This window comes from Rhodococcus pyridinivorans, assembly GCF_900105195.1.
GTDB classification, from domain to species: Bacteria; Actinomycetota; Actinomycetes; order Mycobacteriales; family Mycobacteriaceae; genus Rhodococcus; species Rhodococcus pyridinivorans.
Genome location: NZ_FNRX01000002.1, coordinates 57401 through 288086, shown reverse-complemented (window position 1 = coordinate 288086; position 230686 = coordinate 57401). Strand labels below are relative to the sequence as shown.

General features: G+C 68.2%; 200 protein-coding genes, 5 tRNA genes, 3 rRNA genes, 1 other RNA gene and 1 pseudogene (2 of these 210 cut by a window edge). 111 read left to right on the top strand and 99 right to left on the bottom strand.

Annotation, left to right across the window (positions count from 1 at the left end; translation table 11 throughout):
• On the top strand, nucleotides 1-2240 hold the 3' portion of the coding sequence (locus BLV31_RS01960; RefSeq protein ID WP_496559997.1) for a bifunctional lysylphosphatidylglycerol flippase/synthetase MprF. It extends 268 nt beyond the left edge of the window; 2240 of the gene's 2508 nt are visible here — the last part of the coding sequence; its start codon lies off the left edge, out of view; the stop codon is at nucleotides 2238-2240.
• Between the two features lie 97 nt (nucleotides 2241-2337).
• Here the strand turns inward: BLV31_RS01960 and BLV31_RS01955 are convergent, their stop codons facing one another.
• Complete coding sequence (locus BLV31_RS01955; RefSeq protein ID WP_006553364.1) at nucleotides 2338-3759, bottom strand: DHA2 family efflux MFS transporter permease subunit; 1422 nt, start codon at nucleotides 3757-3759, stop codon at nucleotides 2338-2340.
• Nucleotides 3756-4529: a DUF427 domain-containing protein gene (locus BLV31_RS01950; protein ID WP_019290393.1), complete on the bottom strand. Its 774-nt coding sequence runs from the start codon at nucleotides 4527-4529 to the stop codon at nucleotides 3756-3758. The genes BLV31_RS01955 and BLV31_RS01950 overlap by 4 nt, the downstream gene beginning before the upstream one ends.
• Before the next feature lie 177 nt (nucleotides 4530-4706).
• Between BLV31_RS01950 and BLV31_RS25685 the strand changes: the two genes are divergently transcribed.
• From BLV31_RS25685 to BLV31_RS01920, 7 genes are all read left to right on the top strand, one after another.
• Nucleotides 4707-4838 (top strand): hypothetical protein, encoded by a 132-nt coding sequence (locus tag BLV31_RS25685; protein WP_019290392.1) that lies wholly within the window; start codon nucleotides 4707-4709, stop codon nucleotides 4836-4838.
• Nucleotides 4835-6454 carry a phytoene desaturase family protein gene (gene crtI, locus BLV31_RS01945; protein WP_064061464.1) on the top strand — a complete coding sequence of 540 codons (1620 nt, stop codon included), beginning with the start codon at nucleotides 4835-4837 and terminating at the stop codon, nucleotides 6452-6454. The genes BLV31_RS25685 and crtI overlap by 4 nt, the downstream gene beginning before the upstream one ends.
• Nucleotides 6447-7415, top strand: coding sequence for a phytoene/squalene synthase family protein (locus tag BLV31_RS01940; protein WP_064061465.1), 969 nt, complete (start codon nucleotides 6447-6449; stop codon nucleotides 7413-7415). The genes crtI and BLV31_RS01940 overlap by 8 nt, the downstream gene beginning before the upstream one ends.
• Before the next feature lie 52 nt (nucleotides 7416-7467).
• Nucleotides 7468-8133 (top strand): isopentenyl-diphosphate Delta-isomerase, encoded by a 666-nt coding sequence (gene idi / locus BLV31_RS01935; protein WP_064061466.1) that lies wholly within the window; start codon nucleotides 7468-7470, stop codon nucleotides 8131-8133.
• A gap of 37 nt (nucleotides 8134-8170) precedes the next feature.
• Complete coding sequence (locus BLV31_RS01930; protein ID WP_064061467.1) at nucleotides 8171-8923, top strand: ABC transporter permease; 753 nt, start codon at nucleotides 8171-8173, stop codon at nucleotides 8921-8923.
• A 72-nt stretch (nucleotides 8924-8995) separates the two neighbouring features.
• Nucleotides 8996-12178 carry an acetyl-CoA carboxylase family protein gene (locus tag BLV31_RS01925; RefSeq protein ID WP_072740467.1) on the top strand — a complete coding sequence of 1061 codons (3183 nt, stop codon included), beginning with the start codon at nucleotides 8996-8998 and terminating at the stop codon, nucleotides 12176-12178.
• Nucleotides 12179-12197: 19 nt separating this feature from the next.
• A complete protein-coding gene (locus BLV31_RS01920) occupies nucleotides 12198-12836 on the top strand; it encodes a UdgX family uracil-DNA binding protein (RefSeq protein ID WP_064060570.1) in 639 nt (212 codons plus the stop codon).
• Between the two features lie 4 nt (nucleotides 12837-12840).
• Here the strand turns inward: BLV31_RS01920 and BLV31_RS01915 are convergent, their stop codons facing one another.
• From BLV31_RS01915 to BLV31_RS01895, 5 genes are read right to left on the bottom strand one after another with little or no spacing between them, the layout of a single operon-like run.
• Nucleotides 12841-13779: a CopD family protein gene (locus tag BLV31_RS01915; RefSeq protein WP_064060569.1), complete on the bottom strand. Its 939-nt coding sequence runs from the start codon at nucleotides 13777-13779 to the stop codon at nucleotides 12841-12843.
• A gap of 5 nt (nucleotides 13780-13784) precedes the next feature.
• Nucleotides 13785-14318: a copper resistance CopC family protein gene (locus BLV31_RS01910; protein ID WP_064060568.1), complete on the bottom strand. Its 534-nt coding sequence runs from the start codon at nucleotides 14316-14318 to the stop codon at nucleotides 13785-13787.
• Nucleotides 14315-14986: a YcnI family copper-binding membrane protein gene (locus BLV31_RS01905; protein WP_006553374.1), complete on the bottom strand. Its 672-nt coding sequence runs from the start codon at nucleotides 14984-14986 to the stop codon at nucleotides 14315-14317. Before BLV31_RS01905 ends, BLV31_RS01910 begins: the two co-directional genes overlap by 4 nt.
• A 34-nt stretch (nucleotides 14987-15020) precedes the next feature.
• On the bottom strand, nucleotides 15021-15512 hold the full coding sequence (locus BLV31_RS01900) for a hypothetical protein (RefSeq protein WP_024102630.1): 492 nt from the start codon (nucleotides 15510-15512) through the stop codon (nucleotides 15021-15023).
• Between the two features lie 35 nt (nucleotides 15513-15547).
• Nucleotides 15548-16231, bottom strand: a complete 684-nt coding sequence (locus tag BLV31_RS01895) for a DUF6474 family protein (RefSeq protein WP_024102631.1) — start codon at nucleotides 16229-16231, stop codon at nucleotides 15548-15550.
• Between the two features lie 149 nt (nucleotides 16232-16380).
• Here BLV31_RS01895 and BLV31_RS01890 point away from each other — a divergent pair, with 149 nt between their 5' ends.
• The gene (locus BLV31_RS01890) at nucleotides 16381-17958 is read left to right on the top strand and encodes a TM0106 family RecB-like putative nuclease (protein ID WP_019290385.1); all 1578 of its coding nucleotides are present in this window, start codon (nucleotides 16381-16383) and stop codon (nucleotides 17956-17958) included.
• Nucleotides 17959-18019: 61 nt separating this feature from the next.
• Here BLV31_RS01890 and BLV31_RS01885 read toward each other — a convergent pair whose 3' ends face one another.
• The 8 genes from BLV31_RS01885 to BLV31_RS01850 all read right to left on the bottom strand — a co-directional run bounded on the left by BLV31_RS01885 (nucleotide 18020) and on the right by BLV31_RS01850 (nucleotide 24478).
• On the bottom strand, nucleotides 18020-18871 hold the full coding sequence (locus BLV31_RS01885) for a hypothetical protein (RefSeq protein ID WP_064060567.1): 852 nt from the start codon (nucleotides 18869-18871) through the stop codon (nucleotides 18020-18022).
• Between the two features lie 60 nt (nucleotides 18872-18931).
• On the bottom strand, nucleotides 18932-19255 hold the full coding sequence (locus tag BLV31_RS01880; RefSeq protein ID WP_006553379.1) for a cupredoxin domain-containing protein: 324 nt from the start codon (nucleotides 19253-19255) through the stop codon (nucleotides 18932-18934).
• Entirely contained in the window at nucleotides 19252-19593 is a 342-nt protein-coding gene (locus BLV31_RS01875) for a cupredoxin domain-containing protein (protein ID WP_006553380.1), read from the bottom strand. Before BLV31_RS01875 ends, BLV31_RS01880 begins: the two co-directional genes overlap by 4 nt.
• Nucleotides 19594-19602: 9 nt before the next feature.
• A complete protein-coding gene (locus BLV31_RS01870) occupies nucleotides 19603-21195 on the bottom strand; it encodes a multicopper oxidase family protein (protein ID WP_064060566.1) in 1593 nt (530 codons plus the stop codon).
• Entirely contained in the window at nucleotides 21192-22493 is a 1302-nt protein-coding gene (locus tag BLV31_RS01865; protein WP_006553382.1) for a hypothetical protein, read from the bottom strand. The genes BLV31_RS01870 and BLV31_RS01865 overlap by 4 nt, the downstream gene beginning before the upstream one ends.
• Entirely contained in the window at nucleotides 22490-23158 is a 669-nt protein-coding gene (locus BLV31_RS01860) for a methylamine dehydrogenase light chain (RefSeq protein WP_033097867.1), read from the bottom strand. The genes BLV31_RS01865 and BLV31_RS01860 overlap by 4 nt, the downstream gene beginning before the upstream one ends.
• A 102-nt stretch (nucleotides 23159-23260) precedes the next feature.
• Nucleotides 23261-23875, bottom strand: coding sequence for a redoxin domain-containing protein (locus BLV31_RS01855; protein WP_006553384.1), 615 nt, complete (start codon nucleotides 23873-23875; stop codon nucleotides 23261-23263).
• Nucleotides 23876-23896: 21 nt separating this feature from the next.
• Nucleotides 23897-24478 carry a MauE/DoxX family redox-associated membrane protein gene (locus BLV31_RS01850; protein ID WP_039583653.1) on the bottom strand — a complete coding sequence of 194 codons (582 nt, stop codon included), beginning with the start codon at nucleotides 24476-24478 and terminating at the stop codon, nucleotides 23897-23899.
• A gap of 354 nt (nucleotides 24479-24832) precedes the next feature.
• On the opposite strand from BLV31_RS01850, the gene BLV31_RS01845 reads away from it, so the two are divergent.
• The gene (locus BLV31_RS01845) at nucleotides 24833-26347 is read left to right on the top strand and encodes an APC family permease (RefSeq protein ID WP_024102638.1); all 1515 of its coding nucleotides are present in this window, start codon (nucleotides 24833-24835) and stop codon (nucleotides 26345-26347) included.
• On the top strand, nucleotides 26344-27102 hold the full coding sequence (locus BLV31_RS01840; protein ID WP_006553387.1) for an IclR family transcriptional regulator: 759 nt from the start codon (nucleotides 26344-26346) through the stop codon (nucleotides 27100-27102). The genes BLV31_RS01845 and BLV31_RS01840 overlap by 4 nt, the downstream gene beginning before the upstream one ends.
• Here BLV31_RS01840 and BLV31_RS01835 read toward each other — a convergent pair.
• From BLV31_RS01835 to BLV31_RS01805, 7 genes are all read right to left on the bottom strand, one after another.
• Entirely contained in the window at nucleotides 27086-27895 is an 810-nt protein-coding gene (locus tag BLV31_RS01835; protein ID WP_024102640.1) for an alpha/beta hydrolase, read from the bottom strand. The two genes, BLV31_RS01840 and BLV31_RS01835, sit on opposite strands and share 17 nt — an antisense overlap.
• An 86-nt stretch (nucleotides 27896-27981) precedes the next feature.
• A complete protein-coding gene (locus tag BLV31_RS01830) occupies nucleotides 27982-28749 on the bottom strand; it encodes an SDR family NAD(P)-dependent oxidoreductase (RefSeq protein ID WP_006553390.1) in 768 nt (255 codons plus the stop codon).
• Between the two features lie 44 nt (nucleotides 28750-28793).
• The gene (locus BLV31_RS01825; protein ID WP_170318542.1) at nucleotides 28794-30041 is read right to left on the bottom strand and encodes an MFS transporter; all 1248 of its coding nucleotides are present in this window, start codon (nucleotides 30039-30041) and stop codon (nucleotides 28794-28796) included.
• A complete protein-coding gene (locus tag BLV31_RS01820; RefSeq protein WP_006553392.1) occupies nucleotides 30038-30541 on the bottom strand; it encodes a MarR family winged helix-turn-helix transcriptional regulator in 504 nt (167 codons plus the stop codon). Before BLV31_RS01820 ends, BLV31_RS01825 begins: the two co-directional genes overlap by 4 nt.
• 78 nt (nucleotides 30542-30619) lie before the next feature.
• Nucleotides 30620-31318, bottom strand: coding sequence for a TMEM165/GDT1 family protein (locus BLV31_RS01815; protein WP_006553393.1), 699 nt, complete (start codon nucleotides 31316-31318; stop codon nucleotides 30620-30622).
• Between the two features lie 264 nt (nucleotides 31319-31582).
• The gene (locus BLV31_RS01810) at nucleotides 31583-32116 is read right to left on the bottom strand and encodes a hypothetical protein (protein ID WP_024102643.1); all 534 of its coding nucleotides are present in this window, start codon (nucleotides 32114-32116) and stop codon (nucleotides 31583-31585) included.
• 232 nt (nucleotides 32117-32348) lie between these two features.
• Nucleotides 32349-32972, bottom strand: coding sequence for a superoxide dismutase (locus BLV31_RS01805; protein ID WP_006553395.1), 624 nt, complete (start codon nucleotides 32970-32972; stop codon nucleotides 32349-32351).
• A gap of 297 nt (nucleotides 32973-33269) precedes the next feature.
• Between BLV31_RS01805 and BLV31_RS01800 the strand changes: the two genes are divergently transcribed.
• The 3 genes from BLV31_RS01800 to BLV31_RS01790 all read left to right on the top strand — a co-directional run bounded on the left by BLV31_RS01800 (nucleotide 33270) and on the right by BLV31_RS01790 (nucleotide 35789).
• Nucleotides 33270-34364 (top strand): acyltransferase family protein, encoded by a 1095-nt coding sequence (locus tag BLV31_RS01800; protein WP_033097862.1) that lies wholly within the window; start codon nucleotides 33270-33272, stop codon nucleotides 34362-34364.
• Between the two features lie 9 nt (nucleotides 34365-34373).
• Nucleotides 34374-35042 carry a peptide-methionine (S)-S-oxide reductase MsrA gene (gene msrA / locus BLV31_RS01795; RefSeq protein WP_006553397.1) on the top strand — a complete coding sequence of 223 codons (669 nt, stop codon included), beginning with the start codon at nucleotides 34374-34376 and terminating at the stop codon, nucleotides 35040-35042.
• A 156-nt stretch (nucleotides 35043-35198) separates the two neighbouring features.
• Nucleotides 35199-35789: an Rv1733c family protein gene (locus BLV31_RS01790; protein WP_242411670.1), complete on the top strand. Its 591-nt coding sequence runs from the start codon at nucleotides 35199-35201 to the stop codon at nucleotides 35787-35789.
• 31 nt (nucleotides 35790-35820) lie between these two features.
• Here BLV31_RS01790 and BLV31_RS01785 read toward each other — a convergent pair whose 3' ends face one another.
• Entirely contained in the window at nucleotides 35821-36756 is a 936-nt protein-coding gene (locus BLV31_RS01785; RefSeq protein ID WP_006553399.1) for an LLM class F420-dependent oxidoreductase, read from the bottom strand.
• Between the two features lie 258 nt (nucleotides 36757-37014).
• Between BLV31_RS01785 and BLV31_RS01780 the strand changes: the two genes are divergently transcribed.
• The 4 genes from BLV31_RS01780 (at nucleotide 37015) to BLV31_RS01765 (ending at nucleotide 40146) form a co-directional block, all read left to right on the top strand.
• Complete coding sequence (locus BLV31_RS01780; protein WP_006553400.1) at nucleotides 37015-37341, top strand: rhodanese-like domain-containing protein; 327 nt, start codon at nucleotides 37015-37017, stop codon at nucleotides 37339-37341.
• Nucleotides 37341-38396 carry a DUF4328 domain-containing protein gene (locus BLV31_RS01775; RefSeq protein WP_064060565.1) on the top strand — a complete coding sequence of 352 codons (1056 nt, stop codon included), beginning with the start codon at nucleotides 37341-37343 and terminating at the stop codon, nucleotides 38394-38396. The genes BLV31_RS01780 and BLV31_RS01775 overlap by 1 nt, the downstream gene beginning before the upstream one ends.
• On the top strand, nucleotides 38393-39166 hold the full coding sequence (locus BLV31_RS01770; protein ID WP_016694581.1) for a glycerophosphodiester phosphodiesterase: 774 nt from the start codon (nucleotides 38393-38395) through the stop codon (nucleotides 39164-39166). The genes BLV31_RS01775 and BLV31_RS01770 overlap by 4 nt, the downstream gene beginning before the upstream one ends.
• Nucleotides 39167-39228: 62 nt before the next feature.
• Nucleotides 39229-40146, top strand: a complete 918-nt coding sequence (locus BLV31_RS01765; RefSeq protein WP_064060564.1) for a DUF5926 family protein — start codon at nucleotides 39229-39231, stop codon at nucleotides 40144-40146.
• A gap of 84 nt (nucleotides 40147-40230) precedes the next feature.
• On the opposite strand, the gene BLV31_RS01760 is transcribed toward BLV31_RS01765, so the two are convergent.
• The 3 genes from BLV31_RS01760 to BLV31_RS01750 form a co-directional block, all read right to left on the bottom strand.
• Entirely contained in the window at nucleotides 40231-40776 is a 546-nt protein-coding gene (locus tag BLV31_RS01760) for a ferritin (protein WP_229568520.1), read from the bottom strand.
• Between the two features lie 140 nt (nucleotides 40777-40916).
• The gene (locus BLV31_RS01755; RefSeq protein WP_248846204.1) at nucleotides 40917-42146 is read right to left on the bottom strand and encodes an LCP family protein; all 1230 of its coding nucleotides are present in this window, start codon (nucleotides 42144-42146) and stop codon (nucleotides 40917-40919) included.
• A 199-nt stretch (nucleotides 42147-42345) separates the two neighbouring features.
• On the bottom strand, nucleotides 42346-43152 hold the full coding sequence (locus BLV31_RS01750) for a CPBP family intramembrane glutamic endopeptidase (RefSeq protein ID WP_006553406.1): 807 nt from the start codon (nucleotides 43150-43152) through the stop codon (nucleotides 42346-42348).
• A gap of 195 nt (nucleotides 43153-43347) precedes the next feature.
• Here BLV31_RS01750 and BLV31_RS01745 point away from each other — a divergent pair, with 195 nt between their 5' ends.
• Nucleotides 43348-44649: an MFS transporter gene (locus tag BLV31_RS01745; protein ID WP_037217341.1), complete on the top strand. Its 1302-nt coding sequence runs from the start codon at nucleotides 43348-43350 to the stop codon at nucleotides 44647-44649.
• A 32-nt stretch (nucleotides 44650-44681) separates the two neighbouring features.
• Here the strand turns inward: BLV31_RS01745 and BLV31_RS01740 are convergent, their stop codons facing one another.
• Complete coding sequence (locus BLV31_RS01740) at nucleotides 44682-45449, bottom strand: DUF2470 domain-containing protein (protein WP_064060563.1); 768 nt, start codon at nucleotides 45447-45449, stop codon at nucleotides 44682-44684.
• 108 nt (nucleotides 45450-45557) lie between these two features.
• Here BLV31_RS01740 and BLV31_RS01735 point away from each other — a divergent pair, with 108 nt between their 5' ends.
• From BLV31_RS01735 to BLV31_RS01720, 4 genes are all read left to right on the top strand, one after another.
• Nucleotides 45558-46220 (top strand): hypothetical protein, encoded by a 663-nt coding sequence (locus tag BLV31_RS01735; RefSeq protein WP_019290373.1) that lies wholly within the window; start codon nucleotides 45558-45560, stop codon nucleotides 46218-46220.
• 73 nt (nucleotides 46221-46293) lie between these two features.
• On the top strand, nucleotides 46294-47220 hold the full coding sequence (pheA, locus tag BLV31_RS01730) for a prephenate dehydratase (protein WP_064060562.1): 927 nt from the start codon (nucleotides 46294-46296) through the stop codon (nucleotides 47218-47220).
• A 2-nt stretch (nucleotides 47221-47222) separates the two neighbouring features.
• The gene (locus BLV31_RS01725; protein WP_037217338.1) at nucleotides 47223-47885 is read left to right on the top strand and encodes a histidine phosphatase family protein; all 663 of its coding nucleotides are present in this window, start codon (nucleotides 47223-47225) and stop codon (nucleotides 47883-47885) included.
• Between the two features lie 92 nt (nucleotides 47886-47977).
• Nucleotides 47978-48613, top strand: coding sequence for a TetR/AcrR family transcriptional regulator (locus BLV31_RS01720; protein ID WP_006553412.1), 636 nt, complete (start codon nucleotides 47978-47980; stop codon nucleotides 48611-48613).
• 40 nt (nucleotides 48614-48653) lie between these two features.
• Here the strand turns inward: BLV31_RS01720 and BLV31_RS01715 are convergent, their stop codons facing one another.
• A complete protein-coding gene (locus BLV31_RS01715; RefSeq protein ID WP_064060561.1) occupies nucleotides 48654-49229 on the bottom strand; it encodes a dihydrofolate reductase family protein in 576 nt (191 codons plus the stop codon).
• Nucleotides 49230-49299: 70 nt separating this feature from the next.
• On the opposite strand from BLV31_RS01715, the gene BLV31_RS01710 reads away from it, so the two are divergent.
• A complete protein-coding gene (locus BLV31_RS01710) occupies nucleotides 49300-49875 on the top strand; it encodes a TetR/AcrR family transcriptional regulator (RefSeq protein ID WP_006553414.1) in 576 nt (191 codons plus the stop codon).
• Nucleotides 49876-49936: 61 nt separating this feature from the next.
• Here the strand turns inward: BLV31_RS01710 and BLV31_RS01705 are convergent, their stop codons facing one another.
• Nucleotides 49937-50716 (bottom strand): enoyl-CoA hydratase, encoded by a 780-nt coding sequence (locus BLV31_RS01705; protein WP_064060560.1) that lies wholly within the window; start codon nucleotides 50714-50716, stop codon nucleotides 49937-49939.
• Nucleotides 50717-50726: 10 nt separating this feature from the next.
• Nucleotides 50727-51467, bottom strand: a pseudogene (locus tag BLV31_RS01700) (alcohol dehydrogenase catalytic domain-containing protein).
• A gap of 172 nt (nucleotides 51468-51639) precedes the next feature.
• Here BLV31_RS01700 and BLV31_RS01695 point away from each other — a divergent pair.
• The 9 genes from BLV31_RS01695 to BLV31_RS24885 all read left to right on the top strand — a co-directional run bounded on the left by BLV31_RS01695 (nucleotide 51640) and on the right by BLV31_RS24885 (nucleotide 58407).
• The gene (locus tag BLV31_RS01695; protein ID WP_064060559.1) at nucleotides 51640-52833 is read left to right on the top strand and encodes a thiolase family protein; all 1194 of its coding nucleotides are present in this window, start codon (nucleotides 51640-51642) and stop codon (nucleotides 52831-52833) included.
• 54 nt (nucleotides 52834-52887) lie between these two features.
• Nucleotides 52888-53649, top strand: coding sequence for a 3-hydroxyacyl-CoA dehydrogenase (locus tag BLV31_RS01690; RefSeq protein ID WP_019290368.1), 762 nt, complete (start codon nucleotides 52888-52890; stop codon nucleotides 53647-53649).
• 31 nt (nucleotides 53650-53680) lie between these two features.
• The gene (locus tag BLV31_RS01685) at nucleotides 53681-54331 is read left to right on the top strand and encodes a TetR/AcrR family transcriptional regulator (RefSeq protein ID WP_064060558.1); all 651 of its coding nucleotides are present in this window, start codon (nucleotides 53681-53683) and stop codon (nucleotides 54329-54331) included.
• Nucleotides 54332-54369: 38 nt separating this feature from the next.
• Nucleotides 54370-55353, top strand: coding sequence for an NAD(P)H-dependent flavin oxidoreductase (locus tag BLV31_RS01680; protein ID WP_019290366.1), 984 nt, complete (start codon nucleotides 54370-54372; stop codon nucleotides 55351-55353).
• 6 nt (nucleotides 55354-55359) lie between these two features.
• Nucleotides 55360-56517 carry an acyl-CoA dehydrogenase family protein gene (locus tag BLV31_RS01675; RefSeq protein ID WP_064060557.1) on the top strand — a complete coding sequence of 386 codons (1158 nt, stop codon included), beginning with the start codon at nucleotides 55360-55362 and terminating at the stop codon, nucleotides 56515-56517.
• Nucleotides 56517-57299, top strand: a complete 783-nt coding sequence (locus tag BLV31_RS01670; protein WP_282956084.1) for an SDR family NAD(P)-dependent oxidoreductase — start codon at nucleotides 56517-56519, stop codon at nucleotides 57297-57299. The genes BLV31_RS01675 and BLV31_RS01670 overlap by 1 nt, the downstream gene beginning before the upstream one ends.
• A 49-nt stretch (nucleotides 57300-57348) precedes the next feature.
• On the top strand, nucleotides 57349-57747 hold the full coding sequence (locus BLV31_RS01665) for an NUDIX hydrolase (protein ID WP_170318549.1): 399 nt from the start codon (nucleotides 57349-57351) through the stop codon (nucleotides 57745-57747).
• An 87-nt stretch (nucleotides 57748-57834) separates the two neighbouring features.
• A complete protein-coding gene (locus BLV31_RS01660; RefSeq protein WP_024102663.1) occupies nucleotides 57835-58122 on the top strand; it encodes a putative quinol monooxygenase in 288 nt (95 codons plus the stop codon).
• 123 nt (nucleotides 58123-58245) lie between these two features.
• Nucleotides 58246-58407, top strand: coding sequence for a hypothetical protein (locus BLV31_RS24885; RefSeq protein ID WP_016933301.1), 162 nt, complete (start codon nucleotides 58246-58248; stop codon nucleotides 58405-58407).
• Nucleotides 58408-58434: 27 nt separating this feature from the next.
• Here BLV31_RS24885 and BLV31_RS01655 read toward each other — a convergent pair whose 3' ends face one another.
• Together BLV31_RS01655 and BLV31_RS01650 are read right to left on the bottom strand one after the other, a co-directional pair.
• Complete coding sequence (locus BLV31_RS01655; protein WP_033097890.1) at nucleotides 58435-58773, bottom strand: metallopeptidase family protein; 339 nt, start codon at nucleotides 58771-58773, stop codon at nucleotides 58435-58437.
• 13 nt (nucleotides 58774-58786) lie between these two features.
• Nucleotides 58787-59845 (bottom strand): septum formation family protein, encoded by a 1059-nt coding sequence (locus BLV31_RS01650; protein WP_033097889.1) that lies wholly within the window; start codon nucleotides 59843-59845, stop codon nucleotides 58787-58789.
• A 36-nt stretch (nucleotides 59846-59881) separates the two neighbouring features.
• On the opposite strand from BLV31_RS01650, the gene BLV31_RS01645 reads away from it, so the two are divergent.
• The 3 genes from BLV31_RS01645 (at nucleotide 59882) to wecB (ending at nucleotide 62861) form a co-directional block, all read left to right on the top strand.
• Nucleotides 59882-60274 (top strand): ankyrin repeat domain-containing protein, encoded by a 393-nt coding sequence (locus tag BLV31_RS01645; RefSeq protein ID WP_006553426.1) that lies wholly within the window; start codon nucleotides 59882-59884, stop codon nucleotides 60272-60274.
• A gap of 11 nt (nucleotides 60275-60285) precedes the next feature.
• Nucleotides 60286-61548, top strand: coding sequence for a serine--tRNA ligase (serS, locus tag BLV31_RS01640; RefSeq protein WP_064060556.1), 1263 nt, complete (start codon nucleotides 60286-60288; stop codon nucleotides 61546-61548).
• A 155-nt stretch (nucleotides 61549-61703) separates the two neighbouring features.
• Complete coding sequence (gene wecB, locus BLV31_RS01635; RefSeq protein ID WP_064060555.1) at nucleotides 61704-62861, top strand: non-hydrolyzing UDP-N-acetylglucosamine 2-epimerase; 1158 nt, start codon at nucleotides 61704-61706, stop codon at nucleotides 62859-62861.
• Between the two features lie 111 nt (nucleotides 62862-62972).
• On the opposite strand, the gene wecC is transcribed toward wecB, so the two are convergent.
• From wecC to BLV31_RS01620, 3 genes are read right to left on the bottom strand one after another with little or no spacing between them, the layout of a single operon-like run.
• Nucleotides 62973-64229 (bottom strand): UDP-N-acetyl-D-mannosamine dehydrogenase, encoded by a 1257-nt coding sequence (wecC, locus tag BLV31_RS01630; RefSeq protein ID WP_064060554.1) that lies wholly within the window; start codon nucleotides 64227-64229, stop codon nucleotides 62973-62975.
• The gene (locus tag BLV31_RS01625) at nucleotides 64222-65037 is read right to left on the bottom strand and encodes a WecB/TagA/CpsF family glycosyltransferase (RefSeq protein ID WP_064060553.1); all 816 of its coding nucleotides are present in this window, start codon (nucleotides 65035-65037) and stop codon (nucleotides 64222-64224) included. Before BLV31_RS01625 ends, wecC begins: the two co-directional genes overlap by 8 nt.
• Nucleotides 65034-66281 carry a hypothetical protein gene (locus BLV31_RS01620; protein WP_139192925.1) on the bottom strand — a complete coding sequence of 416 codons (1248 nt, stop codon included), beginning with the start codon at nucleotides 66279-66281 and terminating at the stop codon, nucleotides 65034-65036. Before BLV31_RS01620 ends, BLV31_RS01625 begins: the two co-directional genes overlap by 4 nt.
• A gap of 320 nt (nucleotides 66282-66601) precedes the next feature.
• On the opposite strand from BLV31_RS01620, the gene BLV31_RS01615 reads away from it, so the two are divergent.
• Complete coding sequence (locus BLV31_RS01615; protein ID WP_081263402.1) at nucleotides 66602-67246, top strand: PIG-L deacetylase family protein; 645 nt, start codon at nucleotides 66602-66604, stop codon at nucleotides 67244-67246.
• Between the two features lie 4 nt (nucleotides 67247-67250).
• Here BLV31_RS01615 and BLV31_RS01610 read toward each other — a convergent pair whose 3' ends face one another.
• From BLV31_RS01610 to BLV31_RS01600, 3 genes are read right to left on the bottom strand one after another with little or no spacing between them, the layout of a single operon-like run.
• Entirely contained in the window at nucleotides 67251-67850 is a 600-nt protein-coding gene (locus BLV31_RS01610; protein WP_064060551.1) for a dTDP-4-dehydrorhamnose 3,5-epimerase family protein, read from the bottom strand.
• Nucleotides 67851-67888: 38 nt separating this feature from the next.
• Nucleotides 67889-68893, bottom strand: a complete 1005-nt coding sequence (locus tag BLV31_RS01605) for a glycosyltransferase family A protein (protein ID WP_064060550.1) — start codon at nucleotides 68891-68893, stop codon at nucleotides 67889-67891.
• A 41-nt stretch (nucleotides 68894-68934) separates the two neighbouring features.
• A complete protein-coding gene (locus tag BLV31_RS01600) occupies nucleotides 68935-71070 on the bottom strand; it encodes an alginate lyase family protein (protein WP_072740468.1) in 2136 nt (711 codons plus the stop codon).
• A gap of 167 nt (nucleotides 71071-71237) precedes the next feature.
• On the opposite strand from BLV31_RS01600, the gene BLV31_RS01595 reads away from it, so the two are divergent.
• Nucleotides 71238-72617 carry a phenylacetate--CoA ligase family protein gene (locus tag BLV31_RS01595; RefSeq protein ID WP_064060548.1) on the top strand — a complete coding sequence of 460 codons (1380 nt, stop codon included), beginning with the start codon at nucleotides 71238-71240 and terminating at the stop codon, nucleotides 72615-72617.
• Between the two features lie 89 nt (nucleotides 72618-72706).
• Complete coding sequence (locus BLV31_RS01590) at nucleotides 72707-74029, top strand: putative glycoside hydrolase (protein WP_064060547.1); 1323 nt, start codon at nucleotides 72707-72709, stop codon at nucleotides 74027-74029.
• Nucleotides 74030-74045: 16 nt separating this feature from the next.
• Here BLV31_RS01590 and BLV31_RS01585 read toward each other — a convergent pair whose 3' ends face one another.
• The 4 genes from BLV31_RS01585 to BLV31_RS01570 are packed head-to-tail and all read right to left on the bottom strand — an operon-like array spanning nucleotide 74046 to nucleotide 80477.
• Complete coding sequence (locus BLV31_RS01585) at nucleotides 74046-76403, bottom strand: glycosyltransferase (protein ID WP_064060546.1); 2358 nt, start codon at nucleotides 76401-76403, stop codon at nucleotides 74046-74048.
• Nucleotides 76382-77467 carry a glycosyltransferase family 4 protein gene (locus BLV31_RS01580; RefSeq protein ID WP_064060545.1) on the bottom strand — a complete coding sequence of 362 codons (1086 nt, stop codon included), beginning with the start codon at nucleotides 77465-77467 and terminating at the stop codon, nucleotides 76382-76384. Before BLV31_RS01580 ends, BLV31_RS01585 begins: the two co-directional genes overlap by 22 nt.
• On the bottom strand, nucleotides 77464-78969 hold the full coding sequence (locus tag BLV31_RS01575; RefSeq protein ID WP_064060544.1) for an O-antigen ligase family protein: 1506 nt from the start codon (nucleotides 78967-78969) through the stop codon (nucleotides 77464-77466). Before BLV31_RS01575 ends, BLV31_RS01580 begins: the two co-directional genes overlap by 4 nt.
• Complete coding sequence (locus BLV31_RS01570; protein WP_064060543.1) at nucleotides 78966-80477, bottom strand: P-loop NTPase family protein; 1512 nt, start codon at nucleotides 80475-80477, stop codon at nucleotides 78966-78968. Before BLV31_RS01570 ends, BLV31_RS01575 begins: the two co-directional genes overlap by 4 nt.
• Nucleotides 80478-80684: 207 nt before the next feature.
• Between BLV31_RS01570 and BLV31_RS01565 the strand changes: the two genes are divergently transcribed.
• The 4 genes from BLV31_RS01565 to BLV31_RS01550 are packed head-to-tail and all read left to right on the top strand — an operon-like array spanning nucleotide 80685 to nucleotide 86308.
• Complete coding sequence (locus BLV31_RS01565; protein WP_064060542.1) at nucleotides 80685-82076, top strand: polysaccharide pyruvyl transferase family protein; 1392 nt, start codon at nucleotides 80685-80687, stop codon at nucleotides 82074-82076.
• A gap of 47 nt (nucleotides 82077-82123) precedes the next feature.
• Nucleotides 82124-83692: an oligosaccharide flippase family protein gene (locus BLV31_RS01560; protein ID WP_081364950.1), complete on the top strand. Its 1569-nt coding sequence runs from the start codon at nucleotides 82124-82126 to the stop codon at nucleotides 83690-83692.
• Nucleotides 83679-84959, top strand: a complete 1281-nt coding sequence (locus BLV31_RS01555) for a GNAT family N-acetyltransferase (protein ID WP_064060541.1) — start codon at nucleotides 83679-83681, stop codon at nucleotides 84957-84959. The genes BLV31_RS01560 and BLV31_RS01555 overlap by 14 nt, the downstream gene beginning before the upstream one ends.
• Before the next feature lie 2 nt (nucleotides 84960-84961).
• Nucleotides 84962-86308 (top strand): glutamate-1-semialdehyde 2,1-aminomutase, encoded by a 1347-nt coding sequence (locus BLV31_RS01550; RefSeq protein WP_064060540.1) that lies wholly within the window; start codon nucleotides 84962-84964, stop codon nucleotides 86306-86308.
• 3 nt (nucleotides 86309-86311) lie between these two features.
• On the opposite strand, the gene BLV31_RS01545 is transcribed toward BLV31_RS01550, so the two are convergent.
• Nucleotides 86312-86812, bottom strand: coding sequence for a PaaI family thioesterase (locus tag BLV31_RS01545; protein WP_006553428.1), 501 nt, complete (start codon nucleotides 86810-86812; stop codon nucleotides 86312-86314).
• Nucleotides 86813-86904: 92 nt separating this feature from the next.
• On the opposite strand from BLV31_RS01545, the gene BLV31_RS01540 reads away from it, so the two are divergent.
• Nucleotides 86905-88107, top strand: coding sequence for an MFS transporter (locus tag BLV31_RS01540; protein WP_064060539.1), 1203 nt, complete (start codon nucleotides 86905-86907; stop codon nucleotides 88105-88107).
• 14 nt (nucleotides 88108-88121) lie between these two features.
• On the opposite strand, the gene BLV31_RS01535 is transcribed toward BLV31_RS01540, so the two are convergent.
• Nucleotides 88122-89705, bottom strand: a complete 1584-nt coding sequence (locus BLV31_RS01535) for a Rieske 2Fe-2S domain-containing protein (protein ID WP_064060538.1) — start codon at nucleotides 89703-89705, stop codon at nucleotides 88122-88124.
• Nucleotides 89706-89757: 52 nt separating this feature from the next.
• Nucleotides 89758-90570, bottom strand: a complete 813-nt coding sequence (locus tag BLV31_RS01530; protein ID WP_064060537.1) for a hypothetical protein — start codon at nucleotides 90568-90570, stop codon at nucleotides 89758-89760.
• Nucleotides 90571-90633: 63 nt separating this feature from the next.
• Here BLV31_RS01530 and BLV31_RS01525 point away from each other — a divergent pair, with 63 nt between their 5' ends.
• Nucleotides 90634-91449, top strand: a complete 816-nt coding sequence (locus BLV31_RS01525; protein WP_006553432.1) for a lysophospholipid acyltransferase family protein — start codon at nucleotides 90634-90636, stop codon at nucleotides 91447-91449.
• Nucleotides 91412-92365, top strand: a complete 954-nt coding sequence (locus tag BLV31_RS01520; RefSeq protein WP_231412381.1) for an HAD family hydrolase — start codon at nucleotides 91412-91414, stop codon at nucleotides 92363-92365. Before BLV31_RS01525 ends, BLV31_RS01520 begins: the two co-directional genes overlap by 38 nt.
• A gap of 25 nt (nucleotides 92366-92390) precedes the next feature.
• On the opposite strand, the gene BLV31_RS01515 is transcribed toward BLV31_RS01520, so the two are convergent.
• Complete coding sequence (locus BLV31_RS01515) at nucleotides 92391-94565, bottom strand: N-acetylmuramoyl-L-alanine amidase (protein WP_072740469.1); 2175 nt, start codon at nucleotides 94563-94565, stop codon at nucleotides 92391-92393.
• Nucleotides 94566-94838: 273 nt separating this feature from the next.
• On the opposite strand from BLV31_RS01515, the gene BLV31_RS01510 reads away from it, so the two are divergent.
• The 14 genes from BLV31_RS01510 (at nucleotide 94839) to BLV31_RS01445 (ending at nucleotide 118147) form a co-directional block, all read left to right on the top strand.
• Nucleotides 94839-96398 carry a SpoIID/LytB domain-containing protein gene (locus tag BLV31_RS01510; protein WP_006553435.1) on the top strand — a complete coding sequence of 520 codons (1560 nt, stop codon included), beginning with the start codon at nucleotides 94839-94841 and terminating at the stop codon, nucleotides 96396-96398.
• 141 nt (nucleotides 96399-96539) lie between these two features.
• Complete coding sequence (locus BLV31_RS01505; RefSeq protein WP_081263519.1) at nucleotides 96540-97292, top strand: MerR family transcriptional regulator; 753 nt, start codon at nucleotides 96540-96542, stop codon at nucleotides 97290-97292.
• A gap of 72 nt (nucleotides 97293-97364) precedes the next feature.
• Entirely contained in the window at nucleotides 97365-98585 is a 1221-nt protein-coding gene (gene glf / locus BLV31_RS01500; RefSeq protein WP_006553437.1) for a UDP-galactopyranose mutase, read from the top strand.
• On the top strand, nucleotides 98582-100519 hold the full coding sequence (locus BLV31_RS01495) for a glycosyltransferase (protein WP_006553438.1): 1938 nt from the start codon (nucleotides 98582-98584) through the stop codon (nucleotides 100517-100519). The genes glf and BLV31_RS01495 overlap by 4 nt, the downstream gene beginning before the upstream one ends.
• Before the next feature lie 46 nt (nucleotides 100520-100565).
• A complete protein-coding gene (locus BLV31_RS01490; protein ID WP_024102673.1) occupies nucleotides 100566-101063 on the top strand; it encodes a phosphatase PAP2 family protein in 498 nt (165 codons plus the stop codon).
• Entirely contained in the window at nucleotides 101060-101965 is a 906-nt protein-coding gene (locus BLV31_RS01485; protein ID WP_006553440.1) for a decaprenyl-phosphate phosphoribosyltransferase, read from the top strand. Before BLV31_RS01490 ends, BLV31_RS01485 begins: the two co-directional genes overlap by 4 nt.
• Before the next feature lie 4 nt (nucleotides 101966-101969).
• Nucleotides 101970-103916 (top strand): arabinofuranosyltransferase AftB family protein, encoded by a 1947-nt coding sequence (locus BLV31_RS01480; RefSeq protein ID WP_081263520.1) that lies wholly within the window; start codon nucleotides 101970-101972, stop codon nucleotides 103914-103916.
• A 267-nt stretch (nucleotides 103917-104183) separates the two neighbouring features.
• Nucleotides 104184-105194 (top strand): alpha/beta hydrolase, encoded by a 1011-nt coding sequence (locus BLV31_RS01475; protein WP_006553442.1) that lies wholly within the window; start codon nucleotides 104184-104186, stop codon nucleotides 105192-105194.
• A gap of 258 nt (nucleotides 105195-105452) precedes the next feature.
• The gene (locus BLV31_RS01470) at nucleotides 105453-107369 is read left to right on the top strand and encodes an alpha/beta hydrolase-fold protein (protein WP_064061846.1); all 1917 of its coding nucleotides are present in this window, start codon (nucleotides 105453-105455) and stop codon (nucleotides 107367-107369) included.
• Between the two features lie 132 nt (nucleotides 107370-107501).
• The gene (locus BLV31_RS01465) at nucleotides 107502-108062 is read left to right on the top strand and encodes a DUF732 domain-containing protein (RefSeq protein ID WP_072740470.1); all 561 of its coding nucleotides are present in this window, start codon (nucleotides 107502-107504) and stop codon (nucleotides 108060-108062) included.
• A gap of 20 nt (nucleotides 108063-108082) precedes the next feature.
• Complete coding sequence (locus BLV31_RS01460; RefSeq protein ID WP_064061904.1) at nucleotides 108083-109042, top strand: cutinase family protein; 960 nt, start codon at nucleotides 108083-108085, stop codon at nucleotides 109040-109042.
• 683 nt (nucleotides 109043-109725) lie between these two features.
• Nucleotides 109726-111615 (top strand): long-chain-fatty-acid--AMP ligase FadD32, encoded by a 1890-nt coding sequence (gene fadD32 / locus BLV31_RS01455; RefSeq protein WP_006553446.1) that lies wholly within the window; start codon nucleotides 109726-109728, stop codon nucleotides 111613-111615.
• 53 nt (nucleotides 111616-111668) lie between these two features.
• A complete protein-coding gene (gene pks13 / locus BLV31_RS01450) occupies nucleotides 111669-116597 on the top strand; it encodes a polyketide synthase Pks13 (RefSeq protein ID WP_139192995.1) in 4929 nt (1642 codons plus the stop codon).
• 8 nt (nucleotides 116598-116605) lie between these two features.
• Nucleotides 116606-118147 (top strand): acyl-CoA carboxylase subunit beta, encoded by a 1542-nt coding sequence (locus tag BLV31_RS01445; RefSeq protein WP_064061903.1) that lies wholly within the window; start codon nucleotides 116606-116608, stop codon nucleotides 118145-118147.
• 82 nt (nucleotides 118148-118229) lie between these two features.
• Here the strand turns inward: BLV31_RS01445 and BLV31_RS01440 are convergent, their stop codons facing one another.
• The 3 genes from BLV31_RS01440 to BLV31_RS01430 are packed head-to-tail and all read right to left on the bottom strand — an operon-like array spanning nucleotide 118230 to nucleotide 125364.
• Nucleotides 118230-118664 carry a hypothetical protein gene (locus tag BLV31_RS01440; protein ID WP_033097841.1) on the bottom strand — a complete coding sequence of 145 codons (435 nt, stop codon included), beginning with the start codon at nucleotides 118662-118664 and terminating at the stop codon, nucleotides 118230-118232.
• Between the two features lie 50 nt (nucleotides 118665-118714).
• Nucleotides 118715-122023 carry an arabinosyltransferase domain-containing protein gene (locus BLV31_RS01435; protein WP_064061902.1) on the bottom strand — a complete coding sequence of 1103 codons (3309 nt, stop codon included), beginning with the start codon at nucleotides 122021-122023 and terminating at the stop codon, nucleotides 118715-118717.
• 44 nt (nucleotides 122024-122067) lie between these two features.
• Nucleotides 122068-125364 carry an arabinosyltransferase domain-containing protein gene (locus tag BLV31_RS01430; protein WP_064061901.1) on the bottom strand — a complete coding sequence of 1099 codons (3297 nt, stop codon included), beginning with the start codon at nucleotides 125362-125364 and terminating at the stop codon, nucleotides 122068-122070.
• A 130-nt stretch (nucleotides 125365-125494) separates the two neighbouring features.
• On the opposite strand from BLV31_RS01430, the gene BLV31_RS01425 reads away from it, so the two are divergent.
• Nucleotides 125495-128272: an FAD-binding and (Fe-S)-binding domain-containing protein gene (locus BLV31_RS01425; RefSeq protein ID WP_064061900.1), complete on the top strand. Its 2778-nt coding sequence runs from the start codon at nucleotides 125495-125497 to the stop codon at nucleotides 128270-128272.
• Between the two features lie 14 nt (nucleotides 128273-128286).
• On the opposite strand, the gene BLV31_RS01420 is transcribed toward BLV31_RS01425, so the two are convergent.
• Genes BLV31_RS01420 through BLV31_RS01395 form a run of 6 tightly spaced genes read right to left on the bottom strand, consistent with a single transcriptional unit; the run spans nucleotide 128287 to nucleotide 131995 of the window.
• Nucleotides 128287-128943 (bottom strand): hypothetical protein, encoded by a 657-nt coding sequence (locus BLV31_RS01420; protein WP_254778497.1) that lies wholly within the window; start codon nucleotides 128941-128943, stop codon nucleotides 128287-128289.
• Nucleotides 128940-129602 (bottom strand): hypothetical protein, encoded by a 663-nt coding sequence (locus BLV31_RS01415; protein ID WP_254778495.1) that lies wholly within the window; start codon nucleotides 129600-129602, stop codon nucleotides 128940-128942. Before BLV31_RS01415 ends, BLV31_RS01420 begins: the two co-directional genes overlap by 4 nt.
• On the bottom strand, nucleotides 129596-130255 hold the full coding sequence (locus tag BLV31_RS01410) for a hypothetical protein (RefSeq protein ID WP_037221803.1): 660 nt from the start codon (nucleotides 130253-130255) through the stop codon (nucleotides 129596-129598). Before BLV31_RS01410 ends, BLV31_RS01415 begins: the two co-directional genes overlap by 7 nt.
• Nucleotides 130256-130263: 8 nt before the next feature.
• Nucleotides 130264-131424, bottom strand: a complete 1161-nt coding sequence (locus BLV31_RS01405; RefSeq protein ID WP_064061127.1) for a hypothetical protein — start codon at nucleotides 131422-131424, stop codon at nucleotides 130264-130266.
• Nucleotides 131421-131696, bottom strand: coding sequence for a hypothetical protein (locus BLV31_RS01400; protein WP_006553456.1), 276 nt, complete (start codon nucleotides 131694-131696; stop codon nucleotides 131421-131423). Before BLV31_RS01400 ends, BLV31_RS01405 begins: the two co-directional genes overlap by 4 nt.
• The gene (locus tag BLV31_RS01395) at nucleotides 131693-131995 is read right to left on the bottom strand and encodes an SAV_915 family protein (RefSeq protein WP_006553457.1); all 303 of its coding nucleotides are present in this window, start codon (nucleotides 131993-131995) and stop codon (nucleotides 131693-131695) included. Before BLV31_RS01395 ends, BLV31_RS01400 begins: the two co-directional genes overlap by 4 nt.
• Before the next feature lie 128 nt (nucleotides 131996-132123).
• Here BLV31_RS01395 and BLV31_RS01390 point away from each other — a divergent pair, with 128 nt between their 5' ends.
• Nucleotides 132124-132564: a DoxX family protein gene (locus tag BLV31_RS01390; RefSeq protein WP_033097834.1), complete on the top strand. Its 441-nt coding sequence runs from the start codon at nucleotides 132124-132126 to the stop codon at nucleotides 132562-132564.
• Here BLV31_RS01390 and BLV31_RS01385 read toward each other — a convergent pair.
• Nucleotides 132539-134467 carry an arabinofuranosyltransferase gene (locus tag BLV31_RS01385; protein ID WP_211269812.1) on the bottom strand — a complete coding sequence of 643 codons (1929 nt, stop codon included), beginning with the start codon at nucleotides 134465-134467 and terminating at the stop codon, nucleotides 132539-132541. The two genes, BLV31_RS01390 and BLV31_RS01385, sit on opposite strands and share 26 nt — an antisense overlap.
• A gap of 156 nt (nucleotides 134468-134623) precedes the next feature.
• On the opposite strand from BLV31_RS01385, the gene BLV31_RS01380 reads away from it, so the two are divergent.
• On the top strand, nucleotides 134624-134944 hold the full coding sequence (locus BLV31_RS01380; RefSeq protein ID WP_024102694.1) for a hypothetical protein: 321 nt from the start codon (nucleotides 134624-134626) through the stop codon (nucleotides 134942-134944).
• Between the two features lie 60 nt (nucleotides 134945-135004).
• Here the strand turns inward: BLV31_RS01380 and dprE2 are convergent, their stop codons facing one another.
• Nucleotides 135005-135766 (bottom strand): decaprenylphospho-beta-D-erythro-pentofuranosid-2-ulose 2-reductase, encoded by a 762-nt coding sequence (dprE2, locus tag BLV31_RS01375; RefSeq protein ID WP_006553461.1) that lies wholly within the window; start codon nucleotides 135764-135766, stop codon nucleotides 135005-135007.
• Entirely contained in the window at nucleotides 135766-137190 is a 1425-nt protein-coding gene (gene dprE1, locus BLV31_RS01370) for a decaprenylphosphoryl-beta-D-ribose oxidase (RefSeq protein ID WP_019290337.1), read from the bottom strand. Before dprE1 ends, dprE2 begins: the two co-directional genes overlap by 1 nt.
• A gap of 19 nt (nucleotides 137191-137209) precedes the next feature.
• On the opposite strand from dprE1, the gene BLV31_RS01365 reads away from it, so the two are divergent.
• Entirely contained in the window at nucleotides 137210-137743 is a 534-nt protein-coding gene (locus tag BLV31_RS01365; RefSeq protein WP_248846260.1) for a GtrA family protein, read from the top strand.
• A 31-nt stretch (nucleotides 137744-137774) separates the two neighbouring features.
• On the opposite strand, the gene BLV31_RS01360 is transcribed toward BLV31_RS01365, so the two are convergent.
• From BLV31_RS01360 to rfbA, 3 genes are all read right to left on the bottom strand, one after another.
• Nucleotides 137775-138656: a type IV toxin-antitoxin system AbiEi family antitoxin domain-containing protein gene (locus BLV31_RS01360; RefSeq protein ID WP_064061125.1), complete on the bottom strand. Its 882-nt coding sequence runs from the start codon at nucleotides 138654-138656 to the stop codon at nucleotides 137775-137777.
• A 94-nt stretch (nucleotides 138657-138750) separates the two neighbouring features.
• Nucleotides 138751-139332, bottom strand: a complete 582-nt coding sequence (gene rfbC / locus BLV31_RS01355) for a dTDP-4-dehydrorhamnose 3,5-epimerase (RefSeq protein WP_064061124.1) — start codon at nucleotides 139330-139332, stop codon at nucleotides 138751-138753.
• 1 nt (nucleotide 139333) lies between these two features.
• Complete coding sequence (rfbA, locus tag BLV31_RS01350) at nucleotides 139334-140209, bottom strand: glucose-1-phosphate thymidylyltransferase RfbA (RefSeq protein ID WP_019290334.1); 876 nt, start codon at nucleotides 140207-140209, stop codon at nucleotides 139334-139336.
• A 33-nt stretch (nucleotides 140210-140242) separates the two neighbouring features.
• Between rfbA and rfbB the strand changes: the two genes are divergently transcribed.
• The 3 genes from rfbB (at nucleotide 140243) to BLV31_RS01335 (ending at nucleotide 144807) form a co-directional block, all read left to right on the top strand.
• On the top strand, nucleotides 140243-141250 hold the full coding sequence (gene rfbB, locus BLV31_RS01345) for a dTDP-glucose 4,6-dehydratase (protein WP_064061123.1): 1008 nt from the start codon (nucleotides 140243-140245) through the stop codon (nucleotides 141248-141250).
• Nucleotides 141251-141393: 143 nt separating this feature from the next.
• A complete protein-coding gene (locus BLV31_RS01340; RefSeq protein WP_006553469.1) occupies nucleotides 141394-143298 on the top strand; it encodes a glycosyltransferase in 1905 nt (634 codons plus the stop codon).
• Nucleotides 143299-143301: 3 nt separating this feature from the next.
• Nucleotides 143302-144807 carry a glycosyltransferase family 39 protein gene (locus BLV31_RS01335; RefSeq protein WP_064061122.1) on the top strand — a complete coding sequence of 502 codons (1506 nt, stop codon included), beginning with the start codon at nucleotides 143302-143304 and terminating at the stop codon, nucleotides 144805-144807.
• Here BLV31_RS01335 and wzm read toward each other — a convergent pair.
• A complete protein-coding gene (gene wzm / locus BLV31_RS01330) occupies nucleotides 144795-145643 on the bottom strand; it encodes a galactan export ABC transporter permease subunit Wzm/RfbD (RefSeq protein ID WP_006553471.1) in 849 nt (282 codons plus the stop codon). The genes BLV31_RS01335 and wzm overlap by 13 nt on opposite strands.
• Nucleotides 145644-145772: 129 nt before the next feature.
• Nucleotides 145773-146186 carry a DUF2628 domain-containing protein gene (locus BLV31_RS01325; RefSeq protein WP_033097827.1) on the bottom strand — a complete coding sequence of 138 codons (414 nt, stop codon included), beginning with the start codon at nucleotides 146184-146186 and terminating at the stop codon, nucleotides 145773-145775.
• Nucleotides 146187-146916: 730 nt separating this feature from the next.
• Between BLV31_RS01325 and BLV31_RS01320 the strand changes: the two genes are divergently transcribed.
• Nucleotides 146917-149409, top strand: coding sequence for a response regulator (locus tag BLV31_RS01320; RefSeq protein ID WP_064061121.1), 2493 nt, complete (start codon nucleotides 146917-146919; stop codon nucleotides 149407-149409).
• A gap of 43 nt (nucleotides 149410-149452) precedes the next feature.
• On the opposite strand, the gene BLV31_RS01315 is transcribed toward BLV31_RS01320, so the two are convergent.
• A complete protein-coding gene (locus tag BLV31_RS01315) occupies nucleotides 149453-151234 on the bottom strand; it encodes an AMP-dependent synthetase/ligase (RefSeq protein WP_064061120.1) in 1782 nt (593 codons plus the stop codon).
• Nucleotides 151234-151512 (bottom strand): hypothetical protein, encoded by a 279-nt coding sequence (locus tag BLV31_RS24880; protein WP_162273070.1) that lies wholly within the window; start codon nucleotides 151510-151512, stop codon nucleotides 151234-151236. The genes BLV31_RS01315 and BLV31_RS24880 overlap by 1 nt, the downstream gene beginning before the upstream one ends.
• An 87-nt stretch (nucleotides 151513-151599) precedes the next feature.
• Between BLV31_RS24880 and BLV31_RS01310 the strand changes: the two genes are divergently transcribed.
• Both BLV31_RS01310 and BLV31_RS01305 read left to right on the top strand, forming a co-directional pair.
• The gene (locus BLV31_RS01310) at nucleotides 151600-154059 is read left to right on the top strand and encodes a molybdopterin oxidoreductase family protein (RefSeq protein WP_064061119.1); all 2460 of its coding nucleotides are present in this window, start codon (nucleotides 151600-151602) and stop codon (nucleotides 154057-154059) included.
• A complete protein-coding gene (locus tag BLV31_RS01305) occupies nucleotides 154056-154340 on the top strand; it encodes a hypothetical protein (protein ID WP_064061118.1) in 285 nt (94 codons plus the stop codon). Before BLV31_RS01310 ends, BLV31_RS01305 begins: the two co-directional genes overlap by 4 nt.
• Before the next feature lie 12 nt (nucleotides 154341-154352).
• Here BLV31_RS01305 and glfT1 read toward each other — a convergent pair whose 3' ends face one another.
• The 3 genes from glfT1 to BLV31_RS01290 all read right to left on the bottom strand — a co-directional run bounded on the left by glfT1 (nucleotide 154353) and on the right by BLV31_RS01290 (nucleotide 156749).
• Complete coding sequence (glfT1, locus tag BLV31_RS01300) at nucleotides 154353-155243, bottom strand: galactofuranosyltransferase GlfT1 (protein ID WP_016692663.1); 891 nt, start codon at nucleotides 155241-155243, stop codon at nucleotides 154353-154355.
• The gene (gene wzt, locus BLV31_RS01295) at nucleotides 155236-156087 is read right to left on the bottom strand and encodes a galactan export ABC transporter ATP-binding subunit Wzt/RfbE (RefSeq protein WP_139192994.1); all 852 of its coding nucleotides are present in this window, start codon (nucleotides 156085-156087) and stop codon (nucleotides 155236-155238) included. The genes glfT1 and wzt overlap by 8 nt, the downstream gene beginning before the upstream one ends.
• Before the next feature lie 77 nt (nucleotides 156088-156164).
• Nucleotides 156165-156749 (bottom strand): bacterial proteasome activator family protein, encoded by a 585-nt coding sequence (locus tag BLV31_RS01290; RefSeq protein ID WP_064061116.1) that lies wholly within the window; start codon nucleotides 156747-156749, stop codon nucleotides 156165-156167.
• 146 nt (nucleotides 156750-156895) lie between these two features.
• Between BLV31_RS01290 and BLV31_RS01285 the strand changes: the two genes are divergently transcribed.
• Nucleotides 156896-158095, top strand: a complete 1200-nt coding sequence (locus BLV31_RS01285; RefSeq protein ID WP_024102719.1) for a cysteine desulfurase-like protein — start codon at nucleotides 156896-156898, stop codon at nucleotides 158093-158095.
• Here the strand turns inward: BLV31_RS01285 and BLV31_RS01280 are convergent.
• Nucleotides 158092-159078: an NAD(P)H-quinone oxidoreductase gene (locus BLV31_RS01280; protein WP_006553482.1), complete on the bottom strand. Its 987-nt coding sequence runs from the start codon at nucleotides 159076-159078 to the stop codon at nucleotides 158092-158094. The genes BLV31_RS01285 and BLV31_RS01280 overlap by 4 nt on opposite strands.
• 119 nt (nucleotides 159079-159197) lie before the next feature.
• On the opposite strand from BLV31_RS01280, the gene BLV31_RS01275 reads away from it, so the two are divergent.
• Entirely contained in the window at nucleotides 159198-159668 is a 471-nt protein-coding gene (locus tag BLV31_RS01275; RefSeq protein ID WP_064061115.1) for a MarR family winged helix-turn-helix transcriptional regulator, read from the top strand.
• 51 nt (nucleotides 159669-159719) lie between these two features.
• A tRNA-Ser gene (locus BLV31_RS01270) sits at nucleotides 159720-159807 on the top strand.
• Nucleotides 159808-160052: 245 nt separating this feature from the next.
• Here the strand turns inward: BLV31_RS01270 and BLV31_RS01265 are convergent.
• From BLV31_RS01265 to BLV31_RS01255, 3 genes are all read right to left on the bottom strand, one after another.
• Nucleotides 160053-160796, bottom strand: coding sequence for an MBL fold metallo-hydrolase (locus tag BLV31_RS01265; protein WP_064061114.1), 744 nt, complete (start codon nucleotides 160794-160796; stop codon nucleotides 160053-160055).
• A gap of 31 nt (nucleotides 160797-160827) precedes the next feature.
• On the bottom strand, nucleotides 160828-161226 hold the full coding sequence (locus BLV31_RS01260) for a flavodoxin domain-containing protein (protein ID WP_006553498.1): 399 nt from the start codon (nucleotides 161224-161226) through the stop codon (nucleotides 160828-160830).
• Nucleotides 161227-161307: 81 nt separating this feature from the next.
• On the bottom strand, nucleotides 161308-162570 hold the full coding sequence (locus tag BLV31_RS01255; RefSeq protein ID WP_019290322.1) for a helix-turn-helix domain-containing protein: 1263 nt from the start codon (nucleotides 162568-162570) through the stop codon (nucleotides 161308-161310).
• 147 nt (nucleotides 162571-162717) lie between these two features.
• Here BLV31_RS01255 and BLV31_RS01250 point away from each other — a divergent pair, with 147 nt between their 5' ends.
• Together BLV31_RS01250 and BLV31_RS01245 are read left to right on the top strand one after the other, a co-directional pair.
• Nucleotides 162718-164559, top strand: coding sequence for an NAD(P)/FAD-dependent oxidoreductase (locus BLV31_RS01250; RefSeq protein WP_064062118.1), 1842 nt, complete (start codon nucleotides 162718-162720; stop codon nucleotides 164557-164559).
• A gap of 175 nt (nucleotides 164560-164734) precedes the next feature.
• Nucleotides 164735-165733 (top strand): alpha/beta hydrolase, encoded by a 999-nt coding sequence (locus BLV31_RS01245; RefSeq protein WP_064062119.1) that lies wholly within the window; start codon nucleotides 164735-164737, stop codon nucleotides 165731-165733.
• A gap of 21 nt (nucleotides 165734-165754) precedes the next feature.
• On the opposite strand, the gene BLV31_RS01240 is transcribed toward BLV31_RS01245, so the two are convergent.
• Together BLV31_RS01240 and hisC are read right to left on the bottom strand one after the other, a co-directional pair.
• Nucleotides 165755-167452, bottom strand: coding sequence for a bifunctional metallophosphatase/5'-nucleotidase (locus tag BLV31_RS01240; protein WP_064062120.1), 1698 nt, complete (start codon nucleotides 167450-167452; stop codon nucleotides 165755-165757).
• A 100-nt stretch (nucleotides 167453-167552) separates the two neighbouring features.
• Nucleotides 167553-168632 carry a histidinol-phosphate transaminase gene (gene hisC / locus BLV31_RS01235; protein WP_064853102.1) on the bottom strand — a complete coding sequence of 360 codons (1080 nt, stop codon included), beginning with the start codon at nucleotides 168630-168632 and terminating at the stop codon, nucleotides 167553-167555.
• A gap of 148 nt (nucleotides 168633-168780) precedes the next feature.
• Between hisC and BLV31_RS01230 the strand changes: the two genes are divergently transcribed.
• The 4 genes from BLV31_RS01230 (at nucleotide 168781) to BLV31_RS01215 (ending at nucleotide 171894) form a co-directional block, all read left to right on the top strand.
• Nucleotides 168781-168872, top strand: a tRNA-Ser gene (locus tag BLV31_RS01230).
• Between the two features lie 37 nt (nucleotides 168873-168909).
• Nucleotides 168910-168982, top strand: a tRNA-Arg gene (locus tag BLV31_RS01225).
• A gap of 531 nt (nucleotides 168983-169513) precedes the next feature.
• Nucleotides 169514-170746, top strand: coding sequence for an acyl-CoA dehydrogenase family protein (locus tag BLV31_RS01220; protein ID WP_064062007.1), 1233 nt, complete (start codon nucleotides 169514-169516; stop codon nucleotides 170744-170746).
• Complete coding sequence (locus BLV31_RS01215) at nucleotides 170746-171894, top strand: acyl-CoA dehydrogenase family protein (protein ID WP_064062008.1); 1149 nt, start codon at nucleotides 170746-170748, stop codon at nucleotides 171892-171894. Before BLV31_RS01220 ends, BLV31_RS01215 begins: the two co-directional genes overlap by 1 nt.
• A gap of 30 nt (nucleotides 171895-171924) precedes the next feature.
• Here BLV31_RS01215 and BLV31_RS01210 read toward each other — a convergent pair whose 3' ends face one another.
• A complete protein-coding gene (locus BLV31_RS01210) occupies nucleotides 171925-172374 on the bottom strand; it encodes a very short patch repair endonuclease (protein ID WP_064062009.1) in 450 nt (149 codons plus the stop codon).
• A gap of 11 nt (nucleotides 172375-172385) precedes the next feature.
• Nucleotides 172386-173531, bottom strand: coding sequence for a DNA cytosine methyltransferase (locus BLV31_RS01205; protein ID WP_064062010.1), 1146 nt, complete (start codon nucleotides 173529-173531; stop codon nucleotides 172386-172388).
• A 636-nt stretch (nucleotides 173532-174167) separates the two neighbouring features.
• Between BLV31_RS01205 and BLV31_RS01200 the strand changes: the two genes are divergently transcribed.
• The 3 genes from BLV31_RS01200 to rrf all read left to right on the top strand — a co-directional run bounded on the left by BLV31_RS01200 (nucleotide 174168) and on the right by rrf (nucleotide 179354).
• A 16S ribosomal RNA gene (locus BLV31_RS01200) occupies nucleotides 174168-175689 on the top strand.
• A 304-nt stretch (nucleotides 175690-175993) separates the two neighbouring features.
• A 23S ribosomal RNA gene (locus tag BLV31_RS01195) occupies nucleotides 175994-179128 on the top strand.
• A gap of 109 nt (nucleotides 179129-179237) precedes the next feature.
• Nucleotides 179238-179354: ribosomal RNA gene (rrf, locus tag BLV31_RS01190) — 5S ribosomal RNA — on the top strand.
• The 16S, 23S and 5S rRNA genes sit together here, the layout of an rRNA operon.
• A 138-nt stretch (nucleotides 179355-179492) precedes the next feature.
• On the opposite strand, the gene BLV31_RS01185 is transcribed toward rrf, so the two are convergent.
• Nucleotides 179493-180608, bottom strand: a complete 1116-nt coding sequence (locus BLV31_RS01185) for a GIY-YIG nuclease family protein (RefSeq protein WP_231413647.1) — start codon at nucleotides 180606-180608, stop codon at nucleotides 179493-179495.
• Nucleotides 180609-180765: 157 nt separating this feature from the next.
• Here BLV31_RS01185 and BLV31_RS01180 point away from each other — a divergent pair, with 157 nt between their 5' ends.
• Nucleotides 180766-181785 (top strand): hypothetical protein, encoded by a 1020-nt coding sequence (locus tag BLV31_RS01180; RefSeq protein WP_064061109.1) that lies wholly within the window; start codon nucleotides 180766-180768, stop codon nucleotides 181783-181785.
• 86 nt (nucleotides 181786-181871) lie between these two features.
• Nucleotides 181872-182471 (top strand): putative glycolipid-binding domain-containing protein, encoded by a 600-nt coding sequence (locus BLV31_RS01175; protein ID WP_072740572.1) that lies wholly within the window; start codon nucleotides 181872-181874, stop codon nucleotides 182469-182471.
• Here BLV31_RS01175 and BLV31_RS01170 read toward each other — a convergent pair.
• Both BLV31_RS01170 and BLV31_RS01165 read right to left on the bottom strand, forming a co-directional pair.
• Nucleotides 182468-183814 carry an amidase gene (locus tag BLV31_RS01170; protein ID WP_039586730.1) on the bottom strand — a complete coding sequence of 449 codons (1347 nt, stop codon included), beginning with the start codon at nucleotides 183812-183814 and terminating at the stop codon, nucleotides 182468-182470. The two genes, BLV31_RS01175 and BLV31_RS01170, sit on opposite strands and share 4 nt — an antisense overlap.
• Nucleotides 183802-184764, bottom strand: a complete 963-nt coding sequence (locus BLV31_RS01165) for a prephenate dehydrogenase (RefSeq protein WP_024102734.1) — start codon at nucleotides 184762-184764, stop codon at nucleotides 183802-183804. Before BLV31_RS01165 ends, BLV31_RS01170 begins: the two co-directional genes overlap by 13 nt.
• A gap of 48 nt (nucleotides 184765-184812) precedes the next feature.
• Between BLV31_RS01165 and BLV31_RS01160 the strand changes: the two genes are divergently transcribed.
• From BLV31_RS01160 to BLV31_RS01145, 4 genes are all read left to right on the top strand, one after another.
• Complete coding sequence (locus BLV31_RS01160; RefSeq protein WP_024102735.1) at nucleotides 184813-185373, top strand: tRNA adenosine deaminase-associated protein; 561 nt, start codon at nucleotides 184813-184815, stop codon at nucleotides 185371-185373.
• Nucleotides 185374-185850 carry a nucleoside deaminase gene (locus BLV31_RS01155; RefSeq protein WP_019290311.1) on the top strand — a complete coding sequence of 159 codons (477 nt, stop codon included), beginning with the start codon at nucleotides 185374-185376 and terminating at the stop codon, nucleotides 185848-185850.
• Nucleotides 185851-185896: 46 nt separating this feature from the next.
• Nucleotides 185897-185987 (top strand) — tRNA-Ser (locus tag BLV31_RS01150).
• A 139-nt stretch (nucleotides 185988-186126) separates the two neighbouring features.
• Entirely contained in the window at nucleotides 186127-186876 is a 750-nt protein-coding gene (locus tag BLV31_RS01145) for an alpha/beta fold hydrolase (RefSeq protein ID WP_248846259.1), read from the top strand.
• Here the strand turns inward: BLV31_RS01145 and BLV31_RS01140 are convergent.
• Entirely contained in the window at nucleotides 186830-187450 is a 621-nt protein-coding gene (locus BLV31_RS01140) for a hypothetical protein (RefSeq protein ID WP_254778493.1), read from the bottom strand. The genes BLV31_RS01145 and BLV31_RS01140 overlap by 47 nt on opposite strands.
• Nucleotides 187451-187519: 69 nt before the next feature.
• On the bottom strand, nucleotides 187520-188317 hold the full coding sequence (locus tag BLV31_RS01135) for an SDR family oxidoreductase (protein ID WP_006552535.1): 798 nt from the start codon (nucleotides 188315-188317) through the stop codon (nucleotides 187520-187522).
• A 94-nt stretch (nucleotides 188318-188411) separates the two neighbouring features.
• Between BLV31_RS01135 and BLV31_RS01130 the strand changes: the two genes are divergently transcribed.
• Entirely contained in the window at nucleotides 188412-188906 is a 495-nt protein-coding gene (locus tag BLV31_RS01130) for a metallophosphoesterase family protein (protein ID WP_006552534.1), read from the top strand.
• Between the two features lie 63 nt (nucleotides 188907-188969).
• Here BLV31_RS01130 and BLV31_RS01125 read toward each other — a convergent pair whose 3' ends face one another.
• On the bottom strand, nucleotides 188970-189512 hold the full coding sequence (locus BLV31_RS01125; RefSeq protein WP_019290308.1) for a TetR/AcrR family transcriptional regulator: 543 nt from the start codon (nucleotides 189510-189512) through the stop codon (nucleotides 188970-188972).
• 98 nt (nucleotides 189513-189610) lie between these two features.
• Here BLV31_RS01125 and BLV31_RS01120 point away from each other — a divergent pair, with 98 nt between their 5' ends.
• Together BLV31_RS01120 and BLV31_RS01115 are read left to right on the top strand one after the other, a co-directional pair.
• Nucleotides 189611-191155, top strand: coding sequence for an MFS transporter (locus BLV31_RS01120; RefSeq protein ID WP_139192924.1), 1545 nt, complete (start codon nucleotides 189611-189613; stop codon nucleotides 191153-191155).
• Nucleotides 191156-191164: 9 nt separating this feature from the next.
• Nucleotides 191165-191851, top strand: coding sequence for a YceI family protein (locus BLV31_RS01115; RefSeq protein WP_006552531.1), 687 nt, complete (start codon nucleotides 191165-191167; stop codon nucleotides 191849-191851).
• Here the strand turns inward: BLV31_RS01115 and BLV31_RS01110 are convergent.
• On the bottom strand, nucleotides 191832-192779 hold the full coding sequence (locus BLV31_RS01110; protein ID WP_039586724.1) for a sterol desaturase family protein: 948 nt from the start codon (nucleotides 192777-192779) through the stop codon (nucleotides 191832-191834). The two genes, BLV31_RS01115 and BLV31_RS01110, sit on opposite strands and share 20 nt — an antisense overlap.
• 197 nt (nucleotides 192780-192976) lie before the next feature.
• On the opposite strand from BLV31_RS01110, the gene BLV31_RS01105 reads away from it, so the two are divergent.
• The 6 genes from BLV31_RS01105 to BLV31_RS01080 all read left to right on the top strand — a co-directional run bounded on the left by BLV31_RS01105 (nucleotide 192977) and on the right by BLV31_RS01080 (nucleotide 201424).
• Entirely contained in the window at nucleotides 192977-193441 is a 465-nt protein-coding gene (locus BLV31_RS01105) for an RrF2 family transcriptional regulator (protein ID WP_064061106.1), read from the top strand.
• A 96-nt stretch (nucleotides 193442-193537) separates the two neighbouring features.
• Entirely contained in the window at nucleotides 193538-194131 is a 594-nt protein-coding gene (locus tag BLV31_RS01100) for a TetR/AcrR family transcriptional regulator (protein ID WP_064061105.1), read from the top strand.
• A gap of 67 nt (nucleotides 194132-194198) precedes the next feature.
• Nucleotides 194199-196535, top strand: coding sequence for an MMPL family transporter (locus BLV31_RS01095; RefSeq protein ID WP_006552527.1), 2337 nt, complete (start codon nucleotides 194199-194201; stop codon nucleotides 196533-196535).
• 94 nt (nucleotides 196536-196629) lie between these two features.
• Nucleotides 196630-198357 (top strand): ABC transporter ATP-binding protein, encoded by a 1728-nt coding sequence (locus tag BLV31_RS01090; RefSeq protein ID WP_064061112.1) that lies wholly within the window; start codon nucleotides 196630-196632, stop codon nucleotides 198355-198357.
• A complete protein-coding gene (locus tag BLV31_RS01085) occupies nucleotides 198354-200243 on the top strand; it encodes an ABC transporter ATP-binding protein (protein ID WP_006552525.1) in 1890 nt (629 codons plus the stop codon). Before BLV31_RS01090 ends, BLV31_RS01085 begins: the two co-directional genes overlap by 4 nt.
• A 143-nt stretch (nucleotides 200244-200386) precedes the next feature.
• Nucleotides 200387-201424, top strand: coding sequence for a MarR family transcriptional regulator (locus BLV31_RS01080; RefSeq protein WP_039958153.1), 1038 nt, complete (start codon nucleotides 200387-200389; stop codon nucleotides 201422-201424).
• 80 nt (nucleotides 201425-201504) lie between these two features.
• Here the strand turns inward: BLV31_RS01080 and BLV31_RS01075 are convergent, their stop codons facing one another.
• A complete protein-coding gene (locus BLV31_RS01075) occupies nucleotides 201505-202386 on the bottom strand; it encodes a LysR family transcriptional regulator ArgP (RefSeq protein WP_024102747.1) in 882 nt (293 codons plus the stop codon).
• Between the two features lie 72 nt (nucleotides 202387-202458).
• On the opposite strand from BLV31_RS01075, the gene BLV31_RS01070 reads away from it, so the two are divergent.
• Nucleotides 202459-203061, top strand: a complete 603-nt coding sequence (locus BLV31_RS01070; protein WP_006552522.1) for a LysE/ArgO family amino acid transporter — start codon at nucleotides 202459-202461, stop codon at nucleotides 203059-203061.
• Between the two features lie 4 nt (nucleotides 203062-203065).
• Here the strand turns inward: BLV31_RS01070 and BLV31_RS01065 are convergent, their stop codons facing one another.
• Both BLV31_RS01065 and BLV31_RS01060 read right to left on the bottom strand, forming a co-directional pair.
• Nucleotides 203066-203932 carry a cation diffusion facilitator family transporter gene (locus BLV31_RS01065; RefSeq protein WP_170318520.1) on the bottom strand — a complete coding sequence of 289 codons (867 nt, stop codon included), beginning with the start codon at nucleotides 203930-203932 and terminating at the stop codon, nucleotides 203066-203068.
• A gap of 36 nt (nucleotides 203933-203968) precedes the next feature.
• Nucleotides 203969-204388 (bottom strand): pyridoxamine 5'-phosphate oxidase family protein, encoded by a 420-nt coding sequence (locus BLV31_RS01060; protein ID WP_006552520.1) that lies wholly within the window; start codon nucleotides 204386-204388, stop codon nucleotides 203969-203971.
• Nucleotides 204389-204536: 148 nt separating this feature from the next.
• On the opposite strand from BLV31_RS01060, the gene BLV31_RS01055 reads away from it, so the two are divergent.
• The 3 genes from BLV31_RS01055 to tgt all read left to right on the top strand — a co-directional run bounded on the left by BLV31_RS01055 (nucleotide 204537) and on the right by tgt (nucleotide 209935).
• On the top strand, nucleotides 204537-207278 hold the full coding sequence (locus tag BLV31_RS01055) for a calcium-translocating P-type ATPase, PMCA-type (protein ID WP_064061111.1): 2742 nt from the start codon (nucleotides 204537-204539) through the stop codon (nucleotides 207276-207278).
• 162 nt (nucleotides 207279-207440) lie between these two features.
• Nucleotides 207441-208679, top strand: a complete 1239-nt coding sequence (locus BLV31_RS01050; protein WP_019290300.1) for an MFS transporter — start codon at nucleotides 207441-207443, stop codon at nucleotides 208677-208679.
• Complete coding sequence (gene tgt / locus BLV31_RS01045; RefSeq protein WP_174556316.1) at nucleotides 208676-209935, top strand: tRNA guanosine(34) transglycosylase Tgt; 1260 nt, start codon at nucleotides 208676-208678, stop codon at nucleotides 209933-209935. The genes BLV31_RS01050 and tgt overlap by 4 nt, the downstream gene beginning before the upstream one ends.
• A 19-nt stretch (nucleotides 209936-209954) precedes the next feature.
• On the opposite strand, the gene BLV31_RS01040 is transcribed toward tgt, so the two are convergent.
• The 5 genes from BLV31_RS01040 to BLV31_RS01020 all read right to left on the bottom strand — a co-directional run bounded on the left by BLV31_RS01040 (nucleotide 209955) and on the right by BLV31_RS01020 (nucleotide 214529).
• Nucleotides 209955-210686 carry a queuosine precursor transporter gene (locus BLV31_RS01040; protein WP_064061104.1) on the bottom strand — a complete coding sequence of 244 codons (732 nt, stop codon included), beginning with the start codon at nucleotides 210684-210686 and terminating at the stop codon, nucleotides 209955-209957.
• 125 nt (nucleotides 210687-210811) lie between these two features.
• Nucleotides 210812-211564 (bottom strand): RDD family protein, encoded by a 753-nt coding sequence (locus tag BLV31_RS01035; protein WP_019290297.1) that lies wholly within the window; start codon nucleotides 211562-211564, stop codon nucleotides 210812-210814.
• Nucleotides 211565-211674: 110 nt separating this feature from the next.
• Nucleotides 211675-212601, bottom strand: coding sequence for a DUF2189 domain-containing protein (locus BLV31_RS01030; RefSeq protein WP_072740573.1), 927 nt, complete (start codon nucleotides 212599-212601; stop codon nucleotides 211675-211677).
• Nucleotides 212602-212687: 86 nt separating this feature from the next.
• Nucleotides 212688-213620, bottom strand: coding sequence for a tRNA glutamyl-Q(34) synthetase GluQRS (gluQRS, locus tag BLV31_RS01025; protein ID WP_019290296.1), 933 nt, complete (start codon nucleotides 213618-213620; stop codon nucleotides 212688-212690).
• Nucleotides 213621-213629: 9 nt separating this feature from the next.
• The gene (locus BLV31_RS01020) at nucleotides 213630-214529 is read right to left on the bottom strand and encodes a LysR family transcriptional regulator (protein WP_006552513.1); all 900 of its coding nucleotides are present in this window, start codon (nucleotides 214527-214529) and stop codon (nucleotides 213630-213632) included.
• 123 nt (nucleotides 214530-214652) lie between these two features.
• Here BLV31_RS01020 and BLV31_RS01015 point away from each other — a divergent pair, with 123 nt between their 5' ends.
• Together BLV31_RS01015 and BLV31_RS01010 are read left to right on the top strand one after the other, a co-directional pair.
• Nucleotides 214653-216041 (top strand): MFS transporter, encoded by a 1389-nt coding sequence (locus tag BLV31_RS01015; RefSeq protein ID WP_033097941.1) that lies wholly within the window; start codon nucleotides 214653-214655, stop codon nucleotides 216039-216041.
• On the top strand, nucleotides 216038-216775 hold the full coding sequence (locus BLV31_RS01010; RefSeq protein ID WP_006552511.1) for a 3-hydroxybutyrate dehydrogenase: 738 nt from the start codon (nucleotides 216038-216040) through the stop codon (nucleotides 216773-216775). Before BLV31_RS01015 ends, BLV31_RS01010 begins: the two co-directional genes overlap by 4 nt.
• A 53-nt stretch (nucleotides 216776-216828) precedes the next feature.
• Here BLV31_RS01010 and BLV31_RS01005 read toward each other — a convergent pair whose 3' ends face one another.
• Nucleotides 216829-217413, bottom strand: a complete 585-nt coding sequence (locus tag BLV31_RS01005; protein ID WP_016691005.1) for a TetR/AcrR family transcriptional regulator — start codon at nucleotides 217411-217413, stop codon at nucleotides 216829-216831.
• Nucleotides 217414-217466: 53 nt separating this feature from the next.
• Complete coding sequence (locus BLV31_RS01000; RefSeq protein ID WP_064061177.1) at nucleotides 217467-218132, bottom strand: YoaK family protein; 666 nt, start codon at nucleotides 218130-218132, stop codon at nucleotides 217467-217469.
• A 138-nt stretch (nucleotides 218133-218270) separates the two neighbouring features.
• On the opposite strand from BLV31_RS01000, the gene BLV31_RS00995 reads away from it, so the two are divergent.
• The gene (locus BLV31_RS00995) at nucleotides 218271-219326 is read left to right on the top strand and encodes a GmrSD restriction endonuclease domain-containing protein (RefSeq protein ID WP_072740575.1); all 1056 of its coding nucleotides are present in this window, start codon (nucleotides 218271-218273) and stop codon (nucleotides 219324-219326) included.
• A gap of 23 nt (nucleotides 219327-219349) precedes the next feature.
• Here BLV31_RS00995 and BLV31_RS00990 read toward each other — a convergent pair whose 3' ends face one another.
• Both BLV31_RS00990 and BLV31_RS00985 read right to left on the bottom strand, forming a co-directional pair.
• Nucleotides 219350-219613 (bottom strand): hypothetical protein, encoded by a 264-nt coding sequence (locus tag BLV31_RS00990; RefSeq protein WP_064061175.1) that lies wholly within the window; start codon nucleotides 219611-219613, stop codon nucleotides 219350-219352.
• An 85-nt stretch (nucleotides 219614-219698) separates the two neighbouring features.
• Nucleotides 219699-219786, bottom strand: a tRNA-Ser gene (locus tag BLV31_RS00985).
• A 117-nt stretch (nucleotides 219787-219903) separates the two neighbouring features.
• Between BLV31_RS00985 and ffs the strand changes: the two genes are divergently transcribed.
• From ffs to BLV31_RS00960, 5 genes are all read left to right on the top strand, one after another.
• An RNA gene (ffs, locus tag BLV31_RS00980) (signal recognition particle sRNA small type) lies at nucleotides 219904-219998 on the top strand.
• 47 nt (nucleotides 219999-220045) lie between these two features.
• The gene (locus BLV31_RS00975; protein WP_064061174.1) at nucleotides 220046-221338 is read left to right on the top strand and encodes an aspartate aminotransferase type Ic; all 1293 of its coding nucleotides are present in this window, start codon (nucleotides 220046-220048) and stop codon (nucleotides 221336-221338) included.
• 309 nt (nucleotides 221339-221647) lie between these two features.
• On the top strand, nucleotides 221648-223078 hold the full coding sequence (locus BLV31_RS00970; protein ID WP_064061173.1) for a hypothetical protein: 1431 nt from the start codon (nucleotides 221648-221650) through the stop codon (nucleotides 223076-223078).
• 22 nt (nucleotides 223079-223100) lie between these two features.
• The gene (locus BLV31_RS00965; RefSeq protein ID WP_064061186.1) at nucleotides 223101-223673 is read left to right on the top strand and encodes an HhH-GPD-type base excision DNA repair protein; all 573 of its coding nucleotides are present in this window, start codon (nucleotides 223101-223103) and stop codon (nucleotides 223671-223673) included.
• A complete protein-coding gene (locus BLV31_RS00960; protein ID WP_006552503.1) occupies nucleotides 223670-224446 on the top strand; it encodes a trypsin-like peptidase domain-containing protein in 777 nt (258 codons plus the stop codon). The genes BLV31_RS00965 and BLV31_RS00960 overlap by 4 nt, the downstream gene beginning before the upstream one ends.
• Before the next feature lie 21 nt (nucleotides 224447-224467).
• Here BLV31_RS00960 and BLV31_RS00955 read toward each other — a convergent pair whose 3' ends face one another.
• The 3 genes from BLV31_RS00955 to BLV31_RS00945 are packed head-to-tail and all read right to left on the bottom strand — an operon-like array spanning nucleotide 224468 to nucleotide 227375.
• Nucleotides 224468-225574 (bottom strand): LLM class flavin-dependent oxidoreductase, encoded by a 1107-nt coding sequence (locus tag BLV31_RS00955; RefSeq protein WP_064061172.1) that lies wholly within the window; start codon nucleotides 225572-225574, stop codon nucleotides 224468-224470.
• The gene (gene thiM / locus BLV31_RS00950) at nucleotides 225574-226419 is read right to left on the bottom strand and encodes a hydroxyethylthiazole kinase (RefSeq protein WP_006552501.1); all 846 of its coding nucleotides are present in this window, start codon (nucleotides 226417-226419) and stop codon (nucleotides 225574-225576) included. Before thiM ends, BLV31_RS00955 begins: the two co-directional genes overlap by 1 nt.
• 59 nt (nucleotides 226420-226478) lie before the next feature.
• Nucleotides 226479-227375 (bottom strand): sulfurtransferase, encoded by an 897-nt coding sequence (locus BLV31_RS00945; RefSeq protein WP_064061171.1) that lies wholly within the window; start codon nucleotides 227373-227375, stop codon nucleotides 226479-226481.
• Between the two features lie 124 nt (nucleotides 227376-227499).
• Here BLV31_RS00945 and BLV31_RS00940 point away from each other — a divergent pair, with 124 nt between their 5' ends.
• The gene (locus tag BLV31_RS00940; RefSeq protein WP_006552499.1) at nucleotides 227500-228189 is read left to right on the top strand and encodes a GntR family transcriptional regulator; all 690 of its coding nucleotides are present in this window, start codon (nucleotides 227500-227502) and stop codon (nucleotides 228187-228189) included.
• 4 nt (nucleotides 228190-228193) lie between these two features.
• Here BLV31_RS00940 and BLV31_RS00935 read toward each other — a convergent pair whose 3' ends face one another.
• Complete coding sequence (locus BLV31_RS00935) at nucleotides 228194-228838, bottom strand: PadR family transcriptional regulator (protein ID WP_006552498.1); 645 nt, start codon at nucleotides 228836-228838, stop codon at nucleotides 228194-228196.
• A 131-nt stretch (nucleotides 228839-228969) separates the two neighbouring features.
• Between BLV31_RS00935 and BLV31_RS00930 the strand changes: the two genes are divergently transcribed.
• Nucleotides 228970-230686, top strand: partial view of a DNA polymerase III subunit gamma and tau gene (locus BLV31_RS00930; RefSeq protein WP_064061185.1) — the 5' portion only. The gene runs 539 nt beyond the window's last position; 1717 of the gene's 2256 nt are visible here — the first part of the coding sequence; it begins with the start codon at nucleotides 228970-228972; its stop codon lies off the right edge, out of view.

Genomic DNA, 230686 nt, shown 5'->3' with positions numbered 1-230686 from the left:
TCGCGGTGCCGGTCGAACGTCGCATCGGCAGTCGCAGGTTCACGCTCGCCGCGCTCGTCTCACAGGGCCTGGGCGCGGCACTCGCATTGCTCGTTGCTCAGGTCGCCTCCCTGGTGCCGAACCTGTGGGGCAGGGAGCTGCACACCCACCTCACCGAGGACCCGCTGGCGTGGGTGCTCGGCGTCCTGCTCGCCTCCACCACCGCGATGGGCACCCTGTGGCGTCGCCGCATCCGGACACTCCTGCTGGTTTTCCTGGTGACCGCAGCTTTGTTCGCCGGACACCTGCAGGACGTGAACAGGGTGACCGTCGCGCTGGCCGGGTTGCTCGCCGGCCCGCTCCTGTTCGGACGTGGTGTGCGCCGTCCTGTGCTCGGCGGCACCATCCGGGAGCGCCGCACGCTCGTCGCGCTCGTGGTCGCAGCGAGCGTGCTCGGCCCGATCTTCGCGGCGCTCTCCCCACACTCGATCGGACCGCTGTCCGCGCTACGCGAGCTGTTCGAGCAGGTTCCCTACACCCCGCGAGAACTCGTCGAGGTGTGTGCCGATCCCGCGCTGCACGACGAGTGCCGGAAAGGGCAACAGGCCCTTCGGCTCTCCGGTGCAGGTCCGCTCGTCGCGAATCTCATGCCGTCGGTACTGCTGCTGATCGGTGCCGAAGGGCTGCGTCGAGGGCGGCGGGCAGCATGGTTCCTCTCGGTCGGAGGACACATCGTGCTGATCGTCGTGGCCGCCGCGAGCACGATCGTCCGCGTGACCGAACAGGACGAGACCCGCTCCCTGTTGTACGGAATCCACCGGCACAGCTCCGTATCCATGGAACTCGCGCCACTCCTCGCGCTGGTCTCCGTGCTCGCCCTGTTACTGCTGACCCGCACCCTGTTCGATGTCCGTGCACCGCAGGGAACCTATCGCCGGGTATGGGCCGGAACCGCAGCCGCCGCAGGCATCGCGCTCGTGACGTACGTGGTGGTGGGCACGCTGGTGGCGGACGGGTTCGATCGTGATCCCGGCATCGGCACCTTGCTCCGCGACGCGCCGCGCCGGCTCCTTCCACCGGTCTACCTCCAGCTCTTCGAGCCTCCCGTGATGCCCCTCGACACCGCCGCCACCCTGTTGTTCGAGTGGATCGGCGTGATCGTCTGGGTCGCCTTCTGCGTGCTCCTGTGGCGCAGCTTCCTCGTGCCCCCTGCCGGGGTCGACCTCGGCGACGAGCAGCGGGTGCGAGAACTCCTGCACGACCCGGGCGGCGGATCGATGTCGTGGATGACCACCTGGGCGGGGAATCGGTACTGGTTCGGCACCGACGGCAGGCACGCCGTGGCGTATCGGGTCCACTCGGGTGTCGCCCTGACGGCGACGGATCCGATCGGTGAGCGCGCCTCGATGACCGAGACGATCGACGAGTTCGCGGCGTACTGCCTCGGCAACGGATGGACACCGTGCCTGTACTCGGTGGGCGAGGAGACGGCGACGATCGCCCGGGACCACGGTTGGACCTGTTTGCAGGTGGGTGAGGAGACCGTCGTCGATCTCGCGGACCTCGCCTTCAAGGGCAAGAAGTTCCAGGACGTCCGCACCGCCCTCAACCGTGCTGCCAAGGACGGGATCGAAGCGCGATGGACGACCTTCGCCGCCGCGCCGCTGTCGGTGACCGAGCAGATCGTCGACATCTCCGAGGAATGGGTGGCCGACAAGGGACTGCCCGAGATGGGGTTCACGCTCGGAGGAGTCGCCGAACTGCGCGATCCCGAAGTCCGTTTGCTGCTCGCGGTCGACGCGAACGACCACGTCCATGCGATCACGTCGTGGATGCCGGTCCACCGGGACGGGAAGGTGGTCGGGCTGACGCTGGACTTCATGCGGCGACGTTCGGACGGCTTCCGGCCGGCCATGGAATTCCTCATCGCGTCCGCGGCACGGTCCGCCGCCGACGAGGGCCTCGAATTCCTGAGCTTGTCGGGGGCGCCCCTCGCGAGTATGGACGGTGGGTCCGGACTCGACCGAGGAGCCCTCGACGCCCTGCTCGATCTGCTCGGCCGCACGCTCGAACCGGTATACGGATTCCGCTCGCTGCTGGCGTTCAAGGCGAAGTTCCAGCCCCGTTACCGCCCGCTGTACATGGTGTTCCCGGACCCGGCGGCGCTGCCGACCATCGGGATCGCGGTCGGTCGTGCCTATCTTCCCCACATGTCCCTGGAGGAAGGCGGACGCCTGGTCACGCACCTGCTGCGCCGATGACGGTTGCTCACGCACCCGTTGCGCCGATGACGGTTGCTCACGCACCCGTTGCGCCGATGACGGTTGCTCACGCACCCGTTGCGCCGATGGCGGTTGCTCACGCACCCGTTGCGCTGGTGACGGTGGAACTCTCTCGGAAACGGGAGACCGCCACCAGTCCCACCAAGAGGAAGACCACCGGGAGCAACACCGCATTGCCCATCGCGGCACCGAACCCGAGCGTCCCCTCACCCATCTGCATCACCGCACCGAGGGCGGCCGCACCGAGTACCGCACCGACCTGCCGGGCGGTGTTGTACACACCCGATCCGGCGCCTACGAGGTCACCGGGCAGGTCGCGCAACGCGATCGTCGAGTTCGGGGCCCAGCACAACGAGTTCGCGAAACCGAGCAGCACGATCGGGATCAGGAGCCAGCCGACGGTGGCCTCGAGATGCATCGCCACACCGAACGACAGCATCGCCGCGATCATCGCGGAGAAACCGATCCGGGAGATCCGGCCCGGCGCGACCCGATCGGTGACCCGCCCGATCAAGGGCGCCATGATCACCGAGATCACGCCCATCGGTACCAGCATCAGACCTGCGACCTGCGCGGACAGTCCCTGACCCACCTGCAGGTAGAGCATGATCGGCAGGTTCACGGCGTAGACCGTGAAACCCAGCGTCGCCACGGCGGTCACCCCGAGGGTGAAGTTGCGGCGGGTGAACAACCCGAGCGGGGCCAGCGCCTCGGTGCCGCGGGCCACCGCGGTCCGCTGCAGACGCACGAACACCCCGAACGCCACGATCCCGATACCGAGGACGACCCACACCCACACGGTCCAGCCGACATCGGGACCCTGCTGCAGGGAGAAGATCACGCCGGTGACCGCGACCAGCGAGACGACGGCGCTCAGCACGTCGATGCGACGCGCCCCGGTCGGCAGTTTCGGCACGTACCGCGCGACCATCACCAGAGAGATCAGGCCCAGCGGGATGTAGACGAAGAAGACCCACCGCCACCCACCGGTACCGACGAGCACCCCACCGAGGACGGGCCCGAACAGACCCGCCGAGCTGGCCACCGCGCTCCACACACCGGTGGCCGCACCGCGCCGGTCGTGCGCGAAGATCCGGTGGATGATGCTCAGCGGTTGCGGGTTGATCAGCGACCCGCCGAGCCCCTGCACCGCACGCAGCGCGATCAGCCACTCGATCGTCGGAGCCATCGAGCACGCGAAGGCCGCGGCCGTGAAGATCGCCATGCCCACCAGGTAGACGTTGCGCTGACCGAAACGGTCGCCGAGACGACCGGTGACCAGCAGCGGCACCGCGAAGGTCAGCAGATAGGCCGCCGACACCCACACCACCTGGTTGATGCTCGCGTCCAGATCCTCGCGGATACGCGGCAGCGACACCGCGACGAGCGATTGGTCGAGCAGGGTGATGAACAGACCCACGCACAGGGCCGCCAGTGCGCGCCAGGCCCGCGGCTCGGGGATCGGGGCAGCGCTGCGTCCCGCAGCCGACGCACTCACTCCTCGACCGTGATCTCCGCGGCGTCGTCGTAGAAGCACACGTATCCCTCGATGGGCTCCATGCCGGGGAACGGCTCGGGATACGACCATGCGACGTTCTCGGCAGGCGGTGTGCCGGAGAACGACCAGTATCGGGCGACGCCCTTGTAGGGGCAGCTCGTCCGCCACTCGGATTCCTCGAGCACCGAGAAGTCGACGTCCTCGGGAGGGAGGTAGTAGCGGGTCGGGAGGCCGGTCTCGAACACGAGTACGGGGTTGCGGGTCTCGGCGACCACGACGTCGCCGATGGTCACCCGCACGTGCCGGGAGCTGCGCAGGGCGTCGACGCGGTGATAGGGATCGCGTGGATGGGTGAACACTTCGGTCTCCTCCTCGAACCACCGTTCGCCCTCGTCGACGTCGTCGCCCGGCCCGGTCTCGCCCCACCGGAACCACTGGAAGACGAGACGGTCGTCGAGACCGTCGACGTCGAGCTGGCAGACCGGTGAATAGGCCCGATGGTCGCGGACGACGATGTCGTACCACTGCCAGACGTCCTGCCGGGAGCGGCTCGGTGACAGGGAGGCCGCGATCAGGTCGAGCCGGACGTCCTCGCGGGGGAAGGCATAGAACGGAACGGGCTTGCCGGGTGCCCACACCAGCACGGCCCGGGTGCTGTCGACCACCGTCCGGCCGAACCACTCACCTCTGATCCTGCGATCGACGGGTTCGTAGAGGTAGTCGTCGGTCTCCGACGGACGTCGGAGTACAGCGGTCTTGCGGGCAGCCATACCTCGACCGTATCGCGCCCGTCCAGGGCCGGGACGAATCCGCAGACCCGACCCATCCGCTCGACGACGGGCTCCGAATACGGGGAGAGACGGCGTGAGGGCCGTCACCCGAACCGACCGACACGAACCACTACGCACGCCCACGCCGCTCAGGCGACGACCAGAGGAACACCGATCATGCCCAACTACGAAGCCCGGCAGAACGAGAATCGGCACCCGTACCCGTCCGTGGGTTTCCTCCAGCTGTTCATGGAAGCGCGCACGCGCACCGAGCAGACGACCCCGCGCGCGCAGGTAGGCAAGGCGTGAGGTCGGTCGGCGGCTCCGTCGAGTCCGTCGTCGTGGTGGGTGCGGGCCTCGCGGGACTGTCCGCGGCGCTCCACCTCACCGGTGCCGGCAAGCGCGTCACCGTCCTCGAACGCGAGAACACGGTCGGTGGTCGCGTGGGAACGTACCCGGTGTTCGAGGACGGGCGGCATCTCTACGACATCGACAACGGCGCCAGTGTGCTGACGATGCCGAACCTCATCGCCGACGCGCTCGCGGCCGTCGGGGAATCCTTCGACTCGACCATCCCGGCGCTCGACCTCACCCCGCTCGCACCCGGCTACCACGCGCGCTTCGCCGACGGCACCGCCCTGAACGTGTACTCCGATCCGGACGAGATGACCGCCGAGATCGCGCGCGTGTGCGGTTCCGAGGAGGCCGGCGGATATCGGCGGCTGCGCCGCTGGCTCGCGTCGATCTTCGACGCCGAGTTCGACCGCTACATCGACTCCAACTTCGATTCGCCGCTCGACCTCGTGTCGACACCCGCGGCGCTGCGCGACACCGCCAACCTCGTCCGGCTCGGCGGCTTCGGCCGGCTCGGATCGCGCGTCGGGTCGTTCATCCGGGACGACCGGCTCCGGCGAATCTTCACCTTCCAGGCCCTGTACGCGGGCACCGCACCGTCGACGGCCCTGGCGGTCTACGGCGCCATCGCCCACATGGACACCTCGCTCGGCGTCTACTTTCCGAAGGGCGGCATGTCCACCATCGCCGCCGCGATGGTCGATGCGCTCGTCCGCAACGGCGGCACCGTGCACACCGGGGTCGAGGTGTCGGAACTCCGCGTCGACGGGGGCCGCGCGAAGAGCGTGCGTTCCGCGGACGGCCGGGAGTTCGCCGCCGACGCCGTCGTCCTCACCGTGGACCTGCCCGTGGTCGACGACCTGCTGCTGCGCGCCGGGGTCCCGCCGCGCCGCCGCGCCCGCAGCGCCACCGTCGCGTCGCCCTCGGCCGTCGTCTTCCACGGCACGGTGCCCACCGAGGTGACACAGGCCTGGCCGGATTCCCACCACACCATCGATTTCGGTGAGGAGTGGGCGGAGACCTTCGCGCGGATCACCGCCCCGCGCGGCCGCGGCCGGTTGATGGCCGATCCGTCCCTGCTCATCACGCGACCTGCCGTGACCGATCCGTCCCTGCGGGTCGTGCGCGGCGGTGTCGAGTGCGAACCGGTCTCGGTGCTGGCGCCGTGCCCGAATCTCGCTGCCGCACCCCTCGATTGGGGCCGACTCGGCAGGCCGTACATGCGGGAGATCCAGCAGGTCCTCGAGCAGCGCGGCTATCGGGGACTCGCGAGTTGGATGCGAGTCGACCACATCGACACCCCGCGGACCTGGGCCGACAAGGGCATGCTCGACGGCAGCCCCTTCTCGGCGGCGCACCTGTTCCGGCAGACAGGGCCCTTCCGCCGCCCGAACCTCGTGCACGGCGTCGACAATGTTGTCCTCGCCGGGTCGGGTACCACGCCGGGTGTCGGCGTCCCGACCGTGATTATCTCCGGACGTCTTGCCGCAGAACGTATCTCCGGTGGCGCGACTGCCGGGCTCACGACGATGTCGATTCCGATGGAAGAAGGTGCGGTTGCCCATGGGTGAACTCGACGGGATCGATCCCGATCTGCACGAGGCGTATCAACTGTGCCGTGAGCTCAACCGGCGCCATGGCAAGACCTACTTCCTCGCGACCCGCATCTTCCCGGCGTCCAAACGGGCCGGGGTGCACGCCCTCTACGGTTTCGCGCGGATGGTCGACGACATCGTCGACGTGAAACCGGTCGACGCGGCACCGGTTCTCGACGCGCTCGAACGCCGTCTGTCCGACGCGCTCGGGGTCAGGCCGCCGACCTACGACGAATTCGGTCTCGTGCTGCGGGCCCTCGTCGACACCACGCAGCGGTACGACATCCCGCACGAGTACTACTACGCCTTCTTGCGGTCGATGCGGATGGACATCCCCGGCACCGAACTGTTCCGGTCGCGGTACCGCACGATGGACGAACTGTCGGAGTACATGTACGGCTCGGCCGCCGTCATCGGGCTGCAGATGCTGCCCATCCTCGGGATCGAGGGCGAACGCGAACAGGCCGAGGCTCCCGCCGCCGCACTCGGTGAGGCCTTCCAGCTCACCAACTTCATTCGCGACATGGGTGAGGACCTCGACCGCGACCGCATCTACCTGCCCGCCGACATCCTCGCCGCCTTCGACGTGGACGAGGACCTGCTGTGGCACTGCCGCCGGACCGGACAGCGCGACGTGCGGTTCGAACGCGCCCTCGCGCACCTGATCGCGCACACCCGCTCGATCTACCGTGTGGCCGAACCGGGCATCGACCTGCTCGACCCGAAGGTGCGTCCCGCGATGCGGACCGCCTTCGTCCTCTACGGCGACATCCTGCGGGCGGTGGAGGAGAGCGGATACCGGGTACTCCACCAGCGCGCACGCGTGTCGCGGCGCCGGCGGTTGTCGGTGGCGGCACCGCGGCTGGCCTCGGCCGGTTGGACCACGCTGCGTTCACGGTCGAGACTGGGGATGCCCACCGCGCCGCTCGGCCGGTGAGGCCCGACCGGCCGAGCCGGCATTCGGACACGAATACAGAACAGGACATCACATGGAACAGGTCGTGCTGCTCGACGACGCAGGCCGTGCGGTCGGGATCGAGCCGAAGGCCACGGTGCACACCACCGACACCCCGCTGCACCTCGCCTTCTCGTCGTACGTCTTCGACCACCACGGCAACGTTCTGCTCACCCGGCGCGCCCTGGACAAGTCGACCTTCCCCGGTGTCCTGACGAACAGCTGCTGCGGTCATCCGGCGCCCGACGAGCCGCTCATCGAGGCCGTGCGCCGCCGGCTGCGTCAGGAACTCGGGCTCGACGCGCACGACATCGAGGTCGTCCTGCCGTCCTTCCGCTACCGGGCGGTGATGGACAACGGCATCGTCGAGAACGAGATCTGCCCGGTCTTCCGCGTGCTCTACGACGGGCCGGCGCCCACCCCCGAACCGTCGGAGGTGCACGACACCGAATGGGCCGACTGGACGGAGTTCTCCGAGGACGTCGTCGAGGGACGCCGTGAGGTGTCGGTGTGGTGCCGCGAGCAGGTGGAGCAGCTCCGCACGCTCGGCCTCGATCCGCTGCACTGGCCCGTGGCGTCCACCGCGGATCTGCCGCACGCCGCGCCCGAGCGCCTTTGGGGACGCACCGCGCCCGAGCGCCTTTGGGGACGCGCCGCGCCCGAGCGCCTTTGGGGACGCGCCGCGCCCGAGCGACGATAGGGCCTCACCCGGCGACCGGGACGTTAACGTCGACCCTGTGATCGACCCGACCGTCCTGATCCCCACGATCATCGGCATCCTCGCCCTCGCCGTGATCTCGTCGGCGGTGCTGTGGGCGTTCCGGGTCCCGCACCGATTCGCGCCCGTCGGTGCCATCGCCCGCGGCGCGGTCCAGCTCGCGCTCATCAGCGTCGTGCTCTCCGGTGTCATCGCCGACGCCCGCTGGGTCGCCGTGGTGCTCGTGGTGATGTTCACCGTCGCGTGGTGGACGGCCTGCCGGCGGATCGGGAACGAGGCCGTCGTGCGCGGGGCGACGGCCGTCGCGATGTCGACCGGCGTAGTCGTCGCGGCGGGCATCGTCTTCGCGACCGGCGCGGTGGAGGCCACCCCGCGCTACGCGCTCGCGCTCGGCGGCATCATCATCGGCAACACCATGACGGTCGCGGCCCTCGCCGGTCGCCGCTTCCACGAAACCGTCGACGACCATTGGCCCGAGGTGGAGGGCTGGCTCGCACTCGGCGCGACGATGCGGCAGGCGACACTCTCACCCGCACGCTTCGCCGTGCACGCGGCGATGATCCCGTCGACCGACCAGACGAAGACGACCGGTCTGGTGACGCTGCCCGGGGCGTTCGTCGGCGCGATCTTCGGCGGGTTGTCGCCGGTGGAGGCCGGACGGTTCCAGGTGGTCGTGCTCGCCGCGATCATGGCGACGGCGTCGATCACGTCCGTGCTGATGGCGCTCGGTCTCGGTCGCGCCCTGCGCTACCGTCCCGTGGTCGTTGCGTGAGACGGCGGTCTGCGGTGCGGGTGCCGACCGGAGTAGGAGTTGATACAACCGCTGCCGAGGGAAGGATCGTCGATGTTGCTCGTAGCCAACCGGGGTGAGATCGCGTTGCGTGTCGTCCGCACGGCCGGGGACCTCGGACTCGACACCGTCGCCGTCCACGCCGCGGACGACGCCGACGCTCCGCACGTCCGCGCCGCCACGCGAGCCGAGGCCCTACCGGAGTCCGGTCCCTCGGCCTATCTCGACCCCGGGGCGATCGTCGGGGTCGCCCGAGCGACCGGATGCACGCTCGTGCATCCCGGTTACGGATTCCTCAGCGAGAACGCCGCCTTCGCGCAGGCCTGTGCGGACGCCGGACTCACCTTCGTCGGGCCGTCCCCGGAAGCACTGCGCGTCCTCGGCGACAAGCGGGCCGCCCGCTCGGTGGCGGAGGAACTCGGCATCCCGGTGACCGCTGCCGTCGAGACGACGGATCCGGAGTCCGTGCGGGCCTTCCTGCGCGACCGTCCGGGCGGGATCGTCGTCAAGGCACTGTCGGGTGGTGGCGGTCGCGGCATGCGCGTGGTCCGCGATGCCGCCGATCTCGATGAGGCGCTCCGGCTCGCCGCCGCCGAAGCACACGCCGCCTTCGACGACGACCGGCTGTACGCCGAGGTGCTCGTCGAGCGTGCCCGCCACGTCGAGGTGCAGGTCGTGGCCGCCGAGTCGGGGTCGGGTACCCGCGCGGTGGCGTTGGGCGATCGCGACTGCAGCGTGCAGCGCCGGCACCAGAAGCTCGTGGAGATCGCACCCGCGCCCGACCTGCCCGACGCCCTGCGGGAGGCGCTGCACGGCGCGGCGGTCCGGCTGATCGGGCAGGTCGGGTGCCACGGGCTGTCCACCGTCGAATTCCTCGTCCGCGACGACGGTTTCGTGTTCCTCGAGGTCAACCCCCGGATCCAGGTGGAGCACACCGTCACCGAGGAGGTGACCGGCGTCGACCTCGTGGCGACCCAGCTCGCGATCGCTCGCGGGACGGGATTCGACGAACTCGGTCTCCCGAAAGGCATCACTTTCGACGGCAAGAAGATCGGCGGACGTCCTGCGGCGGCGCAGGGCATCGCGGTGCAGGTGCGCGTCAACGCCGAGACGCCGCGCCCCGACGGGATCGCCCTGCCCACAGCCGGGACGCTCACCGCGTTCACGCCACCCACCGGGCCGGGCATCCGCGTCGACACCCACGGCCGGCCCGGCCTCGAGGTGACCGGACGTTACGACTCGCTGCTCGCCAAGGTCGTCGCGTACGTGCGTTCCGGCGATCGCGCGGCCGTGCTGCGCAAGGCGTCGACGGCACTCGGCGAGTTCATCGTCGACGGTGTCGGCACCAACCGCGACCTCCTGCAGAAGATACTGGACGACAAGGAGTTCCGGTCCGGCAATGTCCGCACCACGTGGCTGGGGGAGCGGCTCGTGGATTTCGTCGACACCGCCCCGACCGCACCGGTGGAGTACACGGATCTGCGCGCCGACGAACAGGCGGTGCACGCCGAGATGGTCGGCACGGTCGTGGAGATCGCTCGCGCGGGCGACACCGTTCCGGCCGGTGCGCCGCTCGCCGTGCTCGATGCGATGAAGATGCAGCACGAGATCCGGGCACCGGGCAGTGCCGTGGTCGAACGTGTGCTCGTCGAGCCGGGACGCACCGTCGAGCCGGGCACCGTGCTCGCGGTGGTCCGCGTGCTCGACACGGACACCGCGACGGACGACATCGCCGCGGCCGACCTCGACGCCGACCGTGCCGACCTCGACGAGATCCGCCGCAGGCACGAGGTCACCACCGATGCGGCGCGGCCCGAGATCGTGGCGAAGCGGCACGGGCGGGGCCGGCGCACGGCGCGCGAGAACATCGCCGACCTCGTCGATGACGGTAGCTTCGTCGAATACGGACCGCTCGTCCTCGCCGCCCAGCGCGGCCGCCGCAGCGAGGAGGACCTGATCGCGAACACCCCGGCGGACGGACTTGTCGGCGGCACCGCACGGATCGGCGGGGCCGAGGTGGTCGTGATGTCCTACGACTACACCGTCCTCGCAGGTACCCAGGGCCGCAACAACCACCGCAAGACCGATCGGCTGCTCGAACTCGCCGCCCGGCGGCGGGTGCCGCTCGTGCTGTTCGCCGAGGGTGGTGGCGGGCGACCCGGGGACGTCGACGCCGGTTCCGGTGCGGGCCTCGACCTGCCCACCTTCCGCTCGATGGCGTCGCTGCGCGGACGCGTGCCCACCGTCGCGGTCGTCTCCGGCCGCTGCTTCGCGGGCAACGCCGCGCTCGCCGGGGTGTGCGACGTGCTCATCGCGACCCCCGACGCCAACATCGGCATGGGCGGCCCCGCGATGATCGAGGGCGGAGGACTCGGCGTGCACCGCCCCGAGGACATCGGGCCGATCGACGTGCAACGCCGCAACGGCGTCGTGCACGTCGCGGCGCGCGACGAGGCGCACGCCGTGGATGTCGCCCGGCGATATCTCGCGTACTTCACCGCGCCGCACGAGGACCGGCAGGCACCAGACCCGCGTCTCGCGCGACATGTGGTGCCGGAGAACCGTTTCCGCGCCTACGACGTGCGGTCGGCGATCGACGCGATCGCCGACCTCGGATCGGTGCTCGAACTGCGCCCGGACTACGGCGTCGGCATCGTCACCGCCCTGATGCGCGTCGAAGGCGCCTCCTACGGCGTGCTCGCCAACAGCAGCGCCCACCTCGGTGGGGCGATCGATGCCGAGGCCGCCGACAAGGCCGCGGACTTCCTGGAACTGTGCGAATCGCACCGGATGCCCGTGGTGAGTCTGTGCGACACACCGGGATTCATGGTCGGACCGGAATCGGAGAAGGACGCCACCGTGCGCCGCTTCGGGCGCTTCTTCGTCGCCGGCGCACGCCTGACGGTCCCGTTCGGCATGATCATCCTCCGCAAGGGCTACGGCCTCGGCGCGATGGCGATGGCCGGCGGATCTTTCCACGCACCCGAATTCACCGTCGCGTGGCCGACGGGGGAGATCGGCGGAATGGGACTCGAAGGGGCCGTGCGTCTCGGATTCCGCAAGGAACTCGACGCCGCGGAGACACCCCGCGAGCGCGAGGAGTTGTTCGGCCGGCTCGTCGCCCTCGCCTACCAGCAGGGCAAGGCCCTGCAGGCGGCGACGAGCTTCGAACTCGACGACGTCATCGACCCCGCCGACAGCCGCGCCTGGATCGAGCGACTGGTGCAACCGCGGTGAAGCCGGGTATGCGACAGCCATGGTGACCTATCCCGGCGCACAGGAGTACGTACCCGACAGCCGCGACCTCGCCGAACTCGCCGCCGCGTCCGCGGGATGCCGGGGATGCGATCTCTACAAGGCCGCCGAGCGGACGGTCTTCGGGGCAGGGGTGCGCGACGCACGCATGCTCTTCGTCGGCGAACAACCGGGCAACGAGGAGGACCTCGCGGGAGAACCGTTCGTCGGGCCCGCGGGGCACCTGTTCGACAAGGCCCTCGAACGCGCGGGCATCGATCGCGGGACGGTGTACATGACCAACGCCGTCAAGCATTTCCGCTTCGACCGGTCCGCCAACGGCCGCAGACGCATCCACAAGAAACCGTCGGGTGGGCAGGTCGCGGCGTGCCGGCCGTGGCTCGAGGCCGAACTCGACGCCGTCCGCCCCGACGTGGTGGTGTGCCTCGGAGCCACGGCCGCGCAGTCGCTGCTCGGTAAGGACTTCAAGCTCACACAGCACCGCGGGGAGGTCCTGCACCTGCCCGAGGAGCTGTGCGGGTCGTGCGATCCGGCGGTGGTCGTCACCGTGCACCCGTCGGCGGTGTTGCGGGCGAAATCGCAGCGCGACGACATGTTCCGCTCGTTCGTGCAGGACCTGGAACGAGCGGCCACGTTGTGACGGCTCAGCCGGTGGTCGCCAATCCGGCCGCGAGCCCGAGCGCCACCGACATCGCGCACACCTCGAGGACGGCGTTGCGCAGCGACTCCTCCTCCGGGAGACGGTGGGACGCGGCAGCGGGGAGCCAGTTGCGCCGCCAGTTCCACGCGAGCCCCAGCAGGGCGCACAGCACGATTGCCTTCGCGAGCACGACGCGTCCGTAGCCGGTGCCCAGCAGCGCGGAGACCGAGCCGAGCCGTACCGCCGCGTCGACCACGCCCGTGATCACCAACGCCACCACGCACCGCAGGGCCAGCTGCGAGTAGCGCGGCAGCAGTTCCGCCCACGCTCCGCGGCCCCGCACGGTGACGGCCAGCGCCACGAGCACCCCGAACCACACCGCGGCCGCGAGCACATGCACGGCGTTGAACAGCGACCCCAGCGGTTGCTGCGCCATGTGGCCGGTGACTGGCCGGGCGATCAACGCGAGCGCCGCGGCGACGAGCACCGGCAGGGTGGACCACGCCGCCGACCGGCGGTACGCCACAGCGGCGACGACGACGATCGCGGCGATGCACACCCATGCCGCCGCATCCACGCGTCCCGTGGTGGTGCCGACGAACTGCCCGAACCGCCCCACATCCAGGTCCGCGGCGGGAACATCGGCCGCGGTGGACGCGGCCCAGGCGAGGTCGATGCTCGCGAGCACGAGCCAGACACCGCCGAGCGTGGCGATCGTCCGCCACAGCGTGTCGGAGGAAACCGCGGGACGGCGTTGCCGCTGCACCATCACGGCCAGGACCGCGAGTCCGAGCACAGTCGAGCCGACACACAGCCCGATCGCCCGCACCGAACTCGAGGGGGCGGGCAGGGCGAGGGAACCGGCCACGGCGATGCCCGCGACGGTTCCGAAGGCAACGCCGGCAGCGGCCACGACGAGCCACTGCCGGCGTTCCGGGATCATGCGGGTCAGGCCTTCGGCTTGCGCAGCGCGAAGGCGAGACCTGCGGCGACCACGACGACACCTGCGACGACGAACCACCACACGGCAGGTCCGCTGCTGTCGCTCTCGCCCGACTCCGCGCCGGTCTCGCCGGTCGCGGTGTCACCGGACGCCGCTTCACCGGGCGTGCCGGTCCCCTCCTGGGTGAGCGTGAAGGTGCGGGTTCCGCTGACGGGATGTCCGTCGGCGGAGGTCACCCGGTAGGCGATCGTGTACTCGCCCACGGGGCCGAGACCGTCTAGTTCGACGGATGCGTTCGCACCCTCGATGATCGGGTCGCTCTTCGACCACAGGTTGCCGTCCGGCCCGACGACGGTCAGAGCCGCGAACTGCTCCTGCAGGTTCTCGTTGAACGTCACGGTCACCCGCTCGGGTGCCTCGGCGATCTGCTCGCCGTCCTCGGGCGAGCTCGACAGCACCACCGAGTGGGCGGCTGCGGAACCGACGGACAGGGTCAGCGCCGCGATCAACGCGGTGAGGAGAACGAGGATGCGCTTCATGCCCGCCGCCCCCGGATCACGGCGCCGAGACCGAGTGCGGCGCCGAGCGCACCGAGCACCAGGCCGATACCGCCGAGCCACCGCGCGGTGCTGTCGGTGGTGTCCTCCGACGCGCCGGCGGTCTGCTCGGTCTCGGTGGCGTGCGCGTCACCACTGCCGCCGTGCCCGTCGCCGCTGCTCGCCGCGAGGGTCAGGCTGGGGGCAGGACGTTCGGGTTCCTCGTCGCCGGTCGTGATCTCGTCCCACGCCACGACCTCGCCGTCGCTGTAGGTCTGGATCGCGGGGAAGGCGATCTCGTCCTCCTCGGGCAGCGGCCCGACGGACAGGACGAACTGCTGGAACTGTCCCGGCCCGACCTGCACGTCCGGTTCGGCGGTCCACGTCACGGAGGTCGCGAGCTGCGACTCGGGATCCTTCTCGACGGTCGCCGTCCAGCCGGGCAGCGGCTCGGTGCGCGCCGAGCGCAGCCCCGGAAGCTCGACGGTGAGGGCGGTCGTGCCGGCGGTCTCGGACTCGGTGGGGACCCGGAAGGTCAGGACGGTGTAACCGCCCTGCTCGGCTCCGGGTGCGACGACGGTGACGTGGGCCGAAGCGATGCCGGCGCCCGCGACCATCAGCGCAGCGGTTGCTGTCGCGCCCACGAGGGCGCGACGGGAGAACTCGAACATGTATGGGTCTTTCTCGTGGTTGGAGGATCGATCGTCACAGCGCAGCCGTGGCGAGCGGTGGTCCTCTCCGCGAGATGGCCGGGGGTGCACGTCCCCACACGAGCCGGTCGGTCGACGAGGTCGGGGCGAGCACGGCGGGCGCGGCGACCCGGGGGCCGCGCAGCAGCACGACCCGCAGCGCGGTGCCGCACGCCGCGTACACGTGGGCCGCGGCGGTGAGCAGCACCGCGCACACGGCGACGGCGAGCATGTGGGCGCCCAGCATGGACACCGACAGGTGTTCGTGACCGGGCACCAGCACGGTGAGCGCGACGTGCGTGGCCGCCTGCCCACCGGCGAGGAGCACGAGCGGGGACAGCGACGGCTGGTGCGCGCCGAGGATCCCGACGATCGCCGCGACCGCGACCAGCAGTACCGCGACCGGTCCCGTCGGCACACCACCGCCGGCGGCGCCGTGGGCGGCCACCGCCAGCACCGCGGTGGCGATGCCCGCGGTGGTGCCGAGAACGGTCGGATACCTGGTCACTGTCGGTCGTGCTCGTTCCTGATGTGCAGGCCGCGTCAGCGCACGCCGAGGCGCGCGAGCAGATCCGCTTCGATGCCGTCGAGTTCCGACGAGATCGCCGCGTGTGCCGACTTCCGGCGCGCGGCCGGCATCTGCTCGGCCGTCTGCACGGCGGCGGTCAGATCGGTGAGACGTTCGCGGGTCGCGGTGGCGAACTTCTGCGTCTCCGCGTCCTTGGGGTTGCGCTGCTCGACCTTCGCGAGCGACTGCTCCGCACCCGCGATGCGGGCACTGAGCCGGGCACCGTGACCGGTGAACGAACCCAGTTCCTCGATCGGCACCCCGAGCTGCTGCGCGCGACGCGAGTCGAGCTGACCGCGCAGCGCCGTCACGGCCTGGTAGACGATCGGGACGAGCACCGGCGCGAGCAGACGCGCGACGCCGAGATAACGGCGCACCTTCGCCGCGGTGAGCCCCTGGTTCTCGGCGGCCTTCTTCTGTGCCTTGAGGGTCGCGATCTGTTCCTTCTCGACCTTGGCTTGCGACCTCGCGAGTTCCTGGTCGAGCTTGACCTGCGACTTCGCGAGTTTCTTGTCGATCTTCGCCTTGGCCTTCGCTGCCCGCCGGTCGTTCTCGAGCCGATTCTTCGCGACCAGTCTGGCCTCGATCTTCGCCTTGGTCCTCAGCGCCTTCGCTTCCGCCCTGCGAGTCGCGCGACGCTTCCGTGTGAACAACCCCATCGAACAGCACCCTCCATTCGGTACGACACGACGCTCCGGCGCCCCGCGTCAGCCTAACGTGACGGTGCTGCTGCGAGCCGTCGCCTGTGCAGGGAATACCCTGGAATGTCGTGGACGCAACCGGAGAACTACCGCGGCCCCGACGCGGAGTGTCACAGCGCACAGCCGTCTCCCTCGAGGCCGCTGCGCTGACGAGGTGCCGCCACCGGGTCTATCTCGACGCCACCTTCCCCGACGAACTCGCAGATGCACCCGAGAATCCGGGTGCGCGGCAACGCCAGGAGGCGGCGGCTGCGCATCGCGAGGCGATCCGCCAGACGCTGTTCGACGCCGACCCGGACGGGTGGGTGCTCGTCGCCCCCGAAGGACCGATGTCGCAGCGCGCCGAGCGCACACTCGACGCGTGCCGCGCGGGCGCCGACCGCATCTGGGGTGCGGTGCTGCCGAGCGAACCCGACACCGGACGCCGCGGCCGCTCGGAGATCCTGCTGCGCGACGCCGAACACGGCGGCTACATCCCGGTGATCGTCGTCAACCACAAGGTCACCGATCCCGGACACGGCGCGCTCACCACCGATCTGTTCGCGTGGGCACCCGCTGTCGACGAGACCCGCAAGGTGCGCAGTCAGGTGCGCGACCAGATGCGCCTCGCGCACCTGTACCGGATGCTCGAACGTCACGGACTTGCGAGCCCCGCGAAGGTCGCCGGCGCGATCGGCTACGGCGGCGACTGCATCCTCGTGCACGATCTCGACCAGATCCTCGACGACTACGACGCCCGCCTGGCGGACCGACTCGAGATCGCGCGGGGTCTCACTCCGACGGCGCCGTCGCAGATCGGCGAGTGCAAGACCTGCCCGTGGTGGGACCGCTGCCGCGCCGAACTCACCGTCACCCGGGATGTGTCGCTCGTCGCGCCGGGGCAACGTGCCGCCGTGCTGCGCGAACTCGAGGTGCACACCATCGACGGCCTCGCCCGGTGGGAGGGCGGGGAACCGGAAGCGTGGCCGCAGGGTTCGTTCGAGGACGCGATCGTCACGGCGCGGGCGTGGATCGCCGGTGCGCCGCTCGTGCGTCGCTACCGGCACGTGCACGTCCACCGCGCCGACGTCGAGGTCGACATCGACATGGAGAGCTACCACGAGCACGGCGCCTATCTGTGGGGCACGCTGCTCAATTCGAGATCGTCCTCCGAGTACATCCCGTTCGCGACGTGGGAGCCCGTGCCGACCGACGACGAGGCACGCTCGTTCGCCGAGTTCTGGCGCTGGCTGTCGGACCAGCGGCGCGCGGCCGAACGTCGCGGGAAGACCTTTGCGGCCTACTGCTATTCGCGGTCGGCGGAGGACAAGTGGTTGCTGTCGTCGGCGCGGCGGTTCCACGGCTTCCCGGGTGTGCCGGAGCTCGCGGAGGTCAAGGCGTTCATCGGTTCGAACGAGTGGGTCGACATCTTCCAGGCCGTCACCGACCAGTTCGTGTGTCCGAACGGCAAGGGGCTGAAGAAGATCGCACCGATCGCGGGGCATCACTGGCGTGACGCCGAGGCCGGGGGTGAGGCGTCGATGAGCTGGTACCGCGAGGCCGTGGGCATGGCGGGCGAGCCCGATCCGGCGCAGCGTGTGCGGTTGCTCGAGTACAACGAGGACGACGTGATCGCCACGAAGGTCCTGCGCGAGTGGATGAGTGATCGTGCGGTGCTCGACATCCCGTTCGTCGAGGACCTGTAGCGCAGAGCATGCCACGTGCGTGGTTCCGGTGGCCTCGGCCACCGGAACCACGCACGGGAGATCAGACCAGTGCGGCAAGAGCGAAGGCCGCCAGGGCGATGAGGACACCGCCGGTGAGGGTCTGGACACGGCGGTCGACGACGCACATCGCCGACAGGAAGCCGGGCATCGAACCCCCGCGGTGGGTGTGCAGGATGGCCAGTACGCTCGGCATGCAGCGGCCGAGGCTGACGGTTGCGAACATCGCGGCGCCGAGCACCGGCGAACCCGAGGCGATCACGCCGAGGACCAGCAGGTAGTACGCGCTGGACCGGATGAAGATCATGAAGCCGGGGCCGATGAGCGCACCGAACAGCAGCGACACCTTCCACGGCGCCATCGTGCGCCGCAGGTGGCGGGGGAGCTGCTGACGCCGCATGGGCGTCGGCAGGGTGATCATGCCCAGCTCGTGCAGGCCGTAACCGAGCGCGATCACGCCCCAGGCCGCGAGCATCCATGCCCGCGGCACCGAGCCGGTCACGAGCGCGCCGAGCGCACCGAAGAGCGCGCCGGTGGGGATGCCCGTCGCGAGCGATCCGAGGGTGTGCCAGCCGAGCCGGCGGATCGGGGTCGACGACCCACGGCGTCCCGGCTGCTTCGGTGCGGCGACCACGCCGGCCACCGACATACCGCAGGTCGACCAGTTGGCGGCCAGTGCGGTCACCGCGCCGGTGGCGATCACCGCGGCGGTCATGGCCGTCGGGGTCGAGGCGGCCGCGACGAGACCGGCGGCGGCGCCGACCACCGCGGCACCGGCGATCAGGCCGCCGCGGGTCTTCTTCGCGACGGCGCTCTCGAGCGTCGGGCGTATCTCCGGTACGTCGACTCCGAGGGGCGGGTGAGCCAGGGGCTCACGCACGAGTGTTTCTGTCATCGGGATGCTCCTTTGCTGTGGTGCTTACGGATACGACCGGACGGCGGACGGCGTTGTCCGTCACCCGGTCACGGTGACGGTTCCGGTCATGTACCGGTGGACCGAGCAGTGGTACTCGTAGACGCCCGGCGTCGTGAAGGTGTGCTCGAAGCTCCCCTCGGGGGTGATGCCGCTGTCGAACTCGCCCTCCGATCCGACGTGGTGCAGGACCCCGCCGTCGTCGAACGTCCACCGGACGGTGCCGCCCACCGGTACGGTCACGTCCACCGGCGCGAAGTGCACGTCGCGCACGACGATCTCCGCGTCCGGCCCGGTGGGGGAGCCGGCACACCAGGTCGCGGCCAGCATCGCGAACGCGGCCAAGCCCCACCGGATCCGCATCATTCGACGATGATCGTGCCGACCATCGCGGGGTGCGGCGTGCAGTGGTAGGTGAACGTGCCGGCCTCGTCGAAGGTGTACTCGTAGGTGCCCTCGGTGAGCAGTTCGCTCTTCAGGTCACCTTCGAGCGGTCCGTCGCCCGCCACATCGTGCGGCAGTCCCGAGTCGTCGAAGTGCCACTGCACGGTCTGGCCCTTCTCGATGGTGACCGATGCGGGGCTGTACGACATGTTGGAGACCTCGATGACGACCGCGGGTTCGTCGGCGTCCGCACTGCCGCATCCGGTCAGCAGTCCCATCGCGAGTGTCGTGCCCGCGACCGCGGAAAGAAACTTCTTCATATCTCGTCCTCACCGGATGTACCGCAGATTCGCGGTCATTCCTGCCTCGAAGTGATAGGCGTTGTGACAGTGGAACATCCACTCGCCCGGATTGTCCGCGTCGAACTCGATGGCGAGTTCGGTCCCCGGAAGCACGTTGACGGTGTCGCGTCGCAGACCGCCGTAACCCGGTACGGCGAAGGTGTGGCCGTGGGTGTGCATGGGATGCCACATCGGCGACGAGTTGACCATCGTGATCCGGATCCGTTCACCCTCCTTCATTACCAGTCGGCCGGCGTCGGGGCCGGCCATGCCCCACACGTAGCGGTCGCCGGCCTGGATCAGCTCGACGCGGTAGTCGCGGTCGACGTCCCGCTTCTCGAGCAGTACCGATTCGGCGGGCCGCAGTTCGCTCTCGGTTACGAGTCGCCCGTTCAGCTCCGAAATGTCGCATCCCACATCGGGGTTCGACATCGGCACCGCGTCGTGGGACCGCAGCACGGTCGACGCGTAGCCGTCGCGCCCCTCGACCTTCGCCACGATCGGCCACGCACCGGAACGCACCGTGACGAGCACGTCCACCCGCTGCGCCATGCCGAGGATCACGGTGTCGGCGGTCGTCGGCTGCACGTCGAAGCCGTCCACGGCGACGACGGTCAGTTCGTGACCGGCCACGGCGAAACGGTAGGGCGTCTCCGCGGCCGCGTTGACGACCCGTAGACGCAACCGTTGCCCCGCAGCGGCTTCCACCACGGCGGGATCGTTCGGCGGACGCCCGTTGATCAGGTGCAGCGGGTACGCGATGTGCTGGGTCATGCCGCCGAGCGGGACGGAGTCCCCGTGGCCCGCCGACGTGATCTGTTGCGCCACTGAGGCATCGGCGTCCGTGTACTCGGCCGGCCCCGAGCCGTGCCCGGCATGACCGTGCCCGGCGACCTGCGGGTTGAGCGCGGCCAGGACCGCGTCGGGGGTGGTGCCCAGACCGTCGACCCAGTCGTCGAGCACGAGCACCGCGTCGGCGTCCGCGCCGGTGGCGTCGTTCGGGTCCTCGATGATCATAGCCCCGAACAGACCACGGTCGGCCTGCAGTCCGCTGTGCGAGTGGTACCAGTAGGTGCCCGGATCGGGTGCGACGAAGTCGTATTCGAACCGGCCACCGTCGGCGCCGATCGGTTCCTGCGTGACCGGAGCCGCACCGTCCATGTCGTTGCGGATCCGGATGCCGTGCCAGTGCAGCGTGGTCTCCTGCGGAAGCCCGTTGTCCACCGACACCCGCACCCGGTCGCCCTTCGACAACCGCAGCTCGGGTGCGACGGCGGCCCCGCCGTAGGTCCACGTGTTCACGATCCGCCCACCGAGGTCCACGGCGCCCACCCCCGCAGCGAGCGCGAAGGCTGCCGTCGCCCCCGAGGTGGCGCGGGCCGCCTCGGCCGCGGCCACCTCGGGATCGGTGGGACGGATGTAGTCGAGCTCGGTGGCCACCGCCTGCTGTCCGGACGTACCGGAGCTGCAGGCGGTGGCACCGAACCCGAGCGCGCCGAGCCCCACCGCCCCGACACCGAGGGTGCCCAGGCGGAGGAAGCGTCGGCGAGCGAGCACGAGCCCGGAACCGGGTCGTGTCATCGGATCACCTGCGGGGTCAGGAGCGAACGGATGTCGTCGACGGTTCCGGTGACCTCGGCGGCACTGACCTCGGTGCCGTCGCTCGCCGAGACACCGACGATGCGCTGGGCCGACTCGCCGTCGACCTCGGGGCCCGAACCGACCACATACAGGATCGATCCGTCCACGGAGAAGGCCATGGACGCGATGTCCGTCATCCCCAGTGCCGCGAGATCGAGGGTGCGGATCGGAGCGAGGCCGGTCGCGTCGAACAGCTCGATCGTGACGATGTCGCCACCGCGCGCGGAGTGCGGATGGATCTCGCTGTCGGTGTACTCGATCGCGATCCGGTCGCCGGTGTTGTTGATGGCGTTCTCCGCGAAGCGGCCGCCGTCCTGTCCGGCGTTCCCGATGGGAGCGACGGGATCCTCCGGCAGACCGTTCGAGAAGTCGAAGACGAAGACGTCGCCGGTCGCGCCGACGAGCAGTGCCTTCTTCGCGTCCGCGGCCCAGGTCACCTTGCGGTTGCTGACGAAGTCGTCGGGCAGCACCTTCGTCCGCGCCGTCTCGGTGGGGACACCGGCATCGTCGATGGAGATCTGGATCAGCTCGCGGGTGTCCTCGCACACGCTGTAGAGCTTGTGGTCGACGAGCCAGGTGAACGGACCGCACCCGATGATCTGCAGCGCGCCGCTCTCCTTGCCGGCCTCGAGATCGACGACGCGGACGCCGTACAGGCCGTCGTCCCACGTCACGAAGTACTTCCCGTCCGAGGTGACGGCACTGGACCCGGGACGCGAGTGCGCGCGGGCGTAGTCGGGCAGTTCGATCTCGTCCGGCTCGAGCAGGTCGCCCGAGTAGGTGGTGACGGTGAAGTCCGCCTGGCCGCGCGAACCGCGCGGCCGCCACACTTCGGCGGCGAGAACCGCTGGGTCCGAGGAACTCTCGCCGACGAACCCGTGGATGACCGGATCCCAGATGCCGGGACCCACGACGATGCGACTGCCCGCGACACCGGTGACCGGGTCGAGGACGTTCACACCGATCTCGAGCCCGCCCGGAGTCCGGAGGACCGCAAGCAGGTCGTTCTCGCTCGCGGGCTGGATCTCCGAGACATGCACGGGTTCCGGGATGGTGTCGCCGATCTCCTGATCGTCGTGACCGAGGGAGATGCCCTCACCGGGAGTGGTGTAGGGGACGGTCGGGTAGGTGACCTCGCCCGCCGCGGAGGAGGAGTCGTCGTCGCTCGAGCACGCCGCGAGGGACAGTGCGAGAGCGAGCGGGACGGTCGCGGCGACCGCCCGTTGGGTGCGCTTCATGATCCGGCGCCCACCTTCGGTCGTGCGGCGGGACGGGTCTGGCAGTCCTCACCGATGATCGGTGCCATCGTGCAGGTGTACGACTGGGATTCGTCGGACACGCACCAGATGATCTCCTGGTCGAAGCTGCCCGAGACCGGGTTGTACATGATGGCCTGCATGTCGGGTTCACCGCAGAAGGCGTTCGAGCACGACGGTGCACCACAGCAGTCGTAGTAGGCGATCAGGTAGGTCTTACCGGTGTCGGGATGCGTGCAGCATCCAACCCAGAACTCCGCTCCGGGACGGCTTCCCGGCGCACAGGTGGTGACACCGCCGCCGTTGCAGGCCGCGCACGAGGTGCCGTCCATGTTGCACCAGCGCCAGTACTCGCACTCGGCGGGGTCCTTGCCGTCGTAGACCGGAACGAGCGGTTCGGGTTCGGCGGGGGTCGGAGCCGGCGGCTCCTGCGCCAGCGCAGTGCGGGTGACGGGCAGCGAACTGATCAGTGCCACACCGGAAACACCCATGGTCCACCGGCCGATCTTGCTGATCACCGAACGGCGGGAGACCCGCTCGGACATCCTGCGGCCGGTGCGGCCGATGAAGGATCCGCCGCGGCCGGCCATCCATTCGGCTTGTTCCTTGACGGTGGCTTCGTCCACCGGATATCGGTTCTCGTGCATCTCCGGTTCACCGGATGAGGGTCTGAGGTCCAACGACGTACTCCGATCTCGAGAAGGGGATGAGATTCCGCCCGTACCGACGGGGCGGTCGGCGCTCGCAGATCACAGACCGGCTGCGGCGCGAGTCTTGGCTGCCTCGTGCAGGTGCTGCAGCGAGGGCGTGCCGGATTCGAGTGCGTTGAGGAGGGATTCGACCTGCGCCATGTGGTTGCACAGGCCCTTGGCCTGGATCTTGCCGTGCTCGTCGAGGATCACGCCGTACGGAGTGGTGCCCACCTGGTAGGCGATGCCCACATCGCGGGCGTCGACGTAGCTGAGCTCGGCACCGATACCCGAACCGGCAAGGAAACTCTGGTGCTCCTCGGGCGTGCCGTCGGAGATGATGACGACCTCGAGGTCCTTCTCCGCCTTCGCCATCGCCTTGACGCCGGGCAGCAGGCTCTTGCAGGTCGAGCACGACGGCGCGGTGAACAGCAGCAGCTGCGCCTTGTCGCGGTGGCCACCGACGCCGACCTCGCGGCCGAGGTGGTCCTGCAGGCCGCGGAAGCTCGGAGCGACCTGATCGATCTTCGGGCCGGTGTCCATCATCCGGGCGCCGAGGGGGCCGAGACGCACCTGCACGCGCCCGATCTCGCGGGCGAGGGCGAGCAGCATGAGGAACAGTGCCGCGACGGCGACGGCCAGCACGATGACCGCGATCAGCAGGAAGGTGTTCACAGATTTCTCCGTTCGGATGTGTCAGTACCGCGAGAGGGGCGAGGCGGCACGAAGTTCGATCGAGGCCTTCGTCAGGTGGTCGTCGACCGGGCGTCGGCCCGGATGCACGATCGACCGCAACTGCACCGCGGTGACGACCACGACCAGCACCAGTGCGGCGAGCGCGACGGCGAGGAGGTGCTCGGCGAGCGACGGTGCGCCGGCGGGAACGAGGGCCAGGGCTGCGGAGACGAGCACGAACGCACCGGCCCGCACCGCGTGGAACCACCCGATCCGCGGGATGTCGTGGGAACCGAATGCGAAACAGCCGCAGTCGAGGTCACGACGGCCTCGGAGAAGGTTGATCGTCAGGCCGCCGAAGAAGCACAGGAACAGCAGTGCGGCGCCTGCGGCCGCCCATCGTCCGGCGATGCCGGTGATGAGCGCGGCACCGAGGACGATCTCGGCCCACGGCAGCGCGAACGACACCGCGTCCTCGAGCGGCGCAGGCAGCAGCTTGTACCCGCGCACCGTGCGCAGCAGACCCTGGCGGTCCCGGGTCTTGGGGATGCCGGCGAGCAACAGCGTGCCTCCGACGATCGATGCGATCAGCACCCACAGCATGTGTGCGATCACTCCTTCCGTTTCGCTTCGGGACCTCGTCGAGGTCCCGGCGGATCCCTCGCAGGTGGGGATGGACACATCCTGCTGCGGTCTCGAGTCGGGCGTGCGACGCCGGAGAAACGAAAGGGGACACCCTGAACGAGAACGCGAGCCTTCGAATTCAGGGACGTCGGGGCTCGGCGACGTGGGGTTTTGCGTTCGCCCGAGTCCGCGCGGAAGGCGGTGGCGTGATGCACCTCGCATCGCCTCTGCGAGCGGATTCCCACTTGGACGGCACGTCGTGTTCGCGCAGGTAATGCGGCTGTAACAGAACGGGGTTAGCGTCCGGACGAATCCAGTGAAAGGACCACGGCCGTGACGTCAGCACTCCGGGCGGCGATCGACCGCGCGCAGGACGCGGAACCCACCGGGGATCACGTGCGCTCACCCCTGCATGCGCTCGGCCGCCGGCAGTTGTCCCAGCTCGATCTGATCGGGCAGTCGCTGTCGACGATCGCTCCCGCAACCGGAATGGTGTTCATCGCCCTGTGGATGACCGTGAGCGCTCCGGGACTCGGGGGTGTGCTCACCATCGCCGCGACGACCGGCGTCGTCGTGCTGGTCGCATGGTGCATCACGCAGTTCACGCGACGCCTGGCCGCGGCGGGTTCGCTCTACAGTTTCGTCTTCCAGGGACTCGGTACGCGCGCGGCGCTCGTGACGGGCACGGCGCTCATCGTCGGATATCTCGGCATCTCGATCTCCGTGCTGGCCCAGGGAGCACGCACAGTATTGGATCTCGGTGAGCTTGTGGGACTGAATCTTCCGGGGACGGGACCGTGGCTGGTGACGGCGGCGGTGCTCGGTGGGGTCGTCGCCCTGATCGCGATCCGCGGCGTGCGGTTCGCGACCCGCGCGATCCTGCTCGTCGAAACGTGTTCGCTGGTACTGATCGTCGCGACGATGCTGGTCGCGCCGGCGGGCGGAACGACGACAAGCGAACTGCCGGTCTCACCGCTGAGCCTGCTGCCCTTCCTGGCGCTCATGACCGTCCTGTCCATGGCCGGATTCGAGAGCGCGGCGTTCTTCGGACCCGAGGCCCGTCGGCCGCTCGTCACGGTCAGCCGGACGGTGCTGATCACCCCTCTCGTCGTCGGGGCGCTGTTCGTCTTCACGGCCGTCGCCTCGCTGACCGGGCGTGGATCGCTCATCATCGGAGCGTATTTCGACGGTGTCGACTCCGGTGCGTCGTGGGCGGTCGTGCTCGCCGTGAAGACGGGCATGGCGTGCTCGTGGTTCGCGTCGACACTCGGCTGCGCACAGGCAGGCTCGAGGCTCCTGTACTCGATGGGTGTCGAACGGGTGCTGCCGTCCGCTCTGGCCCGCGTACACGGCACCCTGCGCACCCCCTACCTCGCGGTGACGACGTTCGTCGCGGTGAGTGTCGCGGGTGCCGTCCTGTACACCCTGGTGGCGGAAGCGGATTCGTCCGTCTTCGACGGTGTCGTCGAGGTCGCGCTGGTCGCGGCGTACACGCTGGTCGCGGTGGCATCCCTGCGGTTCCTGCACCGCATCGGTGAGGACACCACGTGGACGCGGGTCGCGGCGGTGTTCGTCGCGTTGCTCGGTGGTGGTCTGCTGGTGGCCACGGCCGTCGACGGGGTCACGCACTCGCTGCTCGTCGTGCCGGTGGCGCTCGTCGCGCTCCTGGTGTCGGGACCCGTCTGGCGCGCGGTGCTGCGCCGGCTCCGCCCGCAGAGCCTCGCGACGATCGGAGCATTCGACACCGTCGAGACCTCGGATCTGCTGCCGGGTGCGGGGACACTGGTCCTCGACGAGCACGGGCGGCCGCGGATCGTCACGGGGGGCATACAGGAAGAGCGGATGTGACCGCCCACGTGCCGATCCGGTCCTCCGAGACTACTTTCGGAGGACGACAACCCCACGCCGTGCAGAAGGCGCTGGGGATGCTCGAGGCCGTCGCACAGCTCGGTCCCGGCACCACCGCCAAGGAGATCGCCGCGTTCGCCGGAGTGCCTCCCGCCACCGCCTACCGGATGCTGAACCTGCTCGTCGCGGACGGCTATCTCGTGCGTGTCCCCGACCTGTCGGGTTTCGCGCTCGGTCGTCGCACCGCCGAACTCGCCCAGGCCGCAGCGGAATCCACCCCGTCCGAGTCGCTCCACGACGTGATGGAGGACCTGCGGGGGTGCACGCGTTTCGGATTGCACGTCGCGTCCTTCGCCGGGAGCCGGCTCCGCTTCGTCGACCAGGATCCGGACCACGAGATCGTCGCCATCACCACGCTGTCGAAGTCGTTGCACGCCAATGCCATCGGCAAGCTGATGCTGGCACACGTGCCGGGGGCGGCTCCGGACGCCGAGTTTCGCCGGCTCACCGAGTTCACGATGTGCGAGCGCGAGTCGCTGGCGCGGGAGCTGCGCGACATCATCTCGTCCGGTTACGCGAAGGAGTGCCAGGAGACCCGGCTGGGCAGGGCGGCGCTGGCCGTCCCGATCCGCGACTCGTCGTCCTTCGTCGTCGGCGGCCTGTACCTGCACGGGTCGGCCGCGAAGGTGCAACCCGATCCCGATCTGGTGAGATTCCTCGTCGACGGCTCCGCCAGGCTCACAGGCCTGCTCTGAGCCGGATCAGTGCGTCCACCACGGGCGCGCCGAACATCGGCGGATCGTTGTGTTCGAGACCGTCGAGCTCGACCCGCTCGTGCAGCCATCGGGCGGCATCGGCGACTGCCGAGCTCTGGGCCGGCGGGACGATGCTGTCGGCGGTGCCGTAGACGACCGTGATCGGCACGTCGATGTGGCCGACGAGTTCGGCGACGGGGAACTCGTCCTTCAACAGTGCGGCGGGCACGAAGGGATAGTGGTGCCGGGCCACGGCGGCGAGATCGGTGAACGGCGAGCGCAGCAGCATCCCGGCGGGAGGTTCGTCGACGGCGAGCGCGGTGACCACGGCGCAGCCGAGGCTCTCCCCGAAGTACAGCACCCGGGCGGGGTCGACGTCGTCGCGTGAACGGAGATGCTCGAGGGCCGCGCGGGCGTCGGCGGCGAGACCCTCCTCGGTGGGGGCGCCGGGATTGCCGCCGTACCCGCGGTAGTCGAACAGGAGCGTCGAGAAACCCGCCGCGGCGAGGTCGGCGGCGGTGTCGACGCGGCCGAGTCGGTTGCCGCCGTTACCGGGAGCGAGGAGAACCGTGAAGCCGGCTCCGGGGCCGTCGGGAGCGCGACCGGGCACGAACCAGGCGTCGAGCGCGAGACCGTCGGAGGTGGTGAGCACGACGTCCTCCGCACCGGGCAGGACGGTCGCGGCGGACGGGGGAGTGGAGCTGTCGGGCAGGTAGATCAGGCGTCGTTGCAGCGCCCACCCGGCGACGCCGACGAGCGCGACGACGAGCACCACGGCGAGAACGATCCGCATGGGTCCGGTCTAACGCATGTGCGCGTTCCCGGCAGCCGGAACTGCCGGAAACGCGCACGGAAGAGGCGGGGTTACCGGAGGAAGGGTTACCGCGGCGCCATGCGCAGCGCGCCGTCCATGCGGATGGTCTCACCGTTGAGGTAGTCGTGCTCGACGATCATCTGCGCGAGCTGCGCGTACTCGGCGGGCTGGGCGAGCCGCGACGGGAACGGCACACCGGCCTCGAGGCCCTTGCGGTACTCCTCGGTGACACCGGCGAGCATCGGGGTGTCGACGATGCCGGGGGCGATGGTGTTGACGCGGATGCCGAACTGCGCGAGGTCGCGTGCGGCGGGAACGGTCATGCCGTGCACGCCACCCTTCGACGCGGAGTACGCGATCTGACCGATCTGGCCCTCGAACGCCGCCACCGAGGCGGTGTTGATGACGACGCCGCGCTGACCCGACTCGTCGACCGTCTCGGTCTTGGAGATCGCGTCGGCCGCGAGGCGCATGACGTTGAAGGTGCCGAGCAGGTTGACGGTGATGACCGTGCGGAACAGCTCGAGGTCGTGCGGGCCGTTCTTCGACAGGATGCGGCCGGCCCAGCCGACACCGGCGCAGTTGACGACGATGCGCAGCGGAACACCCGACTCGACGATGCGGTCGACGGCGGCCTGCACCTCGTCGCCGCTGGTCACATCGGTCGCGAGGAGCGTGACACCCGCGGGTGCGGCATCGCCGACGCGGTCGATGGACTGCTGCAGGTCGAGGCCGAAGACGGTGGCTCCGGCGTCGGCGAGACGGCGTGCGGTTGCGGCGCCGAGACCGGATGCGGCACCGGTCACCAGTGCGGCGGATCCCTGAATCTCCACTGTTCGTATCTCCTGTCCCGTGTGAGTGTCGTTCGTCACGAACCCTAACCGGTGACGGCCGCGGGTTCCGCGGGGGTCGCGGTCCGGCGGCGCAGTGCGACGACTCCCATCGCCGCGGCGACGAGACACGCGACGGCACCGAGCAGCAATCCGGCCCGGCCACCCCACTGCTCGCAGACCCATCCGGCGATGGGACCGCCGATGGCCGTGGAGCCGAGGAAGGCGACCGACCACAGGGCCATCACCCGTCCGCGCATCGTCGGCGCGGAGGCGAGTTGCAGCGAACTGTTGGTGGTGGACGTGAACGTCACGCTCAGTGCGCCCACGATCACCATGAGCACGATGAGCGTGGTCAGGTTCGGGGCCGCGGCGGCGACCGCCATGGCGATGCCGAACGCGAGGGAGGTGAGGATCAGCGGCCGGGTTCCGGTGCGACCCCAGGTGGCGACGGCGAGGCCCCCCACCACCGATCCGGCGCCCATCGCGGCGGTGAGGAAGCCGTAGGCCCCGGCACCGGCAGCGAAGGTGTGGTCGGCCAGGACCGGCAGAACCACCTGGAACTCGAAGGCCAGACATCCGACGAGCGCCATCATCGACAGCGGGACGGCCAGGTCGGGCGTGCTGCGGACGTAGGCGAAACCCTCACGCAGCTGTCCCTTCGCGCGGGCGGCGGCGGGGGAGCGCTGGAGCCGGGAGACGTCGAGTCGCAGCAAGGAGGTGACGACGGCAACGAAGCTCGCGGCGTTGAGCAGGAAGCACACGCCGAGTCCGCCCGCGGCGATGACCAGGCCGGCGACGGCCGGGCCGATCATGCGGGAGCACGAGGCGAGGACCGACTGCAGGCTCACGGCGTTCCGCAGATCCTCCGGACCGACCAGTTCGAGCATGAACGACTGTCGGGCGGGGTTCTCGAAGCACTGGTTGAGGCCGAGCGCGACCGCCAGGACGTAGACGTGCCACAGGGCGATCGTGTCGGTGACGACGAGCAGCCCCAGGATCAGGGCCTGCACACCCATGAGGGTCTGCAACCCGATCATGAGCCGGCGTTTGTCGGAGCGGTCGGCGACCACGCCGCCGTAGGGGCCGAGCAGCAGCATCGGCACGGTCTGCAGTGCGAGCACGATGCCGATGGCGGTCGCGGAGCCGGTGAGCTGCAGGACGAGCCACGACTGCGCGACCGTCTGCATCCACGTGCCGATGAGCGAGACGGCCTGGCCGCTGATGTAGAGGCGGAAGTTGGGGCCGCGCAGGGCGGCGAAGGTCTGTCCTCTGATGTCGGCGAGCATTGTCACGGGCGACCCCTCTCGGCGGAGGGGCGCGGTGAATCGGCGACGCGCTGCGAGAGTGCCTCGAGGGCGGGCAGTGCGTCGTGCAGAGCTTCGAGGTGCCGGTCGCTCAGTTCGGTGAGGTGACGGGCGAACAGGGCGGTGCGGCGGTCGCGCAGTTCCGCCGAGAGTGCGGCACCGGCGGGAGTGATGTGGACGCGGACGACACGCTTGTCGTCGGTGTCGGGGGACCGGGTGAGCAACCCGGCGTCTTCGAGTTTGCCCACCATGCGCGAACACATGGTGGGGTTGAGCCCTTCGATCTCCGCGAGGTCGCGGACTCCGATCGTCTCGTGGCGGGCGACGGTCGTGAGGAGGGTCGACTGCGAACGCGTCAGCCCTTCCTCCGAGGCGAACATGCCCATGCGGCGGGAGATCCGTCCGATCGCGATACGCAGACGATGGACGTCTTCCGCGTCGAACGGAGGAGTTTCGGATCGAGGGGTGCTGTCCGTGAGTTCAGACATGGAACCACCTCCGAATTTATTTGCCTATCGGCAAGCATACTCCTGTGCAGAGTGGAAAGACACTGTTCGGAACGGTGATCAGGGACGCATGAGCGCCGGGGCCTCGTCCTCCGTGACACGGCGGGCGCGCCGGCGGACGACCACCATCGCGGCGACGGACAGCAGCAGGGCCACCGCGCCGGCGATCGGTCCGACGACGCCGGTCGCCGGGAACAGGCCGTCGCCGAGCATCCACGCGCCGAAGCCGAAGAACAGGGCGGAAGCACCGTAGCGAATGGCGTTGTCGGGAAGATGCCGGCCGAACACGGCACCGATGACGATGGCCAGCGCGTCGGCGGCGACCATGCCGACGGTGGACCCGATCCACACCCCGGCCCAGTTGTTGTCGGTCGCGAGCGTGATGGTCGCGAGCATCGTCTTGTCGCCGAGTTCGGCGAGGAAGAACGCCGAGGTCACGGCGAGGAAGGCGGAGCGCGCGACGCGTCCGGCCTTGGATTGCTCGTCGTCGTCGAGGGAGTCGCCGCGCAGCGTCCACGCACCGAAGATCAGGAAGGCGATGCCGCCGACGATGGAGATGGCGGTCGCGGGGATCGCGACACCCAGATAGTGCCCGACAGCCACTGACACGAGGTGCACCGCGGTGGTCGCGAACAGGATCCCCGACAGGACGACCCACCAGCGATACCGCAGGGCGAAGGTCATCGCCATGAGCTGGGATTTGTCGCCGAGTTCGGCGACGAAGACGACTGCGAAGGACAGGACGAGCGCGGACCACATATGCGTTTCCTCCTTTCGTGTGGAGGAAACGGGGCTTCCTCCGGACGCCGGACGCACGGTGCGACCAGCGGCCGAAGGTCTCGCCCACCGGAGGATGATCCGGTCCGCGGGGCCGGGCAGTGCCGTTGTCGGGCGCCGCCAGTATGTCGACCCTGCGATTGGGGGCTACTCCCCTTCGCCGACGACAACGTTAGCCCGGCGAGCCGAATTCTGTAAAGGAAATGCTAACTTTAGGAGAACCGAACTCTCGTTTTCAGGGCGCCCTCACGAAGCGAGCAGCATGGCCAGAATCGCGGTGTCGGGGTCGTTGCCCGGATCCACTCCCACCTTGCTGACCAGTGCCGTCACCGTGCCGTCCGGTTCGGCCTCGACCCACGCGGCGCGATGCTCGAGCCCGAGATGTGGGATCCCGGGGAGCAGCACGCAGCCCGAGGCGGCGCCGGCGTTCTCCGGCAGTGACGGCGTCGTCTCCGACGGCGGATGCAGCATGATCAGTGCCGGCGGCTGATGCTCGGCGAACCGTCCGGGCTGCACGGCACGCTCGCCGAGCACCGGACCTTCGGCGACCACGAGGCCCACGGTTCCGGGCTCGGGGTCGTCGGGCAGTTCTTCCTTGACCCCGAAGACCGTCGAGGTGGGCAGCAGTCCCGGCAGCGACGCGATCCGCACCGTCATCGCCAGCACCTGGGCCCATTCGCGGGTGGTCGCGGGCCATCTGCCCGAGACGACGAAACCTCGAAGCGACCCGGCGGACTGGAATGCGGACAGCTCGATGCGGCTGTGTTCCTCGGCGTTCATCCCACTCCTCCCTCTCGGTCGGTAAGGGGAGAATGCCCGTTTTCTTCGTTGGCACACAAGAGGTGTCGAGTGCCAGCACTGCCGCTACACCTCTTGCTATCCGCCTCGGCAATTGCTGCGGCGGATAGCGATTCCTGTAGCGGATAGGAAAGACCAGGCCCGGAGACGACGAAGGGCGCCGGTGTCCCGGCGCCCTCGCTGTCGGTCTCGCGACCTGTATGACCGATCCGTACTAGACGATCAGGCCCGAGGTGGCGGTGCGAGCGCGCTCGAAGCGAGCCTGCACGTCCGCCCAGTTGACGATGTTCCAGAAGGCCTTGACGTAGTCGGCCTTGACGTTCTGGTACTGCAGGTAGAAGGCGTGCTCCCACATGTCGAGCATGAGCAGCGGGGTCAGGCCGATCGGGATGTTGCCCTGCTGGTCGTACAGCTGGACGATGATCAGACGCTGTCCGATCGAATCCCACGCGAGGATCGACCAGCCGGAGCCCTGGATGGAGTTCGCGTTCGCGGAGAAGTGATCGCGGAACTTGTCGAACGAACCGAAGGCATCGTCGATCGCAGCAGCGAGCTCACCCTCGGGCTTGTCGCCACCCTCGGGGGAGAGGTTGTTCCAGAAGACGGAGTGGTTGGTGTGACCACCCAGGTGAAAGGCGAGGTCCTTCTCGAGCTTGGTCGCCTGGGCCGCCATGGTGCCGTTCTCGCGGGCCTCGGCCAGCTTCTCGAGAGCGGTGTTCGCACCGGCGACGTAGGTGGCGTGGTGCTTCGAATGGTGCAGCTCCATGATCTTCGCCGAGATGTGCGGCTCGAGCGCTGCGTAGTCGTAGGGCAAGTCCGGAAGTGTGTATTCAGCCACGAAGGGTCCCTTCTTCACCGGGCCGTCCGGCCCGTGCAGTTATTCCGTACCTTCTCGGGTTTCCACCCAAGTCCATAACTACACCGTCCGCAACATTCCCCGTAATGCGGACACGATCGGACCGCGACTGTGTCGGAGAGCACCCGGAACGGCCCACGCGTCCGGAAAATAGCTCTCACCAGCGCAAACAGTCGGATATCGGGACCATCGGCAACGGCTGCGTGAACGGGACCTTAACATTGGCGCGTGTTTCGGCCCTTCCTGAACGAACCGACACGCGGGGCCGATGCACCGCGTGTGGATCTGCCGGGCGTCGATGTCGTCCGGTTCGTCGCGGTCGCGGCCGTGCTCTACTCCCACATCGCCTTCTACCTGATCGACGACCTCGGGACGGGCTGGTGGGGCATCGACCTCACCTACGAGGTACTCGTCAAGGGCGCCGGCCTCAACCAGCACCTGTCGTCCGTCGGGGTGACGGCGTTCATGATGCTCACGGGCATGCTCGTCACCCGGTCCGCGATCCGGCAGGACCGCCGGAAGTTCCTCATCGCCCGGGCCGCGCGGCTCCTGCCGGCCTTCTGGGTGGCGATCCTCGCCGCGGTCGTGCTCGTGTGGCTCGGCATCAACGGCACCTTCAGCGGCCACACCACGGTGTCGGTCTCCGAGGCGTTCCTGTCCTTCTTCCTGGCTGCGTTCTTCCTGAAACCACAGGTGATCGTGCTCGGCGTGGTGTGGACGCTCGCCGCACAGATCTCGTTCTACCTGTGGTGCGTGGCGGGACGGTCGCTGCTGCGGACGGCGCCGGTGGCGGTGCCGATGCTCGGCGCCGTGCTGTGCATGCTGGTGCTCCTCTACAACCTGTACGTGCCCGAGCCGTACACGGTGCCGTTCCTGTCGAAGATCGCGTCGACGCTGCCGACCTTGTTCCTGGGGCAGATCGTGTACTTCGGCTGGGCCGGCCTGATTTCGCTGCGCGCCCTGCTGGCGGCGATGTTCGCGCAGATCGCGGTGATCGTGATGGCCACGGACATCAACGTCTACTGGTCGGGCAGCCGCTATCTGTGGACGGTGACGGTGGTCTTCGCGGCGATCGTGCTGGTCGCGCGGTACGACGGGCGCCTCGCGCGCTCGACCGTCGTCTCCTGGGTCGCGACCCGCAGCTACTGCATCTACCTGACCCACACCCTCGTGATGTACCGGATCTACGAGAACACCGTGGGCATCGTCGGCACGACCGCGGCGATCGTGCTGCTGCTGATCGGCTGCGGTCTCGTCGCCGAGGTGCTGTACCGCAGCGTCGAGGTTCCGGCTGCGCATTGGATCAAGAGCCGCTGGCTCGCGCCGAAGCAGGTCGCTTCCGACGAACGGACTGTCGCTCCGACCCGCGCGTAGCATCGGGTCATGTCCTGGTTCGACGAGATCCTCGCCCGTGCAGGTTCGAAGTCGCAGATGGTGACGCGCGAGGACGCGCTCCCCGGTCGCGCCGAACCGCTGCCCGTCCCCGAGACCCACTACGTCAACGGCAACCGCATCGTTCCCCCCTTCCCCGAGGGCCTGCAGGCCGCAGTCGTCGGCATGGGTTGCTTCTGGGGCGCCGAGAAGGAGTTCTGGCAGCTCGACGGCGTCTACTCGACCGCGGTCGGCTATTCCGGCGGCTACACCCCCAACCCCACCTACGAGGAGGTGTGTTCCGGCCGGACCGGGCACACCGAGGTGGTGCTCGTCGTCTTCGACCCGAAGGTGATCGGCTACGAACACATCCTGCAGCAGTTCTGGGAGAACCACGACCCCACCCAGGGCATGCGGCAGGGCAACGACCACGGCACCCAGTACCGCTCGGCGATCTACACCCACGACGAGACGCAGATCGAGGTCGCCGAGGCCACGGCCGAAGCGTTCGGCAAGCGACTGGCCGACGCCGGATACGGGCAGATCACCACGGAGATCGCCCCGCTCACGCAGTTCTACTACGCGGAGGACTACCACCAGCAGTACCTCGCGAAGAATCCCAACGGCTACTGCCCCGTCCACGCCACCGGCGTGAGTTGCCCGGTGGGCCTCGGCGCCTGAGAGAGCGTCGGGCCTCAGGGTTCGACGGTGTCGCGCACCACATCTCCGCTCGCAGTGCGAGTGTGAGATGCGTTGGCGTTCCTTGAACTTCCCCGAAGGCGGACGCATTCTGGAAGAAGGGATCATTCCAGAGGGGGAAAGGGACGGCTTGCCGACATGACGACCAGAGCGGGGTATCTGCGGCGTACACGGCGAAGTCTGCGCAGGCGGGATCCGCTCGTGCGTCGCACCGACAAGCTCGAGGCGCGCTGCTTCACCCTCATGATCGCCGTGATGGCGATCCTGATCCCCGTCGCGGTGTGGGTGTCCGCCACCATGTGGAGCTCCCAGCTCGAACTCTCCGAGAAGCAGAATGCCGAACGTGTCAGCGTCACGGCCGTCCTCGACGCCGATGCCCTGAGCGACTCCTCCGGATGGGGCGAGACCGTGAAGATCTCCTCGGCCCCCGCGACCTGGGGTTGGGGCGACGAGACGCGTCACGCGCTCGTCCAGGTGGACAGTCTCGCGACCGCGGGCAGCGAGGTGCAGGTCTGGGTTGAGGGGAGCACCGGCGAATACACGCAGCCCCCGCTGACCACCTCCGCCGCGAAGTTCACCGCCGTGCTGTCCGGGGTGTGGTTGTGGACGTTCTCCGCCGCCGCCGCGGCCGGGCTGTTCGCCCTCGCGCACTGGCGTCTCGAGGTGCGGCGCAGCCGCGAGTGGAGCCGGGACATCGAAGCGTTCCTCGGCTCCACCAGCAGCCACTGACCCGGCTAGGACTGCAAGCACCGCCTGCGCGTCAGAGATCCGCGACGGCGGGCATGACCTCGTTCGCCACCAGTTCGAGGTGCTCGAGATCGGCGAGATCGAGGACCTGCAGGTAGATGCGCTGCGTCCCGGCCTCGGCGAAGGTGCGGATCTTCTCGATCAACTCCTGCGGCGTGCCCGCGAGTCCGTTCTCCCGCAGTTCGTCGACCTCACGGCCGATCCGTGCCGCGCGACGCGCGATCTCGTCCTCGTCCCGGCCGCAGCACAGCACGAGTGCGTTCGAGTAGGTCAGTTCCTCGGGGTCGCGTCCAGCATCCCGGCAGGCCGAGCGCACCCGCTCGAACAGGACCTTCGTCTCGTCCAGCGACTTGAACGGCACGTTGAACTCGTCGGCGTAGCGCGCCGCCAGTGCCGGCGTGCGCTTCTTGCCTGCGCCGCCCATGACGATCGGTGGGTGGGGACGCTGGTACGGCTTCGGCAGCGCCGGGGAGTTCTCGATCCGCACGTGCTCGCCCTCGTACGAGAACGTCTCGCCCTCGGGGGTGTCCCACAGGCCGGTGATGACCGCGAGGGACTCCTCGAAGCGGTCGAACCGCTCCTTCAGCGTGGGGAAGGGGATGCCGTAGGCGAGGTGCTCCTCCTCGAACCAGCCGGCTCCGAATCCGAAGTCGACGCGTCCGCCGCTCATGGCGTCGACCTGCGCGACGGAGATTGCGAGCGGGCCGGGGTACCGGAAGGTCGCCGAGGTGACGAGCGTGCCGAGGCGGATCGTCGACGTGTCGCGGGCGAGACCGGCCAGCGTGATCCATGCGTCCGTCGGTCCGGGCAGACCCTCGGCGTTCATGGCCAGGTAGTGGTCGGAGCGGAAGAACGCGCCGTAGCCGAGTCGTTCCGCGGTCTGTGCGACGGCGAGGAGGTCGTCGTAGGTGGCGCCCTGCTGGGGTTCGGTGAAGATGCGTAATTCCATGACCCGATCATTTCAGCGACGGACCCGGCGCGCGCCATCGGCGGGCGCTTGTCCACTGTGAGATGTCTCGAGTGTGATTCCCCATGCGTGGATAGGCCTGTTGATGAACCTGTGGAAACTGTGGATAACTCCAGCGGATGGGGTTGATGGGGAGTGTTGTGGAAGACCTACCTGCCCCACCTGCGGAACAGTATCGGTACGACCACACCCACATCCGTTCACGCCGCGTGCCACTATTGAGACGTGAGCTTTTCCGACGTGCCCACCGTGTCGGTCGACCTGGTACCCGAACTCGGCGACGAGGTCGTCCTCCTCGACGTCCGCGAGGACGACGAATGGGAACTCGGACACGCCCCCGGCGCGCTGCACATTCCGCTCGCCGACGTGCCCGCCCACATCGAGGAACTCGACCCCGACGCCGAGATCTACGTGATCTGCAGGCAGGGCGGCCGCTCCCTCGGAGCGGTCGAGTACCTGGCCCGCATCGGGTACGAGACCTTCCAGGTCGCGGGCGGCATGGTGGCGTGGCAGAAGCACGGACTCCCGCTCGTCTCCGAGCGCGACGAACCGGCAAAGATCTATTGATGTCGGCCTATCAGATCTGTGTGCGCTGTGAGAATCGCTGGTCGGTGACATATCAGCCGCGGCAGTGGTGCCCGGCCTGCCGCGGTGTGCTGCTCTCACCCGTCGCCCCCGACGGGACGGTTCCTCCGTCGCGCCGTAACTTCCGCTGGGTCGCGCGACCCGCGGGTGGTGCTCCGACGACCGAACCGACGTCGCCCGCGCACGGGTGTCCGGCTCCCGAGACCCCGTCCTATCGTGAGATGCCCCGCTGGGGACTGCTCGATCCGCTCCCGGACGAGGCCGTCGAACCCGATCGCGCCGAGACCGCCGCCGACCTCGCGCCGACGCTGCTCGTCGGCACCGCCGTCGTCTTCGGTCTCGCGGCGGTCGCCGAGGCCGTCCGGTACGGAGTGTTGCTGTACAACCGCACCCGTCTCGTCGACCCGCTCGTGCTCGCGTTGTCAGATGCCGCGGTGTGGGCGACCCAGGTGGTCGGGCCGGTCGTGGCGCTGGCCGCGGCGGTCGCATCCGGATTGCGGTTGATCGACCTGCGCCGGCGCATCTACGCCGAGCGTGGTCTCGCCGAGTCGCGGTCGCCGCTGTCCATCCTCGCGGGGCTGGTCGTTCCGGGCCTCAACCTCGCGATGCCCGGTGTCTTCCTCACCGAGATCGCCGACCGCGACCCGCGGTTGCTCCGCGCGATCCGCACCTGGTGGGTGCTGTGGGTGGTCAACGGTGTGCTCATGGTGGCGCTGCTCGCGTGGCGTCAGCGCGACACCCTGCAGGCCCGCGCCGACGGCGTCCTGCTCACCGCCGTCCTCGCGGCGCTCGGGACGGTCGTCGCGCTGTCGACCCTGCACGTCCTGCGCCTGTTCGACGACGCCGACCTGTGGGGACGGCCGCTGCGCCGTCGCCGCTTCACCCACGCGGCAGGTCCGGCCTCGTCGCCGATCGCGCCCATCGTCCCCGCCGCCGTGCGCGAGCAGGAACAGGCCCGCGAAGAACAGGACGACGCTCCGGAATCGGCCGGAGAACGAGCGGACGACGAGGAGCGCGTTGAGGCGGTGGCGCCGTGACCCGCAGCGCGCATCCCCGGGTCGTCGCGCATCGCGGTGCGTCCGCCGCCCTCCCGGAACACACGATCGGCGCCTACGAGCTCGCATTGAAGGAAGGTGCCGACGGCGTCGAATGCGACGTGCGGCTCACCCGCGACGGTCACCTCGTGTGCGTGCACGACCGCACGATCGACCGCACCTCGAACGGCACAGGTGTCGTCAGCGAGATGACCCTCGACGAGCTCGCGCAGTACGACTACGGACGCCCCGGCGAGCCCGCCGACCTGCTCACGCTGCGGCAACTGCTCGAACTCGTCATGGACTTCACGAGTGTCCCGGTGAAGGTCTTCGTCGAGACCAAGCATCCCGTCCGCTACGGCGGTCTCGTGGAGAGCAAACTGCTCGCCGAACTGGCCCGCTTCGGTCTCGCGACCCCGGCATCGGCCGATTTCTCCCGGGTGGTGGTGATGTCGTTCGCGGCGGGGGCCGTCTGGCGCATCCGCCGGGCCGCGCCGCTGCTGCCCACCGTGTTGCTGGGGGAGACCTCGCGCTACCTGCGCGGCAGTGCCGCGACCACCGTCGGCGCGACCGCTGTCGGTCCCTCGATCGCGACGCTGCGCGAGCACCGCGATCTCGTCGACCGGGCTGCGCTGTCGGGCCGGGCCACCTACTGCTGGACCGTCGACGACCCCGCCGACGTCGAACTGTGCCGCGAGCTGGGCGTCGAGTGGGTCGCCACCAACCATCCCGGGCGCACCAAGCTGCAGCTCGACGCCGCCTTCGATCGGTGAGCACCCTCACCCGGTCCCGCGACCTCGACATCGCGACACGGGTCGCCGTGTAGTTTGACGCCGTGGCCAAGAAGAGCAAGAGAAACAGCGGACCCAAGCCCGGCAGCAACCGCGCCGCGAAGCTCGAGCAGCGCCGACTCGAGCGGGAAACAGCGGCCGCCGCGACGTCCCGGCCCTTCGAAGGACTCGCCTTCGAATGCGATCTCGTGGCACTGCGCGAGTTCGTGCCGTCGGCCCTCGCGGAGCTGCCCGCGGCCGAGGACGGCCGTCGCGTCGTGGGTGCGACCATCCTCCCCGGCGGGGTAGCGGCCCTGGTCCGCGAGGAGAACGGTGAGTCGGTCGCGTACGTCGGCCTGCAGCTCGCCACCGGCTTCGGCCCGGACCCGGCGGGTGAACTGGCCGCGGCCCTGTACTGGGCGCACACGGCCGAGCCGGGCTCGTCGCTGCAGGTCGCGAGTGTCGACGACGACACCCCGCCGTTGGCCGAGCTGATCGACCCGGCAGCCGTGCCGGCGATCACCGTCCACAACGACTTCGACTGGTGGATCCCGGCCGGTGTCGAACCGAGCGCCGAGATCGCGCACACCGTCAAGCACGCGAACGAAGCCGTGCTGCCGTCCGCGCGTCTCGAAGGCGACGGTCTCCGCGGCGCGTGGTGGGTCGATCCGGGCGAGAAGGCGCACCTGCGCTGGGTGCGCCCCGAGGACGAGGACGCGCTGATGGCGGCGCTGTCGCGCGTGCACGCGGCGGGCGGTCTGCACCTCGGTGAGGGATCGCGGTTCGCTGGTTCGTTCCGCACCCACGGTCTGCTGGTGCCGGTCTTCGACCTCGACCGCGAGAAGCACCCCGACGAATGGGTCACCCCGACCATCGAGTTCGGGCAGCGCCTCGACGAGGCCCTCGCCGTGGACGAACCGCTCACCGCCGCCGAGCGCCGGTCGCGCGACGGCCTGCGCAGCCGCCAGGTCACCCTGCGCTGACCCGCTCACGACAGCACGAAGGCCACCTCCCGCGGGAGGTGGCCTTCGTCGTTCCGGGTGGGCTGTCCCCGGATGGAGGAACGATCAGATGGCACCGCCGGCGGCGAGCGGGGCGTTGCCGCGCGGCTCGCGCACCTTCGAGTTGAGCTCGCGGGCCACGAAGTCCTCGAGGTTGAAGAGGTTGGAACCGGCACGGTCGGCCACGGTCAACAGGGTCGTCATCGTCGCAACCTCCTCGACCTGTTCCTGCAGGAACCACTGCATGAACTGCTCGCCGAGGTAGTCGCCCTCGTCGCGCGCGGTGCGGGCGAGCTCGACGATCTGGTCGGTGACCTTCTTCTCCTGGGCGAGGGCCAGCGCGATCGGCTCGCGGGCATCCTCGAACATCGACTGCACCGCGTCGACGCCGGTGAGGTCGACGGCCATGTCGCGGTCCAGGAAGTACTGGACGATCATCATGGCGTGGTTGCGCTCCTCGACGGCCTGCGCGTAGAAGTGCTTCGCCAGCTGCGGGAGATCGGTGTTGTCGTAGAAGACCGCGATGGCGATGTACTGATGCGACGCCGTGAACTCGTGGCGGATCTGGTCGTGCAGCAGCGTGTGGAACTTGGTCTTGGTCATGTCGCCCATCGTCGTCATGATCACGACGTTAGTGCAGGTCAACGCGCTTTTCATCCAAGCCTTGGCTACCCTTGGGCAACGCAGCATCGGCTACCCTACGGAAAATTCGGACAGCCTTCCCCAAGATCGACGACGATTCGCGGCGTCCGTCAGGGGGCCGGAGCGAGCAGTTCCGGCGGGATCGGGTCGCCCTCCGAGATGGCTCCGAAGAACGGCACGGCGCGCTCACGATCCCACAGCAAGACGTTGCCGATGCCGTAGACGTCGTCGAATCCGCCCACCGGAACCGTCGTGGTGACCGTCTCGCCGCGCATCGCCCACGCGAGTCGTGCGAGGTTCCACAGGTGGTCGCCGTCGTCGACCCGCAGCGACCCGGCCGCACCCGACATCAGCGACCATGCCCGGAAGGGGTTCAGGAAGGTGCCGGGACTGGTGGCCTTGCTCAGCAGCGCCGACAGGAACAGGCGCTGGTTGTTCATCCGGTCCAGGTCGGCGAGCGGGGTGGCGCGGGTGCGCACGAAGCCCAGGGCCTGCGCTCCGTTGAGCTCCTGGCATCCCGGTTCGAGCCTGAGTCCGGCGAGGGGGTCGTCGATCGGATAGGTCACGCAGATGTCGACCCCGCCGACCGCGTCGACGATCGACGCGAACCCGCCGAAGCCGATCTCGGCGTAGTGGTCGATGTGCACGCCCGTGGCGCCCTCGACCGTCTGCACGAGCAGTTGCGGTCCGCCCAACGCGAACGACGCGTTGAGCTTGTCCTGGCCGAAGCCCGGGACGCTCACGTAGGAATCGCGGGGCAGCGAGACCATCGTCGTGGCGCCCCCACCGGGCGGGATGTGGACGAGCAGCACCGTGTCGGTGCGGTCGGCGCCGACCTCCCCGCCGGTCGCGAGTTCCTGTTCCTGCTCGGGGGTGAGGCCCACGCGGCTGTCGGAGCCGACGAGCAGCCAGTTCGTGCCGGGGGTGTCGCCGACCCGGCCGTCGTAATCGGCGAGCGCATCGACGCGCGCGAGTGTGCCGTCGAGGTAGACCATGCTCGCGCCCATCGCGACGACGAGCACCACCAGGACGATCGCGAGTCGCCGCAGGATGCGCCGGGCACCGAGCGGGCGGCGTGGTGCCGGTCGTGAGGGCGGGCCCGGTCGTGAAGGCGGTGCCGCAGGGCGTCGCGGGGGTGCGGGCGGTGGTGTGTTCCCGCGCGGCGGGCGACGGTTCGGGGCGGGGTCGGCGATCCGTTCGGGTCGCTGCGTCGGTGCCCAGTCGCGTCGTTGCTGCGGGGGCGGTTGCTGTCGGTCCTGCCGCGGAGCGGGCCGGTAGTTCGGGGCGGGTGCCTGCGACCACGCCTGCGGTGACTGCGGTCGTCCGTCGCGCCGGAGCACCTGGGTGCCCTCTGGGGACGGCGGGGGGCCGCCGCGACGCTGTGACGGAGGAGCGCCCCGTCGCTGCGGTGGCACCCCGCGCTGCGGGTTCGGCGGTACTGCCCGTCGGGCAGGAGGGCCCTGCGGGGGAAGTCCCTGCGGAGGCCGCGGCCGGTTCCGAGGGTCGCGAGGGTCGCCGTTCACCCGGACAACTCTACGTTCAGGGCAGCCAGGAGACGTGGCCTCTCAGTGCTTGGTAGCCCACGAAGGCGATGGTGTCGATGAGCGCGTGGGCGATCACGAGCGGCCACAACCGGCCGGTGCGCTGCCAGTAGCGCCCGAAGACCAGGCCCATGACGACGTTGCCGAACCCGCCGCCGACGCCCTGGTAGAGGTGGTAGCTGCCGCGCAGCAGGGCGGAGGCGAGCAACGACGAATTCTCCGACCAGCCGAGCTGCCGCAGGCGGGTGAGGAGATAGGCGACGACCAGGATCTCCTCCGCCCCGGAGTTGGCGATCGCCCACAGCACCTCGGTGGGCAGTCGCCACCAGTAGTCCTCGAGCAGGCTCGGCGCGACCGTCAGGTTCAGGCCGGCGGCCCGCGCCACCAGGTACAGCACCAGTCCGGGGAGTCCGATCAGGGCGGCCAGCCCCAGGCCGGGCAGCAGGTCCCGGCGCAGACCGGGTCGGGCGAGGCCCGCGAGTCGCGGTCCGACACCGCTGCGCCAGAGCAGGTACAGGCCGAGGGCACCCCAGGCGAGCAGGCGCACGATGCCGAGGAGTTGGCGGGCGAGATCGATGAACCCCTGCGACGAGCGTGGCGTGTTGAGGGCGACGGTCTGATCCGACAGCGGTTCTGGTGCCAGCGCCGCCTCGGCCAGCGACAGGATCGACGAGATCCCGCTCAGGCCGAAGGTGACGAGCAGGACGATGGTGATCTCGATCCACAGCGCGCGGCGCTCGGTGGGGTCGAGGGGCGGCTCGGGGTTGCGGGATGCGGGCCGCAGCCAGTCGCGAAGGGTCGTCACCGGAGCGATTGTGCCGGACCCTGCGTGGCCGGTCCTTTCGCCGCGGAGAGGCGCCCCACCGGTTCGCGGTGATGTGTCCAATTTGACAGCGGTCCATGTGACCCATCACACTTCACATCGCCCGACCGATCGATCGCTCGGGTGCGGATAGGGGCCTTGGGGGCCGAGGGGAATCTGCGACCCGGAAGTAGGGACATGAACATCGAAACATCTGAGAAGAATTCTGTTGCAACAACTTCGGTGACTCTCGCATCGAAGAAGAAGTCTCTTCTCGCCAGCTCCGTGGGCAACATCCTCGAGTGGTACGAGTGGAGCGCCTACGCTGTGTTCGCTCCGTTCATCGCCGCAGCGATGTTCAACAGCGACAATCCGGTCTCGGCATTGCTGTCCACACTCGCGGTCTTCGCCGTCGGATTCCTGATGCGACCGCTCGGTGGCATCGTGTTCGGCCGCATCGCCGACAAGCGCGGCCGCAAGTTCGTGCTCGTCACGACCATGCTCATGATGGCCGGTGGCAGCCTCGTCATCGGGCTCATGCCCACCTACTCGTCGATCGGCGTGTGGGCGTCGGTGCTTCTGCTGCTCGCCCGCGTGGTGCAGGGCTTCGCGCACGGTGGCGAGTCGGCGACCGCCTACTCGTATGTCAGCGAGATCGCGCCGCCGCATCGCCGCGGCATGTGGGGCAGCGTCGCCTTCGTCGCGATCTTCGGCGGTTCCGTGCTCGCGTACACGATCGGCGGAGCGGTCACCTCGACGCTCTCCGAGAGCGCCGTGGGCGAGTGGGGATGGCGCGTGCCGTTCCTCCTCGGCTTCTTCCTGGCGCTGTTCGCCCTCTACCTGCGACGCAGCATGGAGGAGAGCGAGGTCTTCGACCAGCAGGAGACCCGGGTCGACGAACCGCGTATCCCGCGCAAGGTGGTCGTGCGTGCGATCCTGCTGATGATCGGCATGACCTCGGGTGTCACGGCGGCGCACTACACGTGGACCTCGTACGTCTCGACGTACGCGATCACGCAGAAGGGCATGGACGCCGACACCGCCTACTGGATGCTCGTCATCGCCCAGGTCATCGCGCTGGTCTCGCTGCCCTTCTGGGGTCTGCTCTCCGACCGGATCGGCCGGCGCCCGATGCTCGGCGGCTTCGCGGTCCTCATGTTCGCGCTGCAGATCCCGCTGACGTCGATGATCACGTCGGCCGGGTGGACGTTGCTCGTGTCGACCACTCTCGCCCTGCTCATCGTGTCGATCCCTGGTGCGATCCTGTCGTGCACCCTGTCGGAGAGCTTCCCGACCCGCCTGCGTACCCAGGCCATCGGCTTCGCCTACTCCTTCTCGGTGGCGGTCTTCGGTGGCACCGCGCCCTACCTGAATCAGCTGCTCACCGGCTGGGACATCGGCTGGGTCTTCGGGGTCTACATCATGGTGCTGTGCGTCGCGACCGGCATCGCTGCGCTGATCATGAAGGAAACGAAGGGTATCGACCTGCAGAAGGTCTGATCATTCGGATGATCCCTGCCGCCGCGTACCGCTCAGGTGCGCGGCGGCAGTCCGTTTCGGAAGGGGCAGCCGACGAGCAGGCGCAGCGCGCGGCTCAGGGCGGCGGGATCGTCGACCGGTTCGTGGAAGGGGATCCGCACGTCGTGGTCGTCGCCTTCGGACTCGACGCGTAGCCGCAGTCCGTAGCGGTCGAGGCCCAGGGGGCGGATTCGTCCGCCGCGGTGCGCGGGCGGGATGCGTCGCGCGATCTGCCGCACGATGTCGGCGTGGTCCTCTTCGAGGTGCTGGAGCCACCCGGTCTCGAGTGCGGCGAACGGGTCGGGAGCGGCGTCGAGGACGTCGGCGACGTCGACGGCCTCGGCCCCGGTGGTGTCGGCGGCGACGACGGAGTCGAGCGTCAGGCACAGCAGTTCGGAGCGGTGTCCGACGTCGAGGAGTTCGGGATGCGGCAGGATCTCCGCGATCTCGGCGGCGACCCGGCGCGGATGCTCCACGGGACGCAGGGTGCCGCTGAGCCAGATGAGCGACCGGACCGGATTGCGCAGGGCGATCGGGGAGTGGTCGGTGAGCTCGAGCATGGCGGGGATGCCTGCGCTGCCGGACTGCCAGGCGAGTGCGACGGGGAGGCTGTCCTCGGCGACGACCACCGCGACCTGCCCGTCGTCGAGGAGATGATGAACCGAGGTGGGGAGTGGACCGCAGCCGTCGATCGCGAGCTGCGTCGTGTCGGCGCGGATGAGGGCGGTGCGTACGCGTTCGGCCGTGGTCGGCGCGGGGATGACGGATGTGGTGGTCTGCATGCCAACCCTCCTTCTCGATGTAGGTGAGGCAAACCTAAGTCATTGTGATCGCGGTCGCAAGTGGTCCATCGGTAGCCTGGATCGGTGCCGATCCCACTTCCCCTCGGAATGCCGCCGTCCCGCGACGAGCCCCGCGGACTGCTCGACGCGCTGCTCACACACCGGCACGACAGCCTCACCGACGCCCTCGCCGCGACCGGCCGCACGCTCGCCCCGCCGATCGTCCCGGCCGCTGCCGTCACCGGATCACCCACCCGCGAACTTGTCGTCGAGCTCGACGCCTCGGCCGAACTCCCCTCGCCCGCCGGGTGGCGTCCGGTCCGGTATCAGGTCGACTGCACGGCCGAGGACCTCGAGGACGTTCTCGCGATCACCGCGCCGGCACCGCTGGTCGTCTACCCGCACGTGCCCGACGCCGCGCTCGCCGACGCCGCCCGCGCGCTCACCGAGGCCGGTCACATCCCCGGCCTGACCGCAGGTCGCGGGGGCGACGCCGTCGCCGACTTCCTCTCCGTCCTCGCCCACGCCGACACCGGTTACGCCGCCCGCGCGACCGGCACCGACGACGTCGTCGCCCTACTCTCCGCCACCGTCGCGGCGCTGAGCGGTTTCGACGTCCGCGAAGCCCTCGGGACTCCCGACGTGGCCCGGCTCCGGCGACTCGTACCGGAGGCCGCCGCGGCGGTGCGGGAGATCCTGCTGGTCGTCGAGGTCGACGACACAGACGCCGTCGTTCGGGAGCTCGAGGCGCTCGACCTCACCACCGACTGACACGGGCCACCGCTCGGGTGCGGTTCACGCAGAGTCCGCCTTCCCGTCACGACCGATGCGTAACCTCGTACACGTGCCACGTATCGCCTATTTCGGACCCTCGGGAACGTTCACCGAGATGGCCCTCGACCGCTTCGAGAGCCTCGGTGCACTCGACGTGCTCGGCGACGGATCCGCCGACGTCGAGCGCGTCTCGGTCGCCAGCCCGCCCGCTGCCCTGCAACTCCTGCGCGACGGGAAGGCCGACGGTGCCGTCGTCCCCATCGAGAGCTCCGTCGAGGGTTCGGTGCCGCCCACCATGGACGCCCTCGCGCTCGGGCCGCGCCTGCAGATCGTGTCCGAGGTCGAACTCGACATCGCGTTCACGGTGGTCACCCGCGAAGGGATCACCCGCGATCGTGTCCGCACTATCGGTGCCTATCCGGTGGCCGCAGCGCAGGTGCGTCGCTGGATCGAGGACCACCTGCCCGACGCCGAGGTCGTGACCGCGGCCTCCAACGCGGGAGCCGCCGAGGACGTCGCGTCCGGCAAGGTCGACGCGGCGGTGTCCACGGCGCTCGCCGGACAGCGGCTCGGCCTGTCCGTCCTCGCCGACAAGGTCGCCGACTTCGAGGGCGCCCGCACCCGCTTCGTGCTCATCACGCGGCCGCGGCCCGTGCCGAAGCGCACCGGTGTCGACCGCACCTCGGTGGTGCTGCAACTCCCCAACGAGCCCGGCTCGCTGGTGCGCGCCATCACCGAGTTCTCCACGCGCGGAATCGATCTGTCGCGTATCGAGTCCCGGCCGACCCGCAGGGAATACGGCACCTACTTCTTCCACTTGGACTGTGTGGGTCACATCGACGACGCGCTGGTCGCCGAGGCGCTGCAGGGATTGCACCGCTTCGCGCAGGTGCGGTTCCTCGGATCGTGGCCCGCTGTGTCCGAACACGGTGTCCCACCCGTGTCGGACGACGAGGATGCGCGGTGGCTCGACCGACTGCGGCGCGGAGAGGACTGACGGTGAGCGGCAGATTGATCCTGGCCCGGCACGGCCAGACGGTGGCGAACGTCGCCCGGAGGCTCGATACGAAACTCCCGGGCGCGGAGCTCACCGAGCTCGGCGTCGAACAGGCCCGCACGCTCGGGAAGAACCTCGTCGAGCAGACGCCGTCGCTGCTCGTCGCGTCGCAGGCGCTCCGCGCTCGGCAGACGGCCGAGCACGCGGCACCGGTGGTGTCGCTCGAGACGGTCGTCCGCGAGGGCGTGCACGAGGTGCAGGTCGGCGAGCTCGAGGACCGCAGCGACGAGGAGTCGCACAAGTTGTTCATGAAGGTCTACGAGGAGTGGCACAACGGCGACCTGCGGGCGCGGGTCCCGGGCGGTGAGTCGGCGCTCGACGTGCTCGACCGGTACCTGCCCGTCCTGGAGTCGCTGCGCAGCGACTATCTCGATGCCGGTTCGGGTGACGTCGTGGTCGTCAGTCACGGTGCCGCGATCCGGCTCGTCGCCGCCTATCTGGGGAAGGTGCCGTCCGGCTTCGCCATCACCAACCACCTGGCCAACACCGAGACGGTCGAGCTGGTGCCAGTGGCCGGCGGTGGCTGGGAGTGCGCGCGCTGGGGAACCTTCTTCGCGCCCTTCCACGACACCGCGCGCGGTGGTGCCGACGACCCGATGGGGTGATACCGCCCACCTTTCGATCCTTCGAGCGCAAAACGTACGGGTATCCTCGGGGCGTCCGTATGAAGTAGCGATCGGTAGGTAGGTGCGGTTTCATGGGTGCTTCGAGCGACGGGGCCGACACCCTCACCAACGGTGAGGCGATCCCGGACTGGCGCATCCTCGAACCGATGCAGCTCAGTCCCATCCTCACCGCTGCCCTCGACGCCTTCTACGAGACCGGCTTCCACGGCACCTCGGTGCGGGAAATCGCGCGCCGCGTCGGCGTCACCGTCCCGGCGCTCTACTACCACCACGAGAACAAGGAAGGGCTGCTCATCGCCCTTCTCGAGCTCTCGACCAGCGACGTGCTCTCCCGAGCCCACGCCGCCGCCGAGGACGCCGACGGCGACCCGGTGCGCAGGCTGTCCAACGTCATCGAGGCGATTGTGCTGCGCATGACCCTGCGGGCCCGCCTCGCCGCGCTCGAGGGTGAGGCCCGCTACCTGAGCCCCGAGAACCGCCAGCGCTACCGTGCGGTGCGCAAGGGCGTCGAGCAGCTGGTGCGTCAGATCGTCGAGGAGGGTGTCGCCGCGGGCGTGTTCGACGTGGACGATCCCGCCGAGACCACGCGTGCCCTGCTCGGCATGTGCCAGTCGATCCCGCGCTGGTACCACGCGGAGGGCACGCTCAGCCCCGAGGCCGTCGCGCAGAAGTACGTCGGTATCGCCCTCAAGACCGTCGGGGTCTGACGGCCGGATCCGGTGTCGATCGAACTTCGGCGGTCGAAGTTCAGCGTCGGTCGAACCAGGTGACCTGCGTGCCGTTGCTGAACTCCTCGCGCGCGGTGACGTCGAATCGCGTGGGGACGAAGTTGCCCGACAGTGCCGGGATGCCGTCGCCCGCGATCACCGGATAGCTCTTGAAGATCAGCCGGTCGATCTCGGCGAACAGTTGCCCCGCGATGTTGCCGCCACCGCAGAGCCAGATGTCGAGCCCCTCTTCCGCCTTCAGCTTTCGGATCAGCTCGACCGGGTCGGTGCCGACGATCCGAACCTGCGGATCGTCGACCGGCGCGAGAGTGCGGGACACGACGTACTGCTGCATGTGGCTGTACGGGCTCGTGAGTCCCAGCGAGAGACCGGGTTCGTAGGCACCGCGCCCCATGATCACCGTGTCCCATTCCTTGTTCGGCGTGTCGACCGGCATGCCGACCTGTTCGCGGAGCGCGGTGGGGACGGCTTCCGGATATCTCGCGCTCATCGCCGCTGCCATGTCGTCGCAGATCGGATAGAAGTCGTACTCCCCGTTCGGCCCGGCGATATAGCCGTCGAGGGTCACTGCCACGTAGTAGACGAGCTTTCGCATGGTGGACCGCCATTCGTAGTACTATGGATGAAGTGGTTTGAAGGTAGTACTACATATGGAGTGGTGTCAAGTGGTTCGGACGAATCCGGAACGACGACAGGCCTTGTTGGATGCCTCGATCGAGGTGCTGGCGCGCGACGGTGCGCGCGGGCTGACCTTCCGCGCGGTGGACAAGGAGGCAGGGGTCCCGACGGGGACGGCGTCGAACTACTTCGCCAACCGCGACGACCTGCTCGTCCAGGTGGGTCACCGCTACTACGAGCGGCTCCTGCCCGCCGACGAGGTCATGGCACAGTCGCAGGCGCCGCAGACCCGCGAATCCATGATCGAGCTGATGACGGAGGTGGTCGACCGGCTCATCCGGTTCCGCGCCGGCTATCTCGCGCTCCTCGAACTACGCCTCGAAGCCACCCGACGGCCCGAACTGCAGGCCCTGCTCACCGAGCGGGTGCGCGCCGACCTGGATTTCAACATCGCCAACTACCGGCACTCCGGCCTGCCGGGCGGTGAGAACGCCGTCGTGCTGCTCTATCTCGCGTTGAACTGGCTCGTGCTCGACCGACTCACCCTCCCCGGGATCGTCGACGAGGACCGTGTCGCCGAACTGGTGCGGGCGGCCGTCGAACGCGTGATCCCCGACGCCTGAAACGACTTCGGTGGATCCGACCCCGCTCAGCGAGGCCGGATCCACCGAAATCGTCGACGGTTCAACGACGGAAGTTCGCGGTGCGCTTCTCCTGGAAGGCCGTAACACCCTCGGTGAAGTCGGCGCTGCCGAGCAGGACGAGCTGCCCTTCGCGCTCGCGGGCGAAGGCGTGGTCGAGTTCGGTGAGCGTCGCGTCGTTGATCGCATTCTTCGTCGAAGCGAAGGCGGTCGACGGGCCGTCGGCGAGCCGATGCACGAGAGTCTCGACCGCACTGTCGAATTCGTCGTCCGCGTAGACGTCCGAGATGAGTCCGGAGGCCAGCGCTTCACCGGCCGGAAGTCGCTCGGCCAGCAGGGCCATCTTCAGCGCCCGCGCGCGACCGATCGACGCGGCGACGAGCGCGGACGCACCCCCGTCCGGCATCAGACCGATCCGGGTGAAGGCCAGCAGGAAGTATCCCGACTCCTTTGCGACGGTGAGATCGCATGCCAGAGCGAGCGATACGCCGACACCCGCGGCCGCGCCGTTGATCGCTCCGACGACCGGCCGGGGGAACACCCGGATCGCGGCAACCGCGCGGTTGGCGGCGTCGATCGTGTCGGCGGAGGGCGGAGCGCTCAGGTCACGACCGGAAAGGTCGGCGCCGGAACAGAACGCGCGACCGACGCCGGTGAGCACCGCGACCCGGACGGAGGTATCGTCGGCGTACTTCTCGAACGCATCGGCGATCGCCTCGAGCGTCTCGGTCTTCACGGCGTTCATCCGCGAGGGACGGTTCAGGGTGACGCGCAGGACGCCGTCGTCGACGGTCGTGTCGACACCGGGCAGGTCGTCGGTCATGGCTGTTCTCCTAGGGTCGGGACGTCAGGTCGAGCGCGACCTTGCCGGTCGCGGAACGGTTCTCGAGCGAACGCAGTGCTGCCGGAGCTTCGTCGAGGGGATGGAGGGTGGGTTCGGGGACGACGAGCGTCCCGTCGCGCAGCAGCGGTTCGAGTGCGGCCCACTGCCGCGCCGGGTAGCCGGGGTCGGTGCGGAGGTACTCGCCTCACCCCGCGCCGACGACCGAAATGTTCTTCAGCAGAAGGCGATTGACCTTCACGGTGGGAATGCTGCCGCCGGTGAATCCGAGAACGACGGCCCGTCCACCCGGCGCACCGTGGGCGAGGACGGTCTCACCCGCCCGGTACCGGGCGCGCTCGTCGAGCGCGAAGTGCGCGGTGAAGGAGTTCATGAGCATCCCGGCGCCCGCGGTCAGCGACACGCTGTCGGGCAGCGGGAAGACCAGCTCGCGCGGCAGTGCGACGGTCTGCTGCCACGATCCGTCGATGGACAGCACGGCGACGCGTTGTCCGGCGGTGAGGCCGCTGCCCTCGGGTGCGCTGCGGACGATGCCCGCTGCTTCGGCGCCGAGCACGCACGGCCGCGGCCGGACCATCTGGTAGCCGCCGGTCGTCTGCAACAGATCGGGAAAGGGCACGCCGGCGGCGTGTAGGTCGACGAGGACGAGCGAATCGCCTGCCTCGGGTTCGGGGATGTCGGTCACGCGGACGGCGTCGGGGCCGGCGTGTTCGGTCAATTGCGCTGCGCGCACGGGCGTCTCCTCGACTCGGGTCGTGATCCATCACTATCAGAGTGGCTTAGCGTGCGCTAGCTCTCAGAGATCATTGACCGAGCGCTAAGTCCGTGGTAGAGCTTTTAGCGATCGATAAGTACGCCGCTGGGAACGTCTCCGGCCCGCACGCTGCACTTTCGAAAGGATCGTCATGACCAACGCTGTCATCGTCGACGTCGTCCGTACCGCTGTCGGTAAGGGCAAGCCGGGTGGTGCCCTGTCCGGCACCCACCCCGTCGAACTCCTCGCCCACGTCCTGCGCTCGCTCGTCGAGCGTAACGACATCGACCCCGCGCAGGTCGACGACGTGATCGGCGGCTGCGTCGCCCAGGTCGGCGAGCAGTCCCTCAACATCTCGCGCACCGCGCTCCTCGCCGCCGGTTTCCCCGAGTCGGTGCCCGCGACCACCATCGACCGCCAGTGCGGATCGAGCCAGCAGGCCGCGCACTTCGCCGCGCAGGGCATCATCGCCGGTGCCTACGACATGGTCATCGCGTGCGGTGTCGAGTCGATGAGCCGCATCCCGATGGGCACCGCCACCCTCGGCAAGGACACCCACGGCCCGAGCATCCGTGCCCGCTACCCCGAGGGCCTGGTCAACCAGGGCATCTCGGCCGAGCTCATCGCTGCGAAGTGGAAGTTCGACCGCGACGCGCTCGACGCCTACTCCGCGCAGTCGCACCAGCGCGCCGCCGCCGCCCACGAGGCCGGCCGGTTCGACAAGGAGATCGTCCCGATCACCGTGGAGAACGCAGCCGGTGAGCAGGTCGAGCACACCGTCGACGAGACGATGCGCGCCTCCACCACCGCCGAGGGCCTCGCCGGCCTGAAGCCGTCCTTCTACACCGAGGAGTACGCCGCCAGGTTCCCCGAGGCGCAGTGGGTCATCACCCCCGGCAACTCGTCGCCGCTCACCGACGGTGCGTCGGCCGCGCTCATCATGAGCGAGGAGATGGCGAACAAGCTGGGCCTGACCCCGCGCGCCCGCTTCCACTCGTTCTCCGTCGCCGGCGACGACCCGGTCTTCATGCTCACCGCCCCGATCCCGGCCACGCAGAAGGTGCTCGCCCGCGCGGGTCTGGGCATCGACGACATCGACGCCTACGAGGTCAACGAGGCGTTCGCGCCCGTGCCGCTCGCCTGGGCGCACGAACTCGGTGCCGATCCGGCCAAGCTCAACCCGTGGGGTGGCGCGATCGCGCTCGGCCACGCACTCGGCTCGTCGGGCACCCGTCTGTTGTCGACCCTCGTCAACCACCTCGAGGCCACCGGCGGTCGTTACGGTCTGCAGACGATGTGCGAGGGCGCGGGCATGGCCAACGCCACCATCATCGAACGTCTCTGACTTCTCGAAGTCTCGAGGATCTCCGAACCGCAACCACTCTCGAAAGGGTAATCAATGATCGTCAACGACAGCGTCGCCGTCGTCACCGGTGGTGCCTCCGGCCTCGGTCTCGCCACCGTCAAGGCCCTGCTGAACGACGGTGCCCAGGTCGTCATCATCGATCTGCCGTCGTCCAACGGTGAGACCATCGCCAAGGAACTCGGCGACCGCGTCCGCTTCGTCGCCGCCGACGTCACCGACGAGGCCGCCGTCACCGAGGCCCTCGATGTCGCCGAGTCGCTCGGACCCGTGCGTGTCGCGGTGAACTGCGCCGGCATCGGCAACGCGATCAAGACCGTCAGCAAGAAGGGTGCCTTCCCGCTCGACGCGTTCAAGAAGGTCGTCGACGTCAACCTGTTCGGCACGTTCAACGTCATCCGTCTCGCCGCCGAGCGCATCGCGAAGACCGAGCCGATCGACGGCGAGCGCGGCGTCATCATCAACACCGCTTCCGTCGCCGCCTTCGACGGCCAGATCGGCCAGGCCGCGTACTCGGCGTCCAAGGGCGGTGTCGTCGGCATGACCCTGCCGATCGCCCGCGATCTCGCGTCGCTGCTCATCCGCGTCGTCACCATCGCACCGGGCCTGTTCAAGACTCCGCTGCTCGGCTCGCTGCCGGAGGAGGCCCAGGCCTCGCTCGGCGCGCAGGTGCCGCACCCGGCCCGCCTCGGCGATCCGTCCGAGTACGGTGCCCTCGCCGCGCACATCGTCTCGAACCCGATGCTCAACGGCGAGGTCATCCGCCTCGACGGCGCGATCCGCATGGCTCCGCGCTGACCCGAGCACCGACTGTGAGAGGAGGGGGTCGATGACCCCGGCGTACGAGGCCGAGGAATCCGACACGCCCCACGCGGACGTGCAGTCCGCCGACTGGCGCGAGTTCCAGCCTCTGGAGCTCGACCCCATCCTCGAACACGCCCTGGAAGCGTTCAGCGAGAACGGCTTCCACGGCACCACCGTCCGCGACCTGGCCGGCCGGGTCGGCGTGACGGTGCCCGCGCTGTACTACCACTACGAGAACAAGGAAGCCGTTCTCGTCACGCTGCTCGACGCCGCCGTCCTCGACCTCATCGGCCGTGTCTCGGCCGCGGTCGCGGACGGCGGCGACGACCCGGTCGCCCGCTTCGTCAACGCCGTCGAGGCGATCGTGCTGAACATGACCCACCGCGCACAGCGTTCGGGCCTGGATTCCGAAGTGCGCCACATCTCCCCGGAGAACCGCCGGACCTACGCCGCGACCCGCAAGCGTCTCGAGCTGATGATGCTCGACCTGGTGCGCGAGGGCGTCGAACAGCAGGTGTTCGACGTCGACGACGTCGAGGAGGCCGTGCGCGCTCTCCTCGGGATGTTCCAGTCCATCGTCCGCTGGTACCAGCTCGGTGGTCCCCTCACTCCCGCTCAGGTTGCCCAGCGGTACATCATGATCGCACTGCGGGTCGTGGGCCACCCGGCCGCCTGAGAGTCTTTCGAACCACCTCCACGCAAGGAGTCCATGCCGTGCTGACCACCGCCTTCACCGAAACCTTCGGCGTCCGCCATCCCATCGTGCAGGGAGGGATGCAGTGGGTCGGCCGCGCCGAACTCGTCGCTGCGGTCGCCAATGCCGGCGCGCTCGGCATGATCACCGCTCTCACGCAACCGACCCCCGAGGATCTCGCGAAGGAGATCGAGCGCACCCGCGAGCTCACCGACCAGCCGTTCGGCGTCAACCTCACGATCCTGCCGGCGATCACCCCGCCGCCCTACGAGGAGTACCGCCAGGTCATCATCGACTCCGGTGTGAAGATCGTCGAGACGGCCGGATCGAATCCCGCGCCGCACCTGCCCGACTTCCACGCTGCCGGAATCAAGGTGCTGCACAAGTGCACCAGCGTCCGGCACGCCGTCAAGGCGCAGGACATCGGTGTCGACGGCATCAGCATCGACGGTTTCGAATGCGCCGGGCACCCCGGTGAAGACGACGTCCCCGGCCTCGTGCTCATCGCCGCCGCGGCCGAGAAGATCACCATCCCGATGATCGCCTCCGGCGGCTTCGGTGACGGTCGTGGTCTGGTCGCGGCCCTCGCGCTCGGCGCCGACGGCATCAACATGGGCACCCGCTTCATGTGCACCGAGGAATCGCCGATCCACCGCACCATCAAGGAAGCCATCGTCGCGGCGAGTGAGACCGACACCGAGCTCATCTTCCGTCCGCTGCGCAACACCGCCCGCGTCGCGAGCAACACCGTCAGTCGCGAGGTCGTCGAGATCCTCGACCGCGGAGGACAGTTCGAGGACGTGCGCGAACTCGTCGCCGGTGCCCGCGGCCGCCTCGTCTACGAGAACGGCGATCCCGAGGCCGGCATCTGGACGGTCGGTACCGTCCAGGGAATCATCCACGACATCCCCACCGCGGGGGAATTGGTCGAGCGCATCGTCGCCGACGCCGAGAGTCTCATCGCGGAGCGTCTGAGCGGCATGATGTCGCGCGTGAACGCCTAGGAAGCCATGAAACGCACCCATTTCGACGACGATCACGAGGCGTACCGGGAGACCGTGCGCGAGTTCCTCGCCCGCGAGATCGAACCGAACTACGAGCGGTGGGAGGAGGAGCGCCTCGTCGACCGGTCGGCGTGGATCGCCGCGGGCAAGTCCGGCATCGTCGGCCTCGGGGTACCCGAGGAGTTCGGCGGTTCGGGCGTGACCGACTACCGCTTCCGGCACATCGTGCAGGAGGAGATCGCGCGCACCGGAACGACCTCCTTCGGCGCCGGACTCGCACTGCAGGACGACATCGCGATCCCGTACATCCTCCACCTCGGCACCGAGGACCAGAAGGCGCGCTGGCTGCCGGCACTCGCCACCGGCGAACGAATCGGCGCGATCGCCATGACCGAACCGGGCGCCGGATCCGACCTGCAGGGCGTGAAGACCACCGCCGTACGCGAGGGTGACGAGTGGGTGATCAACGGACAGAAGACGTTCATCACCAACGGAATCCACTCCGATCTCGTCATCGTGGTGTGCCGCACGGATCCGAATGCGGGGTCGAAGGGCTTCTCGCTCATCGTCGTCGAGCGCGACACCCCCGGTTTCGGCAGGGGCCGCAAACTCCACAAGGTCGGTCTCGCCGCACAGGACACCGCCGAGCTCGTCTTCGAGGACGCCCGCGTCCCCGCCGGGAACCTCCTCGGCACCGAGGGTCGCGGCTTCGTGCATCTGATGGAGAACCTGCCCCTCGAACGCATCGGTATCGCCGTCAGCGCGATCACCTCGGCGCGGGCCGCCTACGAGTGGACCGCGCAGTACGTCTTCGAGCGCAAGGCGTTCGGCAAGCACATCGGCGACCTGCAGAACACCCGGTTCGCGCTCGCCGAGATGCTCACCGAGATCGAGATCACCGAGTCGCATGTCGACCGGTGCGTACTCGCCCTCAACGCCGGGGAGCTCACACCGGTGGATGCGTCGAAGGCCAAGTGGTGGGCGACCGAACTGCAGAAGCGCGTCGTCGACCGCTGCGTGCAGCTGCACGGCGGGTACGGCTACATGATGGAGTACCCGATCGGGCGCGCCTACGTCGATGCACGCATCCAGACGATCTACGGTGGCACCACCGAGATCATGAAGGAGATCATCGGCCGCGACATCGCTGCCGGGTACGCGTAATCGTTTCAGGGAAGAGGGATTCGATCTTCGACCTCACAGGCAAGCGCGCTCTCGTCACGGGTGCTTCCGCGGGGATCGGTCTCGGCATGGCCCGGGGTCTCGCCCGTGCCGGCGCCGACGTCACCCTGTGGGGCCGGAGCGAGGACAAGCTCGCGAAGGCCGCGGCCGACATCGGGAGGTTCGCCGGCCGTGTGGCGACCCGCAGGGTCGACGTCTCCGACGAGCAGGCCGTGACCGACGGTGTCGCGGCGCTCGTCGACGACTTCGGTGGGCTCGACATCGTGGTGGTCAACGCCGGCATCTGGTCGTCGCTGCAGAAGTTCCACGAGTCGACGACCGAGCGGTACCGCGCCGTCATGGCGACGAACGTCGACGGCGCGTTCTTCACGATGCGGGAGACCTCGCGTGTGCTCGTCGAGCAGGGCACCGGGGGTTCGATGATCGTCACGTCGAGCCTCGGTGCGCTGCAGGGCGCCGGACGCAACCAGCCGTACGGGGCGAGTAAGGCCGCGGTGCTCGCGCTCGCGAACGGCTGTGCCGTCGAGTTCGCGCGTCACCGGATCCGGGTCAACAGCGTGCTGCCGGGCCGGCTCGCCACCGACATGACCGGTCCGCTGCAGGAGTCCGACGTCTTCAACTCGAACGTCATCGGCCGTGTGCCGCTCGGCCGGTGGGGCACCCCGGAGGATTTCGAAGGCATCGCCGTCTATCTTGCGAGCGATGCGTCGTCCTTCCAGACCGGCAACACGACGCTCATCGACGGTGGCTACAGCATGTTCTGACCGGTCCTAAGCTGGTCCGGTGAACCAGCACCCCGCGATTCGTGACCGTGTGATCAGAGTGAGCGCCGTCGTTCTCCGCAACGCCGCCGGTGAGGTGCTCACCGTGCGGAAGCGGAACACGTCGCGGTTCATGCTGCCCGGAGGAAAGCCGGATCCGGGGGAGACCCCCGCCGAGACCGCCGTGCGCGAGTGCGCCGAGGAACTGGGCGCCGAACTGGATCTGTCGTCGTTGCGTCTCGTCGGGGTCTTCGACGCCGAGGCCGCCAACGAGCCCGGTTACCGGCTCGAAGGAACCGTCTACGAACACCCGCTCGTGGAGGTCGCCGGCGCCGCCGCGGAGATCGCGGAGACGCGCTGGCTCGACCCGGCGGCCCTTCCGCTGCCCGACGATCTCGCGCCGCTGCTCGAGCACCACGTCCTTCCCGCTCTCGCCTCGGCCTCCCGATAATCCTGTTTCCGCAGAGGTATTGCGCAGTTCTCATCCATGGGGAAATGTGATGAGAGCAGTCACCTCGCACATCACGGAAGGTCTCCCATGGCGCTCACCGCTCTGCTCGAACTCGAATTCAAGGCCGACTCCCTCGACGACGCGAAGAAGGTCATGACCCGCGTGCTCGACGAGACGCGACAGTTCGACGGATGCGACGGCATCGAGATCCTTGTGGATCAGAAGAACGAGGCCCGTTGGGTGGTCGTGGAGAAGTGGCGCTCGGCCGAGCACGACGCCGCCTACCGCAAGTTCCGCGCCGGCGAGGGTGCCATCACCGAACTCGGACCCCTCCTGGCGGGAGCGCCGAAGCTCGAGCACTTCACCACCCTCTGAGTCCCCCATCGGAGCGCGGGCGGAGTCGGTCGTCACCCGGCGGAACGCGGACGGTAGGGTGACCCCCGGGGCGGACGTGTGCCTTTCGCCTCGAAGTGACATCGACTGTGGAGGTAACCGGGCATGTTGGAACTCTTCGGCGTCATCGTCGTGTGGCTCACCGTGGCCGTCGTCGCTGTCGGAACCGTCATCATGTTCGTCGTGTCGACGCTCAGCCCGCACTTCGGTCAGCGCAAGGCCAAGGGACCCCGCCTCGACAAGGCGACCGCGGCCCGCAACAAGTAGCACCCGGTACCGATCGCGAAGAGCGCCTCAGCCCCAGCCCAGCTGGTGGAGGCGCTCTTCGTCGATTCCGAAATAGTGCGCGATCTCGTGGACGACAGTGACCAGTACCTCGTGCACGACGTCGTCGTCGCTCTCGCAGATGTCGAGGATCGCGTCGCGGTAGATCGTGATCGTGTCCGGTAGCGATCCCGCGTAGTGGCTGTCGCGCTCGGTCAGCGCGACGCCCTGATACAGACCCAGCAGGTCGGGTTCTTCCTCGTGGCGGGGCTCGACGAGGACCACGACGTTGTCGATCGCCCGCGCGAGTTCGCGGGGGATCTCGTCGAGCGCTTCCGAGACGAGCTCCTCGAAGTGCTCGTCCTCCATGTGCACCGGCACGTCACGACCCCGGCAGGGGAACGGCGCCCGGCAGCGGCGTCGGCAGCGACCGGCCTTCCGGCACGGGCGGCGGCGGCACGGGCGGCTGGCCGTCGATGAGGATGTCGCCCTTGGCGCTGCCGGTGATCGACGAGAATCCGCCCCCCTCGACCTGCTTGCCGATCGAGCAGTTCACCTTGCGGCTGCCGGCGAGCCAGCTGTCGTAGTCGAGGTTGTCCCAGAACAACGTGAGGGTCTTGTTGCGCAGAGCCTCGGGTTCGCCGAGGTACTCGTTGACCAGGCGCGTGCAGGTCTCCTCGAGATAGCCGTCCTGGTCTTCGATGCTCGGCAGACCGCCCGGGAACTGCCCACCGAGGTCGACGACCGCGACGACCTCGAAGGCGTGCGGCTTGGAACACTCCACCGGGTCGGCAGGCACACCGTTGTTGATGCCGATGCAGACGCCGACGTCCCAGGCCCGCGACTGGTCCTGATCGGCGACCCGGCCCTTGATGGGGAGCAGGTTGCCGGTGGTCGACGAGAACTGCAGACCGCACCGCAGCGTGCGTTCGCCGGCCGCCCAGCCCGCCTCGCCGGGGTTGATGAGGCCGATGCTGAACTTGCCATGCGGGTCGAACCGGCCGTCGAGATAGTCCATCGCGGCGGGTGCGCACTGCTCGTCGCGCAGCTCGGTGAAGCGCGTGACCGACGGGAAGCGTGATCCCGGTCCCCATTCGGTGCCGGGATACAGGCTCAGGTCGATGTCGGCGACCACCTCGAACAGATGCGTCTCGGCGCAGTCGACCTTCGCGAGGTCGCTCGCGTCGAGAGCACTCCAGGTCAGGCAATCGCCGGTGGTGGCGGTACCGAACGCTTCCCCCGCGACCGCGCCGGTCGTGCTGATGTTGGCGCCGGCGCTGTCGTCCCCGCCGCCGGCGCCCTGGAACCCCGCGACGACGAACGTCGCGATCGCCGCCAGGACGGCACCGGCCGCAACGAGCACGAGGGCGCGTCGGGTCAACCGCGCCGAGGGCGGGCGCCGGTCGGGCTTGGGCTTGTTGTCTTCGGCCATCACTTCCATCATGCCTGTTCGAGTGGACGCAGGTAGTTTCGGCTCATGGCCGACGACCCGATCGATCCCGAGATTCTCGAGATCGCCAAGCAGACCTTCGACGCCGCCCGCCAGGGAGACGTCGAGACCCTCACCGCGTACGTCGACGCCGGAGTACCGGTGAACCTCACCAACGAGACCGGCGACACGCTGCTCATGCTGGCGTCCTACCACGGTCATGCCGAGGCCGTACAGGTCTTGGTCGAGCGGGGAGCCGACGTGAACCGGCTCAACGACCGCGGCCAGTCGCCTCTCTCGGGGGCGGTCTTCAAGGGCGTCGAGGCAGTGGTGCGGGTGCTCGCAGAGGCCGGTGCCGACCCGCGTCACGGGCACCCCACCGCGGAGGACACAGCGAAGATGTTCGGGCGCGACGACTACCTGGAACTCTGGCAGCGGTAGGCTTCGATTCCGTGATCGACCTCAAGTTCCTCCGCGAGAATCCCGACGCCGTCCGCGAGTCGCAGCGCATGCGGGGAGAGGACCCGGGCCTCGTCGACGTGCTGCTCGAGGCCGACGCCTCCCGTCGCGCCGCTGTCCTCGCCGGCGACAACGCACGCGCCGAGCAGAAGGCCCTGGGCAAGAAGGTCGGCAAGGCGTCTCCCGAGGAGCGCCCCGCGCTGCTCGACGGCGCCAAGGAGCTGGCTGCGAAGGTCAAGGAACTCGAGGCCGAGCAGCACGCCGCGCAGGAGGCCTTCGATCGCGCGCACCTCGCGATCTCCAACGTCGTGCAGGACGGCGTGCCCGCCGGCGGCGAGGACGACTTCGTCACGCTCGAGACCGTCGGCGAGCTGCCCACCTTCGACTTCGAACCCAAGGACCACCTCGCGCTCGGCGAGTCGCTCGGGCTCATCGACATGGAGCGCGGCGCGAAGGTCTCCGGTGCCCGGTTCTACTTCCTCACCGGTTACGGCGCGCTGCTCCAGCTGGGTTTGCTGCAGCTGGCCGCCCAGAAGGCCACCGCGAACGGGTTCACCATGATGATTCCGCCCGTGCTCGTGCGCCCCGAGGTGATGCAGGGCACCGGCTTCCTCGGCCGGCACGCCGACGAGGTGTACCGACTCGAGGAGGACGACCTCTACCTCGTGGGCACCTCCGAGGTGCCGCTCGCGGGCTACCACTCGGGCGAGATCCTCGACCTGTCGAAGGGGCCGAAGCGCTACGCGGGCTGGTCGTCGTGCTTCCGTCGCGAGGCGGGCAGCTACGGCAAGGACACCCGCGGCATCATCCGCGTGCACCAGTTCGACAAGGTCGAGATGTTCGTCTACTGCCGCCCCGAGGAGGCCGCGGCGGAGCACGAGCGTCTGCTGGCCTGGGAGCGCGACATGCTCGCCGCCATCGACGTGCCGTACCGCGTCATCGACGTCGCCGCCGGCGATCTCGGGTCGTCGGCGTCCCGCAAGTTCGACTGCGAGGCCTGGGTGCCCACGCAGGAGCGCTACCGCGAGCTCACGTCGACGTCGAACTGCACGACCTTCCAGGCGCGTCGCCTCAACATCCGCTACCGCGACGAGAACGGCAAGCCGCAGACCGCCGCGACCCTCAACGGCACGCTCGCGACCACCCGCTGGCTCGTCGCGCTGCTCGAGAACCACCAGCAGGTCGACGGTTCGGTCAAGGTGCCCGAGGCTCTCGTCCCGTTCGTGGGACGCGAGGTGCTCGAACCCGCCGGCTGATCCGTCCAGCGGTACAGCACAGCCTCGACGACGGCTCCTCATTGCGCCCGCGGTGAGGAGCCGTTTTCGTGTGTCCGTCCGAGCATAACGAACTGAAAGTTGGTTTTTAGGATTTAAACGGTCCTGAAGTACTTATTTCACGTTATTCTTGGGCGATGGAGAAGGTTTTGGTGGTCTACGGAACTCGTCCCGAGGCGATCAAGATGGCGCCGGTCGTCACCGCCCTGCAGAGATCGGAAGTACTCGAACCCGTTGTCGCAGTGACCGGCCAGCACCGCGAGATGCTGGACCAGGTCAACACCCTGTTCGGTATCGAACCGAGCCACGACCTCGACATCCTCACCCAACGGCAAGGGCTCGAGGCCATCACGGCCAAGGCCCTCGGCGGGGTGTCGGATGTGATCGCGCGGGAGAAACCCGGTGCGGTTCTCGTCCAAGGAGATACGACGACCTGCTTCGCCGCGGCCCTCGCGGCGTTCTACTGTCAGGTGCCGCTCGTGCACCTCGAGGCCGGACTCCGGACGGGGGATCGCTACAACCCCTTCCCCGAGGAACTCAACCGACGCCTGACCTCGCAACTGGCGTCGCTGCACCTGGCGCCCACCCCCACCTCCCGCGCCAATCTCCTGGCGGACGGGATCGATCCCGGCGATATCGTCGTCACCGGAAATACGGTGATCGACGCGCTCTACACCGTGACCTCGCAGCAACCCTCGCTCGACAATCCGGATCTCGCTCCGCTGCTGGATCGTCCGATGGTTCTCATCACGGCGCATCGGCGCGAGTCCTGGGGCGAACCGATGGCGTGCTCGGCGCGGGCCATCGCCCGTCTGGCCCGCGCGTTCCCGCACATGGCCTTCCTGTTGCCGGCACATCTCAATCCGATCGTGCGGGAGGTCCTCCTCCCGCCCCTCGCCGGCCTGGACAACGTGGTGGTGACGAATCCGCTGTCCTACAGCGACTTCGCGCTCGCGATGGCGGCGTCGACGATCGTGCTGACCGACAGCGGCGGTGTGCAGGAAGAGGCACCGAGTCTCGGCAAGCCCGTCCTGGTGATGCGGGAGACCACCGAGCGGCCCGAAGCCGTCACGGCGGGAACCGTCCGGTTGGTGGGGACGGACGAGGAGCTCATCGTCGATTGGGTCACCCGGCTACTCACCCGGCCCGCGGCGTACGACGAGATGGCCCGCGCAGTCAATCCGTACGGCGACGGGAGCGCCGCCCAGCGTTCGGTGGCGGCGATCGAGCACTTCTTCGGCCTCGGACCCCGCCCCTCGGAGTTCGCGCCCGTCGAGGCGGTCGGCTCCTACTGACGAATCCGGATACCGCGCAGTCCGAAAGGAATGTCGCCCGAAAGGAATACGGCCGGTAGGTGTGAGAACACCTACCGGCCGTACTCTCGTGGGTGCCGGATTCTCGTGGGTTCAGCGCCACACCCCGCGGGTGTCGTAGACGACCTTGCCCGCCAGGAGACTGCGCGACAGCGACCGGAACTGGTCGTGGTCCACGAGTTCGACGACGATGTCCGCCGCGGCGATGGCGTCCCGGCACCGCGCGGTGCGCACGCTCTCGTATCCGGCGAGGGTGTCGGGCACCTCGTGCACGAACGGGTCGGCGAGCAGGAGTTCGACGTCGGGCAACGCCTTGGCGATGAGCTCGACGACGTGCAGCGCCGGGCTCTCCCGGATGTCGTCGACGTTGGCCTTGAACGTCAGTCCCAGACACGCGACCGTCGGATTCTTGAAGCGCGTACAGGTTTCGATGACCTGCTGGGCCACGTAGTTCGGCTTGGAATCGTTGATCTCGCGTGCGGTGCGGATCAGCTTCGCCGAACCCGGCGACGCGCCGACGATGAACCACGGGTCGACGGCGATGCAGTGCCCGCCGACACCGGGGCCGGGACTGAGGATGTTCACCCGGGGATGGCGGTTCGCCAGGCGGATGACCTCCCAGACGTCCAGTTCGAGTTCGTCCGAGACGTACGACAACTCGTTGGCGAAGGCGATGTTGATGTCGCGGTAGGCATTCTCGACGAGCTTCGCCATCTCGGCACTCGCGGCGTCGGTCAGGCAGATCTCGCCCTGGCAGAAGACGCGATAGATCGAGGCGGCGCGCTGAGCGCACAGCGGCGTGATCCCGCCGACCACCCGGTCGTTCGTGATCATCTCGATCATGATGCGTCCCGGGAGCACCCGTTCGGGGCAGTGGGCGATGTGGATGTCCGGCAGACCCTCGTCGGTGTGGGGGAGACGGAGATCCGGCCGCAGTTCGGACAACCACCGGCTGACGCTCTCGGTGGTGCCGGGTGGTGACGTCGATTCGAGCACCACGATCTCCCCGCCGCGCAACTGTGGGGCGATCTGTTCGGTCGCCCGCCGCACGTACGACAGGTCGGCGGTGTGGTCGGCGTTGAACGGTGTCGGCACGGCGATGATGTACGCGTCGGCGAGGGGAACGGTGTCGGTCGCGCTCAACGTCCCCATGGCCACGGCGCCGGCCAGGCTCACCGCGAGATCGGGTTCGGCGAACGGCACCTCGCCCCGCGAGACGGCCGACACGATACGGGGATCGATGTCCACACCGATGACGTCGACGTCGCGGGTCGCGAGGACGACGGCCGTCGGCAGACCGATGTAGCCGAGTCCGACGACGGCGACGGTGCCGCTGAATGTGTCAGCCATGATGCTTCCTCGGGGTCGGGAGTTTCTCGGGACGCGGATAGGGCGGGGTGGTGCGGAAACGCTCGCGGGCGAGCAGGATCAGGAAGGCGGTGTTGGTGGTGAGATAGCGCCGCCACATCCGGCGCGGTTCCTGTAGGAGGCGGTAGGCCCACTCCATGCCGGCGCGTTGCCACCGCTCGGGTGCGCGCTTGGTGATCCCGGCGAGAACGTCGAACGAGCCACCCACACCGTGACGGATCGGGACGTCCAACACGTCCTCCCAGCGCCGCAGGAAGTTCTCCTTGCGAGGAGAGGGCATGCCGAGGAACAGCATGTCCGCCCGGGATTCGCGGATGGCCCGGGCGATCGCCACCTCCTCCGATTCGTCGAAGTAACCGTGGTGGGCGCCGGCGATCCGGAGTCCGGGGTACTTCGTGGTGAGGACGTCGACGAGGGCGTCGAGCACCGACTGCTCCGCGCCGAGCAGATAGACGGAGCGGTGTTCGGCGTCGGCCGTCGCGAGGAGCGAGGTGAACAGGTCGATTCCGGCGACGCGTTCGGGTAGCGGATATCCCAGGAGGTTGCCCGCCCACACGACCGCCTGCCCGTCGGCGAGGAGTATGTCGCACTCGAGCAGGGATTCGCGCAGGGCCGTGTCCTTGCGGAGACGAACGGTCTTCGCGGCGTTGACGACTCCGACGGTCATCGGTTCTCGGCGTTCGAGGGCGTCGCGGCATCGCGCCACGGCCTCGTCCATCGTGACGGCGTCGAGCGGCATCCCGAACAGGGTCGTCGCCGTGGGGACGTCGGTGGTGGGGTTCGCGGTCATCGGGTTCCTCCGAATTCGTTGCGCGGCAGCCACGCGTAGAGCATCCAGCCGAGTTCGTACGGGCGGCATTCGTAGTCCACGACTCCGGCGGGAAGGAGCCGATCGAGTCCCGGCAGTTCCGAACCCGGGCACAGCGCGGTGGTCGCGGCAGCCAGAGATCTGGCGGCCTTGCGCGGTTCGCGCCGGCCGACCTTGCGCCAGACGACGTCCTGGGACTCGCAGACGAGATCGGCCAGCGTCTCGGGATGGCTCTGCAGCCAGTCGATCCCGAGTTCGATCGCGGCGGTGTGGTCGTCACCGCCGGCTGCGGCAAGATCGAACAGCACCATCGGCGCCATCGCGTGCTGATGGACGCTGTAGACGGGGAAGCGCTCGACCACGCTGTGCCCACGCGAGTCGTAATGCCACCACCACTGGCCGGCCTCGCCCTGCAGCGCGCAGATCCGGGTGGCGCACGCGTTCGCCGCGGCGAACGCGACGTCGTCGTCTGTCGCCGCGGCCGTCCGGGCGAGTGCCTGGAGGGGATAGACCTGGTCGGCGAAGGACCCGATGTGCCGGCGCAGTCTGCTGCCCGTGCCCACGGGGATCATGTGGGGGAAGAGACCACCGGGACCCTGCGCGGCGAGGATCCGTCGCTTCAGCGTCTGCACGAGACCACCGGAATCGAATTGTGTGCGCGCGGCGAGTGCGGCGGTGAGGGCCCAGGACGCGTCGACCGTCGCCAGGGGGCTGCCGCTCTCGCACCGGCTCCGGAGTTCCTCGTAGAGCGCGGAGTCGACCGAACCGGTGATCTCGGCGCAGGCCCACACCGCGAGGGCGAGGGCGCCGGTGTCGCGGTGACCGCGGGCCCGGATCCCCGTGCGACGGGCGAGCTCCGCGGCCGTGTCTCCGTGCAGCGCGCTCCGCTGTGCGTGTTCGGGCAGCAGGTGCAGTCCGAGGGCGGCGATCGAGGTGTAGCGCGTGCTCCGCCCCTCGAGCCGGAGTTCGGTACCGAACGATGTCCTCGCGCCACGCGCGGTCTGGGGGAAGCCGTCCCCGTCGTACATCCGGGTGAGCCCGCGTACGGCGAGATCGGTCAACTGGATGACGCGTACGGCCGTCTCCGGTCGGGTGCCGGTCCGGGACGGTACAGGGTCGGTGCCGCTCTGCGGCGGTACAGGGTCGCTGCCGCTCCGCGGCGGTACAGGGTCGCTGCCGCTCCGCGGGGGTGCGTGATCTTTGTGCAGTCCTGCCGCAATCTTCATGGGGACTCCTTCGCGGGACGAATGCCGTGTCCGTGGAGTGGATGAAAGTCTGTGGATGGCGGAAATAAACTGATGCAAGGATAGCTACTGCGCCAGAAAAAGTCCTAGAGTTTGTTTAAGCCTTGTTGGCGGACTCCGGATGTGTTTTAGTGGGAACCACGATCGAAATCTCGGACCCATCGACATTCCTCTGCGGGGTCTTCCGTCAGCCTGGCCTCCGTCGCCGAAGACAAGGTGTTGATCATGAAAGTGCTTCTGTCTCCCGTCGTTTGCGCTCCCGGCCGCAGCACCGAGGGGGTGTGGGAGTCGTGATCGAGCTGATGCCGCGCAACGTCCGCGAGGTCGCGCTGTTCGGCGCCCACTGCGACGACATCGCCATGGGGGTCGGCGGAACACTGCTGACCCTGTCGGCGGCGTGCCCGAACCTGCGGGTGCGTGCCTTCGTCCTCTCCGGCGGCGACACCCCGCGCGAGATCGAGGAGAACCACGCGCTGCGGGCCATGTGCCCCGGAGCGGACGTGATGGTCCGCGTACTGGACATCCCGGACGGGCGTGCCCCGGGGTACTGGGAGGGAATCAAGATTGCACTCCAGTCCTTCCGCTACCACACCGAACCCGACGTGGTGTTCGCTCCGCAGCGCGCCGACGCGCATCAGGACCATCGGTTGCTCGCCGAGATGGTGCCGACGGTCTTCCGCGACCACCTGGTCCTGGGCTACGAGATCCTCAAGTGGGAGGCGGACACGCCGGCCACCGCCGTGTACCACCCGCTCACCAGGGATGTCGCGGCGGAGAAGGCGCGTGTGCTGCTCAAGCACTATCCGTCGCAGACCGATCACGACTGGTTCGACGAGGAGTCGTTCCTGGGCCTGTCCCGTCTCCGCGGGGTGCAGTGCCGGTACCCGCACGCCGAGGCGTTCGTCCTGGAGAAGGCGGTCGTCCGGTTCGGCGGGCAGGGCGCCTGAGCATTCACCACAACACGTCGGCCGGGTTCTCCGAGGAGGTGAGCCCGGCCAACAGGTCCTTCCAGCTGCCGGCAGCGGCGTCACGTGCGCTGATCGTCGTCACCGGCAGTGGCCAGACGATGCCGAGATCCGCATCGTCGTGTGCCACCGCGAGATCCTCACGCGGATCGTGCGGGCGGTCGATGCGGTAACAGACGTCGGTGACGTCGGCCAGCGCCTGGAAACCGTGCAGGAATCCCGGCGGGACGAACAGGTGGGCGAACTCGACGTCGTCGAGCAGGAATGCCTGTGAGCGGCCGAAAGTGGGCGATCCGGGACGGATGTCGACCAGCACGTCGTGGATCGCTCCATGTGCACAGCGCACCAGTTTCGCCTCCCCGTCCCCGGAGCGACCGTGCATGCCACGTACGACGCCCCGGACCGAGCGGGACTGCGAGTCCTGCACGAAGTCGCATGCCCGGACGGCCGGCGAATCCGGACGGCTCCGGAGGTAGGCGTCGAATTCGGTCGCGTCGAAGGTGCGGGTGAACAGGCCTCGATCGTCACGGAACGGTTCGGGGTGGAGAACGAGAACACCGGCCAGGTCGGTGATGTCGATACGCATCGCAGGTCTCCCTCGTGTCTACGGGATGGGAAGGTGCGTCAGACCGGCGCGTTCAGACGGACGGCCACCCGCCCGGCCGCGCTCGTCAGTCGTTGTTTCGCCGGGTACAACAGCCGGACCGGGCCGGGAGCCACCGTGACGGACGCGAGCGCAACCGCGGCACGCAGGGAACGCCGGTGGGTGAAGGCGTCACGGGCCGCGATCCGGGCGGCGGGCAGATCGTTGCGGAGGAAGGCGGACCGGGCCCGACGCAGTGCCTGGTCGTAGCGGAGCCGACGCACCGTCTCGTCCAGGGCCTCCTGCTCCTCCGGGGTCGTCGCCAACGCCGCGCCCGCCTGGAACGACCGGATCAGCTGCCGTTCGAAGGTCGAGACGGTGGCCTCGTCCCGCGAATCCGAGTCGCCGCGCAAGCGGTACCGGGCGAGCCGGTCGGGCAGCATCTGCACCTCGAAACGGTCGGCGAGGCGGAGCCAGACGATCACCGATTCGTCGACGTCCTCGATGCCCGACGCGTAGGCGTTCACCGCGGACCACGCCTCGCGGCGGATCGCCGCCGTGTAGTAGGGGACCTCGCCGCCGAGGACGTCGAGCAGGGAGAGGCGTCCGCGCCCCCGGCGGTTCCCGCCGGCCCCGATCGACCGCATGTACCCGGTGGGCAGCAGTCCCTCGGCATCGGTGAACAGGTGGGCGTCCACCGCGACGGCGTCGATCTCCGGCCGGGCGTCGAGCACGGCACCGACCCGCGTGCAGAAGCCCGGCATCAGGTGGTCGTCGCTGTCGAGGACGCACAGGTATCGTCCGCGTGCCGCCTTCGCCGCCGCGGCGATCCCGCCCGCGTAGCCGCGATTCTCCTGGCGCACCAGGATAATTCGCGGGTCGTTCAGATACCGCCCGACCACGCGGGCCATGTCGTCCGACATGCCGTTGTCGACGATCACGTGTTCCCAGTCGTCCAGTTTCTGCGCGAAGACGGATTCGATCGTCTCGGCGACGTAGTCCTCGGTGCGGTAGGCGGTGGTGAGGAAGCTGAAGGTCGGTTCCATGCTCGAACTCCTCGGAGAAACTGCGGGGATCAGGCGGGTGATCAGGAAACGGGGTCGGCGACGTCCTCGCGCCGCACGTGTCCGGGCGGGTCGCTGCTCGACAGGACGGTGTGGAGGTGGGCGCCGTCCTCGTCGTGCCACCGGACGGTGATCGCGTCGTCGCACAGGGCGACGGCGAGTCCCGACACCGCCGGTTCTCCGGCGCCGCCCGGGGTCAATGTCGTCACCAGCGCGACCGGGGTCTGCGCGTGCACGACACTGCCGACGAGCCATGCGGGGACGCGGGATTCGAGCCGGTGCGACCACCAGCCCAGATTCGTGTCGGTGTCGCCGCGGATCTCGCTGCGGATCGGTTCTCCGGAGGACGCGGCGTAGGCGAGCTGCAGGGCGGGTGCGTCCTCCCGGAGGGCGAGATGGCCGCACCCGGCGGGTCGGACGTCGAGGGAGGGGTGCAGCGGCCAGGCGGTGCGGAACTCGTGGTGGCCGGCACCGGTGAACAGGTCCACCACCACCGCGGTGACACGGTCGGGTGGTGCGATGAGCCACCTGCGGTGTACGACGGGTTCGTCGAGCCGGAGGTAGCCGTCGTGCTCGGCGTCCACGAAGCCCGCTGCGGTGTCCACGGAATGCGTGTGCACCCGTGCGTGCTGCCGCCAGAGGAAGGCACCGCCGATGACGGATTGATCGAGTCCGTCCACCGAGGCGGTCGGGTGGGCTCGCGTGCCCCGATGTGCGGACCGCCAGTCGGGATGGCCGTAGTAGCTCGTCACACCCGGATGTCCGACGAGTTCGTGGCCGTCGGCACTCAGGGTGACCGCGAGTGCGTCGGCGTGGCCGTGCGCCGCGATCGACAGGTACCCGAGGGGCCCGACGTCCATGGTGATCCGGCGTCGCCCGGAGCGCAGCACCACGAGGCCGCCGTCGGGCGCGTGGAAGCTGCCGAAGGGTTCGCCACGAGGCACGTCCTCGGTGGCTTTCGTAGGGGCGTCCAGCCATCCGGCCGCCGGCGATCGAGTGCCGGCCCGTATCGCATCGGGTGTGCCGAGGACGGCCCCCACGAGACCGAGATGATCGCGGATGGTGCGCACGGGCGACGCGTCGAGGCGCAGGGCGAACCCTTCGTCGTCGTCCCCGTAGCGCGGTGCCGGGTCGTGGTCTCCGACCACCGTCGCGAGATACCGGCTACTGCGCGTGATCGCGTTCGTGAGCAGGACGGGCGCGTATCCGTCACGTCGCCGGAGCATCTCGGCGACGAGGAGCAGTAGCTCGGCGGTGAACATCTGATAGCCCACGGCCTGTTCGGCACCGCTGCCGTCGGGCAGGATCTGCCGGTCGGCCTCCGCGCACAACGCGGTGACGGCATCACGCTCCCATCGCGGAGAGGGCCGTAGATCGGGGAACAGCAGCGCCACGGTGACAAGGCCCGCGAGTTCACCGATGAGGTGATTGTTCGCCGAGCTGTACAACGAGCGTTCGGCCCAGCATCGGCGGGCGCTCTCCGCGAGCATGCACACGACGGCGCGGAAGCGGGCGACGGTGAGACGCGGACTGTGCCGCAGCCCCTGCAGCGCGACGGCCACCGAGATCGCGCGGATGCCCGCCTCGAACGCTCCGCGCCAGGCGATGCCGCGTCCGGGGGGATTGGCGGCGATCCACGAGTCCAGCTGGTCGAACGCCTCGGCGGCGTAGCGATCGTCGCCGGTCAGGAGCCAGGCCTGCGCCAGCCACGGAAGGTGCTGCAGCCGGTTCAGTTCCCAGATCCACTTCGGGTCGCCGGCCGCAGTGCGGTGATCGATGCGGTGACCGGGCAGCGCCGGCCAGTCGATCCCGCCGATGGGGTCGTGATTCCAGTCGATCTCGGGTCCGAGTGCCGCCTCCGGATAGCCGAAGTAGGCGAAGCGGTGGTCGAGAACCCGATCCGCGGCGACGAGCGTGGCGGCGGCGATCTCGGTTCCGGCGAGGCCGCCGGCCTGTTCGTGGCCGAGGAGGACGGGACGGCCTTCGGTTGCACGGAAACGGTCGAGGGTGCCGCGCCAGTCGAGGTCGGGCCCGACGAGTTGCGCGTCGGTGAACGATCGGGACGGAAGTCGTTGTCCGACCAGGCGGCGGACCCGCCATTCGATCTCGGCGGGTTCCATCGCGCGGAGCCGATGTGCGTACCAGGTGAGTCGTTGCACGGGACCCCCGTTACGAGGTGGTTGCACGGGACCTCCGTTACGAGGTGATCGACAGGGGATCGGCACGGTGCGGATCCCCACCGTAGCAAAATCAAAGTCTGTAGATTGCCGCTTAATCAGACTACAGGTATGTTTAGCGCGAGCGCATCCGAACCGAAGGTGGGCCCATGGCACCTCCGAAGAAACTCGTCGCCGTCCAGCATCGCGTGCGGCGTATGCATCCACTCGCCGCCCTGATGACCCGTGAACTCGGCAGGATCGCAGCGGCGGGCCCCGACGAGATCCGCGCCTTCCAGGAAGGTCGGCTCCGTGCGATGACGCGATGGGCGGCCGTCGCCTCGCCGCTCTACCGGCAGTGGCTCCGCCGCGAGAAGGTGGACCCGCGTGAGATCCGCACCCTCGACGACCTGCGGCGCCTGCCCGTCCTCCGCCGCAACGACCTGATGGACCGTCCCGAGACGTTCCGGGCCTATCCCGCGCGCGCGATGTGGGAGGCCCATTCGAGCGGGACGTCGGGCCGGGCCGTCACCGTCTACCGGACCCCGGGCTCGTCGGTCTACGAGATGCGGGTGCTCGAGCGGCAGTGGAGTTGGTTCGGCCTGCCGCGTGCCCCTCGCCGGGTGACGCTGGGCGGCAGCGACTTCGCGGCCGACCGCCCCGGAAACCCGACCGAGATCGTCCCCGGCGCACGACAGCTGCTGGTGTCGAGTTACCGGCTCACCCCCGACGATCTGCCCACGATCGTGTGGGACATCCGCAGGTTCGGTCCCGACGCGATCGACGGCTGGCCGTCGAGCATCTGTCTGCTCGCGGAACTGCTGTACGAGCAGGGGGAGCGGCTCCCGGTCCGCGCCGTCCTCACATCCTCCGAGACGATGCGGTCCGCCCAGCGCGCCCTGATCCGCGAGGTCTTTCGAGGCCCGATCGTCGATCACTACGGTCAGACGGAGCGCGTCGCGATGGCGGGCACGTGCGAGGCGGGCACGATGCACATCTTCCCCGACTACGGCATCGTCGAACTCGAACCCGTCCCCGGTGTCGCGGACAGATGGGAGATCATCGGAACACCCTTGCACAACTGGGGTTTCCCGATCTTTCGTTACCGGACGGGTGATCTGGTCGGACCGGCACCGGCAGACGGGTGCGCGTGCGGCCGGGCGTTCCCCACCCTCGGAGCGCTCGACGGTCGGGTCGAGGACGCGTTCACCACGGCGGACGGCAGGCCGCTTCCGTTGCCGTCCACCGTGATCGACGACGTCACCGGTGTCCGCGAAGCGCAGATCGCGCAACTCGCACCCGGGCGGTTCGAGATCCGGATGGTTCCGGGCGTGGGCTTCGACGCCGAGCGTGTCGAGCAACAGTACAGACGCAATGTCGAGCGGTTGTTCGGCCCGGGGCAGGAACTCCGCGTGGTGACCCTGGATGCCGTGCCGCGCACCGCCTCCGGAAAACTCAAGACGGCCGTGGTGGAGGGCGGGGGAGACCGTGCCGTTCCGGCGGCCGTGGCCGAGGCCTTCGCCGGTTATCGCCTGGGTCCGGGAGAGTGAGGCGTCATCCTGTGTACAGGAGAACGGGGCGCCGCGGGTCGGGAGGATCCCGGCACCACTACCGATCCGGAGGATCGAAGGGCCGTACGGTGTCCCGCATCCTGCTCGTCGTGCTGGTGACGACGTCGTCGCTGTCCTGCGCGGCGCCCACCGCGCGCGAGACCACCGCGGATGCGGCGTCGACAGCGATGTCCCTGCCGGGTATGCCCGCGACCGGTGAACCGACCTTCCCGAGAACCGCCACCTACTATCTCGACCAGGATCGCCTCCCTCCGATGGACGAGCTCGCCCGATACGATCTCGTGGTTCTCGATCACGAATGGGCGCATCGTGTTCCGGAGTCGTACTTCGACGGGCTCCGGTCGCGGAATCCGCGTGTCCGTCTGCTCGCGTACATGAACCTCGTCGACCTTCCGGGAGCGCTGGGGTCGCCGGGATACTGGGCCGATCGGTACGCCCTGTGGCAGTTCGACGACCCGAACAGCAGCGCCTTCCCGGAGGAATGGCTCGCCACCACGGCATCGGGGGAGCCGGTCAGCGAATGGCCCCGGACGACGATGGCCAACCTCACCGACGTGGCGCCGCGGGTCGACGGCAGGATCTATGCGGAGTACGCCGCGGAGTGGGTCGCCGATCAGGTCTGGTCGACCGGGATCTGGGACGGTGTCCTTCTCGACGTCTGGGGGGATCGGATCTACTCGGCCGACGCGGATGCGTGGGACATCGACGGCGACGGTGTGGACGAACCGGATTCACAGATCTACGGCACCGACGGTCCGTGGGCGCGGGGACTCACCGTGGCGGAGCGGATCATGCGCGAGCGCATGCCCGACGCGATCATCGTCGCGAACGGCGATCGCAGCCCGGTCGACGGCCTGCTCGACGGGCGGGCCTGGGAGAGCTTCGCGGATCCGATGGTCGAGCGCGACCCGGGCATGGACCTCGACCGCTATCTCGAGACGAGTGCCGGCGGAGGACACCGATCGCCGGGAGTGTGGATGACGATCGACCGCCTGGGGACGGGCCGGAGTGTGGCCGACACCTATCGACGAGCGCGCTTCTTTCTCACGGCCACGCTCCTGGGAGACGGTTACTGGGCGCCGATGCTCCTGCACTACGGCAGTACCGCCTACTACGACGAGATGGACGGGGCGGGACTCGGCCCTGGTTATCTGGGCCTGCCCGTCTCCGAGGTCGGCCTGCAGGGCGACGCGGGACGGACCGTGCTCCGCCGGGACTTCGAGAACGGGATCGTCCTCGTGAACAGCGGGGACAATGCCGAACACGTGTACCTCGAGCGCCCCTACCGTCACCTGCAGGGGACGCAGGACCCGAGCGTCAACGACGGCAGCGTCACCGACGAGGTGGTGCTCGAACCGCTGGACGGCCTCATCCTCCTGCGGACGGACTGACCGGTCGATCTGCCCGTCAGCTCGACCGGGCCGTCAGTTCGTCGAGCAGGGCCTCGAACGACCGTGCGGTCCGGGTGATCCGGTACTCGCGTTCCGCGCGTTCGCGGCCGTTCGCGCCGAGGCGGCGGGCGAGTGACCGGTCGGCGGCCAGCACGCACAGTCGTTCCGCGAGTGCTGCGGCGTCTCCGACCGGGACGAGGAAGCCGTCGGTCCCGTCGGTGACCATGTCGGGCAGGCAACCGCATTCGGTGGCCACGACCGGAAGCCCGGCGGCCATGGCTTCGATGACGGTGATGGGTGCACCTTCGTGGACGGACGACAGCGCAGACACGTCCAGTCCCGGCAGCAGTGCCCGGACGTCGCGGCGCACACCTGTGAACACGGTCCGGCCGGAGATACCGAGATCATCGGCGAGCGAACGCAGTTCGGATTCCCTCTCGCCCCCACCGATGACCAGCAGTTGCAGCTCGGGACGGGCGTGTGCGGCGAGCCGCACCGCTTCGAACAGCACCTGGTGTGCCTTCTGACGGCTCAACCGCGCGACGATACCGACGGCGAACGCGTCGGGGGACAGCCCGAGCGTTGCGCGGGCTCGGTCGCGGTCCTCCTCGGTGGGTGGCTCACCGATGTCGATCCCGTTGGTGATGACCACTTCTCGCGTGCGGGACCACGGCCGGCGGGCGACCCCCTCCTCGCGGCGCAGATAGTCGCCCTGGCGCGGTCCCAGCAGCACGAGGGCATCGGAGAGGAAGAGGGTGGACACCACCCACCGGGGAAGACACCGCTTGCCGATGCTCGTCAGATCCATGTCATGTGCGGCAACGAGATTCGTGGGTGTCCCGGCCAGTCGCGCCGCCAGTCTACCGAGTGCCAGGGCGGCATGGTGGTGGTGTGTCACGAGCACGGCGTCGGTGCGGTCGGTACGCAGCATCCGCACGAGCCGTGTCAACCGGCGCGGATCGTAGCGGCCGGATCGGGGGACGACCTCCACCTCGAATCCCGCGCGCCGATATTCCTCGGCGAGCGGGCCGGCTTCGCGCAGGCACACCAGACGGGGGCGCACGACCGACGGATCGAGGTGCCGGAACACCTCGAGCATGAGGACCTCGACGCCCCCGACGAACGTCTGGTCCAGCACGAGCGTGAGGCGGACGGGATCCGTCCGATCGGCTCGCTCCGTCGGCCGTGCGGGTCGCACGATTCTGGACCGTGCGGGTCGCACGATTCCGGACCGTGCGGGTCGCACGATTCCGGCGGACCGTGCGGCTTCCACGAGGGCGGTCTGGGCGCCCTCGACACTTCGGTGGAGTGTGAACTCCGATTCCACGCGTTCCCGCGCGGCCCGCCCCATCTTGCGGGCGAGTTCGGGATCGTCGAACAGTTCGAGCATCCCGTCGGCGAGTGCTCGTTCGTCGCGGGCAGGGACGAGTCGGCCGGTGACCCCGTCGACCAGCATCTCGGGGACACCGCCGACGGCCGTGCACACCGCGGGACGGCCGGATGCCATGGCTTCGAGCAGAGCCATGGGGAAGCACTCGATGCTGTACGACGACAGGACGACGAGATCCAGGGCGCGGAGGATGCGGGGAATGTCGCCGCGTGCACCGGTGAAGACGACGTTCGCGCGCAGACCGGCGGCGTCGGCGATCACTTCGAGGTCCTCGCGGCACGGCCCGTCGCCGATGACAAGGAAACGGGTGTCGGGCCGCACGTCGGCGACCCGCCGTGCGGCGCGGAGGAAACAGGCGTGGTCCTTTTCCGGACGCAGTGCCGCCACGATCCCGACGGTGGGAGCATCCGCGGGCACGCCGAGTTCGGGCAGCACGCTGCGATCGTCGGTGGTGTCGTACAGTGACGGATCGACCCCGTTGTGCACGACGGTGATCTTCTCGGGTGGGTAGCCGAGATCGTCGGTCATGAATGCGCGCTGGGCTTCGGCCACACCGAAATAGGAATCGGTGATCGGATCGAGGCACCGGTCGATCAGTCGCCGGAGCGGGCCGCGAGGTTCGGGATCACCGCAGTGGTGAACCCACACCACGACGTGCGGAACCCGGGCGAGGAAGGCCGCAGCCCGTCCCAGCGTCTCGGCGTTGTATCCCCGCGTGATCACGATGTCGGGACGGAACCGGCGCATCTCCCGCACCAGATCGACGAGGGAACGCACCATCTGTCGTTTTGTCCTGCGCAGCGCCGTTGCGGGAATCGACGAGTCCACCAGGTCGGAGAACAGCGCGCCGGGTTCTCCGATGCAGACGGCACACGAGGTGAAGCGCTGGGGGTCGAGTCGGGGGAGCAGGGTGGTGACGTGCCGTTCGGCGCCGCCCACACCGAGATCCGGCACGACGTACATCAGTCGCAGCGGACGGGACATCTGCCGACCTCTCTGTAGAGGGCGTCGAAACGCCGTGACACGACGTCGACGTCGAATTCCGTGCACACCCGGCGCCAGGCGCCGGCACCGAGACGGGCCCGCTCCGCGTCGTCGGTGACGACCTTCCGGAGGGCGGCGGCGAGGGCGTCGGGATCGTCGGGTGGGACGAGAATTCCCGAATCGGCGTCGACGAGATCGGGTATCCCGCCGACCGGACTGGCCACCACACACAATCCTGCCGCCATGGCTTCGAGGATCGCCATCGGCTGACCTTCGTTCCGGGACGGGAGCACGAGGATGCGGCTGTCCCGGAGCAGTGCGGAAACCTTTTCCGGCGCCGCCCATCCCGCGATGGTGACGGTGTCGTCGATTCCGAGTTCGGCGACCTGCTGTGCGGCCGCGTCCACGGCGCCGTCACCCGCAATCGTCAGGTGCGCGCCGGAGACGACTCCTTCGTGCGCGAGTCGCGCCCATGCCTCGAGCAGGACGAAGGTGCCCTTGCGTTCACCGACCTCGCCGAGGAAGAGCACGTTCACCGGTCGCCCGCCCGGCAGTTGGGAAACGGGCGTCCGGGGCCGGACGGCATTGGGCACGACGATGATCCGGGCGCGAGGTGCGATCTCCTGCAGGCGGCACGCCCACCTCTCCCCGAGTGCGATCACCGCGTCGGCCTCGGTGAGGGTCGCGCGGATGACGGCCCGGGCGGGCTTGGGGCACAGGGAGTAGAAGCGGTGGAACTCGGCACCGTGGACGTGGAGGATCACCGGGATGCGGGCAGCGCGTGCGATCCACGCCAGCGTGGCCTTCCGGACGAAGCTCCCGTACGAGGCGGTGTGGAGGTGTACGACGTCGGGTCGCCTCCGGATCACCGTGTAGGTGAACGAGACCAGCCCGACGGCGAAGGCGACGATCCGGAGGGGGATCGAACCGTTGCGATGGGTGCCGATGTGTTCGATATGCCAGTCGCTCCACAGATCGGTGCCCTGCATCGTGCGAACGAACGAGGCGACACCGCCTCGGGTCGATGTGCTGGTGGAGACCCACAGCACCCGTGGGGCATTCATGACGAGACCTCCTCCGGGGATCTCTCGGGATCCCACTTCCGCGGGACGAACCGGTCGGACCATCCGATCGCCACACCGGCGATGAGCAGTGCCATCGCATTGGTGACATCGAAATTGCGGAGTTCGGCGGTGAACCCGGTGACGAGCAGGCACAGCACGGCGAGGACGGCCGCGATCGCGAGCGGTTGCCCGGTGAGCCGGCCCGGTGGCAACCTGCGGTATGCGCGGACGAGTTGGACGACGAGCAGCACGAGCACCGTGATCCACAACAGACCACCGACGATGCCGAGTTCGGCGAAGATCCCCAGTTCCGTGAAGTGGGCGTCGATACCGAATCCGCCCTCCCACGGGATGCTCGGTCCCCACGCCCGGTGGAAGAAGGTGTTGACGGACACGAAACGCGCGACACCCCATCCGGTGAGCGGTTCCTCGCGGATCGCCCAGAAGGCCGTCGCCATCGCATTGAGCCGGTCGTGGATCTCGCTCGTCGAACCCACCCCGCCGGCCTTCCGGTCGGCGCTGGTGAAGGTGGACCAGTTCATCGCGACGGCGACCACCATCGCCGTGGCCGTCAGGGCGAAAGCGCGGCGGAAGTCTCGGGCGCACAGCAGTCCGACGAGGACGACGATCCCGAACGCCAGCCACACCGCGCGTGTGTAGGTGAGGAAGACGCCGTAGGCGCAGGCCGCGGCGATCACGGCGGCGAGGCGCCGGAGCCAGACGGGTTCGGATTTCTGAGAAGCCAGGACGACCGTGACGATGAATCCGAAGATGAGGATCGTCCCGTTGCCGACGGGCTGATTGGTGACACCCACCGCGCGGCCCGGCCAGTGCTCATTCTCGAGCATGTAGCGCGGCCATACCAGAGCGGTCGGACCTTTGAGCTGGAAGATGCTCATCATCGCCGAGAACGCCGCGATGGCGGTGACGGTCCAGAGCATGCCTCGCACCGCACGCTCCCGATCGAAACTCAGGCGGCCCATGACGAAGACGGCGAACGGGATGACCGTGCCGATGATGATGAAGCGGGACACCGAGGTGGGTTGACTCGTCAGGGGAACCACCGCGGGGAAGCGGTGCGAGGCGAACATCGACCAGAAGTTCCACAGGACGAACAGGCCCATGAAGATCTCGAGCATGCCCAGCTGCCGGATGCGATCGGGGCGCACGGTGATCCAGAGCCCGAACGACCCCAGCGCGACCGCGAAGAGGAAGACGAACAGATCGACGGGCAGCATGGGGATCTCGGGTGTGGGGAGCCGGAAGAACATTGCGACGATCAGCACGAGCACCGCGGTGGCCGGGTGGTAGACCGCCGCGGCGATGACGGCCAGTCCCACCGCCCCGGGCAGGATCAGCGCAAGCAGTTCGCCCGGGAGGACGAATGCGGCCAGGGCCGCGGCGACGAGCAGGCCCGCGGCCGTGGCGACCGTGAGCGCCGCGCGTCCGAACCGGGCTCCCGACGATCGGATGCCCGGCCGGACAGCTCCTGCGGTGGTCATGGTGTCGCACCCGGCTTGCCGGACAGCAGTGTCGCGGCGTCCCGGTCGGGATGGTGGCCGTTGGACGAGATCGTCGTCGTGTCGGGGCCGAGGTTGTCGATCCGTTCGTAGCGCACCGTGGCGAGGGACTCGCCCCGCTTGTTGCGGCGGAAGAGACGGCGGACGAGCGAGCTTCCGGTGCGGGGGTCGACGAGGACCGCGCCGAGCAGTTCGGCGTCGGCGAGCAGTTCGACGGCCTCGCGGGTGGGACCTACCCGGCCCGAGCGCCGATCCAGGACGAGCACGGTCCGGTCGCTCACGACGCACGCGGAGTGGGCGAAGGGATCCTCGGTGAGCGGCGGGACCTCGACGATCACGAGGTCGGCATCGGCCCGAAGCCGTCGCAAGAGGTGGGTGAACCGTTCGCGGTCGAGCGGGGCGTCCGGGTCGTCGAGCAGATCCCGGACGAGTGCCGTGCGTACCGTGACGGCGTTGTCGGCGGCGGTGCGTTCCTGCACCGTGGCGGTGTGCATGTCGGCGTGGAGCAGGACGACGCGCTCGCCCTCACCGGCCCAGAACTCGGCGATCGCCCGTGCAACCTGGCCGGTCGCCGGTGTGCGGGTCGGCGAGACGACGGCCAGGGTCCCCGGCCGCGGTACCTGGCGGTGTCCGGCGCGGGTCGCGAGGCGGACGAAACCGAGATGTCGCGCGCGGTCCTTGCGCCGGCTTCCCCCGCGGGGGATCTCGACGAGCGGATTCACTCCCGTCCTCGTGTGCACGTCGTGGGAGGTGCCGAGGGTGGGGGAGAACAGGGCGGCGAGAACTGCGGCGACGGAGCCGAGGACGAGGCCGCCGAGGAGTCCGACCAGCACGTTGCGGGACATGCTCGGTTCCGACATCGCGATGCCGGCGTCGGGCTGCAGGATCTGGAGCTGGTTGGTCGAATCGCCCTGCAACTGCTGGATCAGCGTCTCGAGTTCGATGATCCGCTGGGTGGTGTAGGCGGGGTCCGCGCCCTCGGTGAGCAGTCTGCGCCGCTCGTCCAGCTGGCTGCGGAGTGCATCGAGAGAAGCATCCTTCTCGGCCCGCCGCACCGCGTCGACGTCCCACCGGAAGTTCGTGGCCAGGGCAAGGGCGGCGTCCTTGGCTCCCACATCGGTACCGGCCGTCGCCTCGACGAAGATCATCGAGCTCGCGGCGGCGGTGCGTGCCTCGAAGGTCGTGCCCGGCGGGAGATCGGTCGAATCCCGAAGTCGCGCTTGGTAGGCGGGATCGTTGAACAGGTCGATGTAGCCCCGCACCATGACGGCGTCCTCCTCGGGGACACGTCCCGGCGAGGAGACGATCAACACCGTCCGGCCGGTGTAACTCGGCTCGGCGGTGTAGGTGCTCACGGCCGACGCGATCACGGCCCCGAGCGTGATGAGAAGGACGAGGGGCCAGAAGTGGCGGATGCGCTGAAGTTGGATCCCGACGGTCGTCGCCGTGCCGAGCGTATCGGCGTCGGTAGTGGTGCTCGTGTGTGTCATGGGGTACCCCAGGTCCTCGGGAGACGACGCTTAAAACAATCTCTGAGTCTCTTTTTACACGATAGAGCAGAGTTTCAGTTTGTTAAATCCCAATTTTGATGGACTATGGATTCGAACAGTACCCATGAGCCTGATTCTGGGTATGCTTCGCTACACCGCACCGCCGGGGACTCCCGGACCCTCCCTCATCGAGGATCGGATCATCGGATGATCGACAATCATTTCGGACTGCACTCGGACGAACCGGCAACGCGACCGGTCCGCATTCTTATCGAGAGCAGCGAGTACTGGCTTCGCAACAACGGCGACCTGGCGATGCTCGAGGTCACGATCACGCGCCTGCGTCGCAGATGGCCCGACGCGCAGATCGGCGTGCTCACCGACGTCCCGCTCCTGCTCCGCGCCTACCACCCGACGGCGAAGGGGATCACCGTCCTCTCGACCGACCCATGGGCCGAGCCGACGGTCGCCGAGGACTTCTTCGCCGCACTGGGACCGCACATCGTCGGCCCGATCGCCCTCGGCATGGTCCGCTTCCGGGTGTGGTTCCCGCAGAAGGCACGCGGACTGCGCCGGCGGCTCGAGCGGCTCGTCCGCGCGCGTCTCCCGTCCGAACAGGCGGTGGAAGCGCCCGTCTCCGCGAGTGAGGCGGCCGCTCGCCGGCCGGTGCACCCGGGCAGCGCGGCCGCCGTCGAGAAGGCCTCCCTCCTGCTCGTGCTCGGAGGCGGCTACATCACCGATTCCGATGCCGCCCAGGCCCACCGTGTCTTCACCCTCATCGAGCACGCCCGCGACCACGGTGTTCCCGTCGCCATGGTCGGCCAGGGCCTCGGACCGCTCGACGACCCCCTCCTGCAGAAACGCGCGGCCGAGGTGATGCCGCGCGTCGACTTCGTCTCCCTGCGGGAGAACCTTCGCGGCCCGGCCATCCTCGAACGGGCCGGTGTGCCGGACGATCGAATCCTCGTCACCGGCGACGACGCGATCGAACTCGCCTACACCGAATGCGACACCGGCCCCGGAACCGACCTCGGCGTGTGCCTGCGTCTCGCCGCCTACGCCCCCGTCTCGGAGATCGCCCGCGACACCGTCCGCAGGGTCGTGCAGGCCGTGGCCACCGAGTACTCCTCGACGCTGGTGCCGCTGATCATCGCGGAATACCGTTCCCAGGACCGCCGTTCGACGCTGCCCATCGTGCGCGGAGCGGACTCGGTGGCCGAACCGCCGCCCCGGTACACCTCGCCCGGACAGCTCGTCGAACAGGTGTCGAGGTGCCGCGTCCTCGTGACCGGTGCCTACCACCTCGCGGTGTTCGCGCTCTCGCGGGGAATCCCTGTGGTCGCCCTGTCATCGACTCGCTACTACGACGACAAGTTCCGCGGCCTCGAGGACATGTTCGGTGGTGGCGTCACCCTGCTGCACCTCGACGATCCCGCGCTCGGAAGCAAACTCGCGGATGCGACGCGCACCTCCTGGCAGCAGGCGGACGAGGTCCGCGGTCGTCTGCGTGCCCGTGCCCGGGAGCAGATCCGCCTGGGACACGTGGCTTTCGAACACGTGCTCGCGCTCGCCGAACGGGCGCGGGTCGAGAACCACTGAGACCACTGGGATCACCGAGCAGTACAGGTCGGAAGGATGTCGCCGGAGTGAGCAGCACGACCCCCGAAGAGACGGACCCTGCGAGCCGGACGGTGGAGACCGGCTCGTCCGGTCGGTCGCTGATGTCCTCGATCGGACGGGTGGCCGGCGCGTCGACTGTCGCGTTGCTCTTCTGCGAACTGGTCTCGCTCGCCCAGACCGTCGCCCTCGCACGCCTGCTCACTCCGGCCGAGATCGGGATCTTCGTCGCGGGAACGGTTCTCACGACCTTCTTCGGCACATTCGTCGAAGGTGGACTGCGGTCGGGGCTCATCCAGCGCGACACCGACGTCGCCGACGCGGCCGAGACCGTCTTCCGCGTGACCCTGCTGGCCGGGATCGTCATGAGCATCGGCGCGCTCGCGGCCGCACCCGTGATCGGGGCGATCTTCGACAGCACCACCGCCGGGCTGGTCGCCGCCGCGACCTCCGGAGTACTGCTGGTCTACTCGGTCGCCAACGTGCCGGAAGCCATGCTGCAACGCGAATTCAGCGTCAAGAGGCGGCTGATCGTCGGTCCCGCCGTCGCCGTCAGCTACGCGACGGTCGCGGTGTCGACGGCCGCCCTCGGCTGGGGCGTGTGGAGCATGGTCGCCGGCACCTACGTCTCGTACATCACCCTGGTGGTATCCGTCTGGACGATCACCAGCTGGCGGCCGGGTCGCGGCCGCGCCTCGTTCGCCCTCTGGCGCGAACTCGCCCGCTACGGAGCACCCCTCGTGCTCGGAATGATCGGCTCGCGGGTGCAGGCGGCGACGGAGGCGGTGGTGGTCGGCCGAGGGCTCAGCGCCTCCGACCTCGGCTTCTTCCGGTACGGCCAGCGGATCGCCCGGATCCCGGCGATGGCGATCATCGAGATCGGGTCGGTCGCACTGTTTCCTGCCTTCTCACGGATCGCCAAGGACCCCGACAGGCTCGTCTCGGCCTATCTGCGCGCCCTGCAGTGGGCGACCATCGGAGCCGCCGCGTGTTCCGGACTGATGATCGCTGCCGGCACACCCGCCGTCGTCGTCGTGCTGGGAGAGCCGTGGCGCGGAGCCGGACCGGTGGTCGTCGCCCTGGCCGGTCTCAGCCTCGGCAAGGCGTTCATCTGCGTGAGCGAGGAGATCATCAAGGGATGCGGCCGGACGGGTCTGCTGAACTGGTACACGCTCACCGAGGTCGGTGTGGGTCTGGCGCTCCTGCTCGTGTTCGTCGGATTCTTCGGCCTCGTCGGAGCAGCACTGTCCGTGTCGATCACGGCCATCGTCGTGGGGATCGTCGTCATGGCCCTCGCCAGGAGATGCATCCCGGTGTCGCTCTCGCAGCTCGCCGGCGCGATCCTTCCCCCGCTGCCCGCTGCGGCAGTCGCGACGGTCGTGCTCTGGTTGTTCGAACACCATCTCGCACACAGCGATACGCACCCCACCCTCGCCGCCGTCGCCTTGTTGGCACTCGACGCACTCGTCTTCGCAGCCGCCTATCTTCTGGCGCTCGGCGTGTTCGCGAGATCTGCCACGACCGACCTGGTCGGCACGGTCCGCCGACTTGTCGCAACCGCCGTCAGGACGAGGAGAGATACCCGTGTCGATTCCTAGAACCCATCCCGAGAAACACGGCTCCGCCGAACTCGCCGCGGTCGCGCGGTCCGGGGAGGTGGTCCGGCTCCGGCCCCCGCGGTTCTCGGACCATCGGGAGTGGCGCCGGATCCGGCTGCGCGACCGGGCCATCATCGAACCGTTCTGGGCGACCAGTCCGCTGTCCTGGGAGGCGCGGCACACCCAGGACGAATGGGTGCAGGAGTGCCTGCACCTGCGATCCTGCCGCCGGTCGCGCGGCTTCGTGATCGAAGTCGACGGGCGTTTCGCCGGACAGGTCAACCTGTTCGGCATCGATCACGTGAGCCGCTCCGCGGAGCTGGGTATCTGGATGGATTCGGCGGTGGGTGGTCGGGTCATCGGGCACCTGGCGATATCGATCCTGATGGACCACGCGTTCACCGCCCTGGGACTGTACCGGCTGACCGCGCCGATCTGTGTCGACAACCTCCCGGCCGCCCGCGGCGCGGACCGGCTCGGGTTCGTCCGGGAGGCGACGATGAAGAAGTCCTTCGCGGCAGGAGGTCGTCGCAAGAACCACATCCTGTTCGCTATGACGGCCGATCGGGTGCCCGGCGAGGGACTGACCGCGCAGTGGTCCGATCCCTCGGTTCCCCTCGTCCTACCGGTGTGCTCGGTCGACCGGCGCATCTCGCCGAGAAGTCTCGCGATCGGCTGTCGGTACGTGCTCGGTACCGCGAAACGGCTGGCTCCCGGACGCGCAGCGCTGCAAGCGGCACCCGCCCACGTCGGTGGGCTGATCCTGCGACCGGTCCACGCCCTGTCTCCTCCTCTGTTGCGACGACACTGCGGGGAGGAGGACGCCGTCCTGGACGGGATGTGGCAACCGAGTTCACCGCTGGCGGGCTGGTCGGGGCACGCCTTCGGATACCGCGTGGAGAAGGACGGCCGGCACCTCGGCACAGTCGGTTTCGAACCGATCGATCTCGTCCGGCACGACGCCACACTGCGTGTGGACGCGACCGGCGACGACAGTCACCGGGCGCTCCTGCAGGCAGCGGGATGGCTGCTCGACCGGGCATTCGGGGTGCTGAACATCGAGCGGGTGCAGACCGGGGTCGATTCCTGCAACGCGGTGGCAGCCGGTTTCGCGAAGGCGCTCGGGCTCACCCTCGAAGGACGGATGCGAGGCATCACCACACGCGACGAACGGCTGCGCGATCTCGACCTGTGGGCCAAGGTCGCGGACGGCAGCGCAGACAGCGAAACACACAGACTCGATCACGCAACCCCCGCGGGAGAATGACGATGACCGAATCCGTCGACCTATCAGAGAAATTCGACAGGTCCGCCCACCTCCAGCGGCGCCTCCACGAACTCGTGCCCGGAGGTGCCCACACCTACGCCCGTGGTCCGGACCAGTATCCCGAACACATGACGCCGGTCCTCACCCACGGAAACGGCGCACACGTGTGGGACGTCGACGGGAACCGCTACGTCGAATACGGGATGGGACTGCGGTCGGTGACGCTGGGACACGGCTACCGCCCGGTCGTCGACGCCGTCACCGAAGCCGTGCGCAGAGGGACGAATTTCAGCCGTCCCACCCTCCTCGAAGTCGAGGCGGCCGAGGACTTCCTGTCGCTCGTGCCCGGCGCCGACATGGTCAAGTTCGCCAAGAATGGATCCGACGCCACCACCGCGGCGGTCCGTCTCGCACGCGCCGTCACGGGGCGCGATCACATCGCCGTCTGCGACCACCCCTTCTTCTCCGTCGACGACTGGTTCATCGGCACCACGCCGATGAGCGCGGGCATCCCGGAGAGTTCGCGATCACTCACGCTGCGCTTCCGCTACAACGACCTCGCATCGCTCGACGCTGCCCTCACGTCGCACCCCGTGGCGTGCGTCGTCCTCGAAGCGGCCACTGCCACAACAGAACCCGCACCCGGATTCCTCGAGGGAGTGCGCCGGCTGTGCGATCGCCACGGTGCGCTCATGGTGCTCGACGAGATGATCACCGGGTTCCGCTGGTCGGAGCACGGGGCGCAGTCGGTCTACGGCGTGCGGCCCGACCTGTCGTGCTGGGGCAAGGCGATGGGGAACGGATTCCCCATCTCCGCGCTCGCCGGTCGCCGCGAGTACATGGAACTCGGCGGACTCGGGACCGACGCCGAACGGGTCTTCCTGCTCTCGACCACCCACGGACCGGAAGCGGCGTCGCTCGCGGCCTTCCGCGCAGTGGTACGCGCGTACGGGACCGAGCGGCCGATCGAACGGATGGAGGCCGCCGGAACGCGCCTGGTCAGCGCGGTGAACGCGCTCTCAGCGGAGATGGGACTCGACGAATACGTCCGGGTCGAGGGCAGACCGTCCTGCCTGGTGTTCTCGACGCGAGGACCCGACGGGACGCCCTCGCAGGAGTACCGGACGCTGTTCCTCGCCGAACTGCTCGACCGCGGGGTCCTGGGCCAGTCGTTCGTCGTGTCGGCGGCCCACACCGACGACGACATCGACCTCACGGTCGCCGCGGTGGAAGCGGCGCTCGTGGTGTACCGGAAGGCGATCGACGCCGGGAGTGTCCGGGGTCTCCTGCGCGGACGGCCGGTGGCACCTGCCCTCCGCCGCTTCGCTGCCCCGCGCCGACTGCCGTAGAGGTCAGCGCAGGATCAGGCAGGTGGTCGAACCCGTCGCGAGCAGGCGGCCCTCGGAGTCGCGGGCCTCGCCGCGCGCCGTCGCCGTGCGACGTCCGGTGTGCTCGCAGAAGCCCTGCACACGGATGACGCCCTTGCCGGTCTGCACCGGACGCACGTAGCGGACCTGCAGGTCGAGGGTCGTGTACCCGACCCCGGCCTCGAGGGTGCTCGACACGCAGAAGCCCATCGCGGTGTCGAAGAGGGTAGCGAGCACGCCGCCGTGGATGCTGCCCACCGCGTTGGCGTGGAACTCCTGCGGCTCGAGGGTGACCTCGGCGAAGCCCTCGCCGGCATCGGTGACGGTGAAGCCGAGCGTGCGGGAGGTGGGGTGGTGCGGGATCGTCCCGTCCATCAGCCCGCGCAGGAAGTCGAGTCCGTGCATGTCGCGGTTGGCCGCCGACGTCGGTGCCGGGTCCTCCCACGTGTAGGTACGCTGCCGCTGCTGTTGCTCGTCCGTGCTCACGATGACCGACCGTATCCCACCTCCGGAGGGGTGACATGTGGAGCCGGGCGTGCCATTCTCGTTGCATGCGCCGTCGATGTTGATCCGATCCGGTGACCTCGCTGTCCGCGCGGGTGGTCGCGTACGCGTCCGTCCGTGAGTTCGTGCCGCTCTACGGCCTGTACGCGTTGCTGTTCGAGGATCACGGTCTCGACACCCGTTCCATCTCCTCGCTGTTCGTCCTGTGGTCGGTGGTCGCCTTCGTCTCCGAGGTGCCGTCGGGTGCGTGGGCCGACACCGTCTCCCGTCGCGGTCTGCTGTTCGGCAGCGGAGCCCTGCTCACGGCAGCGTTCACGATGTGGCTGGTGTGGCCCGGTTACTGGGGATTCGCGCTCGGTTTCGTCCTATGGGGCATCAGCGAGTCGATGAAATCCGGCACCTTCGAGGCCCTCGTGTACGACGAACTCGCCGCGCGCGGGTGCGAACACCGGTACGCGGCGATCATGGGATACGCCAACGCGGGTGAGATGACGTGTGTCTTCGTCGCGATCCTCACGGCGGCACCGCTGTTCGAACTCGGCGGCTACGCGCTCGTGGGCTGGGTGTCGGTCGCGATCACCGTCGTCGACATCGCGCTCGTGGGAACGCTTCCCGCCGCACCGAAGGTGGAGGAGGCCGATGAGATCGCCGGCAGAGGCGACACCGTCCTCGTCCGCTACATGTCGTCGCTGCGCGCGGGAACGTCCGAGATCCGCACCGACCGGGTGGTGCGACGATCGGTCGTCCTCGCGGCCGCCCTGCTCGCCTGCCTCGCCTTCGACGAGTACTTCGCTCTCCTCGCACGCGAATCGGGAGCGGAGACCGGATTCGTGCCGGTGCTGGTCGCGCTGACGGCCGTCGGACAGGTGGTCGGTGCCGCGACCGCCGGACGGACTGCGACGATGAGCGGCCGCACCATGGGTGCCGTCGTGATCGTCGGATCGGCACTGATCGCCGGTGGTGCACTCGCCGGGGGGATCGCCGGATTCACGGCGATCGGTGTGGGCTACGGCGCGCTGCACAACACGGCGATCGTCGCCGAGGCGCGCCTGCAGGACACGATGTCCGGTCGTGCCCGCGCGACCGTCTCGTCCGTCGTCGGCCTGACGAGCGAGGTGCTGTCGGTGGCGGTCTTCGCCGCCTACGCGATCGGCTCGCTGTGGTTGCCGATGGCGGCGCTGGTCGCGGTGACGGTGCTCCCGCTGGTCGGGTTGGGCGTGGTCGCGCCGAGGCTGTTGCCCGCGGCGCGACCCGCCGGGACCGAACGGGAGCGGTGACTACCGGATGCGGATCACAGCTTGGTGCTGCGCAGTTCGTGACCCTTCGAGGTCTTGCAGCGGCCCGATTCGAGATCCCACTGCCAGCCGTGCAGGTTGCAGGTCAGCGTGGTGCCGTCGACGACACCGAACTTCGACAGGTCGGCCTTCAGGTGCGGGCAGCGACGCTGGATCTCGTAGCCGCCCAACTCGATCGACGCCGAGTCGTCGTGCGCCTCGGCGAACCAGCCGTCGGCGTACGCGATGCGCTCGTCGGTCAGGCACTTGAAGAAGGTGTAGAGGAACTCGTTGTATCCGCCGATGCGCCAGGCCGTGAACCGGGTGGACAGGAAGATCGTGTTGACCCAGTCGGGCTCGTCGTCGCGCAGAACCGTGCGCACGAGCTCGGGAGCGATACGGAAACCGTAGCGGTACTTGCCTTCTCCCTCGATGGGTTCGCGCACGACGCGCTTGGGGAAGTCGAGCACCACGGTCTCGTCGCCCATCACCAGACCCACCGGGTAACCGATGCCGTCGCAGATGAGATCGGACTGCGCCATGATCGGCTCGAACTTCGCCTTGAGTGCGGGCAGCAGCGGCTCGCCCTCGGCGGGAGCCCAGGCCGCCTTCTGCGCCGCGATCACCGGAGCGAAGCGCTGCGCCATGTCCTCGATGTAGGCGGCCTTGTTCGTGAAGATCGCCTCGACCTGCTCGTCGGGGATCGGGTGCGTGAGCGTCATGGGCTCGCTGCCCTTCAGATCCACCACCGAACCCGGGATCATGAGCAGACCGCCCTCGCGGCCGTGGATGCGCAGTTGCTCGAGGAAGACCTGCTGGTCGGGGAAGATGTTGCCCTCGTCGCCGTGGTCGTCGTTGAGGTCGCGCAGGTCGTCGTCGAGGAAGACCGGCGGACCGGCCGACGGCACGATCCACGTCGCGTCGACTTGGTCGATGTAGCTGCGGCAACGGTCCATGCCGCGCTGGCGCTTCTGCTTGCCGAAGTTGGCCTTGGTCTTCTTCGGGATGTCGTAGACCATCGGGTACCAGATGGCGCCCGAGTACTGCAGCAGGTGGATGTCGATCTTCCCGAACGCCTCGTGCATGACGTCCATGTCGATCGGCCGCGCGTCGTTCATGTTGAACACGGTCGACTCACCGTCGGAGACGATCAGGCCCGAGTCGCCGATCGGTCCGTCGGCCGGCGCACGCAGCGCGATGATCATGATGTCGAGATCGCCCGGCGAGAGCGGAGCTTGCGGAGCGACCTCGATAGTGCCGTGCCGCAGCCGGTGCTTGACGGAGTCGGTGGTCTCGAAGAATTTCGAGAAACCGAGCTTCTCGAGCTCGCGACGCAGGTCCGGTACCGGATAGTCGGGCAGCAGGACGGTCGCGTCCTTGTTGACGTGCTTGCTCAGCGTGTCGGGATCGAAGTGATCCTTGTGCAGATGCGAGACGTACAGGTAGTCGACGTTGCCGAGAGCGTCCCAGTCGAGACCGGTGTTGTCCGGGAAGGGCACCCACGAGGCGAAGTACGCGGGCGTGACCCACGGATCGCACAGGATGGACCCCGCTTCGGTCTGGATGTGGAAACCGGCGTGTCCGACGCTGGTGATCTGCACTTCGTACCCTCCTGACGTGCTGACCGACGCCTACCAGAGTAGGCGCCGCCCGTCAGTCCACTGCGCCCAGGCAGTACCCGTTGCTGCCCGTGGTGAGCAGGACCACCAGGTCACGGGGTGTACGGGCCTCGACGATCGGAATCGTCACATTCGTGTACACCTCCGAGACCGGGGTGACGGAAGCGGCCGCGGCGTCGAAGGATTCGAGGTCGCCGACGACGTCGGGATCGGTGGCCAGCGGCGGCACTCCGGGGTTCCCGGTGCCCCAGGGATCCCACGTGCCCCGCGCCTCGCACACCAGTGGGTACCGCTCCTCGGTGTCGTCCGGATCCACCGGCGCGCCGATCGCCCGTCCGAGGAATCGTTCGACGGCGTAGCGGGCGTCCTCGTCGGTGTAGCCCGGCGCGCCGGTCGGGTTCACGTACGGGCACGCGTAGCCGGACGCGATCTCGCTGCGCAGGACGGACAGGTCGATGCCACCGGCCGACCACGTCACCGCGTACTGGCCGTCCCTGCCCGGCTGCTGCACCGCGGCGGTGATCGCGTCGACGTCGGCGTACATCTGCCGGGCCCGTTCCGGGGCGATCGTCCAGCACTTGCCCACCACATCGATGCCGCCGACGAGGTCGTTCGTCCATGCCTGCAGCGCCGCGGTGGCGGCGGGATTACCGGGGACGTCCCCGACGACCACCGCGGGCGTCGCGGCGGGGGTGGTCTCCTCGACGGTTTCCGCCGCGGTCGGTTCCGGGCTCTCGGTCGGGATGCCGGACTGCCCGTCGCCCTCGCAACCGGCGACGGTGAGGACCACGGCGACGGCGAGGCCGGCGAATGCGAGTACGTCGGGCTTTCGGGCGAGGGTGCGCACAGTAGTGGCCTTTCGACGATGATCACGGTCGTTCCTCCACCGGGCCCCGCTAGGCTGACCGGCGTGGAACCCTTCTATCGGACCATCATCGGTGTCGCCCGCACGCTCTTCGCAGCGCAAGGGCTGAAGTTCGCGATCACCGGGGCGGAGAACATCCCGGCGACGGGTGGTGCGGTCATCGCGATCAACCACACCGGCTACATGGACTTCACCTACGCCGGGATCCCCGCCCGGGTCACCAAGCGGTACATCCGCTTCATGGCGAAGAAGGAAGTCTTCGACCACAAGATCTCCGGCCCCATGATGCGCGCGATGAAGCACATCCCCGTCGACCGCGGCGACGCCGGCGAGTCCTACCGACTCGCCGTGGAGGCGCTGCGTGCCGGTCAGCTCGTGGGTGTCTTCCCGGAGGAGACGATCAGCCGCAGCTTCGAACTCAAGGCGTTCCGGTCCGGCGCGGCACGGATGGCGAACGAAGCCGGTGTCCCGGTGGTCCCCATGGTCATCTGGGGGTCGCAGCGGGTGTGGACGAAGGGCCACCCGAAGCGGCTCGGACGTACGAACACCCCGATCACCATCGAGGTGGGCGCCCCCATCCATCCGTTCGAGCCGGCAGCGGAGATGACCGCGCAGCTCCACGCGACCATGGAGAAGATGCTTCACCGGGTCCAGGACGGTTACATCCACGAGGACGGTGCCTACTGGGTGCCCCGCCGCCTGGGCGGATCCGCGCCGACCCTCGAGGAGGCGACCGCCCTGGACGAGGCCGCGGCCGCCGAGCGTCGCGCCCGGAAGGCCCGGGAACGTGCCGCCCGTGAAGGTGCTGCCGGTAGCGGCAACGATGACGCAGGCGGCGACCGCGGTACTTCGGCACAATGACGGAGTGAACGCACAGTCGAGTCGAGAGCCGTATCGGGACCACATCACGGACGCGGTGCGTCCTGCTTCCACGGACGCGGTGCGTCCTGCTTCCACGGACGCGGTGCGTCCCGGATTGGTGGCTACGGACGTGGACGGCACCCTGATCGACGACACCGAGAAGGTGTCCGATCGGACCCGCGCCGCGGTACATGCGGTGGTCGACTCCGGTGTTCCGTTCGTCCTGGCCACCGGCCGCCCGCCGCGCTGGATCGCGCCGGTCGTCGAAGAGCTGGGCTACGCGCCCATGGCGGTGTGCGCGAACGGTGCCGTGCTCTACGACAGTTCCACCGACCGTGTGCTCAGCGCCGCGGTGCTCGAGGTCGACGAACTGGCGTGGCTCGCCGAGGTGGCCTCGTCGGTGCTTCCCGGTTGCGGTCTGGCCGCGGAGCGGGTGGGGGATCGGGCCCACGACGCGGCGACGCCGCAGTTCGTCAGCGCTCCCGGTTACGAACATGCCTGGCTGAATCCGGACAACACCGAACTCGCCGAGCACGAGGTGATCAGTGAGCCCGCCATCAAGTTGCTCGTCCGGCTCCCCGGCGCGACCAGCCGGGAGATGGCGGAGGCTCTCGTGCCGAAACTGCACGGGCTGGTCGACGTGACCTATTCGACGACCCACGGGCTCATCGAGATCTCCGCGGCGGGGGTCACGAAGGCTTCCGGTCTCCAGGAGATGGCCCGGCTACTGGGTGTCTCCCACGAGAATCTCGTGGCCTTCGGCGACATGCCCAACGACATCCCGATGCTGTCGGTAGCGCGTCACGGTGTGGCGATGGAGAACGCGCATCCGGACGCGAAGTCGGTCGCAGACGAAGTCACCGCCACCAACGTCGAGGACGGGGTGGCCCGCGTTCTCGAACGGTGGTGGCGGTGACTCGTTCCTACCGGTGCGCTGCGGGTCAGCCCGCGGGCGCCGGTTCGGGTGCCGGTTCCGGCACAGGTGCCGGTTCGGGTCCGGGCGCAGGAGCACCCTCGGGTGCGGGTCCTGCGACGTCGGCCGGCTGATCCTGCATCGCCTGGTCGTAGGCGTCGTCGTAGGCGCGCAGCACCTTGGTGACGACACCCGTGACCTCGTTGAAGATCAGCGAGCCGAACTCGAAGTCCGAACGCCAACCGTCCGGCACCCGGTACTCGTCGCTGGTGGGCAACCCCAGCTCACCAGCGTCGAGTCCGTTCTTCTCCCACGCCTTGTAGATCTCGCCGAGTACCGTCCACGTGCCGCCGTTCGGTGACGTGTAGATGGCCCCGTTGACGAAATTCACTCGTTCGAAACCGCTCTTGACCGCGGGAAGGATCGAGGTCACCGCCTGTCCGAGCCGTCCGAGTTCGCCGCCCTCGGCGAGCCACTTCTGGACCAGCGGGTGACCGCTGAGGCGGATCAGCTCGTCGACGACACCTTCGGCGGTGTCGGCCGAGCCCGAGGCGAGCGCTCCGACGTTGATGTCCGGCACGTTCGGCGACGGATTGGACGGCGACGGATTGGACGGCGACGGGTTCGAGGGTTGCGGGTTCGAGGGTTGCGGGTTCGACGGCGACGGGTTCGAGGGCTGCGGGGCAGTGCCACCGCCACCGCCCTTTGCCGCAGCGACGGCGATATCGCGGATCTTGCCCATCTGCGAGTAGCCGGCATCACCCGGGCAGCTGGTGTTGCCCACGTCGCGGTGCGCGAAGATGATCGGCAGATCCACCGCCGCACCCTGCGGGTAGGGGGTGAACGATGTGCCCTCGGAGTACATCGTGGTGCGGCCCTTGGGGTTCAGTCCCGCGCGGGCCAGACGCCAGCCGAGGAACTTGCCGACCGACTCCACCGCGGCCTGCGGCGGGGCCTGGGTCGAGAAGTCGCCCATCATCGCGATGCCGTGGGTGTTCTCGTTGAATCCACCCGCGTGTGCGCCCTGGACGTTGCGGTCGAGACCACCGGCGCGACCCTCGAAGATCTGGCCGTACTTGTCGACGAGGGTGTTGTATCCGATGTCGCACCAGCCGAGCGTGCGTGCGTGGTACGCGTAGATCGCGCGCACGATCTCGGCCGATTCGGCCTTCGAGTAGTTGTTGCTGCCCGCGGTGTGGTGCACGGTCGCGCCACCGAGGGAGTCGTCGTAGGTCGGGGTCTGGCAGCGCATCGACTCGTCGGCGCCCCACTGCTGGCGGGTGATCACCTTCAGGCCGGAGTTACCGAGCGGGCTCGCGATGTCCTCGAGTCGCGCGTCCGCTTCGCTGCTGCCGGGCGAGATGAGCACGGCACTGACCGCTTCGGCGGCCGCCTGCAGCGGGTTCTCGCGCAGCGGCTTGGACGAGGACGCGGGCACGTATCCGAGGTCGGGTGCATCGGCTGCGGGTGCAGCGACCGGCGCGGGTGCCTCGTCGGCGGGGACCGGGGCCTCCGCCGGGGCTGCAGGAGCAGGAGCTTCGGGCGCCGGTGCCTCCGGGGCGGGTGCCTCCGGGGCGGGTGCCTCGGGAGCGGGAGCGGGAGCTTCGGGTGCCGGCGGGGCCTCCGCGCCGGCGAGATTCGGTTCGGGGCCGGGACGCGGCGTCAGCAGCACCTGCACCGCACGGGTGGCACCGACGTAGATCGGCTCCGTGCCCGTGCGTCCCTCGCTGGTGGCGTCGTCGGCGCGCGTCTCGATCGGCTCGGTCGCGGTCCAGGGACCCCAGCTGCCGTCGTCCTGCTGCGCGCGGATGAGCGCGTCGGTGGCGGCGACGTCCTCGGCGGCGAGCGCGACGAGGCTGAACGGGGTGTCGCGGGTGAGTTCCTTGACGGTCGCACCGACGCGCTGGACGAGTCCGCCGTTCGGGTCGGGAGCAGTCGTGATCTGCGGGAGCCCGTCGACGATCTCCTTCAGGCTGAGGTCCGGCAGGTTGAGACCGGTGAGCTCCTCGAGCGGGATGATCAGGTCGGGCACCGAGGCAAGCACGACTTCCGCGATATCGGGTGCCACTGCCTCGACGGTGTCGTTGGCATTCCGGATCTCGGGAGCGGTGCTGGTCAGCCCGGTGACGGCGAAGGGCGTCGCGACGGCCAGGGCGGCGACGGCACCCAGGACGATCGACGGCTTGGGGCGGCGATGCGGCACTGTTTGCTACTCCCTGTCGTTGGTGCTCCAGCGGACGGTTCCGACTTCGGATCGTCCCTTACGTGTCGCTTCCGTGGCCCGGTTCGGACACGAAAGTTCTGTAACTCGTGATTCTTGTGTTGCTTCTGTGACATTTGTTGCCTAGCTCCGTCACTCTTGTCACACTAGACGCAGCAAACCTTAAGCCTCAACCTGAGCTTGAGGATCGGTCGAAATTGTCCGATATCGCGGATCACGAGTTCGCGCCTACAGCGACAACGAGGGAGCAACGTCATGTCACGACAGTCCATCGGGCGCAGAGGCAAGATCCGGAGGCGGCGCATCATCCTCGGCAGGCCGCTGCGCAACGGATGGCGTCCCTCCGTCGCCCGTGCCGCCGCGATCGGGGTCGCTCCCGCGCTGCTCGTCGGAGCCGGCGTGGGCGCGCTCGTCCAGAGCAACCAGGCGGCACCAGGTGTCGTGCAAGCGGTTTCGGCCGACACGCCCTTCACGTTCAGTGGCTTCGGTCACGGCCACGGTCGTGGCATGGGGCAGTGGGGTGCCTACGGCTACGCCCAGGACGGGTGGACCGCCGAGCGGATCATCGGCCACTACTACGGCGGCACCGAACTCGGCACGGTCGACGACGCGATGATCGCGGTCCGTCTCATGGCGCGCGACGACCACACCCTCGACGTCTACTCCGACACCGGCATGGTCGTCGCCGGTAAGCAACTCGCGCCCGGCGAGGCCGCGCACCTGACACCCACCCCGGACGGCGGCGCGAACGTCGTCGTCACCGAGGGCTGCAGCGGCGACGTGCTGTGGCAGGCAGCCACCGACCTGCCGTGGGTGGACCCGATCGACCTCGCCGAGGACCGTCCCGCGAACGAGCACCTCACGATGTGCTCGGACGACAAGACCTACCGCGGTGCCCTCGGTGTGGTGCTCGACGGCACCGCCCCGCGCACCGTCAACCGCCTCCACGTCGAGGACTACCTGCGCAGCGTGGTCCCCGCCGAGGCGCTGCCCGCCTGGGCCGACACCGGTGGTGCCGAGGCGCTGCGGGCGCAGGCCATCGCCGCGCGGTCCTACGCCCTCGCCGAGAAGCGCCACGAGAAGTGGCAGACCTGCGACACCACGGACTGTCAGGTCTACGGCGGGTCGGGCGTCGAGGATCCGCGCACGGACGACGGTGTGCGCACCACCCGCGGAACCGTCCTGATGAAGGACGGCGAGGTCGTGCGCAGCGAGTTCTCCGCCTCCACCGGCGGCTACTCGGCCGGCGGCACCTTCCCGCCCGTCGAGGACGAGGGTGACAAGGTCGCCCCGAACCGCGAATGGGCCAAGACCTTCACCGCGGCCGAGATCGGCAGCAAGTTCGGCGTCGGCGACCTCCAGGCATTCGAGGTGCTCTCCCGCAACAATCTCGGACCCGAAGGCGGTCGCGTGACCCGGGTCCGCGTGGTCGGCTCCGACCGCACCATCGAAACGACGGGCGCCGAGGCACGGACCAAGCTGGGACTGCGTTCCGACTGGTTCACCGTCAAGGAAGGCATCGACGAGGACGCCCCGGAGATCACTCCGGCACCCGAACCCGGCCCCGAAACCGGCACCGATCCCTTCGGCAGCGGCACCGGCACCTCGCCCATCGAGCAGGCCTATCTGGACCTCGGCGGCGTCGACAGCGTGCTCGGCTCGCCCATCGGCCCCGAGCTGATGCTGCCCGACGAGATCGGCAAGTTCCGGATCTTCACCGGCGGCGCGATCGTGTGGACACCGGACCTCGGTGCTCAGGTCATCGACGCGAGCTTCCTGAAGGACTGGTTCCCGAGCACGGGTAGCGCCGAGTAACCCGACGGCACATCTCGACCGGCCGGTCGCCCCGAACAGGGCGGCCGGCCGGTGGCGTTCCGGCACCGCGACGACGATGGTTGACATTGACGCAACGTCAAGATGCACGCTGGGCGTAGCCGGAAAGAAGGAGGTGGGCACGTGCGGGAATGGTCGATCCAGCAACTGGCACGCGCCGCCGGTGTCACCAGCCGCACACTGCGGCACTACGGCGACGTGGGGGTGCTGCATCCGAGCCGCACCGGCAGCAACGGCATGCGGTTCTACGACGAGGACGCACTCGTGCGTCTCCAGCGCATCCTGCTGCTCCGCGATCTGGGACTGGCCCTGCCCGCCATCCGCGACGTGCTCGCCGGTCACGACGACACCGCGAGCGCACTGCGCACCCACCTCGACCTGCTCGAACACGAGCGCCGGCAGTTGGACCGCCGTATCGCGGCGGTGCGCACCACCTTGGCGAAGACGGAGAGAGGGGAGGAACTCGTGGCAGACGAAGTGTTCGACGGGTTCGACCACACGCAGTACCGGGACGAGGTCATCGAACGGTGGGGCACGGACGCCTACGACTCGGGCGATCGTTGGTGGCGGGGCATGGACGACGCCGCCAGGCACGACTGGATGAAGCAGGTCGAGCAGCTGAACCATGACTGGATCGCGGCGGCCCGGGCCGGTCTCGACCCGGCGGGCCCCGAAGCGCAGGACCTCGCGCGGCGGCACGTCGCCTGGCTGTCGTCGATTCCGGGCACCCCGGGAGGCGGCACTGCGGCGGGCAGTCCGCGGGAGTACGTGCTCGGTCTCGCCGACATGTACGTCGAGGACGAGCGTTTCGCGGCGAACTACGGAGGACGGGAGGGCGCCGAATTCGTCCGTGACGCGCTCACCTACTACGTGTGAGTGTGACGGCCCTCTCGGTCCGCCCGGACCGAGAGGGCACCTCCGCGACGGAGTCGCATACCCTGGTCTCCCGTGACTGCTGCATCAGCGCCCCAGCCCTCCACCGGTGAGTACGACCTGATCGTCGTCGGCTCCGGATTCTTCGGACTGACGATCGCCGAGCGCGCGGCCACGCAGCTCGGCAAGCGAGTGCTCGTGATCGAGCGTCGCCACCACCTCGGTGGCAACGCATACTCCGAGCCCGAACCGGAAACCGGAATCGAGATCCACAAGTACGGTGCCCACCTGTTCCACACCTCCAACAAGAGGGTGTGGGACTACGTGAACCAGTTCACCGATTTCACCGGCTACCAGCATCGCGTGTTCGCGATGCACAAGGGCCAGGCCTACCAGTTCCCGATGGGTCTCGGACTGGTGTCGCAGTTCTTCGGCCGGTACTTCAGCCCCGACGAGGCACGCGCCCTCATCAAGGAGCAGGCCGCCGAGATCGACACCGCCGAGGCGAAGAACCTCGAGGAGAAGGCGATCTCCCTGATCGGCCGCCCCCTGTACGAGGCGTTCGTCCGCGACTACACGGCCAAGCAGTGGCAGACCGACCCGAAGGAACTGCCCGCCGGCAACATCGCCCGGCTGCCCGTCCGCTACACCTTCGACAACCGCTACTTCAACGACACCTACGAGGGCCTGCCGGTCGACGGGTACACGGCGTGGCTGGAGAACATGGCGGAGAACGAGCGGATCGAGGTCCGGCTCGACACCGACTGGTTCGAGGTGCGCGATGAGGTCCGTGCCGCGAGCCCGGAAGCCCCCGTCGTCTACACCGGCCCGCTCGACCGCTACTTCGACTACTCCGAGGGCCGGCTCGGATGGCGCACCCTCGACTTCGAGACCGAGGTGCTGCCCACCGGCGACTTCCAGGGCACCCCGGTCATGAACTACAACGACGCCGACGTGCCCTACACCCGCATCCACGAGTTCCGGCACTTCCACCCCGAGCGCGACACCTACCCGACCGACAAGACGGTCATCATGCGTGAGTACTCGCGTTTCGCCGAGAACGACGACGAGCCGTACTACCCGATCAACACCCCCGAGGACCGCGAGAAACTCAACGCCTATCGCTCCCTCGCGAAGAAGGAAGCCGCGGACAACAAGGTGCTCTTCGGTGGCAGGCTCGGCACCTACCAGTACCTCGACATGCACATGGCGATCGCGAGCGCGCTGTCGATGTTCGACAACGTCCTCGCCCCGCATTTCGACTCGGGAGCGCCCATCGCCGGGGACGCCTCGTGAGCGCCGCGAAGCACGCGGCCGTCGCGAAGCACGAGGCGGCGAGTACCCCCGCCACGGAGGACGAACTGCTCGGCCGGTCGCTGCTGCAGCGCATCATCCTGCCGCGCCCGGGCGAGCCCCTCGACGTGCGCACGCTCTACCTCGAGGAGTCGCCCACCAACGCGCGTCGCGCCCACGCGACGAGCCGGACGACGCTGGCGATCGGCGCCGAGTCCGAGGTGTCGCTGTGCACCTACTTCAACGCCTTCCCGGCGAGCTACTGGCGTCGCTGGAGCACGCTCGGCTCGGTGGTGCTGCGACTCGAACTCACCGGCCACGGCCGCGTCGACCTGTACCGCAGCAAGGCCGACTCGAGCCGCATCCACGTCACCGGCCGCGAGTTCCGCGGGTCCGACACGGTCGTCGAGATCGAAGCCGACCTGGGGCCGTTCGAGGACGGCGGCTGGCTGTGGTTCGACGTCACCACCGACAGCGAGGTCACGCTGCACGCCGCCGGCTGGTACGCACCTGTCGAGGCGCCCGGACACGCCTCGGTCGCAGTGGGCATCCCGACCTTCAACCGCCCTGCCGACTGCGTGAAGGCGCTGCGTGCGCTCGCGTCCGACCCGCTGGTGATGGACGTCGTCGACGCCGTCATCATCCCCGACCAGGGCACCCGCAAGGTTCGCGACGAGGCCGACTTCGCGGAGGCCGCCGAACCCTTCGGCGACCGTCTCGTCATCCACGACCAGGGCAACCTCGGTGGCTCCGGCGGCTACAGCCGCATCATGTACGAGGCGCTGAAGACCACTTCCAGCCCGTACATCCTGTTCATGGACGACGACATCGAGATCGAACCCGACTCGATCCTGCGCGCGCTCGCCCTGTCGCGATTCGCGAAGAAGCCCATGCTCGTCGGCGGGCAGATGCTCAACCTGCAGGAACGCAGCCACCTGCACACCATGGGCGAGGTCATCCACCGCTCGAACTTCATGTGGGGTGCCGCGCCGAACGTCGAGTACGACCACGACTTCTCCACCAAGCCGCTGCGCGACCGGGAGAACTCGAAGCTCCTGCACCGACGCATCGACGTCGACTTCAACGGCTGGTGGATGTGCATGATCCCGCGCGTCGTCGCGGAGGAGATCGGCCAGCCCCTGCCGCTGTTCATCAAATGGGACGACGCCGAGTACGGCCTGCGGGCACGGGACGCCGGCTACCCCACGGTGACGATGCCCGGCGCCGCGATCTGGCACATGGCGTGGAGCGACAAGGACGACGCCATCGACTGGCAGGCGTACTTCCATCTGCGCAACCGGCTCGTCGTGGCCGCGCTGCACCAGCACGGCGACGCCAAGCCGATGGTGCTCGACACAATCAAGGCCACGATCAAGCACCTCGTGTGTCTCGAGTACTCGACGGTCGCGATCCAGAACAAGGCCATCGAGGACTTCCTCGCCGGTCCAGAGAACCTGTTCGAGCTGCTGCCGCGTGCCCTCGGCGAGGTGCACGCGCTCCGGAAGAACTTCCCCGACGCCGTGGTGCTGCCGTCGTCGACCGAACTGCCGATGGCATCCGGCGCCGAGGTCGGGGCCGTCGGACTGCCCGAGGGTGCGGTCGCGAAGGTCAGGCGTCTCGCGAAGGGTGTGCTGCACAACGTGCGCCCCGAGAACCGCGAGCACCACGAGCGGCCGCAGCTGAACGTGCCCACCATCGACGCGCGGTGGTTCCTGCTCTCGCAGGTCGACGGCGTGACGGTCACCACGGCGGACGGTCGGGGTGTCGTCTACCGTAAGCGCGACCGTGCTCAGGCCCAGGCCCTGCTCACCGAGGCGCTCAGGCTGCGACGCGAACTCGCGCGCCGGTTCCCCGAGATGAAGAAGCGGTACCGGGACGCGGTTCCCGCCCTGACCAGCAAGGAGGAGTGGGAGCGTGTCTTCGGAATCGGCAACTGACCCCGGCACTGCGGCTGCACGTCACTGGAAGAGCACCGACACCGAGGTGCGGGTGCTGCAGACCGTCCAGGCCACCGCCGGTGCCGTACCCGCAGCGACGACGATCGCCCGCGGCATGTCGCACTTCGGTGAGCACGCTCTCGGCTGGATCGCGATCGGCGCCGCCGGCGCCCTCGTCGACCGTCCCCGTCGCCGCAAGTGGGCGAGCGTGGCGGTCGGCGCGTTCGGTGCCCACGCGGCGTCCGTCGTCATCAAGCGGGTCGTGCGCCGTCCGCGGCCGGTGGACCCGACGGTGCAGGTCAACGTGTCCACGCCGAGCCGGCTGAGCTTCCCGTCGTCGCATGTGACGTCCACGACTGCGGCGGCCGTGCTACTCGCCCGCACCACCGGGCTACCCTTTCCCGCGGTGCTCGTGCCGCCCATGATGCTGTCCCGCCTGGTGCTGGGCGTGCACTATCCGACGGATGTACTGGCGGGTGCGGCACTCGGTGCGGCGTCCGCGGCCGTCGTGGCGCGGGCAGAGACGAAGTGGGGAGATCGATGAGCGAGGAACCGGCGCCCGTCAAGGAGGCGCCCAAAAGCCTGGGCGCCGGGATCGTCAAGGCGGTCCGTCCCCGACAGTGGGTGAAGAACGTCCTGGTGCTCGCGGCCCCGATGGCGGCCGGCTCGGTCACCCAGGTCGACGTGCTGCTGCCCGTCGCGCTCGCCTTCTTCGTCTTCTGTATGGCCGCCTCGGGCATCTACCTCGTCAACGACGCGATGGATGTCGAAGCCGACCGTGCACACCCCACCAAGCGGTTCCGGCCCATCGCGGCCGGCGTGCTCCCGGTGCGACTCGCGTACATCCTCGCGACGGTGCTGCTCGTCGGCTCGATCGCGCTGTCGTTCATCGCGAACTGGCAGCTCGCCGTCGTCATGGCGGTGTACATCGGCATCCAGCTCGCGTACTGCTTCGGGCTCAAGCACCAGGCCGTGCTCGACATCTGCATCGTCTCGTCGGGCTTCTTGATCCGTGCCATCGCCGGTGGCGTGGCCGCCGAGATCCCGCTGTCGCAGTGGTTCCTGCTGATCATGGCGTTCGGGTCGCTGTTCATGGCGGCCGGCAAACGGTACGCCGAGTTGCGCCTCGCGACCCGCACCGGCGCGAAGATCCGCAAGTCGCTCGAGTACTACACCGAGACCTACCTGCGGTTCGTGTGGACCGTCGCGGCGACGGCGGTCGTGCTCTGCTACGGCCTGTGGGCGTTCGAACAGGACAACGTGGCCGGTTCCAACTGGTACGCCATCTCGATGGTCCCGTTCGTCGTCGCCATCCTGCGCTACGCGGTCGACGTCGACGGCGGTGAAGCCGGCGAACCCGAGGAGATCGCCCTGAAGGACCGGGTGCTGCAGTTGCTCGCAGTGGTGTGGATCCTGGTGGTCGGCGGTGCTGTCTACCTCTTCTGACGTCGTGCACGGCGTCCACGACACCGAGGCCGGACCGTCCAGTACGGTCGGGCCCGTTCGGCGTGACCGCCTCACCGGCTGTGTGTTCGCCGCGGGTGTGGTCGTCTCCGCGTTCCTGATGTTCTGGGGAGCGTGGGAGCGGCGCTGGATCGCCGACGACGGTCTCATCGTCCTGCGAACCGTGCGCAACCTCCTCGCCGGCAACGGGCCGGTGTTCAACGCGGGGGAGCGTGTGGAGGCCAACACCTCCACCGCGTGGACGTACATCGTCTACGCGGGCGGATGGCTCACCGGCCTCCGCCTCGAATACGTGGTGCTCACGATCGCGCTCGTGTTGTCGACGGGCGCGATCGTCCTCGCCATGCTCGGCGCCGCACGCCTGTACCGGTGGCGACTGCGCGCCACCACGGGCACCGTGCTGCTCCTGCCCGCCGGTGTCCTCGTCTACATCGCGGTGCCCCCGGCCCGCGACTTCGCCACCTCGGGCCTCGAGTCCTGCCTGGTGATCTGCTGGCTCGGCCTGCTGTGGCTGCTCATGGCCCGGTGGGCGACCCCCACGCCGGGAGGGGACGGATCGCTCCCGGGTACCGGGCAGATCCTCGCCACGGCGTTCGTCGCCGGACTCGGCCCGCTCGTGCGACCCGAACTCGCGCTGGTCGCGGTGCTCGCACTCGCGATGCTGTTCCTCGCGCCCGGCCTCGACCTGTGCATCCGGGTCGCGATGGTCGCGGTCGCCGGGATGATCCCGATCGGTTACCAGATCTGGCGCATGGGCTATTACGGACTGCCCTATCCCAACACCGCGGTCGCCAAGGACGCCGGTGGTGCCAAGTGGTCGCAGGGCCTCGAATATCTCGGCAACCTCGTCTCGCCGTACCTGCTGTGGCTGCCGCTGCTGGTCCTCGCGGTCCTCGCCGCGCTCGTCCTCGCGACCAGCCGTGAGGTGGTGGGCCTCACCGCAGCGGCGGCGCGTCCCGATCCGCGCGACGTGCGGGCCATGCTGACCTGGGCGCAGAAGCTGTTGCGCACGCCGACCGCCGTCGTCGTGCTGTTCCTCGGCTCCGGTGTGCTGCTCGCGCTGTACTCGCTGCGTGTGGGCGGCGACTTCATGCACGGCCGCGTCCTCCTGCCGCCGCTGTTCTGCCTGCTCCTGCCCGTCGCCGTCGTCCCGCTGCGGATCCCGGACCGGGCGGAGCTCGGCAACAACCGGCCGACGCAGGTCGCGGGTGCGTTGGCCGTGCTGTGGCTGGGCACCGTCGTGTGGACGGCCGCCGCGGCCAACACGACCGGCATGACCGAGGGCGCCGTGGTGGGCCGATCCGGCATCGTCGACGAGCGCGCCTTCTACGCCCTCAACACCGGGCATCTGCATCCCATCCTGGCCGAGGACTATCTCGACTACCCACGTATGCGGGCCATGGTCGAGGCCATCGCGAACACCCCGAACGGCGGGCTGTTGCTGCCGACCCCCTCCTTCGACGCGTGGGACGTCGTGCCGCCACCCGAGCCCATCCCACCGGGCGGTGCCGGGCACACGGTGTTCTTCCTGAACCTGGGCATGACCAGCATGAACACCGGTCTGGACGTGCGGGTCGTCGACCAGATGGGCCTGGCCTACCCGCTCGCCGCGCACACCGAGCGTCTCGAGGACGGCCGGATCGGCCATGACAAGATCCTGTTCCCCGACTGGGTGGTCGCCGATTCGGGCATGGTCGACGTCCATCCGTGGATGCCGGGCTATCTCGACGAGGACTGGGTCGCGATGGCGAAGACCGCGCTGACCTGTCCCGAGACCCGGGAGATGATCGATTCCTCGAGCGCCGAACTCACGTGGGCACTGTTCAAGAGGAACCTGCGCAACGCGTTCGACTACGCCTCGTACCGGATCGAACGGGTGCCGAAGTACGAGATCCAGCGCTGTGACCTGCCGATGCCACCGCCGCGGGGGTGACGGCCGGACACCGAGATCAACTTGGCCCCCTTCGACTGTCTCGATAGGATCACGACGCATCACGGATAGGTAACATTCCGGCAGCGCGTGCTTGACCTATAGGTCAAGAGGTGCCCAAGAGCTGTTGAAACCAGGGTTTGTCAGAGATCACGCGGTCCTTTACAGTTTTGACCGCAGTGTGACTTGGGGCGGCCTTCCGCGGTCGTCATCGCCGGAATCCGGGGGACGCGAACGCGGACGCCGCAGACGAGAAAGAGAGCATTGTTCATGCGTTTTGTCCCGAGGTTGAGGCAGGGCCTTCGACGGCGACTGCTCGGCACCGCCGCCGCAGCTCTGGTCCTCCCCGTGGCTGCCGGCCTCGTCGGAACCACCGCCGCCGTCGCCGCGCCGGCGCAGGGAGCGCCGGTCTCGCACCGCGCGCCTGCAGGGGGCTTCGAAGAGGTCTTCGTCGAGTCCGACATGGGCCCGATCAAGGTTCAGATCCAGTGGGCTGCGCGCGGTGGCGACGCGGCGCTCTACATGCTCGACGGCCTGCGCGCTCGGGACGACGCGAACGCCTGGACGTTCGAGACGAACGCCCTGCAGCAGTTCGCGAACGACAACGTCAGCCTGATCATGCCGGTCGGCGGACAGTCGAGCTTCTACACCGACTGGTACGCGCCGTCCAACCTGAACGGCCAGGACATCACCTACAAGTGGGAGACGTTCCTGACGGAGCAGCTGCCCGACTATCTCGCCACCCGTGGCGTGTCGCGCAACAACAACGGCATTCTCGGCCTGTCGATGGGCGGTTCCGCCGCCCTGACCCTGGCCGCCTACCACCGCGACCAGTTCAAGTTCGCGTCGTCGTTGTCCGGCTACCTGAACCTGTCGGCTCCCGGCATGCGTGAGGCCATCCGCGTGGCGATGCTCGACGCCGGCCGGTTCAACGTCGACTCGATGTGGGGCCCGCCGTGGAGCCCGGCGTGGCTGCGCAACGACCCGTTCGTCTTCGCTCCGAAGCTCGAGGGTCTGTCGCTGTACATCTCGGCCGCCAGCGGTCTGCCCGGTGAGCACGACAACCCGCAGGGCTTCGTCGGCTACTACAACACCGCCAACGGCATGGCGCTCGAGGCGCTGTCCCTCGCCCAGACCCGCGCGTTCCAGCTCAAGCTGGCGACGCTCGGCATCCCGGCTACCTTCGACTTCCCGGCGCGCGGCACGCACGCATGGAAGTACTGGGAGGATCAGCTGTGGAAGGCACGCCCGCAGATCCTCGAGGCGCTGAACGCGTTCTGATCTCCGGTACGCACTGCTAGCAACGACGCCGCCCGCTCACCGATCCGGTGAGAGGGCGGCGTCGTAACTTTCTGCAACAATTTTCTCACCTGTCACAGCGCGGCACCCGCGATTCCGGGTGCCGCCGGTGTAGAAACAACATCCGGGACTCCGGTATTCCGAGTCGGCATACCCAGCCGGGCGCCCTGCCACTGCCGCCGTCGCGGTCCACCCGAAGCCGCACTTCGGCAGGAAATCCGGCAACGCAGAAAGTGAGCGATGCAGATGCGAACTGAGCTCGAGCACGGTGAGCGACGGACGGGGCCGAGCAGGAGAGCGGCTCGCGTCGCGGGTGCGCGGCGCAGAAGATCCCGTGCGCTCGCACTGATCGCCGCAGCCCTCGTCGCGCCCGTCGCCGCAGGTCTGACCACCGTCTCGGTGGCTACCGCCGATCCGCTCATCGCCCAGTCCGGCCCGACGAGCACTGCCGGTGCGACCGTCCGCTCTGTCGATTGGCTCACCGATCGCCGCGTCGCTCTGTGGATCGACTCGCCGTCGATGGGGACGCCGATCCAGGTGCAGCTGCTGCTCGCGCGCGACTGGAACAGCAAGCCCGACGCGAAGTTCCCGTCGGTGTTCATGCTCGACGGCATGCGCGCGCGCGACGACGAGAACGGGTGGACGCTCGAGACCGATGCGGAGGCCTTCTTCGCCGACAAGAACGTCAACGTCGTGCTGCCGGTGGGCGGCCAGTCGAGCTTCTACTCCGACTGGATCGATCAGAACAACGGACAGAACTACAAGTGGGAGACCTTCCTGACGAAGGAACTCCCTCCGCTGCTCGAACGCGACTGGCGTACCACCGACAAGCGTGGCGTCGTCGGCCTGTCGATGGGCGGTACCGCCGCGATGTTCCTACCCGCCCGCAACCCGGGCTTCGCGCAGTTCGCGGCGTCGTTGTCCGGCATCCTCACCACGACCACCCTCGGCATGCCCGAGGCCATCCACTACGCGATGCAGGACGCCGGTGGTTTCGACTCCGAGGCGATGTGGGGTGCGCCCGGCTCCGAGGGCTGGGAGTCGCACGATCCCTACCTGCTCGCCGACAAGCTCAAGGGCGTGAGCCTGTACGTCTCGAGCGGCAGCGGCACCACCGGCCCCCACGACGATCCGTCGGGCATCCCCGGGGTCAGCACCAACTACGCCGGCATGGGCCTCGAGATCCTCTCGCGCCTCACCTCGCAGGCGTTCGCGACGAAGCTCGAGAAGCAGGGCATCCCCGCCCAGATCGTGTACCGGCCGTCGGGCACCCACACGTGGAAGTACTGGGAGTTCGAACTGCACCAGCTGTGGCCGCAGCTCGCCAACACCCTCGGGGTCGAGGTCGACAAGCCCGAGTGCAACCCCACCGGCGCCTTCGGCGATGTGGCGAACGTGAACGGTTGGCTCGGCGACTGCCTCACCGGTGAATACGACGTCGCCGGTGGCAAGGTGCAGGACTTCCGCTTCGGCCGCGTCTTCTCGTCCGACGGCACGACGGTGCCGGTCGGGGGTGCGATCGGCGGCGCCTACCAGGGTGTCGGCGGTCCGGCCGGGCAGCTCGGCTATCCGACCACCGAGGAACGCGTCGCACCCGACGGACGCGGACGGTTCAACCATTTCCGGAACGGCGCGATCTACTGGACGCCCGAGCACGGCGCCCACGCGGTCCGCGGAAAGATCTTCGAGGAATGGAAGAACCAGGGCTGGGAGGGCGGACCGCTCGGCTACCCGATCCTCGACGAGGCGGCGACCCCCGACGGCCGCGGCGCGGTCCAGGGCTTCGAGATCGGCGCCATGTATTGGAGCGAGGACACCGGCGCCCACGGCGTGCAGGGCATGATCCTCGACAAGTACTCCCAGCTCGGCTACGAGACGGGAGTCCTGGGCTACCCGACGGCCAGCGAGCAGCCCGCAGGGCGTGACGGTCGCTTCAACGAGTTCCAGCACGGCAACATCTACTGGAGCCCGCTCACCGGTGCCTGGCCGGTCCGCGGCAAGATCCTCGAGGCGTGGCTCGCCGAGAAGGGTGCCGAAGGACGTCTGGGCCTGCCGATCAGCGACGAGTTCCCGGCCGTGGACGGCAAGGGTGTCCAGCAGAACTTTCAGAACGGCTTCATCACCCTCGACGGCGACGAAGTGAAGCTGCAGCCGTAACCGAACGACAGCAGGGTCGGCCCGTGTAACCGGGGGAGGAGGGACGCTCCTACCGGCCGCACGGGCCGCTCTGTAGCCTGGGGCGCATCTGACCAAGTTCGACCGACATCCCGGATGTGAGGACCCCACCACATGCCTGCACGGACCCGCTCACGCTCGACCCGAGTCCTCGGCGCCCTCGCTGCGGCACTGACCGCCACGGCCGTTCTCTCCGCGTGCGGAAGCGACGACTCCACCGCGACGAACACGCCGACGACGTCTGCCGCCACGGAAACCTCGGCGTCGACATCGACCTCCGCGGCCGAGACATCCCCCGGCGCGGCCGGGGCCGAGACCACGGGCGAGACCGAGACGAGCGAGGCGTCCCCGGCTCCGTCCTCGCCCGCTGCCGGAGACGACGATGGCGGAGAGGACACGGGCGTAGCACCCGCTCCCACGCCCGGCGCACAGGCCTTCCTCGACGGTCTCCGCGCCGAGGGCGTCGAGCCCAGCGACGAGACCGGCGCGGTGAACATCGCCGACTACATCTGCAGCGCCCAGGCGCAGGGCGGGTCGCCGGAGGAGATCAAGGTGTTCGTGACCGCGCTCGTGGGTAGTGATGCTGCAGCCGGTGGTGTCGAGTTGTCGGAGGATCAGGCCTCCTCGACGGCCGACACGTACATCGCCGTCGCCGGCGAGACGTACTGCAACTAGGGAACGCGGGGACAGCACGAATGGTCAGGACGAAGCAGCGTCGCGGACGCAGGATCGTGGTCGTGGGGGCGCTGCTCGTCCTGGCGATCGTGCTGGTGCTCTGGTACATGCTCGCGGGGCGGCTGGACATCCCGTCGCCGATTCCTACCCCGCCCGGGCCGGAGGAGCCGCAGTCGCAGCCGGCCTCGTGCCCCGACGTGCAGGTCGTCGCGGTGCCGGGCACCTGGGAGTCCGCGGTGGGCGACGATCCGTACGCTCCGGCCGCGAACCCGTACTCGCTCATGCTCAACGTGACGAGGCCGCTGCAGGAGCGTTTCGATGCCCAACGCGCCGATGTCTACACGGTGCCGTACGTCGCGCAGTTCTCGAACCCCATCGCGATCCCGCCGGACGGCCAGCAGTCCTACAACAACAGCCGCAGTGAGGGATTCGCGGCCACCACCGACATCCTCGCGCGACGCTCGGCCGAGTGCCCGCTGACCACCTACGTGCTCACCGGTTTCTCGCAGGGCGCCGTGATCGTGGGCGACGTCGCCGCGCAGATCGGTGCCGGCAACGGCCCGGTCCCCGCCGACCGGGTGCTCGGTGTCGCACTCGTTGCCGACGGTCGCCGCGACGGGGTCTCGGGCACCGACATCGGTGCGCCCGTCGCCGGAGTGGGCGCCGAACTGTCGCTCGACGGCCTGCGGCTGCCGGGGATCACGATGACCGGCGCGCGTCCCGGTGGCTTCGGGGAGCTCGACGACCGCACGATCCAAATCTGCGCGCCCACGGACAGTATCTGTGACGCACCACCGAACGCGCTGAATCCCGCCAACTGGATGTCGGCCGCTCCGCGCCTGCTCGAGTACGTCAACAACCCGATCCACGCGATGTACAACACCTACGTCGTGGACGAGAACGGCACGACCGCGACGCAGTGGATCGCGAACTGGGCGACGGAGAAGATCGATGCCGCACCGGAACCCGCAGAAGAATGAGGTGCGGCCGTCGCTGCACGCGGCGGAGGTTCGGGTCCGAGTGAACCCTCCCACATATTACTCGCCGGTAGTGTCCGATCTCACCACCCGGTACACTCGAAAGACGGGCTGCCTTTAGACTCATCCCTCGGCTGCGGCCCGGCCGTCCGGGATCGTGGCGCACGACGACTGCCACAGGAGAAGAGGTTCATGGTGCCAGTGACGGCACGGCGAACGGCCGGCCCCCTCCGGGGGCGTAGCGACGGCCCGCGACCGGGAATGATCCTTGTCACGAGCTCTCGCCTCGGTCGGGCGTACGTACCGGGGCGCCGATCCTGGGCAGCAGAGGGCGGCGGGTTGCACCGTCGGTCGGTGTCGGCGTCGAAAAACCCTCGCACACAATCGGATCGTGTGCTCGTCTCGTTCGACGGGCGCGGAATGTGTGTGTGAAGACGACCATGTCGTATCTTTGTGTTTCCCGTGTGCGAGGGGAAGCGTTCTTCCCGGCGACCGCACTTTGCGTGGGTGCGCGTGATGCCGATCTGTAACATATTCGTGATCTGGGGTCGATGGACACGTTCGAGGAACGGACCGCCGGAAGCCGTGGGGGGCGGTATCGGTACGACGATCCGCCGGCGCGGAGGAAAAGTTAGTGGCGCAACCATGTCGAGTGGTTGTGGGATCGCTTCGACAGGGAGAAGGAATTGAGCGTCGGGTTCGAAGAGTTCATCGATGAGAACGGGCGGATCAGGCTGCCTGAAGGGCAGACCCTGCTCGATCACCTCGAGGGGAACTTCGCTTCAAACGGTGACGACCTCGCCTACCGGTACATCGACTACTCGCGGGAACGCGACGGCGAGGTGCACGAGCTGACCTGGGATCAGTTCGGCGTGCGCATCAAGGCCATCGCCGCGCGCCTGCAACAGGTCACCGCTCCCGGCGACCGCGTCGCGATCCTCGCTCCGCAGGGCCTCGACTACGTCGTGTCCTTCTTCGCCGCGATCTACGCCGGCACCATCGCCGTGCCGCTGTTCGATCCCGACGAGCCCGGCCACACCGATCGCCTGCACGCCGTTCTCGGCGACTGCACCCCCAGCGCGATCCTCACCGCCACCTCGTCCGCGGCCGGCGTGCGGCAGTTCTTCCGCCCGCTCCCCGCTGCGCAGCGTCCCCGCGTGATCGCCGTCGACGCCATCCCCGACTCGGTCGCCGAGTCCTGGAACCGGCCGCCCATCGGCACCGACGACATCGCGTACCTGCAGTACACCTCCGGCTCGACCCGCGTTCCCGCCGGCGTCGAGATCACTCACCGCTCGGTGCTCACCAACGTCATCCAGATGGCCGACTCCATCGAACTCGACGAGTCGTCGCGCGGCGTGACCTGGCTGCCGCTGTTCCACGACATGGGCCTGCTCACGGTGATCCTGCCCGCGGTCGGCGGCAAGTACATCACCATCATGAGCCCGCGTGCCTTCGTGGCCCGGCCGAGCCGCTGGATCCGCGAGCTCGCCGCCGTCTCCGACGGTGCCGGCACCTTCGCCGCCGCCCCGAACTTCGCGTTCGAGCACGCTGCGGCACGCGCGGTCCCCAAGCCGGGCGAAGAACTCGACCTGAGCAACGTCATCGGCCTGATCAACGGCAGCGAGCCGGTCACCACGTCGTCGATGCGCAAGTTCAACGAGGCATTCGGGCCCTACGGTCTGCCCCGCACGGCGATCAAGCCGTCCTACGGCATGGCCGAGGCCACCCTGTTCGTCTCCTCCACCCGTCACAGCGACGAGGCGAAGGTCATCTACGTCGACCGCACCGCACTCAACGCGGGCCGGGTCATGCGCGTCGAGCCCGATGCCGAGAACGCCATCCCGCAGGTCTCCTGCGGTTACGTCGCACGCAGCCAGTGGGCCGCGATCGTCGACGCCGAGACCGGCACCGAGATGCCCGACGAGCAGGTCGGCGAGATCTGGCTGCACGGCGAGAACATGGGCATCGGCTACTGGGGTCGCAAGGAAGAGACCGACAACACCTTCCACAACCGCATCACCAAGCGTCTGGCCGAGGGCAGCCACGCCGAGGGCACCCCGGACGACAGCAAGTGGCTGCGCACCGGCGACTACGGCGTCTACATCGACGGCGAGCTCTACATCACCGGTCGCGTCAAGGACCTCGTGATCGTCGACGGCCGCAACCACTACCCGCAGGACCTCGAGTTCTCGGCGCAGGAGGCCAGCTCCGCGCTGCGTCCCGGCTTCGTCGCGGCGTTCGCGGTGCCGGCCAACCAGCTGCCGCGCGAGGTGTTCGACAACGACGCCTCCGGCCTGCAGTTCGATGCCGACGATTCGTCGGAGCAGCTCGTGATCGTCGCCGAGCGCGCTCCCGGCGCCGGCAAGGCCGATCCGCAGCCGATCGCCGACGCGGTACGTGCCGCGATCTCGTCCCGGCACGGTGTCACCGCCCGCGACGTGCTGCTCGTGCCGGCCGGTTCGATCCCCCGTACGTCCAGCGGAAAGATCGCGCGTCGGGCGTGCAAGACCGCATATGTCGAGGGAACGCTGCGTGGTGGTTACCAGCAGCAGGCCTTCCCGGACAGCGTGTAAGAACGAATGTCCTCTTTCCCGGGTAGCGTGGTGGGTTGATGTCTGACACTGAAATGACGGTTGCGCAGCTGCGCGAATGGCTGCGCAACTGGATCGCCGACGCGACCGGGCAGCCGGTCTCCCAGATCTCGGACGATCGTCCGATGGAGGAGTTCGGGCTGTCCTCCCGGGACGCCGTCGCCATGGCGGGTGAGATCGAGGAACTCCTCGGTGTCACCCTCAACGCGACGATCGCCTACCAGCACCCGACGATCGCGTCGCTCGCGACGCGCATCATCGAAGGTGAGCCCGAGGCACCCGCCGAGGACGACTCCGCCCTGTACACGGTCGGTGCCGCGGCGGGTTCGAAGGACGTCGCCATCGTCGGTCTGTCCACCCGTTTGCCGGGCCACGTCGACACCCCCGAACAGATGTGGGAGCTGCTCGCGTCCGGACGCGACGGCATCTCCGATCTGCCCGAGGGCCGCTGGTCGGAGTTCGAGAACGATCCCGCCGTGTGGGAGTCGATCCGCAACGCCAACACCAGGGGCGGCTACCTCGACGACGTCAAGGGCTTCGACGCCGAGTTCTTCGCGATGTCGCCGCGCGAGGTCGAGATGGTCGACCCGCAACAGCGCCTCGCGCTGGAGCTGACCTGGGAAGCACTCGAGCACGCGCACATCCCGCCGAGCGACCTCAAGGGCGGCTCGGTCGGTGTGTTCATCGGCAGCTCGGCGAGCGACTACATGCTCCTCGCGGTCGGCGATCCGTCCGCAGCGCATCCCTACGCGCTCACCGGCACCTCCACCGCGGTCATCGCGAACCGCGTGTCGTACTTCTACGACTTCCACGGCCCGTCGGTCACGCTCGACACGGCGTGCTCGTCGTCGCTGGTCGCCGTGCACCAGGCCGTACGTGCGCTGCGTAACGGCGAAGCCGACGTCGCCCTCGCCGGTGGCGTCAACATGCTGCTCGCCCCGGCCGGCACCCTCGGCTTCGACGAACTCGGCGTCATGGCACCCGACGGCCGCATCAAGGCGTTCTCCGCCGACGCCGACGGCATGATCCGCGCCGAGGGCGGGGGTCTCGTCGTGCTCAAGCGTCTCGAGGACGCCGAGCGCGACGGCGACGACATCCTCGCGGTGATCGCCGGTTCGGCCGTCAACCAGGACGGCCGCTCCAACGGCCTGGCCGCTCCCAACCCCGAAGCGCAGGTCGACGTGCTGCGCCGCGCCTACCGCGACGCGCAGATCCTGCCGTCCGGTGTCGACTACATCGAGGCGCACGGCACCGGCACGGTGCTCGGCGACCCGATCGAGGCCGACGCGCTCGGCCGCGTCGTCGGTCGTGGCCGCGAGGACGACAAGCCGGTCCTGCTCGGTTCGGCCAAGACCAACTTCGGTCACCTCGAGTCCGCCGCGGGTGCGGCCGGTCTCATCAAGGTCGTTCTCGCGATGCAGAACGATCAGCTGCCCCCGACGCTCAACTACACGGCGCCCAACCCGTACATCCCGTTCGACAGCGCGCACCTGAAGGTCATCCCCGAGGGCGCGAAGTGGCCGCGCTACACCGGTCGCGCCGTCGCCGGTGTGTCCGGCTTCGGTTTCGGTGGCACGAACGCGCACGTCGTCGTGCGCGAGTACACCGGCCCCGAGGGGCTCGAAGCGTCCGAGGCCGAGGTCGAGGTCCTGCCGGAGGAGATCCCCGCCGCGGAGACCACCGAGCAGGCCCGCGAGCTGCCCGTCCTGCTCGCCGTCTCCGCTGCGATGCCGTCGCGTCGCCGCCGTGCCGCCGCCGATCTCGCCGACTGGCTCGAGACCGAGAAGGGCAGCACGACGCCGCTCGCCGACGTCGCCCGCACGCTCGCTCGTCGCAATCACGGCCGGTCCCGCGCGATCGTCGTGGCGAGCAACCACGGTGAGGCGATCGCCGGTCTGCGTGCCGTCGCCGCCGGCAAGCCCGCGCAGGGCGTGTTCACCGCCGACGCTCCCGCCTCCAAGGGCGCGGTGTGGGTGCTCTCCGGCTTCGGTGCCCAGCACCGCAAAATGGCCAAGCAGCTGTACCTGGAGAACCCGGTCTTCGCGGCGGCCGTCGACGAGGTCGACGAGCTGATCTACGACGAGTCGGGCTACTCCATGAAGGAGAAGTTCCTCGACGACGCGCAGGACTACGACGTCGAGACGGCGCAGGTCGGCATCTTCACGATCCAGATCGGTCTCGCCGCGCTGCTGCGCCACCACGGTGCCGAGCCCGCCGCGGTCGTCGGCCACTCGATGGGTGAGGCCGCCGGCGCCTACATCTCGGGCGGACTCTCGCTCGAGGACGCCGTGCGCGTCATCTGCTCGCGTTCGCGTCTGATGGGTGAGGCCGAATCCGGCCTGACCGGCGACGACATCCGCCTCATGGCGCTCGTCGAGTACAGCGCCGCCGAGATCACCGACGTGCTGCCCGACTTCCCGCAGCTCGAGGTCTGCGTCTACGCGGCGCCGACGCACACCGTCATCGGTGGCCCGCAGGAGCAGGTCAACGCGATCGTCGCGCGTGCCGAGGCCGAGGAGAAGTTCGCCCGGGTCCTGCAGACCAAGGGCGCGAGCCACACCTCGCAGGTCGATCCGATCCTCGGCGAGCTCGCAGCCGAGCTCGCCGGCATCGAACCGCACCGTCTGAAGGTCGACCTGTACTCGTCGGTCGACCAGGAGACCCTCTACCGCGCAGGTCACGAGGGCATCCACGACGTCGAGTACTGGACCAAGGGCATGCGCCACAGCGTGTACTTCACGCAGGCGATCCGGCAGGCGCTGTCCGACGGGCACACCACCTTCGTCGAGCTCAACGCCAACCCCGCGACGCTCATGTCGGTCGCGGCGACGGCCTTCGACGCCGGTGTGCAGGACGGCCAGTTCATCCAGACGCTCAAGCGCAAGGAGGACGAGTCCCTCGGTGTGCTGACCGCGCTCGCGCAGTTGTACGTGCACGGGCAGTCCGTCGATCTGAGGACGCTGCTGCCGGAAGGCGACTACGCCGACCTGCCGCGCACCGCCTTCCTGCGCAAGCCGTACTGGGTCGACGCCAGCATCGGCACCTCCGGCAACGGCCGCGCGCCCGGCGCCCGGGTCGCACTGCCCGACGGCCGCTACGTGTGGGAGGTGCAGGCATCCGCCGTCACCGATGCGGCCGAGCTGGTCGTCGCGGCGGCCTCGCAGGTGCTGTCCGATGTCACGCTCACCGCGTCCATCCCGCACACCGACGTCCCCGCGACCGGCACCCTCACCACGACGCTCACCCGGCACCCGGGTGGCGCGTCACTGCAGGTGCACGCGAACACCGGCGACGGTTTCACGCTCGTCCACGAGGGTGTCGTCACATCCGGTGAGCCGCTGCCCGCGCCCGTCGCGGTGGCCGCGAAGCCGGCCGCGCAGGCCGAGGAGCTTCCCGAGGTCGTCGAGTCGTTCGGCGACCAGTGGGATCCCAACGGATCGCAGAGCCTCGACGACCGCCTGACGCTGATCGTCGCCGAGTCCATGGGTTATGCGCCCGAGGATCTGCCCGCCGAGATCCCGCTCATCGAGCTGGGCCTCGACTCGCTCATGGCGGTCCGCATCAAGAACCGCGTCGAGTACGAGTTCGACATCCCGCAGCTGCAGCTGTCGGCGGTCAAGGACGCGAGCCTGCGCGACGTCGCGAAGTACCTGCGATACGCCGTCGAGAACCGCGAGGAGGTCGCGCAGCTCGCCGAGCAGCAGGCCGCCGAGAAGGCAGCCGAACGCGCCGCCGCTGCGGAGCAGGACGATCTTCCCGAGGTCGAGGACACCACCGCGGTGGGCGAGGCCGAGCAGATTCTCGCCGAAGCCGAAGCCGAAGCCGAAGCCGAAGCCGAAGCACAGACCGCGCCCGAGACGGCCGAGCCCGAGCAGGAGTCGAGCGGTGTCGACGTGCCGCCGCGCGACGCCGCGGAACGGTTGACCTTCGCCTCGTGGGCCGTGGTCACGGGCAAGTCGGCCAAGGGCATCTTCAACCCGTTGCCGAAGCTCGACCGCGATGTCGCCGAGAAGCTCGCGGCACGGCTGACCGAGCGGGCCGAGGGTGAGATCACCGTCGACGACGTGCTCTCCGCCCCGACCGTCGAGCAGCTCGCCGAGACCGTCCGTCAGCATCTCGAATCCGCCGATCGCATCGACGGACTCGTGCGCACCCTGCGGCCCCGCGCCGAGGGATCGGACACCGTGCCGGTCTTCGTCTTCCACCCCGCGGGTGGTTCGACGGTCGCGTACGAGCCGCTGCTGCGCCGCCTGCCCGCGCACACCCCGGTGTTCGGTTTCGAGCGCACCGAGGGCCCGATCGACACCCGCGCACAGGCGTACCTGCCGCTCATCAAGGAGATCCAGGGCGACGGCCCGTACGTGCTGTGCGGCTGGTCGCTCGGCGGTGTCCTGGCCTACGCGGTGGCCCGTCTGCTCCGCGAGGAGGACAAGGACGTGCGTCTCGTCGGCCTCATCGACACCGTCATGGCCGGTGAGAAGGTCGAGGACACGCCCGACGAGATCCGCAAGCGCTGGCAGCGTTACTCGGCGTTCGCGAAGAAGACCTACGGGGTCGACGCGCCGCTGCCCTACGACCTGCTGGCCGAGGCCGGCAGCGACGAGGAGCAGATCGGCATCCTGATGGGTCTGCTCGAGCTGAGCGGGGCGCAGATCCCCGGCGGCATCATCGAGCACCAGCGCACGTCGTGGCTCGACAACCGCGCCATCCAGACCGCGGATCTGCTGCCCTACGACGGCAAGGTCGTGCTGTACATGGCCGACAAGTATCACGACGACGCGATCGATCTCGAGCCGGCCTTCGGGACCCGGCTGCCCGACGGTGGGTGGGGCGAGGTCGTCGCGGATCTCGAGGTCGTGCACGTCGGCGGCGATCACCTGCAGATCGTCGACGAGCCGTACATCTCGAAGGTGGGGGAAGACCTGACCCGCAAGCTGGCCGACATCGAGGCCTCGAGGAGCTGAACGAAGAAGTGAGCACCACGGCACAGAAGCTGGCCGAGCTGCGCGAGAAGCTGGAGATCGCGAAGGAGCCTGCCGGCGAACTCGCGATCGCCAAGCGCGCGAAGAAGGGCATCCCGAGCGCTCGCGAGCGCATCGACATGCTGCTCGACAGGGGCAGTTTCGTCGAGATCGGCGCGCTGATGAAGACGCCCGGCCGCGACGATGCGATGTACGGCGACGCCGTCGTCGTCGGGCACGGCACGGTCGACGGCCGCCCGGTCGCGGTGTTCTCCCACGACCAGACCGTCTTCGGCGGCAGCGTCGGTGAGATGTTCGGCCGCAAGGTCGCCGCGGTCCTCGACTTCGCCCTCAAGATCGGTTGCCCCGTCGTCGGCATCAACGACTCCGGTGGTGCCCGCGTGCAGGACGCCGTCACCTCGCTCGCCTGGTACGGCGAGATCGGCAAGCGTCACGAGCCGCTGTCGGGTCTGTGCCCGCAGATCTCGGTGATCGTCGGCAACTGCGCCGGTGGTGCGGTCTACGCGCCGATCAACACCGACGTCGTGGTCGCCACCGAAGGCGCCCACATGTTCGTCACCGGCCCGGACGTCATCAAGGCGGTCACCGGTGAGAACGTGAGCCTCGAGGAGCTCGGCGGTGCCCGTCAGCAGGCCGAGTACGGCAACGTGCACCACGTCGCGCCGGATGAGAAGGCCGCTTTCGAGTGGGTGCGGCAGTACCTGAGCTACATGCCGTCCAACGCGCAGGAGAAGCCTCCGATCATCAATCCCGGTCTCGAACCGGAGCTCACGCCCGACGATCTCGAACTCGACACGTTCATGCCCGACGCCGACAACTCCGGCTACGACATGCACGACATCCTGCTGAAGATCTTCGACGACGGCGAGTTCCTCGAGGTCCGCTCACAGACCGCGCCGAACATCATCACCGGCTACGCCCGCGTCGACGGCCGGGCGGTGGGCGTGGTGGCGAACCAGCCGCTGTACCTGTCGGGTGCACTCGATGCGGCTGCTGCCGACAAGGCCGCGCACTTCGTGCGCGTGTGCGACGCCTACGACATCCCGCTCGTGTTCGTCGTCGACACCCCCGGCTTCCTGCCCGGTGTCGAGCAGGAGAAGATCGGCGTCATCAAGCGTGGCGGCCGCTTCTTGTTCTCATATGTCGAGGCGTCGGTCCCGAAGGTGACCGTCGTGGTCCGCAAGGCCTACGGCGGCGGTTACGCCGTGATGGGGTCGAAGCAGCTCGGCGCCGACATCAACTTCGCGTGGCCCACCGCGCGTATCGCCGTGATGGGTGCCGAATCGGCTGTCGCGGTGATCGGTCGCCGGCAGATCGAGGCCGCGGGCGAGAACGCTCCCGCGGTGCGCCAGCAGCTCATCAACTTCTACAACGAGCACGTGGCCACGCCGTACATCGCGGCCGAGCGCGGATACGTCGACGCGGTGATCGAGCCGTCGACCACCCGTCTCGAGATCCGCAAGGCGCTGAACCTTCTTCGCGACAAGGAAGTGTTCAAGAACCCGCGGAAGCATCACCTGCTGCCGCTGTAGAGCCGTTGCCGACGGGGCCTGTGCACCAGTGCGTGCACAGGCCCCGTCGTGTGTATCCGACGCCGCCCCACCGGGCCGGGGGTCAGGGCACGGTCCAGGAACCCCGGCCCGGCAGGAAGGTGATGTCGGTGGTCGTCACGACCGCCTCGATACGTCCGGAGCCGGTCTCGAACCAGGGGTATTCCCATCCTGCGGAGGGGATGGGCGGGTAGATCGGCAGGGTGACGGTGCCACGCTGTCCGGTGGTGACGTTCGTCCAGTTCACGAGGCACGGGCACTGGAAGCTGCTGCCGAATCGCGAGAAGCCGGGACGCTCGGGGTCCACACCGACGGTCACGCCCTCGTTGACGAGGAGACCTCCCCACCCTGCGGAACCGGTGCCACCGACCGCGCCGATCACAGGGCTCAGGGTCGTAGCCGCCACAGGCTCCGCGGACGCTGCGGGAGCGGTGACCACACCGAGCGCGAGCGCCGCGCCCAGGGCTGCCGTGAATGCGATCTTTCTCGAGGTCGTCATGCCCTGTGTGTCGCCCGTCGGCGTCACTTCCGTTACTCGCGCCTCATCCGTCACTCGTAGACGCGCATCGGCGCGGGTTTCCACAACCCGGACCTCGTCACCTCGGTGGTGGTCAGTTCGGCCGGCTGCGCATTCGGGTAGAAGCGCACGTACCGCTCCACCGAACCCCAGTCGCGCCCCCAGTCGTTCTCGAGGTAGGTGGGCACCTGCTCGGGTCGCGCCAGGACCTCCGCGAAGCCGAGCGGGCCACCGTTGTCGGCCGACTGCCAGGTGTCGGTCGACGACACCGCGAGCGGACGGTCGGGGAGGACCCGGTAGTTCGGCATCTCGGCCACACCGGCCCAGTGGTCGAACGGCCGCTGGCACGGGAACTGCAGACCCACGGCCCAGTCAAGCAGGAGCGGCTGCTCGGAACCGAGCTGGGCGTCGAGCCGCTCGAGGGTGGGGACGCGCGGCGGCGTGAACGCCAGCCACTGGTCGCCGGTGAGGTTGGGGTCGTTGGCGACGATGCGGACGGCGTCGACGTCGTCGGGCAGGTCGGCGAGCGGCACACGCAGGTTCCGCCACGACGGTGCGGGGCCGATGTCGCGCGGCAGGTAGGTGCCCTTCGCCTCGACGCTGCCGTCGGCCTGGCGGGTGCCGTACTCGACGAGCAGCGACTGGCCGTAGGTCAGTGCACCGGTGTCGTCGTACGACCAGATGCGACCGGCCGCGGAGATGATCACCAGCGGCGTCTCGTCGGTGATCCCGGGAAGGGCGTACCAGCTGGAGGTGAGCGCGGCGGGTTCCTGCACACCCTCCTGGTAGCTGCCGAGCACCGGGGTGACGGACGGGTCGAGCCCGAAGGGCAGACGCACGGTGCTGCCGTTGACGGTCTGCTCACCGGAACCACCCGTGGTGCCGCCGCCCGCGCCCGTCTCGAAGGTCGGGCCGACGCTCTGGTTGTCGGTGTTGCCCTGGCCCGGCTTGACCTCGACGTAGTCGGCGGTCAGGTCGGACGGCACGCCGTCGGGAGTGAAACCGCGCGGCGCCGCACCGGCGAGCGGGTCGTCGTTTGCCGGCGGATCGGCGGGGTCGATGATCGGTTCGAGGCGTCCCTCGTTGGGGTCGGCCTCGACGAGCACGTCGTTCGCGAGACCGCAGGTCTGCCCGGCGACCGCCCCGATGTTGGAGCGAGCGAGCGAGTACGCCGGGTATTGCGACACCGCGCCCTTGAGCAGCGACAGCACCTCGAACAGCACCATCACCGCGGCGACGACCGTGAGCGGCGCAGCCGCGAGGGCGCGGATCCGCCGGCCCTTCTTCGTCTCGGCCGACTCCGGCGGCGGTGCGTAGCCCTCGCGGAGGTACTGCCACGCGACGAGCACCAGGGCGAGACCGAACAGGACCAGGAACAGCGAGCTCGACTGGTAGCCGCTCAGCGAGACGGTCTTGTCGAACCACGGCACGCCGTAGCTCGAGACGTACCACCAGCCGTTGATGCCGGCGAACGACACCGCCAGGACGAACAGCACTCCGGCGAGGAAAATCGTGCGGTTGCGCCGCGACCGCAATGCGCTCGCGGAGACCACGACGGCCGTGACCGTCGCGAGCGATCCGGCGATGCCTGCGTACGCCCCGAAGTGGTGGGTCCACTTCGTGGGGTTGAACATCATGAAGAAGATCGTGCCGAAGACGATGCCGAGCAGACGCCAGGTCGGGCTCACGGCGACGCCGGGGATCCGGCGGCGGCGCAGCAGCACGAACAGCGTCGTGAACAGGCACAGCAGCATCGTGAGGAACGCGAAGCGGCGCGGCAGTGAACCGTCGACGGTCTGCACCATCAGGTAGTAGTAGCGGAGGAAGTCGTTCCACCACTCCTCGTTGGGGCCGATGATGGTGCGCACGCGGGTCGCCTCGAGGACCGCGGCGAGGGTCTGGTCGGAGAACACCACGACGAGCACGAGCATCCCGGCGGCGCCGATCGGGGCGAGCAGTGGCAGGGTGCCGACCTCGCGGTGGCGGCGCACGATGATCCGCGTCATCGGCCGGATGCCGGCGATGAGCGCGGCGATACACATCAGGCCCGTCGGTGCAGCGGCGAGGGTGAAGGCGCCGATGAACACCGCCGTCGCGGCGGGCAGCAGACGACCGGTCGCGATGGCGCGTTCGATCGAGCACCAGGTCAGCAGCGCACCGAGCGCGACGATCGGCTCGGGCCGCAGACCGTTGTTGTAGGGCAGCCAGAAGGCGAGGAAGACCAGTCCGCCGGTCCACAGTGCGATGCGGTTGTGCCGCACGGCCCGGCCGAGACGCGGCACCACCTCACGGCTGATGACCATCCAGCACAGGATTCCGGCGATCAGTGCCGGGATGCGCATCCATGGGCTGGCCGTGGAGATCTTCGCGAACGCCGCCAGCACGTCGTAGTACCAGCCGAAGGGAGCTTCGGGGACACCGAACCAGCGGAAGTAGTTGGCCATGTAGCCGGAGTTCTCCGCCGCCCGGGCCATGGTCAGCAGGTAGCCGTCGTCCGAGGTGTTCGCGCCGAAGAAGTGCCAGCCGACGAGCGTGAGGACCACGACGACGTCGACGCCGGTGAACTTCCACCAGCGGGACGGCAGGAAGCGGCGGTGACCGCGACCGTCCGTGCCGTCGAGCTTGGCCAGCGCGCCGAGCGCGAGTGCCGTCGACAGCACCGCGAGGACCATCGCGAGGGACTTGACCAGCGTCGGCGACGACGTGAACCGGGAATCGACATCGACGGTGACGTCGAGGCCGGGAACCGCGGTCGGCAGGTCGCTGAACACGCCCACGACGAGCGGCCGCAGGTCGCCGGTGAGCTCACCCGACCGCGGGTTGCCGTTCTCGTCCGAGAGGCCGACGAACTCGGCGGTGGTGCGTTCGGAGTCGGAGAAGATCTGCAGTTCGCTGCACGCACCCGACTCGACGTCGGCGCGCGGCGCGGTCGCGACCACCACGTTGCGGTCGAGCACGTCGACGTTCTCGGCGCCGACCCGCACGAACATCGCGTTGAGGGCGGCGTCCTGCCCGTTGGTGGGGGCGGTCGCGAGCAGCATCCCGCCGTCGCCGGGCATCTCCGCGACGGCGCTGCACGGCACGGTGGCGCGGAGCTGGAGGGGGACCTGCGACATCAGCGGCAGTTCGACGTCGGTCGCCGCCGCGTCCTGCGGCCACGACATCGTCGCCTCGGTCACGCGGACCGGGAGAAACGGTGTGGCCAGCGCCAAGATCATGCCGAGCAACCCGGCGACGACGGCGACGAGTCGCGCAGTCCGGTACCGAGTGCGAAGGTCCTCGCCCATCGACCGGGGGGCGGTCGGAGCGGGCGCGGGTGAGGTCGTCACGTCGTCGGGCACGGGAGTCGATGGTATCCGGCGACGTGGTGTGACGGCACTCGCCCTTACTCCAGCAGGACGGGGACCCCGTCACGGATGCGGCCCGGCGACCACAGGCCGGAGCGGGTCGTCACGTCGGTGGTGACCTCCGCGGGGGAGGCATCCGGGTCGATCGGACGGTACTGCTCGAGCGATCCCCAGTCGCGATCCCAGTCGTGGTTCAGATAGGTGGGGACGGCCTCGGCGTTCAGCAGAAGCGGGATCCAGCCGAGCGGTCCGCCGCCGATGTCGTCCTGCCAGCCGTTCGTCGCGTCGGCCCCGACCCGGTCCGGGAGGATGCGGTACTCGGGGACCTCGGCGACACCGTTGCGGTGCCCGAAGGGTCGCTGGCACGGGAAGGCGAGACCCACCGACCAGTCGATGAGGACCGGGGCGTCGGATCCGACGACCTCCTGCAGGGTCTGCATGCGCGGCATCCGCGGCGGCGTGACCGCGACCCACTGGTCGGGGGAGAGGTCACCGTCGTCGACGACGATCCGCACGGCGTCGGCGTCGGCCGGGATCGCGTCGCTCGGCACGCGCAGGTTGCGCCAGGACGGCGACGGGCCGATGTCGATCGGGGCGAGCGTGGCCAGCGGCGTCACGTCGTCCCCGGATGACGAACCGAACTCCAGCAGCACGTCCTGACCGGGGGTGATGACACCGTCGGGGTCGACGTAGCGGATGCGTCCCGCCGCGGTTACGACCAGCAGCGGTGTCTCGTCGGTGCGCTCCGGCAGCGCGTACCAGCCGGATTCGAGTTCGGCGGACTGCTGCACGCCGGAGCGGTAGCTGCCGAGGACGGGCGTGGTCTGCGGGTCGAGGCCGAAGGGCAGCTTCACGGTGCTGCCGTTGATGCCCTCGTCGCTGGTGCGACCGCCCTCGGTGCCGGCGCTGGTGGATGTGGTGGTGCCGCCCTCCTCGCTGTCGACGGTGTTGGCGCCACCGGTCGTGGTGGTCTCCGCGTCGGCGGTGAGGTCGAGGGCCACGCCGTTCGGGGTGAAACCGACGGCCGTGCCCGCACCCAGGGCCTCGCCCGCATCACCGTCGAGGGGCTGAAGCATGGTCGCGTTCGGTTCGGACTCGACGAGCACCTCGTCGGCGAGTCCGCAGGAGTTGCCTGTGAGGGCCGCCGCGTTCGACTTGGCGATCGAATAGGCCGGGTACTGCGAGACCGCGCCCTTGAGCAGCGACAGCACCTCGAACAGCACCACCGCCGCCGCGACCAGCGTGAGCGGGGCCGACGCCAGGGCCCGCACCCTGCCGTTGCGGTCGGGTCGTGGCGTGGTGAACGGCTCGCGCAGGTGGAACCACGCGGCGAGGAGCAGGGCGAGCACCGTGAGGCCGAGCAGTGCCGTGGAGAAGGCGTAACCGGAGATCGACGGCGGCTTGTCCCACCACGGGATGCCGTAGCTCGAGACGTACCACCAGCCGTTCGAACCGGTGAAGGCCATCGCCAGGACGAACAGCACCCCGGCGGTGAACAGCGCCCGGTTGCGGGCCGATCGGATGCCGACCGAGCCCACTCCGATCGCGGCGAGCGCAGCCACCGACGCGGCCAGGCCCGCGTACACACCGAAGTGGTGTGTCCACTTCGTCGGCGTGAGCATCATGAGCAGCAACGACGCGAAGACGATGCCGAGGATGCGGCGCGAGGGTCCGATAGCGGTGCCCGGGATGCGGCCCTTGCGCAGGATCAGCATGACGCACACGACCAGGCACAACAGCATCACGAACACGCCGAACCGGCGGGCCAGCGAACCGTCGGGGGAGACGGTGAGCAGTGCGTCCCACCGCAGTCGCTCGTCGAACCACGGCACGTTCGGTCCCACGGCCGAACGCACGCGGGTCGCTTCGAGGACCGACGCGAGCGTCTGGTCGGCGAAGACGGCGATGAGCACGACGGTGCCCGACGCCAGGATCGGCGCGAGGGGCGCGACGACACCGACGAGATGTCGGCGCGCGATAAGAACCTTCACCAGCGGGCGCATCCCGGCGACGAGCGCGGCCACCGCGATCAGGCCGGTCGGGCCGGCGGCGAGCGAGAAGGCCGCGATGAGGACCGCGATCGCGGCGGGCAGCATGCGCCCGGTCGCGATGGCGCGTTCGATCGAACACCAGGTCAGCAGCGCACCGACCGCGATGATCGGCTCCGGGCGCAGACCGTTGTTGTAGGGGAGCCAGAAGGCGAGGAAGACCAGCCCGGCCGTCCACAGCGACACCCGGCTGTGCCGGACAGCGACGCCGAGCCGGTGGATGACCTCGCGGCTGATGACCATCCAGCACAGGATCGCCGCGATGAGCGTGGGCAGGCGCATCCACACGCTCGACGTCGAGACCTGTGCGAACACGACGAGCACGTCGTAGAACCAGCCGAACGGCGCCTCGGGCACACCGAACCAGCGGAAGTAGTTGGCCATGTATCCGGCGTCGCCGGACACCCGCGCCATGTTGAGGATGTAGCCGTCGTCCGAGGTGTTCGCGCCGATGATGTGCCAGAGCAGCAGAGTGCTCACGACCACCGCGTCCACGAGGGTGAACCGCCACCAGCGGGCCGGCAGGAACCGGCGCGCGCGGCGCCCGTCGATCCCGTCGAGTCGATGCAGAGCGACGAGGGAGACCAGCGTCGCGAGCGCGCACACGATCATCGCGAGGAGCTTGAGCACCGTGGGGGTCGAGGTGAACCGCGAGTCGAGCTCGGCGCGCACCGACAACCGCTCGGTGGAGTCGTCACCGTCGGGTTCGAAGGCGCCGGCCGGGCCGCCGAGGTCGCTGAAGACACCGACCATCTGCGGCCGCTCGTCGCCCTCGAGCTCGATCGCCACCGGCGGGTCGGCGCCCACGATCTCGGCGGCGGTGCGTTCGGAGTTCGATGCGACCGTCACGGCCGTACACGGCTCGTCGAGCGGCGCCGAGACGAGCACCCAGTTGCGCAGGACGGCCTCGACGGTGCCGGGAGCGCCGTCCTCACCGGGTATCGCGCGGATCACCAGGCCCTCCGCCGTGGCGTCGGGGGAGCCGGACGGGATGGTCGAGACGAGGGTGCCGCCGTCGGAACCGAGCTGCGCTGCTGCCGCGCACGGCACGCTGGCCCGCAGCGTGAGCGGGGCGTAGGTGACGAGCGGCGCCTCGACACTGTCGATGCTGCCGTTCTGCGGCCATTGCAGTTCGCCGGTTTCCTGCCGGACCGGCAGGAACGGAAGGGTCAGAGCCAGCACGAACCCGAGCAGTCCCGACACGATCGCGACGATCCGAGCTGTGCGGACGCGCGATGTCGGGTCGGACGAATCGGTTTTCCCGGGCGAAGCGGTATCGGCTGGCACAAGCGTCGATGCTAGGCGAGTCCCGTCACGGGGCCGGCGCGTGCCGCTCCGCTCGCACCACTCGCGGGTACTCCGCGGTTCTGTCCGACCACGTCCGGAGCGATGCCTCCCGCCACTAGCATCGCTGTCTATGAGGACCTCCACCCCGATCGGGCGCGCTCTGCGCGCGGCGGGCATCGGGGAGGTCTGCGACGACTCGACCACGCGCGCGCTGTACTCGTCCGACGCTTCTCTCTATCGCGTCCCGCCACAGGCCGTGGTGCGCGCCCGATCGATCGACGACGTCGCCACGACCCTCGACGTGTGCCGCCGGGAAGGTGTCCCCCTCACCTCCCGCGGCACCGGCACCTCGCTCGCGGGCAACGCTGTCGGGCCTGGCGTGGTCATCGACTTCTCGCGTCACCTGAACCGGGTGCTCTCCGTCGACCCAGAGACCCGGACCGCGCGGGTGCAACCGGGTGTCGTGCAGGCCGAACTGCAGCGCGCCGCGGCACCGCACGGTCTGCGCTTCGGCCCCGATCCGTCCACCCACAACCGGTGCACGATCGGCGGGATGATCGGTAACAACGCGTGCGGGGCGCGGGCGCTCGGCTACGGCCGCACGTCCGACAACGTCGTCGCGCTCGAAGTGCTCACCGGCACCGGGCACCCGCTGACGCTGCCCGGCGAGAATCCGGTGCTGGAACCGTTGCGGGAGATCGTCGCCCGCGACCTCGCGACCATCCGCACCGAATTCGGTCGCTTCGGCCGGCAGGTGTCGGGTTATGCACTCGAGCATCTGTTGCCGGAGAACGGTTTCGACGTCCGGAAGCTGTTCGTCGGTAGCGAGGGCACACTCGGGATCACGACCGAGGCGACGGTGCAGCTGGTCGCCGACCCTGCCGTCCGCACGATGGTCGTGCTCGGCTATCCAGACATCGTCGCCGCCGGCAACGCCGCGCACGGACTACTGGGTTTCCGGCCCACGGCGTGCGAAGGGCTCGACTCGCGGATCGTCGACATCGTCCGGCACCGGCGCGGACCGCAGGCGGTACCGCCCCTGCCGTCGGGTGCGGCCTGGCTGTTCGTCGAACTGGCCGGTGACGACGCCGACGAGGTGCGCGGCCGGGCGAAGGCACTCGCGCAGGCCGCCGCCGCGACCGACGTCCTGCACGTCGAGGACCAGGCGCGTGCCGCTGCGCTGTGGCGTATCCGGGAGGAGGGAGCCGGCCTGTCGGCGAGAAGTCCGAAGGGACTGCCCGCGCACGCGGGATGGGAGGACGCCGCCGTCCCTGCCCACCGCGTCGGCGACTATCTCCGCGACTTCGAGGAACTGCTTGCCGGATACGACGTCACCGGCTATCCCTACGGGCACTTCGCCGACGGCTGCATCCACATCCGCCTCGACATCCCCCTCGAGGTTCCGGGTCTGTTCCGCGAATTCCTTTTCGAGGCAGCTGAACTCGTCGCCGAATACGGCGGGTCGATGTCGGGGGAGCACGGCGACGGGCGTGCCCGGAGCGAACTGCTGCCCGTGATGTACTCACCCGACGCGCTCGCACTGTTCGGGGCTGTGAAGTCGGTCTTCGATCCGGAGAACGTCCTCAACCCCGGCGTGCTCGTCGACCCGCGGCCCGTCGACGCCGACCTGCGCGTCCCGGCGGCCGGGAAGATCCGGGAGGGCCTGGCCTTCCGCTATCTCGAGGACGGCGGCGACTTCACGCAGGCAGTGCACCGGTGTACCGGGATCGGCAAGTGCCGCGCCGACAATACCGGCACCGGCGGGGTGATGTGCCCGTCCTTCCTCGCGACCCGCGAGGAAAAGGACTCCACGCGCGGACGAGCACGGGCGCTGCAGGAGATGCTCAACGGGCACCTCGTCGACGAGTCGTGGCAGTCGCCGGAGGTGCACGAGGCGCTCGATCTGTGCTTGTCGTGCAAGGGATGCCTGTCCGACTGCCCGACCGGGGTCGACATGGCAACCCTCAAATCCGAAGTGCTGCACCAGACCTACCGGGGACGGCGACGGCCCGCCAGTCACTACGGTCTCGGCAGGCTGCCGCAGTGGGCGGCGATCGCCTCCCGTGCGCCACGCGCCGTCAACGCCCTTGTCCGCGCTCCGGGGGTCGCCCCGCTCGGGTTGACCGTCGCCGGTCTCGACCGCCGCCGCCGTGTACCGAGGTTCGCGCCCCGCACCTTCCGGAAGTGGTTCGCCGACACCCTCTCGCGACGATCCCGCACGGGCGATCCGGTGCTGCTGTTCGTCGATACTTTCACCGAGTACTTCACCCCGGAGATCGGGGTTGCCGCCGTGCGCGTGCTCGAAGCCGCCGGACACAGCGTGCACCTCACCGACGAACCCCGCTGCTGCGGCCTGACGTGGATCACCACCGGCCAGCTCGACCAGGCCCGGAAGATCCTGGGCCGCACCGTCGCCGAACTCTTCCGCAGCGGCATGCCGATCGTCGGTCTCGAACCGTCGTGTACCGCCGTCCTGCGTTCCGACGCAGTCGAACTGCTCGGGTCCGCACCCGCGCGTCTCGTGGCCGACAGCACCACGACCCTCGCCGAACTCCTCGCCGACTGGGAACCACCGTCGCTGGACGGCACACGGATCGTCGCACAACCCCACTGCCACCACCACGCCGTCATGGGATGGGGCGCCGACGACGCACTGTTGCGACGCGCGGGTGCCGACGTGCAGCGCCTCGCCGGCTGCTGCGGTCTGGCCGGGAATTTCGGAGTCGAACGCGGGCACTACGACGTGTCGGTGGCGGTCGCGCGAACCCAACTGCTGCCGGCGGTCGAGGCGGCATCCGACGACGCGGTGATCCTCGCCGACGGGTACTCGTGCCGTACCCAGCTCGGCGACCTCACGACGCGGCGCGGCATGCACCTGGCCGAGTTGCTGGCCTCACGACTGCCGTAGGTACGGCGGGCTCATCATCTGCGGCGTCGCCCTCTGGTGCGCTCGCTTCGGGAGGGGCGCGGCCCGAGTTCGTAGGGGATCTTCAGGATGTGGCGGGTTTTGGCGTCGATGTCGCAGTTGCCCGACGCGACGGAGTGGAGGATGCCGTTGTAGACGAGGTCCCACAGGTCAGGGTTTCCTTGAATATCGCTGATCTTGAAAGAGTGGATCTCGTTGCCGTGGTCATCTTTCAACCGGAGAACACGGCTGTAGCCGTCTGCGGAAAAGCGGATGCGGGTGAGGTGGTAGGTGTCGACCCAGCTGCTGCGCCATTGCACCCAACTGGCACCGGCTGCGGTCCAATGGTTCGCGGTAGCGCGAAACATCATCCAGGCGCCTACCGTCATGATGACCCACATGATCCACCAGTGGACCCAGCGGAAATCTCCGTTGAGGACGGTGAGATACACGACCAAGAGCAAGACCATGGAAAGGGCACTAGTGTACTTGTCGCGGACGGTGGGCTGGAGCCATTCGAGCGTGCGGCGGAGATGATCCGGTGCCTCGGGCGGCTTTCGTGGGGAGCGCTTGACTGGTGTGTATTCCGTGCCGTGGTAGATGCGGGGCGCCCGGGGTGGGCGGGGTTCGCCTGTGATCGAATCCGGCATCGGTGGTAGGTCGGCAGCGTTCACCCTCTACGCCCCCGTCCTCTGATGCGCTCGCTACGGGTTGGGCGCGGCCCGAGTTCGTAGGGGATCTTCAGGATGTGGCGGGTCTTGGCGTCGATGTCGCAGTTGCCCGACGCGACGGAGTGGAGGATGCCGTTGTAGACGAGATCCCACAGGTCGGGGTTGCGCTGGATCTCGCTGATCTTGAAAGAATGGATCTCGTTGCCGTGGGCATCCTTCAGCCGAAGAACGCGGCTGTAGCCGTCAGCGGAGAATTGGATGCGGGTGAGTTTGTATGTGTCGACCCAACTGTCGCGCCACTGCACCCAACTGACACCGGCTGCTGTCCAGTGGTTTCCGGAGGCCCGGAACATGATCCATGGGAAGAGCGCGAGCAGACCCCATGCCCACCATTCGAGGACCCAGCTGAAACCCCCTGCGCTGATCGTCCCGAATACCGCGAGTAGTCCGGCGAGCATCGCGGCATCGCCGTACTGGTCGCGAAGGGTGGGCTGGAGCCATTCGAGGGTGGGGCCGAAATGCTCCGGTGCATCCGGTGGCTTTCGTGGGGAGCGCTTGACTGGTGTGTATTCCGTGCCGTGGTAGATGCGGGGCGCCCGGGGTGGGCGGGGTTCGCCTGTGATCGAATCCGGCATCGGTGGTAGATCGATGGGGTTCACCATCTGCGGCGTCGTCCTCTGGTGCGTTCGCTTCGGGTGGGGCGCGGCCCGAGTTCGTAGGGGATTTTCAGGATGTGGCGGGTTTTGGCGTCGATGTCGCAGTTACCCGACGCGACGGAGTGGAGGATGCCGTTGTAGACCAGGTCCCACAGGTCGGGGTTACGTTGGATCTCACTGATCTTGAACGATTGGATTTTGTTGCCGTGGGCGTCTTTCAGTCGCAGGACACGACTGGGCCCATCAGCGGAGAAGCGGATGCGAGTGAGATGGTAGGTATCGACCCAGCTGTCGTGCCATTGGACCCAGGTGGCGCCGGCTGCGGTCCAGTGGTTTCCCTTGCCGAAGAACAACAATAGTGAACTTCCAGGGATGATGACCCACATGATCCACCAGTGGATCCAGCGAAAGTCTCCATTGATGACGGTGAGGTACACGACCAAGATTGCCGCTATGAGGAATGCGCCGATGTATCGGTCGCGCACGGTGGGTTGGAGCCATTCGAGAACGGGGCCGAGATGCTCCGGTGTTTTCGGCGGCTTACGGGGATGTCTGTCGGCCGGTGTGTATTCGGTTACGTGGTGGATGCGTGGCGCGCGAGGTGGGCGAGGCTCGCCGTTAACCGCGTCGGGCAGCGGAGGAAGATCGGTTGCGTTCATTAATGTCCTCAGAACAGATTGCCCACCCAGCGTGCCGCAGACCCGGCAGCACCGGAGATGTCGTCCCAGTGTTCGATTACTTCGCCCACACCGAACGCGACACCGACCCCGGCGCCGACGGCGAGCAACGTGACGGGACCGCCGGCTGCGCTCGCGAGTATTAGTTCGGTCGCTACGGTTCCTGCGACGAACCCACCGACATCCTTCGCGACTGCCTTTACCGCTTCTCCGGTTGTTTCGGCATTCATCACGTCACTTGCGGTCTGGCCAGCGGTGAGAGCCATTCCTAGATAAGGAACTTTCGAGCCCACACCCGCCAGAGTTGATCCTTTGGGAAACAGGTCGCCGAGGTTACCGCCGACACTCGAAACGAACTTGTTGTCACCGAGCCCGGCAAGCAGTCGAGAGTTCTCCGCAGCAAACCGCGCAGCATCGTCCGCTCCCCCTTGGAAGGCCCGAACAGCCCTGGCCGCAGTAGCTTCTGGGTACGGATCACCCAACCGCGCCGCTTCCGCGGCAAGCTCACGCAGCCGAGCAAGGTTCGCGCCGCGTGCCTCGGCCAGGTCTCCCCATTTCGACAGCTCGGAAACCGCCGTAGCCAGATACCCACCGACTGTGTGTAGAACCAGCCATCCCCACTGGGCTTCTGCGTCCTTCAGAATTGTCGTCGGGCCGCGCAAGGCTTCCGCGAGCGCGCTGTGCGCCCCGGTTTCGGCCGCGCGACCTTCCGCAACGAGCCCCGCAGCCGCCTCGTAGGCTGCGATCTGCTTCGTCCGAAAAACCTGGGGTGCAATGTCGTACGAGTTCGGATCGACGTTGAGTGGCTCACCGATCCCGACGCCGAACTCCACGGGAATACCGGCTTCCGCCGCTGTCGCCTCGGCCTGTGACATGCGTGACCGGACGGTGACGAGTCCGTCGGCGAATGCGCGCAGGGCAGCGGCGATCACGTCGATCTGGTCTGCGGCCTCGGTCGTCCCCGTGATGATGCGGTCGAGCGTCGTGCGGAACGCATCTCCCGCAGGGCTTCTGAATTCGTACTCGGACTCGGTGCGTCCGTCGCGCGCGACCTTCAGTCGGTCGTGCACACCCGTGGCGAGGGCAGTGAGCGAATCCGCGCATGCGTAGCAGGAGGTGGGGTCGCCGAAGACTCGGGTGTCGAGGCTCATCCCTCACCGGCCTTCGCCATCTCCTGAGCAGTGTGCGACTCGGCGTCCTGGTAGGCGCGCAGACTGTCCTGGGTGGCGTCCGCTGCGTTGGCCAGCGACCGGACCGCCGCGTCCAGCGCGGAAGCAATCGACCCGAGAGCGTCGACGAGCAGTGCGGTGGCGGCACCCGCGTCGGGTATCGGTGCGGGATCGGATCCGAGCTCGTCGATTCCCATTGCTCCGGTCGCCAGGAGCTTCGCGACCGTGTCGAGGTCACCGATGTCGATGCTCACCGGGTCGCTCTCCTGCCGAGCGGGTCCTCGAACGGACGGTCGTCGTCCGCGATCGGGGGTGGCGGTGGTTGTCGGCCGTCGAGCAGGACCACGTCGTACCCGGTGGTCCGGTGGATCTCCTGCAGCCCTGTGCTGTCGACGCCCATCCACGGCTGCTGCGGTCCGCAGCAGCGGGCCAGTTCCTTCGGTGAGGTGTAGGCGGGCAACGCCAGCCGGCCGTCGGGCAGTGTGCGCATCTCGAGCCGAACGTGCCCGGAACTGTCGCGGCGTCGGATCGGCACATACAGAACGTCGCTCATCGAATCCCCCGATTCCGTCGTACCCCCCGTACGACTCGCCGCGACCTTACCGCAGCGGCGATGAGTTTCCGGCTCCTGCCCGGTCGGTATCTGCGACAGCACCGCTGCCCACCTACCAGGAGGCCGTCATGAACACCTTCACCGCATCCACCACCGGCACCCGCGACGACATCACCGCGGCACCCTCACGCGCCGCTCGCATCGCAGGCCTGATCGTCAGCGGTCTCGTCGTCCTGTTTCTGCTGTGGGACTCGATCATCCACATCGCCAACGTTTCGCAGGTGCAGGAAGCGATGGCCGATCTCGGGTTCGACCCGAGCCTCAACCGGGTGTTCGGCGTGGTCCTGCTGATCTGCCTGATCGCCTACGTCCTGCCGCCCACCGCGATCCTTGGCGCCGTACTCCTCACCGGCTATCTCGGTGGTGCTGTCGCGACGAATCTGCTCACCGAACAGCCGATCGTCAGCACGACTCTCTTCCCGATCTACACCGGAATTCTGGTATGGGGTGGATTGTGGTTGCGCGACACCGGAGTTCGTCGCATCATGCCGGTTCGCCCGTCGCGGTGACGACGACGAACGGCCCCACCTCGGTCACGGTGAAGCGGGGATCGTCGAACAGTTCCTTGGGGAAGGTCACCGTGTACCGCCGCACATTGGGATCGTTCGGGTAGACGTCCTCGGCCAGACGCAGCGTGTAACCCTCGGCGCCCTGCCGGAAGACGACGGCGTCGGGGGCTCTCCACGGCAACTCCTCCCAGGCGGCGAGCAGTTCGCCGGGGGAGGAGAGTTCCGACCACTCCTCGATCGCTGCGGCCCGCGCGGAGAAGTCCGCCAGCGGGTTGGCGTAGTGCGAGGTCAGGGCCTGGAAACCGAAGTACGGGTAGTAGGCGAGGAAAGACGTGTCGGCCGTGAGGACCACGTGGTCGTCACGCTCGCCGCCCAACTGCGACAGCAGGACGTCGTCCACCTCGGCGTAATAGGACGCGGCACCGGCGGGTCGCTGATCGGCGCGTTCGCCCGACCCGTCGGTATCGGTGTAGGCGACGGTGATCTCGCCGGCGAGTACCTGCGGAATGTTCTGCGCGAACGCCAGCGCACCCAGAGCCCCCACTGCCACGAGCACCCTGCGCACGCGCGGATTCTCGCTGGTAGCCAGGCTGATCCACCGCGAGAAGTCGACGAAGGCGAATGCGCCTGCCGCAGCGAGCAGTACGAGCAGGATCACCTCGAGCCGGAACGCGAGCAGGGTGTTGCCCACAGCGGTCGACGCCATCGACGCGAGGTACCAGAGGTAGACCGCGATCACCCCGAGGCCGAGCGCCTGCGCCCGATGCGACGACGACGCCCGGCCCACGAGCCACACGGTGCCCAGCAACGACAGCAATCCCATCAGGGACATGTGGAACATCGGAAACGGCAGTCGCGCACCGGCATCGGGGAGATAGTGGGTCGCCGTCCCGGACTCGGACGGGGGATTACCGCCCAGCACGTCGAACACGAACGGCGCCCACACGATCAACGCGACGAGCACCGCGATCGACGCCATCACCACGAGACGGACGAGCACCGGGAGGACCGCCCGCCACGACCCGGTGGCGCGACGCGCGAGGTACGCCGCGACGACGGCCATCACCGTCACCGCGAACGCCGCGATACCGAGATAGAGGGTGTAGAAGGTCGCGGCGAGACCGAGGAACAGGCCCGTCCCCACGACGGCACCCCAGCCCTGTCGTCCCCGGCCACCGCGTGTAGCGGGCAGGAAACCAGCCCAGGCCAGCACCAACGCCGGCGCGACCAGCACCGCGATCACCGCTCCGTAGGGTTCCGGCGAACCGTAGGCCAGCACGACCAGCGTCGTCGCGGTGGCGGCGAGCACCGCCAGATCGGAGCGGACCAATTCGGACCACAGCACCAGCGCGACGACCGCCGCGACCGCCAGCGAGCCGATCGCATACGGCTTGAACGCTTCCCAGCCGTCCATACCCAGCAGATTCGCGACACGGCCACCGATCCAGAACCACCCGGCCGGATAGAACGACGGCAGGTCGGCGTAGTTCATGTCGCGCAACGCCGCGCTGTCCGTCAGTCGCGTGAGGAACTGGGTGCGGAACTCCTGGTCGACGGAGATGCCGTGCAGGTAGAGGCGGGTCGCGGCGAGCGGCATCCCGAGGGTCGCGGTGACCAGGCCGGACAGCGCCGCCCACGACAGCACCCGCGCCCCCGTCACCCATCTGCGGCGACGCAACAGATAGATCGACAGGCCGAGCACGGCGAGTGCCGCGAACTGCATCACGGTGGTGACGGCCTGCGTCACGTTCGACGAATTGAACGCCGGCCACTGCACACGGTCGAAAGCGAACAGCCCCACCGCGGCGACGAGTGCTGCGACGAGCGCTGCGCAGACGAACTGCACGAGCGTCGAGACGGCACGGCGTAAAGGGGCTACTGCTACAGGAGTGTCGGCGAGCACCCCACGAGCATAGAGATGCGTCCGCGAGACGAGTGGTGGCCCGATCCGCGCCGCAAAAACGCCGCCGTCCACCGGTCGGGACCTTCATCCTGGAAGTTGCGTCGGGAAACCGGGCTGTCGGTACGGCCCGGGGAATCCGAACGGAAGGCTCAGATCATGACAGGTAAAGCGGTTCGTGCGGCCCTTGCAACGCTCGCGACGGCACCTCTCCTCGTCTTCGGGGCGGCGCAGGCCTCGGCGTATCCGGTGATCGAACCGGGTGCGCCCGGCGGTCCCATCGACGGCCGGTTGTACGACCACCACGGCGTCGATCCCTACCAGTGCATCGTCGTCGGGGCGCCGGGTGTCGGCTACGCGACGAACGAGGCGGGGCAGGACGGCATCGTGAACGGTGTCTTCGTGAACGAAGGGTCGATCAACCACTGGTGCTACGGGCCGCCCGGGATGATCCACAGCGGAACCGGCTACGTCCGGTAGACCCCGAAAAGACGACTGCCCCGCCGAAACGGGTCCGGCGAGGCAGAGGGTGCACGTCTGTCAGATCGGCAGCTTGCGGAAGATCGCGCGCGGCAGGTGACGCAGCACGATCATCACGAACCGGAAGGTGCCCGGCGCCCAGACGATCTCCTTGCCGCGATCGGAGGCCGCGACAGCGAGCTTCGCGACATCTTCCTTGTTCACGGTGAGCGGGGCCTCGTCGACATGCGCGCTGAACTGCGTGCGCACCTGGCCGGGGCGCACGACGGTCACGCGCGGCCCGAACGGGCGCAGCGCCTCACCGAGTCCGAGGAAGAAGCCGTCGAGGCCGGCCTTGGTGGAACCGTAGACGAAGTTGGCGCGCTTGACGCGCTCGCCGGCAACCGACGACATCGCGATGATGCGCCCGAAGCCCTGCGCCTTCATCTTCTCGCCCACCAGCACACCCACGGAGACGGCGGCCGTGTAGTTGACCTCCGCGACCCGCACGGCCTTGCTCTGGTTCTGCCACAGCTCCTCGGCGTCGGCGTCCAGACCGAAGGCGACGATCGCGATGTCGACGTCGCCGTCCTTCCACGCCTGGTCGATGACGGCCGGGTGGCTCGCCGTGTCGAGCGCGTCGAAGTCGATCAGGTCGACCTGCGTCGCACCCGCGGACTTCGCCTGGGCGACGGCGTCCTCACGACGCGGGTCGCCGGGCAGGGCCGCGAGGATCACGCGGGCCGGTGCCTTGCGGAGGTACTCCTCGACGATGGCCAGGCCGATCTCGGAGGTGCCACCGAGCAGCAGCAGGGTCTGGGGATTGCCGACGGCGTTGATCATCAGTGGAGTTCCAACCTTCTGGACATATCGGAGGCGAAGACGTTCGTGGGGTCGACGGAGCGGCGCACCTTCAGCCACTCGTCGATCCGCGGGTACATGGCGTGGAAGGTCTCCGCGTCGGTCCGCGAATCCTTCGCGGTGTAGAGGCGACCACCGAACTCGAGGACCCGCTTGTCGAGTTCGCGCACGAACTCGTTCAGGCCCGGCTTGATCCGGAAGTCGACGCAGATGTTCCAGCCGGGGATGGGGAAGCTGAGCGGAGCCTTGTTCCCTTCACCGAACAGCTTGAACACGTTGAGGAACGAGTGATGTCCCGACGCCTGGATGTCGCGGATGATCTTCTTGAACTCCTCGACCGCTTCCGGCGGCACCACGAACTGGTACTGCAGGAAGCCGTTGGGTCCGTAGCCGCGGTTCCACTCCCCGAACAGGTCGAGGGGGTGGTAGAACGCCGTCAGATTCTGGACCTGGTTGTCGGCGTTCTTCGTCTTCCGGTAGTACAGCTCACCGATCACCGAGAAGTTGAACTTGTTGGCCAGCCCGTTCGGGAATACGTCGGGCAGGGTCAGCAGGGTCGGCGCGTCGAACTTGAGCGGGTCCTTCTGCAGCTTCTTCGGCAGCTGGTCGAGCTTCGCGAGGTTGCCTCGGGAGACTGCGGCGCGGCCGAGCTTCGGCTCCGGCGAGATGGCGTCGAACCATGCGCTGGAGTAGTCGTAGTTCGCTTCCGAACCGTCGCTGTGCAGGGCGATCGTCTCGTCGAGAGACTCGGTGCGGCGGCTGTCGGCGATGAAGTACGCCGTCTCCGTGGGGGTCATCTCGATGGTCGCGCGCAGGATGATGCCTGTCAGACCCATTCCGCCCACGGTCGCCCAGAACAGCTTGGCGTTGCGCCCGGTGGGGGTGCACGTGCGGACCTGGCCGTCGGCGGTGAGCAGGTCGATGGACTTGACGTGGTTGCCGAAGCTGCCCGCGCTGTGGTGGTTCTTGCCGTGGATGTCGGCACCGATCGCACCACCGATGGTGACCTGGCGCGTGCCCGGCAGGACGGGCACCCACAGACCGAACGGCAGCGCGGCGCGCATGAGCTGGTCGAGGCTCACACCACCGTCCACCACGACCTTGCGGGAGTCACGGTCGATGCTGTGGATCTTGTTCAGCGCCGTCATATCGACGACGAGCCCGCCCGCGTTCTGCGCGGGGTCGCCGTAGGAGCGTCCGAGCCCGCGTGCGATCACGCCGCGCCGCAGGTGCGACGGCTTCGACTCGTTGTCTTCCGCGACCCGCGCGACCGCCTTGGCGATCACTTCGACGTCGGGGGTGGACAGCACCTCTGCGGTGGTCGGCGCAGTGCGCCCCCAGCCGGTCAGGGTGCGGGTCTGGGTGGGGAGCGGCTCGCTCGCCTGCTCCGTAGCTGTCGTGGACATCGGGATAAAGGCTACCCGTGTGTCCTGGTCACCCGGCAAGATGCTGTTGCTCACGGGCGTTACCCTCGTCTGCGTGCCGGAATCCCACGACCATGTGCAGCCGCTGCCGGAGCATCACGCCCCACTGGCTCCCGAACTGCCGTTGACCGATTCGACGGCCGACGAAGCGCTGGACCTGAAGACGCAGCTCACACGGTTCGTCCTGACCGGTGGGTTCTCGGCGATCGTCGACTACGGCCTGTACGTCCTGCTCATGGCACTGGGCGTCACGCGCGACGTCGCGAAGGCCCTGTCGTTCGTGGCCGGCACCACCACCGCCTACCTGATCAACCGCCGCTGGACCTTCAAAGCCCCGCCGAGCCGCGTCCGTTTCGCAGCCGTGGTGGTCCTCTACGCAGTGACGTTCGCCGCACAGGTCGGCATCAACCGTGTACTCAACGAAGCCCTCGGCGACGAGTGGTGGGTCACGCCCTTCGCCTTCGTCGTCGCCCAAGGCGTCGCGACGGTGATCAACTTCGTCGTCCAGCGCGTCGTGATCTTCCGCCTCCGCTGATTCGGGTGGATCCGACCCCGCTCAGCGGGGTTCAACCCACCGAAGTCCGATTCAGGGCCTGACGGATCTGCCGCACCACCTCGTCGGGTTCCTGGGTGATCGCGTGCCAGGTGAAGCGCAGCACGTGCCAGCCGGCGTTGATCAGGACGTTCTGCCTCTCGGCGTCGCGGCGGTGTCGCTCGGCGTCGCGGTGCCAGGCCCACCCGTCGATCTCGACCGCGACCCGCTCGGCGTCGAACACCACGTCGATCTCGAAGCCGCAGCTCATCGCGTGTGCTCGCCACCCGGTGAACCCCGCACCACGGAGTAGTCGGTGGAAGATGCGTTCGGCCTGGGAGTGGCCGCCTTCGCGAGCCGAGCACAACAGATGAGCGGCGCGGGGTGCGCCGTGACGTCCGAGATTCCTTCGATGTGCCTGCTCGAGTGCGGGTAGCGAGGTGTGACGCTGCAGCGCGCGGTCCATGAGCACCGAACCCGTCGGCAGTTCGACGGCGGCTTCGAGCACTGTGAGTGGCAGCGCGGTGACCGGTAGACCGCGCACTACGACGACGTCGCGTCGCTGGAGGTCGCGTCGGCGTACCCGCACCCCGTGGCGTCGGGCGAGGGTGCGCTTCTGCGGCACGGTCACGTAGCGGAGAGAAGGAGCGCGGTCGAGCAGTCCGTGCCACCATGCCGCGCTCGGTCCCCAGGCTGCCGCTTCCGGACCTGCCGCGTAGACGGCTGACCGTAGCGCCACAGCCGGCGTGCGTTCCCGGTCGGCACGCAGGTAGACGCCGCGTGCGAGCGCGAACCAGTCGCCGTTCTCGACTCGTCGGTCGACAGCGGAAGCGCTCATTCCGCAGTCCAGTGCTTGTGCTCGGGTGATGACGCCGTCCTGAGCGGCCATGATGCGGTACGCGTTTCGCAGGTTCATATCCGGTTCGACGCAGTGACCGCGGTTCCGGTTCCGTACCGATCGATTAGTGTGGATCCAGCCCCGGAAACCGGGGTCGAATCCACACAAATCGTCAGAAGCTCGGGAGACGACCCGCTTCGCGGGCGTCGGCGAGGGTGGGTGCCGCCCGATCCTTGGCCGACAGTTCGTAGGTCAGCGACCTGCCGTCAGGTCCCGTTGTCGGCCAATCGATCCCGATCTCCGGATCGAACGGGTTCACCTCGTGCTCACGGTCGGGGTCGTAGCCCGTCGAGCACAGGTAGACGACGGTCGAGTTGTCCTCGAGTGCAAGGAAACCGTGGCCGAGGCCCTCGGACAGGAAGATCGCGCGCCGGTCCTTCGTGTCGAGCAGCACCGAATCCCACTGCCCGAAGGTCGGCGACCCCACCCTCAGGTCGACGACGACGTCGAGCACCGACCCCGACACGCACGTGACGTACTTCGCCTGTCCGGGAGGCACATCCGCGTAGTGGATGCCGCGCAGCACCCCGGCGGCGGAGACCGAGCAGTTCGCCTGCGCCAACTCCAGGGGACGGCCGGCGGCGTCGGTGAAACTCTCCTGCTTGAACCATTCGAGGAACACGCCCCGGTCGTCGCCGAACTGTTTCGGCGTGACCTCCCACGCCCCGGCGATCGTCAGTTCCCGGTACTGCAACCTAGCGGTCCTTTCCTCGTTCGAGCAGATCCAGCAGGTAGCTGCCGTAGCCCGACTTCACCAGCGGCTCGGCCGCGGCGCGCAGTTGCTCGTCGTCGATGAACCCGAGACGCCACGCGACCTCCTCGGGCGCACCGATCTTCAATCCCTGACGTTGTTCGATGGTGCGCACGTAGTTCGACGCGTCGAGCAGCGAGTCGAAGGTGCCGGTGTCGAGCCAGGCGGTACCGCGCGGCAACACCTCGACCTGCAGTTTCCCCGCTTCGAGATAGGTGCGGTTGACGTCGGTGATCTCCAGTTCGCCGCGCGCCGACGGCTTCAGCGACCGGGCGATCTCGACGACGTCGTTGTCGTAGAAGTACAGCCCCGGCACCGCGAAGTTCGACTTCGGGTCGTCGGGTTTCTCCTCGAGCGACAGGGCGCGGCCGGTGGAGTCGAACTCGATCACCCCGTAGGCCGACGGATCGGACACCCGGTACGCGAACACCGCACCACCGTCGATGTGAGCGAAGCGTTTGAGCTGGGTGCCGAGGCCGGGGCCGTAGAAGATGTTGTCGCCGAGGATCAATGCGACCGGCTCGGTTCCGATGTGGTCGGCGCCGAGCACGAAGGCCTGTGCCAGGCCGTCGGGTGAGGGTTGGATCGCGTAGGTGATGTTCACGCCGAACTGCGAACCGTCGCCGAGCAACCAGCGGAACTGTCCGGCGTCGTGCGGGGTGGTGATCATGAGGATGTCGCGGATCCCGGCGAGCATGAGCGTCGAGAGCGGGTAGTAGATCATCGGCTTGTCGTAGACGGGCACGAGCTGCTTGCTCACGCCCTGGGTGATCGGATGCAGACGCGAGCCCGTCCCACCCGCGAGGATGATTCCGCGCATGTCGGACAGTCTCGCATGAGTAGGCTTGCGCCAATGAGGCTGCTCGTCACCGGTGGTGCCGGTTTCATCGGCGCGAACTTCGTCCATCAGACCGTCGCGGAACGACCCGACACGCAGGTCACCGTGCTCGACAAGCTCACCTACGCCGGCAACCGCGCCTCCCTCGACCCCGTCGCCGACACGATCACCTTCGTCGAAGGTGACATCGCCGACGCCGAGCTGGTTGACCGGCTCGTCGCCGACACCGATCTGGTGGTGCACTTCGCCGCCGAATCCCACAACGACAACTCCCTGGCGAACCCCGCACCGTTCGTGCAGACCAATCTCGTGGGCACCTTCACCCTGCTCGAGGCCGTCCGCAAGTACGACGTGCGTTATCACCACATCTCCACCGACGAGGTCTATGGCGACCTGCCGCTGAACGATCCGATCAAGTTCACCGAGACCACCGCCTACAATCCGTCGAGCCCCTATTCGTCGACGAAGGCCGGCTCGGATCTGCTGGTGCGCGCCTGGGTGCGTTCGTTCGGCGTCCGCGCGACCATCTCCAACTGCTCGAACAACTACGGCCCCTATCAGCACGTGGAGAAGTTCATCCCCCGCCAGATCACCAACGTGCTCACCGGTGTGCGCCCGAAGCTCTACGGCACCGGCACCAACGTGCGGGATTGGATCCACGTCGACGACCACAACAGCGCCGTGTGGACGATCATCGAACACGGCCGGCTCGGCGAGACCTATCTGATCGGCGCGGACGGGGAGACCGACAACCGTACCGTCGTCGAAACCGTCCTCGAGCTGTGCGGCAAGGGCCGTGACGAGTTCGATTTCGTCACCGACCGCCCCGGCCACGACCTGCGTTACGCCATCGACGCGACCCGACTGCGCACCGAACTGGGCTGGGCGCCCCGCTACCGTGACTTCCGTGAGGGGCTGGCCGCGACCATAGCCTGGTACCGCGCCCACGAGCAGTGGTGGACGCCACAGAAACGGGCCACCGAGGCCGCCTACAGGCGCGTCGAGCGCGTTCTGGGCGGATAACCCGCGCCGTTCGGGGTGGTCCCGGCACAATTCGCGAATGGGTCGAAACACCGGTACACGACGCACACAACCGTGGAGCTCCTGTTTCCGCTGCTACTGTCGCATCGAAAACAGCGGATCGACCACGAGCGGGGAGTAGCCCGATGGAGCAGGCAGCTGCCGGCGACACAAGCACGATCGGACATGAGGCGGACACACTGGACGAGGTTCTCACCGAACCGGTGCGTCGCGACCGGCTGATCGTCCAGCGCGGTGTCTTCGCATCTCTGTCGCCGCGCGTGCCGGAGAAGATGTACGTCCACACGAAGGGTGGCGCGGCGTCCGACCGCTACGGGCTGCAGCTCGCCGACGGCGCGACCGCCCACACCAACACCTATTTCGGCCGCTTTCCCGCGACGTTCTGGCAGCGCTGGACCGACGTGAAGACCGTGAACCTGCAGCTCACCTACGGCTGCTCCGGTACGGCTGAGTTCACCGTGTGGGCGTCCGATGCACGCGGACGCGAGCGGATCGTGACGGTCGAGACGGTGTCGGGTTCGGGCGAGCTCGACCTCGAGCTGCCGATCGAACGGTTCGTCGACGGCGGTGCGATGTGGTTCTCCATCGATGCCGGCAACGGATCGGTGCTCGTCTCCGACGCGCGCTGGACGGTCGCCGCTCCCGAGCACCTGCGTCCCGCGGCTGTGGTCATCTGCACGTTCAACCGCGCCGACGACTGCACCGTCACCGTCGGCACTCTCGCCTCGGACGACGGGGCGATGGCCGACATCGAAGCGGTGTGCATCGTCGACCAGGGCACCGACCAGGTGCGCTCGCGCTCGGCGTTCGCCGAGGTCGCCGACAAGCTCGGCGACAAGCTCATCTACCTGACCCAGCCGAATCTCGGTGGTGCGGGTGGCTTCTCGCGCGGAATGTACGAGATCACCGGTTCCGCCAAGGCCGAGCACGCCAACGTCATCGTCATGGACGACGACATCCTGTGCGAACCCGAATCGGTGTTGCGTCTCAACGCTTTCGCGAACATGACGGTGCAGCCGACGATCGTCGGTGCCCAGATGCTGTCGCTGAGCAATCCCCAGGTCCTGCACGTCTCGGCCGAGCGTGAGGTGCTCGACGAGATCACCGCCGGCGCACTGACTCCGGGTGCGCGCATGGGCATCGACCTCGTGAAGAAGAAGCAGGACATGCGTTTCGACGCCGGCTGGAACGGCTGGTGGACCTGCCTGCTGCCCGCCGAGATCATCGCCGACTGCGGTCTGCCCATCCCGCTGTTCTTCCAGTGGGACGACATCGAATACGGCATCCGTGCCCGGTACGCGGGGCATCCGACGGTCACCCTGCCCAATGCGGGTGTGTGGCATGCCGACTTCTATCTCAAGGACTACGACGACTGGGCGCGCTATTTCAGCATCCGCAACGGCCTGATCGTCTCGTCCATCTACGGGCGCTTCGACGGTAACGACATGTCGAAGTACCTGTTCCGCAAGATCAGTGAGCTCATCGTCTCGATGCAGTACGGTCTCGCCGCGACCTTCATCAAGGCTGCGGAGGACTTCCTCGCCGGACCGGACTTCCTCTACGACGGCGGCCAGTCCGTGCTGAAGGAACTGCGCGAACTGCGCGACCGCTATCCCGAGACGAAGCCGCTTCCGGCCGCACAGGTGGGCAAGGAATCCGATCCGCATACGCAGATGTCGGTCTGGCAGTTCGAGCCCGACAAGAAGCGCGAGGGCCTGGTGCTGCTCAAGCGTGCCGTGCAGCAGTTCGCCGGCAAGGTCGACCGCCGGACGGTCACCGTTCCCGCTCACTTCGCATCGTGGTGGCACGTGTCGTTGTTCGACAAGGCCGTCGTCACCGACGCCTCGCAGAACGCCGTGCGGGTGCGTCACCGCGACAAGGACACCGCCGTCGACCTCGCGAAGCAGGCCGCGAAGGTGTGCTGGCAGCTTCGCAAGGAAGCGCCCCGGATGAAGACGGTCTGGCAGGAAGCGCTCCCCAAGCTCACGAGCCGCGAGAACTGGGCGCGCCTGTACGGCATCGACGGGTAGACCGTGAGGGCATGGTCGTTTCCCCTGCTGATCGGGGTTGCGACCGTGCTCGTCGCAGGGGCGTTCTCGTGGGTCCCCTCGCTGTGGTGGGACGAGGCCGCCACCATCTCGAGTGCCGACCGGTCGGTCGAGGGGATGCTCCGCGTCCACACCCGGATCGACGCCGTCCACGGCCTGCACAATCTGCTGCTGCACTACTGGTTCTCCCTCGTGGGCGTCGACGAGTTCACCGCCCGCCTGCCCGGTGTGCTCGCGCTCGGGGTGGGTGCCGCAGCCGTCACGGCGACCGGCCAGGTGCTGGCGGGTCGCCGCGTGGGGATCGCCGCCGGGGTGCTGTTCGCGCTGTCGCCGCGGGTGACCTGGGCGGCCACCGAAGCGCGGTCCTATGCCTTCGCTGCGGCGCTGGTCGCGGTGTTGTCGCTGCTGGTCGCGCTCGGCTGCGCGACCGGCCGTAGACGGTGGTGGGCGCTGTACGCCGTCGTCCTGCCGGTCGCGACGGTGATGTTCGTGTACTCCGCGACGGTCGTTGTCGCGCATCTCCTCACCGTGCTGGTCCGTGGTCGTGGGCGCGGTGCGTTCCTGTTGTCCGCAGGGGTGGGCGCGGCCTTGTCGACGCCGTTCGTCCTGCTCGCCTATTCGCAGGCCAAGCAGGTCGCCTGGATTCCTCCGCTCGACTCGACGATCGTCCGCACGATCGCTCTCGATCAGTGGTTCCCGCAGGCCCCGTGGACGGCCACCTTGTTCGCCGCGATCGTCGTCGCCGGGGTGATCGCCGCGTGCCGTCGTGGCGCGGAGCCTGGGGAGCGGACCCTGCTGTGGCTCGCTGTGCCGGGTTTCGCCGTGCCCATGGTGCTGTTGCTCGGCTACTCGCTGCTCGAGGACAACATGTACCTCGAGCGCTATCTGTCGTTCACGGTTCCCGCGATGGTGCTGCTCGTGGGCTGGGCGGCGGCCCGCATCGCAACCCGCTGGTGGTCGATGCTGGTGGTGCTGACTGCGGTCGCCGTCAGCGTTGCGCCGGCCTACGTGCAGCAGCGACAGCCGTTCGGCAAGGCCGGCGGGATGGACTACAGCGTGATCGCCGACCGGCTGGTCGAACGCTCCGAACCCGGCGACTGTGTCGCTTTCGAACCGCGCGTCTCGTGGGCACCGACCTCACTGCGCGCGGTCGTTGACGCCCGGCCCGACGCGGTGGAAGGACTCGACGACGTGGGGCTCGGCTACGACGCCGTCGACCGAGTGAACCTGTGGTCGACCGACGCTCCACCGCCGGAACTCGCCCGACGCGCGGCGGCTCGATGCGAGGTGCTGTGGGTGGTCGCCGACGGAGAGCGCGAGACCGGCTTCCGGGTGTGGCACCCGAACAACGTGTGGTGGCGGTTCGAACCCCACCGGTTCACCGAGACCGACACCTACCGGGAGCTCGAGGCCGTCGGTTTCCGGATCACCGACCGGGAGCCGATCCACCGTTCACAGCTGGTCCGGCTCGAACCGGCTCAGACCCAGTAGGCGACGCGCGAGCGGTAGTTGCGCAGCGCGAGCAGGGCGATACCCCAGCCGACGACGGTGATGATCAGGACGATGACCCAGTGGTAGAGCTGCTGGTCGCCGCCGAGCAGTGGGGTCCGCACGATGTCGAGGAAGTGGTAGAGCGGGTTGATCTCCGCGATCCGCGCCCGCCCCTCGTTGCCGGTGCCCTCGAGCGTCTTCTCCGTCCAGATGATCGGTGTCATGAAGAACAGCAGCTGGACGATGCTGCCGAGCAGCGGCGCGATGTCGCGGTAGCGCGTGGCGAGGATGCCGAACACCAGCGACACCCACACCGCGTTGATCGCGATCAACGCCAGCGCCGGGATGGCGAGGAAGGCCGTCCAGTACAGCTGACGTGGGAAGAAGATGAAGATGCCGATGTAGATGACGATGTTGTGCGCGAACAGGATCATCTGCCGCCACACCAGCCGGTAGACGTGCACACTGAGCGGCGTCGGCAGCTGTTTGATCAGGCCCTCGTTGGACATGAACACGTCCGCGCCCTCGAGGATCGACCCCTGGATCAGGTTCCAGATGATGAAGCCGAGCGCGACGTACGGCAGGAACTCCGGGACATCGAGGTTGAACAGCGTGCCGTAGAGCACACCCATCGCGATCGCCGACACACCCGTGGCGATCGTGATCCAGAACGGGCCGAGCACCGACCGGCGGTAGCGCTGCTTGATGTCCTGCCAGCCGAGCAGCAACCACAGTTCGCGGTGGTTGAAGCCTTCGCGCAGATCCTGGAACGCGCGCCGGAACGAACGTGAGGACGACTCGATGGGTTCGTCGTCGACGGTGAGGGCATCAGACACGGGTCCCGAGCCTACCCGCGGCGTAAATGTGACCTGCCGGGGCGCGGGGTCGACGGGACCGCCGTGCGTGTGCAGGTCCTGTCGATCTTGCGCGGTATTCACGACGAGAAGTGCACGCCGGAGCCGGGGCTACAGGCCCCACGTCTGCCGGCCGAGTACCCGGTTCTCGTAGTGGTAGACGTTCACGCGACTCGCGGCGTAGAGCCACAGGCCGAGTGTGAGAGCGGTGTCGACGGTCGAGGGCAGCGCCAGCGCGACGACGAGGAGACCCAGCACGAGGCCGACGCCGAACACCACCAGCGCCTTCTTCCACAACCGCAGGTACAGCAGATAAAAGATGCCGAACAGGAACCCGAGCAGATTCATGTTCAGCTTCATGCGCTGCCGCAGCGGCAGGGCGCGGAAGGCCGCGGTGTATTCGGGAGACGTCTTCAGCGATCCCGGGACGCCGTATGCGGCGAAGAATTCGAAGCGGAACCGCCACGTCTCGCTCAGACCCTCGAACCGGTCGGAGCCGGCTGCGGGCATGCTGAGGTCGGTCATGATCCCCCCGATCGTCGCGGTCGTTCCCCCTGAACGACCCGCAACAGTATGCACATCTGTCACGCGGGAAACACGATCGGGTGCAATCGAGTCCGACGTTGTTGTCGAGTTCTCGGCGTTTCCTCGCACACAACGTCGGGCTCGCTCGGCTCCTCGTCAGGCGCCGTCGTCCATATGGCCGGAGTCGCCCAGCCACTCGTACAGTTCCGACATCGGTTGTATCTACACCTGCTGCGTCTCGCCGAGCCATGCACCGGCGACGAGCGCGCCGAGGGTTCGCCCTCAGTTGTGGTGGAGGCCGAGCGCGCGTCGAAGGAAGTGCAGGCAGGCCGCCATCGGTGAAGTTCTACGGGACCGTCCGGAAGCGCAATACGGGCAACGGTCGGTCCTGTACTACACCAACGGTTCGACTCGGCGGACGGTCGACGACAGTGCGCGTGATCAGGAAGGTGATCACCACCCCCCGCGATCGAGCGCACCAGACGGTTGACGTCCACGGCGGGTCGCCCGACACGTTCCCACCGCTGATGACGTAGGCGCCGGCGGGTCGGGCCCCGCCGCCGAAGCCGCCGCCTTCACTGTTCCCAGCGTCCGCCGACGTACCACCATTTCCACCCATGCCGCCCACCTGGGGAAAGGAGGACGCATGTCCTCCATGTGGCGTCGTTCTGCGCGATATCGGCGGAGAATGACGGCGGGCGGGACGTACCGGAGATGGGAGTGACGGGGCATGAGGGCGACAGCCGAGTCGGGAGAGGCGTGGTCGGCGGAACGCCTGTTCGCGGGGCCGGGAGAATGCCTGGAACGGTTTCGGAAGACCGACTGGTCGGCCACCCCTCTGGGGCCGGTGGAGTCCTGGCCGGCGGAACTGCGCATGGCAGTGCGGACGGTATTGCCGTCCGAGGTGCCGATGCTCCTGTGGTGGGGGCCGCAGCTCGTGCAGATCTTCAACGACGCGATCATCCCCGTCCTCGGCGACAAGTACCCCGCGGCGGTCGCGCAGCCGGCGCCGGAATGCTGGCACGAGGTGTGGGACGAGGTGGGCGCGCGCGTCGAACGGGCGATGGCGGGCACCGCCACCTTCGCCGAGGAAGAACTGCTGTTCATGCAGCGCCACGGCTACGAGGAAGAAACCTACTGGACCTTCTCCTACAGCCCGATCCGCGACGAGTCCGGCGAGGTCGCGGGGGTCTTCGTCGCGACCACCGACGTCACCTCACGGGTACTCGGTGAGCGTCGTCTGGAGGCTCTGAGCCGCCTGGGTACGGTGGCGATCACCGATTCGGGCCTGTCGGTGATCGACACGTGCCGGAACGCGCTGGACGCGCTCGCTCCGAGCCATCAGGACATTCCCCTGGCCGCGCTGTTCCTCGACAGTCGGGTGGTGGATCCCGATGATCCGCAACCGAACTGGAAGCAGCTCGCCGTAATGGGGACGAAGCCCGGCTTCTCGGGTGCCCTGCTCGGACCGGATGAGGACCAGCTGCTGTCGAAGGCCGCCAGGGCCTCCGAACCCTTCGTCGTCTCCGGCGTCGCCGAGCGTTCCCCGGATCTGCTCGACCCGCAGCGGGCCCTCGGCGACCATCCGATCGGCACCCTCCTCCTCGTGCCGTTGACGGCGTCGGGACACGACTTCCCGCTCGGTGTCCTCGCCGTCGGACTGAGTCCGTACCGGGTGTTCGACGCCGCGTACTCGACCTTCGTCGACCTCGTGGTCACGAAGATTTCGGGGCTGCTGCGCGATGCGTCAGCGATGGATGCCGAGCGTCGCCGGGCCGATGCGTTCGCGGCGCTGGACGCCGCCAAGACGCGGTTCTTCGAATCGATCAGCCACGAGTTCCGCACGCCGCTCACGCTGCTCCTCGGCCCGTTGCAGAGTGTGCTCGACGACGCCACGACGTTGACGGAGGCGCAGCGGCAATCGCTGGAGGCCTCCCAGCGCGCCGCGATCCGATTGCGGCGACTTGTCGACGCACTGCTCGAAGCGACGCGTGCCGAGACCGACCCGTCGAGGAAGTCCCTGGAACCGACCGATCCGGCGGCGCTCACGGCCGAATGTGTGGACCTGTTCGCCGACGTGGCGCACCGCGCGGGCCTGGACCTGCGCAGCCGGATCGCCGACGCGGCGGCCGAGCAAACCCGGCTCGATCCCCAGACGTGGGCCCACATCGTGCTGAACCTGCTCTCGAACGCGATCAAGTACACCCCTTCGGGGTCGGTCGAGGTGGATCTGGACGTCGAGGGCGATCGACTGGTCCTGAAGGTCGCCGATACGGGTCTCGGCATTCCGGAGTCGGAACTCGCCCGCGTCTTCGAACGGTTCCATCGCGTCGAGAGCGCCGGCGGACGCAGCCGGGAAGGGATCGGGCTGGGTCTGTCCCTCGTCTCGGACTGGGTCCACGCGCTCGGGGGAGAGGTAACCGTGTCCAGTGAACTCGGACGCGGCAGCACCTTCACCGTGTCCGTTCCCCGCGTCCTCGACCCGACGTCGGAGTCTCCGGCCGGAACCGTTCCGGGGGATCTGGGCGCCATGTACGTCGGCGAAGCGCAACAGTGGGACAGGGTCACTCTCGACGAGGACGAATCATTCGCGCAGGGAGAGGATGTGGATTCGTTACCGCGGATCCTCGTGATCGAGGACAACGCGGACATGCGTGACTATCTGACGCAATTGTTGCGTCGCCAGAGTTGGCACGTGGATGCGGTGGAGGACAGCGATACCGCACTCGAGCGAATCCGATCGCGACCGCCGCATCTCGTGCTGAGCGATATCATGCTCCCCGGGCGGGACGGGGTGGAGCTGCTCGAGGAGATCCGCCGCGACCCGGCGACCTCCCGTCTGCCGGTCATCCTCCTGACGGCACGTGCCGGCGCGGAGGCCACGATCGGCGGTCTGCGCACCGGCGCCGACGACTACATCACCAAACCGTTCCACCCCGATGAACTCGTCGCCCGCGTTCGCGTGAACCTCGAATTGTCGTGGCTGCGTGAGCAGACGCTCGTCGCGCGGGAACGTGAATCCGACCAGTTGAAGACGGCGTTGGAGACCCGTTCGACGCTGAGCAAGGCCGTCGGATTGATGATGGCTACGTTCAAGTGCGATGCCGACGCGGCCTTCGACAAACTCGTCGCCTTCTCCCAGCACCGCAACGTCAAGGTGCGTGAGATCGCTGAGCAGATCGTCGGCGACTACACCGTCTCGCTCAGCGATTCGTCGAGGTAGTGCGCGATCAACGGTCCTGCGAACCGGTCGGCGCGGTGACGGATCAGGCTCCCGCGTACAACTTGTCGATCTCCTCCGCGTATTTGGCATCGATGGGCTTGCGCTTGAGCTTCATCGTCGGGGTCAGCTCGTCGCCGGAGGGTTCCCAGATCGTCGGCAGCACCGTGTACTTCTTGATCTGCTCGACCCGCGACAGTTTGCTGTTCGCCTCCTCGACCGACTTCGCGATCGATTCGAGGACCACCCGATGCCGGGTGAGTTCCTCGTGGGTGCCGCTGAGACCGTGCTGTTCGGCGAAGATGGCCAGGGCGTCGGGGTCGAGTGCGAGCAGGGCGACGTTGTAGGGGCGGTCGTTGCCGATGGCGACGGCGCCACCGAGCATGGGGCACGCGGCACGCAGGGTGCCTTCGATGTTGGTGGGCGACATGTTCTTCCCCGCCGCGTTGACGATGATCTCCTTCTTCCGGTCGATCAACCGTAGGTAACCGTCCGCGTCGATCTCGCCGATGTCGCCGGTGTGCAACCAGCCGTCGGAATCAATTGCGTCGGCAGTCTTCTCGGGGTCGTTGCGGTAGCCCTTCATGAGCAGCGGGCCGGAGACGAGCAGTTCGCCGTCTTCGGCGATCCTGATCTGCGCGCACGGCACGGCCTGGCCGACGGTACCGATGCGGATGGCGCCCGGCCGGTTCATCGTGACCACGCACGAGGTCTCCGACATGCCCCACACCTCGGAGCACGGAATGCCGAGGGCGAGAACGAACTCGAGGACCTCCGGCGAGATCGCCGCGGCGCCGGTGACGGCGGCGCGGACCTGGTCGAGACCGAGCTTGCCGCGGATCGCGGACAGCACCAGCCTGTCGGCCACCGCGTGCTGCACCTCGAGGGACCGGGGGACCGGTTTGCCATCGGACTGCAGCCGGGCGCGCTTGCGTCCGACGTCGATCGCCCACAGTGCGAGCTTCTTCTTGATCGGGCTCGACTCCTCGGCGAGGGTCTTGTCGATCGCGGCCTTGAGCTTGTACCAGACCTGGGGGACGGCGCCGAAGAGCGTCGGCCGCAGGCTCGGTAGCACGGTGATGGCCTGCTTGAGGTCGTCGAGCGTGGTGATCTGCATGCCGCTGTACAGGCTCGAGTAGTGCGAGCCCCAGCGGTTGGCGATGTGCGCGTCGGGCAGATACGACAGGATCCGGTCGTCCGGACCGATGGGCAGATACGAGCTCGTCGCTTCGAGTTCGGCGAGCAGGTTGGCGTGGGTGAGTTCGACACCCTTCGGCGGGCCTGTGGTGCCCGAGGTGTAGATGAGGGTCAGCAGGTCGGGCGGTTGCACGGCCTTCCACGAGGCCTCGAAGTCGAAGGACGGATCGGTGGCGGCCTCGAGGCCGTCGAGGGAGATGGTGCCTTCCGGTTTGCCGTCGATGCACACCAGGTGCTCGACCTTCGTGTCGCCGATCGCCTGCCGCAGGACGGGGACGAACTGTTCCTCGGCGATCATCACGTGGTTGCCGGCGTTGCCGAGCACGTACGAGATCTGTTCGGCGGTCAGCGAGTTGTAGATCGAGAACGGCGCCGCGCCGAGGTGGATCGCGGCGGTGTCGAGAAGGTGGAATTCGGGCCGGTTGGTGAGCATGAGGCCGACGGTGTCCCCGCGGTTCACGCCGAGCCCGGCGAGTCCGGCGGCGAGGCGTTCGACGCGCTGCGCGTACTGACGCCAGGTGTAGGAGACGGAGTCGTCGGGGGTGCGCAGCGCGACCTTGTCGGGGTACGCCGCGGCGGTGGTCTGGAAGGCTTCGCAGAGGGTCGACGGTGAGGTGGCACGAGGGGTCATCACTGGCTCCCGAGGTCGAGGGTGGCGAAAGTGTAGGACGAAGTGCGTACATCCGCGGTCGGATCTGCCGGATTGTGTTCCGAGATTTCGCGCGCGTGTCCTGATGGGATGGACAGTTCCACGGGCATCTGCAGTCTGCGTACCCGCCCCCGCAGCCGTTCGCGCCGATCCAGCAGGTCACCGTCAATAATGTGAATCGCGCGGACTGCCCCCATCTCCTGCATCTCGTCCTCACATTGATCACGTGCGGCGCGTGGCTGCCGGTATGGATCATCCACGCCATCATCGTCGCTGCGAGGAACTGAAGGTCCGGTCGTGTGGGGGTGCAACGTTTGAGCACTCCCACCCCGGGTACTGCCGGGAACATGACCACCGTGGATCGCATCGCGGATCCGTGGGGTTCGCGCACACCCTACGGACGCGGGCAACGCTGGCCCACCCGCGTCGACACTTTTCTCGCCGACGGACTGACCGAGGACGATGTCGACAGATGGGTGCAGTCGGCGACCATCCTGCATTCCAACGGCGACGGCCTCGACATCGCCGTCAAGGACGGACGCATGGTGGGGGTGCGCGGACGTGCCGTCGACCGGGTCAACCACGGGCGGCTCGACCCCAAGGATCTGTTCGGCTGGCAGGCGATCCACTCGGAGGACCGGCTCACCGTGCCGTTGATCCGCCGCGACGGCAAACTCGTCGAGACCGACTGGGACACCGCGATGGATGCTGTTGCCGGTCGCACGAAACAACTGCTCGACGAGCGCGGCCCCAGTTCGGTCGGCTTCTACACCACCGGGCAGCTGTTCCTGGAGGAGTACTACACCCTCGCGCTCATCGGTCACGGTGGCATCGGCACCAACCACATGGACGGCAACACGAGGCTGTGCACAGCGACGGCGGCTGCCGCCCTCAAACAGTCCTTCGGGTGCGACGGCCAGCCCGGCTCCTACACCGACATCGATCATGCCGACGTCATCGCGCTCTACGGACACAACATGGCCGAGACGCAGACGGTGACATGGACGCGGGTCCTCGATCGGCTCGCCGGACCGAATCCGCCGGCCGTGATCTGTGTGGATCCGCGGCGGACGCCGGTCGCGCGGGCCGCGACGGTGCACCTCGCCCCGCGCCCGGGCACCAACGTCGTCCTCATGAACGGGCTGTTGCACGAGATCCTGCGACGCGGGTGGATCGATGAGAAGTACATCGAGGACCACACCGTCGGATTCGACGAACTGCGCACCCAACTCGACGACTATCCCCTCGAGAAGGCCGCCGAGATTTGCGACGTCCCCATCGAGGATCTGCGGGAGGCCGCTCGACTGCTCGGCACGGCGGAGCGGCTGCTCTCGACGGTCCTGCAGGGCTTCTACCAGTCCCATCAGGCCACCGCGGCTGCCGTGCAGGTGAACAACATCCATCTCGTGCGCGGCATGCTCGGTAGGCCCGGTTGCGGAGTCCTCCAGATGAACGGGCAGCCCACCGCGCAGAACACCCGCGAATGCGGCGCCGACGGCGACCTGCCGGCCTTCCGCAACTGGGCCAACGAATCGCACGTCGAGGACCTCGCCCGGGTGTGGAACATCGATCCGATGCGGATCCCGCACTACACCGCGCCCACCCACCTCATGCAGATGATGCGGTACGTCGAGGACGGCTCGATCCGCTTCCTCTACGTGAGCGGGACGAACCCGGCGGTGTCCCTGCCGGAACTGCGCCGGGTGCGTGAGATCCTCTCCCAGGACAGGCTTTTCCTCGTTGTGCAGGACATCTTCCTGTCGGAGACCGCGCAGCTGGCCGACGTCGTCCTGCCCGCTGCGACCTGGGGTGAGAAGACCGGGACGTTCACCAACACCGACCGGACCGTGCACCTGTCGGAGAAGGCCGTCGAACCACCCGGACAGGCCAGACCCGATCTCGACATCTTCGTCGACTACGCGCGCCGGATCGATCTGCGTGACAAGGACGGAGACCCGCTCGTGAAGTGGTCCACGCCCGAGGAGACATTCGAGGCGTGGAAGGAGTGCACGGCCGGGCGGCCCTGCGACTACACGGGCATCACCTACGAAAAACTACGTGGCGGAAGCGGAATCCAGTGGCCGTGCAACGCCGACGCACCCGACGGGACCGAACGTCTCTACGAGGGCGGAAAGTTCTGGGCCGCACCGGACTACTGCGAGAACTACGGACGGGACATGGTCACCGGAGCGCCGGTCGAACCCACCGAGTGCCGGGCGCTGAACCCCTTCGGCAAGGCGATCATCAAGGCGGGTGAGTATCTTCCCCCGCATGAGACGGTCTCCGACGAGTATCCCTATCTACTCACCACCGGCCGCACGCTCTACCACTTCCACACCCGCACGAAGACCGGCCGCGCCCCGCAACTGCAACGCGCGGCACCGGAGGTGTGGGTGGAGATGTCGGCGGGCGACGCCGAGCGGCACGGCTGGTCGGAGGGCGACCTGCTGCGGATCGACACCCCGCGCGGGCACGTCACCGCGCGGTTGCGGATCAGCGGGATCCGGAACGGGGTGCTGTTCCTGCCGTTCCACTACGGCTACTGGGACACCCCGGCGGGCCACGAACCGGCGCTCGAGGGGCGCGCGGCCAACGAACTGACCTTCACCGACTGGGACCCGGCGTCGAAGCAACCCCTGTTCAAGTCGGGCGCCGCGTGCGTCGAACGGGTCGCCGTCGCCGAGGGCGGGCCGTCCGCGGCACCGACCACCACCGCCTCGGCACCGGTCTCCGGCAGCGTGCCAGCCACCTCGGGTGGACCGGACGCCGAGATCACCGAGACGCTCGACGACGGAGGACCGCGATGAACAAGGTCTCCCTGGCGATCCGCGAACTGCACCGCTCGGAGAACGACCTGGCGACCGAACTGCTGCGCACGGCGGACCGGCACAAGGTCGACCACGAGATCTTCCACGTTGCGCGTGACATCGCCGGCTGGTCGCAGCAGCATGTGCGCGAACTCGCCCGCGCCGGCCACGACTACGACCTCGCCCTCTCCGAACGCTGCCATCCGCAGACCCTGCGCCAACTGCGCTGGGCGAACGCGAAACTCAAGGAGATCGCAGCGCAGACGGTCATCACCGACTGAGCGACGGCACCGTCAGGGGCGTTCGAATCTCTCCTCGCGCCCGAGTCTGCGCAACCGGATCCACTCGCGCAGACCGGCCGGGTCGCGGCGCGTGATCAGGAAGTACCAGCCGAACCGCACCCATTCCTGGGGCAGCAACCGGCGCAGTCCCGGCTGCGACAGCAGGTAGCCGCGGTTGCGGTAGGTGAAGAAGCGCTTGGTGTCGTTGTCCGGATACTGCGTGTGCATCCGGCCGCCGAGAATCGGCTTGAACTCGTCGGCACCGTCCGGGTGCAGATAGGCCGTCTGCAGGCAGGTGCCGAACGGCAGTCCCGAGCGGACGAGACGCCGGTGCACCTCGACCTCATCGCCACGGACGAACAGGCGCAGGTCGGGCACACCCACCGCGTCGATCGCCGCGGCGGTGAAGAGCGCACCGTTGAACAGCGAGGCGATGCCGGGCAACAGGTCCTCGTCGCCGAGTTCGTGCCGCCACCGCCGCCACACCACACCGCGACGCAGCGGGAAGGCGAGGCGGTCGGGTTGCGCGATGTCGCACACGACCGGCGACACCTCGGCCAGGCCGTTGCGTTGCGCGCAGTCGAGCAGCGTCGCGAGCACGTCCGGTCCCTCTGGGCGGCCGTCGTCGTCGGCGAGCCACACCCGGTCGGCTCCCAGCGACAGCGCGTACAGGATGCCGAGGGCGAAGCCGCCTGCTCCACCGAGATTGTGCTTCGAGCCGAGATAACTCGTGGGCAGGTCCACCGCGTCGACGAGCTCACGCACCGCGTCCTCGTCGCCGTTGTCGACCACCACGAGATGGTCGAGCGGACGGGACTGCGAGGCAAGAACTTTCAGCGAATCCGCCAGCAGTTCGCGTCGGCGGTGTGTGACGACGACGCCGATGATCCGTTCGTCAGCCACCGTTCGAACCCGTCGAGGCCGCGGCGTCGGAGGCGGACTTCGCGATCCGCTCACGCTCGAGCTCGTGGAGGATCGTGCGCACGTGATCGCCGGCCTCGTCGCCCTCGTAGGCGCGCACCACGTGCTCGATGTCGCCCTGCTCGCGGATCTGGCCGTGGTCGATCCACATCGCCTGGTCGCACAGTTGGGCGAGGAACTCGTTCGAATGGCTGGCGAACACGAGGATGCCCGAGCGCGCGACGAGATCCTGCAGACGCACCCGCGCCTTCTTCATGAACTCCGCGTCGACCGCGCCGATGCCCTCGTCGAGCAGCAGGATCTCGGGATCGATGCTGGTGACCACGCCGAGCGCGACACGCACCCGCATACCGGTCGAGTAGGTGCGCAGCGGCATGTTGAGGTAGTCGCCGAGCTCGGTGAAGTCCGCGATCTCGTCGACCTTGGCCAGCATCTGCTTGCGGCTCATCCCGAGGAACATGCCGCGGATGATGATGTTCTCGTAGCCGGAGATCTCCGGGTCCATGCCGACGCCGAGGTCGAACACCGGCGCGACGCGACCCTTCACCCGAGCGTGGCCGCGCGTGGGCTCGTAGATCCCGGAGAGCAGACGCAGCAGCGTGGACTTGCCGGCACCGTTGTGGCCGACGAGCCCGACGCGGTCGCCTTCCTTCAACGACATCGTGATGTCGCGCAGAGCCTCGACGACCACGACATCGGAGTCGTTGCGGCCGATCGCCCCGCCCGCCTTACCCAGGAAGGCCTTCTTCAAGGACCGGGTCTTGGCGTCGAAGATGGGAAAGTCGACGCACGCGCCGCGCGTTTCGATGCTGACCCGACTCACGATGCTGCTCCAGACGCTGACACGGGACCCGAGCGTACCCGTCGCGCCGATACCCGAGTCCCGGGGCGTACCCGGTGGGACTACAGGTACTGGCCGGTTCCGGGGTGGGTCTGACCGGGAAACGATTGATCGTTCTGGCCGCGACCGCCCTGCGCGACGCCGGGAGGAAGCGCTCCCTGACGCATCTGCTCGAGCTGGGCACGAGCCGCCATCTGCTGAGCGAACAGCGCTGTCTGGATGCCGTGGAACAGACCTTCGAGCCAACCGACGAGCTGAGCCTGCGCGATGCGCAGCTCGGCGTCGGAGGGCACCGCGTCCTCACCGAAGGGCAGCGCGAGCCGCTCGAGTTCCTCCCGCAGATCGGGGGCGAGGCCCTGACCGAGTTCGCGGATGGACGACAGGTGGATGTCCTTGAGCCGGGTGCGGCTGGCGTCGTCGAGCGGCGCGGCCTTCACCTCTTCGAGGAGCTGTTTGATCATGGTGCCGATCCGCATGACCTTCGCCGGCTGCTCGACCATGTCGGCCAGGGATTCGCCGCCGTTCTCGGTCTTCTCCTCCTCCGGCCGGCCGTCGGCCTCCACGCGGGCCGCCTCCTCGCGGGAGACACGGATGGGCCGGCCGCCGGGGCCGATCACGAGAACCTGGTCGTTGTCCGGATGCGTCATGGCTCCATTCTCCCTTTCCCACCTCGGGGGTGCCCGGTTACCCGAGGGACCCGGAGTGCCGGGTACCCCGATCGAGCCTACCGAGAGGGCAACGCCGAGTGCAGGTACGGCGCGTCCCATTGACATCGGGACCTAGAGTGTCTGCCATGGCTTACGACGTTGCCCGGATCCGGGGGTTGATCCCCTCGCTCGGGGACGGGTGGATCCATCTCGATCCACGGGCCGGTATGCAGATCCCCGATGTGGTGTCGCGCACCGTGTCCACTGCCTTCCGTAACTCGGCCGCGTCGTCGACCGGACGGCACCTGTCGTCACGTCGCAGCGCCGCGATCCTCCAGGAGGCGCGCGTCGCGGTCGCGGAACTCGTGGGTGCCGATCCGGACGGGGTCGTCCTGGGCCCGAGCCACGCGGTGTTGCTCGCCTGGCTCGCCGAAGCACTCAGTTCCCGCCTCGGGCTCGGCACCGGCATGGTGCTCTCACGGCTCGACGACGAGGCGAACATCGCTCCCTGGTTGCGGGTCGCGAGCCGCTACGGCGCGCAGGTGCGCTGGGCCGAGGTCGAGATCGAGACGTGCGAGCTGCCCACCTGGCAGTACGAGGAACTCATCACGCCCACCACCCGGCTCGTCGCGCTCACCGCGGCGTCGTCGATCGTCGGCACCGCGCCCGACGTGCGAGTCGTCGCGGATCTCGTCCACGAGGTCGGTGGGCTCATGGTCGTCGACGCCGCGGGCGCTGCCCCCTACGCCCACGTCGACATCGACGATCTCGGCGCCGACGTCATCACCGTCGACATCGCCTCGTGGGGAGGCCCGCAGATCGGTGCGCTCGTCTTCTCCGACCCCGCGCATCTCGAACGGGTTCCGGCCATGTCGCTGAACCCGCACGCGCGCGGCGCCGAACGCCTCGAGGTGGGCGGTCACCAGTTCGGTCTGCTCGCCGGTATCCCTGCGTCCATCGACTTCATGGCCTCACTGGACGACGACGCCACCGGTTCGCGCCGCGAGCGTCTCGACATCTCGATCAGCTCGATGCAGAACTACCAGGACGTGCTGTTCGACCGTCTGATGCGACAGCTCGACAGTCTCACCGGCGTGATCGTGCTCGGCCGCGCGTCGAGCCGCGTCCCCACCCTCAGCTTCACCGTCGACGGGGTCCCGGCCGAGAAGGTCGCCGCGCATCTCGCCGACCGCCGCATCGCGACGGTGGCGAGCACCCGCGGATCGAGCCGGCTCCTCGACTCCCTCGGCGTCAGCGACGAAGGGGGAGCGGTGAGCATCGGCCTCGCCCCCTACACCACGAGCTTCGAGGTCGATCAGCTCGTCCGTGAGCTCCGCAACCTCTAGTTCCGTTCGATCCGCAGCACGACCTTCCCGACGGTCTCGGGGCTGTCGAGCAGTTCGTGCGCCTGTGCCGCCTCGGTGATCGGCAGCTCGGCGTGCACGACGGGATGGACCTTCGCCTCCTCGATGAGCGGCCACAGATCGGCGCGCACGGAGTCGATGATCGCGCTCTTGCCCGACGGCCCCGAGTCCGGACGGCCGCGCAGACCGGTCGCGATGACGTGACCGCGCTTGGCGAGCAACTTGCCGAGGTGCAGTTCACCCTTCGTGCCACCCTGCATGCCGATGACGACGAGCCGTCCGTCCGGAGCGAGGACGTCGATGTTCCGGGACAGGTACTTCGCACCCATGTTGTCGAGCACCACGTCGGCGCCACCGAAGGCAGTGCGCACCTCGGAGACGAAGTCCTGTTCGCGGTAGTCGATCGCCAGGTCGGCGCCGAGTTCGCGGCAGCGGTCGAGTTTGCCGGCCGAGGCCGTCACCGCCACCTTCGCGCCGAGCGCCTTGCCCACCTGGATGGCATGTGTGCCGATGCCTCCGCCGCCACCGTGGACGAGCAGGACGTCGCCGCGCTTCAGGCCGGCGGTCATCACGACGTTCGACCACACCGTGCACGCGATCTCGGGAAGCGACGCGGCGACCGCGATGTCCATGCCCTTCGGGACGGGCAGCAGCTGGGAGGCAGGGACCGCGACCTTCTCGGCGTAACCGCCACCGGTGAGGAGAGCACAGACCTTGTCGCCGATGTTCCAGCCCGTCACACCCTCGCCGAGTTCGGAGATCACTCCGGAGCATTCGAGGCCCAGGATGTCGCTCGCCCCCGGGGGCGGCGGGTAGAGGCCGCGCCGTTGCAGCAGGTCGGCGCGGTTGACCGCGGTCGCCGCGACATCGAGAAGTACGTGCCCGGGAGGCAGGTCCGGGTCGGGCTGCTCGGTCCACCGGAGAACTTCTGGACCACCGGGTTCGGTGGCGACGATTGCATACATGTGTTCGACGCTATCGCGTGCGGGGCAGTGAGGAGACGATCACGCCGCTCGCCGCGCGCTCACCTGCTCGAAGCTACCGTGCGGTAACCGGATCGGGCCGTCGGCATTACACTCCCGGCGTGACCAGCGAACGAGACGAACCCAAGTGGCTGACCGCAAAGGAGCAGGAGGCCTGGCGTCTCTACATGGACGGCAACAACCGTCTCATGAGCGCCCTCAGTCGGTCTCTCAACGACCGACACGACCTGTCGCTGGCGGAATATCGGATCCTGGTCATGCTCTCCGAAGCCCCCGAGGGCGCCCTGCGCATGAGCGATCTCGCCGACGGCGTGCTCTCCTCACGCAGCCGGCTCACCCATCAGATCCGGCGGATGGAGCAGGAGAAGATGGTCGTGCGCAGCTCGTGCCCCGACGACGGTCGCGGTGTGCTCGCCACCATCACCGACGAAGGCAGGCGGCGTCTGGCGGAGGCCGCCCCCACCCACGTCGACGACGTGCGCAACTACCTCATCGACCTGCTGTCGGCCGACGAGCTCGACATGCTGGCGCGGGTCTTCGCGCGCGTCGAGCACACTCTGGCCGACTGCTGAGGTCGCGAATCGGTTATGCCCTGCTTGCGCGGAGCGGTTAGGATCTGCCACGGAAGCGTGGCAGAGCGGCCGAATGCACTCGCCTTGAAAGCGAGCTTGGGTAACACCAACGGGGGTTCAAATCCCTCCGCTTCCGCCACGGAAGAGGTTCCGGCACTCGTCAGGGAGTCGGAGCCTCTTCTCGTTTCTACCGCCGGGTGGCGACCATCTTCTCCTCGAGGATCCAGGTGCGCCCCTCGTCCCCAGCTTCCGTCGAACCGTGAGAAAGCCCCGAGCTTCGGGTCGGCGACGCCGGTCAGAAGAGTGGCACCGAGAGGATTCATGCGGCCGGTGTGCCCGCGCCGTGCGGGCATGTCCCCGGTTCCCGTGGACCGATCACATCTGTCAGCTCGGTCCGGCGGCCACCGCTCGTTCCACGGCCGCGGCCGCACCGTCGTGCCAGGGCTCACCGTGGCCGACGAGGACGTGCTTCGCGCCGGTGCCGGCGATGGCCGCCAGCGAGGCGAGGGCGGTCCTGCTGTCGGCGGTCGCCGCACCCGAGACGATCTGCGGACCGCGCCTGTCCGTGTACGGATCGAGGGTGACGATGGCGTCGCCGACGATCACGGTGTCGCGGTCCGGGAGATGCAGCGCGCAGTGCCCGTAGGTGTGGCCGGGTGTGTGCAGGGGGACGGGGCGGCCCGGCAGGTCGAGCGGTTGGGAGTCCTGGAAGAGCGTCACGTCGTTGACCCCGCGCACCCACAGCGCACCGGCCACGGTCATCCGGGCGAGAACGGGGATGCAGGCGGGATATCGAACGGGACAGAGCAGCCGGTTGCGTTCGTGCTGGTAGCGATAGGGGTGGGCGGCGAGGAACTTCTCGTCGCGATGCGCCCATACCGGAACCCGCCACCGTTCACGCAGCCGCTTCGCCGACCCGACGTGATCGAAGTGGGCGTGCGTGAGGACGACTCCCTGCACGTCGTCGATCCGGCGACCGATGCGTGAGATCGCCTCTTCGATGCGACCAGCGGTCGCGGGTAGTCCCGTGTCGACGACGGTCACTCCGGCGTCGTCCTCGATCAGGTAGACGTTGACGTCGGCGTGCGCGAGGCGATGCACGCCCGGTGCGACATCCGTGTGGAGCATGGTGGCCCTTCGCTCGGGTGAACGTGCGGGTTCAGCTGTGTCCGTCGATCTCGTCGGCGATGAAGGCGGCCCACGACCGCACCTCGTCCTCGCCTGCGGACGGACTGAACGACCGGTAGTCGAGCGCGGCGAGTTCGGACACCAGATCCGTTGTGTCCTCGGTGCTTTCGTCGCCCACCGCGAACAACCACACGAGCTGCTGACTCAGCCCGGAGGCCCGCGACGACAACAGTTCGACGGTGTCGGGCGAGTACTCGCCGGCGTCGACCTCGCCTCCGAAGACGACGCCCTCGAACTCTTCCGACCGCTCGAGATCGGAGGTGTCACCGACGGTGACGTCGATGTCCCGCTCTCCCAGCGCGTCGGCGACGAGCCGGGCGATCTTCTGTGCCGGACCTTCGGGGCTGTCCGTGACGACGAGAACGGTCATTGTGTCTCCAGCATGTTCGGCGACTTGGGTTCACTGGTGCGTTCCCGGTCCCCGAGGGGCGGAAACATGCCCCCGGCCGTGTCAGCGGTAGACGCCGAGTGCCCGCACCCCCGGCGCCCCCGACCGGCGGACGAACTCGGAGTCGGCGAGGCGTTCGTCCGCACCGAGATCCAGCGACAGGTCGACGGTGGTGGCGAGCCGGTAGGGCTTGCTCTCGATCACGTCCCCGATCGCGCGTCGCAGTCGCGACACCTCGGCGCGGACCGACACGGCATGGTCGTCGTCCCCGTAGAGGGCCCGGCTGAGCGCTGCGACCGTCATGCCGTCCGGGCCGCGCTCGTGCAGCAACAGCAGGATCTCGGCCTGACGTGCGGTGACGATGCTGTGCCATGAGTCGTCGTCCCCGAAGACCTCCACTGTGGGCGACGACGACACGTGCAGCACCATCCGCATGCGCGACGACGAGGCCGCGCCGCGGATCAGCCAGCCGTGCGAAAGCCGCTCGGGCACACACAGTCCCATACCGGGAACGGTCAGTGGGCGTGCGTGCCGCGGAACCGCGACCCGCTCGGCGGCGATACCGGAGGCGTGCGCGACCCAACCGTCCTCGTCGACGAGCAGCACCGGTCCCCGCGTCGACGACAGCAACGGAGCAGCCTCGGTGCGCAGCCGTTCGAGTCGCACCTCGTGCCGTCGCCACAGTTGTGCTTCGGCGAGCCGGACGGCGGTGTCGACGAGGGCGATGATGGCCGGGTGCAGGGTCAGCGCGGGACCGCTGACGTCGACGATGCCCAGCAGGTCGCCGCGGATCGGATCGTGGATCGGCGCAGCGGTGCAGTACCAGGGATGCTGGGTCGTCTCGAAGTGTTCACCCGAGAACAACTGCACGGGCGCGGCCTCCGCGAGCGCCGTGCCGATGGCGTTCGTGCCGACGGTCGACTCGGTCCACACAGTTCCCTCCTGGAAACCGAGGGCGTCGGCGCGTGACCGGATCGGTGCCGAACCGCTGCGCCAGAGGATCACGCCGTCGGCGTCGGTCACCACCAGCAGCAGATGCGAGGCGTCGGCGACGGGTGTGATGACCTGCTCGAGATCGCCGATCACCGCGGAGAGGGCGGACGCGCGGCGACGTCGCTCGATCTCCGCGACGGGCAGCCGGCTGCGTTCGTTGGTGCCGGTGGGATCGAGGCCCGCGTCGAGCACGCGCTGCCACGAACGGGACACGAGCGGACGGGGTCGCATGGGTGACCGGGCGCCGCCGATGACCGCGTCGTGCATCCGCGTCAACTCGCGCGCGTAGCGCGACAGGTCGGTGCCGGGCGCGATCGCGCTGAACGTGGTCACGGTCTCCTCTTCGTCGTCGTCCTCGGAGCATAGGTGGCAAATGTGTGCTGCGCCACAAGTGGGGCGCCGTGCAACGTGACGCAACGCTTGCGGGGAACTGGCCGCGGGGAGTGTCCTGGATCACATCACCACGGGAAAGGACTCACCATGACCGACACCCTCGACAAGCCCACGACCTCCGGCACCGCGACGCCCGACGAACGCGTCGACGCCTGGTTGCAAGCTTTCGAAACCGCCCTCGCACAGCGCGATGTCGACGCCGCTGCGGGCCTGTTCGGCACCGATTCCTTCTGGCGCGACCTGGTCGCCTTCACCTGGAACCTCAAGACCGTCGAGGGACGCGAGGGCGTCTCGGACATGCTGCACGCGCGACTCGCCGACACCGATCCCAGCGGCTTCCGCACCACCGAACCAGCGAGCGACGACGACGGCGTACTCAGCGCCTGGATCGCGTTCGAGACCGCGGTCGGTCGCGGCGTCGGCCACCTGCGTCTCAAGCGCGACGAGGAGAGCGGCCAGGACCGCGCCTTCACGCTGCTGACCACGATGCAGGAGCTGAAGGGATACGAGGAGAACAAGGGCACGCGTCGTCCCCGCGGCACGAAGCACGGCGCCGACAAGCAGAGGGTCACGTGGTCGGAGCAGCGCGAGATCGAGGAACGCGAACTCGGTTACACGCGTCAGCCCTACATCGTGATCATCGGTGGTGGTCAGGGCGGTATCGCGCTCGGTGCGCGCATGCGTCAGCTCGGTGTTCCCGCAATCGTGCTCGACAAGCACGACCGTCCCGGCGACCAGTGGCGCAGCCGCTACAAGTCGCTGTGTCTGCACGACCCCGTCTGGTACGACCACCTGCCGTACATGCCGTTCCCCGACAACTGGCCGGTCTTCGCGCCCAAGGACAAGATCGCGGACTGGCTCGAGATGTACACGAAGGTGATGGAGGTCCCCTACTGGTCGAAGTCGGAGTGCACCTCCGCGAGCTACGACGAGGCAACGGGCGAATGGACCGTCAACGTCCTGCGCGACGGCGAACCGGTGGTCCTCCGGCCGAAGCAACTCGTCATCGCGACCGGCATGTCGGGTAAGCCGAACATCCCCGACTTCCCCGGCATGGACCTGTTCCGCGGCGAGCAGCACCACTCGAGCGCCCACCCGGGTCCGGACGCCTACGCCGGCAAGAAGGCCGTCGTGATCGGTGCCAACAACAGTGCCCACGACATCTGCGGTGCCCTGTGGGAGGTGGGCGCCGACGTCACCATGGTGCAGCGCTCGTCGACGCACATCGTCCGGTCCGATTCGCTGATGGATCTCGGTCTCGGCGACCTGTACTCCGAGCGGGCCCTCGCCGCCGGCGTCACCACCCAGAAGGCCGACCTGACCTTCGCGTCCCTGCCGTACCGGATCATGCACGAGTTCCAGATCCCCATCTACGAGAAGATCCGCGAACGCGACGCCGAGTTCTACGACCGGCTCGAGAAGGCGGGCTTCCAGCACGACTGGGGTGACGACGGTTCGGGCCTGTTCATGAAGTACCTGCGTCGCGCATCCGGCTACTACATCGATGTCGGTGCCTCGGAACTCGTCGCGAACGGCGACATCAAGCTCGCCCACGGCAACGTCCGCGAACTCACCGAGACGTCGGTGATCCTCGAGGACGGCACCGAACTCGAGGCCGATCTCGTCGTCTACGCGACCGGCTACGGCTCGATGAACGGCTGGGTCGCCGACCTGATCTCGCAGGAGGTCGCCGACAAGGTGGGCAAGTGCTGGGGCCTGGGCTCCGACACCACCAAGGACCCCGGCCCCTGGGAGGGTGAGCAGCGCAACATGTGGAAGCCCACGCAGCAGGACGGCCTGTGGTTCCACGGCGGCAACCTGCACCAGTCGCGGCACTACTCGCTCTACTTGGCGCTGCAACTCAAGGCGCGCTACGAGGGCCTCCCGACCCCGGTCTACGGGTTGCAGGAGGTGCACCACCTCCGCTGACCGACACAGCTCTCCCACGCGTCGCTCCCGCCGCCCGGCGGGGGCGACGCGGCCGTGGATCCTCCGATTCGTCACGAATAGGAGGGTGAATATTAGGGTCGCGTGCAGGTCCGCTTGACCGGGTACAGGTAGTGACTGTGAGATCACTGCAGGTCGTCGGGGGACGGGGAGTTCGATGGTGAAGAGACGCGCGGCGGCTGTAGCGGTGGCCCTGATGGTGCCGGTCTCCGGCACGACGATCGCCCATGCCCAACCGATCCATGCACAACCGGCGCACGTGCAGCCGGTGTCGGCCAGGATCGACCATGTCGAGCGGGTCGGCGACAGGCAGACGAAGCTGTTCGTCCACTCGGCCGCGATGAACCGGGTCGTGCCGGTGCAGGTGCTGCACCCGGCCTCGGCGGGGCCGCGCCCCACCCTCTACCTGCTCGACGGCGTCAGCGCCGGCGAGGAGTCCGAGTTCCGCGAGAGCACGTGGACCCAACGCACCGACATCGCGGAGTTCTTCGCCGACAAGAACACCAACGTCGTCCTTCCCGTGGGTGGCACCGCGAGCTACTACACCGACTGGAACAACCCCGACCCCGTGCTCGGGATCAACAAGTGGGAGACCTTCCTGACCGAGGAACTACCCCCGCTGATCGACGCCGAGTTCGACGGCAACGGCACCAACGCCGTCGCGGGCCTGTCGATGGGCGCCACCGGGGCGATGTCCCTGATCACCCGCAATCCCGACCTCTACCAGGGAGTCGCGGCGCTCAGCGGTTGCTACGACATCTCCAGCGACCGCTCCCGCGACACCGTCCGCGGAACCGTCGCGTACAAGGGCGGCAACCCCGACAACATGTGGGGACCGCCCGACGACGCCCGATGGGAGGAGCACGACTCCTACCTGCTCGCCGAGAAGCTGCGCGGCAAGGAGGTCTTCCTCAGCACCGGCAACGGCCTGCTCGGCCCGCACGATCTCGGCGCCGGTCAGGACGTGCTCACCGTCGGCGCGCCGCTCGAGATCGGCACCTTCGTGTGCACCGTCACCTACGACCGTCGCCTCCGCGAACTCGGTATCCCCGCGCAGGTCGTCTACCGCCCGTGGGGCACGCATTCGTGGGGCTACTGGCAGGACGACATCAAGGCCGCGTGGCCGACCCTCGCCGACGCACTCCGACTCCGCTGATCGCGCGTCGACGGCACCGTCTCAGTGGAGGCGGATGCGGCCGACGGCCGGCGGCTCCACGCGTGAGCGGGTCGCCAGATAGTTGTTGAGGGCGTCGAGATCCTTGCCCGCGCCGACCAGTCCGCGCGCTTCCGTACACACGGTGAAACCGTCTCCGCCGCCGGCCAGGAAGTTGTTCATCACGACCTTGTACACACGCTCGGGGTCGACGGCCTCGCCGTCGATCGTGATCGAACGGATCCGTTCGCCGCGCGGCGCCAGGCGGTCGAGCGTGTAGGTCAGATTGTGTGAGGGCGCCAGGATGCGTTCGACCTCCGAGCCGACCGGGCTGTCCTGAAACTGCTGCTCGAGCAGCACGTCGAGTTGGGCTCCGGTGAGGTCGAGCACCTGCAGCATGCTCCCGAAGGGCTGCACGGCGTAGGTCTCCCGGTACGAGACGGTGCCGTCGCCGGCGAGGAGGTCGCCGCGGAGTCCGCCGGGGTTCATCAGCGCGATCTGCGCGCCGAGATGCCGCGTCGCCGCGAGTTGTGCGTCGGCCACCAGATTGCCCAGCGCCGACTCTCCGCTCGGGCTCTCGCTGCGCGTGACGTCGGAGCCGATGCGCGCGATGGACCGGTTCGCGACCTCCGCCGACTTCTCGACTGCCCGGTCGACGAACTCGAGAGTGGTCGGATCCGGATCGATGTCGTGCGTGACGACCTGCGTGAACACGACGGTTCGGTCGCGCAGCACCTCCCGGCTCTGCCGGTCGATGACGAGGTCGGCGACCGACAGGATGCGCCCGTGCGAAGCACCCTGCACGACGGTGCGCGGCCTGCCCGCCGGGTCGGTGTAGGTGCAGTTGAAGTGCCGGTCGCCGTCGGAGGTGACGATGAGGTCCACGTCGGGGGAGACGGACGTCGCGATCGCCGCCGCTCCGTCGTCCCCGCTCGGACACGGATCGTCGCCGTCGATGGCCCCGATGTCGCCCTTGTAGAGCACCACGATCGAACGGACGCCGAGCGCACCGAGGATGTCGGCGGTGCGGTTGACAGCGGCGATCTCGTCCTCGAACTGCAGTCCCGCGATCGCGTCGGGCCGGATGATGTCGGGGGTGTTGCTCGGCACGACACCGATGACGCCCACGGGCAGTCCGTCGACGTAGTCGATGCTGTAGGGGAGTGCGGCCGGTGTGCCGTCCGTCGTGGTGAGGTTGGCGCCGAGGATCGGGAAGTTCGCGCCCTCGAACGGTTCGGTGTAGAGGCACCCTTCCTTCGGGTGGCAACCGCCGTCCCGCAGTCGCTCGAGTTCGGCGTAGCCGCGGTCGAGTTCGTGGTTGCCGAGGGTCGCGGCGGTGAGATCGAGTTCGTCGAGCAGGGCGATGGTCGGCTCGTCGTGGAACAGGCCCGACTCGAGCGGCGACGAACCCCACGTATCGCCCACGGCGTAGAGCACGGAGTTGTCGGCCTGTTCCCTGAGCTGCCGGACGTAGGCGGCGAGATAGGCCGCACCCCCCGCGGGGACCGAGACGCCGTCCGACCGGACGACCTCGCCGTGCAGTCCCTGCGGGGGCAGCAGATTTCCGTGCAGGTCGCCGAATGCGATCACCCGGAGCGGGACGGCGTTCGAGGGGATTGTGCTCGTCGGCGCGGCTCCGGCAGGTGCCGCACCACCGAAGGCGACCAGTGAGCCGACGACTGCGCAGGCCGACAGGGCGCGCCGCACCTTGCCTGCCCCCATGCAGTTCCTCCGCCACCCGACCCGATCCGACCGCCCGAGTCTGTCAGGGCCGGATCACGCCACCGATACCCAGCTATAACGGTTGGGTCTCGTCACAGGATCAGCCGATGCCGGCGAGTGCCCGTCCCTGCCCGGTTGCGAAGTCGAGGAAGAGGTCGTTCTCATGCGGGTCGCCGATCGTCACCCGGGTGCCCTCGCCCGTGAAGTTGCGGAGCACCACGCCTGCCTCCGCTGCGGCTTCGAAGAACGCGGCGGAGCGTTCACCCAGCGGCAGCCAGAGGAAGTTCGCGGCACTCGTGGGCACCTCGTAGCCGGCCTCGACGAGTGCCGCGTGGACCCGTTCCCGCTCGGCGACGACGCCCTCGGTGCGCGCGAGCAACTCGGTCGCGGCGGCGAGCGAGGCCACGGCAGCCGTCTGGGCGAGCGAGTTCACGGAGAATGGGGTGTGGACCTTGCTCAGCGCCGTCACGACGGACGGGTCGGCGACCGCGTATCCGACGCGGATACCGGCGAGACCGTAGGCCTTGGAGAAGGTGCGGAGCACGACGACGTTGCGGCGACCCTCCGCGAGCTCGAGACCGTCGGCCAGATCCTCACCGGGCTCGGGGCGGACGTACTCGAAGTACGCCTCGTCGAGGGCGACGACGATGTGCTCGGGGACGGCGTCGAGGAACTGCGCGAGCTCCTCCTTGCCCAGCAGCGACCCGGTGGGATTGTTGGGATTGCACACGAAGATCAGCCGCGTGCGGTCGGTGATCGCGGCGAGCATGGCCTTCAGGTCGTGACCGTGGTCCGCGGTGTTCGGGACGCGCACGGCGGTCGCGCCGGCGACGGCCGCGATGATCGGGTACGCCTCGAACGACCGCCACGCGAAGATCACCTCGTCGCCCGCATCGCACGTGATCTGCACGAGCTCCTGGCACAGGCTCACCGATCCGCAGCCCACGGCGATCTGCTCGGTCGGGACGCCGAGTCGTTCCGACAGTGCCGCGATGAGCTCCGTCGCGCTGTTGTCGGGGTAGCGGTTGAGGCCGGCGGCAGCGTCGGCGATCGCCTCCCGGACGCTGGGGAGCGGACCGATGGTCGTCTCGTTGCTGGCGAGCTTCACCGCACCGGGGAACGAGCGGCCCGGAACGTAGGCGGGGATCGATTCGAGGTCGGGGCGGGTCTGTGGAGTCACGAGCCGATTATGCGCCTCGTCGTGTGACCGCCGGTCGGCAGGATGGGGGAGACCGTCCATCTACACGCCTCTGACCAGGTGTTTTGCGTTTCCCTTGGGGGCATGTGTAATGTTTCGATCCGGCGGTTCGAGAGCATCGAATCCCCGAGGAGGCGTGCCAGAGCGGCCGAATGGGACTCACTGCTAATGAGTTGTCCCCCTTACCGGGGACCGGAGGTTCAAATCCTCTCGCCTCCGCCAGTTGGTGTAGCGTCACCAACGACAATTGAATACACATGCGCCCGTAGCTCAACGGATAGAGCATCTGACTACGGATCAGAAGGTTAGGGGTTCGAATCCCTTCGGGCGCACACACGAAAACCCTCACCGGTACTCCGGTGAGGGTTTTCTCGTATCTGGTTACGGAGTCGCCACGACACAGAATCGACACGGCTTGCTGACCGGCTTCAGCGACATCTTTGTGGCTATCTTCACTCCGCAAGGGGCGTCACGTGACTTCCCCGGACTACAGGAGGGTGTGTGCAAGATCGGTCCTGGTCCAACAAACAGATGGAGATTCTTGCCCAGTGCCTCCGTGACGTTTACATCCCCAAGAGCAAGGTTCTATCAGAGTGTGTGACCGCAGTCATGAGGTGAACGCCACCCTCCCCGGTCCTGCGCTACGAGTGAACGTTCCGTCTTCGTGTCGAGCTGACCCTCCACCTGGAGTCGGGGACTCGATCGTTCGTGTCCCCGGTCGGAGATCCTGCCGGTACCGCAGGTGATATCCGTCTATTGACGAGCCCGCTGGGGTGGAAGTAGATTTCGTACCACTCTCAAAAAGTTAACGAGAATTCGCACGATGGTCCGGCAACGGCGGTCGCGCTCTGCGGGGAGAAGACATGGAACTTGCGTGGTCAGAGGCCGACGCCGCCTTCAGAGACGAGGTGCGATCGTTTCTCGAGGAGAAGCTGACGCCCGAACTGCGGCGGGCCGGCCGACTCGCGACGAGCGTGTACTCCGACCACGAAGCGAGCATGGAGTGGCAGCGCATCCTCCACGAGCGTGGTTGGGCGGCGCCGGCCTGGCCGGTCGAGTACGGCGGATGCGACTGGACGCAAACGCAGCACTACATCTTCAGCCGCGAGTCGATCCTCGCGGGCGCCCCGAACCTGTCGCCGATGGGCATCCGCATGGTCGCGCATGCGATCGTCGCCTACGGCACCGAAGAACAGAAGAGCTACTTCCTGCCCCGGATCCTCACAGGTGAGGTCTTCTTCTGTCAGGGCTACTCCGAGCCCGAGGCCGGCTCCGACCTCGCGTCGCTCAGCATGGCGGCGGTCGACGACGGCGACGACCTGATCGTCACCGGCAGCAAGATCTGGACCACGCACGCCACCGAGGCGAACTGGATGTTCGCGCTCGTGCGCACGTCGAAGACCGGTCGCAAGCAGCAGGGCATCACCTTCCTGCTCATCGACATGACCTCGCCCGGCATCGAGATCCGCCCTCTGGTCATGACGTCCGGTGAGGAAGTGCAGAACCAGGTCTTCTTCGACGGTGTGCGCGTCCCGAAGAAGAACGTGCTCGGGAAAATCGACGACGGCTGGACCGTCGCGAAATACCTGCTCGTCTTCGAACGCGGGGGAGCGGCGGCAGCGCCGGCCCTGCAGGTCATGGCCGAACGAATCGCCGAGGAGGCCGCCGAACAGCCCGGTCCGTCGGGTGGCAGGCTCATCGACGATCCGGCGTTCTCCGCCAAGCTCGCCGAGTCACGTATCCGCACCGACGTACTCGAGATCCTCGAATACCGCACTCTTGCAGCGTTATCCGCGGGCAAGAACCCCGGCCCCGCGTCGTCGATGCTCAAGATCCTGGGCACCGAACTCAGCCAGACGATCACCCGGCTGACCCTCGAGGCGGCCGGTCCGCGCGGTCGGGTCTACCAGCCGCACATCACCGCGCCCGGTGGTCCGGTGGCCGACTACGTGCCGCCCGCCGACGGTTACGTCAGCGGTGAGGAGTGGCAGGCTGTCGCGCCGCTGCGTTACTTCAACGACCGCGCCGGGTCGATCTACGCCGGCAGCAACGAGATCCAGCGAAACATTCTCGCCAAAGCAGCATTGGGGCTCTGATGGACTTCGGTTTGAGCAAGGAGCAGGAGCTCCTTCGTGATTCGGTCACCAAGTTCCTCGCCGGTCGCTACGACCTGGCGCAAAGCCGGAAGGTCGCGACCACCGGCGAAGGTTGGCAACCGGAGGTGTGGCGGGCATTCGCCGAGGATCTCGGAATCCTCGGGGCCACGCTCCCGGAAGAGGTAGGGGGGATGGGCGGCGGACCGGTCGAGTTGATGGTGGTGTCCGAGGCGCTCGGGCACGCACTCGTCATCGAACCGTACGTCGACACGGTCGTCCTCGGGGGCGGGCTGCTCGGTCGTGCAGGGGTCGATCGAGCCCGGTCCGTCCTCGAGGCGATCGCTGCCGGTGAAGCCGTCACGGCGTTCGCCGCGACTGAGCCCACCTCCGGATACGTCTTCCACGACGTGTCCACCACCGCGCGTCGCGAGGGCGACGAGTGGGTCGTCGACGGTGAGAAGACCGTCATCACCAGCGCTCCGCTCGCAACGCACCTGCTCGTCACCGCCCGCACGTCGGGCGAGCGCACCGACACCGACGGCATCTCGCTGTTCCTCGTCGACTTCGACCCCACGAACCCGCCGACCGGTGTGGAGATCCATTCCTACCGCACGATCGACGACCGACGCGCCTCCGACATCGTCTTCTCGGGTCTGCGACTGCCCGCCGACTCGTTGCTCGGCGAGGAGGGCAGCGCATGGCCGTCCGTCTCGCGCGGCATCGACGAGGCGACCGCCGCCGTGTCCTCCGAAGCCGTGGGTCTGATGCGCAAGGTGCTCACCGACACCGTCGAGTACGCCAAGCAGCGTCAGCAGTTCGGTCAGCCCATCGGCAGCTTCCAGGCACTCCAGCACCGCATGGTCGACATGTACATGGAGGTCGAGCAGGCGGTGTCCGCCGTCTACCTGGCCGTTCTTCATCTCGACAGCGACGACGCCACGCGGGCACGCGCGGTCTCGGCCGCGAAGGCGACGATCAGCCGTGCGGCACGCTTCGTCGGCCAGAACGCCGTCCAGCTCCACGGCGGCATGGGCATGACGGAGGAACTCGCCGTCGGGCACTACTTCAAGCGACTGACCGCGATCGAGTACGAGTTCGGCACCGCCGAACAGCACGTCGCCCGGTACGCACAGCTCACGAAGGGCTGATCGGATCGGTCCAGGGGCCAGTGCGGGGGATCACCCCTGCGCCGGCCCTGTATCCGTTTCCGGCGGAGCCGACAGAGCATCCTCCACGCGCGTCGCGGCGACGACGGGATCCTCGTGCTCCCACACCCGCACCACCGCCCAGCCCGCGGCCTGCAAGCGCGCATCGGTGTCCCGATCGCGCTGCACGTTGGCAGCGAGCTTGGCCACCCACCACTCGGCGTTGTTCTTCGGGAACGTCGCATGCTGCGGGCAGCTGTGCCAGAAGCAGCCGTCCACGTAGACCGCGACCCGACGACGAGGGAAGACGAGGTCGGCCCGGCGTCGCATCCCCGGCAGAGGAGCGCGGTCGACGAAGAACCGCCGCCCCCGGCGATGCAGTTCCTTGCGCAACGCCACTTCGGGAACGGTGTCGCGTCGGCGTTGCCGGCTCATCCGCGCACTCGTACGCGGATCCGTCCCGGGCCGATCCGACGCCGCCATCACGGTGTCTTTCAGGCCGCCACTCGCGGGAAGCCACCCATGCGTTCGAGGTGGTTCTCGACGTCCTCGAGGAATCCGGGCAGGAAGCGCAGGTTGCCGGAGCGTGCGCGTCGGAGGAATCCTGCCGTCGCCCGCGCCGACAGCAGACGGGCGTCGAGGAGGAAACCGCCGAGGTCCTCGTAGGGAGCTTGAACGGGCCACTGCGACTCGTGCACGCGGAACGCCTGTCCGCGGGCGCCCCACGCGGCGGTCGGCCAGGTGTCGCCCGGAAGCAGCGGGGTCTCGTGGTCGGAGCTGTACGCAATGGGGTTGTTCAGACGGTGGCCCACCCACGACGCCATCCGCACGCTGACCGCATTGCCGACCAGACGCCACCGGTGTCCGGCGCGGACGCCGGGGGCCTCGACGGCAGGAGCCGTCCAGTCGGCGTCGAAGCCCTGGAGTCTCTCCGCGTCGGTCAGGCCGGGGGTGACGATCTCACCGGACGGCAGTCGCACGGCCGGGGGGCTGGCGATACCGAGCGTCGAACCGCCCTTGAGCGTGGGCACGGCGTTGACTGCCCATCCGAGACCGCGCACACCTTCGGTCCAGTAGAAGCCGCAGGGGAACAGATCGGGATTGCCCTCCGTGGGCATGCCGGCGTCCTGGCCGAACAACACCGTGCGGGGATCGTCCGTACGAGAGGCAACCATCAGGACGCGGTGCCGACGCTGGGGGAGACCGAAGGCGCGGGCATCGACGACGCGGTAGGCCCACATGTAGCCGAGCTCCTCGAGAGCGTCGGTGATGTGACGCATCGCCGCACCGCGACCGAGCTGCAGCATGAAGGGAACGTTCTCGACGACGAGCCAGCGCGGGCCGTTCTTACGCTTCACGAGACGGAACACTTCGTCGACCAGCCCGGACTTCGATCCCGTGATGCCGGCCGTGCGTCCGGCCTGGGAGAGGTCCTGGCACGGGAAACCTGCGGCGACCAGTTCCGTATCGCGGGGAAGAGAGCGGAGACGCGTGACGTCCGGATGGAGCGGAACGTCGGGGAAGCGCGTGCGTAGTACTGCCTGAGCACCCGGCTCGATCTCGCAGAGGAGTTCGGTGTTCCACCCGTGTCGCCCGAGTCCGAGCTCCAGTCCGCCGATACCGGCGAACAACCCCACCATGTTCCCCGTCGACGTCACGGCACCCTTCCTCGCTCAGCTCAACGGTGAACGTTACTCGAGAAGTAGGGGGATCCGTGAGCGGACGCGACGAGCACCACGATGGAGGGGTGGCCCTACCCCTCTCGTGACGGGCACCAGGTGACCAAAACAGTCCTTGACCTGGCGATTTGGTGTTCTCGGACATGTTCGCGTAACTTATTCCAGGTCAGAGCGACACGGACACCGACCCGGACCGAGAGGAACGGGACAACGAGGTTGGACGAAGGCGCCTGCGAATGTGATGGCCACGAACCTTCTGGTAAGGTTTCGAGCCGCCCCTGGTTCCGAAAACCACACGGACTTGCGTTCGTGAGGATGAGGAAGTAGACTGGAACAGTTGCCTCAGAGCGGGTCGGACGTCAGTCCGAAGCGTGATGATGTGCGCGTGTTCTTTGAGAACTCAACAGTGTGCCGATGAATGTCAGTGCCAATATTATTTGGTACTCCGCTCCATCGTTTCGATGGGGTGGGTATTTGCTGATCGTCTCATTCTTCCGTCTGGGATGGTCAGTGTTTTTGAGCTAGTTTGAGTTTTTTTGCTAGTGATTTGACTCTTTTGTCTTTGACTGATTGCCCCTTCGGGGTGATTGTGAGTCTTCAACGGAGAGTTTGATCCTGGCTCAGGACGAACGCTGGCGGCGTGCTTAACACATGCAAGTCGAACGATGAAGCCCAGCTTGCTGGGTGGATTAGTGGCGAACGGGTGAGTAACACGTGGGTGATCTGCCCTGCACTCTGGGATAAGCCTGGGAAACTGGGTCTAATACCGGATATGACCTCGGGATGCATGTTCTGGGGTGGAAAGTTTTTCGGTGCAGGATGAGCCCGCGGCCTATCAGCTTGTTGGTGGGGTAATGGCCTACCAAGGCGACGACGGGTAGCCGGCCTGAGAGGGCGACCGGCCACACTGGGACTGAGACACGGCCCAGACTCCTACGGGAGGCAGCAGTGGGGAATATTGCACAATGGGCGCAAGCCTGATGCAGCGACGCCGCGTGAGGGATGACGGCCTTCGGGTTGTAAACCTCTTTCACCCATGACGAAGCGCAAGTGACGGTAGTGGGAGAAGAAGCACCGGCCAACTACGTGCCAGCAGCCGCGGTAATACGTAGGGTGCGAGCGTTGTCCGGAATTACTGGGCGTAAAGAGCTCGTAGGCGGTTTGTCGCGTCGTCTGTGAAATCCCGCAGCTCAACTGCGGGCTTGCAGGCGATACGGGCAGACTCGAGTACTGCAGGGGAGACTGGAATTCCTGGTGTAGCGGTGAAATGCGCAGATATCAGGAGGAACACCGGTGGCGAAGGCGGGTCTCTGGGCAGTAACTGACGCTGAGGAGCGAAAGCGTGGGTAGCGAACAGGATTAGATACCCTGGTAGTCCACGCCGTAAACGGTGGGCGCTAGGTGTGGGTTTCCTTCCACGGGATCCGTGCCGTAGCCAACGCATTAAGCGCCCCGCCTGGGGAGTACGGCCGCAAGGCTAAAACTCAAAGGAATTGACGGGGGCCCGCACAAGCGGCGGAGCATGTGGATTAATTCGATGCAACGCGAAGAACCTTACCTGGGTTTGACATGTACCGGACGACTGCAGAGATGTGGTTTCCCTTGTGGCCGGTAGACAGGTGGTGCATGGCTGTCGTCAGCTCGTGTCGTGAGATGTTGGGTTAAGTCCCGCAACGAGCGCAACCCTTGTCCTGTGTTGCCAGCACGTGATGGTGGGGACTCGCAGGAGACTGCCGGGGTCAACTCGGAGGAAGGTGGGGACGACGTCAAGTCATCATGCCCCTTATGTCCAGGGCTTCACACATGCTACAATGGTCGGTACAGAGGGCTGCGATACCGTGAGGTGGAGCGAATCCCTTAAAGCCGGTCTCAGTTCGGATCGGGGTCTGCAACTCGACCCCGTGAAGTCGGAGTCGCTAGTAATCGCAGATCAGCAACGCTGCGGTGAATACGTTCCCGGGCCTTGTACACACCGCCCGTCACGTCATGAAAGTCGGTAACACCCGAAGCCGGTGGCCTAACCCCTTGTGGGAGGGAGCCGTCGAAGGTGGGATCGGCGATTGGGACGAAGTCGTAACAAGGTAGCCGTACCGGAAGGTGCGGCTGGATCACCTCCTTTCTAAGGAGCATTTCTCCCGGCGAGGGGTCACACAGGTGACTTCCTCACGGGCAGAGACTGTTTCGTTCCCGCAGGTGGAACGGCAGAAGCTCATGGGTGGAACGCTGACAAGCATTTTCTTCATTACTGCGGGCCCGAGTGCCGGCAGGAAGAAAGTTATATCGGTGCACTGTTGGGTCCTGAGAGAACACGCGAGTGTTTTGTCAGCGACGATGACTTACGAAGACGGTTGGCCGTGTGGCCGGCGTTGGTAGGGGTTGTTGTGTGTTGTTTGAGAACTGCACAGTGGACGCGAGCATCTTTGTTGTAAGTGTTTATGAGCGTACGGTGGATGCCTTGGCACCAGGAGCCGATGAAGGACGTGGGAGGCTGCGATATGCCTCGGGGAGCTGTCAACCGAGCTGTGATCCGAGGATTTCCGAATGGGGAAACCCAGCACGAGTGATGTCGTGTTACCCGCATCTGAATATATAGGGTGTGTGGAGGGAACGTGGGGAAGTGAAACATCTCAGTACCCACAGGAAGAGAAAACAACATGTGATTCCGTGAGTAGTGGCGAGCGAAAGCGGATGAGGCTAAACCGAGTACATGTGATACCTGGCAGGGGTTGTGTATTCGGGGTTGTGGGGTTCGTTGTGTCGGCGCTGCCATGCCGGCCGACAGTGAGAAATCGTCGTGTTAGTCGAAGTGGTCTGGAACGGCCTGTCGTAGAGGGTGAGAATCCCGTAGACGAAAACACGGTGACTGTCGATTCGAATACCCGAGTAGCACCGGGCCCGTGAAATCCGGTGTGAATCTGTCGGGACCACCCGATAAGCCTGAATACTCCCTGGTGACCGATAGCGGACTAGTACCGTGAGGGAAAGGTGAAAAGTACCCCGGGAGGGGAGTGAAATAGTACCTGAAACCGTGCGCTTACAATCCGTCAGAGCCGATGCACGATTCAGTTCGTGGTGGGTGATGGCGTGCCTTTTGAAGAATGAGCCTGCGAGTTAGTGGCATGTCGCGAGGTTAACCCGTGTGGGGTAGTCGTAGCGAAAGCGAGTCCGAATAGGGCGCATGTAGTGGCATGTTCTAGACCCGAAGCGGAGTGATCTACCCATGGCCAGGGTGAAGCGATGGTAAGACGTCGTGGAGGCCCGAACCCACTTAGGTTGAAAACTGAGGGGATGAGTTGTGGGTAGGGGTGAAAGGCCAATCAAACTCCGTGATAGCTGGTTCTCCCCGAAATGCATTTAGGTGCAGCGTCGCGTGTTTCTCACCGGAGGTAGAGCTACTGGATGGTCTAGGGGGCCCACAAGCTTACCGAAATCAGCCAAACTCCGAATGCCGGTGAGTGAGAGCGCGGCAGTGAGACTGCGGGGGATAAGCTTCGTAGTCGAGAGGGAAACAGCCCAGATCGCCGGCTAAGGCCCCTAAGCGTGTACTAAGTGGAAAAGGATGTGGGATCGCTGAGACAACCAGGAGGTTGGCTTAGAAGCAGCCACCCTTGAAAGAGTGCGTAATAGCTCACTGGTCAAGTGGTTCTGCGCCGACAATGTAGCGGGGCTCAAGTACACCGCCGAAGCCGCGGCACTCACACAACACCCATTCGTTCCTGCGGGAACGTGTGCAGTGGTGTGGGTGGGTAGGGGAGCGTCGTGCAGCCGTGGAAGCGCCGGAGTGATCCAGGTGTGGAGGCTGCGCGAGTGAGAATGCAGGCATGAGTAGCGAAAGACGAGTGAGAAACTCGTCCGCCGGATGACCAAGGGTTCCTGGGCCAGGTTAATCCGCCCAGGGTGAGTCGGGACCTAAGGCGAGGCCGACAGGCGTAGTCGATGGACAACGGGTTGATATTCCCGTACCCGTGTATTCGCGCCCAATGGCGAATCAGTTGTGCTAACCGTCCAAAAGTTTCCGCTGTTCCTTCGGGAATTGTGGGGATGGCTGCACGGGACCCTGATTGTAGTAGTCAAGCGATGGGGTGACGCAGGAAGGTAGCTGGGCCAGGTGATGGAGTACCTGGTGTAAGCCGGTAGGGCGAATGGTAGGCAAATCCGCCATTCATGCAGCCTGAGAGGTGATGCGTACCCGTTGAGGGGAATTCAGTGATCCTATGCTGCCGAGAAAAGCCTCTAGTGAGTTGGTACACGGCCCGTACCCCAAACCGACACAGGTGGTCAGGTAGAGAATACCGAGGCGATCGAGAGAACTGTGGTTAAGGAACTCGGCAAAATGCCCCCGTAACTTCGGGAGAAGGGGGACCACGCTCGGTGACGGCCCTTGCGGTCCGAGCTGGGGGTGGTCGCAGAGACCAGAGAGAAGCGACTGTTTACTAAAAACACAGGTCCGTGCGAAGTCGTAAGACGATGTATACGGACTGACGCCTGCCCGGTGCTGGAAGGTTAAGAGGACCGGTTAGCGGAGCAATCCGCGAAGCTGAGAATTTAAGCCCCAGTAAACGGCGGTGGTAACTATAACCATCCTAAGGTAGCGAAATTCCTTGTCGGGTAAGTTCCGACCTGCACGAATGGCGTAACGACTTCTCTGCTGTCTCGACCACAGACTCGGCGAAATTGCATTACGAGTAAAGATGCTCGTTACGCGCGGCAGGACGAAAAGACCCCGGGACCTTCACTATAGCTTGGTATTGGTGTTCGGTTCGGTTTGTGTAGGATAGGTGGGAGACTGTGAAGCTCATACGCCAGTATGGGTGGAGTCGTTGTTGAAATACCACTCTGATCGTATTGGACCTCTAACCTCGGACCATGATCTGGTTCAGGGACAGTGCCTGGTGGGTAGTTTAACTGGGGCGGTTGCCTCCCAAAATGTAACGGAGGCGCCCAAAGGTTCCCTCAGCCTGGTTGGCAATCAGGTGTCGAGTGCAAGTGCACAAGGGAGCTTGACTGTGAGACTGACAGGTCGAGCAGGGACGAAAGTCGGGACTAGTGATCCGGCACCGGCATGTGGAAGCGGTGTCGCTCAACGGATAAAAGGTACCCCGGGGATAACAGGCTGATCTTCCCCAAGAGTCCATATCGACGGGATGGTTTGGCACCTCGATGTCGGCTCGTCGCATCCTGGGGCTGGAGTAGGTCCCAAGGGTTGGGCTGTTCGCCCATTAAAGCGGCACGCGAGCTGGGTTTAGAACGTCGTGAGACAGTTCGGTCTCTATCCGCCGCGCGCGTTAGAAACTTGAGGAAGGCTGTCCCTAGTACGAGAGGACCGGGACGGACGAACCTCTGGTGTGCCAGTTGTCCCGCCAGGGGCATGGCTGGTTGGCTACGTTCGGAAGGGATAACCGCTGAAAGCATCTAAGCGGGAAGCCTGTTCCAAGATGAGGTTTCTCACCCCCTCGAGGGGGTAAGGCCCCCGGCAGACCACCGGGTTGATAGGCCGGAACTGGAAGCCCAGCAATGGGTGGAGGTGACCGGTACTAATAGGCCGAGGACTTACCACGAAGATGTTACGCGTCCACTGTGCGGTATCTGAAACAACACACACAGATCCGAAAATCCTGCAGCAGCAGGTGATTCGAGGAATCTGCGTGGACTATTGTTTCATAGAGTTACGGCGGTCATAGCGACAGGGAAACGCCCGGTCCCATTCCGAACCCGGAAGCTAAGCCTGTCTGCGCCGATGGTACTGCACTCGACAGGGTGTGGGAGAGTAGGACACCGCCGAACACCCGTTCCGAAAGGGGACCCACACTGTGGGTCCCCTTTCGTGTTTTATTATGCAGAAAATGTGCCGGCCCAACGGTTTTCGAGAACCGGCACGAGCTGCTTCCCGGTCCGCAGACGAACCGGGAAGCAGCCGGAGAATCAGGGGCGCGGTGCCTTCGGACGCGCGACCGGCCGCGGCAGTGCACGCGTCAGACGCGGAGCCCAACCGTGCGACGGCCAACGCTTGAGACCCAGCCGGTCCGGCGTGACGCGAGTGTTCACGAACTTGCCCTCGAGCTCTTCGTCGGCCTCCCCAACGAACCGGTAGAGGATCGTGCCGCCGTTCTCCTCCGTGCGAGCGGCTGCCTCCCACCCGGTAGCGCGGTAGACCGCGCGGACGATGTTGTCGGCGACGACGATGATCGGCAGTCCGTCGATTCCACGCGCCGCCGATCCTGCCGGCCACGGCTTGGACGCGAGTTCGCGCACCGCAGCCGGCGACGCCTTCTTCGCTTCGTTGACCCGCAGCACCACGCATGGCGTCGGCAGTTCGGGAGCAGGCGAGGCCGAGTACTGACGGACGAGCTCCGCGATCGGGATCGCCGTGCGATCGGCTTCGGACTCCTCGGTTGCGCCCGCCAGGTTGGTGAGTACGCATTCGCCGCGGTGCGGTTCGGTCAGTCCGAGCGCCGCGATGACCGCTTCGGCCGTCACTGCGGCGGTGTGGTCGGCGTCGGTCTTCGGGTTCAGCGCGTCGGCCACGACGAAATGCTCCACCGCGTAGCCGGACTCGTAGACGGTTCGGATGCGCCGCAGAGCCGCCTCGGTCTCGGGGGTGGCCAGCGGTGTCTTCTCGCCGGCCTCGGTCAGCTTCGAGGTCTCTCCGAGCGCCGTCCAGACGAGGGTGAAGATGCGATTTCCGCGTCCGGCGCCGACGTAGAAGATGCTCCGGTCGCGAGGGTCGAGCAGGGCGTAGACGTAGGCGCCGAGCTGGTCGCAGATGTTCTTCGGAAGCAGTTTCGGGCTGGGGGCGCGGTCTTCGACATGGTTCACGAGAGCCCGCAGGACGGTCAGGCGCAGTGCCACGGGGACCTTGCCGGCGGAGCCGCCGAACAGTTCGCGGTTGGCTGCGTCCACGGAACCGAAGGTGCGTCCGATGTGACGGCTGAGGGCGCCGAGCGCGTGGGTGAACTCCGCAAGTCTCTGGCGTGGATCGTCCGCTGTATCCGGCAACTCGTTGCTGGTCAGGAACATCTGGATCTCGGGAGATTCCAACAGAGTTTGGGCAATGTTCGGAGGAACTGTCCACACTGTGCGCATAGAGCGACTCTAGGCCACACACAAGATTGGGGAGTCGCTCCGCGCAGGCGCCGCGCCGCCGAATCCGGAGGAAGAACCCGAGGAGAACCCGAGCCGGATAAGCTCGCGTGCCATGACAGCGGTGCGGACCCGTTCCCGTTCTCGGTTGTTGCGGGACACCGCGTCGTCCGCGCAGGTCGAAGCACTTCTCATCATCGCCGTCGCGACCATCCTCGTCACCCGTCTGTACCTGCACCTGATGGGCTATCCGCAGGTCGGCGGGTCGGTCCTGCACATCGCTCACGTGCTGTGGGGCGGTCTGCTCATGGTCGCCGCGTTGATGGTCTCGTTGACCTTCATCGGAAGGGCGCCCGACCGCATCGCGGTGCTGCTCGGCGGAATCGGGTTCGGCCTGTTCCTCGACGAGGTCGGCAAGTTCGTCACGAAGACCAACGACTACTTCTACCGACCCTCGGTGGCGATCATGTACGTGGTGGTCGTGCTGCTGCTCGTCGTCAATCGAGCGGTGCACCTCCGTCGCGGGCCGTCGCCCGACGAGTATCTCGCCAACGCCGCGCTCACGGCGACGGACGGGCTCACCCACGGCCTGACCCCGACCGATCGCGACCAGGCGCGAGTGCAGCTCGAACGCGCACGTGAGGGTGGAGTCGACCCCGAGGTCGTCGAACAGATCGATCTCCTGCTCGCCCGGTGCCGGGAGGTACCGTCGCGCTTCTCGTGGGTGTCGCTCCGGCTGCCGGAGCGACTGCGAGGTGAGCGCAGCGTCCGCGTCGCGGCAGCCCTGCTCACCATTTTCTCCGTCGGCATTCTCCTCAATGCCGCTGCGACCTTGGAGGAGGATCTCGCCGCGCGGACGAGCAACGTGGTGACCGTGATCCAGCTCGTCGGCTCCGGCGTCACCGTCCTGCTGTGCGTGGTGGGATCGGTGGGCTTGTGGCGGCGGCGAAGGTGGGCGATCCGTGCACTCCGGACGGCCGCGTTGATCACCGTCTTCTTCGTCGACGTGCTGGAGTTCGCCGTCCAGGAGTTCGGGGCGCTGCTCAACGTCGCTGTGGGCGCCGCGGCGCTGTCGGTGTTCTCACACCACCTGCGTCAGATGTCCCGGCACGAGGCGTTGCCGGACACGGCGTGAGCAGGTGGGCCCCGCCGCAACCGTGTTGTGGACGAATCACGGCACCGCTGCCCACCGTGTGCGCTTCGTCGCATACCGTATAGACCGTGAGCACCCCAGCCTCTGACGCCACCGGTTCCGCGTCGACGTGGCCCGCGCTACTCACGTGGCGTGCGGCCGATGCGTCTCGGATGGAGTCGGTACGAGTACAGCTCTCCGGCCGCCGCATCAAGGCGTCCGGTCGCATCGTGGGTGCGGAGTGCACCGACCATCCGGCCTTCAGCGCGTCGTACGACCTGGTGACGGATGAGAACGGTGTCACCCGCCGATTGTCGGTGCGCACCACCCTCGCTTCGGGCGAACGGCACATGTCCCTCACCCGGTCCGAAGAGGGCATCTGGATGTCCGACAACGGCATCGACCATCAGCGGTCCACCTTCGGCGGGGCGTTGGACGTCGATGTGGTGTTCAGCCCGTTCTTCAACGCCCTGCCCATCCGCCGGCACGACCTGCAGGCCGGAGCCGACGACGTGGAGGTGCCCGTCGTCTACGTCAACCTCATCGATCTCAGCATCGAGGAGGCGACGGTCGTCTACAGCAGTGCGTCCGACGGCATCCATGTGCTGTCGCCGCGCTCGTCGTCGTCGGTGACCGTCGACGAGGACGGCTTCGTCCTCGAGTACCGAGGACTCGCCTCCCGCATCTAGGGCTGTCCCGACGCCTCCACCGCCATCGCCACGGCGAACGCGGCCGATTCGGCGGGGTGGCTACCGTGCCCGTGCGTTCCGCCGGTGAGGCCGACGATCTGGAGTCCGACCGGCGACGACCCGCCGTCAGGAGCCGGCACCGACAGGGCGGGGACACCGAGGACGCTGAACGGGACACACATCTGCAGCAGCGGTGCGCGCAGCTCGACGGGATCGCTCGTCAGCGGCGCCGAACGCACGCCGGTAGTGACGGTGATCAGCGCGTCGAGCTTGTCCACGGTGCGGAGGCGGTGCACGACGTCGTGACGTAGTCGCGCCACCGCCCGGGCCGCGTGGATGTATTCGTAGGCCGGCCGGTCGCGTTGCGCGGCGAGCAGAGCGGCCGTCGGAGGCTGGTAGCGGTCGGGATCGGCTTCGAACCACGCGCGATGCGTCTCGTATGCTTCCGAGCCGGTGACCACGGGATACAGCTCGAGCATCTCGTCGGTCTCGGGCAGTTCCACGTCGACGACGCGGGCGCCCAGATCCGTGAGGGTGCGGCACGCCGTCTCGACGGCCTCGTCGAAGACGGGTGACAGATCCCAGATGCCGCCCCGCAGGCGTCCGATGCGCAGTTCGGAGACCGGGGTGCGCAGGTGCGCGATGCCCGGAAGGGCGCCCCACGCGAGTGAGGCGTCCAGAGCGTCGGCGGCGAGCAGACCGACGTGGTCGAAGGTCGTCGACAGCGGGAACACGCCCTGCTCGGGCAGGGCACCGAAGCCCGGCTTGAATCCGACGATCCCGCACAGCGCCGCCGGGGTACGGACGCTGCAGCCGGTGTCGGTTCCCAGCGCGACGGGCACGACGCCCCTCGCGACCAGCACTGCGGAGCCCGACGACGAACCACCGCTGATCAGGTCCGGGTTGTGGGGGTGGGGGGCCGCGCCGGACACATTGATCAACCCGGTGGGCCCGTAGGCGAACTCGTGGAGATGGGTCTTCGCCACCACGATGGCTCCGGCTTCGCGGAGCTTCTCGATGACGCGAGCATCGCGCCGGGCCGGAGGCGCATCGGCGAGGACCGCGCTGCCGCAGCGGGTGGGGAACCCGGCGACGTCGATGTTGTCCTTCACCGCGACCGCGACGCCGTGCAACGGGCCGATCCAGCTCCCGGCGGCGATCTGCTCGTCGGCGAGGGCTGCGGCTTCGAGCGCCGCCTCGTCGTTGCGGGCGGCGACGGTGTTCCCCCAGGGGGTCCCGACGAGGGCGTCGAGTTCGGCGAGAACCGAGCGGACGTGTTCGGTGGGGGTCGTCTTGCCGGTGGTCAGCGCCGAGGCGATGTCGCGGAGGTTCATCGTGTCCACACTCCACCGCGTCGTCCGGCCTCGCGGAACGCTGCGATCCAGCCCTCGTCGCCGGGCTGCGTGCCGACGATGGGGTCGCGACGGCGCTGTTCGTAGCGGGTCCGAGCCGCGTGACCGGCGCGGGTGAGTTCGGAGGTGCTGCGGTCGGCCAGTTGCTCCCGGGCCGTTCTCAGCACCTCGAGTGTCTCGTCCAGCGCGACCAGCAGGGCTTCCGCGTTGCCTTCGCACATCGCGTCGACCAGGGCCGGGGCCGTCGCGGCGACCCGCGTGCCGTCCCGGAAGGAGCCGGCGGCGAGACCGAGTGCGAGATCGCCGCCTCCGGCGCCCGAGAGGGCCAGCGCTTCGGCGAGGAGATGGGGGAGATGGGAGACTCGCGCGACCGCCGCGTCGTGCTCCCGGGATTCGGCGGGCACGACGACGGAGCCGCAGTCGAGCGCGAGGTCGGCGACCTGCCGCCACACCTCGGGATCGGTGCCGTCGTCGACGGTCACCACCCACACCGCGTCGCGGAACAGGTCGGCGGTCCCAGCGGTCCAGCCGGACTCCGCCGTACCTGCCATGGGGTGTCCACCCACGAAACGCCGCGACAGGCCGTGAGCGGCGACGGCAGCGGCCACTTCCGCCTTGATGCTCACCACGTCGGTGAGCGCGACCTCGGGGGCGTGCTCGGCCACCGCCTCGAGGATGCTGCCCACTGCCGGCATCGGCACCGCGATCACCACCAGGGCGCTGGTGTCGGCTGCGCGACGCAGCGTGGCCGTGAGGTCGGTGGACGCGTCGAAGCCGTCGGCGACGGCGGCCTCCACGGCCTGCGACGACCTGTTGTAACCCCACGCCTGCCTTCCGGTGGCCGCGGCGGCGCGCAGCAGAGAACCACCGATCAGACCGAGGCCGAGGACACAGACGGGCGGGGAAGAGACGGCTGAGGACACCTCATCAGGTTGGCATATCCCGTGCTGGGCTTCATTCACCGGACGTGGCCGACTACCGTTGCGCCCATGGCTGCACAGCGTGTAGGGAACAAGAGCCCTTCCGTGACCCAGAGCGGGAACCCCGCCGGGAATTCGAGCGACGACCTCGACGGCTTCGCCGTCGCCGTGACGCGGGAGGAAGGTCGTTGGAAGTGCCGGGTGTTGTCCGGTGCCGCACTGACGAGTCTCGATACCGCAGTGACCGAGTTGCGGGAGCTGAGAAGTTCCGGCGCAGTCTTCGGTCTGCTGAATGTGGACGACGAATTCTTCATCATCGTGCGTCCCGCACCTGCGGGAACGAGGTTGCTGCTGTCCGACGCGACGATGGCCGTCGACTACGACATCGCAGCCGACGTCCTCGATGCGCTGAACATCGAGATCCCCGATATCGATCCCGACGAGCTCGACGACATCGAGCCGTGGGAGGAAGGCGACCTCGGCATCCTGGCCGACATGGGTCTGCCCGAGCCGGTGCTCTCGGTGATCCTGTCGGAGACCGACCTGTATCCCGACGAGCAACTCGACGAGATCGCCCAGCGACTCGGTTTCGACGACGTCCTGGGTAACACCCTGGACAAGCTCCGTTAGATGGGGCTGCGCGACGACGAGGCATTGATCCGGGTCGCGCTGGAGGCCGCCGCTGCCGCGCCCGCCGGTGACGTACCGGTGGGCGCGGTGGTGTTCGGGCCGGACGGCACCGAGATCGCGCGAGCGGCGAACTCCCGCGAGGCCACCGGCGACCCCACAGCGCACGCCGAGGTGCTCGCTCTGCGCGCGGCAGCGCAGGTCTACGGCGACGGATGGCGTCTCGAGGGCGCAACCCTCGCCGTGACCCTCGAACCCTGCACGATGTGCGCGGGAGCGTCGGTGCTCTCCCGGGTATCGCGGGTGGTCTTCGGGGCATGGGAGCCGAAGACGGGCGCCGTCGGGTCGCTGTGGGACGTGGTGCGCGATCGGCGCCTCACGCACCGTCCGGAAGTGCGCGGTGGTGTGCTCGAAGCCGAGTGCGCGGCCGTGCTCGAGGCGTTCTTCCGGGAACATCGAGGGCCGGCTTCGGAGCTGTGACCAGGCGATTTCAGGATGAGGCCTGCAATCCGCTAGAGTCGTCAGCGGTGGCGTGACCGAGCGGCCGAAGGAGCGCGCCTCGAAAGCGCGTGACGGGTAACCCCCGTCCGTGGGTTCAAATCCCACCGCCACCGCCAGAGAGCCCCTTACCTGTTAGTGCAGGTGAGGGGCTTTTCTCATGTCTGCAGGTCGCCAAGGCCGGGGTCCGAAGCATCCGCTACGGCTTTTGCTATCCGCCGCAGCAATTGCTGTGGCGGATAGCGAACTTGATTGCGAGTGGACTGCGGAGTCGACGAAGCGCCCGAGGGAGACGACGAGACCTACGGATTCGGTCGGCAGCGGCCCTTGCGGGCGTCACGTCGGCTGATCCTGATGGACCGCCGCGGGCACGGCGACTCGCCGGATCTCGACGGGGCCCATCGCACCGACTACGAGGTGGACGCCGCCGACATCGTCGAACTGCTCGGTGACGGCGCCCATCTCGTCGGACATTCGTACGGTGCGGTCGCAGCGATGCTCGCGGCGGTGGAACGGCCGGACCTGGTGCGGTCGCTGTGCCTGATCCAGCCCGGGTGCCTGAAGGTTGCGGAGAGCGAACCGGTGGTCGCCGAGAACCTCGCCCGCGCTCGCGCGTCCCAGGTGACGCTCCCGCCCGAGCTCACTGCGGAGGACTATCTGCGTCTCATCACGGAGAGCGTCGGCATGCCGCCGGCGGAACCCACCCCGAAGCGACTACGCGCAGCGGCGACGTCGATGCGGGAGAGACCGTGCTGGGACGCCGACATCCCCCTCGAGTCGCTCGCGGCGGCGCCGTGGCCGAAGCTCGTCGTCGTCGGTGACTGGGCGGGCGCACCCGACGAGTACAAGCGGCTGGCGGGAGATCCGCTGACGGTCACGGCGCGGGTCGTCGCCGACCGGATCGGGGGAGAACTGCTCGAAGTTCCCGGTTTCTACCCGCACGTCCAGCAGCCGGAACGAGTCAACGAGGCGCTCGAGGAACTGTGGAGTCGGGCCGACGCCCGGTGACGAGAGGTCGGCCGACGGCGTCGGCGACCACCACGGCGAACATCCACAGCCCCGCCGCGACACCGGCGACGGCTGCCACCGCAGGCGATGCGAGACCGCCTGCCAGACCGACGATTCCGATCACCAGCATTCCCCAGCCCATGACCCGGAACATCGCGCGGCCGAAGGCCCGTGCGAAGGGAACGAAGTGCGCACCGACGACGCAGACCACCCACGCGACCGTCAGTTCCGAACGATCGAACAACGCGAGAAGCCTTGCGCCACCGACGATCAGCACGACCATGGCCGCGACCGACACGAGGTAGATCGTCGATGCCTGCTTCGAGGGCGGCTCCAACTGCTCGAAACTCCGCGGTCGTATGAGCACGGCCCAGACGAAAACAGCGATGGCGCAGAACCATCCGATAACGACGATCCAGGTCCACGGTGATCCCAGAGCGGCACCGTTCACGAGCATGAAGGCCGACGCGCCACCCGCGCCGATCAGCGCTCCCCACACCTCGGGACGATGGGTCGCTCGGTAACCCCTCGCCGTTCCCGGCCCGAATCGCTCCGCAGGCGGTGTCGTGCGCATCCAGTTCCCCCATTCCGAGTCGACCACCGATCCGCCGGTGGACGCTAGCGGATGGGCGGCCGGTCGTCGTCAGAGTTCGCGCCAACTCCCGTCGTTCATGTCGTGTCCGTGCGCGGCCATCAACATGAGGCCGCCGTCGACGGGGATCGAGCGCCCCGTCAGGTACGACGAGCGTGGGGACGCGAGGAAGGCGACGACGGAGGCAACTTCGTTGACGTGCCCGGGACGTCCGGTGGGGTTGCCCGGTCGCTCCTCGTGGAAGGCCTCGGATTCGTCCATGCCGGTCATGGGCGTGGAGATCTCACCGGGAGCCACCGAGTTGACCGTGATGCCATAGCGGGCCCATTCGAGGGCGAGGCACTGCGTGAGCATGCCGAGGCCGGCCTTCGCCGTGCAGTAGGCGGAGGCGCCGTAGCGGGGGATGTGCTCGTGGACGCTCGTGATGTTGACGATGCGGCCGCCGCCCCCGGAGTCGATCATGTGTCGCGCGGCGCGTTGGGAGCACAGGAACGGGCCGTCGAGGTCGGTGGAGAGCATCTCCCGCCACCGTTCGAAGGACAGGTCGAGCACCTCGTCGCGGTGTCCGGTGCCGGCGTTGTTCACCAGCACCCCGAGACCGCCGAGCTTTCCGGTGAGTTCGTCGATCACATCGGCGGTGTCCGGGCTGGTCAGGTCCTGTCGGGCCACGAAGCACCGCTGTCCGCGCTGTTCGACCCCGGCGCGGGTGTCCTCGGCCCCGGCCTCGTCGGTGTGGAAGGTGATGCCGACGTCGAACCCCTCGGTGGCGAGCAGTTCGGCGGTCGCCTTGCCCATGCCGGAGTCGGCGCCGGTGACGATGGCGAGTCTGTCGTGAGCTGGAGTGGTCATGCGTCGTGGTTACCCATGAGCGCCCGCGGCACACTGCGAACCCACGGCAGACCGTGACCCACGGCAGACTGTGACCCCACGGCAGACTGGGGCCATGCGACTGCTGCTGCTCGCCGACACCCACGTACCGACGCGCGCCCGCGACCTGCCGTCGCAGGTGTGGGACGAGGTGGCCCGCGCGGACGTGGTGATCCACGCGGGCGACTGGATGGACGTGACACTGCTCGACGCGCTGGAAGAGCGGTCCCGGCAGCTGGTCGCGTGTTGGGGCAACAACGACGGTCCGCTCCTGCGGGAACGGCTGCCGGAGGTCGCGCGGGTGACCCTCGACGGTGTGCGCGTCGCGGTGGTGCACGAGACCGGGGCGTCGACCGGGCGCGACAATCGGATGGCCGCGGCCTATCCCGACACCGACGTCCTCGTCTTCGGCCACTCGCACATCCCCTGGGACACGACCGCGCCGAGCGGATTGCGCCTGCTCAACCCGGGTTCACCCACCGACCGGCGTCGGCAGCCGTACTGCACCTACATGACCGCGACCATCGACGACGGCGTGCTCCGCGACGTCGAACTGCATCGGCTCGGGTGAGGGCGATCGAAGGGGAGGTTGTGTGCGTATTTTCGCGAACGGACGCACGCAACCTCCCCGAACTCAGTCGCTCGGGCCGATCAGTTTCCGCACGACTTTCAGGAGTTCGTCGACGTCCTCGGGCGGCGTCGTGCTTGTCTCGCCCGACATGGCGGCGCCGTAGTAGAGCCCGTCGCCGATGAGCATCACCGCTCGTGCCGCAGCGGGATCGGTGACCTCGTCGGACAGTGCCTCGAACCAGCCCTGATGGATGCGGCGCAGCGCCTGCTGGGCGCGCGGGTTCGCGGTCTGGCTCAGGCGGGTCAGGGCGACGATGGCCCGGTCGAGCGGGGTGTCGGCGAAGACCGAGGTGCGGATGTAGTAGGTCGCCGGTCCTTCGGGAGCCGTGCGCATCAGTTCGGCGTCGTCGGCTGCGAGTGTCTCGAGGTGTTCGGCGAGAGCCTCGACGAGGGCGTCCTTGGACGGGAAGTGATAGAGCAGACCACCTTTGGACACGTTCGCCGCCGCGGCGACGGACTCGAGTGTCGCGGCGCGCTCGCCCTGCTCGAGCAGGATCGTCACGAAGGCGTCGAGAAGTTTGGCGCGGGCGGCAGGGGCAGGTGGCACGGCCCGATCGTACGACGTGGTTACTGTACCGTCCAGCTGGTACAGTAACGACGGTTCGATTCCTCTCTCGCGAAAGTTCGATATCCGTGGCGACATCTGTGCCTGTTTCGGAACCCACCGTGACGAAGGCGGCTCCTCGGGACTGGGTCGCGCTCGCGGTACTGATGCTTCCGGTGCTGCTCGTGTCGGTCGACAACACCGTCCTGGCCTTCGCGCTGCCCGGGATCTCCTCCGCGCTGCAGCCCACCGCTGCGCAACAGTTGTGGATCATCGACATCTACCCGCTGGTGCTCGCAGGTCTGCTGGTGGCGATGGGCAGCCTCGGCGACCGCATCGGGCGACGCCGCCTGTTGCTCATCGGCGCGACCGGATTCGCCGCCGTCTCGGTCGCTGCGGCCTACGCACCGTCCGCGGAACTGCTCGTGACCGCCCGCGGTGCACTCGGCTTCTTCGGGGCCATGCTCATGCCGTCCACGCTGTCGTTGCTGCGCAACATCTTTCTCGATGCCACCCAGCGCCGTCTCGCCATCGCGATCTGGGCCTCGTGTTTCGCGGCGGGCGCTGCACTCGGGCCGATCATGGGCGGATTCCTGCTCGAACATGCCTGGTGGGGCTCGGTCTTCCTGTTGGCCGTGCCGGTGCTGATCCCGCTGCTCGTGCTCGCGCCGATGTTCGTCCCCGAGTCGAAGGACCCGAATCCGGGCCGCATCGACATCGTGAGCATCGCGCTGTCACTGCTGACCCTTGCGCCGATCGTCTTCGCGATCAAGAAGATCGCCGACAGTGGCCTCGGTGCCGTCGCCGTCGTTCCGGCCGTGGTCGGTGTGGTCGCGCTCGTCGCGTTCGTGCGCCGGCAGTTGCAGCGCCCGAACCCCATGCTCGACGTCCGTCTGTTCCGCGTGCCCACCTTCTCCGGTGCCGTCGCGGTGAACCTGCTGTCCGTCGTCTCCCTCGTGGGCTTCCTGTTCTTCGTGTCCCAGCATCTGCAACTCGTGATCGGACAGAGCCCGATGGAGGCCGGACTGAGCCTGGTCCCGGGACTGGCGGTGATGGTCGTGGCCGGGATGTCGGTCGTCGCGCTCGTGCGGTGGGTGCAGCCGTCGTCGATCATCGTCTGCGCGCTCCTGCTCTCGGCGACCGGCTACGCGCTGGTGTTCCTGCTCGCCTCACCGTCGGCGCTCACCCCGATCATCGTGGCGTTCGCGGTCCTCGGCGCGGGTATCGGTGCGGCGGAGACGCTGTCGAACGACCTCATCGTGTCGAGTGTCCCGCCCGCGAAGGCCGGTGCCGCGTCGGCGGTGTCGGAGACGGCCTACGAGATGGGTGCCGTGCTCGGTACGGCGATCCTCGGGTCGGTGCTCTCCGCGTCCTACACTGCGCATCTCCTGCTCCCTGCCGGGCTGAGCACGGAACAGTCGGAGGTTGCTCGGGAGACGCTCGGCGGCGCCCACGCCGTGGCCGGGAACCTGCCCGCCGACCGGGCCGACGCGTTGCTCGCCGCAGCAGGATCGGCGTTCGACAGCGGCGTCACGATCACCTCCGGGATCGGGGTGGTCCTCATGATCGCCTCCGCCGGAGTCGCGTGGCTCACGTTGCGCCCCCGCAGTGACGTAGCACCCCACACGGAATCCGACATCGTTTAAATTTGCAGGATGCGGAAACTGGTGTGGGCGCTCGTCGCCGTCGTGGTCGTGGCGCTGCTCGGCTTCTTCGTCGCCCCATGGGTGTACGGGACGTTCATCGCCGAGGACGACGCGCCCGCCGCGTCCGTCTCGACCGAAGGTGCCGAAGCCGCGACCGGTGAGCTCGACGGGGAGTGGACCGTCGTCGAGGGTGCCGAACCCAACCGCACCGCCGCCGGCTACACGGTGCACGAGATCCTGCGCGGGGCCGACGTCACCGTGGTGGGCAGCACCGATCAGGTCTCCGGTTCGGCGACCATCACCGACGGCACCCTCGAGGCCGCCGAGGTCGTCGTGCAGGTCGAGGGCATCACCACCGACAGTGGCCAGCGCGACGGCCAGTTTCGCACTCGGGTGATGGACACCGCGGCGCACCCGACGGCGACGTTCGCCCTCACCGAGCCCGTGGATCTGACGTCCCTGCCCGACGACGGCAGCATCGGTTCCGTCACCGCGACCGGCACGCTCACCCTGCGCGGCGCCGAACGGCCCGTGACCGTCGACGTCGACGTCCTGCGCACGGGTGAGCGTCTCGTGGCGTCGGGGAGCATCCCCACCACCTGGACCGATTACGGCGTGGAGCCGCCGAACCTCGGATTCGTGACGGTCGACGGCGCGGGCAGCGTCGACTTCCTCGTCACGTTCGAGCAGAACTGACGTTCTCGGTCTCCTCCGCGTGGGTCTGTTTCGGCGCCCAGCCGGGCGGGCCGAAGGCGTAACCGAGCTTGTCGCGGAACGTCCCGGCCGTACGCCAGTCGCGGGCGATCGCCCGGTACTCGTGCGTCTGCAGATCCCAGATGTTGTACGTGCCGACGGGCTTGGTGAGCCCGTAGGTGGGCCGGTGGTCCTCGGCCTTGAAGGTGCCGAACATCCGGTCCCAGATGATGAGGATGCCCGCGTAGTTGCGGTCGAGGTAGTCGGGATCGGAGCCGTGGTGCACCCGATGGTGCGAGGGCGTGTTGAACACGAATTCGATCGGGCGGGGGAGCGTGCCGACCCGCTCGGTGTGCACGAAGAACTGGTAGACGAGGCTGACGGAGAAGCCGACGAAAACCATCCACGGTGGGATGCCGATCAGGGGGAGCGGCAGCCACATGATGATCTCGCCGCTGTTGTTCCACTTCTGGCGCAGCGCGGTCGCGTAGTTGAAGTACTCGCTCGAGTGGTGCGCCTGGTGGGTCGCCCAGACCAGGCGGACGCGGTGCGCCATCCGGTGGTACCAGTACCAGAGGACGTCGATGCCGACGAGCAGGATCACCCACGTGTACCAGGCGTCGGCGGGCAGGTGCCACGGCGCGACGTAGACCCACAGGGCCGAATATCCGACGAGGGCCAGCACCTTCCATGCGGCGCTCGTGACGATGGAGACCAGACCCATCGAGATGCTCGCGCGTGCGTCCCGCTTCTCGTAGCCGCCGCGCGGGGGGCGGGTGCGTCCGTCGGGGCCCGGCTCGACGTGTTCGAGGGTGCGGGCCGCGATCCATTCGAGGATCAGGAAGGTGAGGAAGGCGGGAATCGCCAGGGTCACCGGATCGTGGAGGGGGTCGAGCAGCGACCCCCACGATTCCTGCAGGGTTTCCCACATCGCAACGACCTCCGATAGCTGTGAACAACCGTCCACATTACCGCTGGTGTGGCTTGCATCACCAGGGCCCTCGAATCGGGACCCGGGTGGCGACTCGCGTCCTCACGATTCCGGGTGGTTCGGTATTGCTGGTAGGAATTGACCCGTCCCGTCGAGACGGGCCGGCCGACGACATCAGGCAGCGCGAGAGGCATGGCATGCACATCACCGCGAGGGTCGACTACGCCGTGCGGACCCTGCTCGAACTCGCGGCGATCGAGGACGGTCGCCTGACGAAGGCGGAGACCCTCGCGGCGGCGCAGACCATCCCGCACAAGTTCCTCGAGGCCGTTCTCGCCGACCTGCGTCGCGGTGGGTTGGTGAACAGCCGGCGGGGACCGGAGGGCGGTTACTGGCTCGCGCGACCCGCGGCCGAGATCTCCATTGCCGACATCATCCGCACGGTCGAGGGCCCGCTGGCGTCGGTGCGTGGCGAGCGGCCCGAGGACGTCGTCTACAGCGGGGCGGCCGAACGGCTGCAGGACGTGTGGATCGCGGTGCGTGTGAACCTGCGCGCCGTGCTCGAAGAGGTATCGCTCGCGGATGTCGTCACGGGAGACCTCCCCGGTTTCGTGGAGGATCTTACGAAGGATCCGGGCGCCTGGGAGCGTCGCCGGGTGTGAAGCCCGCGATAGGCCGGGAACGCCTGTGGGCGATGTCATAAATTTGCATGACTCTGCAAACTTACAGAACTCTGCAAAATCAGTAACCTGGATGGAGTGACCATCACTCCCGGCCTGCGCGACCGCAAGAAGGCGGCCACTCGTGCGGCTCTCGCGACCGCCGCGGCCGAACTCGCTCGTGAACACGGTCTGGCCGCCGTGACGGCCGATGCGATCGCAGCGCGCGCGGGTGTCTCGACCCGCACCTTCCACAACTACTTCGCGAGCAAGGAAGACGCCGTCCTCGCGTATCTCGAGACTCGGGTCGAGGAGTGGATCGACCTGCTGCGCGATCGTCCCGCCGACGAGGACATCATGGATTCGCTGCTCGCGGTGGCCCTGGACGTCGTGCAGAACCCCGACTGGCCGTTCGGCGAGATCGTCGCGTGCATCACCCTGCTCGAGGAGAGCAACGTGCTGTTGTCCCGGCAGATCGAGGTCGAGCGGCGTTCGTCGCAGTTGCTCGTCGAGATCATCGCCGAACGCACCGGCACCGACCCCGATGCCGACCTGTACCCCTCGCTGCTGAACTACGCCGCCATGGGCGCCGTGCGCGCGGCCATGGAGACACACGCGACCGGGACGACGGACCGGTCGGTCGAAGAGCTCATCCGCGAGGCGTTCGACCAGCTCCGACGCGGATTCTCCTGATTCCGGACCTCTGCCCGTTCCGACCATCCGACCCCACCAGGATCTTCCGACATAGAAAGGGTGCCCCGTGGCGACCTACCTGTACCGGCTGGGCAAGTTCGCCCACCGACGGAAGGGCGCAGTGCTGTCCTTCTGGATCGCGCTGCTCGTGCTCTTCGGGGTCGGTGCAGCAACCCTGTCCGGGCCCACCACGGACGCGTTCACGCTTCCGGGCACCCCCGCGCAGAAGACCCAGGACCTCATGGCGGAGCGGTTCCCGTCGACCGAAGATCCGATGAACGGGCTCAGCGCGCGTTACGTCTTCGCCGCGCCCGACGGGCAGACGCTCGACGACCCCGAGAACCTGGCCGCCGTCGACGAGGTCCTCGCCGCGGTCCGCGGCATCGACCGCGTCTCGCCGCCCGCCAAGGTCGACCCCGCCACCGCCTCGCCGGAGGAACAGGCCGGCGCGCTGGTCAACCCGGTCCTCGCCGACGCCGGTCTCGTCGAGCAGATGAAGGCCGTCGCCGCGCAGCAGGGCACCTCCGAAGAGGCTGCGCTGTCCGACGCCCAGGCCCTGTCGCCGCTGAGCGCCGACCGCACCGTCGGCTTCGTCACCGTCCCGTTCGAGGGCGAGATCACCGACGTCGACCAGGCCCTGCGCGACCAGATCTTCGACGCCGCCGAGATCGGCCGTGACGCCGGCCTGACCGTCGAGGTCAGCGGTACGGCTGCCGCCGAGATGGGCATGCCCGGTGGCACCGCCGAACTCATCGGCATCGGCATCGCCGCGATCGTGCTCACCCTGACCTTCGGCTCGCTCGTCGCCGCCGGACTTCCGCTGGTCACCGCACTCGTCGGCGTCGGCATCGGCAGCCTCGGCATCACCATCGCCTCCGGCTTCGCCGACCTCAGCTCGATGACCCCGACGCTGGCGGTCATGATCGGTCTGGCCGTGGCGATCGACTACTCGCTGTTCATCGTCTCGCGCTTCCGGCACGAACTCACCATCACCTCTGATCGCACCGAGGCCGCCGGCCGTGCCGTGGGCACCGCCGGTTCCGCGGTCGTCTTCGCCGGCCTGACGGTCATCATCGCCCTCATGGCGCTGAGCGTCGTCGGCATCCCGTTCCTGTCGGTCATGGGTTACGCTGCCGCGTTCACGGTGCTCATGGCCGTGCTCATCGCCGTGTCGCTGCTGCCCGCCGTGCTCGGACTGTTCGGGGAGAAGGCCTTCGCCGGCCGCATCCCGTTCCTGAACAAGCGCGGTTCCGACGACGACACCCCCAAGGCGGGCGCCAAGTTCGTCGGCCTGATCACGCGACGCCCGGCCATCCCGCTCATCGCCGGTGTGGTCCTCCTCGGTGCGCTCGCGCTGCCCGCCACCGGACTGAACCTCGCCCTGCCGTCGGAGGCCACCGCCGATCCGGCGACCAGCGCCCGCAAGGCCTACGACCTGGTCGACGAGGGATTCGGTCCCGGACGCAACGGCCCGCTGGTCGTCGTCGTCGACACCCAGAACGCCGACGTGGAGGCCCCAGTCGCGTTCGGTGCCGTCGTCGGCAAGCTGTACGAGAACGACGAGGTCGTCAACGCCCAGATCGTCGCGGTGAACGAGGCGGGAGACACCGCCCAGATCCTCGTCACTCCGCGCAGCGGCCCGACCGATCCCGCGACGATGGACCTCGTCCAGAGCATCCGCGACGGCGAGACCGAGCTGAACGAGGAGTTCGGCCTGTCCTACGGCGTGACCGGCCAGACCGCGCTCGAGGGCGACGTCTCCGACAGCCTCCAGAGCGCACTGGCTCCGTACCTCGCGGTCGTCGTCGGCCTCGCCTTCATCCTGCTGATGCTGGTGTTCCGCTCGATCCTGGTGCCGCTCACCGCAACCCTCGGCTTCCTGCTCAGCGTCCTGGCGACCTTCGGTGCCACCGTCGCGGTCTTCCAGGAGGGCTGGGGCGGCCTGATCGCCAACCCGCAGCCCATCGTGAGCTTCATGCCGATCATCCTCATCGGCGTCGTCTTCGGTCTTGCGATGGACTACCAAGTGTTCCTGGTGACGCGTATGCGTGAGGACTACGTCCACGGCGCGAGCGCACTCGAGGCCGTCCGCAGCGGCTTCGCACACGGCGCGCGCGTGGTGAGCGCAGCGGCGATCATCATGATCTCGGTGTTCGCGGCGTTCATCGCCGAACCGGACTCGCTGATCAAGTCGATCGGTTTCGCACTCGCCGCGGCGGTCTTCTTCGACGCCTTCATCGTCCGCATGGTCATCATCCCGTCGGTGATGGCGCTACTCGGCGACAAGGCGTGGTGGCTGCCGAAGTGGCTCGACCGGATCCTTCCGAACGTCGACGTCGAGGGCGAGAAGCTCACCCGCGAGCTCGGTGCCACCGAGCCCGCACCGGAATCCGCACGCGTGTGACGAACCCCCGGGCGGCCACGTACCCGACGCGGTGCGTGGCCGCCCGGATGGATCGTGAAGATTGCTGCAGGGAGTCGCAGGTAGCGTAATGCCCATGTTGCTACGGCTGTTGCGCCGCTTCATGGCGCCCTATCGGGGTGCCCTCGCGGGGGTCGTACTCCTGCAGCTGGTCGCGACCGGGGGCATGTTGCTGCTCCCGAGTCTCAACGCCGACATCATCGACAACGGCGTGGCGACCGGGGACATCGATTACATCGTCCGGACCGGTCTGCTGATGCTCGTCATCAGCGCCGTCGAGGTCGGCGCCGCGACCGGTGCCGTCTACTTCGCGGCGCGCGCCGCGATGGGCTTCGGCCGCGACGTGCGGCTCGCGCTCGTCCGGAATGTGGGGCGGTTCTCGGCGCGCGAGTTCGGGACGTTCGGTGCCCCGTCGCTGATCACCCGCAACACCAACGACGTGCAGCAGGTTCAGATGCTCGTGCTGATGACCTGCACCATCGTCGTGACCTCCCCGATCATGGGGATCGGTGGCGTCATCATGGCGATCCGCCAGGACCCCGGCACCTCGCTCGTGCTGGTCGTCGCCGTCCCGGTGCTGATCTTCACCATGGCCGCGCTCATCGCGCTCATGCTGCCCGGCTTCCGGGTCATGCAGAAGCGCATCGACGCTGTGAATCGGGTGTTGCGCGAGCAGATCACCGGCATCCGCGTGATCAGGGCATTCGTGCGCGACGAAACCGAGAAGGCCCGCTTCGACGGCGCCAACGACGACCTCACCGCCACCGCCTTGCGCGTCGGCCGCGTGAACTCCGTGCTGTACCCGGCGGTGCTGCTGATCTCGAATGTGAGCACCGTCGGCGTCCTGTGGGTGGGCGCCCACCGTATCGACTCCGGTGCGATGCAGGTCGGCTCCATCACCGCGATGATCACCTACATCGCCCAGATCCTCATGGCCGTGCTCATGACGTCGTTCGTCGCGATCATGGCTCCGCGCGCCGCGGTCTGCGCCGAGCGCATCCTCGACGTGCTCGACACCGAACCGACGGTGTCTTCGCCCGCCGAACCGGTCCGCGAACTCCCGACCCGCGTCACCCTCGAACTCCGCAATGCCGGTTTCTCGTATCCCGGTGCCGACGCTCCCGTGCTCAGCGGGGTGTCGTTCCGCGCCGACCCCGGTTCCACCACCGCGATCATCGGCGGCACCGGATCGGGCAAGAGCACCATGATGCGCCTCGTGCCGCGGCTCATCGACGTCACCGCCGGGCAGGTGCTCGTCGCGGGTGTCGACGTCCGGGCGCTCGACACCGACGTGCTGCGCTCGCGCATCGCCGTCGTGCCGCAAAAGGCCTACCTGTTCTCCGGCACCATCGCCGACAACCTCCGGTACGGACGCGCCGACGCCACCGACGACGAACTGTGGCACGCCCTCGAGGTCGCGCAGGCCGCCGACTTCGTCCACAAGACCGAGGACGGACTGAACACGGTCCTCTCCCAGGGCGGCACCACGGTCTCCGGCGGGCAGCGGCAGCGCCTCGCGATCGCTCGCGCCCTCGTCCGCCGGCCCGCCATCTACCTGTTCGACGACGCCTTCTCCGCACTCGACCCGGCGACCGACGCCCGCCTGCGCTCGGCGCTCGAACCCGAGACACGCGACGCGTGCGTGCTCATCGTCGCGCAGCGGGTCTCCACCGTGCAGGACGCCGACCGCATCGTCGTCCTCGACAACGGCGTCATGGTCGATTCCGGGACGCATCTCGGTCTGCTCGGCCGGTGCCGGACGTACTCGGAGATCGTCGAGTCGCAGAGGATGGCCACGATATGACGACTCCGGAAGCGGCGGCACCGTCGCGTCTGCGCACCGTCCGCCGGGTGCTCGGCCTGCTCCACCCGCACCGCTACGCCGTCTACTCGGTGCTGCTCTCCGCCTTCCTCGGCGTCGTGAGCATGTCGGTGGCGCCCTTCGTGCTCGGCCGCGGCACCGACGTCATCTTCGACGGGGTGGTGGGCATGCAGTTCCCCGCCGGACAGACCAAGGAAGAAGCCGTCGCCGGTCTGCGCGCCGAGGGCCGCGACCAGTTCGCCGACATGGTCTCGGGGATGGACGTGGTGCCCGGACTCGGCATCGACTTCTCGGCCCTCGGCCGGATCCTCGTCATCGTCCTGGCGCTGTACCTGCTCTCGTCCGGTCTGATCTGGGTCGCCGCCTACGGCCTCAACGAGATCGTGCAGCGCGTCGTGCGCGACATGCGGTCGCGGATCGAACGCAAGATCCACCGGTTGCCGCTGCGTTACTTCGACACGCATTCGCGCGGCGACCTGCTCAGCCGCGTCACCAACGACATCGACAACGTCGCGGCGGGCATGCAGGAGTCCATCTCCCAGCTCGTCCTCGCGGTGCTGACGCTGCTCGGTCTCGTGGTGATGATGCTGTTCATCTCGCCGATGCTCGCGCTCGTCGCGATCCTGACCGTTCCGGCGTCGGTCGTGGCGACGGCAGTGATCGCGCGTCGCTCGCGCAAGCACTTCCTCGCGCAGTGGGAGACGACCGGCAAGCTCAACGGGCAGATCGAGGAAGCCTTCACCGGGCACGAGCTCATCACCGCCTACAGCCGGACCGCGGAGGTGCAGCGACGCTTCACCGACACCAACGAGTCGCTGTACCAGGCCTCCTACCGCGCGCAGTTCGTGTCCGGACTGGTGATGCCGTTCGTGACCTTCCTCGGCAACGTCGGCTATGTCGTCATCGCCGTGCTCGGTGGTCTGCGGATCGCGTCGGGCACCGCGACGCTCGGTGAGATCCAGGCGATGATCCAGTACTCGCGTCAGCTCGTGCAGCCGCTCGCGCAGATCGGCGCGATGGTCAACCTCCTGCAGTCGGCGTCGGCGTCGGCCGAGCGGGTGTTCGCGGTGCTCGACGAACCGGAGGAGGAACCGGAGGTCGCGGCGCCGACGATGCCGTGGAGCCGGCACGGACTCGTCGAGTTCGAGAACGTCGCCTTCTCGTACACCCCCGATCGGCCGCTCATCGAGAACCTGTCGTTGCGGGCCGAACCGGGTCAGATGATCGCGATCGTCGGACCCACGGGCGCCGGCAAGACCACCCTCATCAACCTGATCCTGCGCTTCTACGAGGTCGACGCGGGTCGGATCCTCGTCGACGGCGTGGACATCCGTTCGATGTCCCGCGACGAACTGCGCTCGCGCATCGGCATCGTCCTGCAGGACACCTGGCTGTTCGGCGGCACCATCCGCGAGAACATCGCCTACGGCAATCCGTACGCCACCGAGAACCAGATCATGTCCGCGGCCAGGATGAGTTACGTCGACCGTTTCGTGCGGGCCCTGCCCGACGGCTACGACACGATCATCGACGAGGAGAACGACGGCAACCTCAGCGCCGGTGAGCGTCAGCTCATCACGATCGCGCGGGCGTTCGTGTCCAAGCCGTCGATCCTCATCCTCGACGAGGCGACGAGCTCGGTCGACACCCGCACCGAACTGCTCGTCCAGCAGGCCACCGCGCGATTGCGCGACGACCGCACCAGCTTCGTCATCGCTCACCGCCTGTCGACCATCCGGAACGCCGACCGCATCGTGGTGATGGAGGACGGACGGATCGTCGAACAGGGCACCCACGAGGGGCTGCTCGAGGCGGCCGGTGCGTACGCGAGGCTGTACGACGCGCAGTTCAAGGCACTCGTGGAGTGAACGCGGGAGACTTCGGCGCGGCCTGATACAAAACATTCCGTCCTCGCGGGCGGGACGGGACACTTCTGGCCATGACGGAGGTGCGGACAACAGCGGTACGGTCACCTCTCGATCTCCTGCGCTCTGCGCGACCGGGGGTCTCCGTGCGATCTGGACGACCGGGGGTCTTCCGGGTCGACGAGACCACACCGGCGGGGCGGATCATGCAGCATCTGCGACGTGGGGGACCGGCGACGCGCACGATGCTCGCCGATTTCACGGGCCTGTCGGCGTCGACGGTCAACCGGGCGGTGACGTCGTTGCTCGAGCACGGGTTGCTGCGCGACCGCCCCGATCTCGCTCCGCGGGGACGGGTGGGACGGCCGCACGTGCCGGTGGAGGTGGACACCGAACGGGGTTTCCTCGCCGGTATCCATCTGGGGGAGCGGGAGACCCGGGTGGTTTCCGGCGACCTGCTCGGACGGGAACTGCACCGGACGACCTTCGCGACACCGGCGTCGGTGTTCGACGTCTTCGCCGCGATCGGTGCGGCGCTGCGGGTGCACGAGTCCCACCAGCGAGGCAGGCAGCCGCTGTGGGCAGGGCTCGCGGTGGGTGGTCTGTACGACGAGCACCGAGGGGCGCTCGACCACCCGCGACTGGGCTGGTGCGAAGCGCCCGTGGACGTGTTGTTCCGGGCGATCGTGCCCACGCCGTACACGGTCGTTCCGTACGTGGAGGCGGTCGCGGAGGTCGAATACCGCCGGTGCGAGAGCGCCTTCCGGCGACGACCCGAGAGCTGGCTGTATCTGTGTGCGGAGGAATCGATCTCGATGGCGTGGCTCGTGGACGGCCTCGCACGGTCCTCGGCCGACGACATCGAATCGTTCTGTGCTGTACTCGAACCGGGGAGTGCCGATGGCACCGACCCGTCGCCGAACCAGGCGGTGCTCCTCGGCCGTGCGGTCGCGCTGGTGCGCGACGTCGTCAATCCCGACGTGGTGACCGTCGGTGGTGAGCTGTTCACCCGACATGGACGGGAGCGCGAGGACGTGTCCGACGGTTACCGGCAGCAGTCGTCGTACAACGATGTGCCGCTGCGGTTCTCGGAAGCCGATGACGATCTGCGGTCGGCGGCGGCGCTCGGTGCGGCGTCGCGGGTGATGTATGTCGACCCGATCGGCGCGATGCAGGCGCGGTGAGACGACAAGGTCTGGCGCATGCCGCTGACCGAGGTGGGGCGTCAGGCCGCTCCCGTTTCGGAAGGTCGGATTCCGGGAGGTCAGTGCAGCACTTCGCGCGCGGTGCGACGGACCGCATCGGTCAGCGCGTCGAGCACGGGGGAGTCCAGCCGCCACCGCTGCCAGTACAGCGGCACGGCGATCGGGTCGTCCGGGGCCAGGCTCACGAGATCGGTCGTGTCGGCGACCATCGCGTCGGGGAGCATGGCCCAGCCCAAGCCCAGCCGCGCGGCCTCGACGAATTCGAGGGCGCCCGGAACGTAGTTGCGCGGCGGATTCAGCCGCCGCCGGGTCCGCTTGCGGACGAAGCGATCCTGCATGTCGTCCTTGCGGTCGAAGGTGAGCATCGGGGCCTCCCGCAGTTCGGTGGGGGTCATGCCCTCGGGGAACCAGCGTTCGGCGAAGTCCACGCTCGCCATCGCGTGATAGCGCATGGCGCCGAGCTTCTCGGACGTGCAGCCCTGCACGGGTTCGGGGACGGAGGTGACCGCTGCCATGGCGGTTCCGTCGCGCAACAGATCCGTGGAGTGGAACTCGTCCTCGCGGTGCAGTTCGAACAGGGCTCGGTAGCGCACGGGCATCCGGGCCAGGGCGCGCAGCATCCAGGTGGACATCGAGTCGGCGTTGACGACGAGCGGGATCGTGGCGTAACTCCCGGTGTCGGCGCCGAGACCGAGTTCCTCGGAGGCGTCTTGCTCCAGCCGCGCGACCTGCCGGGCGAGCCGCATCACCACTTCGCCGGCCGCGGTCGCGCTGACGGGCCGGGTCCGTCGCAGCAGTACCTGACCGACGTGTTGTTCGAGCGACTTGATGCGTTGGCTCACCGCGGACGGTGTGACGCGAAGAACAGCCGCCGCACCCTCGAAAGTGCCCTCGTCCAATACCGTTGCAAAAGTGCGAAGTTGAGCGAAGTCGAGATCCACATTAAGAAACTCTAATGCAGGTACAGCAAAATCAACTGTTCTTATCTCGACAGGATTCCTAGCGTCGATGCCATGTCACTCGTCGTCGCCGGATTCGTCACAGGTCTGTCCCTCATCGCCGCCATCGGTGCGCAGAATGCCTTCGTCCTGCGCATGGCGATCGCGCGACGATTCGTGCTGCCTGTGATCGCGATCTGCGTGATCTCCGACGCCGTGCTCATCACCGCGGGCATCGCCGGGATCGCGACGATCCTCGACCGCGCTCCCGGCGCGATCGACGTGATCCGTTGGGCGGGTGCCGCTTTCCTCATCTGCTACGGACTCTTCGCGGCACGTCGCGCGCTGAAGCCGTCGGCACTGTCCGCTGCCCCGGGCGGTGCCGTCACCATCGGCGCGGCTCTGCTGACCTGTCTGGCGCTGACCTGGCTCAACCCACACACCTATCTCGACACCGTGCTCATGCTCGGTTCGGTGGCCAACCACTACGGCAACCCCGGCCGGTGGTGGTTCGGTGCCGGGGCGATCACCGCGAGCGTCGTGTGGTTCGCCGCCCTCGGGTACGGGGCCCGCTATCTGCGCGCCTGGTTCGCCAAGCCGTCCTCGTGGCGCATCCTCGACGGTGGCGTCGCGGTCCTGATGCTCGGCCTCGGTGCCGGACTCGTCGCCTCGTCCTGATCACTCATCTGCGTCCCGTGGGGGCGCGGTCGGGCTCGAGATGGCTGAACACCACGACACCGGGCAGCGCCTCGGCGAGATCGGCCTCGATGCGGTCGAGCAGGTCGTGCCCGGCCCGCACCGTCCAGTCGCCCGGCACCCGCACGACGAGGTAGACGAAGCGCTGACGTCCCGACTCGCGGGTGCGCGGCGGCAGGATCGTCACCACCCCCGGTTCCCGATAGCGGTCGAGGACGGCGTTCACCGCCGTCACGTCCTCCGGGGGAAGAACCGCGTCGAGCATGCCGACGACCGCCTGCCGCACGAGGCCGAAACCGATCCGCAGGATGTTCAGGGCGACGAGGATCGCCACGATCGGGTCGAGCACGTCCCACCCGGACAGCGCGACCAGCGCGACGCCGACGAGCACGCCCGCCGACGTCCACACGTCCGTCAGCAGGTGTTTCCCGTCGGCGACCAGCGTGATCGACCGGTGTGCCCGACCCTGCCGGATGAGCAGCAGACCGACCACGAGATTGAGCGCCGACGATCCGGCCGACAGGAGGAGACCGAGTCCGACCTCGGTCACCGGCTGCGGTGAGATCAGGCGCTCGACCGAGGTCCACAGGATCACCGTCGCGGCGGCGAAGACCATGGTGCCCTCGACCGCGGCGGAGAGGTACTCGGCCTTCCCGTGCCCGAAATCGTGGTTCGCATCGGCCGGCTTCGCGGCGAGACGTAGCGCCGCGAGACCGACGAGCGCCGCGACGAGGTTGACCCCGGATTCGAGTGCGTCCGACAACAGACCCACGGATCCGGTGATCCACGCCGCCGATGCCTTCAGCAGCATCGTCGCGAGCGCGGTCGCCACCGACAGCAGCATGAACCGCATCAACAGGCGGTGCTGCTGCGCAGAGGGCACCACCGGTCAGCGCTTGACGAGCGTGAGTTGCATCCCGGTGAGGTCGGTGGCCGTCAGTGCGACGTAGTCGTACTTCGGGGTGGGAACCCACGGCGACAGTCCGAGGGCGTCGATCCGCGCCGCGTCGTCGAAGCTCCGCAGGATCCGGGCGTGTCCGTGCAGCACGACGCTCCATGCGGAGTCCTCGCGGATCTCGTCCACCTCGAAGGCCACCTGCGGGTGCACCGCCAGTTCGGAGAGCTTGCTGCCCTCACCGCTGCGGAAGTACACCGTGCGATCGTCGGTGACGTAGTTGACGGGATAGATCTCCGGTCGTCCGCCGACGACGGTGACGAGGCGGCCCACCTTGCCCGTCGCGAGCAGGTCCCAGCACTGGTCCTCGTCGAGGGGGACGACAGGATCGTCGGTGTTCGGGTTGTCGCGCATCGCGTTCACTCCTCCGGTTCCGCTGCCGTATCCAGCACATCACGAACCGGCTTCCGGCGCAGTGGAACGCTCCGCCGGTTACGGTGAAACCGGCCGTCAGGACCGTGTTCGCCCGATCCGCCGAGAGCAGCCCGAACGAGGAGTGCCGATGTCCGCACAGGCTCCCGCGACCACCTCGAGTTGGCACACCCGCGCCGCGACCGACGTCGCCGAGGCGTTCGAGGTCGATCCGCAACGAGGACTGAGCGCGGACGAGGTCGAACGACGCCGCGGCGAGTACGGCCCGAACCTGCTCGACGAGGCGAAGAAGGTGCCGACCTGGCGACGCGTGCTGTCGCTGCTGGCCGACAGGATGACCCTCGTTCTGGTCGTCGCGGCGGTGGTCAGCGCCACCGTCTCCCGTGAGTGGGAGACCCCCGTCGTCATCTTCGCGGTGATCGCGCTCAACACCGTGCTGAACTACGTGCAGGAATCCCGGGCCGAGAGCAGCCTCGCTGCGTTGAAGAAGATGTCGGTGTCCACCAGCCGGGTGCTGCGCGACGGTCGCGGGACGGAGGTGCCGCGCGCCGAACTCGTCCCCGGAGACGTGGTGCTCCTCGAGGCCGGCGACACCGTCCCGGCCGACGGCCGACTCGTCACCGCCGTCCGGCTGCAGGTCGCCGAGGCCGCCCTCACCGGCGAATCCCAGCCCGTCGACAAACAGGTCGACGTCGTCGACGATCCCGACGCACCGCTCGGCGACCGCACCGACATGCTGTTCATGAACACCGAGGTCACACGCGGACGTGCCGCGATGATCGTCACCGGAACGGGCATGCGCACCGAGATGGGAGCCATCGCAACCCTTCTCGGAGCGGCAGGTGTCGAACAGACGCCGCTGCAACGACGCATCGGCCAGCTCGCCCAGGCCCTGACGATCATCGCGATCGTGACGGTGGCGCTGGTGTTCGTCCTCGGACTGCTGCGGGGGCAGACCTGGTCGGATCTCCTCGTCACCGCGGTGTCGCTGGCGGTCGCGACGATCCCCGAAGGGCTCACGGCCGTCGTCGCCTTCACCCTGGCGATGGGAGCCTCACGCCTCGCGGCCCGCGGCGCGATCGTCAAACGACTCGCCGCGGTCGAGACACTCGGCAGCACCACCCACATCTGCACCGACAAGACCGGCACCCTCACCCTCAACGAGATGACGGTGCAGCGACTGCTCGTCGCGGGTCGTGCCTTCCGCGTCACCGGCACCGGGTACGGAACCGACGGCAAGATCCTTGTCGGCGACGGCCTGCCCGCACCGGACTTCACGGACGCACTGCTCGGGATGGGACTGTGCAACGACGCGACCGTGCGCAACGGAATACTGGTCGGCGATCCCACCGAGGGCGCCCTCGTGGTGCTCGCCGAGAAGGGCGGCATCGACGTCGAGGGTGCGCGGGCCGCGCTGAACCGCATCGCGGAGGTGCCGTTCGACTCGGACTACAAGTACATGGCCACCTTCCACACCCTGCCGAACGGCGGATACCGCTGTTTCGTGAAAGGTGCACCGGGTGTGCTCCTCGACCGTGCCACCTCGATCGCCGGTCCCGACGGTCCGATTCCACTCGACGACGACGGTCGCGCGAGGATCCACCGGGCCGTGGAGGCGCTCGCGTCGGAAGGTCTGCGAACTCTCATGATCGCCGGGCGCGACCTCGACGCCGTTCCCCGCGGCGACACCGATGCCCTGCAGGAGAAGGTGGCCGACCTGACGATCCACGCGATCGTCGGCATCGTCGACCCGCCGCGGACCGAAGCCGAGGATGCGATCGCCGTCGCCCACGAGGCGGGCATCTCGGTGCACATGATCACCGGCGACCATCTGGTGACGGCCTCCGCGATCGCCGAGGAACTCGGAATCCGCGGGTCGGCTGCCTCCGGTGCGGATCTCGACAAACTCACCGACGACGAACTGCGCCGGAGGGCAAAGGAATTCGGTGTCCTCGCCCGCGTGGCGCCCCAACACAAGATCAGGTTCGTCGAAGCGCTGCAGGCCGACGGGCAGATCGTCGCGATGACGGGCGACGGCGTCAACGACGCTCCCGCGCTCGAACAATCCGACATCGGTGTGGCCATGGGCATCACGGGAACCGACGTCTCCAAGGGCGCCGCGGACATGATCCTCACCGACGACAACTTCGCGACCATCGTCGCCGCCGTGGCCGAGGGACGCGGAATCTACGACAACATCATCAAATTCGTGAAGTTCCAGCTCACCACGGCGTGGGGCTTCGTCCTGATCTTCCTGACGGCCGGTGTGCTCGGCCTCGCGGGTGGCGCGCCCTTCAGCGCACTGCAGATCCTGTGGGTGAACATCATCATGGACGGACCGCCGGCGCTCGCGCTCGGTGTCGACCCGACCGCCCCCGACGCGATGCGGCGACGACCGCGGCCCGCGAACGAGGCGCTGCTCGAACGCTCCCGGGTCCAGCGCATCCTCGGCCTCGGCATCGTGATGACGGTGGGCACGATCGCGGTCCTGCACTTCGGGCCGGAACTGTTCCCCGACAGTGCATCCGACCCGTTGTTCGCCACCACCCTCGCGTTCACGACATTCGTCTTCTACCAGGTGTTCAACCTGTTCAACGTGCGCTCGGATCTCGGATCGGTGTTCTCGGCGCAGACGTTCACCAACCACACCATCTGGATCGCGATCGGCGCCGTCGTCGTCCTTCAGATCTGCGTCGTGCAACTCGGCGCCCTGCAGGGATTCATGGACACCACCTCGCTCACCTCCGAGCAGTGGCTGCTCGCGGTCGCCGTCGGCTCGTCCGTGCTGTGGGTGGACGAGATCGGCAAGTTCGTCGCCAGGAGGATCGAGGCGCGCAGGGCCGAGCGGGCGGATACGACCTTCCTCACCTGACGATCGGGAGATGGCGGAACTCACGTCGCCGCGGGGAGAAGTGTGAGGCCGGACTGCCCCAGAATGGAGGCTGCCCCCGCGTCGCTCCTCCAGCGCGCCCGCGTCCCGGCCCGCACGACCTCCGGCTCCGGGACCCTCGACAGATCGAAGGTTTCCTCACCGATGACCACCACGGCTTCCGGCCGCCCACTCGACGATCCTGCCCACACCGACTCCGGACATCCCGCGCGCACGCTCGTGATGTGGGCGCTCGCCCTCGGTGGGTTCGGGATCGGAACCACCGAGTTCGTCGCCATGGGGTTGCTCCCCGAGATCGCGACGAGCATCGGGGTCTCCGAACCCACCGCGGGCCACGTCGTCTCCGCCTACGCGGCCGGTGTCGTCGTCGGTGCCCCGCTCATCGCGACGATCGCCGCCCGCGTGCCGCGCAAGACACTGCTGGTCGCGCTGATGGTCGCGTTCACCCTCGGGAACGCCGCCACGGTGCTGGCCCCGAACTACGGTCTGCTCGTCGTCTCCCGCTTCGTCGCCGGCCTGCCGCACGGCGCGTACTTCGGGGTCGCCGCACTGGTCGCGGCGCACCTCGCCGGACCCGGTCGCCGCGCGCGGGCGGTGTCGCTGGTGATGATGGGGCTGTCGGTGGCGAACGTCGTCGGGGTGCCCGCTGCCTCGTGGCTCGGCATGGCGCTGGGCTGGCGCGCGGCGTTCGTGCTGGTCGCGGTGATCGGAGTGGCCACCATCGTCGCTCTCGCCGCCTGGGTGCCGACACTGTCGATACCGACGACCAGCGTGCGGGTCGAACTCGGGGCGTTGAAGAGCAGCACCGTCTGGCTCACGCTCGCCGTGGCCGTCATCGGCTTCGGTGGTGTGTTCGCGGTGTACACCTACATCAGCACCACGCTGACCGACGTCGCCGGAGTGTCGAGATCGCTGGTGCCGGTCGCACTGATGCTCTTCGGCGTGGGCATGGTCGTCGGCAATGCCATCGGTGGTCGCGTCGCCGACCGCGGTGTGATCCCCGGCGTCTACGCGTCGATCACCTCGCTCGCGGTGCTGCTCGCGCTGTTCGTCGCCGCAGCCCACAACCCGTGGACCGCCTTCGTGATGGTCTTCGGCCTGGGTGTCGGATGCGCCGCGGTGGGCCCGGCCCTGCAGGTGCGGTTGATGGACGTCGCCGAGGACGCCCAGACGCTCGCGGCGTCGCTGCACCACGCCGCGTTCAACCTGGCCAACGCGTTCGGTGCGTGGATCGGCGGGGTCGTGATCGCGGCCGGGTTCGGCTACACCGCTCCCGCCGCGGTCGGTGTGCTGCTGGCGCTCGCCGGTGTCGCCGTGTTCGCGATCTCCGTCCGCCGCCGCGAGAAGGCCGCACCTTCCCGACGTGATTGGATACGGAAGTGACCGATTCCAGCATTCCGACCCCGCCCGATCCCTTCTTCACGGTCGGAGCGCGTCTCGACAACGGACTCGGCCGCACGGGCACGATCCACACCCCGCACGGAGACATCCGCACCCCGGCCTTCGTCCCGGTGGGCACGAAGGCGACCGTCAAGGCGGTGCTGCCCGAGACGATGGCCGAGCTCGGCTCGCAGGCGTTGCTCGCCAACGCCTACCACCTCTACCTGCAGCCCGGCTCCGACATCGTCGACGAGGCCGGCGGGCTCGGGAAGTTCATGAACTGGCCCGGTCCGACCTTCACCGACAGCGGCGGCTTCCAGGTCATGTCGCTCGGAGCCGGGTTCAAGAAGGTCATCGCGATGGAGTCCGTCGGTGTCCAGAACGACGACGTCATCGCCAAGGGCAAGGAGCGGCTCGCCCACGTCGACGACGACGGGGTGACCTTCAAATCGCACCTCGACGGGTCGCGGCACCGGTTCACCCCCGAGGTGTCGATGCGTATCCAGCACGAGCTCGGCGCCGACATCATGTTCGCCTTCGATGAGCTCACGACCCTCATGAACACCCGCGGCTACCAGGAACGCTCCCTCGAACGGACCCAGGCGTGGGCGGTGCGGTGCATCGCCGAGCACGAGAAGCTCACCGCCGAACGCGCTCGCCGCCCCTACCAGGCGTTGTTCGGCGTCGTGCAGGGCGCGCAGTACGAGGACCTGCGACGACAGGCATGCCGGGGCCTCGAGTCCATCGTCGGCGAGACCGGCCGCGGATTCGACGGCTACGGCATCGGCGGTGCGCTCGAGAAGCACAATCTCGGCACGATCGTGCGGTGGTGCACCGAGGAGCTGCCCGAGCACAAGCCGCGACACCTGTTGGGCATCAGCGAACCCGACGACATCTTCGTCGCGGTCGAGCACGGCGTCGACACCTTCGACTGCGTCAATCCGTCGCGGGTCGCGCGCAACGCCGCGATCTACCACCCCGACGGCCGGTTCAACATCAACACCAGCCGTCACCGGCGCGACTTCACGCCGATCGACGAGAACTGCGACTGCTACACCTGCCGGAACTACACGCGCGCGTACATCCACCACCTGTTCAAGGCGAAGGAGATGCTCGCCTCGACGTTGTGCACGATCCACAACGAACGGTTCACGGTGCGCCTCGTCGACGACATCCGGGCGAGCATGGAGAACGGCACGCTTGCCGAGTTCAAGGCCGAGACGCTCGGCCGGTTCTACGCGAGCCGGCGTCGGGCCTGAGTCGTCAGGGCGTGAGTCGTCAGGCGTAGGAGGGTTCGCGCTCCTTGACGTACGCGATCACGCGGTAGGTCACCGGGAGCACGACGATCTCGACCAGCGTCTTCCACAGGAACCCGACGATCACGAAGTTGACGAAGTCGGCCCAGGTCGTGATGCCGATGGCCCCTGCGGCGATCGAGCAGAAGATGAGGGTGTCGGCGAACTCGCCGACGACGGTCGACCCGATCAGCCGCGCCCACAGGTGCTTCTCCCGGGTGCGTTCCTTGATGCGGACGAGCACGTACGAGTTGAGCAACTGCCCGACCGCGTACCCGGCGAGCCCGGCGATCAACATCCGGGGCACCACACCGAGGACGTTCTCGAAGGACTCCTGACCGGCGTAGAAGTCGGCCGGGGGCAGCTGCTGCGTGATCCAGAAGCACAGCGCGGACAGCGCGACCGCCCCGAAGCCGTAGAAGACGGCGCGGCGGGTGGCCGCGAAGCCGTACACCTCGCTGAGCACGTCGCCGAGGATGTAGGCGAGGGGGAACAGGAAGAACCCGCCGTCGGTGATGATCGGCAGGATCTGCAGCGGCCCGACGGTGAGTTCGGAGCCGGTGAAGAACGCGATGCCCTTCGTCGCGGAGATGTTGGAGATCATCAGCACCGCGGTGAACAGCACGACGATCCCCGTGTACGGGCTGCGTCCCACGCGCGCGAAGGCGGCGTGGTCGAAGAGGGCGGGGGAGGTGTTCGATCCGTGCTCGGTCACCCGGACATCCAAGCATCTCCGCGGGGTGATCACGAAGTTGCGGACCGTCTGTACGTGCGCGAAAACCCCATATGCGACGAACGGGTCCCGTCCTGACGAGGACGGGACCCGGAGCGCACGGGAGATCAGGACTTACGTACCCGGGTGCCGCCGGCGAACTTGTCGTGGAAACCCTGCTTGTTGCCGTCCTGCTCGATGGTGACCGCGATACCGATGTATGCGGCGAGCGACAGCAGACCGGCGAGGAAGCCCAGCAGCGGGACGCCGGTGAGGATCTGCAGCGCGACGAAGGCGTTGCGCTTGGCGGCCTGCTCGAGGGTGGGGTTACCACCGGCAGGGCCGGCGACCGACAAGCCGAGGAGCTTCTTGCCGATCGTCGCGCCTCGAGCGGACTCCATGTACGTCCAGTAGCCGAAGGCGACGACACCGCTGACGACCGTCATGAAGAAGTCCACGAAACCGCTTCCACCGCTCGCGAGGATCATGATCGCGCTCAGGATCCCCATGGGGATACCAACGATGAGGCCGTCGATGATGCGGGCGCCGAGACGCGGGAGCAGTTCCCCCGGGGTGCCGGCACCGAAATTCGGATCCGGGCCGGGGAATCCCGGGCCGCCGAACCCACCGTCCTGCGGCGCCCCGTACGGGGGTGCACCGTACTGAGGAGCGCCGAACTGGGGCGCACCGAATTGGGGCGTTCCGTTCTGCGGGGTTCCGTACTGAGGAGCGCCGTACTGGGGGCCACCGTTCTGGGGCGCGCCGTACTGCGGGAACTGCTGGGTGTAATCGGGCGGGGTGGCGCCGTACGAGGGGGCGCCGGGATGACCGCCCGTCGCCCGAGGATCCTGCTGAGGGGGTGGATAGCCACCAGTGGTCACTTATGTCTCCCTTGTCGCGATCGGCATGGCAACGCGCCACGGTACAGCGTGCCGTGGCGCGTCGGTAGATATGCCTACGGATGCGACGGGAGGGTCCCGCCGGGCTTGTGTCAGGCCGCTACGGGACCACCCGTGGTGACCCGGTAGGCGTACGTGACGGCGATGATCGACACCGGCACGGTGACCAGCAGGCCGATCAGGCACAACAGGGCACCGAGGAGATTGATGCCGAGCAGTGCGAGGGCGAGCAACACCAGCGTTCCCGCATTCGATTTGACGGCATTGAAGCTCGACTTGATCGCGGTGACGGCATCCTGATTGCGATCGATGACGAACTGCATCGTCCACCACGCGAAGAACGCGAACACCAGGCCCGGGAGGATGCACAGCACGAGACCGATCGACGTGCCGATGCCCACGAGCAGACCTGCGAGGATGACCGCACCGATCGGGCCGATCTGGAGGAACGTCCCGAAAGCGGGGCGCTGCCCGTCGGTTTCGGCCAGCGCACCGCGCACGAAGGCGGCCTGGATCAGGTATCCGACGATCGCCGAGACGATGCTGCCGATGGCGCTCAGGAAGGTGAAGTCCGTCGCCTCACCGGTGAAGTCGAACCCGTTGAAGATGCCGCTGATCAGGCCCTGGATGACGAACGCAGCAAGCATGAAGACGATCCACACGCCGGCGTTACCGCTGAACTTCGACCAGCCGTAGGAGATCGCGTCGCCGACACTCAGCTGATTCGGAGGCGGACCACCGAAGCTCCCGGCGCCGTACGCACCCGGAGGGGGCGGGTAGTCACCACCCGACGGGGGAGGCGGATAGTTCCCCGGCGGCGGGTAGGACCCACCCGGCGGCGGGTAGTTGCCACCCGAGGGCGGGGGGTAGTTGCCGGGCGGCGGATAGTTCCCACCCGGCGGGGGAGTGCCACCCCCCGAGGGCGGGGGATAGTTTCCGGGTGGCGGATAGTTTCCGGGTGGCGGATAACCACCCGGGTTCTTCGGATCCTGATTCGGGTCGTAACCACCGGTGGTCATGGCTGCCTCTCGTCTCCGGGATCGGACACTTCCGAGAGAGTACGGACATCACCTCGGGTCCGCATCCGCTATGTCCGCATCGTGTCCTATCGGATGCCTTCCTCCGACGGGGTGAACACCCACGGATCGCGGGGGAGTCTCACGGGATTCCAGCGGTCCAGCAACAATTCCGGCGACACGGGCTCGCCGGGGTCGGCGAGTCGCAGCGACACGGCGATCGTGCCCAGCACGTCGGCGGCCGTGTGACCGAGCGCGAGCTGATCGGCCAGTGTCACCGCGCCGTCCCGTTTGGCCAGTCGCTTACCCTCCTTGTCGAGCGCGAGCGGCACGTGCGCGTAGACGGGTTCCGACAGTCCGAGAAGGTGTGCGAGACAGGCCTGCCGGGGCGCGGAAGTGAGCAGGTCGTCTCCGCGTACCACCTGATCGATGCCCTGGTCGGCGTCGTCCACCACCACTGCGAGGTTGTACGCGGGGGTTCCGTCGTTGCGGCGCAACACGAGATCGTCGACGATGCCCGTGAAATCTCCGTGCAGCAGGTCGTGGACGGTGAACCACTCCTCGGTCGCCCGCAACCGGATCGCGGGGGCGCGGCCGGAGGCCCGGCGCTCGGCCCGCTGCTCGTCGGTGAGGTTGCGGCAGGTGCCCGGATAGGCGCCCGCAGGGGCGTGGGGTGCGGAGGTGGCCTCGAGGATCTCGCGTCGGGTGCAGTAGCACTCGTAGGTCAGACCGGCCTGCTCGAGCCGCGCGATCGCCTCGTCGTACAGGCGCCGGCGGCGGGACTGGTGGACCACCCGGCCGTCCCAGTCGAGACCGATCGCCGCGAGATCCGCGAGCTGGCGTTGCTCCGCGCCGGGACGCACCCGGTCGAGATCCTCGACGCGGACCAGGAACCGACGGTTGGTCGACCGCGCGAACAACCACGCCAGGACGGCGGTGCGCAGATTGCCCAAGTGCAGGTCGCCGGAGGGACTCGGTGCGAAGCGACCCGCTCCTGCTTCGTCCTCGTCCGAAAGTGACACCCGTGCACTCTATCGAGCGACCCCCAGGAGTACCGCTCGCTGGGCGTGCACGACCTCCCGGATCGCCGCGACCGCGGCCGCGACCTCCGGCTGCCGCAGCGTCTCCGAGCGTGCGACGAGCCAGTAGGCCAGACGCGCCTCGACCTCGCCGGGCAGGACCCGGACGAGATCGGGGTGCCGATCGGCCATGAAGCACGGCAGCAGACCGAGTCCTCCGGCGGCGCGGGTCGCTTCGACGTGCACGAACACGTTCGTCGAGCTGATCGAATCCTGCATGTCGGGGGCGATGCGCCGCGCGACGTCGAGATCGTCGACCTGCAGCATCGAATCGATGAAGTACACGAGGGTGTGCTCACGCAGGTCGCGGACCGACGACGGGGAGCCGTGCGTGGCGAGATAATCGCGCGAGGCATACAGGCCCAGGTTGTAGTCGGCGAGACGGTGCGCTTCGGCCCGATGCACCTGCGGGCGTCCCACGACCACCTCGATGTCCATGCCGGACCGCTGCTGTGAGGCGCGACGGGTGGTCGCGACGATCTCGACGGAGATACCCGGATGGCGTTGCCGCACGAGCGCGCCGGCCGGGGCGGCGATGTAGGCGCTGAAGCCGTCGGTGGCGGAGATACGCACGACGCCCTCGAGGCGGCGCTCACCCCGGGGGTTCCGCAGACTTCCGACCGCGGCCTCGATGCGTTCGGCGGCCTCGAGCGCCTCGCGACCGCGGTCGGTCAGTTCCCATCCCGCCGCCGACCGCGTGAGCACGCGACCGCCGAGGCTGCGCTCGAGCGCAGCGATCCGCCGGGAGATCGTGGTGTGGTTGACGCCCAGGTCGTCGGCGGCGCTGGTGAACCTGCCACTGCGCCCGACGGCGAGCAGGACGAGGAGGTCATCGGCCGAAGGCACGCTCATGTGTGCAGTTTTGCAGATCGCATCTGCGAATCGCGTCATTGTGGATGCAAATGTGCGTACCGATACTCGGCATATGTGTTTGGAAGTGTTCCCCGTCACACAGCGTCCCGGGAGGGTGCAGGCATGAGCGTCGAACAGGCACGAACGGATGGACCGGAGAGTTCACCGTCGGCATTGCGCAGGGTCGTCGGTGCGTCCATGGCGGGCACCGTCGTCGAGTGGTACGAGTTCTTCCTCTACGGCACCGCCGCGACCCTCGTCTTCGCCAAAGTCTTCTTCCCCGACGGCGGCAACGAACTCGACGCGATCATCGCGGCGTTCGTCACCTACGCCGTGGGCTTCGTCGCCCGGCCGCTCGGTGGGATCGTCTTCGGCCACTTCGGTGACCGGTTCGGACGCAAGCAGCTGCTGCAGACCAGCATCATCATGGTCGGCGTCGCGACCTTCCTGATGGGCTGCCTGCCGACCTTCGGTGCCATCGGGTACTGGGCGCCGGCACTGCTCGTGACGCTCCGGTTCATCCAGGGCTTCGCGGTCGGCGGCGAGTGGGGCGGCGCGGTACTGCTGGTCGCCGAACACAGCCCCAATCGCTCGCGCGGATTCTGGTCGTCGTGGCCGCAGGCCGGTGTGCCGATGGGCAATCTCCTCGCGACGATCGTCCTGCTCGTCCTCACCACCACGTTGCCCGAATCGGCCTTCCTGTCGTGGGGCTGGCGAGTCGCGTTCTGGCTCTCGGCCGTCATCGTGCTGATCGGCTACTACATCCGCACCAAGGTCACCGACGCCCCGATCTTCCTCGAGGCGCAGCAGGAGGCCGACAAGCTGAAGGAGACGTCGTTCAACGTCTTCGAGGTGCTCGAGCGCTACCCGCGCGGCGTGTTCACGGCCATGGGCCTGCGGTTCGCCGAGAACGTCATGTACTACCTCGTCGTCACCTTCTCGATCACCTATCTGAAGATCGTCGTCGGTGCCGACACCAGCCACATCCTGTGGTGGATGCTCGCCGCGCACGCCGTGCACTTCGTGATCATCCCGATGGTCGGACGACTGTCGGACACGCTGGGACGCCGTCCCGTCTACATGATCGGTGCCGTCACCGCCGGTGCCTGGGGCTTCCTCGCCTTCCCGATGATGGACACCGGCAACAGTGCGTGGATCATCTCGGCGATCGTCATCGGACTCGTCTTCCACTCGTTCATGTATGCGGGGCAGCCGGCGATCATGGCGGAGATGTTCCCGACCCGCATGCGCTACTCGGGCGTCTCCCTCGGCTACCAGGTCACCTCGATCGTCGCAGGGTCGCTCGCCCCGATCATCGCCGCGAGTCTGCTCAGCCGCTTCGAGTCGTCGGTCCCGATCTCCTTCTATCTGCTCGGCTCGTCGCTGATCACGATCGTCGCGGTGATCGTGGCCCGGGAGACGAAGGGCATCTCGCTGCGCGACATCGACGCCGCGGACGCGGAAACGGTCGCCCAGAAGAAGGCCGCCGAGAACGCCAGGATCTCGGCATGAGGGCCCGCACCGCACTCGTGACCGGTGGTGTCGGCGGGATCGGGGCGGCCTGCGCCCGCGCCCTCGCCCGGCAGGGAGTCCGCGTGACCGTCGCCGACGTCGACGAGGTCGCCGCGAAGACGCTCGCCCACGAGATCGGGGGAGAGGCGTGGGGTGTCGACCTGCTCGACACCGACGGCCTCGACGGTCTCCGCCTCGACGTCGACATCCTCGTCAACAACGCCGGCATCCAGGTGGTGCGGCCGGTGGAGGACTTCGCCCTCGCCGACTTCCGCCGCATCCAGACGCTCATGGTCGAGGCGCCCTTCCTGCTCGTGAAGGCCGCGCTGCCCGGCATGTACGAGCGGGGCTTCGGCCGGATCGTGAACATCTCGTCGGTCCATGGGCTGCGGGCGTCGGCGTTCAAGGCCGGGTACGTCACCGCCAAGCACGGCCTCGAGGGGTTCTCCAAGGTCGTCGCGCTCGAAGGCGGTCCCCGTGGCGTGACGAGCAACTGCGTCAATCCTGGTTACGTCCGCACCCCGCTGGTGGAGAAGCAGATCTCGGAACAGGCCCGCGCGCACGACATCCCGGAGGATCGCGTGCTCTCGGATGTGTTGCTCACCGATCAGGCGGTGACCCGGCTGGTCGAGCCGGAGGAGGTGGCCTCGCTCGTGTCGTGGCTGGCCTCCGACGAAGCCGGGATGGTCACCGGCGCGTCGTACACGATGGACGGCGGCTGGTCGGCCCACTGACAGGACGGTCCGACTGCAATCACCGACCCGCGTCCCGGATTCCGGGGTGCGGGTCAGTGCGCGTCGGCGCCGTCGAGGACGAGCTGGACCTGGGCGTGCAGAGCGTGGGTCAGATACTCGCGCGGGTAGAGCTCGGGGCTCGCCGCCGCGTCGAGTGCGAGCCCGTTCGCGGCCGAGAGCAGCAGAGCGGCCCGGGTCTCCGGGTCGGGTGTACCGGCGCGGATCAATACGCGCGCTATGCCCGTGCGGATCGTGAACAGGGTGGCGGTGCGGATGGCGCTCAGCGTGGGGGAGGTGACCGCCCGCACGGCGAACGCCGACATCACGTGCACCTCGCTGCCACGTTCCTCGTCGAGGGGGAGCAGCTGGCTGAGCGCGGAGAACAGGGTGCGCGCCGGATCGATGTCGGGATCGACGTTCGTCAGCCGGTTCAGCACCCGGTCCGAGAGCGTGCGGAACGAGTACGCGAGCATCTCGTCCTTGGTTGGGAAATGGTGCTGCACCGCCCCGATCGAGACCCCTGCCTCGTTGGCCACCTCCCGCACACTCGCCGCGTCGAGACCGTTGCGTGCGGCCACGTCGAGCAGGGCCGCAGCAAGCCTGGTGGGGCTGGTGGTGACGTAGGGCCGCGTGCGCATGAGGAGCACCGTAGCCGAGCTCTCCACCATACGAACGTACGGGGAGGTGGGAATCACACCCCGTCGGTGAGCTCGCGATCTGACAGGAAACGGACCGACACCGTCAGCGCGGCTGCGAACGCCGCTGCGATCCACAGGGCGTGCAGCCCCAGCACCCGGTGGGCGAGCGCGCCGAGAACGGCGCCCGTCACCAGGCCGCCCCACAGGCCCAGATAGGGCAGCCAGCTCCAGCGCGGACCACCGAAGAACGCCGCCGCGATCCGCTGCCCGATCTTGACCAGCGCACCCGTCATGTAGGTCAGGGCGACGGTCGTCTCCCCGTGCCGCCGGAACACCGAGTTCTCCGTTCCCATGGCCAAGGTCATCGCGATCACGGCGACCGGCGTCCAGTCCACGAAGACGGCCGCGGCGGCGATCGTCAGCAACACGGTCACCGTCGCGAGGACGGCGGTCTTGCGGGTCCGCCGGTCTCGGTCGGTCAGTTCCGCTACCACGCTGCCGAGAATCACTCCGAGCACGAACAGCGCGAGCACACCGCCGATGAGGGTGACCGTCTGCCACGCACCGTCGGCCGTCCCGACCGCGAAGCGCGTGGAGTTGCCGCTCATGAACGACACGAAGACGCCGCCCAGGGTGATGAAACCGAGGGCATCGATGAACCCTGCGAGAGAGGACAACGCGATCGCGAGTCCCTGCAACTGCCTGCCGTAACCGACCACCAGACGATAGTAGGAACCGTTCCCGCCGGATGCCGACGACGTCGGCTCGCGGATACTTACGCGGTGTAACGACCGGGTGTTGTGGGCGCGATGGACAAGGGGAGCCGTCCGGCGCCGTCGTTCTCAGGAGTTCCCTCGATGTCCTTGCCCCGCTTGTCGTCCCGGCTGTCCCTGCTCGTCGTCGCGACGGTCGCGGGTCTGACCCTCACCGGTTGTGATTCGACCACCGAGGACACTTCCGTCGCTCCGGCGGCGACTTCCGAACAGTCCCCGGTGCCGAGCTCCGAAACCCCCACGACGACACCGTCCCCCACCACGACGCGCTCCACCTCGACGACCGCACCGAACCCGGCAGCGTCGGCGGATTCGTCGGAGGCCCTGGCCCGGCTGGCGACCCTGCCGATCAAGGGGCGCGCGCCCAAGACCGGGTACAGCCGCGACCTGTTCGGCCAGGCGTGGAGCGACGACGTGTCGGTGGAGTTCGGGGGCAACGGCTGCGACACCCGCAACGACATCCTGCGACGCGACCTCGTCGATATCGTCTACCGGCCCGGTACCCGCGACTGCGTCGTCGCGTCGGGAACCCTGAACGACTTGTACACCGGTACGACGATCGCGTTCACCCGCGGGCAGGACACCTCGACCGCGGTGCAGATCGACCACGTCGTCGCGTTGTCGGACGCGTGGCAGAAGGGCGCGCAGCAACTCGACGCGGGCACCCGGGCCGATTTCGCCAACGACCCGCGCAACCTCCAGGCCGTGGACGGGCCGACCAACCAGCAGAAGAGCGACGGCGACGCCGCCACCTGGCTGCCGCCGAACCGCGCGTACCGCTGCACGTATGTCGCGCGGCAGATCGAGGTCAAGGCGATCTACGGCCTGTGGGTGACGCAGGCCGAGCACCACGCGATGGCGCGGGTCCTCACCGAATGCGGAGGTGGGGCTCCCGCAGCTGCACCCGCGCCCACCACGACGACGCGCCAGGCGCCCGCACCTGCGCCGGCACCCTCGCCGGCTCCTGCACCTGCACCTGCACCTGCGCCCGCCCCCGCCGAGCCGGCCCCTGCTCCGGCGGAGGTGTATTACAAGAACTGCGCGGCGGCCCGGGCCGCGGGAGCCGCACCGCTGTATGTGGGAGAGCCCGGCTACCGGCCGAAGATGGACGGTGACGGGGACGGCGTCGCCTGCGAGTAGCACACACCGCCGTGATCTCTCGGTCAGCTGAAGCGGTGGGTGAGATTGCGGCGCATGCGGTGCAGCTCGCGGAGCTGGGCGCCCAGCCGCTCGACCTCGGCGTCGAACCGGCGCGCCCGGTCCACGGCCCCCACCCGGTGTTCGGCGAGGGCCTTCTGTTCGGTCTTCTCGATGGCTGCGGACACCTCGTCGATCTCCCGGTCCAGCATCTCCACCCAGACCGAAGCCTGCTCGTGGTCGGCGTCGCAGCCGAGCGGGAAATTGTCGTCCGCGGTCACGAGACGCATCGTGCCCGAGATCGGCCCGGTACGCGAACAGGGGGACCGGAAAAGCAGAAACCCCGTGGGACGCTGTGCGCCCCACGGGGTTCCGTGGCGGAGGATAGGGGATTTGAACCCCTGAGGGCGTTAACCCAACCCGCGTTCCAGGCGAGCGCCATAGGCCACTAGGCGAATCCTCCGTGGGGAAGCATACCGAATGGAGACCCCAACTTGCCAAACGGGCACGTCGCACCCTGATTCCAGGGGTGCTGCGGGGGCGGGTTCGCCGCCGAGGCGCTCGTTCCTCTACACTTGCCGATGGATCCCGCGCGGCGCGCATCCTGTGAACTCCCCCAGGGCCGGAAGGCAGCAAGGGTCAACGGGCTCTGCCGGGTGCGCGGGGTCCTCTTAATTTCCGCCGATGCCCGTGTCGCCGTGCACGGTGAAAGGTCCCTCCGCATGCCTACGCAGACCCAGTACGGGTTGATGAGCCATGAGGAACTCGTTGCAGAGCACGAGCGCCAGTCCGCCAACTACGAACGGTTGAAGTCGGAGAAGCTGACGCTGGACCTGACCCGCGGCAAGCCCTCGCCCGAGCAGCTCGACCTCTCCGCGGAGTTGCTGTCGCTGCCGGGTGCCGACGACTTCCGCGACGGCAGCGGCACCGACACCCGCAACTACGGCGGCCTCACCGGCCTGCCCGAGCTGCGCGCGATCTTCGCCGAGCTGCTGAACATCCCGGTCGAGAACCTCGTCGCAGGAAATAACGCGAGTCTCGAGATCATGCACGATCTCGTCGTCTGGTCGTTGCTGCACGGCACCGTCGACTCGCCGCGCCCGTGGTCGCAGGAGTCGGTCGTCAAGTTCCTGTGCCCGGCGCCCGGCTACGACCGGCACTTCGCGATCACCGAGTCGCTCGGCATCGAGATGATCCCCGTGCCGCTGCGCGAGGACGGCCCCGACGTGCGGTTCATCGCCGATCTCGTCGCGAACGACCCGCAGATCAAGGGCATGTGGGCTGTGCCGACCTACTCGAACCCCACCGGCGCGGTGTACTCCGAGGAGGTCGCCCGCGAGTTGGTGTCGATGCCGACGGCCGCTCCCGACTTCCGCATCTTCTGGGACAATGCCTACGCGGTGCACCCGCTCACCGAGCACCTCGCGCCCGCGATCGACATCCTCGGTCTGGCCGCGCAGGCCGGTCACCCGAACCGCGTGTTCGCGCTGGCGTCCACCTCGAAGATCACCTTCGCCGGTTCGGGCGTGAGCTTCTTCGGCAGCTCCACCGAGAACCTCACCTGGTACCAGAAGTACCTGGGCATCAAGACCATCGGTCCCGACAAGGTCAACCAGCTGCGTCACCTGCGCTTCTTCCGCGACGCGGACGGTGTGCGTGCCCACATGGCCACGCACCGCGAGATCCTCGCGCCGAAGTTCGCGCTCGTGCGCCGCATCCTCGAGGAGCGTCTCGGCACGTCGAAGGTCGCGTCGTGGACCGAGCCCGAGGGCGGCTACTTCATCAGCCTCGATGTCGTCGAGGGCACGGCGGCCCGCGTCATCGCCCTGGCGAAGGAGGCGGGTATCGCGCTGACGGGTGCCGGTTCGGCGTTCCCGTACAAGAAGGACCCCGAGGACAAGAACATCCGCCTCGCACCGAGCTTCCCTTCGCTCGGTGAGCTCGAGAAGGCCATGGACGGTGTCGCGACCTGCGTGCTGCTGGCCGCAGCGGAGAAGGCGCTCGCCGACAAGTAGTGCGTGGGTAGGTACGCAACGCGAGGACGAGGCTCGCAACATCGGCAGTCACTGCCGGCGTTGCGAGCCTCGATTCTTTGTTGCGTACCTCCGTCGACAAGAATCTGCACTCCGGGTGTGAGTTTGTTCCCAGCCTGTGGATAAAGTTGTGCACAACACGTGGACGGGCGGTGGACAACTCGGATCGGCCCTGGTCGGGGCATTCTCGGTGCCCGCCGTCACCACGACTTGCTTTCCCCTACCGACCTGACATACTCGCTGGTCAGGGTCGCCGCATGCCGTGCGGCGGGTTCGGAAGTGGTGAGTGTGATGGAGAACCGCGCTCTCGTGAATTCCGGAGTCGGCGTATCGGCCGTCGGATCTGTCACGGGGTGTCTCGGTGTACTGAAGGTGTTCCTACTGGCGCTCGACATCGAGGCGGCGCCCGAGACGCCCCCGCGGGTCCCACCCGTCGAGAAGGTGGAGCCCTTCCTGCCGGCACGCATCGCCGAGCAGCCCGAGACGGACCACGGTGTGCGTCCGCCGTGCCTGCTCGCGTTCCGGCACGTCGTCGACCCGACACGACCGGAGATCTCGTTCGGTGCGTCGACGGGGTCGCTGCGTGAGGCGCCGGACACGACCCGACCGTATGTGGGACACCCCGCGACGTGCGTGTCGCTGTGGGACGTCCCCGGCCACGGTCTCGTCCTGGCGCTGGAATCGCTGTCGGACCACGGGTCGCCGCTCGTCGACTGGCGCAGCGACCCGCTGCAGGACCGCGACGGCGCCGGTCTGCGCCCGGTGCTCGGCGAGTTCCTCGCGCCCTTCGAACTGACCGCCGACGCCTGCCTGAACGACGTGTTTCCCGGACTGAACAGGCGGTTGTGTGCGCCGACGACCTATCAGCCCCTGCACGAACTCGTCGTCCACCGCCACCGGGGAGTCGGCGATCGCGAGGTCGCCGAGGGCATGGTCGTGGAAGTGGTCTCGAGCGGCGGCGAACGCGTCCGCTCGCTCGTCGACGGCCCGCGCATCGGACCGGAGGCCCGCGCGGCGGCACGGTCCTGGGGTGTGTTGTGGAAGTGGGACCGGGTTCCGCTGGTGGACCGGCCCGTGCAGCCGGGAGCCACCATCGCCGTGCGGGAGGACTCCGGTGCGGTGCTGTTCGACCTCGAGGCCACCGCCCTCGGCAGCGACTATGTCGGGCACGGCACCCGCGAGATGATCTACGGGCTCATCCCGTGGGTGGCGGTGCGGGCCCGGGCCTCCGCCGACTACTGGACGACCATGGAGCATCTGCGCCACCCCGACGGGCTCGGCGGCGATCGGCTGGCCGCGGTCCTCGACGACATCGCGATCATGCAGGCGCGCCGGATGGAACGGGCCCTGCTGCGCAAGGAATCGATCCACGACGACCGTTTCCACTCGTGGACGCAACCCACCCAGCTGCGAGCACTCATGGCCGGCCGGGTCGCCGACGAGTTGGCCGAACTCGACGCGGAACTGTCCGAGGCCGTGGACATCGTCGAGCACGCCCTGCTGCGCAGTGCCGAGTTGCGCGGTGCGAGGCATACCCGCTTGGCCAAGGGCTGGTCCGCGGCGGCGTCGGTCATCGCCGTCGTGGCGTTGTTCGCCGCCCTGGCCGCCGTTCCGGACACCTCGCAACCGACGCTGTTCCCGCACTGGCTGCATGCTCTGACCACGTCGATCGCGCTCACCCTGGGCATCGTGATCGCGGTGGTCGTGTGGCGCCGCCCCTGACGCGCAGGGCATGATCGTCTGCATGTCCTCGACGCTGAACCTGGTCGGAGATCCCGACGCCGACGCACTGCTGGCCGAGAACCCGCTGGCGCTTCTCATCGGCATGCTGCTCGACCAGCAGGTGGCGATGGAGGTCGCGTTCGCGGGACCGAAGAATCTCGCCGACCGTCTCGGCGGTCTCGACGTGTACCGCATCGCGTCGGCCGACCCCGACGAGTTCGTCGCGGTGTGCGCGCAGCAACCGGCCGTCCACCGGTTCCCCAAGTCGATGGGACAGCGGATCCAGGCGCTGTGCGCGGCGATCGTCGAGGACTACGACGGCGACGCCTCCGCGCTGTGGACGTCCGGCGACCCGGACGGCAAGGAAGTGCTGCGGCGGCTGAAGAAGCTGCCGGGCTACGGCGACCAGAAGGCACGTATCTTCCTGGCGCTGCTCGGCAAGCAGATGGGTGTGCGGCCCGAGGGATGGCGCGAGGCCGCCGGCGACTATGGGCACGAGGATGCGCGCCGGTCGATCGCCGACGTCGTCGACGAGCAGTCGCTGCGCGAGGTGCGCGAGTTCAAGAAGTCGATGAAGGTAGCGAAGAAGTCATGAGACGCGTCGCAGCGGTGTGCGGCGCCGCCGTCGCCTTCGCCGGGGGAACCGTGGGCGTGGCCTCGGCCGGCGGGGGAGACGACCGGGTCGTCCTCCGGCCCGGCGACGGGATCGTGTTCTCCGCGGAGCCGACACCGGGTTGGTGTTCCGTGGCGGCGGTCGGGCACGACGACGCGGGTCGGCTCGTCGCGATCACGGCGGGGCACTGCTATCAGACGGGATCGTCGCCCGTCTGGAAGGTCGAGGAGCAGCACCGCGGGCCGATCGGAACCGAAACGGACGTCGCGAGTACGGGTTCGGTCGATCAGCTGGGATTTCCCACCGACGAGATCGCCGACTACGCGGTGGTCCTGCTCGACGAGACCCGCGTGCGGGGATCGAACACGTCGGTGCCCAACGACCGGGGAGAGCGAGTCGTGCTCGAATCGGTCGCGGCGTTCGGCGAAGGCGAGCTGCCGGCCGGAACACATTGCGCGGCAGGGCGGAGCACGTCGGTGGCCTGCGCGACCGGCGATGTGCGGGTGGACGGGAACCTGATGTCCTCGCCGCTGCTCATGCGACCGGGCGATTCCGGCGGGCCGCTCGTGCGTACCGAGACGGGCGAATGGATGGGACTGTCGGTGGGTTACCGGTTCCCGCAGACCGCGGTCTCCGACGACCGGCAGGTTCCCGACACGAGGTTCGCCGCCTACCAGCGGGCCGACCGGATCCTCGCCGAGATCGACGCGCGCGACGGGATCGGCTCGGGGTTCCGTCTCGTCGACACCCCCTGACCGATCCCGCCCGCGTTACCGTCAGAGCTTCTCGAAACGTGGAATCAGATGTTCGGCAACGTTTTTCGCCTCGTCGATGAGCGGCCATCCGGCGAGGATGAGGGAGGTCGGTCCGGTCGCGTCGCGCAGGGTGCGCACGTGGCCGGTGATCTCGTCCGGGTCGCCGACGTAGTAGACGGCCGACGATCCCGTGGCGAAGATGTCCAGCGGTGACCACGCGGTGATGCCCGCGTAGAGGCCGTCGCCGAGATACAGGTCCTCGGGTTCGGGCAGCTTGCCGGCGTTGATGGTGTCGACCCAGCCCTGCCGCTGCGCGTCGCGCGCGGTGAAGGTCTTCAGATCCTGCTTGCCGTGCGTGCGGCGGCGCACCGCTCGGTCGAGCACGTCCTGGATCTGCTCGATGCCGGCCTTCTCGAACAGCGACCGGAACCGTTCGAGTGCCTCGTCCCGATTCGGACGCACGATGACGCCGGACAGAGCGCCGAAATCGGTGTACTCGCGACCCTCCGTTGCAGCGGATTCGCGTGCAGCGGTGAGCTTCTCCGTGACGAACGAGGTCTCGCGCAGCATGATCAGGTAGGCGTCGAGCACCTTGCCGGCGTTCTGCAGACCGGCGGGGGAGTCGCCCGTTCCCCACAGCGGGACCGAGTGGTCCGCAGGAGCATCGATGCGCAGCGGGGTGTTCGGGAAGTTCGACGCGGTGCCCTCGGCATAGATGCGCCGGAACTCCGCCCAGTACTTCTCACCGAGCTCGTACCGACGGTCGTGCTCGACGTTCATGTCGTACTTGGTGAGGATGTTCTCCCGGCCGTTGACCGAGTTGATCATCAGGCGACCGCCGCTGAACGCGTCGAAGGTCAGGGCCTTCTCGGCGAGCAGTCGCGCGGGCGTCATGTTCGCGTAGATCGCGATGAGGAACTTCATCCGGCTGGTGTGCGCCGCAGCCCAGGTCGCCGAGATGAAGGGGTCGTTCGGCCAGGTCGCGACGAGCGCACCTTCGAAGCCGCCGTCGTCGATGGTCTTCGCGAGTTCGATCTGCCGCTGCCCGTCCACCGGGTACAACCCGCCGGGGCTCCAGGGGTAGTCGCCGTCGGCCTGGGTGAGATACCAGAAGGTCTTGATGGGCATTACTTCGTGTCCTTCGAGGGGAGTTCGAACGGTTCGACGCGGGCGCGGGCGCGCAGCGTGCCGGCGTCCACGGCGAACAGGGCGTCGAGGTAGGCGACGGCGAAGGAGCCGGGGCCGGTGGAGTTCTCCTCGGCGATCTCGGACGCCACGGCGACGTGCGTGTGGGCGGCCGCGAGGCCGACGAGAGGGGTCTCCGCGACCGCGAGATAGGCCGCGACGAGTCCACCGAGGGAGCATCCGGTGGAGGTCACGCGCGGCAACATGGCGCTGCCACCGGCGATGCGCAATCCGACGATCCCGCCGTCGCGGTCGCGGCCGACGAGGTAGTCGACGGGACCGGAGGCCGACACGGCGTCCGCGCGGTCGAGCAGCGCGAGCGCGGCAGGCACGGCAGCAGCGGCCTCGTCGGCGCTGTCGACGCCGCGCGTGTCACCGCCCAGACCGGCCAGCGCGATGATCTCGGAGGCGTTGCCGCGGATCGCGGTGGGACGGAACTTCAGCAGGTCGGCGGCGAGAGAGGTGCGCCACGCCAGTCCGCCCACGCCCACGGGATCGAGGACCCACGGGGTGCCGGCGTCGTGCGCGGCCTCGGCCGCGCGGGTGAAGGCCACCGAGGTCTCGTCGAAGGGCGTGCCGAGGTTGACGAGCACTCCACCGGCGATGCGCGCGAAATCGCCTGCCTCGTGGGCGTTGTCGATGTGCGCGTTACTGGCGCCTGCGGCGAGCAGTACGTTGGTGAGGAAGTTGGCCGAGACGATGTTGGTCAGCGAGTGCACCAGCGGCGTCTGCGCGCGCAGGGCGTCGAGGGTGACGGCGAGATCATCGACGGTGGGGGTCGTGGTCACGGGAGATCCTGTCGGGAGGAGGGGAGGGGACGAAGCGGGTCAGGATCGCGGACATCGCATCATGCGTCGCCCTTCCCTTCTCCGAGTGTCCGCACGGGGAGTGCGGGGTCGGCGGTCCACTCCTCGAGGGATCCGTCGTAGACGGCGATGTCGTCGTGGCCCGTCCGGACCAGTGCGAGCGCCACCAGGCAGGCCGAGACGCCGCCACCGCAGTAGAGGATCAGGGGCCGGGAGGTATCGGCGAGGGCCTGCTCGGCCAGCTCGGCGATCCGATCGGTGCTCCGCAGGACGCCGTCGGCGAGCAGGCTCTTGGCCGGCAGGTTCCGGCTCCCGCCGATGTGCCCGCGGCGCGCGTAACGAGTGGTGGCGGTGCCTGCGAACTGCTCGGCGTCGAGCGCACAGACGAGGGTGCCCGGTGCGTCACCGGACACCACGGCGAGCACGTCGTCGCGATCGCGCCACAGGCCGTGGTCGGGCAGCCCGGTCCGGGATGTGATGGCAGTGCGCTCGGCGGCGTCGCCGGTTTCCACGGGCAGGTCGAGTGCGGTCCAACGGGCGAGGCCGCCGTCGAGGACGCGGGCGGAGACACCGATGTTGCGCAGCATCCACCACAACCGGGACGCCCAGGTCATGCCGCCGTCGTCGTAGATCACGAGGTCGGTGTCGGGGGTCACGCCGAGTTCGGTCAGGGCGGCCGCGAGGTCGTCCGGGGCGGGGCGGGAGAAGTGCAGGTCGGTGCCGGGGGCGCTGAATCCGCCGAGCAGGTCGGCGTGGACGGAGCCCGGGATGTGCGCGGCGCGCCAGGTCGCGTAGCCGGATTCCGGACGGTAGTCGCCGTCGAAACGGGGCTTCGGAAAGGTGACCGTCGCGTGCAGGACCGTGTGGGCGCCGGGGTCGCTCGCGAGCTCTTCGGCGCTGATCAGCACCTGTTCGTCCCGGAAAGCCGCCTCGGTCACGCGTTGGGTCCTCTCGCTATGTTCGAGGAGTGACGCTAAACGACGAATAACGTATACGCAAGTATTCGTAAGTCCACGGTGGCATAATCGGCGCACGTAAACGGCATGCCTACGGAGGGTGTAGATGACCGAGCAGGACGCGACGGCCGAGCTGGAGAGCTCTCTTCTCGTCGAATCGCCCACCGGGCGCGACGACCAGACCTCCAAGCAGTACCTGCGCCTGCGCTCGGACATCCTCGCGGGGAAGTTCCCACGCGGCGCCGCTCTGCACGAGACCCAGCTCAGCGAGACCTACGGGGCGTCCCGCACCCCCATCCGCGAGGCGCTCAACTGGCTCGCGCACGACGGTCTGCTCGAACGGGCCAGTCGCGGCTTCCGGGTGCGTTCGGGCACCCCCGAGGACGTCATCGAGATCTATGCGGCGCGCGTCGCGCTCGAATCCGAGGCGGCCGGCGCCGCGGCGATCCGGCACACCGATCTCGACATGGCCCGGCTCGAGCGACTGCACGATTCGTGCTGCTCAGCCACCGACGACGGCGCGGTGCGCATCGGGAACTTCCGGTTCCACGAGGCGCTGTGGCAGGCCGCGCACAACACGACGATCACGACATTGCTCGTGCGTCTGACCACCCAGCTGCGGATCTACGACTCCGGGCCGCCGTCCAACTACGGCGAGCCCGATCTGCTCAACCGGGAGCACGCGCAGATCCTCGACGCCTTGCGGGCGCGGAACGAGTCCGCGGCCCGCGAACACATGCGTGCTCATCTCGAGCGCAGCCGCGAGCAGCGCATCCGCCTCTTCGCCCGCGGCTGAGCCTTCACTCCTGATCGGACGTGTCGATGTCGCCGGCGAGGATCCGGTACAGCGACTTCTTGGCTCCGGTGAGGACCGCGTGTGCCGCGGCGACCTCGGCGTCGGAACCGCTCATCGCGACCGACCGCGTCGCGACCTGCAGTTCGCGCAGTGCGAGTCGCAGGTCGGGGGCGTCGGAATCGGGATCGTGAGCGGCGAAGGGGTCGAGGAGCTCGTTTTCCGGATCGTCGATGTACGTGCGGCCCGCATCCGTCAGTGAGACGAGCTTGCGTCCGCCCTCCTTCTCGACGGTGACGAGTCCTTCGTCCTCGAGCTGGGAGATCGTCGGGTAGATCGCGCCGGGGCTGGGGCGCCAGGCGCCGCCTGTCCGTTCGGCGATCGCTTCCATGAGCTGGTAGCCGTGCATCGGTTCGGTGCCGAGCAGGCGCAGCACGGCCGCGCGGACGTCGCCTCGCTGTGCTCGGCCGCGTCGTCCTCCTCGCGGGCCGCCGTGTCCCCGTCCGCCGCCACCGCGGTGCGGGCGGAAGCCGGGTTCGTCGTGCGGGTGGTGTCCGCGACGGCGGGGGCCGTCGGCGCGGAACGGGCCGCCGGGAAGATTTCGATCGTGCATGGCGCGGCGACGGCCGCGGGGATGTTCGTGGGTTCGCATCTGTGCGTCTCCTTCTATGTCGATACGATCACGATAGATCTCGATATATCGTTAACGCAACAGTGGTCTCGGCCACAGATGTCAACGGACCGACCTCCGTGCATGTCGGGAGCCGCCGGTACGCTCGGCGCGTGGCTCTGTACCGGAAGTATCGACCTGCGACCTTCGCGGAGGTGGTGGGGCAGGAGCACGTCACCGTGCCCCTCAGCACGGCGCTCGACACGGGCCGCATCAACCACGCCTACCTGTTCTCGGGTCCTCGTGGATGCGGCAAGACGTCCTCGGCGCGCATCCTCGCCCGCTCGCTCAACTGCGAGACCGGCCCCACGTCCACTCCGTGCGGAACGTGCCGGTCGTGCGTGTCGCTCGGCCCGGGCGGTGGAGGCAACCTCGACGTCACCGAACTCGACGCCGCGAGCCACGGCGGTGTCGACGACACCCGCGAACTCCGCGACCGCGCGTTCTACGCTCCAGCCGAATCGCGCTACCGCATCTTCATCATCGACGAGGCACACATGGTCACCACGCAGGGCTTCAACGCCCTGCTCAAGATCGTAGAGGAGCCGCCGGAGCACCTCATCTTCGTCTTCGCGACCACCGAGCCCGAGAAGGTGCTGCCCACCATCCGGTCGCGCACGCATCACTATCCCTTCCGGCTCCTCGCTCCCACGGCGATGCGGGGTCTGCTCGAGCAGATCTGTGGCCAGGAGAACGTGCCGGTCGAGGACGCGGTCTATCCGCTGGTCATCCGTGCCGGCGGTGGATCCCCCCGCGACTCGCTGTCGGTGATGGACCAGCTCCTCGCCGGTGCCGGCCCCGAGGGCGTCACCTACGAGCGCGCCCTGTCGCTGCTCGGCGTCACCGACGTCGCTCTCATCGACGAGGCCGTCGATTCGCTCGCGGCCGGCGACGGCGCGGCGCTGTTCGGCACCGTCGAGAAGGTCATGGACGCCGGGCACGACCCGCGTCGCTTCGCCGTCGACCTTCTCGAACGGCTCCGCGATCTCATCCTCATGAAGTCCGTCCCCGACGCCGCCGAGCGCGGACTCGTCGACGCACCCGGCGACGTCCTCGAGCGGATGCGCGACGAAGCGACCCGCCTGGGCCCGGCCACCCTCACCCGCTACGCCGAGATCGTGCACGCCGGGCTCGGCGAGATGCGCGGTGCGACGTCGCCGCGTCTGCTGCTCGAGGTGATGTGCGCGCGCATGCTGCTCCCCGCGGCGTCCGACGCGGAAACCGCTGTCCTGCAACGCCTCGAACGACTCGAGCAGGGCATCGTCGCAGCCCCGGCGGGAGGTGTCGCGCCGAAGCCGGTGGCAGTACCCGCCGCGCCTGCCGCACCGCCCATCTCGCCCGACGAACCCGCGGCACGTTTCCAGCGTCCCTCCCAGCGCCGGGCAGCGGAGGCGGCGCCTGCCGCACCGTCCAACGAGACTGCTCAGCCCCGCGAGACTGCTCAGCCCCGCGAGGCCGCTCAGCCGCAGCCGGAAGCTGCCCAGCAACCCCCTGCCCAGCAGGCACCGGTACAGCCCGAACCGGCCCAGCCGGCACCTGCCCCGACACCGCCTCCCGCCGCCGCGCAACCTCCCGTCGTCCCGGAGGCTCCACAGCCGCAGAGTGTGCCCGACGAGGTTGCCGCGCAGGAGGTTCCGCCGCCCGCCCCCGAGGAGCCGGTTGCTCCCGAACCCGAGCCCGAACCCGCCCGCGCGGCAGGCGGTCCCGACGCAGCCCAGATGCGGGGCGTGTGGTCGGAGGTGCGCGCGAAGGTCCGCGAACGCAGCCGCACCGTCGAGGTGATGCTCTCGGGCGCCACGGTCCGATCGGTCGACGGCACCCGCGTCGTTC

What these genes read in the sequence shown, in the direction of transcription:
- BLV31_RS01950 (WP_019290393.1), bottom strand. Translation starts at nt 4,529, where the DNA reads ATGGCTGCCCGCAAGACCGCTGTACTCCGACGTCCGTCGGAGACCGAC.
- BLV31_RS25685 (WP_019290392.1), top strand. Translation starts at nt 4,707, where the DNA reads ATGCCCAACTACGAAGCCCGGCAGAACGAGAATCGGCACCCGTACCCG.
- BLV31_RS01940 (WP_064061465.1), top strand. Translation starts at nt 6,447, where the DNA reads ATGGGTGAACTCGACGGGATCGATCCCGATCTGCACGAGGCGTATCAA.
- idi (WP_064061466.1), top strand. Translation starts at nt 7,468, where the DNA reads ATGGAACAGGTCGTGCTGCTCGACGACGCAGGCCGTGCGGTCGGGATC.
- BLV31_RS01925 (WP_072740467.1), top strand. Translation starts at nt 8,996, where the DNA reads ATGTTGCTCGTAGCCAACCGGGGTGAGATCGCGTTGCGTGTCGTCCGC.
- BLV31_RS01920 (WP_064060570.1), top strand. Translation starts at nt 12,198, where the DNA reads ATGGTGACCTATCCCGGCGCACAGGAGTACGTACCCGACAGCCGCGAC.
- BLV31_RS01915 (WP_064060569.1), bottom strand. Translation starts at nt 13,779, where the DNA reads ATGATCCCGGAACGCCGGCAGTGGCTCGTCGTGGCCGCTGCCGGCGTT.
- BLV31_RS01910 (WP_064060568.1), bottom strand. Translation starts at nt 14,318, where the DNA reads ATGAAGCGCATCCTCGTTCTCCTCACCGCGTTGATCGCGGCGCTGACC.
- BLV31_RS01905 (WP_006553374.1), bottom strand. Translation starts at nt 14,986, where the DNA reads ATGTTCGAGTTCTCCCGTCGCGCCCTCGTGGGCGCGACAGCAACCGCT.
- BLV31_RS01895 (WP_024102631.1), bottom strand. Translation starts at nt 16,231, where the DNA reads ATGGGGTTGTTCACACGGAAGCGTCGCGCGACTCGCAGGGCGGAAGCG.
- BLV31_RS01885 (WP_064060567.1), bottom strand. Translation starts at nt 18,871, where the DNA reads ATGACAGAAACACTCGTGCGTGAGCCCCTGGCTCACCCGCCCCTCGGA.
- BLV31_RS01880 (WP_006553379.1), bottom strand. Translation starts at nt 19,255, where the DNA reads ATGATGCGGATCCGGTGGGGCTTGGCCGCGTTCGCGATGCTGGCCGCG.
- BLV31_RS01875 (WP_006553380.1), bottom strand. Translation starts at nt 19,593, where the DNA reads ATGAAGAAGTTTCTTTCCGCGGTCGCGGGCACGACACTCGCGATGGGA.
- BLV31_RS01870 (WP_064060566.1), bottom strand. Translation starts at nt 21,195, where the DNA reads ATGACACGACCCGGTTCCGGGCTCGTGCTCGCTCGCCGACGCTTCCTC.
- BLV31_RS01865 (WP_006553382.1), bottom strand. Translation starts at nt 22,493, where the DNA reads ATGAAGCGCACCCAACGGGCGGTCGCCGCGACCGTCCCGCTCGCTCTC.
- BLV31_RS01860 (WP_033097867.1), bottom strand. Translation starts at nt 23,158, where the DNA reads ATGCACGAGAACCGATATCCGGTGGACGAAGCCACCGTCAAGGAACAA.
- BLV31_RS01850 (WP_039583653.1), bottom strand. Translation starts at nt 24,478, where the DNA reads ATGCTGTGGGTGCTGATCGCATCGATCGTCGGAGGCACGCTGTTGCTC.
- BLV31_RS01835 (WP_024102640.1), bottom strand. Translation starts at nt 27,895, where the DNA reads ATGCGGATCGTTCTCGCCGTGGTGCTCGTCGTCGCGCTCGTCGGCGTC.
- BLV31_RS01820 (WP_006553392.1), bottom strand. Translation starts at nt 30,541, where the DNA reads ATGTCTGAACTCACGGACAGCACCCCTCGATCCGAAACTCCTCCGTTC.
- BLV31_RS01815 (WP_006553393.1), bottom strand. Translation starts at nt 31,318, where the DNA reads ATGTGGTCCGCGCTCGTCCTGTCCTTCGCAGTCGTCTTCGTCGCCGAA.
- BLV31_RS01810 (WP_024102643.1), bottom strand. Translation starts at nt 32,116, where the DNA reads ATGAACGCCGAGGAACACAGCCGCATCGAGCTGTCCGCATTCCAGTCC.
- msrA (WP_006553397.1), top strand. Translation starts at nt 34,374, where the DNA reads ATGTCCTGGTTCGACGAGATCCTCGCCCGTGCAGGTTCGAAGTCGCAG.
- BLV31_RS01790 (WP_242411670.1), top strand. Translation starts at nt 35,199, where the DNA reads ATGACGACCAGAGCGGGGTATCTGCGGCGTACACGGCGAAGTCTGCGC.
- BLV31_RS01785 (WP_006553399.1), bottom strand. Translation starts at nt 36,756, where the DNA reads ATGGAATTACGCATCTTCACCGAACCCCAGCAGGGCGCCACCTACGAC.
- BLV31_RS01775 (WP_064060565.1), top strand. Translation starts at nt 37,341, where the DNA reads ATGTCGGCCTATCAGATCTGTGTGCGCTGTGAGAATCGCTGGTCGGTG.
- BLV31_RS01760 (WP_229568520.1), bottom strand. Translation starts at nt 40,776, where the DNA reads ATGGGCGACATGACCAAGACCAAGTTCCACACGCTGCTGCACGACCAG.
- BLV31_RS01745 (WP_037217341.1), top strand. Translation starts at nt 43,348, where the DNA reads ATGAACATCGAAACATCTGAGAAGAATTCTGTTGCAACAACTTCGGTG.
- BLV31_RS01740 (WP_064060563.1), bottom strand. Translation starts at nt 45,449, where the DNA reads ATGCAGACCACCACATCCGTCATCCCCGCGCCGACCACGGCCGAACGC.
- BLV31_RS01735 (WP_019290373.1), top strand. Translation starts at nt 45,558, where the DNA reads ATGCCGCCGTCCCGCGACGAGCCCCGCGGACTGCTCGACGCGCTGCTC.
- BLV31_RS01720 (WP_006553412.1), top strand. Translation starts at nt 47,978, where the DNA reads ATGGGTGCTTCGAGCGACGGGGCCGACACCCTCACCAACGGTGAGGCG.
- BLV31_RS01715 (WP_064060561.1), bottom strand. Translation starts at nt 49,229, where the DNA reads ATGCGAAAGCTCGTCTACTACGTGGCAGTGACCCTCGACGGCTATATC.
- BLV31_RS01705 (WP_064060560.1), bottom strand. Translation starts at nt 50,716, where the DNA reads ATGACCGACGACCTGCCCGGTGTCGACACGACCGTCGACGACGGCGTC.
- BLV31_RS01695 (WP_064060559.1), top strand. Translation starts at nt 51,640, where the DNA reads ATGACCAACGCTGTCATCGTCGACGTCGTCCGTACCGCTGTCGGTAAG.
- BLV31_RS01690 (WP_019290368.1), top strand. Translation starts at nt 52,888, where the DNA reads ATGATCGTCAACGACAGCGTCGCCGTCGTCACCGGTGGTGCCTCCGGC.
- BLV31_RS01685 (WP_064060558.1), top strand. Translation starts at nt 53,681, where the DNA reads ATGACCCCGGCGTACGAGGCCGAGGAATCCGACACGCCCCACGCGGAC.
- BLV31_RS01675 (WP_064060557.1), top strand. Translation starts at nt 55,360, where the DNA reads ATGAAACGCACCCATTTCGACGACGATCACGAGGCGTACCGGGAGACC.
- BLV31_RS01660 (WP_024102663.1), top strand. Translation starts at nt 57,835, where the DNA reads ATGGCGCTCACCGCTCTGCTCGAACTCGAATTCAAGGCCGACTCCCTC.
- BLV31_RS24885 (WP_016933301.1), top strand. Translation starts at nt 58,246, where the DNA reads ATGTTGGAACTCTTCGGCGTCATCGTCGTGTGGCTCACCGTGGCCGTC.
- BLV31_RS01655 (WP_033097890.1), bottom strand. Translation starts at nt 58,773, where the DNA reads ATGGAGGACGAGCACTTCGAGGAGCTCGTCTCGGAAGCGCTCGACGAG.
- BLV31_RS01650 (WP_033097889.1), bottom strand. Translation starts at nt 59,845, where the DNA reads ATGGAAGTGATGGCCGAAGACAACAAGCCCAAGCCCGACCGGCGCCCG.
- BLV31_RS01645 (WP_006553426.1), top strand. Translation starts at nt 59,882, where the DNA reads ATGGCCGACGACCCGATCGATCCCGAGATTCTCGAGATCGCCAAGCAG.
- wecB (WP_064060555.1), top strand. Translation starts at nt 61,704, where the DNA reads ATGGAGAAGGTTTTGGTGGTCTACGGAACTCGTCCCGAGGCGATCAAG.
- wecC (WP_064060554.1), bottom strand. Translation starts at nt 64,229, where the DNA reads ATGGCTGACACATTCAGCGGCACCGTCGCCGTCGTCGGACTCGGCTAC.
- BLV31_RS01625 (WP_064060553.1), bottom strand. Translation starts at nt 65,037, where the DNA reads ATGACCGCGAACCCCACCACCGACGTCCCCACGGCGACGACCCTGTTC.
- BLV31_RS01620 (WP_139192925.1), bottom strand. Translation starts at nt 66,281, where the DNA reads ATGAAGATTGCGGCAGGACTGCACAAAGATCACGCACCCCCGCGGAGC.
- BLV31_RS01615 (WP_081263402.1), top strand. Translation starts at nt 66,602, where the DNA reads ATGCCGCGCAACGTCCGCGAGGTCGCGCTGTTCGGCGCCCACTGCGAC.
- BLV31_RS01610 (WP_064060551.1), bottom strand. Translation starts at nt 67,850, where the DNA reads ATGCGTATCGACATCACCGACCTGGCCGGTGTTCTCGTTCTCCACCCC.
- BLV31_RS01605 (WP_064060550.1), bottom strand. Translation starts at nt 68,893, where the DNA reads ATGGAACCGACCTTCAGCTTCCTCACCACCGCCTACCGCACCGAGGAC.
- BLV31_RS01595 (WP_064060548.1), top strand. Translation starts at nt 71,238, where the DNA reads ATGGCACCTCCGAAGAAACTCGTCGCCGTCCAGCATCGCGTGCGGCGT.
- BLV31_RS01585 (WP_064060546.1), bottom strand. Translation starts at nt 76,403, where the DNA reads ATGTCCCGTCCGCTGCGACTGATGTACGTCGTGCCGGATCTCGGTGTG.
- BLV31_RS01580 (WP_064060545.1), bottom strand. Translation starts at nt 77,467, where the DNA reads ATGAATGCCCCACGGGTGCTGTGGGTCTCCACCAGCACATCGACCCGA.
- BLV31_RS01575 (WP_064060544.1), bottom strand. Translation starts at nt 78,969, where the DNA reads ATGACCACCGCAGGAGCTGTCCGGCCGGGCATCCGATCGTCGGGAGCC.
- BLV31_RS01570 (WP_064060543.1), bottom strand. Translation starts at nt 80,477, where the DNA reads ATGACACACACGAGCACCACTACCGACGCCGATACGCTCGGCACGGCG.
- BLV31_RS01565 (WP_064060542.1), top strand. Translation starts at nt 80,685, where the DNA reads ATGATCGACAATCATTTCGGACTGCACTCGGACGAACCGGCAACGCGA.
- BLV31_RS01550 (WP_064060540.1), top strand. Translation starts at nt 84,962, where the DNA reads ATGACCGAATCCGTCGACCTATCAGAGAAATTCGACAGGTCCGCCCAC.
- BLV31_RS01520 (WP_231412381.1), top strand. Translation starts at nt 91,412, where the DNA reads ATGACGCAGGCGGCGACCGCGGTACTTCGGCACAATGACGGAGTGAAC.
- BLV31_RS01510 (WP_006553435.1), top strand. Translation starts at nt 94,839, where the DNA reads ATGTCACGACAGTCCATCGGGCGCAGAGGCAAGATCCGGAGGCGGCGC.
- BLV31_RS01485 (WP_006553440.1), top strand. Translation starts at nt 101,060, where the DNA reads ATGAGCGAGGAACCGGCGCCCGTCAAGGAGGCGCCCAAAAGCCTGGGC.
- BLV31_RS01475 (WP_006553442.1), top strand. Translation starts at nt 104,184, where the DNA reads ATGCGTTTTGTCCCGAGGTTGAGGCAGGGCCTTCGACGGCGACTGCTC.
- BLV31_RS01470 (WP_064061846.1), top strand. Translation starts at nt 105,453, where the DNA reads ATGCAGATGCGAACTGAGCTCGAGCACGGTGAGCGACGGACGGGGCCG.
- BLV31_RS01465 (WP_072740470.1), top strand. Translation starts at nt 107,502, where the DNA reads ATGCCTGCACGGACCCGCTCACGCTCGACCCGAGTCCTCGGCGCCCTC.
- BLV31_RS01460 (WP_064061904.1), top strand. Translation starts at nt 108,083, where the DNA reads ATGGTCAGGACGAAGCAGCGTCGCGGACGCAGGATCGTGGTCGTGGGG.
- pks13 (WP_139192995.1), top strand. Translation starts at nt 111,669, where the DNA reads ATGACGGTTGCGCAGCTGCGCGAATGGCTGCGCAACTGGATCGCCGAC.
- BLV31_RS01440 (WP_033097841.1), bottom strand. Translation starts at nt 118,664, where the DNA reads ATGACGACCTCGAGAAAGATCGCATTCACGGCAGCCCTGGGCGCGGCG.
- BLV31_RS01425 (WP_064061900.1), top strand. Translation starts at nt 125,495, where the DNA reads ATGAGGACCTCCACCCCGATCGGGCGCGCTCTGCGCGCGGCGGGCATC.
- BLV31_RS01415 (WP_254778495.1), bottom strand. Translation starts at nt 129,602, where the DNA reads ATGGTGAACCCCATCGATCTACCACCGATGCCGGATTCGATCACAGGC.
- BLV31_RS01410 (WP_037221803.1), bottom strand. Translation starts at nt 130,255, where the DNA reads ATGAACGCAACCGATCTTCCTCCGCTGCCCGACGCGGTTAACGGCGAG.
- BLV31_RS01405 (WP_064061127.1), bottom strand. Translation starts at nt 131,424, where the DNA reads ATGAGCCTCGACACCCGAGTCTTCGGCGACCCCACCTCCTGCTACGCA.
- BLV31_RS01395 (WP_006553457.1), bottom strand. Translation starts at nt 131,995, where the DNA reads ATGAGCGACGTTCTGTATGTGCCGATCCGACGCCGCGACAGTTCCGGG.
- BLV31_RS01390 (WP_033097834.1), top strand. Translation starts at nt 132,124, where the DNA reads ATGAACACCTTCACCGCATCCACCACCGGCACCCGCGACGACATCACC.
- BLV31_RS01380 (WP_024102694.1), top strand. Translation starts at nt 134,624, where the DNA reads ATGACAGGTAAAGCGGTTCGTGCGGCCCTTGCAACGCTCGCGACGGCA.
- dprE2 (WP_006553461.1), bottom strand. Translation starts at nt 135,766, where the DNA reads ATGATCAACGCCGTCGGCAATCCCCAGACCCTGCTGCTGCTCGGTGGC.
- dprE1 (WP_019290337.1), bottom strand. Translation starts at nt 137,190, where the DNA reads ATGTCCACGACAGCTACGGAGCAGGCGAGCGAGCCGCTCCCCACCCAG.
- BLV31_RS01360 (WP_064061125.1), bottom strand. Translation starts at nt 138,656, where the DNA reads ATGAACCTGCGAAACGCGTACCGCATCATGGCCGCTCAGGACGGCGTC.
- rfbA (WP_019290334.1), bottom strand. Translation starts at nt 140,209, where the DNA reads ATGCGCGGAATCATCCTCGCGGGTGGGACGGGCTCGCGTCTGCATCCG.
- rfbB (WP_064061123.1), top strand. Translation starts at nt 140,243, where the DNA reads ATGAGGCTGCTCGTCACCGGTGGTGCCGGTTTCATCGGCGCGAACTTC.
- BLV31_RS01340 (WP_006553469.1), top strand. Translation starts at nt 141,394, where the DNA reads ATGGAGCAGGCAGCTGCCGGCGACACAAGCACGATCGGACATGAGGCG.
- BLV31_RS01325 (WP_033097827.1), bottom strand. Translation starts at nt 146,186, where the DNA reads ATGACCGACCTCAGCATGCCCGCAGCCGGCTCCGACCGGTTCGAGGGT.
- BLV31_RS01320 (WP_064061121.1), top strand. Translation starts at nt 146,917, where the DNA reads ATGAGGGCGACAGCCGAGTCGGGAGAGGCGTGGTCGGCGGAACGCCTG.
- BLV31_RS01315 (WP_064061120.1), bottom strand. Translation starts at nt 151,234, where the DNA reads ATGACCCCTCGTGCCACCTCACCGTCGACCCTCTGCGAAGCCTTCCAG.
- BLV31_RS01310 (WP_064061119.1), top strand. Translation starts at nt 151,600, where the DNA reads ATGACCACCGTGGATCGCATCGCGGATCCGTGGGGTTCGCGCACACCC.
- BLV31_RS01305 (WP_064061118.1), top strand. Translation starts at nt 154,056, where the DNA reads ATGAACAAGGTCTCCCTGGCGATCCGCGAACTGCACCGCTCGGAGAAC.
- BLV31_RS01290 (WP_064061116.1), bottom strand. Translation starts at nt 156,749, where the DNA reads ATGACGCATCCGGACAACGACCAGGTTCTCGTGATCGGCCCCGGCGGC.
- BLV31_RS01285 (WP_024102719.1), top strand. Translation starts at nt 156,896, where the DNA reads ATGGCTTACGACGTTGCCCGGATCCGGGGGTTGATCCCCTCGCTCGGG.
- BLV31_RS01280 (WP_006553482.1), bottom strand. Translation starts at nt 159,078, where the DNA reads ATGTATGCAATCGTCGCCACCGAACCCGGTGGTCCAGAAGTTCTCCGG.
- BLV31_RS01265 (WP_064061114.1), bottom strand. Translation starts at nt 160,796, where the DNA reads ATGCTCCACACGGATGTCGCACCGGGCGTGCATCGCCTCGCGCACGCC.
- BLV31_RS01260 (WP_006553498.1), bottom strand. Translation starts at nt 161,226, where the DNA reads ATGACCGTTCTCGTCGTCACGGACAGCCCCGAAGGTCCGGCACAGAAG.
- BLV31_RS01250 (WP_064062118.1), top strand. Translation starts at nt 162,718, where the DNA reads ATGACCGACACCCTCGACAAGCCCACGACCTCCGGCACCGCGACGCCC.
- BLV31_RS01245 (WP_064062119.1), top strand. Translation starts at nt 164,735, where the DNA reads ATGGTGAAGAGACGCGCGGCGGCTGTAGCGGTGGCCCTGATGGTGCCG.
- BLV31_RS01240 (WP_064062120.1), bottom strand. Translation starts at nt 167,452, where the DNA reads ATGGGGGCAGGCAAGGTGCGGCGCGCCCTGTCGGCCTGCGCAGTCGTC.
- BLV31_RS01220 (WP_064062007.1), top strand. Translation starts at nt 169,514, where the DNA reads ATGGAACTTGCGTGGTCAGAGGCCGACGCCGCCTTCAGAGACGAGGTG.
- BLV31_RS01215 (WP_064062008.1), top strand. Translation starts at nt 170,746, where the DNA reads ATGGACTTCGGTTTGAGCAAGGAGCAGGAGCTCCTTCGTGATTCGGTC.
- BLV31_RS01210 (WP_064062009.1), bottom strand. Translation starts at nt 172,374, where the DNA reads ATGGCGGCGTCGGATCGGCCCGGGACGGATCCGCGTACGAGTGCGCGG.
- BLV31_RS01205 (WP_064062010.1), bottom strand. Translation starts at nt 173,531, where the DNA reads ATGGTGGGGTTGTTCGCCGGTATCGGCGGACTGGAGCTCGGACTCGGG.
- BLV31_RS01180 (WP_064061109.1), top strand. Translation starts at nt 180,766, where the DNA reads ATGACAGCGGTGCGGACCCGTTCCCGTTCTCGGTTGTTGCGGGACACC.
- BLV31_RS01160 (WP_024102735.1), top strand. Translation starts at nt 184,813, where the DNA reads ATGGCTGCACAGCGTGTAGGGAACAAGAGCCCTTCCGTGACCCAGAGC.
- BLV31_RS01155 (WP_019290311.1), top strand. Translation starts at nt 185,374, where the DNA reads ATGGGGCTGCGCGACGACGAGGCATTGATCCGGGTCGCGCTGGAGGCC.
- BLV31_RS01140 (WP_254778493.1), bottom strand. Translation starts at nt 187,450, where the DNA reads ATGCGCACGACACCGCCTGCGGAGCGATTCGGGCCGGGAACGGCGAGG.
- BLV31_RS01135 (WP_006552535.1), bottom strand. Translation starts at nt 188,317, where the DNA reads ATGACCACTCCAGCTCACGACAGACTCGCCATCGTCACCGGCGCCGAC.
- BLV31_RS01130 (WP_006552534.1), top strand. Translation starts at nt 188,412, where the DNA reads ATGCGACTGCTGCTGCTCGCCGACACCCACGTACCGACGCGCGCCCGC.
- BLV31_RS01115 (WP_006552531.1), top strand. Translation starts at nt 191,165, where the DNA reads ATGCGGAAACTGGTGTGGGCGCTCGTCGCCGTCGTGGTCGTGGCGCTG.
- BLV31_RS01110 (WP_039586724.1), bottom strand. Translation starts at nt 192,779, where the DNA reads ATGTGGGAAACCCTGCAGGAATCGTGGGGGTCGCTGCTCGACCCCCTC.
- BLV31_RS01105 (WP_064061106.1), top strand. Translation starts at nt 192,977, where the DNA reads ATGCACATCACCGCGAGGGTCGACTACGCCGTGCGGACCCTGCTCGAA.
- BLV31_RS01090 (WP_064061112.1), top strand. Translation starts at nt 196,630, where the DNA reads ATGTTGCTACGGCTGTTGCGCCGCTTCATGGCGCCCTATCGGGGTGCC.
- BLV31_RS01085 (WP_006552525.1), top strand. Translation starts at nt 198,354, where the DNA reads ATGACGACTCCGGAAGCGGCGGCACCGTCGCGTCTGCGCACCGTCCGC.
- BLV31_RS01070 (WP_006552522.1), top strand. Translation starts at nt 202,459, where the DNA reads ATGTCACTCGTCGTCGCCGGATTCGTCACAGGTCTGTCCCTCATCGCC.
- BLV31_RS01065 (WP_170318520.1), bottom strand. Translation starts at nt 203,932, where the DNA reads ATGCGGTTCATGCTGCTGTCGGTGGCGACCGCGCTCGCGACGATGCTG.
- BLV31_RS01060 (WP_006552520.1), bottom strand. Translation starts at nt 204,388, where the DNA reads ATGCGCGACAACCCGAACACCGACGATCCTGTCGTCCCCCTCGACGAG.
- BLV31_RS01055 (WP_064061111.1), top strand. Translation starts at nt 204,537, where the DNA reads ATGTCCGCACAGGCTCCCGCGACCACCTCGAGTTGGCACACCCGCGCC.
- BLV31_RS01050 (WP_019290300.1), top strand. Translation starts at nt 207,441, where the DNA reads ATGACCACCACGGCTTCCGGCCGCCCACTCGACGATCCTGCCCACACC.
- BLV31_RS01030 (WP_072740573.1), bottom strand. Translation starts at nt 212,601, where the DNA reads ATGACCACCGGTGGTTACGACCCGAATCAGGATCCGAAGAACCCGGGT.
- BLV31_RS01020 (WP_006552513.1), bottom strand. Translation starts at nt 214,529, where the DNA reads ATGAGCGTGCCTTCGGCCGATGACCTCCTCGTCCTGCTCGCCGTCGGG.
- BLV31_RS01015 (WP_033097941.1), top strand. Translation starts at nt 214,653, where the DNA reads ATGAGCGTCGAACAGGCACGAACGGATGGACCGGAGAGTTCACCGTCG.
- BLV31_RS01010 (WP_006552511.1), top strand. Translation starts at nt 216,038, where the DNA reads ATGAGGGCCCGCACCGCACTCGTGACCGGTGGTGTCGGCGGGATCGGG.
- BLV31_RS01005 (WP_016691005.1), bottom strand. Translation starts at nt 217,413, where the DNA reads ATGCGCACGCGGCCCTACGTCACCACCAGCCCCACCAGGCTTGCTGCG.
- BLV31_RS00995 (WP_072740575.1), top strand. Translation starts at nt 218,271, where the DNA reads ATGTCCTTGCCCCGCTTGTCGTCCCGGCTGTCCCTGCTCGTCGTCGCG.
- BLV31_RS00990 (WP_064061175.1), bottom strand. Translation starts at nt 219,613, where the DNA reads ATGCGTCTCGTGACCGCGGACGACAATTTCCCGCTCGGCTGCGACGCC.
- BLV31_RS00975 (WP_064061174.1), top strand. Translation starts at nt 220,046, where the DNA reads ATGCCTACGCAGACCCAGTACGGGTTGATGAGCCATGAGGAACTCGTT.
- BLV31_RS00970 (WP_064061173.1), top strand. Translation starts at nt 221,648, where the DNA reads ATGGAGAACCGCGCTCTCGTGAATTCCGGAGTCGGCGTATCGGCCGTC.
- BLV31_RS00965 (WP_064061186.1), top strand. Translation starts at nt 223,101, where the DNA reads ATGTCCTCGACGCTGAACCTGGTCGGAGATCCCGACGCCGACGCACTG.
- BLV31_RS00960 (WP_006552503.1), top strand. Translation starts at nt 223,670, where the DNA reads ATGAGACGCGTCGCAGCGGTGTGCGGCGCCGCCGTCGCCTTCGCCGGG.
- BLV31_RS00955 (WP_064061172.1), bottom strand. Translation starts at nt 225,574, where the DNA reads ATGCCCATCAAGACCTTCTGGTATCTCACCCAGGCCGACGGCGACTAC.
- BLV31_RS00940 (WP_006552499.1), top strand. Translation starts at nt 227,500, where the DNA reads ATGACCGAGCAGGACGCGACGGCCGAGCTGGAGAGCTCTCTTCTCGTC.
- BLV31_RS00935 (WP_006552498.1), bottom strand. Translation starts at nt 228,838, where the DNA reads ATGCGAACCCACGAACATCCCCGCGGCCGTCGCCGCGCCATGCACGAT.